Annotated in this window: 210 protein-coding genes, 1 tRNA gene and 5 pseudogenes (2 of these 216 cut by a window edge); 88 read left to right on the plus strand and 128 right to left on the minus strand. The window is 71.5% G+C overall.

Annotated features, from left to right (window positions below):
* From cobA to ACZ418_RS23305, 8 genes and pseudogenes are all read right to left on the minus strand, one after another.
* On the minus strand, positions 1–106 hold the beginning of the coding sequence (cobA, locus tag ACZ418_RS23270; RefSeq protein WP_468365921.1) for a uroporphyrinogen-III C-methyltransferase. The gene continues 1,127 nt to the left of window position 1, outside the view; only the first 106 of its 1,233 coding nucleotides appear in the window; the start codon lies at positions 104–106; its stop codon lies off the left edge, out of view.
* Between the two features lie 178 nt (positions 107–284).
* On the minus strand, positions 285–4,430 hold the full coding sequence (gene cobT, locus ACZ418_RS23275; protein ID WP_468365924.1) for a nicotinate-nucleotide--dimethylbenzimidazole phosphoribosyltransferase: 4,146 nt from the start codon (positions 4,428–4,430) through the stop codon (positions 285–287).
* Between the two features lie 345 nt (positions 4,431–4,775).
* Positions 4,776–6,002: a precorrin-6y C5,15-methyltransferase (decarboxylating) subunit CbiE gene (gene cbiE / locus ACZ418_RS23280; protein ID WP_468365928.1), complete on the minus strand. Its 1,227-nt coding sequence runs from the start codon at positions 6,000–6,002 to the stop codon at positions 4,776–4,778.
* An 87-nt stretch (positions 6,003–6,089) separates the two neighbouring features.
* On the minus strand, positions 6,090–6,728 hold the full coding sequence (locus ACZ418_RS23285) for a GNAT family N-acetyltransferase (protein ID WP_468365930.1): 639 nt from the start codon (positions 6,726–6,728) through the stop codon (positions 6,090–6,092).
* Positions 6,729–6,859: 131 nt separating this feature from the next.
* Positions 6,860–7,690 carry a MetQ/NlpA family ABC transporter substrate-binding protein gene (locus ACZ418_RS23290; protein WP_468365934.1) on the minus strand — a complete coding sequence of 277 codons (831 nt, stop codon included), beginning with the start codon at positions 7,688–7,690 and terminating at the stop codon, positions 6,860–6,862.
* 66 nt (positions 7,691–7,756) lie between these two features.
* Complete coding sequence (locus tag ACZ418_RS23295) at positions 7,757–8,494, minus strand: methionine ABC transporter permease (protein ID WP_468365937.1); 738 nt, start codon at positions 8,492–8,494, stop codon at positions 7,757–7,759.
* Complete coding sequence (locus ACZ418_RS23300) at positions 8,491–9,525, minus strand: methionine ABC transporter ATP-binding protein (RefSeq protein WP_468366546.1); 1,035 nt, start codon at positions 9,523–9,525, stop codon at positions 8,491–8,493. The genes ACZ418_RS23295 and ACZ418_RS23300 overlap by 4 nt, the downstream gene beginning before the upstream one ends.
* A gap of 344 nt (positions 9,526–9,869) precedes the next feature.
* A pseudogene (locus ACZ418_RS23305) lies at positions 9,870–10,070 on the minus strand (HAD family hydrolase); the annotation flags it as partial.
* Between the two features lie 24 nt (positions 10,071–10,094).
* Here ACZ418_RS23305 and ACZ418_RS23310 point away from each other — a divergent pair.
* Both ACZ418_RS23310 and ACZ418_RS23315 read left to right on the plus strand, forming a co-directional pair.
* Positions 10,095–10,454, plus strand: coding sequence for a hypothetical protein (locus tag ACZ418_RS23310; protein WP_468365940.1), 360 nt, complete (start codon positions 10,095–10,097; stop codon positions 10,452–10,454).
* Positions 10,455–10,461: 7 nt separating this feature from the next.
* Positions 10,462–10,881, plus strand: coding sequence for a hypothetical protein (locus tag ACZ418_RS23315; protein WP_468366549.1), 420 nt, complete (start codon positions 10,462–10,464; stop codon positions 10,879–10,881).
* Here ACZ418_RS23315 and ACZ418_RS23320 read toward each other — a convergent pair.
* The 3 genes from ACZ418_RS23320 to ACZ418_RS23330 all read right to left on the minus strand — a co-directional run bounded on the left by ACZ418_RS23320 (position 10,871) and on the right by ACZ418_RS23330 (position 13,188).
* Positions 10,871–11,368, minus strand: coding sequence for a GNAT family N-acetyltransferase (locus ACZ418_RS23320; protein ID WP_468366552.1), 498 nt, complete (start codon positions 11,366–11,368; stop codon positions 10,871–10,873). The two genes, ACZ418_RS23315 and ACZ418_RS23320, sit on opposite strands and share 11 nt — an antisense overlap.
* Positions 11,369–11,413: 45 nt before the next feature.
* Entirely contained in the window at positions 11,414–11,920 is a 507-nt protein-coding gene (locus ACZ418_RS23325) for a sigma-70 family RNA polymerase sigma factor (RefSeq protein WP_468365942.1), read from the minus strand.
* Between the two features lie 92 nt (positions 11,921–12,012).
* Entirely contained in the window at positions 12,013–13,188 is a 1,176-nt protein-coding gene (locus ACZ418_RS23330; RefSeq protein WP_468365945.1) for a glycerophosphodiester phosphodiesterase, read from the minus strand.
* A gap of 363 nt (positions 13,189–13,551) precedes the next feature.
* Between ACZ418_RS23330 and ACZ418_RS23335 the strand changes: the two genes are divergently transcribed.
* Complete coding sequence (locus tag ACZ418_RS23335) at positions 13,552–14,223, plus strand: lysophospholipid acyltransferase family protein (protein WP_468365948.1); 672 nt, start codon at positions 13,552–13,554, stop codon at positions 14,221–14,223.
* Between the two features lie 118 nt (positions 14,224–14,341).
* Here the strand turns inward: ACZ418_RS23335 and ACZ418_RS23340 are convergent, their stop codons facing one another.
* From ACZ418_RS23340 to ACZ418_RS23360, 5 genes are all read right to left on the minus strand, one after another.
* On the minus strand, positions 14,342–15,865 hold the full coding sequence (locus ACZ418_RS23340; protein WP_468365950.1) for an MFS transporter: 1,524 nt from the start codon (positions 15,863–15,865) through the stop codon (positions 14,342–14,344).
* The gene (locus ACZ418_RS23345; RefSeq protein WP_468365952.1) at positions 15,862–16,413 is read right to left on the minus strand and encodes a TetR/AcrR family transcriptional regulator; all 552 of its coding nucleotides are present in this window, start codon (positions 16,411–16,413) and stop codon (positions 15,862–15,864) included. The genes ACZ418_RS23340 and ACZ418_RS23345 overlap by 4 nt, the downstream gene beginning before the upstream one ends.
* An 83-nt stretch (positions 16,414–16,496) precedes the next feature.
* Positions 16,497–17,468 carry an aldo/keto reductase gene (locus ACZ418_RS23350; RefSeq protein ID WP_468365955.1) on the minus strand — a complete coding sequence of 324 codons (972 nt, stop codon included), beginning with the start codon at positions 17,466–17,468 and terminating at the stop codon, positions 16,497–16,499.
* Positions 17,469–17,666: 198 nt separating this feature from the next.
* On the minus strand, positions 17,667–19,100 hold the full coding sequence (gene argH, locus ACZ418_RS23355) for an argininosuccinate lyase (RefSeq protein WP_468365957.1): 1,434 nt from the start codon (positions 19,098–19,100) through the stop codon (positions 17,667–17,669).
* 49 nt (positions 19,101–19,149) lie between these two features.
* On the minus strand, positions 19,150–20,346 hold the full coding sequence (locus tag ACZ418_RS23360) for an argininosuccinate synthase (RefSeq protein ID WP_468365960.1): 1,197 nt from the start codon (positions 20,344–20,346) through the stop codon (positions 19,150–19,152).
* A gap of 170 nt (positions 20,347–20,516) precedes the next feature.
* On the opposite strand from ACZ418_RS23360, the gene ACZ418_RS23365 reads away from it, so the two are divergent.
* The 3 genes from ACZ418_RS23365 to ACZ418_RS23375 all read left to right on the plus strand — a co-directional run bounded on the left by ACZ418_RS23365 (position 20,517) and on the right by ACZ418_RS23375 (position 22,746).
* Complete coding sequence (locus ACZ418_RS23365; protein WP_468365963.1) at positions 20,517–21,353, plus strand: hypothetical protein; 837 nt, start codon at positions 20,517–20,519, stop codon at positions 21,351–21,353.
* A gap of 97 nt (positions 21,354–21,450) precedes the next feature.
* Complete coding sequence (locus tag ACZ418_RS23370) at positions 21,451–22,038, plus strand: pyridoxamine 5'-phosphate oxidase family protein (protein ID WP_468365965.1); 588 nt, start codon at positions 21,451–21,453, stop codon at positions 22,036–22,038.
* A gap of 3 nt (positions 22,039–22,041) precedes the next feature.
* Positions 22,042–22,746: a L,D-transpeptidase family protein gene (locus ACZ418_RS23375; protein ID WP_468365967.1), complete on the plus strand. Its 705-nt coding sequence runs from the start codon at positions 22,042–22,044 to the stop codon at positions 22,744–22,746.
* Between the two features lie 5 nt (positions 22,747–22,751).
* Here ACZ418_RS23375 and ACZ418_RS23380 read toward each other — a convergent pair whose 3' ends face one another.
* Positions 22,752–24,242, minus strand: coding sequence for a sensor histidine kinase (locus tag ACZ418_RS23380; RefSeq protein ID WP_468365970.1), 1,491 nt, complete (start codon positions 24,240–24,242; stop codon positions 22,752–22,754).
* On the minus strand, positions 24,239–24,979 hold the full coding sequence (locus ACZ418_RS23385) for a response regulator transcription factor (RefSeq protein ID WP_468365972.1): 741 nt from the start codon (positions 24,977–24,979) through the stop codon (positions 24,239–24,241). The genes ACZ418_RS23380 and ACZ418_RS23385 overlap by 4 nt, the downstream gene beginning before the upstream one ends.
* A gap of 209 nt (positions 24,980–25,188) precedes the next feature.
* On the opposite strand from ACZ418_RS23385, the gene ACZ418_RS23390 reads away from it, so the two are divergent.
* The 5 genes from ACZ418_RS23390 to ACZ418_RS23410 all read left to right on the plus strand — a co-directional run bounded on the left by ACZ418_RS23390 (position 25,189) and on the right by ACZ418_RS23410 (position 30,106).
* Positions 25,189–26,535 (plus strand): ferredoxin reductase family protein, encoded by a 1,347-nt coding sequence (locus ACZ418_RS23390; RefSeq protein ID WP_468365975.1) that lies wholly within the window; start codon positions 25,189–25,191, stop codon positions 26,533–26,535.
* Between the two features lie 19 nt (positions 26,536–26,554).
* Positions 26,555–27,040 (plus strand): FMN-binding protein, encoded by a 486-nt coding sequence (locus ACZ418_RS23395; protein ID WP_468365978.1) that lies wholly within the window; start codon positions 26,555–26,557, stop codon positions 27,038–27,040.
* A gap of 73 nt (positions 27,041–27,113) precedes the next feature.
* Positions 27,114–28,496 (plus strand): ferredoxin reductase family protein, encoded by a 1,383-nt coding sequence (locus ACZ418_RS23400; protein WP_468365980.1) that lies wholly within the window; start codon positions 27,114–27,116, stop codon positions 28,494–28,496.
* A 16-nt stretch (positions 28,497–28,512) separates the two neighbouring features.
* Entirely contained in the window at positions 28,513–29,310 is a 798-nt protein-coding gene (locus tag ACZ418_RS23405; protein WP_468365982.1) for an FMN-binding protein, read from the plus strand.
* A complete protein-coding gene (locus tag ACZ418_RS23410; RefSeq protein WP_468365985.1) occupies positions 29,303–30,106 on the plus strand; it encodes an FAD:protein FMN transferase in 804 nt (267 codons plus the stop codon). Before ACZ418_RS23405 ends, ACZ418_RS23410 begins: the two co-directional genes overlap by 8 nt.
* Positions 30,107–30,137: 31 nt before the next feature.
* Here the strand turns inward: ACZ418_RS23410 and ACZ418_RS23415 are convergent, their stop codons facing one another.
* From ACZ418_RS23415 to ACZ418_RS23455, 9 genes are all read right to left on the minus strand, one after another.
* Positions 30,138–30,902, minus strand: a complete 765-nt coding sequence (locus ACZ418_RS23415) for a hypothetical protein (RefSeq protein ID WP_468365988.1) — start codon at positions 30,900–30,902, stop codon at positions 30,138–30,140.
* Positions 30,892–31,485, minus strand: a complete 594-nt coding sequence (locus ACZ418_RS23420; RefSeq protein WP_468365990.1) for an RNA polymerase sigma factor — start codon at positions 31,483–31,485, stop codon at positions 30,892–30,894. The genes ACZ418_RS23415 and ACZ418_RS23420 overlap by 11 nt, the downstream gene beginning before the upstream one ends.
* A gap of 104 nt (positions 31,486–31,589) precedes the next feature.
* Complete coding sequence (locus tag ACZ418_RS23425) at positions 31,590–32,135, minus strand: arginine repressor (RefSeq protein WP_055704023.1); 546 nt, start codon at positions 32,133–32,135, stop codon at positions 31,590–31,592.
* A 7-nt stretch (positions 32,136–32,142) separates the two neighbouring features.
* Complete coding sequence (locus ACZ418_RS23430; protein WP_468365993.1) at positions 32,143–33,348, minus strand: acetylornithine transaminase; 1,206 nt, start codon at positions 33,346–33,348, stop codon at positions 32,143–32,145.
* On the minus strand, positions 33,345–34,244 hold the full coding sequence (gene argB, locus ACZ418_RS23435) for an acetylglutamate kinase (protein WP_468365996.1): 900 nt from the start codon (positions 34,242–34,244) through the stop codon (positions 33,345–33,347). Before argB ends, ACZ418_RS23430 begins: the two co-directional genes overlap by 4 nt.
* The gene (argJ, locus tag ACZ418_RS23440) at positions 34,241–35,419 is read right to left on the minus strand and encodes a bifunctional glutamate N-acetyltransferase/amino-acid acetyltransferase ArgJ (protein WP_468365999.1); all 1,179 of its coding nucleotides are present in this window, start codon (positions 35,417–35,419) and stop codon (positions 34,241–34,243) included. Before argJ ends, argB begins: the two co-directional genes overlap by 4 nt.
* Positions 35,416–36,444, minus strand: coding sequence for an N-acetyl-gamma-glutamyl-phosphate reductase (gene argC, locus ACZ418_RS23445; RefSeq protein ID WP_468366001.1), 1,029 nt, complete (start codon positions 36,442–36,444; stop codon positions 35,416–35,418). The genes argJ and argC overlap by 4 nt, the downstream gene beginning before the upstream one ends.
* Before the next feature lie 56 nt (positions 36,445–36,500).
* Entirely contained in the window at positions 36,501–36,920 is a 420-nt protein-coding gene (locus tag ACZ418_RS23450; protein WP_468366003.1) for a GtrA family protein, read from the minus strand.
* Positions 36,921–37,128: 208 nt separating this feature from the next.
* Positions 37,129–37,731, minus strand: a complete 603-nt coding sequence (locus ACZ418_RS23455) for an ABATE domain-containing protein (RefSeq protein WP_468366006.1) — start codon at positions 37,729–37,731, stop codon at positions 37,129–37,131.
* 82 nt (positions 37,732–37,813) lie between these two features.
* On the opposite strand from ACZ418_RS23455, the gene ACZ418_RS23460 reads away from it, so the two are divergent.
* On the plus strand, positions 37,814–39,046 hold the full coding sequence (locus ACZ418_RS23460; protein WP_468366008.1) for a cysteine desulfurase: 1,233 nt from the start codon (positions 37,814–37,816) through the stop codon (positions 39,044–39,046).
* Here the strand turns inward: ACZ418_RS23460 and ACZ418_RS23465 are convergent.
* Positions 39,025–39,234 (minus strand): annotated as a pseudogene (locus ACZ418_RS23465) (hypothetical protein); the annotation flags it as partial. The gene ACZ418_RS23460 and the pseudogene ACZ418_RS23465 overlap by 22 nt on opposite strands.
* Positions 39,235–39,299: 65 nt before the next feature.
* Here ACZ418_RS23465 and ACZ418_RS23470 point away from each other — a divergent pair.
* Positions 39,300–39,752 carry a DUF6314 family protein gene (locus tag ACZ418_RS23470; protein WP_468366010.1) on the plus strand — a complete coding sequence of 151 codons (453 nt, stop codon included), beginning with the start codon at positions 39,300–39,302 and terminating at the stop codon, positions 39,750–39,752.
* On the opposite strand, the gene ACZ418_RS23475 is transcribed toward ACZ418_RS23470, so the two are convergent.
* The 3 genes from ACZ418_RS23475 to ACZ418_RS23485 all read right to left on the minus strand — a co-directional run bounded on the left by ACZ418_RS23475 (position 39,734) and on the right by ACZ418_RS23485 (position 42,575).
* Positions 39,734–40,327, minus strand: a complete 594-nt coding sequence (locus ACZ418_RS23475) for a histidine phosphatase family protein (protein ID WP_468366013.1) — start codon at positions 40,325–40,327, stop codon at positions 39,734–39,736. The genes ACZ418_RS23470 and ACZ418_RS23475 overlap by 19 nt on opposite strands.
* Positions 40,328–40,418: 91 nt before the next feature.
* Entirely contained in the window at positions 40,419–40,862 is a 444-nt protein-coding gene (locus tag ACZ418_RS23480) for a GNAT family N-acetyltransferase (protein ID WP_468366016.1), read from the minus strand.
* Positions 40,863–41,141: 279 nt separating this feature from the next.
* Positions 41,142–42,575, minus strand: a complete 1,434-nt coding sequence (locus ACZ418_RS23485; protein ID WP_468366019.1) for an aminotransferase-like domain-containing protein — start codon at positions 42,573–42,575, stop codon at positions 41,142–41,144.
* Here ACZ418_RS23485 and ACZ418_RS23490 point away from each other — a divergent pair.
* Together ACZ418_RS23490 and ACZ418_RS23495 are read left to right on the plus strand one after the other, a co-directional pair.
* A complete protein-coding gene (locus tag ACZ418_RS23490; RefSeq protein WP_468366022.1) occupies positions 42,574–43,485 on the plus strand; it encodes a DMT family transporter in 912 nt (303 codons plus the stop codon). The genes ACZ418_RS23485 and ACZ418_RS23490 overlap by 2 nt on opposite strands.
* Positions 43,486–43,505: 20 nt before the next feature.
* Complete coding sequence (locus tag ACZ418_RS23495; RefSeq protein ID WP_468366025.1) at positions 43,506–43,727, plus strand: DUF1918 domain-containing protein; 222 nt, start codon at positions 43,506–43,508, stop codon at positions 43,725–43,727.
* Here the strand turns inward: ACZ418_RS23495 and ACZ418_RS23500 are convergent.
* The gene (locus ACZ418_RS23500) at positions 43,697–44,971 is read right to left on the minus strand and encodes a glycoside hydrolase family 10-like protein (RefSeq protein ID WP_468366027.1); all 1,275 of its coding nucleotides are present in this window, start codon (positions 44,969–44,971) and stop codon (positions 43,697–43,699) included. The genes ACZ418_RS23495 and ACZ418_RS23500 overlap by 31 nt on opposite strands.
* Positions 44,972–45,141: 170 nt before the next feature.
* Here ACZ418_RS23500 and ACZ418_RS23505 point away from each other — a divergent pair, with 170 nt between their 5' ends.
* Together ACZ418_RS23505 and ACZ418_RS23510 are read left to right on the plus strand one after the other, a co-directional pair.
* The gene (locus ACZ418_RS23505) at positions 45,142–46,017 is read left to right on the plus strand and encodes a 3-hydroxybutyryl-CoA dehydrogenase (protein WP_468366030.1); all 876 of its coding nucleotides are present in this window, start codon (positions 45,142–45,144) and stop codon (positions 46,015–46,017) included.
* Between the two features lie 148 nt (positions 46,018–46,165).
* On the plus strand, positions 46,166–46,423 hold the full coding sequence (locus ACZ418_RS23510; RefSeq protein ID WP_468366033.1) for a hypothetical protein: 258 nt from the start codon (positions 46,166–46,168) through the stop codon (positions 46,421–46,423).
* A gap of 193 nt (positions 46,424–46,616) precedes the next feature.
* Here the strand turns inward: ACZ418_RS23510 and ACZ418_RS23515 are convergent, their stop codons facing one another.
* From ACZ418_RS23515 to ACZ418_RS23535, 5 genes are all read right to left on the minus strand, one after another.
* Positions 46,617–47,153 (minus strand): NUDIX hydrolase, encoded by a 537-nt coding sequence (locus tag ACZ418_RS23515; protein WP_468366036.1) that lies wholly within the window; start codon positions 47,151–47,153, stop codon positions 46,617–46,619.
* A 65-nt stretch (positions 47,154–47,218) separates the two neighbouring features.
* Positions 47,219–48,559: a transcriptional regulator gene (locus ACZ418_RS23520; RefSeq protein ID WP_468366038.1), complete on the minus strand. Its 1,341-nt coding sequence runs from the start codon at positions 48,557–48,559 to the stop codon at positions 47,219–47,221.
* A 124-nt stretch (positions 48,560–48,683) separates the two neighbouring features.
* The gene (locus tag ACZ418_RS23525) at positions 48,684–49,775 is read right to left on the minus strand and encodes a PP2C family protein-serine/threonine phosphatase (protein WP_468366041.1); all 1,092 of its coding nucleotides are present in this window, start codon (positions 49,773–49,775) and stop codon (positions 48,684–48,686) included.
* Between the two features lie 186 nt (positions 49,776–49,961).
* Positions 49,962–50,357, minus strand: a complete 396-nt coding sequence (locus tag ACZ418_RS23530; RefSeq protein WP_468366554.1) for an iron chaperone — start codon at positions 50,355–50,357, stop codon at positions 49,962–49,964.
* A 135-nt stretch (positions 50,358–50,492) separates the two neighbouring features.
* Positions 50,493–50,948, minus strand: coding sequence for a carboxymuconolactone decarboxylase family protein (locus ACZ418_RS23535; RefSeq protein WP_468366044.1), 456 nt, complete (start codon positions 50,946–50,948; stop codon positions 50,493–50,495).
* Between the two features lie 191 nt (positions 50,949–51,139).
* On the opposite strand from ACZ418_RS23535, the gene ACZ418_RS23540 reads away from it, so the two are divergent.
* On the plus strand, positions 51,140–53,539 hold the full coding sequence (locus ACZ418_RS23540; RefSeq protein WP_468366047.1) for an ATP-binding protein: 2,400 nt from the start codon (positions 51,140–51,142) through the stop codon (positions 53,537–53,539).
* A gap of 84 nt (positions 53,540–53,623) precedes the next feature.
* On the opposite strand, the gene pheT is transcribed toward ACZ418_RS23540, so the two are convergent.
* From pheT to infC, 7 genes are all read right to left on the minus strand, one after another.
* On the minus strand, positions 53,624–56,146 hold the full coding sequence (gene pheT, locus ACZ418_RS23545) for a phenylalanine--tRNA ligase subunit beta (protein ID WP_468366050.1): 2,523 nt from the start codon (positions 56,144–56,146) through the stop codon (positions 53,624–53,626).
* Positions 56,146–57,267, minus strand: a complete 1,122-nt coding sequence (pheS, locus tag ACZ418_RS23550) for a phenylalanine--tRNA ligase subunit alpha (protein WP_468366053.1) — start codon at positions 57,265–57,267, stop codon at positions 56,146–56,148. The genes pheT and pheS overlap by 1 nt, the downstream gene beginning before the upstream one ends.
* Before the next feature lie 169 nt (positions 57,268–57,436).
* Complete coding sequence (locus ACZ418_RS23555) at positions 57,437–58,573, minus strand: sensor histidine kinase (RefSeq protein ID WP_468366056.1); 1,137 nt, start codon at positions 58,571–58,573, stop codon at positions 57,437–57,439.
* A gap of 50 nt (positions 58,574–58,623) precedes the next feature.
* Positions 58,624–59,484, minus strand: coding sequence for a TrmH family RNA methyltransferase (locus tag ACZ418_RS23560; RefSeq protein ID WP_468366059.1), 861 nt, complete (start codon positions 59,482–59,484; stop codon positions 58,624–58,626).
* 201 nt (positions 59,485–59,685) lie between these two features.
* Complete coding sequence (rplT, locus tag ACZ418_RS23565) at positions 59,686–60,069, minus strand: 50S ribosomal protein L20 (RefSeq protein WP_006141703.1); 384 nt, start codon at positions 60,067–60,069, stop codon at positions 59,686–59,688.
* Positions 60,070–60,167: 98 nt separating this feature from the next.
* On the minus strand, positions 60,168–60,362 hold the full coding sequence (gene rpmI / locus ACZ418_RS23570; protein WP_003977225.1) for a 50S ribosomal protein L35: 195 nt from the start codon (positions 60,360–60,362) through the stop codon (positions 60,168–60,170).
* A 115-nt stretch (positions 60,363–60,477) separates the two neighbouring features.
* Positions 60,478–61,140, minus strand: coding sequence for a translation initiation factor IF-3 (gene infC, locus ACZ418_RS23575; protein WP_078630469.1), 663 nt, complete (start codon positions 61,138–61,140; stop codon positions 60,478–60,480).
* A 375-nt stretch (positions 61,141–61,515) separates the two neighbouring features.
* Here infC and ACZ418_RS23580 point away from each other — a divergent pair, with 375 nt between their 5' ends.
* Positions 61,516–61,872, plus strand: coding sequence for a DUF1844 domain-containing protein (locus tag ACZ418_RS23580; protein ID WP_361250467.1), 357 nt, complete (start codon positions 61,516–61,518; stop codon positions 61,870–61,872).
* Positions 61,873–61,890: 18 nt separating this feature from the next.
* Here ACZ418_RS23580 and ACZ418_RS23585 read toward each other — a convergent pair whose 3' ends face one another.
* The gene (locus ACZ418_RS23585) at positions 61,891–62,622 is read right to left on the minus strand and encodes an SseB family protein (RefSeq protein ID WP_468366063.1); all 732 of its coding nucleotides are present in this window, start codon (positions 62,620–62,622) and stop codon (positions 61,891–61,893) included.
* Positions 62,623–62,772: 150 nt separating this feature from the next.
* On the opposite strand from ACZ418_RS23585, the gene ACZ418_RS23590 reads away from it, so the two are divergent.
* On the plus strand, positions 62,773–63,729 hold the full coding sequence (locus ACZ418_RS23590) for a serine hydrolase (RefSeq protein WP_468366066.1): 957 nt from the start codon (positions 62,773–62,775) through the stop codon (positions 63,727–63,729).
* Between the two features lie 35 nt (positions 63,730–63,764).
* Here the strand turns inward: ACZ418_RS23590 and mycP are convergent, their stop codons facing one another.
* Positions 63,765–64,961: a type VII secretion-associated serine protease mycosin gene (gene mycP / locus ACZ418_RS23595; protein WP_468366068.1), complete on the minus strand. Its 1,197-nt coding sequence runs from the start codon at positions 64,959–64,961 to the stop codon at positions 63,765–63,767.
* Positions 64,958–66,094 carry a hypothetical protein gene (locus ACZ418_RS23600; protein WP_468366070.1) on the minus strand — a complete coding sequence of 379 codons (1,137 nt, stop codon included), beginning with the start codon at positions 66,092–66,094 and terminating at the stop codon, positions 64,958–64,960. The genes mycP and ACZ418_RS23600 overlap by 4 nt, the downstream gene beginning before the upstream one ends.
* Positions 66,095–67,421: 1,327 nt before the next feature.
* Between ACZ418_RS23600 and ACZ418_RS23605 the strand changes: the two genes are divergently transcribed.
* Positions 67,422–68,624, plus strand: coding sequence for an amino acid deaminase/aldolase (locus ACZ418_RS23605; RefSeq protein ID WP_468366073.1), 1,203 nt, complete (start codon positions 67,422–67,424; stop codon positions 68,622–68,624).
* 9 nt (positions 68,625–68,633) lie between these two features.
* On the opposite strand, the gene ACZ418_RS23610 is transcribed toward ACZ418_RS23605, so the two are convergent.
* Genes ACZ418_RS23610 through ACZ418_RS23620 form a run of 3 tightly spaced genes read right to left on the minus strand, consistent with a single transcriptional unit; the run spans position 68,634 to position 72,156 of the window.
* Entirely contained in the window at positions 68,634–69,416 is a 783-nt protein-coding gene (locus ACZ418_RS23610; protein ID WP_468366074.1) for a 3-oxoacyl-ACP reductase, read from the minus strand.
* Positions 69,413–70,786, minus strand: coding sequence for an aldehyde dehydrogenase family protein (locus ACZ418_RS23615; protein ID WP_468366077.1), 1,374 nt, complete (start codon positions 70,784–70,786; stop codon positions 69,413–69,415). Before ACZ418_RS23615 ends, ACZ418_RS23610 begins: the two co-directional genes overlap by 4 nt.
* Positions 70,787–70,797: 11 nt before the next feature.
* Entirely contained in the window at positions 70,798–72,156 is a 1,359-nt protein-coding gene (locus ACZ418_RS23620; RefSeq protein WP_468366080.1) for a glutamine synthetase family protein, read from the minus strand.
* A 96-nt stretch (positions 72,157–72,252) separates the two neighbouring features.
* Between ACZ418_RS23620 and ACZ418_RS23625 the strand changes: the two genes are divergently transcribed.
* Complete coding sequence (locus ACZ418_RS23625; RefSeq protein ID WP_468366082.1) at positions 72,253–72,990, plus strand: FadR/GntR family transcriptional regulator; 738 nt, start codon at positions 72,253–72,255, stop codon at positions 72,988–72,990.
* 51 nt (positions 72,991–73,041) lie between these two features.
* Positions 73,042–73,728, plus strand: coding sequence for a gamma-glutamyl-gamma-aminobutyrate hydrolase family protein (locus tag ACZ418_RS23630; RefSeq protein ID WP_468366085.1), 687 nt, complete (start codon positions 73,042–73,044; stop codon positions 73,726–73,728).
* A gap of 66 nt (positions 73,729–73,794) precedes the next feature.
* Here the strand turns inward: ACZ418_RS23630 and ACZ418_RS23635 are convergent, their stop codons facing one another.
* A complete protein-coding gene (locus ACZ418_RS23635; protein ID WP_468366087.1) occupies positions 73,795–74,718 on the minus strand; it encodes a LysR family transcriptional regulator in 924 nt (307 codons plus the stop codon).
* A gap of 70 nt (positions 74,719–74,788) precedes the next feature.
* Here ACZ418_RS23635 and ACZ418_RS23640 point away from each other — a divergent pair, with 70 nt between their 5' ends.
* A complete protein-coding gene (locus tag ACZ418_RS23640) occupies positions 74,789–75,952 on the plus strand; it encodes a TDT family transporter (protein WP_468366090.1) in 1,164 nt (387 codons plus the stop codon).
* On the opposite strand, the gene ACZ418_RS23645 is transcribed toward ACZ418_RS23640, so the two are convergent.
* Positions 75,864–76,583, minus strand: coding sequence for a helical backbone metal receptor (locus ACZ418_RS23645; protein ID WP_468366092.1), 720 nt, complete (start codon positions 76,581–76,583; stop codon positions 75,864–75,866). The genes ACZ418_RS23640 and ACZ418_RS23645 overlap by 89 nt on opposite strands.
* Positions 76,583–77,152 (minus strand): helix-turn-helix domain-containing protein, encoded by a 570-nt coding sequence (locus tag ACZ418_RS23650; protein ID WP_468366094.1) that lies wholly within the window; start codon positions 77,150–77,152, stop codon positions 76,583–76,585. The genes ACZ418_RS23645 and ACZ418_RS23650 overlap by 1 nt, the downstream gene beginning before the upstream one ends.
* A 396-nt stretch (positions 77,153–77,548) precedes the next feature.
* Between ACZ418_RS23650 and ACZ418_RS23655 the strand changes: the two genes are divergently transcribed.
* Positions 77,549–78,478: a 5'-3' exonuclease gene (locus ACZ418_RS23655; protein ID WP_468366096.1), complete on the plus strand. Its 930-nt coding sequence runs from the start codon at positions 77,549–77,551 to the stop codon at positions 78,476–78,478.
* A gap of 110 nt (positions 78,479–78,588) precedes the next feature.
* The gene (locus ACZ418_RS23660) at positions 78,589–79,434 is read left to right on the plus strand and encodes a siderophore-interacting protein (RefSeq protein ID WP_468366099.1); all 846 of its coding nucleotides are present in this window, start codon (positions 78,589–78,591) and stop codon (positions 79,432–79,434) included.
* 13 nt (positions 79,435–79,447) lie between these two features.
* On the opposite strand, the gene ACZ418_RS23665 is transcribed toward ACZ418_RS23660, so the two are convergent.
* Together ACZ418_RS23665 and ACZ418_RS23670 are read right to left on the minus strand one after the other, a co-directional pair.
* A complete protein-coding gene (locus tag ACZ418_RS23665; protein WP_468366556.1) occupies positions 79,448–80,380 on the minus strand; it encodes a 5'-nucleotidase in 933 nt (310 codons plus the stop codon).
* A 168-nt stretch (positions 80,381–80,548) separates the two neighbouring features.
* The gene (locus ACZ418_RS23670) at positions 80,549–81,130 is read right to left on the minus strand and encodes a GNAT family N-acetyltransferase (protein ID WP_468366102.1); all 582 of its coding nucleotides are present in this window, start codon (positions 81,128–81,130) and stop codon (positions 80,549–80,551) included.
* A gap of 64 nt (positions 81,131–81,194) precedes the next feature.
* Between ACZ418_RS23670 and ACZ418_RS23675 the strand changes: the two genes are divergently transcribed.
* Complete coding sequence (locus ACZ418_RS23675; RefSeq protein WP_468366105.1) at positions 81,195–82,130, plus strand: RluA family pseudouridine synthase; 936 nt, start codon at positions 81,195–81,197, stop codon at positions 82,128–82,130.
* A gap of 28 nt (positions 82,131–82,158) precedes the next feature.
* On the opposite strand, the gene ACZ418_RS23680 is transcribed toward ACZ418_RS23675, so the two are convergent.
* The 16 genes and pseudogenes from ACZ418_RS23680 to ACZ418_RS23755 all read right to left on the minus strand — a co-directional run bounded on the left by ACZ418_RS23680 (position 82,159) and on the right by ACZ418_RS23755 (position 98,567).
* A complete protein-coding gene (locus ACZ418_RS23680) occupies positions 82,159–83,652 on the minus strand; it encodes a cytochrome P450 (protein ID WP_468366108.1) in 1,494 nt (497 codons plus the stop codon).
* Positions 83,653–83,701: 49 nt separating this feature from the next.
* Positions 83,702–84,319 (minus strand): annotated as a pseudogene (locus tag ACZ418_RS23685) (GTP-binding protein); the annotation flags it as partial.
* Positions 84,300–84,722 carry a DUF742 domain-containing protein gene (locus ACZ418_RS23690; RefSeq protein ID WP_468366111.1) on the minus strand — a complete coding sequence of 141 codons (423 nt, stop codon included), beginning with the start codon at positions 84,720–84,722 and terminating at the stop codon, positions 84,300–84,302. The pseudogene ACZ418_RS23685 and the gene ACZ418_RS23690, both read right to left, overlap by 20 nt.
* A complete protein-coding gene (locus ACZ418_RS23695; protein ID WP_468366113.1) occupies positions 84,719–85,123 on the minus strand; it encodes a roadblock/LC7 domain-containing protein in 405 nt (134 codons plus the stop codon). Before ACZ418_RS23695 ends, ACZ418_RS23690 begins: the two co-directional genes overlap by 4 nt.
* On the minus strand, positions 85,120–86,787 hold the full coding sequence (locus ACZ418_RS23700) for an ATP-binding protein (protein ID WP_468366116.1): 1,668 nt from the start codon (positions 86,785–86,787) through the stop codon (positions 85,120–85,122). Before ACZ418_RS23700 ends, ACZ418_RS23695 begins: the two co-directional genes overlap by 4 nt.
* A gap of 344 nt (positions 86,788–87,131) precedes the next feature.
* The gene (locus tag ACZ418_RS23705; protein ID WP_468366118.1) at positions 87,132–89,984 is read right to left on the minus strand and encodes a DEAD/DEAH box helicase; all 2,853 of its coding nucleotides are present in this window, start codon (positions 89,982–89,984) and stop codon (positions 87,132–87,134) included.
* An 84-nt stretch (positions 89,985–90,068) separates the two neighbouring features.
* Positions 90,069–91,013, minus strand: coding sequence for a twin-arginine translocase subunit TatC (gene tatC / locus ACZ418_RS23710; protein ID WP_388626362.1), 945 nt, complete (start codon positions 91,011–91,013; stop codon positions 90,069–90,071).
* 47 nt (positions 91,014–91,060) lie between these two features.
* Entirely contained in the window at positions 91,061–91,345 is a 285-nt protein-coding gene (tatA, locus tag ACZ418_RS23715) for a Sec-independent protein translocase subunit TatA (protein WP_468366121.1), read from the minus strand.
* A 239-nt stretch (positions 91,346–91,584) separates the two neighbouring features.
* A complete protein-coding gene (locus tag ACZ418_RS23720; protein ID WP_468366124.1) occupies positions 91,585–91,779 on the minus strand; it encodes a hypothetical protein in 195 nt (64 codons plus the stop codon).
* Positions 91,780–91,789: 10 nt separating this feature from the next.
* A complete protein-coding gene (locus tag ACZ418_RS23725; protein ID WP_468366558.1) occupies positions 91,790–92,050 on the minus strand; it encodes a hypothetical protein in 261 nt (86 codons plus the stop codon).
* A 144-nt stretch (positions 92,051–92,194) separates the two neighbouring features.
* On the minus strand, positions 92,195–93,184 hold the full coding sequence (locus ACZ418_RS23730; protein ID WP_388626368.1) for a helix-turn-helix transcriptional regulator: 990 nt from the start codon (positions 93,182–93,184) through the stop codon (positions 92,195–92,197).
* A 14-nt stretch (positions 93,185–93,198) separates the two neighbouring features.
* Positions 93,199–94,152, minus strand: a complete 954-nt coding sequence (locus ACZ418_RS23735) for a helix-turn-helix transcriptional regulator (RefSeq protein WP_468366127.1) — start codon at positions 94,150–94,152, stop codon at positions 93,199–93,201.
* Positions 94,153–94,332: 180 nt separating this feature from the next.
* Positions 94,333–94,704, minus strand: a complete 372-nt coding sequence (locus ACZ418_RS23740; protein ID WP_468366131.1) for an FKBP-type peptidyl-prolyl cis-trans isomerase — start codon at positions 94,702–94,704, stop codon at positions 94,333–94,335.
* Positions 94,705–94,790: 86 nt separating this feature from the next.
* Entirely contained in the window at positions 94,791–95,792 is a 1,002-nt protein-coding gene (locus ACZ418_RS23745) for an FKBP-type peptidyl-prolyl cis-trans isomerase (protein ID WP_468366134.1), read from the minus strand.
* Between the two features lie 144 nt (positions 95,793–95,936).
* Positions 95,937–97,298, minus strand: a complete 1,362-nt coding sequence (gene pafA / locus ACZ418_RS23750) for a Pup--protein ligase (protein WP_055709514.1) — start codon at positions 97,296–97,298, stop codon at positions 95,937–95,939.
* Between the two features lie 9 nt (positions 97,299–97,307).
* The gene (locus ACZ418_RS23755; RefSeq protein WP_468366138.1) at positions 97,308–98,567 is read right to left on the minus strand and encodes an MFS transporter; all 1,260 of its coding nucleotides are present in this window, start codon (positions 98,565–98,567) and stop codon (positions 97,308–97,310) included.
* 93 nt (positions 98,568–98,660) lie between these two features.
* On the opposite strand from ACZ418_RS23755, the gene ACZ418_RS23760 reads away from it, so the two are divergent.
* Positions 98,661–99,689, plus strand: a complete 1,029-nt coding sequence (locus ACZ418_RS23760) for a LacI family DNA-binding transcriptional regulator (protein ID WP_468366141.1) — start codon at positions 98,661–98,663, stop codon at positions 99,687–99,689.
* A 73-nt stretch (positions 99,690–99,762) separates the two neighbouring features.
* On the opposite strand, the gene prcA is transcribed toward ACZ418_RS23760, so the two are convergent.
* The 6 genes from prcA to arc all read right to left on the minus strand — a co-directional run bounded on the left by prcA (position 99,763) and on the right by arc (position 105,897).
* A complete protein-coding gene (gene prcA, locus ACZ418_RS23765; RefSeq protein WP_468366144.1) occupies positions 99,763–100,518 on the minus strand; it encodes a proteasome subunit alpha in 756 nt (251 codons plus the stop codon).
* Between the two features lie 63 nt (positions 100,519–100,581).
* The gene (prcB, locus tag ACZ418_RS23770; protein ID WP_468366147.1) at positions 100,582–101,427 is read right to left on the minus strand and encodes a proteasome subunit beta; all 846 of its coding nucleotides are present in this window, start codon (positions 101,425–101,427) and stop codon (positions 100,582–100,584) included.
* Positions 101,379–101,804, minus strand: a complete 426-nt coding sequence (locus tag ACZ418_RS23775; RefSeq protein WP_468366560.1) for an endonuclease VII domain-containing protein — start codon at positions 101,802–101,804, stop codon at positions 101,379–101,381. Before ACZ418_RS23775 ends, prcB begins: the two co-directional genes overlap by 49 nt.
* 191 nt (positions 101,805–101,995) lie before the next feature.
* The gene (locus tag ACZ418_RS23780) at positions 101,996–102,214 is read right to left on the minus strand and encodes a ubiquitin-like protein Pup (protein WP_023551933.1); all 219 of its coding nucleotides are present in this window, start codon (positions 102,212–102,214) and stop codon (positions 101,996–101,998) included.
* A gap of 172 nt (positions 102,215–102,386) precedes the next feature.
* The gene (gene dop / locus ACZ418_RS23785) at positions 102,387–103,898 is read right to left on the minus strand and encodes a depupylase/deamidase Dop (protein WP_468366150.1); all 1,512 of its coding nucleotides are present in this window, start codon (positions 103,896–103,898) and stop codon (positions 102,387–102,389) included.
* Between the two features lie 232 nt (positions 103,899–104,130).
* A complete protein-coding gene (arc, locus tag ACZ418_RS23790) occupies positions 104,131–105,897 on the minus strand; it encodes a proteasome ATPase (protein ID WP_388626382.1) in 1,767 nt (588 codons plus the stop codon).
* 520 nt (positions 105,898–106,417) lie between these two features.
* Here arc and ACZ418_RS23795 point away from each other — a divergent pair.
* Positions 106,418–106,720 (plus strand): ferredoxin, encoded by a 303-nt coding sequence (locus ACZ418_RS23795; RefSeq protein ID WP_356311329.1) that lies wholly within the window; start codon positions 106,418–106,420, stop codon positions 106,718–106,720.
* 33 nt (positions 106,721–106,753) lie between these two features.
* Here the strand turns inward: ACZ418_RS23795 and ACZ418_RS23800 are convergent, their stop codons facing one another.
* The 3 genes from ACZ418_RS23800 to ACZ418_RS23810 all read right to left on the minus strand — a co-directional run bounded on the left by ACZ418_RS23800 (position 106,754) and on the right by ACZ418_RS23810 (position 110,384).
* The gene (locus ACZ418_RS23800; RefSeq protein WP_468366154.1) at positions 106,754–107,335 is read right to left on the minus strand and encodes a hypothetical protein; all 582 of its coding nucleotides are present in this window, start codon (positions 107,333–107,335) and stop codon (positions 106,754–106,756) included.
* Between the two features lie 242 nt (positions 107,336–107,577).
* Positions 107,578–108,480 carry a tRNA (adenine-N1)-methyltransferase gene (locus ACZ418_RS23805; RefSeq protein WP_468366157.1) on the minus strand — a complete coding sequence of 301 codons (903 nt, stop codon included), beginning with the start codon at positions 108,478–108,480 and terminating at the stop codon, positions 107,578–107,580.
* Positions 108,481–108,518: 38 nt separating this feature from the next.
* Entirely contained in the window at positions 108,519–110,384 is a 1,866-nt protein-coding gene (locus ACZ418_RS23810; protein ID WP_468366160.1) for a site-2 protease family protein, read from the minus strand.
* 322 nt (positions 110,385–110,706) lie between these two features.
* Between ACZ418_RS23810 and ACZ418_RS23815 the strand changes: the two genes are divergently transcribed.
* The gene (locus ACZ418_RS23815) at positions 110,707–111,594 is read left to right on the plus strand and encodes a RecB family exonuclease (protein ID WP_468366563.1); all 888 of its coding nucleotides are present in this window, start codon (positions 110,707–110,709) and stop codon (positions 111,592–111,594) included.
* A 14-nt stretch (positions 111,595–111,608) separates the two neighbouring features.
* On the plus strand, positions 111,609–112,280 hold the full coding sequence (locus ACZ418_RS23820) for a response regulator (protein ID WP_449202223.1): 672 nt from the start codon (positions 111,609–111,611) through the stop codon (positions 112,278–112,280).
* 76 nt (positions 112,281–112,356) lie between these two features.
* Here the strand turns inward: ACZ418_RS23820 and ACZ418_RS23825 are convergent, their stop codons facing one another.
* The 4 genes from ACZ418_RS23825 to metH form a co-directional block, all read right to left on the minus strand.
* Positions 112,357–113,934: an ABC transporter substrate-binding protein gene (locus tag ACZ418_RS23825; RefSeq protein WP_468366163.1), complete on the minus strand. Its 1,578-nt coding sequence runs from the start codon at positions 113,932–113,934 to the stop codon at positions 112,357–112,359.
* Between the two features lie 98 nt (positions 113,935–114,032).
* Positions 114,033–115,637, minus strand: a complete 1,605-nt coding sequence (locus ACZ418_RS23830; RefSeq protein ID WP_468366165.1) for an ABC transporter substrate-binding protein — start codon at positions 115,635–115,637, stop codon at positions 114,033–114,035.
* 433 nt (positions 115,638–116,070) lie between these two features.
* Positions 116,071–116,772, minus strand: coding sequence for an HAD family hydrolase (locus ACZ418_RS23835; protein ID WP_468366168.1), 702 nt, complete (start codon positions 116,770–116,772; stop codon positions 116,071–116,073).
* A gap of 215 nt (positions 116,773–116,987) precedes the next feature.
* Complete coding sequence (gene metH, locus ACZ418_RS23840; protein ID WP_468366171.1) at positions 116,988–120,500, minus strand: methionine synthase; 3,513 nt, start codon at positions 120,498–120,500, stop codon at positions 116,988–116,990.
* A 275-nt stretch (positions 120,501–120,775) separates the two neighbouring features.
* Here metH and ACZ418_RS23845 point away from each other — a divergent pair, with 275 nt between their 5' ends.
* From ACZ418_RS23845 to ACZ418_RS23875, 7 genes are all read left to right on the plus strand, one after another.
* The gene (locus ACZ418_RS23845; protein ID WP_468366173.1) at positions 120,776–121,540 is read left to right on the plus strand and encodes an IclR family transcriptional regulator; all 765 of its coding nucleotides are present in this window, start codon (positions 120,776–120,778) and stop codon (positions 121,538–121,540) included.
* A gap of 361 nt (positions 121,541–121,901) precedes the next feature.
* Positions 121,902–122,696, plus strand: coding sequence for an MIP/aquaporin family protein (locus ACZ418_RS23850; RefSeq protein ID WP_468366176.1), 795 nt, complete (start codon positions 121,902–121,904; stop codon positions 122,694–122,696).
* A gap of 63 nt (positions 122,697–122,759) precedes the next feature.
* A complete protein-coding gene (gene glpK / locus ACZ418_RS23855; RefSeq protein ID WP_468366179.1) occupies positions 122,760–124,298 on the plus strand; it encodes a glycerol kinase GlpK in 1,539 nt (512 codons plus the stop codon).
* A gap of 48 nt (positions 124,299–124,346) precedes the next feature.
* Positions 124,347–125,963: a glycerol-3-phosphate dehydrogenase/oxidase gene (locus ACZ418_RS23860; protein WP_468366182.1), complete on the plus strand. Its 1,617-nt coding sequence runs from the start codon at positions 124,347–124,349 to the stop codon at positions 125,961–125,963.
* 166 nt (positions 125,964–126,129) lie between these two features.
* A complete protein-coding gene (locus tag ACZ418_RS23865; RefSeq protein ID WP_468366185.1) occupies positions 126,130–126,396 on the plus strand; it encodes a hypothetical protein in 267 nt (88 codons plus the stop codon).
* A gap of 35 nt (positions 126,397–126,431) precedes the next feature.
* Positions 126,432–127,103: a FadR/GntR family transcriptional regulator gene (locus ACZ418_RS23870; protein WP_468366187.1), complete on the plus strand. Its 672-nt coding sequence runs from the start codon at positions 126,432–126,434 to the stop codon at positions 127,101–127,103.
* Between the two features lie 175 nt (positions 127,104–127,278).
* Positions 127,279–128,199: a PAC2 family protein gene (locus ACZ418_RS23875; protein WP_468366190.1), complete on the plus strand. Its 921-nt coding sequence runs from the start codon at positions 127,279–127,281 to the stop codon at positions 128,197–128,199.
* A gap of 159 nt (positions 128,200–128,358) precedes the next feature.
* On the opposite strand, the gene mshC is transcribed toward ACZ418_RS23875, so the two are convergent.
* From mshC to ACZ418_RS23895, 4 genes are all read right to left on the minus strand, one after another.
* A complete protein-coding gene (gene mshC / locus ACZ418_RS23880; RefSeq protein WP_468366193.1) occupies positions 128,359–129,588 on the minus strand; it encodes a cysteine--1-D-myo-inosityl 2-amino-2-deoxy-alpha-D-glucopyranoside ligase in 1,230 nt (409 codons plus the stop codon).
* Between the two features lie 102 nt (positions 129,589–129,690).
* Positions 129,691–130,530 (minus strand): SCO1664 family protein, encoded by an 840-nt coding sequence (locus ACZ418_RS23885; RefSeq protein WP_468366196.1) that lies wholly within the window; start codon positions 130,528–130,530, stop codon positions 129,691–129,693.
* Positions 130,494–131,084 carry a DUF3090 domain-containing protein gene (locus ACZ418_RS23890; RefSeq protein ID WP_388626415.1) on the minus strand — a complete coding sequence of 197 codons (591 nt, stop codon included), beginning with the start codon at positions 131,082–131,084 and terminating at the stop codon, positions 130,494–130,496. The genes ACZ418_RS23885 and ACZ418_RS23890 overlap by 37 nt, the downstream gene beginning before the upstream one ends.
* A 99-nt stretch (positions 131,085–131,183) precedes the next feature.
* Positions 131,184–131,870 (minus strand): histidine phosphatase family protein, encoded by a 687-nt coding sequence (locus ACZ418_RS23895; protein WP_468366198.1) that lies wholly within the window; start codon positions 131,868–131,870, stop codon positions 131,184–131,186.
* Positions 131,871–131,932: 62 nt separating this feature from the next.
* On the opposite strand from ACZ418_RS23895, the gene corA reads away from it, so the two are divergent.
* A complete protein-coding gene (corA, locus tag ACZ418_RS23900; RefSeq protein ID WP_468366201.1) occupies positions 131,933–132,928 on the plus strand; it encodes a magnesium/cobalt transporter CorA in 996 nt (331 codons plus the stop codon).
* A 12-nt stretch (positions 132,929–132,940) separates the two neighbouring features.
* On the opposite strand, the gene ACZ418_RS23905 is transcribed toward corA, so the two are convergent.
* Both ACZ418_RS23905 and ACZ418_RS23910 read right to left on the minus strand, forming a co-directional pair.
* Positions 132,941–133,729 carry a ferritin-like domain-containing protein gene (locus ACZ418_RS23905; protein WP_468366204.1) on the minus strand — a complete coding sequence of 263 codons (789 nt, stop codon included), beginning with the start codon at positions 133,727–133,729 and terminating at the stop codon, positions 132,941–132,943.
* A 226-nt stretch (positions 133,730–133,955) separates the two neighbouring features.
* Complete coding sequence (locus ACZ418_RS23910) at positions 133,956–135,011, minus strand: LLM class F420-dependent oxidoreductase (RefSeq protein WP_468366207.1); 1,056 nt, start codon at positions 135,009–135,011, stop codon at positions 133,956–133,958.
* A 164-nt stretch (positions 135,012–135,175) separates the two neighbouring features.
* On the opposite strand from ACZ418_RS23910, the gene ACZ418_RS23915 reads away from it, so the two are divergent.
* Both ACZ418_RS23915 and ACZ418_RS23920 read left to right on the plus strand, forming a co-directional pair.
* Entirely contained in the window at positions 135,176–136,159 is a 984-nt protein-coding gene (locus ACZ418_RS23915; RefSeq protein ID WP_468366210.1) for an aldo/keto reductase, read from the plus strand.
* Entirely contained in the window at positions 136,156–138,591 is a 2,436-nt protein-coding gene (locus ACZ418_RS23920) for a helix-hairpin-helix domain-containing protein (RefSeq protein WP_468366213.1), read from the plus strand. The genes ACZ418_RS23915 and ACZ418_RS23920 overlap by 4 nt, the downstream gene beginning before the upstream one ends.
* Before the next feature lie 98 nt (positions 138,592–138,689).
* Here the strand turns inward: ACZ418_RS23920 and ACZ418_RS23925 are convergent, their stop codons facing one another.
* Complete coding sequence (locus tag ACZ418_RS23925; RefSeq protein WP_468366216.1) at positions 138,690–139,388, minus strand: hypothetical protein; 699 nt, start codon at positions 139,386–139,388, stop codon at positions 138,690–138,692.
* A 47-nt stretch (positions 139,389–139,435) separates the two neighbouring features.
* Between ACZ418_RS23925 and ACZ418_RS23930 the strand changes: the two genes are divergently transcribed.
* Positions 139,436–139,624 (plus strand): DUF5703 family protein, encoded by a 189-nt coding sequence (locus ACZ418_RS23930; protein WP_014671721.1) that lies wholly within the window; start codon positions 139,436–139,438, stop codon positions 139,622–139,624.
* A 102-nt stretch (positions 139,625–139,726) separates the two neighbouring features.
* On the opposite strand, the gene ACZ418_RS23935 is transcribed toward ACZ418_RS23930, so the two are convergent.
* The 3 genes from ACZ418_RS23935 to ACZ418_RS23945 form a co-directional block, all read right to left on the minus strand.
* Positions 139,727–140,734, minus strand: a complete 1,008-nt coding sequence (locus tag ACZ418_RS23935; protein ID WP_468366219.1) for a chaplin — start codon at positions 140,732–140,734, stop codon at positions 139,727–139,729.
* Positions 140,735–140,898: 164 nt separating this feature from the next.
* The gene (chpH, locus tag ACZ418_RS23940; RefSeq protein WP_388626431.1) at positions 140,899–141,132 is read right to left on the minus strand and encodes a chaplin ChpH; all 234 of its coding nucleotides are present in this window, start codon (positions 141,130–141,132) and stop codon (positions 140,899–140,901) included.
* 174 nt (positions 141,133–141,306) lie between these two features.
* Complete coding sequence (locus ACZ418_RS23945) at positions 141,307–142,632, minus strand: M20/M25/M40 family metallo-hydrolase (protein ID WP_468366222.1); 1,326 nt, start codon at positions 142,630–142,632, stop codon at positions 141,307–141,309.
* Between the two features lie 217 nt (positions 142,633–142,849).
* On the opposite strand from ACZ418_RS23945, the gene ACZ418_RS23950 reads away from it, so the two are divergent.
* The 4 genes from ACZ418_RS23950 to polX all read left to right on the plus strand — a co-directional run bounded on the left by ACZ418_RS23950 (position 142,850) and on the right by polX (position 150,235).
* Positions 142,850–142,937, plus strand: a tRNA-Leu gene (locus tag ACZ418_RS23950).
* 258 nt (positions 142,938–143,195) lie between these two features.
* Entirely contained in the window at positions 143,196–147,101 is a 3,906-nt protein-coding gene (locus ACZ418_RS23955) for a Pls/PosA family non-ribosomal peptide synthetase (RefSeq protein WP_468366224.1), read from the plus strand.
* A 65-nt stretch (positions 147,102–147,166) separates the two neighbouring features.
* Complete coding sequence (locus tag ACZ418_RS23960) at positions 147,167–148,504, plus strand: M1 family metallopeptidase (protein ID WP_468366227.1); 1,338 nt, start codon at positions 147,167–147,169, stop codon at positions 148,502–148,504.
* A 9-nt stretch (positions 148,505–148,513) separates the two neighbouring features.
* Positions 148,514–150,235: a DNA polymerase/3'-5' exonuclease PolX gene (polX, locus tag ACZ418_RS23965; RefSeq protein ID WP_468366230.1), complete on the plus strand. Its 1,722-nt coding sequence runs from the start codon at positions 148,514–148,516 to the stop codon at positions 150,233–150,235.
* A 6-nt stretch (positions 150,236–150,241) separates the two neighbouring features.
* Here polX and ACZ418_RS23970 read toward each other — a convergent pair whose 3' ends face one another.
* Positions 150,242–150,556 carry a dsRBD fold-containing protein gene (locus ACZ418_RS23970; protein ID WP_468366233.1) on the minus strand — a complete coding sequence of 105 codons (315 nt, stop codon included), beginning with the start codon at positions 150,554–150,556 and terminating at the stop codon, positions 150,242–150,244.
* Positions 150,557–150,642: 86 nt separating this feature from the next.
* Between ACZ418_RS23970 and ACZ418_RS23975 the strand changes: the two genes are divergently transcribed.
* Entirely contained in the window at positions 150,643–151,017 is a 375-nt protein-coding gene (locus ACZ418_RS23975; protein ID WP_468366236.1) for a YchJ family protein, read from the plus strand.
* A gap of 6 nt (positions 151,018–151,023) precedes the next feature.
* Here the strand turns inward: ACZ418_RS23975 and ACZ418_RS23980 are convergent, their stop codons facing one another.
* A complete protein-coding gene (locus tag ACZ418_RS23980; RefSeq protein ID WP_468366239.1) occupies positions 151,024–151,725 on the minus strand; it encodes a FadR/GntR family transcriptional regulator in 702 nt (233 codons plus the stop codon).
* Between the two features lie 140 nt (positions 151,726–151,865).
* Here ACZ418_RS23980 and ACZ418_RS23985 point away from each other — a divergent pair, with 140 nt between their 5' ends.
* Genes ACZ418_RS23985 through ACZ418_RS24000 form a run of 4 tightly spaced genes read left to right on the plus strand, consistent with a single transcriptional unit; the run spans position 151,866 to position 155,638 of the window.
* Positions 151,866–152,384, plus strand: coding sequence for a gluconokinase (locus tag ACZ418_RS23985; RefSeq protein WP_468366242.1), 519 nt, complete (start codon positions 151,866–151,868; stop codon positions 152,382–152,384).
* 38 nt (positions 152,385–152,422) lie between these two features.
* A complete protein-coding gene (locus ACZ418_RS23990) occupies positions 152,423–153,820 on the plus strand; it encodes a GntP family permease (RefSeq protein ID WP_468366245.1) in 1,398 nt (465 codons plus the stop codon).
* Positions 153,821–153,833: 13 nt separating this feature from the next.
* Positions 153,834–154,598 (plus strand): SDR family oxidoreductase, encoded by a 765-nt coding sequence (locus ACZ418_RS23995; RefSeq protein WP_468366248.1) that lies wholly within the window; start codon positions 153,834–153,836, stop codon positions 154,596–154,598.
* 14 nt (positions 154,599–154,612) lie between these two features.
* Positions 154,613–155,638 carry an L-idonate 5-dehydrogenase gene (locus ACZ418_RS24000; RefSeq protein WP_468366250.1) on the plus strand — a complete coding sequence of 342 codons (1,026 nt, stop codon included), beginning with the start codon at positions 154,613–154,615 and terminating at the stop codon, positions 155,636–155,638.
* Here the strand turns inward: ACZ418_RS24000 and ACZ418_RS24005 are convergent.
* The 3 genes from ACZ418_RS24005 to ACZ418_RS24015 form a co-directional block, all read right to left on the minus strand.
* Positions 155,635–156,261, minus strand: a complete 627-nt coding sequence (locus ACZ418_RS24005; RefSeq protein ID WP_468366253.1) for a cytochrome b/b6 domain-containing protein — start codon at positions 156,259–156,261, stop codon at positions 155,635–155,637. The genes ACZ418_RS24000 and ACZ418_RS24005 overlap by 4 nt on opposite strands.
* Positions 156,245–156,973, minus strand: coding sequence for a molybdopterin-dependent oxidoreductase (locus ACZ418_RS24010; protein ID WP_468366256.1), 729 nt, complete (start codon positions 156,971–156,973; stop codon positions 156,245–156,247). Before ACZ418_RS24010 ends, ACZ418_RS24005 begins: the two co-directional genes overlap by 17 nt.
* A gap of 121 nt (positions 156,974–157,094) precedes the next feature.
* Positions 157,095–158,084 (minus strand): hypothetical protein, encoded by a 990-nt coding sequence (locus ACZ418_RS24015; protein ID WP_468366259.1) that lies wholly within the window; start codon positions 158,082–158,084, stop codon positions 157,095–157,097.
* Between the two features lie 330 nt (positions 158,085–158,414).
* On the opposite strand from ACZ418_RS24015, the gene ACZ418_RS24020 reads away from it, so the two are divergent.
* From ACZ418_RS24020 to ACZ418_RS24035, 4 genes are read left to right on the plus strand one after another with little or no spacing between them, the layout of a single operon-like run.
* Positions 158,415–159,311: a DMT family transporter gene (locus ACZ418_RS24020; RefSeq protein ID WP_468366262.1), complete on the plus strand. Its 897-nt coding sequence runs from the start codon at positions 158,415–158,417 to the stop codon at positions 159,309–159,311.
* Positions 159,312–159,336: 25 nt separating this feature from the next.
* The gene (locus ACZ418_RS24025; protein ID WP_468366264.1) at positions 159,337–159,852 is read left to right on the plus strand and encodes an NUDIX hydrolase; all 516 of its coding nucleotides are present in this window, start codon (positions 159,337–159,339) and stop codon (positions 159,850–159,852) included.
* 21 nt (positions 159,853–159,873) lie between these two features.
* Positions 159,874–160,266, plus strand: a complete 393-nt coding sequence (locus ACZ418_RS24030) for a YidH family protein (protein WP_468366266.1) — start codon at positions 159,874–159,876, stop codon at positions 160,264–160,266.
* Positions 160,254–160,577: a DUF202 domain-containing protein gene (locus tag ACZ418_RS24035; RefSeq protein WP_468366269.1), complete on the plus strand. Its 324-nt coding sequence runs from the start codon at positions 160,254–160,256 to the stop codon at positions 160,575–160,577. Before ACZ418_RS24030 ends, ACZ418_RS24035 begins: the two co-directional genes overlap by 13 nt.
* Positions 160,578–160,608: 31 nt before the next feature.
* On the opposite strand, the gene ACZ418_RS24040 is transcribed toward ACZ418_RS24035, so the two are convergent.
* Positions 160,609–161,616 (minus strand): NADP-dependent oxidoreductase, encoded by a 1,008-nt coding sequence (locus ACZ418_RS24040; RefSeq protein ID WP_468366272.1) that lies wholly within the window; start codon positions 161,614–161,616, stop codon positions 160,609–160,611.
* A gap of 114 nt (positions 161,617–161,730) precedes the next feature.
* Between ACZ418_RS24040 and ACZ418_RS24045 the strand changes: the two genes are divergently transcribed.
* The 4 genes and pseudogenes from ACZ418_RS24045 to ACZ418_RS24060 all read left to right on the plus strand — a co-directional run.
* On the plus strand, positions 161,731–162,030 hold the full coding sequence (locus ACZ418_RS24045; RefSeq protein WP_468366275.1) for a hypothetical protein: 300 nt from the start codon (positions 161,731–161,733) through the stop codon (positions 162,028–162,030).
* Positions 162,031–162,199: 169 nt separating this feature from the next.
* Positions 162,200–163,222 (plus strand): phosphotransferase family protein, encoded by a 1,023-nt coding sequence (locus ACZ418_RS24050; protein ID WP_468366277.1) that lies wholly within the window; start codon positions 162,200–162,202, stop codon positions 163,220–163,222.
* A gap of 7 nt (positions 163,223–163,229) precedes the next feature.
* A complete protein-coding gene (locus ACZ418_RS24055; protein ID WP_468366279.1) occupies positions 163,230–164,444 on the plus strand; it encodes an acyl-CoA dehydrogenase in 1,215 nt (404 codons plus the stop codon).
* Between the two features lie 37 nt (positions 164,445–164,481).
* Positions 164,482–165,168 (plus strand): annotated as a pseudogene (locus ACZ418_RS24060) (LysR substrate-binding domain-containing protein); the annotation flags it as partial.
* Positions 165,169–165,270: 102 nt separating this feature from the next.
* Here ACZ418_RS24060 and ACZ418_RS24065 read toward each other — a convergent pair.
* Genes ACZ418_RS24065 through ACZ418_RS24075 form a run of 3 tightly spaced genes read right to left on the minus strand, consistent with a single transcriptional unit; the run spans position 165,271 to position 168,340 of the window.
* The gene (locus ACZ418_RS24065; protein ID WP_468366282.1) at positions 165,271–165,864 is read right to left on the minus strand and encodes a TetR/AcrR family transcriptional regulator; all 594 of its coding nucleotides are present in this window, start codon (positions 165,862–165,864) and stop codon (positions 165,271–165,273) included.
* A 26-nt stretch (positions 165,865–165,890) separates the two neighbouring features.
* Positions 165,891–167,570: a class I adenylate-forming enzyme family protein gene (locus ACZ418_RS24070; RefSeq protein ID WP_468366285.1), complete on the minus strand. Its 1,680-nt coding sequence runs from the start codon at positions 167,568–167,570 to the stop codon at positions 165,891–165,893.
* A complete protein-coding gene (locus tag ACZ418_RS24075; RefSeq protein ID WP_468366288.1) occupies positions 167,567–168,340 on the minus strand; it encodes an SDR family oxidoreductase in 774 nt (257 codons plus the stop codon). The genes ACZ418_RS24070 and ACZ418_RS24075 overlap by 4 nt, the downstream gene beginning before the upstream one ends.
* Before the next feature lie 104 nt (positions 168,341–168,444).
* On the opposite strand from ACZ418_RS24075, the gene ACZ418_RS24080 reads away from it, so the two are divergent.
* Complete coding sequence (locus ACZ418_RS24080; protein ID WP_468366291.1) at positions 168,445–169,665, plus strand: exo-beta-N-acetylmuramidase NamZ family protein; 1,221 nt, start codon at positions 168,445–168,447, stop codon at positions 169,663–169,665.
* Between the two features lie 93 nt (positions 169,666–169,758).
* Positions 169,759–171,060: a serine-threonine protein kinase gene (locus ACZ418_RS24085; protein WP_468366294.1), complete on the plus strand. Its 1,302-nt coding sequence runs from the start codon at positions 169,759–169,761 to the stop codon at positions 171,058–171,060.
* A gap of 159 nt (positions 171,061–171,219) precedes the next feature.
* Here the strand turns inward: ACZ418_RS24085 and ACZ418_RS24090 are convergent, their stop codons facing one another.
* The gene (locus ACZ418_RS24090) at positions 171,220–174,006 is read right to left on the minus strand and encodes a penicillin acylase family protein (RefSeq protein ID WP_468366296.1); all 2,787 of its coding nucleotides are present in this window, start codon (positions 174,004–174,006) and stop codon (positions 171,220–171,222) included.
* Between the two features lie 220 nt (positions 174,007–174,226).
* Between ACZ418_RS24090 and ACZ418_RS24095 the strand changes: the two genes are divergently transcribed.
* The 3 genes from ACZ418_RS24095 (at position 174,227) to ACZ418_RS24105 (ending at position 176,872) form a co-directional block, all read left to right on the plus strand.
* The gene (locus ACZ418_RS24095) at positions 174,227–174,829 is read left to right on the plus strand and encodes a hypothetical protein (protein WP_468366298.1); all 603 of its coding nucleotides are present in this window, start codon (positions 174,227–174,229) and stop codon (positions 174,827–174,829) included.
* Positions 174,830–174,942: 113 nt separating this feature from the next.
* Positions 174,943–175,671, plus strand: coding sequence for a 3-keto-5-aminohexanoate cleavage protein (locus tag ACZ418_RS24100; RefSeq protein ID WP_468366301.1), 729 nt, complete (start codon positions 174,943–174,945; stop codon positions 175,669–175,671).
* 133 nt (positions 175,672–175,804) lie between these two features.
* Positions 175,805–176,872, plus strand: a complete 1,068-nt coding sequence (locus ACZ418_RS24105; RefSeq protein WP_468366304.1) for an RNA ligase (ATP) — start codon at positions 175,805–175,807, stop codon at positions 176,870–176,872.
* A gap of 36 nt (positions 176,873–176,908) precedes the next feature.
* Here the strand turns inward: ACZ418_RS24105 and soxR are convergent, their stop codons facing one another.
* Entirely contained in the window at positions 176,909–177,367 is a 459-nt protein-coding gene (gene soxR / locus ACZ418_RS24110) for a redox-sensitive transcriptional activator SoxR (protein ID WP_468366307.1), read from the minus strand.
* A gap of 131 nt (positions 177,368–177,498) precedes the next feature.
* Here soxR and ACZ418_RS24115 point away from each other — a divergent pair, with 131 nt between their 5' ends.
* On the plus strand, positions 177,499–177,960 hold the full coding sequence (locus ACZ418_RS24115) for a MaoC family dehydratase (RefSeq protein ID WP_468366309.1): 462 nt from the start codon (positions 177,499–177,501) through the stop codon (positions 177,958–177,960).
* Between the two features lie 13 nt (positions 177,961–177,973).
* On the opposite strand, the gene ACZ418_RS24120 is transcribed toward ACZ418_RS24115, so the two are convergent.
* From ACZ418_RS24120 to ACZ418_RS24130, 3 genes are all read right to left on the minus strand, one after another.
* Positions 177,974–178,597 carry a TetR/AcrR family transcriptional regulator gene (locus tag ACZ418_RS24120; RefSeq protein ID WP_468366311.1) on the minus strand — a complete coding sequence of 208 codons (624 nt, stop codon included), beginning with the start codon at positions 178,595–178,597 and terminating at the stop codon, positions 177,974–177,976.
* Positions 178,598–178,670: 73 nt separating this feature from the next.
* Positions 178,671–178,958 carry a YiaA/YiaB family inner membrane protein gene (locus tag ACZ418_RS24125; protein WP_388626491.1) on the minus strand — a complete coding sequence of 96 codons (288 nt, stop codon included), beginning with the start codon at positions 178,956–178,958 and terminating at the stop codon, positions 178,671–178,673.
* 83 nt (positions 178,959–179,041) lie between these two features.
* Positions 179,042–180,193 (minus strand): acyl-CoA dehydrogenase family protein, encoded by a 1,152-nt coding sequence (locus tag ACZ418_RS24130; protein ID WP_468366313.1) that lies wholly within the window; start codon positions 180,191–180,193, stop codon positions 179,042–179,044.
* A 102-nt stretch (positions 180,194–180,295) separates the two neighbouring features.
* Here ACZ418_RS24130 and ACZ418_RS24135 point away from each other — a divergent pair, with 102 nt between their 5' ends.
* The 3 genes and pseudogenes from ACZ418_RS24135 to ACZ418_RS24145 all read left to right on the plus strand — a co-directional run bounded on the left by ACZ418_RS24135 (position 180,296) and on the right by ACZ418_RS24145 (position 182,639).
* Positions 180,296–180,955 carry a TetR/AcrR family transcriptional regulator gene (locus ACZ418_RS24135; protein WP_468366316.1) on the plus strand — a complete coding sequence of 220 codons (660 nt, stop codon included), beginning with the start codon at positions 180,296–180,298 and terminating at the stop codon, positions 180,953–180,955.
* Between the two features lie 41 nt (positions 180,956–180,996).
* A complete protein-coding gene (locus ACZ418_RS24140; protein WP_468366318.1) occupies positions 180,997–181,710 on the plus strand; it encodes a winged helix-turn-helix domain-containing protein in 714 nt (237 codons plus the stop codon).
* A gap of 182 nt (positions 181,711–181,892) precedes the next feature.
* Positions 181,893–182,639 (plus strand): annotated as a pseudogene (locus ACZ418_RS24145) (DMT family transporter).
* A gap of 3 nt (positions 182,640–182,642) precedes the next feature.
* Here the strand turns inward: ACZ418_RS24145 and ACZ418_RS24150 are convergent.
* The 11 genes from ACZ418_RS24150 to ACZ418_RS24200 form a co-directional block, all read right to left on the minus strand.
* Positions 182,643–183,725, minus strand: coding sequence for a Zn-dependent alcohol dehydrogenase (locus ACZ418_RS24150; RefSeq protein WP_468366321.1), 1,083 nt, complete (start codon positions 183,723–183,725; stop codon positions 182,643–182,645).
* 15 nt (positions 183,726–183,740) lie between these two features.
* Positions 183,741–185,129, minus strand: a complete 1,389-nt coding sequence (locus ACZ418_RS24155; protein ID WP_468366323.1) for an aldehyde dehydrogenase family protein — start codon at positions 185,127–185,129, stop codon at positions 183,741–183,743.
* A gap of 125 nt (positions 185,130–185,254) precedes the next feature.
* Complete coding sequence (locus ACZ418_RS24160; RefSeq protein WP_468366325.1) at positions 185,255–186,595, minus strand: ABC transporter ATP-binding protein; 1,341 nt, start codon at positions 186,593–186,595, stop codon at positions 185,255–185,257.
* A gap of 138 nt (positions 186,596–186,733) precedes the next feature.
* A complete protein-coding gene (locus ACZ418_RS24165; RefSeq protein WP_468366327.1) occupies positions 186,734–187,405 on the minus strand; it encodes a class F sortase in 672 nt (223 codons plus the stop codon).
* Positions 187,392–188,060, minus strand: coding sequence for a hypothetical protein (locus tag ACZ418_RS24170; RefSeq protein ID WP_468366330.1), 669 nt, complete (start codon positions 188,058–188,060; stop codon positions 187,392–187,394). The genes ACZ418_RS24165 and ACZ418_RS24170 overlap by 14 nt, the downstream gene beginning before the upstream one ends.
* A 101-nt stretch (positions 188,061–188,161) precedes the next feature.
* A complete protein-coding gene (locus ACZ418_RS24175; RefSeq protein ID WP_468366331.1) occupies positions 188,162–189,397 on the minus strand; it encodes an MFS transporter in 1,236 nt (411 codons plus the stop codon).
* Positions 189,398–189,418: 21 nt separating this feature from the next.
* Positions 189,419–190,819: a CitMHS family transporter gene (locus tag ACZ418_RS24180; RefSeq protein ID WP_468366334.1), complete on the minus strand. Its 1,401-nt coding sequence runs from the start codon at positions 190,817–190,819 to the stop codon at positions 189,419–189,421.
* 126 nt (positions 190,820–190,945) lie between these two features.
* The gene (locus tag ACZ418_RS24185; RefSeq protein WP_468366336.1) at positions 190,946–193,177 is read right to left on the minus strand and encodes a molybdopterin oxidoreductase family protein; all 2,232 of its coding nucleotides are present in this window, start codon (positions 193,175–193,177) and stop codon (positions 190,946–190,948) included.
* 116 nt (positions 193,178–193,293) lie between these two features.
* Positions 193,294–193,947, minus strand: a complete 654-nt coding sequence (locus ACZ418_RS24190) for a TetR/AcrR family transcriptional regulator (RefSeq protein WP_468366339.1) — start codon at positions 193,945–193,947, stop codon at positions 193,294–193,296.
* Between the two features lie 64 nt (positions 193,948–194,011).
* Positions 194,012–194,569 (minus strand): hypothetical protein, encoded by a 558-nt coding sequence (locus ACZ418_RS24195; protein WP_468366342.1) that lies wholly within the window; start codon positions 194,567–194,569, stop codon positions 194,012–194,014.
* A 133-nt stretch (positions 194,570–194,702) separates the two neighbouring features.
* Positions 194,703–195,908: a PP2C family protein-serine/threonine phosphatase gene (locus ACZ418_RS24200; RefSeq protein WP_468366344.1), complete on the minus strand. Its 1,206-nt coding sequence runs from the start codon at positions 195,906–195,908 to the stop codon at positions 194,703–194,705.
* A gap of 151 nt (positions 195,909–196,059) precedes the next feature.
* Between ACZ418_RS24200 and hmgA the strand changes: the two genes are divergently transcribed.
* The 4 genes from hmgA (at position 196,060) to ACZ418_RS24220 (ending at position 200,864) form a co-directional block, all read left to right on the plus strand.
* Positions 196,060–197,406: a homogentisate 1,2-dioxygenase gene (gene hmgA / locus ACZ418_RS24205; protein WP_468366346.1), complete on the plus strand. Its 1,347-nt coding sequence runs from the start codon at positions 196,060–196,062 to the stop codon at positions 197,404–197,406.
* A gap of 45 nt (positions 197,407–197,451) precedes the next feature.
* Positions 197,452–198,198, plus strand: a complete 747-nt coding sequence (locus ACZ418_RS24210; protein ID WP_468366348.1) for a GntR family transcriptional regulator — start codon at positions 197,452–197,454, stop codon at positions 198,196–198,198.
* Positions 198,199–198,338: 140 nt separating this feature from the next.
* Positions 198,339–199,493, plus strand: coding sequence for a type ISP restriction/modification enzyme (locus tag ACZ418_RS24215; RefSeq protein WP_468366351.1), 1,155 nt, complete (start codon positions 198,339–198,341; stop codon positions 199,491–199,493).
* A gap of 162 nt (positions 199,494–199,655) precedes the next feature.
* The gene (locus tag ACZ418_RS24220) at positions 199,656–200,864 is read left to right on the plus strand and encodes a CaiB/BaiF CoA transferase family protein (protein ID WP_468366354.1); all 1,209 of its coding nucleotides are present in this window, start codon (positions 199,656–199,658) and stop codon (positions 200,862–200,864) included.
* A gap of 13 nt (positions 200,865–200,877) precedes the next feature.
* Here ACZ418_RS24220 and ACZ418_RS24225 read toward each other — a convergent pair whose 3' ends face one another.
* From ACZ418_RS24225 to ACZ418_RS24235, 3 genes are all read right to left on the minus strand, one after another.
* Positions 200,878–201,153 (minus strand): hypothetical protein, encoded by a 276-nt coding sequence (locus tag ACZ418_RS24225; protein WP_330340950.1) that lies wholly within the window; start codon positions 201,151–201,153, stop codon positions 200,878–200,880.
* A gap of 126 nt (positions 201,154–201,279) precedes the next feature.
* Positions 201,280–202,098, minus strand: a complete 819-nt coding sequence (locus ACZ418_RS24230) for an anti-sigma factor (protein ID WP_468366356.1) — start codon at positions 202,096–202,098, stop codon at positions 201,280–201,282.
* Positions 202,095–202,637, minus strand: coding sequence for a sigma-70 family RNA polymerase sigma factor (locus ACZ418_RS24235; protein WP_228618518.1), 543 nt, complete (start codon positions 202,635–202,637; stop codon positions 202,095–202,097). The genes ACZ418_RS24230 and ACZ418_RS24235 overlap by 4 nt, the downstream gene beginning before the upstream one ends.
* A 221-nt stretch (positions 202,638–202,858) precedes the next feature.
* Between ACZ418_RS24235 and ACZ418_RS24240 the strand changes: the two genes are divergently transcribed.
* The 4 genes from ACZ418_RS24240 to ACZ418_RS24255 all read left to right on the plus strand — a co-directional run bounded on the left by ACZ418_RS24240 (position 202,859) and on the right by ACZ418_RS24255 (position 209,312).
* A complete protein-coding gene (locus tag ACZ418_RS24240; protein ID WP_468366358.1) occupies positions 202,859–204,415 on the plus strand; it encodes a DUF4331 domain-containing protein in 1,557 nt (518 codons plus the stop codon).
* Positions 204,416–204,507: 92 nt separating this feature from the next.
* Positions 204,508–206,103, plus strand: coding sequence for a tetratricopeptide repeat protein (locus tag ACZ418_RS24245; protein WP_468366361.1), 1,596 nt, complete (start codon positions 204,508–204,510; stop codon positions 206,101–206,103).
* Positions 206,100–207,617 carry a nickel transporter gene (locus tag ACZ418_RS24250; RefSeq protein ID WP_468366364.1) on the plus strand — a complete coding sequence of 506 codons (1,518 nt, stop codon included), beginning with the start codon at positions 206,100–206,102 and terminating at the stop codon, positions 207,615–207,617. Before ACZ418_RS24245 ends, ACZ418_RS24250 begins: the two co-directional genes overlap by 4 nt.
* Before the next feature lie 60 nt (positions 207,618–207,677).
* Positions 207,678–209,312 carry a serine/threonine-protein kinase gene (locus tag ACZ418_RS24255; RefSeq protein WP_468366366.1) on the plus strand — a complete coding sequence of 545 codons (1,635 nt, stop codon included), beginning with the start codon at positions 207,678–207,680 and terminating at the stop codon, positions 209,310–209,312.
* 18 nt (positions 209,313–209,330) lie between these two features.
* Here ACZ418_RS24255 and ACZ418_RS24260 read toward each other — a convergent pair whose 3' ends face one another.
* On the minus strand, positions 209,331–210,125 hold the full coding sequence (locus ACZ418_RS24260) for an SGNH/GDSL hydrolase family protein (protein ID WP_468366369.1): 795 nt from the start codon (positions 210,123–210,125) through the stop codon (positions 209,331–209,333).
* Between the two features lie 241 nt (positions 210,126–210,366).
* Between ACZ418_RS24260 and ACZ418_RS24265 the strand changes: the two genes are divergently transcribed.
* From ACZ418_RS24265 to ACZ418_RS24285, 5 genes are all read left to right on the plus strand, one after another.
* Positions 210,367–210,765, plus strand: coding sequence for a hypothetical protein (locus tag ACZ418_RS24265; protein WP_468366372.1), 399 nt, complete (start codon positions 210,367–210,369; stop codon positions 210,763–210,765).
* Positions 210,766–211,134: 369 nt separating this feature from the next.
* Positions 211,135–211,956, plus strand: coding sequence for a glycosyltransferase family 2 protein (locus ACZ418_RS24270; RefSeq protein WP_468366374.1), 822 nt, complete (start codon positions 211,135–211,137; stop codon positions 211,954–211,956).
* A complete protein-coding gene (locus ACZ418_RS24275; protein ID WP_468366377.1) occupies positions 211,953–212,942 on the plus strand; it encodes a glycosyltransferase family 2 protein in 990 nt (329 codons plus the stop codon). The genes ACZ418_RS24270 and ACZ418_RS24275 overlap by 4 nt, the downstream gene beginning before the upstream one ends.
* A 19-nt stretch (positions 212,943–212,961) precedes the next feature.
* On the plus strand, positions 212,962–213,735 hold the full coding sequence (locus ACZ418_RS24280; RefSeq protein WP_468366566.1) for a polysaccharide deacetylase family protein: 774 nt from the start codon (positions 212,962–212,964) through the stop codon (positions 213,733–213,735).
* Positions 213,728–217,546: a lipopolysaccharide biosynthesis protein gene (locus tag ACZ418_RS24285; protein WP_468366380.1), complete on the plus strand. Its 3,819-nt coding sequence runs from the start codon at positions 213,728–213,730 to the stop codon at positions 217,544–217,546. The genes ACZ418_RS24280 and ACZ418_RS24285 overlap by 8 nt, the downstream gene beginning before the upstream one ends.
* Before the next feature lie 15 nt (positions 217,547–217,561).
* On the opposite strand, the gene ACZ418_RS24290 is transcribed toward ACZ418_RS24285, so the two are convergent.
* Entirely contained in the window at positions 217,562–218,980 is a 1,419-nt protein-coding gene (locus ACZ418_RS24290; protein WP_468366383.1) for a GH39 family glycosyl hydrolase, read from the minus strand.
* A 130-nt stretch (positions 218,981–219,110) separates the two neighbouring features.
* Here ACZ418_RS24290 and ACZ418_RS24295 point away from each other — a divergent pair, with 130 nt between their 5' ends.
* Together ACZ418_RS24295 and ACZ418_RS24300 are read left to right on the plus strand one after the other, a co-directional pair.
* The gene (locus ACZ418_RS24295) at positions 219,111–220,220 is read left to right on the plus strand and encodes a DUF5925 domain-containing protein (protein WP_468366386.1); all 1,110 of its coding nucleotides are present in this window, start codon (positions 219,111–219,113) and stop codon (positions 220,218–220,220) included.
* Positions 220,221–220,235: 15 nt separating this feature from the next.
* Positions 220,236–221,018: a DUF72 domain-containing protein gene (locus ACZ418_RS24300; RefSeq protein WP_468366388.1), complete on the plus strand. Its 783-nt coding sequence runs from the start codon at positions 220,236–220,238 to the stop codon at positions 221,016–221,018.
* Here ACZ418_RS24300 and ACZ418_RS24305 read toward each other — a convergent pair.
* Positions 221,015–221,383 carry a GntR family transcriptional regulator gene (locus ACZ418_RS24305; RefSeq protein ID WP_468366390.1) on the minus strand — a complete coding sequence of 123 codons (369 nt, stop codon included), beginning with the start codon at positions 221,381–221,383 and terminating at the stop codon, positions 221,015–221,017. The two genes, ACZ418_RS24300 and ACZ418_RS24305, sit on opposite strands and share 4 nt — an antisense overlap.
* Positions 221,384–221,454: 71 nt before the next feature.
* Between ACZ418_RS24305 and ACZ418_RS24310 the strand changes: the two genes are divergently transcribed.
* Positions 221,455–222,384, plus strand: a complete 930-nt coding sequence (locus ACZ418_RS24310) for a GNAT family N-acetyltransferase (RefSeq protein ID WP_468366393.1) — start codon at positions 221,455–221,457, stop codon at positions 222,382–222,384.
* Complete coding sequence (locus ACZ418_RS24315; protein ID WP_468366395.1) at positions 222,365–222,865, plus strand: ribonuclease FAU-1 family protein; 501 nt, start codon at positions 222,365–222,367, stop codon at positions 222,863–222,865. The genes ACZ418_RS24310 and ACZ418_RS24315 overlap by 20 nt, the downstream gene beginning before the upstream one ends.
* A gap of 26 nt (positions 222,866–222,891) precedes the next feature.
* Here ACZ418_RS24315 and ACZ418_RS24320 read toward each other — a convergent pair whose 3' ends face one another.
* On the minus strand, positions 222,892–223,515 hold the full coding sequence (locus ACZ418_RS24320; RefSeq protein WP_468366398.1) for a class I SAM-dependent methyltransferase: 624 nt from the start codon (positions 223,513–223,515) through the stop codon (positions 222,892–222,894).
* 112 nt (positions 223,516–223,627) lie between these two features.
* Here ACZ418_RS24320 and ACZ418_RS24325 point away from each other — a divergent pair, with 112 nt between their 5' ends.
* Positions 223,628–223,762, plus strand: a complete 135-nt coding sequence (locus tag ACZ418_RS24325) for a hypothetical protein (protein WP_468366400.1) — start codon at positions 223,628–223,630, stop codon at positions 223,760–223,762.
* A gap of 14 nt (positions 223,763–223,776) precedes the next feature.
* Here the strand turns inward: ACZ418_RS24325 and ACZ418_RS24330 are convergent, their stop codons facing one another.
* On the minus strand, positions 223,777–224,235 hold the full coding sequence (locus ACZ418_RS24330; protein ID WP_468366402.1) for a GNAT family N-acetyltransferase: 459 nt from the start codon (positions 224,233–224,235) through the stop codon (positions 223,777–223,779).
* A gap of 86 nt (positions 224,236–224,321) precedes the next feature.
* On the opposite strand from ACZ418_RS24330, the gene ACZ418_RS24335 reads away from it, so the two are divergent.
* Positions 224,322–224,516 carry a hypothetical protein gene (locus ACZ418_RS24335; protein WP_468366405.1) on the plus strand — a complete coding sequence of 65 codons (195 nt, stop codon included), beginning with the start codon at positions 224,322–224,324 and terminating at the stop codon, positions 224,514–224,516.
* A 197-nt stretch (positions 224,517–224,713) separates the two neighbouring features.
* Positions 224,714–225,667 (plus strand): lytic polysaccharide monooxygenase auxiliary activity family 9 protein, encoded by a 954-nt coding sequence (locus ACZ418_RS24340; protein ID WP_468366408.1) that lies wholly within the window; start codon positions 224,714–224,716, stop codon positions 225,665–225,667.
* A 49-nt stretch (positions 225,668–225,716) separates the two neighbouring features.
* Here the strand turns inward: ACZ418_RS24340 and ACZ418_RS24345 are convergent, their stop codons facing one another.
* A protein-coding gene (locus ACZ418_RS24345; RefSeq protein ID WP_468366411.1) for an esterase/lipase family protein crosses the window boundary here: on the minus strand, positions 225,717–225,798 show its final stretch. The gene runs 782 nt beyond the window's last position; only the last 82 of its 864 coding nucleotides appear in the window; its start codon lies off the right edge, out of view; its stop codon occupies positions 225,717–225,719.

Here is a 225,798-nt window from a genome sequence, read left to right on the forward strand (position 1 = left end):
CGATGAGTGCCGGGAGGCGGCGCTGGACCACCGTGCCGCCGCCGAGGACGACCACGCGGCGGCCGGAGAGGCGGAGGCCTACGGGGTAGGCGGGGTGTTCGGCCATGGCGGTGGCTCCTCCGGGGCTGTGCGGTGGCGCTGACGTGCGGATTTTATGTTGGCCGGGCTGAAGACGGCTCAGGTGTCCGGTGGCTGGGCAACGCGGGCGGGTACGGCCGTGGGCACAACCGCGGGACGCTGGTAAGGGGCCCGGCACCGCAGTCCCGGACCCCTTGCACAGGCCGCTACTTCTCGGTGACCCCAGCCGAATCGAACGTGGCCACCTCATGCATCGCCCGTGCCGTGCTCTGCACCAGCGGCAGCGCGAGCAGCGCGCCCGTGCCCTCGCCCAGGCGGAGGTCGAGGTCGACCAGCGGGCGCAGGCCCAGCTTGTTCAACGCCGCCACATGGCCCGGCTCGGCGCTGCGGTGGCCCGCGATGCAGGCCGCGAGGACCTCGGGGGCGATGGCGCGGGCGACGAGGGCCGCGGCGCCGGCGCTGACGCCGTCCAGGATCACCGGCGTACGCAGCGAGGCGCCGCCGAGGAGCAGGCCGACCATGGCCGCGTGCTCGAAGCCGCCGATCGCGGCGAGGACGCCGATCGGATCGGCCGGGTCCGGCTGGTGGAGTTCCAGGGCGCGGCGGACGACCTCGGTCTTACGGGCCAGTGTCTCGTCGTTGATGCCGGTGCCACGGCCGGTGACCTCGGCCGGGTCGGCACCGGTGAAGACGGAGATCAGCGCGGCGGACGCCGTGGTGTTCGCGATGCCCATCTCGCCGGTGAGCAGCGCCTTGTTGCCGGCCGCCACCAGGTCGCGGGCGGTCTCGATGCCGACCTCGATGGCCGCCTTGGCCTCCTCGCGGGTCATCGCGGGGCCGGTGGTCATGTCGGACGTACCACCGCGGATCTTGCGGGGCAGCAGCCCAGGGGTGGCGGGCAGGTCGGCGGCGACACCGACGTCCACGACGCACACCTCGGCGCCCACCTGGTTGGCGAAGGCGTTGCAGACCGCTCCCCCGCCCAGGAAGTTGGCCACCATCTGGGCGGTGACCTCCTGCGGCCAGGGGGTGACGCCCTGGGCGTGCACGCCGTGGTCGCCGGCGAAGATGGCGACGGCGGCGGGCTCCGGGATCGGCGGCGGGCACTGCCGGGACAGCCCGGACAGCTGCGCGGAGATGATCTCCAGCATGCCGAGCGCGCCGGCCGGCTTGGTCATGCGCTTCTGGCGCTCCCAGGCCTCACCGAGGGCCTTGGCGTCGAGCGGGCGGATCTGTGCGACGGTCTCGGCAAGCAGGTCGTGGGGTTCCTCTCCGGGCAGGGCGCGGCGGCCGTACGTCTCCTCGTGCACCACCCAGGACAGGGGGCGTCGCTTGGACCAGCCGGCCTGCATCAGCTCGGGCTCGTCCGGGAACTCGTCGACGTACCCGACACACAGGTAGGCGACGACCTCCAGGTGCTCGGGCAGGCCGAGCGCGCGGACCATCTCCCGCTCGTCGAAGAAGCTGACCCAGCCGACGCCGAGGCCTTCGGCGCGGGCGGCGAGCCAGAGGTTCTCCACCGCGAGCGCCGAGGAGTAGGGCGCCATCTGCGGCTGGGTGTGACGGCCGAGGGTGTGCCGGCCGCCGCGGGTGGGGTCGGCGGTGACGACGATGTTGACCGGGGTGTCGAGGATGGCCTCGATCTTCAGTTCCTTGAACTGCTTGGCCCGGCCCTTCGGCAGCGACTTGGCGTACGCCTCGCGCTGACGCATCGCCAGTTCGTGCATGGTCCGCCGGGTCTCGGCGGAGCGGATGACGACGAAGTCCCAGGGCTGCGAGTGACCCACGGAGGGCGCCGTGTGGGCGGCCTCCAGGACACGCAGCAGCACCTCGTGCGGGATGGGGTCGCTGCGGAAACCGTTGCGGATGTCCCGGCGCTCGCGCATGACCTTCAGGACGGCCTCGCGCTCGGCGTCGGCGTAGCCGGGCGCGGCGGGGCCGGTGGGCTGGGATGCTTCCGCCACGACGGCCGTGCTCTCTTCTTCCTGGTCTTCCTGGTCGGCGGCTCTGGTCCGCAGGTCCTCCGCGTGCTGTACGACATCGGGGGCCGCCGCGGCTGCGGGCTCGGCCTCACGGGGTGCCGGCACCGTGGCCGCGGGCTCCTGCGCGTCCTCCGTGGGGAGGACCAGGGGCTGCGGCGGGGTCGGCGCCAGGTGCGGGGTCGTGGGTACCTGGCCCTCGACCTGCACGAACTGCCCGAGCGGCTGCCCCGGGTGCGCCTCAAGCGGAACGTTGGACGGCAGCGGCCCGGCCTGCTCGGCGCTCTCCGGGTGCGCGGCGGAGCCGTCGGCGGGGTGGCCGGGGGCGACCGGCACGGCGGCGGCCCCGGTGGTGGGCTGCGTCTGCGGGCCTGCGGGCGCGTCCACGCCGTTCGCGGGGGCTGCCCCGTCGACGGCAGCGGCCTGGCCGAGCTGGTGGACCGCGTCCTGGGCGACCGGCTCGGCCTGGGCCTCAACCTGCGGCTGCGGTACGGCGGCGGGCTGCGCCATGCCGGCGACGGCCTCGGCGGTGGCCGCGACGGGTTCGGCCAGCTGGGGGCCCTGCGCCGGGTAGGGGTGCGGCTCCGGCGCGCCGGCACCGTCAGCGGCGGCCGCGGCCGGTGTGGCGTCCTGCGCCGGCTCCGGAGCGTGGGCCGGAGTGCCGGGCTCGGCCACAACCACCGGTTCGGGCGCCGGTACGGCTTCCGCGGCGGGCGCGTCCTGGGCAGCGGAGGGCCGGCCCTCGACCGCGCCGGGGCCCTCCACCATGCCGTGCGCCTCGACCGCGCCGGGCCGGCCATCCACCGTGCCGGGCTCCTCCGTCAGGCCGGGCTGACCCTCCACCACAGCGGGCTGCGGGGGCACCGCGCCCGGCTGTGGCTCCACGGCAACGGGGCTGTTCGGGTCCGGCTGTGCCGGGGCGGCGGCCTCCCCGCCGAACTGGGCCGCGCCCGGGACCTGCTGTGCGGGAACGGGGTCCGCGATCTCGGCGGCGCCCTGCGCGGCGACCGCCTCCGGAGCGGTCGGGGCGCCCTGCCCGGAGTCGGCGACGGGCGCGACCTCGCCCTGCTCGGAGGCCTCGCCGGGCCGAGCGGGGTCCGAGGGCTGAGCCTGCGCGGACGGTTCGGCGCCGGTGGCCGCCGCCCGAGCGTCGTCCGGCACCTGACCGGGCACGGGCTCGCCCGGCACCGTCTGAACCTGGGTCGCATGAGCGTCACCCGGACCGGCGGGGTGCACCGGCGCGGTCTCCGGCGCGAGGCCGGCCGCGGCCGGATCGGCGGCCGCGTCTGCCCCCACGGCGCCGGCCTGCTCGGCCCCGGGCGCCATCCCGGCACCCTCGGCAGTCAGTCCGGCCTGCGCCTCGGCCGCGGGCGCACCGGCGCCGGCGTCGAGGCCACCGTCCACGGCGGCGGTGGAGTCCACCGGCTGCATACCGGTCACGCCCTGACCGGCCTCACCGGAGGGCTGCCGGACTCCCTCGGCGGCCTGGCCGGGGACGGGCGCCTGCACACCCTCGGGGCCTTCGGCCGCGGCGGGGTCGAAAGCGCCGTCGGGCCCGTGCCCGGCGACCAGCGGCTGAACGCCTTCGGGCACCGCGCCCGCAGGGGCCGCGTACACGCCGTCGTGGCCATGCACCGGCTGCATGCCGTCGTGGCCGTGGACCACCTGCGCGGTGCCCGGCGTGGGGGCGGCCGCCTGATTGGTGAGGCGGGCGACGGCGGCCTGGGCGGCGCCGGACGGTTCGGCCGGGGCGGCAGCCGGGTCAACCGTTTCGGCAGCCGGTGTCTGCACACCGACCTGGGCCACCGCGACCGCCTCGGGGACAGCGGGCGCCGCGCCCCAGGGGGCCGCGCTCTGCGGCGCCATGTCGCGCAGCGGCTGGGCGTCGAGGTACTCGGGGCCGGTCGTCGCCGGACCGGGCTGCCGTACCGGCGCTCCGGCCGGGCCGCGGTCGGCGAGGGAGCGGACCGGGCTGGCGGAGACGTCGGGGATCGGCGGGCCGAGGTGCAGCGGACGGCGCGGCGGCTGCGGGGTGGCCGGCTGGTCCTGCGGGGCCGAGAGGATCGGTGACGGCGGCACGGACGCCGGGGCCGGGTTCGGCAGGCGGACGCCGCTGAGGTCGACGGAGCCGCTGTCGCGGCCGGCCGTCTCGTGCGGGCCCGGCTCGTGGACGGCCTCGACGACCGGTTCCGGAGCGGGTGGCGGCACCTCGTTGCCCCACGCGCCCTGGGCGCCCGGCAGCAACAGGTCTTCGTCCTCGGCGGGTGCCTCGGAGAGGTAGGTGTACGCACCGTGCGCGGGGACGCCCGGCTGCTCCACCATGCCTGCGCTCTCCGGCTGCCCCTCGGCCGGGACCTGGCCGGTGTCGGTCATGCGTACCCCTCGCCCATCGGTTTAGTGCTCCTACGACCAGCTCACCCGGAACGGCGCACCGACCGCCCGTAGTGAAGAACGAGCGTCCGTGCCCAGCGGCACGAACGACCCTCCGGAAAAGGCGACAAAGCCATTCAGTGGCATTGTCCCGGCCGTTCCGCCGTCGCGACAGCATGATCCGCGACAGCCCGCTGTGGACTGCGCCACGTTGCGCGTCCTCCGGTTCCGCAGTACCACACCCACCCCAAAACGGGTGTGCTTTCCGGACATTGACGAACGAACTTCCGGTCCGCCGGGTGTGGCACAACGATCGGCCAGCCTACCGCGCGCAGTACGACAACAGGATCACGGGGCGCGATCCGGGAGCATCCCGGTGAGCAGGAATACGACGCTCCGCTCCGTCTCGGTCCAGGCGCGGGTGTCGAGTTCGACCGACTGCAGCAGCGCGCACTCGACGCGGTATCCGTGCTCGGTCAGGTCGCGGCCGACGAGTTCGGCCGCGTCGCGGGTCGCGGCGTGCGTGACGATGCGCTGCGGGCGCCGGTCGGCGACCGCGGAGACCACGGCCGCTCCCCCGCCGCCGACCCGGACGACGTCCGGTTCGGGCAGGTTCTCCAGGACGTGCGGGGCGGTGCCCTGGACCACTTGGAGCTGGACGCCGTACCGGCGCGCGGCCGCCTCGGTCCGGGCGCAGGCCCCCGGGTCCCGGTCGACGGCGATGACGGCGGCTCCGGCGCGCGCGGCCTCGGCGGCGAACGCGCCGGAGCCGCAGCCGATGTCCCAGACCAGGTCGCCGACCCGGGGCCCGAGGCGGGCGAGTTGGGCGGCGCGCAGCAGCTCCGTCTCGCCCTCGCCGAGCCCGCCGCCGGGTCCGTCGTCGCGGTACGAGGCGTCGGGCTGCACCCAGCCGCGCGGGCCGGCGCCCGGATCGCGTCCGGCGATCCAGCCGCCGCTGCCACCGGCCCCCGCGGGTCCGCCGATGACGATGACCACGTTGGGGTCGCGCCAGGTGTGGTCGGCGGCCTTGTCGGAGGTGACGACGGTGACCTGCTCGCGTTCGGTGCCCAGTTCCTCGCAGATGACGAAGGTCCGGTGGACGCCCTCCAGCAGGAGTCCGAGTTCGGCGGGTCCGGCGCCGGGTGCGGTGAGGACGGCGACCTTGGTGTGGGCGCGGCAGACGTTCACGGCCCGGCGCAGGGTGCGCGGGTGGGCGACGACGACCTGGGCGTCGTCCCAGGGCATGCCGGCACGGGCGAAGGCGGCGGCCACGGCGGAGACGGCGGGGACGACCTCGACCTCCAGGCCGAACTCCGGGGCGCGCAGGGTGCGCACGACGCCGAAGAAGCCGGGGTCGCCGTCGGCGAACACGACGGCGGTGCCGCGGTGGGCGGCGATCCGGCGGGCGGCGAGCGCGACGCTGCCCAGGCGGATGCGTTCGGCGGTGGGCGGGACCTCGGGCAGCGCCAGGTGGTGGGCCGCGCCCGCCACGAGCGTGGCGGCGCCGAGGGCGGCACGTGCCGCGTCGGTCAGCGGCGAGCCGTCCCAGCCGATCACCGTGACCCGGTCGGCCATCGTCGTCTCTCTCCAGGTCTTCGCAGATCGTCAGGGGTGCGGGCCCGTATCCGGGCTCCCTGAGCGTACCTGGTGAGGCTCTGAGGCTCAGTTCCAGTCGGAGTACGACGCGAAACCGCCCGTGTCGGCCAGCTGCTCGCCGGCCCCGGCCAGGTCTTCCGGCAGCAGACTCCAGACGATGACGTCGGTGCGGACATCCGTCCAGGTGCCGTCCGCTGTTCTGCTGCGCGCTATCCAGGCGCCCCGCAGCACGCCCTCGCTGATGCAGCCGATCTTCTGGGCGACCTGCTGGGAGGCGGTGTTGTCGGCGGCGGTGCGCAGCTCCAGGCGTTCGAACTTCTGGTCGTGGAACAGCCACTGCGCGGTGGCCAGGGCGGCCTCGGAGGCATAGCCCTCGCCGCGGGCCCAGGGCGCGACGACGTAGGCGATCTCCGCCGAGCGCACCCGCCAGTCGGTGTTGCTCAGATGGACGGTGCCGACCAGACGCTGGGTGAGGAACTCGTCGACGGCGAACACGATGCCGCGGCCGTCGGCGCGTTCGGCGGGAGCCTGTGCGGTGATCCAGTCCCGGGCGTCGGCCTCGGTGTAGGGCTGGGGAACCGAAGTCCAGGTGGTGACCAGTTCGTCGTTCATCATCTCGGCGAAGGCCTCGATGTCCGACTCCTCGAAGGGGCGCAGGACCAACCGCTCCGTGCTGATGGAGATGTTGGGAAAGGTGCCAGTCATGCGCCGCTCCATAACTTCTGAAAAACCTTCAGGGGCTGCTGAACTGCCCAGCATGCAGCATGAAACCACTGAACCGCACGACGGGGTCCACCCCGGGTGAGGGAGTGGACCCCGTAGCTGTGCGAGGCGGCTCAGAAGGACGGGATGACCGAGCCCTGGTACTTGTCCTCGATGAACTTCTTGACCTCGGGCGAGACGAGGAGCTTGGCGAGCTTCTTGACCCGCGGGTCCTTCTCGTTGCCCTTCTTCACGGCGAGGAAGTTGCCGTAGGGGTTGTTCTTCGCGGACTCCAGGACGATGGCGTCCTTTGCGGGCTTCAGACCCGCGGAGATGGCGTAGTTGCCGTTCACCACGGCCGCGTCGACGTCGTCCAGGGAGCGCGGGGTCTGCGCGGCCTCGACCTCCTTGAACTGGAGGTGCTTGGGGTTCTTGGTGATGTCCTGCGGGGTGGCCTCGTTGCCGACGCCGGACTTGAGGGTGATGAGCCCGTTGTCGGCGAGCAGCTTCAGGGCGCGGGCCTCGTTGACGGCGTCGTTCGGGACGGCGATGGTCGCACCGCTCTTCAGGGCGTCGGCCTTCTTGACCTTGTGGGAGTACAGGCCGAGCGGCTCCAGGTGCACCGTGACGACGGGCACGATGTGGGTGCCGCGCTTGCTGTTGAAGTCGTCCAGGTACGGCTGGTTCTGGAAGTAGTTGGCGTCCACCGAGCCGTCCTCGGTCGCCGTGTTCGGCGTGATGTAGTCCGTGAACTCCTTGACCTCCAGGTCGAGGCCCGCCTTCTTCGCCAGGTTCTTCTTGACGAAGTTCAGGATCTCGGCGTGCGGGGTCGGGCTCGCGGCGACGACCAGCGGGCCGCTGTAGTCGGAGGAGGCGGAGTCCTTGCCGGAGCCGCAGGCGGTCAGCCCGAAGGTGAGGGCTCCGGCGGCGAGGACGGCGGTGGTGAGCTTGGCGGTGTTACGCACGAAAAGTGCCTTTCCTTAAGGGTGGTGCGACCCCGTGTATGGGTGTACGGGGAGTCTTTGAGGGCCTCAGGCGGCCTTGCTGACGTCGGCCGCGGCGGGCTCCTCGGCCTTGAGCAGGCGGAGCTTCGGCACCGGGCCGGAGCGGCCGCCGCGGGCGTGCAGGGAGCGGGCCGCGAGGTCGCCGGCGAACTGGATCAGGGAGATCACGACGGCGAGGATGGCGACGGTGATCCACATCAGCTCGGTCTCGAAGCGCTGGTAGCCGTACCGGACGGCGAGGTCGCCGAGGCCGCCGCCGCCGACCGTGCCGGCCATGGCGGAGTAGCCGATGAGCGCGATGACCGTGGTGGTGGTGCTGGCGAGCAGTGAGGGCAGGGCCTCGGGGACGAGGACCTTGCGGACGATGGTCCAGGTGTTGCCGCCCATGGACTGGACGGCCTCGACGAGACCGTTGTCCACTTCGCGGACAGCCGTCTCGACCAGCCGGGCGAAGAACGGGATGCCGCCGATGGCGAGCGGCACGATCGCGGCGGTCGTACCGATGGTCGTCCCGGTGACCCAGCGCGTGAAGCTCATGAGGGCGACCATCAGGATGATGAACGGCATGGACCGGCCGATGTTCACGATCTGGCCGATCACCTTGTTGGCGAGGACGTTCTGCAGCAGGCCGCCCCGGTCCGTGAGGACGAGGAGGATGCCGAGCGGGAGGCCGGCGGCGACGGCGATCAGGGTCGACCAGAGCACCATCTGGAACGTCTCGGTACACGCCTGCGACAGCAGCGGCTGCATCTCGGACCAGGTCACTTGGCACCTTCCTTCACCAGCAGAGCCTCCTGGCCCACGACGTCGATGTGCAGGCCCTGTTCGCGCAGGAACCCGATCGGCACCACGTTGTCCTCGTAGCGGCCGGGCAGTTCGATGCGCATGCGGCCGATCTGCAGGCCGCCGACGGTGTCGATGGCGGCGCCGAGGATCGAGATGTCGATGTTGTAGGTGCGGGAGAGCTGGGAGATGACCGGCTGGGTGGCGGCCTCGCCGTGGAAGGTGACGTCGACGACGGTCCGGTCGGCGCCGGTGCCCTCGCCGCTCACCGGGAACAGCGCGGCGGCCAGCTCGGAGCCGGGGGTGGCCAGCAGCTCGCTGACCGTGCCGGACTCCACGATCCGGCCCTTCTCCATGAGGGCGGCGGAGTCGCAGACCGCCTTCACGACGTCCATCTCGTGGGTGATGAGCAGGACGGTCAGGCCCAGCTGCCGGTTCAGGTCGCGCAGCAGCTGGAGGATGGAGCGGGTGGTCTCGGGGTCGAGGGCGCTGGTGGCCTCGTCGGAGAGCAGCACCTTGGGGTCGCCGGCGAGGGCGCGGGCGATGCCGACGCGCTGCTTCTGGCCGCCGGACAGCTGGGCCGGGTAGGCCCTCGCCTTGTCGGCGAGGCCGACCAGGTCGAGCAGTTCCAGCGCCTTGCGGGACCGTTCCCTGCCGGACGTACCGAGGATCTCCAGCGGCAGCTCGACGTTGTCCTGCACGGTCCGCGAGGAGAGCAGGTTGAAGTGCTGGAAGACCATGCCGATGCGGCTGCGCGCCCGGCGCAGCTCCTTGCCGGCGCGCGGGCCGCGGCCGGCGAGGGCGGTGAGGTCCTGTCCGGCGACGGTCACGGTGCCGGAGGTGGGGCGCTCCAGCAGGTTGACGCAGCGGATGAGGGAGGACTTGCCGGCGCCGGACTGGCCGATGACGCCGTAGACCTCGCCTTCGCGGACGTGGAGATCGACGCCGTCGAGGGCGGTGACCTCACGGCCGCGGGAGCGGTAGACCTTGGTCAGGCCCGAGGTGGTGATCACAGGATTTCCGTCACTGTCGAGTGCGCGGGCGTGGGTGTGCCCGGGCACGGGTGCATGCGGTTCAGGCATGGGAAGTGGAGTTACGTCTCGTGCGGAACGCGGCGCACGGACATGCCACGGCTCTCGCTTCGGGGCGCGAGGCTCAGCTGATGCGGGGGCCCTCTAGCAGGCTCACATTCGACACATCAGGCGACACATACAACGAGCACCGGGCGTCATGGTCGCCTCGGTCGCAAGGGTGCGGCAGCTCGTCGTGGTCATGCGATCAGTAAAGCAGACGTACGGTCCTGACCGGTCGCCGCTGTCCGGATAGTGGACAGCGGCGGACAGCCCATAACGGGCACTCAGTGGCGGACGGAGATCTCCACGCCCCGTTGGTGACCAGTGCTGACAAGGCCGACAGGTCCGTCACCGACCAGATCGGCGTCGAGTTCCTCCGCGCGGTGGGTTGTGGTCAACGCCACGGTGGTCATTCCGGCGGCGCGGCCCGCTTGGAGCCCGGCCGGGTGATCAGCGTCTTGGGCGGGGTCGGCGGCCGGCGCCCGTTTCGGCCGTAATAAGGTCACCGCATGCTCAATGCCCTGACGCTGGTGACCGGGGTCGCCGCGCTGCTGCTCGCCGCCTGGTGCGGCTGGGCCGCCTACCGGGACCAGCCGACCAAGGACTGGCACTTCATCGGCATGGCCGTGGTGTCGCTGCTGGCCGTGGTCCAGCTGGTGGTCGGGATCGTGCAGGTGGCGCGGGGCGAGAAGCCGGCGCAGGGTACGACGATCTTCGTGGCGTATCTGCTGGGCGCGTTCGCGTGTGTTCCGGCGGCGGGGTTCATGTCCCTGGCCGAGCGGACCAAGTGGGGCTCGGTGACGGTGGCCGCGGGCGGTGTGGTGCTGGCTGTGCTGGAGGTGCGGCTCTATGACATCTGGGGAGGCTGAGACCGAGATGACGGCGGTGGAGGAGAAGCCGGCCCGGTTGATCGGTGGGCCGGGCATGCTGCTCGTCTGGTTCTACGGCGTGATGGTGGTCGGGGCGGTGTCGCGTTCCGCGTACCAGATCTCCACGGAGTTCGACCGGGCGCCGCTGGCGTACTCGCTGTCGGCGGTGGCGGGCGTGGTGTACGGGTTCATCACGTACACGCTGATCCGGGGCGGGGAGACCGCTCGGCGGGCGGCATTGGTGTGCTGCGCCGCCGAGCTCGCGGGTGTGCTTCTGGTCGGTACCTGGACCCTGGTCGACCATTCGGCGTTCCCGGACGCGACGGTCTGGTCGTACTACGGGGCGGGGTACATCTTCATTCCGGTGCTGCTGCCGGTTTCCGCGATGTACTGGCTGCGGAAGGCGCGCAACACCGTCAAGCCGTAGCCGCGTACGTCCCCGCCGGCTTCTCCAGAATGATCATCTCCACGCCGTCCGCGCCCTTGGACCGGCCCACCGTCTCGTAGCCGGAGCGGCGGTACAGGCGGAGGTTGCCCTCGCTGCGGTGGCCGGTGAAGAGGCGGAAGCGGGTGGCGCCGCGCTCCGCCACGAGCGCCGCCTCGGCCGCGCGGAGCAGTCGCGCGCCGATGCCGTGGCCCTGCAGGCGGGGGTGGACGCAGAGTTTGCCGATGGCGGCCGCGCCGTCCTCGGCCACCTTGCCGCGGACCGAGCCGACCACCTCCTCGCCGAGCCGGGCGACGAAGACGCAGTCGGAGGCGACCTCCTGGCGGACGGAGTCCAGGGTTTGGACGAGCGGGTCGATGCGGTAGTTGCCGTACAGCGCCGCCTCGCTCTGGAAGCACAGGTACTGGAGCCTGAAGATCTGCTCCGCGTCCTGCTCGGTCGCCACCGAGATGGTCACGCTCATGCCCATGTGCGCACGCCTCCCGCTCACCTGATCACCTGTCGTCCCTCACTCCTATCCCCGCACTTCGCGGGCCGCAACCTCCGGCGTGAGCAATCGACGCAGACATCCAAGACATCTGGAGCGTTCCGGGCCGAGACTGCCCTGTGAGATACCCAACTCCCCCGCGATCTCCCGGTATGTCAGGTCCTTCGGGGACAGCAGGGCCTCGATGAGCCGGGGGCAGCGGCCGGGCAGCCGGCGCACCGCGTCGCGCAGCGCGCGGTACCGGGCGGCCGTGAGGGCGAGTTGCTCGGGATCGGTGCGGGCGTCGTCGGCCGGCTCGGCGCCGTACGGGCGTTCCCGGCGGGTGGTACGGCGGCTGCGACGAGCCTCGGCGCGTACGGCCTTGCGCAGCCAGCCGTGCGGGTCCGGCGGCGGCCCCTCGGTCTCCAGCCGCTCCAGCAGGCGGAGCCAGACGGCCTGTTCCAGGTCGCCCGGCTCGCTCCCGGCGGCATATGCCTCGGCCGAGGCCTCGGCGGTGAGCAGCGGGCCCAGGGCGGCTACCAGGTCGTGGGTCATATGCGGAACGACGCGCCGCCCCGGGAGCCGGTTTCCGGGGCGGCGCACAGTCACCCCGAACGGGGTGACGGCAGGGCAGCGGGTTGACGCGGTCAGCCGGCCAGGAAGTCGGCGCGGGCGAGCACGCCGGTGTCGGCGTTGTCCGTGAAGACGCCGTCGATGCCGGTCGCGAAGTACGTCTTGAAGGCGCCGAAGGGGTCGCCGTAGCCGTCGGCCGCGCTGCCCTTGCGGTACTCGGCCGGGAGGAAGGGGTTCTCGTTGCGCATGGTGTAGGGGTGCAGGACCAGGCCCACCTTGTGCGCGTCGGAGACCAGGGTGGTCGGCTTGGTGAGGTTGCCGTTCGCGTCCTTCGGGATGATCAGGTCCAGGGTCGGGCCGATGCCCTGGGCGTAGCCGGCGATCTCCCTGAGGCCCTTGGGGGTGATCAGGTCGGCGACCGTACGGGGATCGCCCGCCTCGACGAAGTCGTAGGGGCGGCTGTTGGCGGAAGAGAGCAGCACGACGAGCGGGTTGTCGACCAGCTGGTTCAGCTTCTGGATGCTGCTGGGCTCGAAGGACTGCAGGATGACCGGCGAGTTCCGGCCGTCCTTGCCGTACTTGCGCAGCAGCGTCGCGAGCCGCTCCTCAAGGCCCAGGCCGAGCTTGCGGAAGTAGGTGGGGTGCTTGGTCTCGGGGTAGATCCAGACCTGCTTGCCGCGCTTGCGGGTCTGCTCGTCCTGCCACTTCAGGACCTCTTCGAACGTGGGGATCTCCCAGCGCCCGTTGTAGAGGGTGTTGTGCGGCCGGTTGGCCGGTATGCGCTCGACCGCGCGCAGGGTCTTCAGCTCGGCGAGCGTGAAGTCCTCGGTGAACCAGCCGGTGGTGGCGACCCCGTCCAGCATCTTGGTGGTCTTGCGGTCGGCGAACTCCGGGTGCGAGGCGACGTCGGTGGTGCCGCCGATCTCCGGCTCGTGCCGGCAGACCAGATGACCGTCCTTGGTGGGCACCAGGTCACCGGCCTCGACGACGTCGGCGCCCAGGTCCAGGGCCAGGTTGTACGAGCCGAAGGTGTGCTCGGGGCGGTAGCCGCTGGCACCGCGGTGGCCGATGATCGTCGGCACCGGCAGGCTCTTCAGGCCCCGGCCGCCCGGTCCGGCCGGCCGGGTCCCGGCGGCCTCGGCCGCGCCCGGCAGCCCGAGGACCGCCCCGCTCGCGCCGAACACCGCCGCGCCGAGGATCGCCCGCCGCCCGGTGCCCTGAGTCTTCTCGTTCGCCTGGTCGCTGCCCATCAGCGCCCTCCTGCCGTCGGTCGTGAGTGCGGGCCGATCGTAGGGGCGCACACATGACCGCGGGGAGGCCCTCGACGGAACACGCGGGTGACTCCGTATGTCCTGTGGGAGGCGGGTGCTGACGGGCCGTCGCATCGCCGGTCGGAGCCGGGCGGCCGAGTGGGTGACGCTTCGCGCGATCTCCGTCACACCGTGGCAGAGGTGTTACGGCGCGTTCCCGCGGCGTCACCGCAGGTAAACCCACGTCAACACTTCGTAAGACCTCGGTGAACCGGCCGCACCCGATGTGCGCCGGGCCCGGGGCCGCGAGTAATGTCCTCACCTGCACAGACTCATATCGACCTCTCGACATCGGAGGCCCCGTTGTCCCGCTTCGCGCTCATCAAGGCAGTGCTCGGACCGATCATGCGCCTGATGTTCCGCCCACAGGTGGAGGGCGTGGAGCACATCCCCGGCGACGGGCCGGTCATTCTGGCCGGTAATCACCTCACCTTCATCGACTCGATCGTGCTGCCGCTCGTCACCAAGCGGCAGGTGTTCTTCATCGGCAAGGACGAGTACGTCACCGGCAAGGGCGTCAAGGGCCGGCTGATGGCCTGGTTCTTCACCGGCGTCGGCATGATCCCGGTGGACCGGGACGGCGCGAGCGGCGGCGTGGCCGCGCTGATGACCGGACGGCGGATCCTGGAGGAGGGCAAGATCTTCGGGATCTACCCCGAGGGCACGCGGTCGCCCGACGGCCGGCTGTACCGGGGGCGCACCGGTATCGCGCGGCTGACGCTGATGACCTGTGCGCCGGTCGTTCCGTTCGCCATGATCGGCACGGACAAGTTGCAGCCGGGGGGTCGGGGTATTCCGCGGCCCGGCAAGGTGACCGTTCGGTTCGGTGCGGCGATGGAGTTCTCCCGGTACGAGGGGATGGACCGGGACCGGTATGTGCTGCGGGCTGTGACCGACTCCGTGATGGCTGAGGTCATGCGGCTGTCGGGGCAGGAGTACGTGGACATGTACGCGACGAAGGCAAAGGCTGCCTAGCGCCGCTGGCAGTTCGGCCGGTTAAGCCGGTTAATCGGGTGCGGGCGCGTGGGGGCTGGTCGCGCCCACGCGGCGGGGCCGCATAGTGACACAGCCCCGCGCCCCTTGCGTACTCACCTCAACCGGCACTTTCCAGCCGCTGCCCCCTCAGGAGGAACCACGCCGCTGCTGCCGTTCCCAGCAGGACTGCCGCTCCCGCGCCCGACGCCAGGTGCAGGCCGTGGAGGAAGCAGTCCCGGGACGCGTTCAGGAGTGCCTCCGCCGTGTGCGGGGGCATGTGTGTTGCCGCCTGCACTGCCGCGCCCAGTGATTCATGGGCCTGGGCCGGGGTGCCGGCCGGGCCGGTGAAGTCGCGGTAGGCGCCCGTGACGATGGAGCCGAGCAGGGCGATGCCCAGGGCCGCGCCCAGTTCGTACGCCGTCTCGGAGACCGCCGAGGCTGCGCCTGCCTCTTCCCTGGGCACGCTGGAGAGGATCACATCGGCGGTGACGGTGAAGGAGAAGCCCGCGCCGATGCCCACGACCAGGAGTGCGGCGCCGAGGACGGGGTAGCCGGTGGACCGGCCGAGGGCCGTGAGCGCGGCCAGGGTCAGGCCGACCGCCGCGAGGCCGCCCGAGACCACGGCGCGGACCGAGAAGCGGCGCGCCGCGCGGCCTGCGACGAGGCCGGCCGCCACCGCGCCGACGGCGGCGGGCAGTTCGGCCAGGCCCGCCTCGAACGGGCGCCTGCCCTGGACGAGTTGCAGGTACTGGGAGAGGAAGAACACCAGGCCGGACATGCCCAGCACGGTCAGCAGGTCGGCGAGGACCGCCCCGCTGAAGCCACGGCGCCTGAACAGCCGCATGTCCAGCAGCGGGGTCGGCATGGTGAGCTGACGGTGGACGAAGCCGTAGAGGGCCGTCGCGCCGAGCAGTGCCGTGCCGAGCACCGGCCAGGTGAACCCGTGCGTGGCGGCCTCCTTGATCGCGTACACGACGCCGATCATGCCGACCAGCGACAGGGCGACGCTGATCAGGTCCCAGGGACCCGGGTTCGGGTTGCGGGACTCGGGCAGCGTGCGGATGCCGACCAGGACCAGGACCGCCATCACCGGCAGGTTGATCAGGAAGACCGAGCCCCACCAGAAGTGCTCCAGGAGGAAACCGCCGGTGATCGGGCCGACGGCCGTGCCGGCGGAGGCGGTCGCGCCCCAGATGCCCACGGCGAGGCTGCGCTCGCGCGGGTCGTGGAAGAGGTTGCGGATCAGGGCGAGGGTGGCGGGCATCAGGGTCGCGCCCGCGACACCGAGCAGCGCCCGCGCCAGGATCATCAACTCCGGCGTGGAGGCGTAGGCGTTGAGGACCGATATCGCGCCGAACGCCGTGGCGCCGCCGAGCAGGATCCGCTTGCGGCCGATGCGGTCGCCGAGGCTGCCCATGGAGACCAGCAGACCGGCGATGACGAAGGAGTAGACGTCGCCGATCCACAGGAGCTGGGTGCCGGAGGGGCCCAGGTCTTCGCTGATGTAGGGGGTCGCCAGGCCGAGGACGGTGGCGTCGACGGCCACCAGCAGCACGGCCAGGACGAGGACGGAGAGCGCGAGCCAGCGGCCCGGGCGCGTCACCGCCTGCGTCGTCGCGGCCGGCTGCAGGGTGCTGGTCATGATTCCTCTCTTCGTAGAGCGCCGCCGAGCAGCAGCTCGGCGACCATCGTCGGGAAGTCCCTGGCGGCCACCCGGCCGTCCAGGGTGGCCCAGGCGCACGAGGCGATCAGGCCGTACAGCGCTTCGGTGAGCCAGACCGGGGTGAGGTCGATGCGGAACTCGCCCGACTGCTGGCCGCGCTGGAACACGGCGCCGATGCGGGTGTCCAGGCGCAGCCATCCGTCGTTCTGCCGCTCGCCCTCCCACAGCTGGCTCTCGCCGTACAGGAAGGCGAGCAGCCCGGCCGCGGGCTGGATCTCGCGCACAAGCCTGCGTACGGCGTCGCTCGCGGGCCCCTCGTCCAGCCGGGCCCGGTCCACGGCCGCCTCGCACTCCTCGATGCCGAGCGCCTCCAGCGCCCGTACGAGGGCATCGCGGCCGGCGAAGTGGCGGTGCAGTGTGGCCCGGCTGATCCCGGCGGCCTTGGCGACCTCGTCCATGGTCGCGGTGGATTTACGGGTCAGCAGGGCGGCCGCGCTGCGCAGCACCTGGTCACGATCGAGAGCCATGAGACAAGAATAGCCCATGTGAGACATCTTCGTCTCACATCGAGCGTACGTGACTCATGGCCGTCGGTCGGAACAGGTGACGGTCAGTGCCAGGGCAGCTGTCCGCGCCGCTCCCAGTAGGCGCGAGGGTCCTCGGCGAGCGTGGCGAGGCGGGTCATCTGGTCCGCGTCGAGGTCGACGGCGGGAGCGTGCAGGTTGGAGACGAGCTGGGTGACCGTCGCGGCACCGGAGAGCACGACGCCGGCCCAGGACTGGCGCAGGATCCAGGCGAGGGCCACCGCGTCGCAGCCGAGGCCGGTTTCCTCGGCGACGGCCCTGAGCAGCTCCGGGGCGTGCGGTGCGGCCAGCCGGCCGTTGGCCATGCCCTCCTTGACGATCACCGTGAGCCCGGCGTCGTGCGCCTCGGCGAGCGCGGGTGCCGCCGAGGTCTCGAACACGTTGTACGTCGACTGGACGGTACGGAAGAGGGGCTCGCCGTCGGCGGTCACCTGGAGGGCGGCGCGGATCGTGTCCGCCTGGGCGGGGCCGCTGGTGGAGAAGCCGATGGTCAGGCCCTGGGCGGCGGCCTCGGCGAGCCGGGCGTGGAGGTCCTTGTCGGTGAGGGCCGGGCTGTCCGGGGTCACCGAGTGGATCTGGTAGAGGTCGAGCCGGTCGCCGAGCACGGCGTCGGTCTCGGCGCGCTGCCGCTCGTACGCGGCGAGGCTGTGGTCCTTGACCTCGTGCTGTTCGGCGTCGGTGGACCAGCCGGCGGTGTAGGTGTAGCCCCATTTGCTGCCGATGACCACGTCGTCGATGTCGGGGCGGGCGTTCAGCCAGTCCGCGAGGAACTCCTCGGAGCGGCCGTAGGAGCGGGCCACGTCGAAGTAGCGGACGCCTTGGGCATAGGCGGCGTCGAGGAGTTCGTGGGTGCGATTGCGCAGCGCGTCGGCGCTGCGGCTCTCTCCCAGGTCGCGGTCTCGGTCGAGGTTGATGTAGCCGGGGCGGCCGACGGCGGCGAGACCGAGTCCGATGTGGCAGGTGGGGGTGGTGGCGGTGGCGAGGCGGGAGAAGGGCATCGCGGGTTCCGTTCGGTCGGCTCCGGTACGGGTTCCGACCAACGTAACCTGCGATGCCGCTCCGCTTGGGGAGCCGGGGCACCTGAGAGCTCGGGACTTACGGTGCGTCGGCGAGTGCAGGTGCTCTGTGGTTGCTCGCGCCCACGCGGCGGAGCCGCAAATTGACACAGCCCGCGCCCCTTTCAGGGGCGCTGCAGCTCAGCTCTTCTTCTTGGCTTCCGCCCACTCGTGCTGGGCCGCCACGTCCGCCTTCACCTCGGACAGCTGGATCGCGACCGCGCTCGGGGCCGTGCCGCCGCGGCCGTTGCGGGAGGCGAGGGCGCCCGGCACGTTGAGGACCGTACGCACCTGCGGAGTCAGATGCGGGGAGATCTTCGCGAACTGCTCGTCCGTGAGCTCGTCCAGTTCCTTGCCCTCGGCCTCGGCGACCTTGACGCACTCCCCCGCGACCTCGTGGGCCACGCGGAACGGGACGCCCTGCTTGACCAGCCACTCGGCGATGTCGGTGGCGAGCGAGAAACCGGCCGGGGCCAGTTCCTCCATACGCTCGCGGTTGACCGTGAGGGTGGCGATCATCCCGGTGAAGGCGGGGAGCAGGACCTCCAGCTGGTCGCAGGAGTCGAAGACCGGCTCCTTGTCCTCCTGGAGGTCGCGGTTGTAGGCGAGGGGCAGGGCCTTCAACGTCGCCATCAGACCCGTCAGGTTGCCGATCAGGCGGCCGCTCTTGCCGCGCGCCAGCTCCGCGATGTCCGGGTTCTTCTTCTGCGGCATGATCGACGAGCCCGTGGAGAACGCGTCGTGCAGGGTCACGAAGGAGAACTCCTTCGTGTTCCAGATGATGATCTCCTCCGCGATCCGGGAGAGGTTCACGCCGATCATCGCGGTGATGAAGGCGAACTCCGCCACGAAGTCACGGGAGGCCGTGCCGTCGATGGAGTTGCCGACGCTGCCGTGCTCGAAGCCGAGGTCCCGGGCGACCGCCTCGGGGTCCAGGCCGAGGCTGCTGCCCGCGAGGGCGCCTGAGCCGTACGGCGACACCGCCGTGCGCTCGTCCCACTGGCGCAGGCGCTCGGCGTCCCGGGACAGGGACTGGACATGGGCCAGGACGTGGTGGGCGAAGAGCACCGGCTGGGCGTGCTGGAGGTGCGTGCGCCCGGGCATCGCGACGTCCGGGTGAGCCTCGGCGAGGCCGATCAGGGCGTCCTGGAGGTCGGCGATCAGGCCGCCGATGGTGCGGGCGTGGTCGCGCAGGTACATGCGGAAGAGGGTGGCCACCTGGTCGTTCCGGGAGCGGCCCGCGCGCAGCTTGCCGCCCAGGTCCGGGCCGAGGCGCTCCAGCAGGCCGCGCTCCAGGGCAGTGTGCACGTCCTCGTCGGCGATGGTGCCCACGAAGGCGCCGGAGGCCACGTCGGCCTCCAGCTGGTCCAGCCCGGCGATCATGCGCTGCAGCTCGTCCTCGGTGAGGAGGCCGGCCTTGTGCAGCACGCGCGCGTGGGCACGCGAACCGGCGATGTCGTAGGGCGCGAGCCGCCAGTCGAAGTGGACGGACGCGGACAGCTTCGCCAGGGCCTCGGCGGGACCGTCGGCGAAACGGCCGCCCCAGAGCCGTACGTCACCGCTGTTGCTGCTCACTTGCGCTGCTCCTAGGGAAGTGGGTCGGTTACGCGAGGTGTGCGTCAGGCTATGCCTGCAGATCGCGCCGGGCGGCGATCTTCGAGGACAGGCTGTAGATGTCGATGAAGCCCTTGGCCGCGGACTGGTCGAAGGTGTCGCCCGTGTCGTACGTCGCCAGGTTGAAGTCGTACAGGGACTCGGCCGAGCGGCGGCCCGTGACGACCGCGCGGCCGCCGTGCAGGGTCATCCGGATGTCGCCGGTCACATGCTGGTTGGCCTCGTCGATGAAGCCGTCCAGGGCACGCTTGAGCGGGGAGAACCACTGGCCGTCGTAGACGAGTTCGCCCCAGCGCTGCTCGACCTGCCGCTTGTAGCGGGCGAGTTCGCGCTCGACGGTGACGTTCTCCAGCTCCTGGTGGGCGGTGATCAGGGCGATCGCGCCGGGAGCCTCGTACACCTCGCGGGACTTGATGCCGACGAGGCGGTCCTCGACCATGTCGATCCGGCCGATGCCCTGGGCGCCGGCGCGCTCGTTGAGCTGCTGGATGGCCTGGAGGACGGTGACGGGCTTGCCGTCGACGGCGACCGGGACGCCCGCCTCGAAGGTGATGATCACCTCGTCGGCCTCGCGGGGCTGTGCGGGGTCGGCGGTGTACTCGTAGATGTCCTCGATCGGGGAGTTCCAGATGTCCTCCAGGAAGCCCGTCTCGACCGCGCGCCCGAAGACGTTCTGGTCGATGGAGTACGGGGACTTCTTGGTGGTGGCGATCGGGAGCTGCTTGGCCTCGCAGAAGGCGATGGCCTTGTCCCGGGTCATCGCGTAGTCGCGGACCGGGGCGATGCACTTCAGGTCGGGGGCGAGGGCGGCGATGCCGGCCTCGAAGCGGACCTGGTCGTTGCCCTTGCCGGTGCAGCCGTGGGCGACGGTCGTGGCGCCGTGCTTCCTGGCGGCGGCGACCAGGTGCTTGACGATCGTCGGCCGGGAGAGGGCGGAGACCAGCGGGTAGCGGTCCATGTAGAGGGCGTTGGCCTTGATCGCCGGGAGGCAGTAGGCGTCGGCGAACTCGTCCTTGGCGTCGGCCACTTCGGCCTCGACGGCACCGCAGGCGAGGGCGCGCTTGCGGATGACGTCCAGGTCCTCACCGCCCTGGCCGACGTCCACCGCGACGGCGATGACCTCGGCGCCCGTCTCCTCGGCGATCCAGCCGATGGCGACGGAGGTGTCCAGACCGCCCGAATAGGCGAGTACGACGCGCTCGGTCACGGGTTTCTCCTCACACTGCACTTGCTGTCATGCATGAGTATGCAGAGCGATGCATGATTCGTCAATCGCGGGAGGATTTGAACAGGGGAAATCGCTTTCCCGTACTCCTCTGCGAACGCGGGCGCCGCGTTGGTAACTCAGGACACATCCCGACCGAGTGAGGCATTCCTATGTCCAGGGCTCTTCCGAAGTACAACAAGCGACGCGTGGCGCTCATCGGCAGTGCGGCCGCGGTGGTGCTCTCCGGCGCGGTGATCGCCACATCGGCGCTGGCCGGGACGCCGGCGAAGAGCGACAGCGCCGCGAACGCCCGCACCCTCGCGAGCCCCGGCACGATCACCTGCCCCGACGTCGCCTCGAAGTTGCCGGCTGTTCCGGCCTCCGCCAAGGCCGAGGTCGACCGCAACCTGGCCCTGCTCCAGACCCAGATCCAGGAAGCCAACAAGCGTTTGCAAACCACCGTCGGCCAAGGCGGACCCAACTTCGTCAACAACGCCATCCTCGGACCCCTCGAGGACAAGCGCGTCTCCACCATCGACCGCATCGCCATCGCCATCGGCCGCACGTCGGCCAGACCGCAGGGTCTGGACTCGCTGGCCGCCTGCACCCTGAACGCGAGCGGGAGCGCGGCCACCGGTGCCGCCGCGCCGAGCACGGCCGCGACCCGGCAGTCCGGCACCGGTGCGAGTACGGCAGCCGGCGGCAGCACCGCAGCAGGCGCCATCACCTGCCCGGACGTCGCCGCCAAGCTCCCGGCCGTCCCCGCCTCCGCCAAGGCCGAGGTCGACCGCAACCTGGCCCTGCTCCAGACCCAGATCCAGGAAGCCAACAAGCGTTTGCAAACCACCGTCGGCCAAGGCGGACCCAACTTCGTCAACAACGCCATCCTCGGACCCCTCAAGGACAAGCGCGTCTCCACCATCGACCGCATCGCCATCGCCATCGGCCGCACGTCGGCCAGACCGCAGGGTCTGGACTCGCTGGCCGCCTGCACGCTCGTCAAGTGACGTGACAGGCCGCCGTGGCCGGCCCGACGAGCGCCGGCCGGGGCGGCCACGGCAATTCCTTAGACAGCCGAACGAGTTCCGCCGATAATCGCTGGACATGGGAAAGACCTATGAGCGCATCGACGGCAGGCTCCGTACGTTCATCGAGGAGCAACCCCTCTTCTTCACCGCGACCGCCCCGCTGTCCGGCGACGGCACGGTCAACCTCTCCCCCAAGGGCCTCAAGGGCTCCTTCGCCGTGCTCGACGAACTGACCGTGGCCTACCTGGACTTCGCCGGGTCCAACGCCGAGACCATCGCGCACCTCAGGGAGAACGGCCGGATCACCCTGATGTGGTGCGCCTTCCAGGACCCGCCGAACATCGTGCGGGTGCACGGCCGGGGCGAGCCGGTCTTCCGGGACGACCCGCGCTTCAAGGAGCTCCTCACCCACTTCCCCGGCATCGACCCGAACCTGCACGGACTGCGCGCGGTCATCGTCGTACACGCGGAACTGGTCCGGGACTCCTGCGGGTACGCCGTCCCCTACATGGCGTACGAAGACGACCGTGAGCTGCACGGGAAGCGTTTCGCGCGGGAGGACGACGCCTCGCTGAGCGCGTACTTCGAGAAGAAGGAGCACATCGCGACGAGCCTGGACGGACTACCCGGGCTGCCGTTGCCGCTTCCGCCGTCTACCGTCTGAGCCATGCGCCCCGGTGTCGTGCTCGCCCTCGTGTCCGCCTCCTCGCTCGCCCTGCTCGGCCTCACACCGGGTCCCGGATCCGAGCCGTTGCCCGCGCAGCTGGCGGACACCGGCGAAGGCAGCCAGCTGATCATCGCTCGGGCACCGGGCACCGGCTCGACATCGGGGACGCTCACCTGGTGGGACCTGAAGGACGGGCAGTGGGTGCAGGCCGGTTCGGCACCGGCGCGCTTCGGGGCGAACGGGCTGGTGGAGGGGGCCGCGCGGCGGCAGGGCACGAACACGACACCGACCGGCTTGTACGGCCTTCCCTTCGGTTTCGGGATCAAGGCGGCGCCGAGCGGGACGCGTGTCGAGTACCGGGCGGTGAAGGAGAGTTCCTGGTGGTGCCAGGACAACAACTCGGCGGCGTACAACCGTTGGGTGGATCCGTTGCCCGCCGACTGCCGCGGCTCCGAGTCCGAGCACCTCATCGCCTACTCGACCCAGTACGCGTACGGCCTCGTCATCGGGTTCAACTACGACCAGCCCGTACGGGGGCGCGGGGCCGGGATCTTCCTCCATGTGAACGGGCGGGCGGCGACGGCCGGGTGCGTGTCGGTGCCGCAGGACGCGATGCAGCGGATCCTCCAGTGGGCGGAGCCGGAGCAGAAGCCGCACATGGCCATCGGGACGGAGGACGGACCCACTGCCGTCACCCGGTACTGAAGGGCTCAGCTCGCCGGAAGCCGCACCGTGAACGTCGTGGATCCCGGTCTGCTCTCCAGCCCCACACTCCCCCCGTGCGCCTCCACCACCGCCGCCACGATCGACAGGCCGAGGCCCGCCCCGGAGCCGGAGGCGCCGGTGGGGCGGCGGTGTTCGGCTCGGGTGAAGCGTTCGAAGACGCCCGGCTGGACGTCCTCGGGGACGCCGGGGCCGTCGTCGCGGACGGAGAGGGCGGCCGAGCCGGCGTCGGCTTCCAGGGCGACCGTCACCTTCGTGCCAACGGGTGTGTGCAAACGTGCGTTGGCCAACAGGTTGGCCACCACCTGGTGGAGGCGGTGGGCGTCGCCCGGGATCGTCACCGGGTCCTCGGGGAGGTCCAGGGTCCAGCGGTGGCCGGGGCCGGCGGCGCGGGCGTCGGTGACCGCGTCCAGGACCAGGTGGGTCAGGTCCACCGGGCGGCTCTCGAGCGGGCGGCCCGCGTCCAGGCGGGCCAGCAGGAGCAGGTCGTCCACCATCTCGCCCATGCGGGCCGACTCGGCCTTGATGCGCTGCAGGGCACGGGTGACCTCGGGCGGCACCGGGCCCGGGTGGAGGAGGGCCAGTTCGGCGTGGCCGCGGACCGAGGCGACCGGGGTGCGCAGCTCATGGCTGGCGTCGGCGGCGAAGCGGCGCAGCCGCTCCTCGCTGGCGTGCCGTTTGGTCAGGGCGTCCTCGACGTGCCGGAGCATGCGGTTGAACGCGGCTGCCACCCGGCCGACCTCGCTGCGCGGGTCGCTGTCCGGGGCGCGTGGCGGCAGCGCCACCTCACCGCTGGCCAGGGGCAGCTCGCTGACCCGGGTGGCGGTCGCGGCGACCCGGCTCAGCGGGCGCAACGACCAGCGGACCCACAGCGCCCCGGCGACCCCGGCGACGGTCAGGGCCAGGCCGAACACGACCACCGCGACCAGTTCGAGGCGGGTGACCGCGGCCCGTACCGGCTCCGTCGGCAGGCCCGTCACCAGGATGTCGCCGTCCCTGCCCCGCCACGCCATCAGGCGGTAGTCGTGCAGGTGCGACAGGCACACGGTGTGGCCCCGGCCGTCCACCGGCAGCCTGGCCAGGGCCGCGCGGTCCGCGGCGGTCAGGGTGATGTCGGGGTTCTGACGCGCGCTGGCGGGGACCACCGCCGCGTTGGTGACCCGGCCGTTCAGCAGGCGGGCGCCGAACGTCTCGGCGGCCTGGCGGCGGGTGTCGCCGCGCTCGTCGCCGTCGCGGTCCGAGGGCTTCGAGGGCTGGTAGGTGCCGTGCTCCAGGCTCTGTGGGAAGGCCGGTCCGGCCTGCAGGATCTGCTGGTCGAGCCGGCGGGTGAGAAAGCCGTTCAGCTCGACGACGGCGGCCACCCCGACCGCGGCGCAGCTGATCGCGAGCAGCACCACCAGGCCGGCGGTCAGCCGGGCGCGCAGGGTGCGGGGCCGGGGCAGCCGGGCCAGGCCACCGCGCAGGCGGAGGCGGCTCACCTGGCCACCGGTTTCAGGACATAACCCGCCCCGCGCACGGTATGGATCATGGGCTCGCGGCCCGCGTCGACCTTCTTGCGCAGGTAGGAGATGTAGAGCTCCACGACATGGGCGCGGCCGCCGAAGTCGTAGGACCACACCCGGTCGAGGATCTGCGCCTTGCTGAGCACACGGCGCGGGTTGCGCATGAGGAAGCGGAGGAGTTCGAACTCGGTGGGTGAGAGTTCGATCAGTTCGCCGGCCCGGGTGACCTCGCGGGCCTCCTCGTCCATCACCAGGTCGCCGACCGTCAGCCGCGGTCCCTCCTCCTGCTGGCGAGCCATCCCGGCACGGCGCAGCAGGCCGCGCAGCCGGGCCACGACCTCCTCCAGGCTGAAGGGCTTGGTGACATAGTCGTCGCCGCCCGCGGTGATGCCCGCGATCCGGTCCTCGACCGCGTCCCGTGCCGTGAGGAAGAGCACACAGACGTCCGGCTTCACCTCGTGCAGCCGGCGCAGCACCGTGAAGCCGTCGGTGTCCGGGAGCATCACGTCCAGGACGACGGCGTCGGGCAGCAGTTCGCGCGCTCCGGCGACAGCAGCGGCGCCGTCACCGGCCGCGCGCACCTCCCAACCCTCGTAGCGCAGGGCGCCGGTGAGCACCTCCGCGAGGTCGGGGTCGTCGTCGACGACGAGGACGCGCAGCGGGGTGCCGTCGGGTCGGGTGAGGGCCGGGCGGCCGGAACGGGTGGTGTTCATCGCGCTCCCAGCATCACCCCTGTGGCGGTGTGGTCGGTACCGCCTCCCCTCTGAGTTTTCTCTGAGAGCGCCCACCCGTCCGCTGAACGCCGGATGAGAACAGCCTCTGAGTCTGCTCTCAAAAGGCCTGGTCAGGGGCGCGCTGAGAGGTATCTCAGAACTTTCCGCCGCACAGTGGCCCGGTACGACGGACGAAGGGACGGCGACTGATGACCACCGTGGATGTGCGGCGGGCGGCCCCGCCCGCGACCGCACGGCGCTCCCCCGCGGGGCCCGTGCTGGCCGTGCTGTGGGCCGGGGCGGCGGCCGTGGTCGCGCTCTGGTGGGCGGACACCGGGTCCGTGGTCGGTACGGCCGGCTGGCTGACCGGTGCCGGCCGGATCGCCGGGCTGCTGTGCGGGTACGCCTGCGCGGTGCTGGTCGGTCTGATGGCGCGGGTGCCACTGCTGGAGACGCGGATCGGCTCGGACCGGGTGGCGCGCTGGCACGCGATGGCCGGCCGGTACACGGTCTGTCTGCTCGTCGCCCACATCGCGCTGATCCTCACCGGGTACGCCGCCCAGGACCGGGCCCCGCTGTGGCACGAGGCGGTGACCGTCGTCCTGGACTACCCGGACATGCTCAAGGCCACCGCCGGCACGGTGATCCTCTTCGCGGTCGGCATCACCTCGGCCCGGGCGGTGCGCCGCCGCACCAGCCACGAGTTCTGGTACTACGTCCACCTGCTGACGTACGCGGCCGTCTTCCTGGCCTTCTTCCACCAGCTGACGCTGGGGAACGAGTTCAACGGCAAGCCGGTGGCGACCGCCGTCTGGTACGCGCTCTACCTGGGCGTCGCGGCGCTGGTGCTGTGGTTCCGGATCCTCGCCCCGGTCCGCCTCAACCGGCGCCACCAGCTGCGTGTCGACTCGGTCCACCTGGAGGCCCCGGGTGTGTACTCGGTCGTCGTACGCGGTCGCCACCTGGACGAGCTGGGGGCGCGACCGGGGCAGTTCTTCCGCTGGCGGTTCCTCGGCGAGGGCCTGCGCTGGACGTCGACGCCGTACTCCCTGTCGGCGCCGCCGCGCCCGGATCTGCTGCGCATCACCGTCAAGGCGCTCGGTGACCACAGCGCGGCCGTCGCCCTGCTGCGGCCCGGCACCCGGGTGTGGGCGGAGGGCCCGTACGGCTCGCTGACCGCCGACCGGGCCACCAGCCACCACTCCCTGCTGATCGCGGCCGGCGTCGGCGTCACCCCGCTGCGCGCGCTGTTCGAGACGCTGCCCGGTGAGGTCACCCTGCTGTACCGGGCGCGCCGTGCCGAGGACCTGGCGCTCGGCGCTGAGCTGGAGGCGATCGCCCGGTGGCGCGGCGCCCAGGTGCGGTACGCGCTGAACGGTCCCGAGGGCGAGCGCCCGGCCATCACGGCGCAGTCGCTGACCGCGGCCTTCCCGGGCCTCGCCGACCACGACGTCTACATCTGCGGGCCGCACGGCTTCGCGCAGGACGTGTACGAGGCGCTGCGCGCGGCCGGGGTGCCGGACCGCCGTATCCACCACGAGTCCTTCGAGCTGTGAGAGCTGAGAGGCAGATCACGTGCATGCGCTGAAGAAGAACCGCCCGCTCCGCCGGATCGTGCTGGCCAGTGCCGCCACGGTCTCCGGGATGGTGCTGCTGCTGTCGCTGAAGCCGCACGCCAGTCCCGTGCTGGCCACGGCCGGCACCAAGTCGCCCACGGTGTCGAGCAGTTCGGCGCCGTCGAGAGGATCGAGCGGATCGAGCGGCTCCGCCTCGGGTACGAAGGTCGGCAAGACCGTCACCGGGGACACCGTCCAGACCCGCTGGGGTCCGGTCCAGGTGCGGGTGACGATCAAGAGCGGAAAGCTGACGGACGTGACGGCCGTGCAGTACCCGCAGGACAACCCGCGCGACCAGGAGATCAACAGCTACGCCCTGCCCCAGCTGCGGCGGGAGGCGCTGGCCGCGCAGAGCGCGGACATCGACATGGTGTCGGGCGCCACGTACACCAGCACCGGCTACAAGCAGTCCCTGCAGTCCGCGCTGGACTCGGCGGGACTGTGAGGCGGGGCCGCTGAACACCCGGCGCATGCGGCACGTATCTGTGGGCCAAGGGTCAAGTCCCCACGGAGGAACCGTGACCACCACGCTCGCAGGCGGACGTGCCGCCCGCCGCCAGACGATGCGCCGCATCCGCCCGCGCCGCTCCCCGGCCGTACCGCTGCTGCTCGCCGTCTGGGCGGGCGCGGCGGCCGTGCTGTGGCTCTGGTGGCACAACACGCCGTCCATCGCCGACGACAACGGCAAGATCCTCAACGCGGGCCGCATCACGGGCCTGTTGGCCGGCTATCTGATGGCGCTGGTCGTGCTCCAGATGGCGCGCGTGCCGGCGCTGGAGCGGCGGGTCGGCTCGGACCGGGTGGCCCGCTGGCACGCGATGAGCGGCCGCTACACGCTCTGCCTGATCGTGGCGCACGTCTTCCTCACCATGTGGGGGTACGCGCTGCAGGCGGGCAAGTCGCTCGGCGACATCGTCCAGCAGACCATCGACTCCATCAACCAGCTGCCCGACATGGGCAAGGCCGCCATCGGCATGGGCCTGTTCGTGCTCATCGGCCTGACCTCGATCGGCCCGGTCCGCCGCCGGATGCCGTACGACACCTGGTACCACGTGCACCTGATGACGTACGCGGCGGTGTTCCTGACCTTCTGGCACCAGATCACCACCGGCAACGACTTCGCGGTCGAGCCGGCCGCCAAGACCTTCTGGTACGGCCTGTACGGCGCGGTCACCGCGCTCGTGCTCTGGTACCGGATCCTCACCCCGATCCGGCTGAACCTCCGGCACCGGATGCGTGTGGAGGCGGTCATCGAGGAGACCCCGGGCGTCGTGTCGGTGCTGATCGGCGGGCGGAGACTGCACCGGATGGGCGCGGAGGCGGGCCAGTTCTTCCGCTGGCGCTTCCTCGCTCCGGGCATGCGGTTCAGCTCGCATCCGTACTCGCTGTCGGCGGCGCCCCGCCCGGACATGCTGCGGATCACGGTGAAGGCGATCGGCGACCACAGCGCGCGGCTGCGCGAGCTGACGCCCGGCACCCGGGTGTGGGCCGAGGGCCCGTACGGCGCGCTCACCGCGCAGCGCCGCAGCCAGGGCAAGGTACTGCTGGTCGCGGGCGGCGTCGGCATCACCCCGATGCGGGCGCTGTTCGAGACGCTGCCCGGGGCGGCCGGTGACATCACCCTGCTCTACCGGGCCAACAGCACCCAGGACCTGGCGCTTTGGGACGAGCTGGCGAAGATCGCCGACGAGCGGGGCGCACGGCTGATGTACGCGGTGAACAGCCCCGACGGGGAACGTCCGGACATCTCCGCGGAGAACCTCCAGCGGAAGATCCCGGACATCGACCGGCACGACGTGTTCATGTGCGGCCCGGCCGGGTTCGCGCAGTCGGTGTACGAGGCACTGCGCGGCGCGGGGGTCCCCGCCCGCCGCATCCATCACGAGTCCTTCGAGATGTGAGCGGGAGCTACGGACAATGAGGAAGAGCCACCCCATTCGACGGGTCGTGCTGGCCACCGCCGCGACCGTGTCCGGTGTCGTGCTGCTGCTGTCACTGAAGCCGGCGTCCGATCCGGCCGCGGCGTCGGCGGCGGGCGCGGCCCCCCAGCAGACGGCGGCGGGGCAGGCGTCTGTGCAGGGCGGTCAGCAGGGCAGCGCCCAGGCCGGCGCCGGTGCCGGCACGGTGACCGGTGACGCGACGCAGACGCAGTACGGGACCGTGCAGGTACGGCTGACCGTCGCGGGCGGCAAGATCACCAAGGCCGAGGCGGTGCAGGCGCCCAAGGGCGGACTCAGCGACCAGAAGACGGCGCTGGCAGTCCCGAAGCTCAACCAGGAGGCCGTCGCGGCGCAGAGCGCGCAGATCGACGCGGTGTCCGGGGCGACGTACACGAGCAACGGCTACAAGAAGTCGCTGCAGTCGGCGCTGGACAGGATGAAGTCGGCCGCGTCCGCCGGCTCCCAGACCTCCGGCTCCTCCGGCTCCTCCGGTGCGGCGCAGGCCCGCACGGTCACCGGGAAGGTCGCGCAGACGCAGTACGGCCCGGTCCAGGTGCGGATCACGGTCAGCGGCGGCAAGATCACCAAGGCGGAGGCCGTCCAGGCGCCCAAGGGCGGACTCAGCGACCAGAAGACGGCGCTGGCAGTCCCCAGGCTCAACCAGGAGGCCGTCACGGCCGGCAACGCGAACATCGACGCCGTCTCCGGCGCCACTTACACCAGCACCGGCTACAAGCAGTCGCTCCAGTCGGCGCTGGACCAGACCGGTGGCTGACACGGTGACCGAGTCGGCCGATGCTCCCGCCGCGGTGCGTCATGCGGAGGAGGTCATGGGGACCGTCTTCTCCTTCGACGTCCGCGGCGGGGAACCCGGTGCGGTGCGCGAGGCGCTGGCCGAAGCCGTCGCCGGTCTGCACCGGGCGGACGCGGTGTTCAGCACCTACCGCGAGGACAGCGAGGTCTCACGGCTGGCCCGGGGTGAGCTGACCGTGGCGGAGTGCGCGCCGGAGGTGGCCGAGGTGCTGGACCTCGCGGCCGAGGCGGAACGGGTGAGCGAGGGCTGGTTCAGCACGCGCTACCGGGGCCCGCTGGATCCCACCGGCATCGTCAAGGGCTGGGCCGCCGAGCGGGCCGCGCGGCTGCTGGCGGGGGTGGCCGGGGTGCGCGGGGTGAGCGTCAACGGAGGCGGGGACGTCCAGCTCCTCGGCACGCCGGAGCCGCAGCGGCCCTGGCGGGTGGGGGTGGCGGATCCGCTTCGGCCGGGTGGCCTGGCGGCGGTGATCTCGGCGGCGGGCGTGGCCGAACTGTCGGTGGCGACCTCGGGCACCGCCGAGCGGGGCGCGCACATCGTGGATCCGCGCACCGGGAAGTCCGCGGTGTCGGACCTGGTGGCGGTGACCGTGGTCGGTCCCCGTCTGACCTGGGTCGACTGCTGGGCCACGGCGGCCTTCGCGATGGGCTCCCGGGCGGGGCTGGCGTGGCTGGAGTCGCTGCCGGACGTGGAGGGGCTGCTGATCACCGCCGGCGACGAGGTGCGGTGCACCGGGGGGCTGGCGGCGCGACTGGGCTGACCGCCGCCGGGAAACCCCGACGGGCCCCGGTTCACTCCAGCGGTTGCACCACGTGCCCCATCTCCAGGTGGGCCGTGGCGAGGAGGGTGCCGCCGGGGGTCGTCAGCCGGGCACCGGAGAGGGTCGAGAGGTCGCCGGGAGCGGCCACGCCCCACTCGCCGTGTCCGGCGATCAGGGGGAAGTCGCCGACCCGTACGGTCGTGCCGTCGAAGTGCTCCAGGAGACAGGTGACCTTGCCGGTGTACGAGCCGTGGGAGCCGGCGGATTCGACGGACACGAAGATCCAGCCGGGGCTCTCGGGGTGGACGTAGACCTCGCCGACCTTGCCGCCGTTCGTGGCCGAGGTCATGTCGCCGACCAGCATGGGCTCGGACTCGGTGGCGGGCGCGGTGGAGGCGACGACCTCCTCGATGGCGGTGCCGATCCCCCAGCCGGCGAAGCCGACGGCGACGGTGAGCGCGGTGGCGACGGCCGCGAGCCGCAGCCGGGCCCGCCGGGCCCGCCCGCGCAGGTCCCGGGACGCACGGCCGGCGGCGCCCGCGGAAGCCTCGGGCGCCGAAGCCTGCTCGGCCAGCCTGCGTGCCACCCGGGTCTCGAACCCGGCCGGCGGCTCGCTGTCCGGCAGCAGACCGATCAGCCGGTCACCGACCAGGGTGAGCTGCCGGACGTACTCCCGGCAGTCCGCGCACCGGTCCAGATGGGCGACCGCCTCGGCGCGTTCCCGGCCGGGGAGCACGCCCAGCGCCAGCTCGGCGCCGATCTCCCGCAGCTTGTCGCAGTTCGCGTCACTGGGCATGGTCGCCTCGCTTCAAAGGCGCGAGTGTGGCGCGCAGCTTCGCCATGGCGGCTCTGATCCGTGTCTTGGCGGTGCCCAGCGGGATGCGCTCCGCGTCGGCGATCTGCTGGGCCGTCATTCCGTAGATGCCGGCCATCACCAGGGCCCTTGCCTGTTCCCGGGGCAGCCGCCCCACGGCGGCCCGCAGCTGGGAGGAGGCCTCGTCGGCCAGCGCCCACTGCTCGGGGGTCTCGGTGACGACGCCGATGAGGGAGTCGAGGTCCTCGGGCGCCATCGGCTCGGTCCGCCGGGCCCGGACGGCGTCGACGGCGAGGTTGTGCGCGATGGTCGTCAGCCAGGTGGCGACCGAGCCACGGCGCGAGTCGTATATCTGGGCGTGCCGCCATGCGCGCTCGAACGTCAACTGGGCGACGTCCTCGGCGAGTTGCTCATCCCCGGTGACGGCCATGGCGACCCCGAAGACCCGGTGCTGGAATCTCCGTACGAAGATCACGGCGAGTTCCGGATCACCGGTGGCCAGCCCGGCCAGCAGGGCTTCGTCCGGGAGGCGGCCCACGGGGAGCCGGAAACCCGACACACCCATGTATACGGCCGACGGCCGCCAGGGGATTGCCCGCCCACCTGGCCGCCCGCCGCGGAAGATCACACTCTCATTCTCCGCCGACGGGCGGGGCGCCGCATGCGGGCTCAGTGTCCGTTCTGTGCCAGCCGCAGCAGGTGGTCCGCCAGGGCCTGGCCCCCGCTCGGGTCCCGGCTGATCAGCAGCAGCGTGTCGTCACCGGCGATGGTGCCCAGGATGTCGTGCAGCTCCGCCTGGTCGATGGCCGAGGCAAGGAACTGGGCGGCCCCGGGCGGGGTGCGCAGGACGACCAGGTTGGCGGAGGCCTCCGCGGAGATCAGCAGCTCCTGGGAGAGCCGCCGCATCCGCTCCTCCTTGGCCGACTCCCCCAAGGGGGCACGGGGGGTACGGAACCCGCCCTCGCTCGGCACCGCGTAGATCAGCTCGCCGTCGGTGTTGCGGATCTTCACCGCGTTCAGCTCGTCGAGGTCCCGGGAGAGCGTCGCCTGGGTGACGCTCAGCCCGTCGTCGGCGAGCAGCTTCGCCAGCTGGCTCTGCGACCGCACCGGCTGCCGGTTGAGGATGTCCACGATCCGGCGGTGCCGCGCGGTCCGGGTCTGCGGCACGGCCGGTCCGGCACCCGCCGCCTGCTCGTGGTCCTGCGCCTGGCTCATCGTCGTCCTATTCTCCGGATCGTCCGTCCCCATCCACTGGGTTCGCTGCGTCGAGGACACCGGGCAGCGCCTGGAGGAAGGCACCCACCTCGGCGTCCGTGATGTTCAGCGGCGGCATGAGCCGTACGACGTCGGGGGCGGGCGCGTTCACCAGGAACCCGGCCTCCTGGGCCGCCTGCTGCGCCTGTGGCGCGTGCGGCCCGGTGAGCACGATACCCAGGAGCAGGCCGGCACCCCGCACATAATCGATCAACGGGTGGCCGAGACCCTCGATTCCCTCGCGCAGCTTCTCGCTCTGCCGCTTGACGTTCTCCAGCAGCCCCTCGTTGGCGATGGTGTCGAGTACGGCGAGTCCGGCGGCGCAGGCGACCGGGTTGCCGCCGAAGGTCGTACCGTGCTGGCCGGGCAGGAGCAGTTCGGCGGCCCGGCCGAAGGCCACGGTGGCGCCGAGCGGCAGCCCGCCGCCGAGCTGCTTGGCGAGGGTGACGACATCGGGCAGGACGCCCTCGTGGGCCTGGTACTCGAACCAGGTCCCGGTGCGGCCGACGCCGGTCTGCACCTCGTCCAGCACCAGCAGGGCGCCGGTGGCGGCGGTGATCGCCCGGGCGGCCTTCAGATAGCCGGCCGGGGGCACGACGACACCGTTCTCACCCTGGATCGGCTCGATGACGACGAGCGCCGTCTCCTCCGTGACCGCGGCGGCGAGCGCCTGGGCGTCGCCGTAGGGCACATGGGTGACCTCACCGGGCAGCGGCAGGAAGGGGTCCTGCTTGGCGGGCTGGCCGGTGAGCGCGAGGGCGCCCATCGTCCGGCCGTGGAAACCGCCGGTGGTGGCGACCATGTGGGTGCGCCCGGTGAGCCGGCCGATCTTGAAGGCGGCCTCGTTGGCCTCGGCGCCGGAGTTGCAGAAGAAGACCCGGCCCTCCCGGCCGAAGAGCTGGAGCAGCCGTTCGGCGAGGGCGACGGTGGGCTCGGCCAGGAAGAGGTTGGAGATGTGGCCGAGGGAGGCGATCTGCCGGCTGACGGCCTCGACGATCGCCGGGTGGGCGTGGCCCAGGGCGTTGGTGGCGATGCCGCCGACGAAGTCGTGGTACTCCCGGCCCTCGGCGTCCCACACCTTGACGCCCTCACCGCGCACGAGGGGCAGGCGGGGGGTGCCGTAGTTGTTCATGAGCGCGGCCTGCCAGCGCTGGGTCAGCTCCTGGTTGCTCATGACTCCCCCTGTTCGTCGGGCACGACCATCGTGCCGATGCCTTCGTCGGTGAAGATCTCCAGCAGGATCGAGTGCTGGACCCGGCCGTCGATGACGCGGGCGGTGTGCACCCCGTTGCGCACGGCGTGCAGACAGCCCTCCATCTTCGGCACCATGCCGGAGCTCAGCTCCGGCAGCAGCTTCTCCAGTTGGGAAGCGGTGAGGCGGCTGATCACCTCGTCGGAGTGGGGCCAGTCCTCGTAGAGGCCCTCGACGTCGGTGAGGACCATGAGGGTCTCGGCGCCCAGTGCCGCAGCGAGTGCCGCAGCCGCCGTATCAGCATTGACGTTGTAGACATGTCCGTCGTCCTGACTGCGGGCGATGGAGGAGACGACCGGGATACGGCCGTCGGCGAGCAGCGCCTCGATGGCGCCCGTGTCGATCGCGGTGATCTCGCCGACCCGCCCGATGTCGACCAGCTCGCCGTCGATCTCGGGCTGGTGCCTGGTGGCGGTGATGGTGTGCGCGTCCTCGCCGGTCAGGCCGACGGCGAGCGGGCCGTGCTGGTTGAGCAGACCGACCAGCTCCCGCTGCACCTGCCCCGCCAGCACCATCCGTACGACGTCCATGGCGTCCTCGGTGGTGACGCGCAGGCCCGCCTTGAACTCGCTGACGATGCCGTGCCGGTCGAGGGCGGCGCTGATCTGCGGGCCGCCGCCGTGCACGACGACCGGCTTGAGGCCGGCGTGGTGCAGGAACACGACGTCCTGGGCGAAGGCGGCCTTCAGCTCCTCGTCGATCATGGCGTTGCCGCCGAACTTGATGACGACGGTCTTGCCGTTGTGCTTGACCAGCCAGGGCAGCGCCTCGATGAGGATCTGGGCTTTCGGCAGGGCTGTGTGCTTGCGAGTGCTCATGATGAGTAGGCGCTGTTCTCGTGGACGTAGTCGGCGGTGAGATCGTTGGTCCAGATGGTCGCGGTCTCGGCGCCCGCGGCCAGGTCGGCGACGATGTGTACCTCGCGGTAGCGCATGTCGACCAGCTCGCGGTCCTCGCCGACGCTGCCGTTCTTGCACACCCACACGCCGTTGATGGCGACGTTGAGCTGATCCGGCTCGAAGGCGGCCTTCGTGGTGCCGATCGCGGAGAGCACGCGGCCCCAGTTGGGGTCCTCGCCGTGGATCGCGCACTTGAGGAGGTTGTTGCGGGCGATGGAGCGGCCCACCTCCACGGCGTCCGCCTCGCTCGCCGCGTTGATCACCTCGACCTTGATGTCCTTGCTGGCCCCCTCGGCGTCGCCGATCAGCTGCCGGCCCAGGTCGTCGCACACCTGCGTCACGGCCTCGGCGAACTCGGCGTACTCCGGGGTGATGCCGGAGGCGCCGGAGGCGAGCAGCAGCACGGTGTCGTTGGTGGACATGCAGCCGTCGGAGTCGACGCGGTCGAAGGTGACCCTGGTGGCGGCGCGCAGGGCCCGGTCCAGGGTCTCGCTGTCGAGGTCGGCGTCGGTGGTGAGGACGACCAGCATGGTGGCGAGGCCGGGGGCGAGCATGCCGGCGCCCTTGGCCATGCCGCCGACGGTCCAGCCGTCCTTGGTGACCACGGAGGTCTTGTGGACGGTGTCGGTGGTCTTGATGGCGATGGCGGCCTTCTCACCGCCGTGCGGGCTGAGCTGAGCGACCGCCTTGTCCACGCCGGGCAGCAGCTTGTCCATCGGCAGCAGCACGCCGATCAGGCCGGTGGAGCAGACGGCGACCTGGCCCGGGGCGTGGCCGCCGGTCCGGTCGTGGCCGGCGGTGTTGAGCGACTCGGCCACCTTCTCCGCGGTGGCGTGGGTGTCCTGGAAGCCCTTGGGACCCGTACAGGCGTTGGCGCCACCGGAGTTCAGGACGACGGCGGTCAGCTCACCGCCCTTGAGGACCTGCTCGGACCACAGCACCGGCGCGGCCTTCACACGGTTGGAGGTGAAGACGCCCGCGGCGGCACGGCGCGGCCCGTTGTTGACCACGAGGGCCAGGTCGGGGTTGCCGTTCTCCTTGATCCCGGCGGCGACGCCCGCCGCCGTGAATCCCTTGGCTGCCGTGACACTCACGGTGCGACTCCGATCGTGGAAAGACCCGTGGTCTCCGGGAGACCCAGGGCGATGTTCATGCTCTGGACGGCACCGCCCGCGGTGCCCTTGGTCAGGTTGTCGATGGCGCTGATCGCGATGATGCGGCCCACGGACTCGTCGTACGCGACCTGCACCTGAACGGCGTTGGAACCGTGGACGGACGCCGTCGCGGGCCACTGGCCCTCGGGCAGCAGATGGACGAAGGGCTCGTCGGCGTAGGCCTTCTCGTAGGCGGCCCGCACCGACTCGGCGGTGACGCCCGCCTTCGCGGACGCGCTGCACGTGGCGAGGATGCCGCGCGGCATCGGTGCGAGCGTCGGCGTGAAGGAGACCGAGACCCGTTCCCCGGCCGTCCCGCTGAGGTTCTGGATCATCTCGGGGGTGTGCCGGTGGCCGCCGCCGACTCCGTACGGCGACATGGAGCCCATGACCTCGCTGCCGAGCAGATGCGGCTTGGGTGCCTTGCCGGCGCCGGAGGTGCCGGACGCGGCGACGATCACCGCCTCCGGCTCGGCGATCTGGGCGGCGTAGGCCGGGAACAGCGCGAGGGTGACGGCGGTGGGGTAGCAACCGGGCACCGCGATGCGCTTGGACCCCTCCAGCGCGGCGCGGGCGCCCGGAAGTTCGGGGAGGCCGTAGGGCCAGGTGCCGGCGTGCGCGGAGCCGTAGAACTTCTCCCAGTCGGCCGGGTCCTTCAGCCGGAAGTCGGCGCCCATGTCGACCACGAGGGCATCGGGCCCGAGCTGCTCGGCGACGGCTGCGGACTGCCCGTGCGGCAGCGCGAGGAAGACCACGTCGTGCCCGGCGAGCGCCTCGGCCGTGGTCTCGGTGAGCACGCGGTCGGCCAGGGGCAGCAGATGCGGCTGCAGCGCGCCGAGCCGCTGGCCGGCGTTGGAGTTCCCGGTCAGGGCACCGATCTCGACCTCGGGGTGCGCGAGGAGCAGGCGCAGGACCTCACCGCCCGCGTATCCGCTCGCTCCGGCCACCGCCGCACGTACCGCCATGTCCATCCTCCTCGTGATGGCATGACTATACGTTTCGCCGCAGGTTTATGCAACGACTATGCAGGCGGCTGGGCGATCCGCTCGGGCAGCATCACCCAGCGGGACACCACGAAGGTCACCGGGATCGCCGCCGCCGAGGCGAGCAGCGGGGCGAAGTGGCTTCCGGCGTGCAGGACGTCGACGACGACGTAGACACCCAGCGTGGTGACCAGGAAATTGGTGGCATTCGTCAGGGGGAACAACAGGAATTTCCGCCAGGTGGGCCTTGTGCGGTAGGTGAAGCGCGCGTTCAGGAAAAAGGAGCCGACCATACTGATCACGAACGCGAGAACGTGCGCGAAGAGATAGGGCAGCCAGTTCAGGAACAGCAGGTAAAGACAGAAATAGGTGGCGGTATTGAGGACGCCGACCGCAGCGAAGGCGAGGATCGCAGAACGCCGTGCCGGCGACGGCCGCGGCGAGCAGGGCGGCGGCACGCCGCGGAGGGGATATCGGTGTCACACCCTGTTGCATTTTCCGGCGTTCCCCCACAAAGGTGTGCCCGTCCTTTTCGCCGGCTCAGACGGTCGGTGTTTCGGATTGGTTGTGCGCGTACCCAGAAGTGACGCGACATCCTCCGAATACGGGAAACGCCGTGTGAATTTGATGACCGACCGGAAAACCTGTGATTTCCAGTAGGTGTTTTTAAGGTGAACCGGCCTTGCGGGCGGCGTAGGCACGGGCGGCCCGGACCCGGTTGCCGCACTTGGTGGTGCACCAGCGACGGGCGCCGTGCGAGCGCAGGAACCAGCGGGCGCAGCCCTGGGCGGCGCACTCCGTGAGCTGGTCGGCGTCGGCGCCGGTGAGCAGGTCGGTGGCGTCCTCGGCGAGCAGGGAGAGCGCGGCGGCGGCCGGGTTTCCGGTGTCGGGGAGGTCGGCGCGGTGGGGGCCGTCGGCGGTCCAGGCGAGCCGCGGGGTGGCGGGCGCCGCGGCGAGCGCGGTGTTCAGGGTGCCGAGGGCGTCGGCAGGCGGGAGTGCCGCGGAGACGCGGGCCTCGAAGAGGGCGCGCAGCGCCTCGCGCAGGGTGCGCAGCCGGCCGGACTGCCTGCCGTTGATCACCACGCGGTCGGGCAGCAGCTCGTGCCGGACGAGCCAGAGATGTGCCGCCTCCGTGTCGTCGAGCAGGTCCACCTGGCCGTGACTGACGGTGAAGCGTGTGTTGACCAGCGCCAGCGAGACATACCGGTCCTCGCCCGGGACCGGGAGCTGGTGCAGGTAGACGGGGGACTCGTGATCCACGGCTCTCATGGTAATCCTTGCGATTCTGCGTGAGGAGGACTTAGCGTTACTCACGGAGAATCGCAATGAAAACCGTGAGAGGTGAGCCGCCGTGGCCTTCGACGTGGACGTGCTGCGCAAGGACTTCCCGATCCTGCAGCGGACCCTGGACGGCGGCGCCCCGCTCGTCTACCTGGACTCCGGCGCCACCACCCAGAAACCGCTCCAGGTCCTCGACGCCGAGCGGGACTTCTACCTGCACCGCAACGCGGCCGTGCACCGCGGCGCGCACCAGCTGGCGGGCGAGGCGACGGAGGCGTACGAGCAGGCTCGGCAGACCGTGGCCCGGTTCATCGGCGCCGCCACCGACGAGGTGGTCTTCACCCGCAACACCACCGAGGGCATCAACCTCGTCGCCTACGCGCTGGGCAACGCCGGCCGGCTCGGCCCGGGCGACCGGATCGTGGTGACGGAGATGGAGCACCACGCGAACCTGGTCCCCTGGCAGCAGCTCGCCGAGCGGACCGGGGCGAGCCTCGACTGGTTCGGGCTCACCGACGACGGCCGGCTCGATCTGTCCCGGGCCGAGGAGCTGCTGGACGAGCGCACCAATGTGCTCGCCCTCAGCCACCAGTCCAATGTGCTCGGCACGCTCAACCCGGTGCGCGAACTCGCCGACCGCGCCCATGCGTTCGGCACCCTGGTGGTCGTGGACGGCGCCCAGTCCGTGCCGCACCGCCCGGTCGACGTACGGGAACTGGGCGCGGACTTCCTCGCCTTCTCCGGGCACAAGATGCTCGGCCCGAACGGCGTCGGCGTGCTGTGGGGCCGCGCGGACCTGCTCGCCGGACTGCCGCCGTTCCTGACCGGCGGCTCGATGATCGAGATCGTGGAGATGGACCGCACCACCTTCCTGCCGCCGCCGCAGCGCTTCGAGGCGGGCGTGCCGATGACCTCGCAGGCGGTGGGGCTCGCGGCGGCCGTGGAGTATCTGGAGCGGCTCGGCATGGCGGAGGTGGCGGCGTACGAGGACACACTCACCGCCCGCGCCCTGGACCTGCTGACCGAGCTGCCCGGCGTCCGGATCATCGGCCCCACCGAGCTCACCGACCGGGGGTCGGCGGTCTCCTTCACGGTCGACGGCATCCACCCGCACGACGTGGGCCAGGTGCTGGACGAGCGGGGCGTGGCCGTGCGCGTCGGCCATCACTGCGCCCGGCCGATCGTCAAGCGGTACGGCATCCCGGCGACGACCCGGGCGAGCTTCTACGTCTACAACACACCGGCCGAGGTGGACGCGCTGGTGGAGGGCGTGCGGGCGGCTCAGCAGTACTTCGGGGTCTGACCGCGCTCGGCGGCTGCGCGCCCCGGCAAGCTGAACCTACCGGCGACCCCGGTGACGGTGGACGTCTGCGGTGCGACCGCTGTGGACGTCTCGCTGTTCACCGCGTCCGGTGCGGCGGCGAGCATGGTCATCTTCGCCGTGGAGGCGACCCTCGCACCCCCGAGGTCGATGGCCGTACGCGCTGCGGAGACCGGTGAAGAGGAGGGGTGTGAGCACGTCAATGGGCGGGCACGGTCGCCCGTAAGCTCGCCTCATGGATGTGCAGCCCCGGTACTGGCCGGTCCCCGATGTGCTGGCCCATCTGGCCGGCCGCTGGCGAGTCGAGCGCAGTGTGCGAGACCTGGCGAGCGGAGCCGAAGGGCACTTCTCAGGGACGACCGTCTTCACGGCGCTGCAGGCCGGAGGCCTGCTCCACGAGGAGTCCGGCACGTTCACCTGGCAGGGCGTGGCGCGCCCCGCCACCCGCACGCTGCGGTTTCTTCCGGGCCCCACGCCGGGCACGGCGGATGTGCGGTTCGCGGACGGGCGGCCCTTCCACGCGCTGGACCTGACCTCGGGGCGGTACGTCGCCGAGCACCCGTGCGCGGCCGACCTCTACCGGGGCGAGTTCACCGTCCACGATGCCGACCGCTGGCGCTCGGTGTGGCGGGTCGGCGGCCCGGCGAAGGATCTGGTGCTGACCACGGACTATGTGCGCGAGGGCTGAGCCGAGACGGCGTCCAGGCGCAGGTTCCAGCGGCCCGCGCGGCCGGTGACGGTGGACGTGGACAGTGGGCGCACGTCGATGTTCCAGTAACTCGACGGCGGTGCCTTCAGGGCGTAGACCAGGGCGGCGCGGATCACGGCGGGCTCGGCGACGGCGACGATCCGGCCGCCGTCCTCCGCCGGCCGGGTGTCCAGCCAGCCGCCGACCCGGGAGATGAAGCCCAGCAGGGACTCGCCGCCGTGCGGGGTGGCGCGCGGGTCGGCGAGCCAGGCGTCCACGGCGTCCGGCTCACGGGCCATCGCCTCGCCCAGGGTCAGTCCACGCCAGCGGCCCATGTCGCAGTCGCGCAGCGCCAGCTGGGCCAGCGGGGCGTACCCCAGCGCGTCGCCGGTGGCTCGGCTGCGCGGGGTCGGCGAGCAGTACCGCAGCTCGGCGGCCGCCAGCGGCAGCAGGTCCCCGGCGGCGCGCTGCACCTCGTCCCAGCCGGCCAGGTCCAGCGGCCGGTCGTCGTCGAAGCGCTCCGCGAGCAGCGGGGCGCTGCGCGCGGCGGCGACGAACGTCACCCTCAGTGGCATGCGGTGATGGTGATCCGCCGGTGAGTGCAGGTCAAGGGGTGCCGCCTGTGAGCTACGAAGGGTGTGCGGCCGGTCACTCGGACCCGGCCGCTCACCAGGACTCGAAGGGGTGGACCATCCACTGGTCGGGGCGGTCCAGCGAGCGGAAGCCCAGCTTCTCGTACACCCCGTGCGCGTCCTGTGTGGCCAGCAGGATGCGGCGCAGTCCGTACGGCTTCAGGTGGTCGCGGATGCGGCCGACGAAGGCCGTGCCTACGCCCTTGCCGCACACGGAGGGGTCCACGTACACATCGGCGAGCCAGGCGAACAGAGCCTGGTCGGTGACCACGCGGGCGTACGCCACCTGCTCGCCCGAGGCCCGCTCGTACACCCCGAAGTTCAGTGAGCTCGCCATCGCCCGCTCGTGCTTCTCGCGGGGCCGGCCCATCGCCCAGTAGGCGTCGGTCGACAGCCAGCCGTGGACCCGGTCGACATCGACGCGGGCGGGGTCGGCGGAGAACTCGTAGCCGTCGGGGAGCCGGGGCGTATCGCTCATGCCGCGATCATCCCAGAGGTGTCGGCGGCGCCCGGCATGATTTTCCCGCGGAGACGCGGGCGGCCGGCTTCGGCCTGGACGACGAGGACGAGGGCCCGGGTGTCCGCCGCCCCACCGAGGGCCCGGGTGTCCGCCGCCCCACCGAGGGCCGGGTGTCCGCCGGCCCAGCGAGGCCGCCTTCGCGCTCGCCCAGCCGGATCACCGGAAGTCCGGCTCACCCCGGGGCGGTTCGAGTCGCCGGGAGTTCGCCTGCGCGCCGGTGACGCTGACCGAGTACACCTAGAGCACCTCGTCGCAGGCCGTCCGCAGCCGCCGTACCCCCTCCGTGATCTCCCCGGTGCCGGCGACCGCCGCGAAGCTCAGGCGGAGGTGGGCGGCGGGAGGTTCGGCACTGAAGTAGGGGCGGCCGGGGGTGAGGGCGACGCCCGCGCGGAGGCCGGCCGCGGTGAGGGCGGACTCGTCGGTCCGGTCGGGCAGCCGGAGCCAGAGGTGGTAGCCGCCGGAGGGGACGTGCGGCAGGGCGAGTTCGGGCAGGTGCAGGGCGAGCGCGGCCGTCATGGCGTCGCGGCGGGCCTTCAACTCGGCCGACAGCGCCCGCAGATGACGGGGCCAGGCCGGGGAGCCGACCAGTTCCAGAGCGGCCTCCTGCAGCGGCCGGGGGACGAAGAAGCTGTCGACGACCTGGATGGCGCGCAGGCGTTCCAGCACCGGGCCGCGCGCGGCCAGGGCGCTCACCCGGAAGCTGGGCGAGGTCGCCTTGGTCAGCGAGCCGACGTGCACGACCACGCCGTCCGGGTCGGCGGCGGCCAGTGGGCGGGGCAGCGGGCCCGCGTCGGCGTGCACCAGGCGCCGTACGAAGTCGTCCTCCAGGACGAAGGCGCCGGCCTCGCGGGCGATGCGCAGCACCTCGGCGCGCCGATCGGCGGCCAGGACGGCGCCGGTGGGGTTCTGGAACAGGGGCTGGCAGACGAAGACCCGGGCGCCGCTGGCCCGGAAGGCGTCGGCGAGTAGTTCCGGACGCACCCCGTCGGGGTCGACGGGGACCGGGACCGGGCGGAGTCCGGCGGCGCGGGCGAGGGCCAGCATGCCGGGGTAGGTGGGCGACTCGACCAGGACGGGGGCGCCGGGCGGGGCGAGCGCGCGCAGGGCGGTGGCCAGCGCGGACTGGCCACCGGCCGCGATCAGCACCTCGGCCGCGGTGACGCCCCCGCCGATCCCCCGCGCGAACCACTCCCGCAGCTCCGGCAGCCCCTCCAACGGCGGCCTCCCCCAGGCGCCCGGCCGCCGCCCCGCCCGGGCGAGCGCCGCCGCCATGGCCCGCTCGGGCTGGAGGGAGGGATGGAGATAGCCGCCGTTGAACTCCAGCACGCCGGGCGGCGGCGCGGCCAGGGAGACCGTGACCCCGGAGGCGTCCACCGTGCGCGGTACGAGCTCGGCGGCGCCGTCGGCGCTCAGCGCGACCTCCTGCCAGGAGGTGTCCCCGGCCGGGGCCTCGGTCGCGCGCGGCCGGGCCCGGAAGGCGCCCGCCCCTGGCCGGGTGACCACCAGGCCCTCGGCGGCCAGCTGGGCGAGGGCACGCGAGACGGTCACCGGGCTCACGTGGAACCGTTCGACGAGCGCCCGGCTCGACGGGAGCTTTCCACCGGGAGAGTAGCGATCAAGTTCTCGCCTCAGCTGTTCTGCCAGATCGCTGACACTGCTACGCTGATGCATGAGAAACCAGAGTAGCGCTACTGCCGCGAGCCCGATAGCGGTCACCGCTCCCCGCGAGCGCCGCGGCCTCGGCACCGGCCTCGCCGCCCTCGGCGTCGCCTCCTTCTCCCTGACGTTTCCGGCGACCGCATGGGGTCTGCAGGGCTTCGGTCCCTGGTCGCTGGTGGCCGTGCGCAGTGTGCTCGCCGCGCTCGTCGCGGGCGGCTGCCTCCTCGCGCTGCGGGTACCGCTACCGGAGCGCCGGCATCTGCCGGGTCTCGCCGTCGTCGCCGCCGGCGTCGTGGTCGGCTTCCCGATGCTGACGACGCTCGCCCTGCAGACCTCCACCACCGCGCACGCCGCCGTCGTGGTGGGACTGCTGCCGCTGACCACGGCCGTGTTCTCCGCGCTGCGCACCGGCAGCCGCCCCTCGCGCCGGTTCTGGACGGCCGCGCTGGCGGGCGCCGCGGCCGTGGTCGCGTTCACCGTCGGGCAGAGCGGCGGCGCGCTCACGGCCGCCGACGGGTATCTGTTCGCGGCCCTGCTGGTGTGCGCGGCCGGCTACACCGAGGGCGGCCGGCTGGCCCGGATCATGCCGGGCTGGCAGGTGATCGGCTGGGCGCTCGTGCTGTGCCTGCCGCTGAGCGTGCCGGCCGCCGCGGTGGCGCTGACGTACGAGCCCGTCCGGCTCACCGGGCACGGCATCGCCGGCCTGCTGTGGGTGGCGCTGGGCTCGCAGTTCCTCGGTCTGGTCGTCTGGTACCGGGGCATGGCGGCCATCGGCATCCCCAGGGCCAGCCAGTTGCAGTTGGCTCAGCCGCTGCTCACACTGGTGTGGTCGGCGCTGCTGCTCGGCGAGCACTTCACGGCGGCCGCTCCGGTGACCGCCGTCACCGTGCTCGTGTGCATCGCCGTCACCCAGCGGTCGTGATCGTGAGGAGGGCCTGCGATATGCGCGCATCCAAGGGCGACCGGCTTGTCCAGCACGGCAGGGTGGTCGGTCAGCACGACCAGGTCTCGGAAGTCGTCGAAGTGCTGGGACAGGAAGGCAACCCGCCCTACCGCGTCCGGTTCCAGGACGGACACGAGGCCATCATGTCCCCCGGACCCGACTGCCAGGTCAAGCACCGGGACGAGAGGGATCAGCGGGGTGGCTTCGCCGACCGCCCGTAGTGGTCGGTGATCACGCGTGACATCGCCCCGATCGGATCGGCCGCCACGTCCGCGGCGGCGAAGAACACATGCCCGCGCACCTGCGGGTAACCGGCGGCGAGGGTGAGGTGCCGGGACAGCTCGACCGGGTCCTGCCAGGCCGGGGGCTGCCCGGCGGCCCCGGCCCGGTACAGGGCCTCGCCGATGTACAGGTGTGTCTTCGTGCCCCTCGCGACCGCCGCCCACCACTCGACCAGCTTCGCGTAGTCGGCGGCGGCGAAGCCGATGTGCCAGTACAGCTGCGGGACGATGTAGTCGATCCAGTGGCGGCGCACCCAGGTGCGGGTGTCCGCGTACAGGTCGTCGTACGTCTGCACGCCCGCCCGCGTGTCCGAGCCGCGCGGGTCGGTCGAGGCGTTGCGCCACACCCCGAAGGGGCTGATCCCGAACCGGGTGCCGGGCCGGACCCTCCTGATGCCGGCGGCCGTCTCCTTCACCAGCCTGTTGATGTTGTCCCGCCGCCAGGCGGCCCGGCTGGAGAAGTCGCCTCCGTATCGGTCATAGGCGTCATCGTCGTCGAAGGTCTGCCCCGCGACCGGATACGGATAGAAGTAGTCGTCCAAGTGGACGGCGTCGACCGGGTACCTGGCGACCGCGTCGAGCATCGCCCGCTGGACGAAGGCGCGGACCTCGGGCAGGCCGGGGTTGTAGTAGAGCTTCCCGCCGTAGGGCACCGCCCAGTCGGGGTGCCGGCGGGCCGGGTGCGAGGCGGCGAGCCGGCCGGGGTCGGTGTGGTTCGCGATCCGGTACGGGTTGAACCAGGCGTGCAGTTCCAGGCCCCGGGCGTGGGCCTCCCGCACCGCGGTGCCCAGCGGGTCCCAGCCGGGGCTCCGGCCCTGGGTCCCGGTCAGATACTCGGACCAGGGCTCGTACGGTGACGGCCACAGGGCGTCCGCGGTGGGCCGTACCTGGAAGATCACCGTGTTGAGCCGGTCCCGGGCCGCCCTGTCGAGATGGGCGATCAGCTCCCTGCGCTGCGCGTCGGCCGTGAGCCCGGGCCGGGACGGCCAGTCCCGGTTGGACACGGTCGCGAGCCACACGCCCCGCATCTCGGCGGCCGCACGGGGCCGCTGGCCTGCGGCCGCAGCGGCGCCCCGCACGGCGGTGGTCCGAGGCCGGCGATCCGCCGCCAACGCCGCGCCCGGAGCCGTGGCCAGCGTCGACAGCGCCGCCGTGGTGAAGGCCCGCCGAGAGAGCTGCCCCATCCGCACACCCCATACGCTCCGGATCCGCTCGGTCACGGATCGTTCCGCGCCCCAGGATGCCCCCACCCCGCCGATCGATCATCGATACTTGACGGTAACGTGCTCGATCGGAGCAGGCGCCGAAACCCGGATTCCTGCCAGCGAGCCGGAGAACCAGCGAAGGGGACGATGTGACGGGCATCCCAGCGGGAGACATTGCGCGCGTCGGAGTCGTGGGCTGCGGCCAGATGGGCGCCGGCATCGCCGAGGTGTGCGCCCGCGCAGGACTGGACGTGAAGGTCGCCGAGACCACCGGCGAGGCCCTGGAGATCGGCCGTACCCGGCTGTTCAGCTCCCTGGCCAAGGCCGCCGAGCGCGGCAAGATCACCGAGGAGGAGCGGGACGCCACGCAGGCGCGGCTCACCTTCACCACCGACCTCGGCGAGTTCGCGGACCGCGACCTGGTGATCGAGGCCGTCGTGGAGAGCGAGCCGGTGAAGACGGAGATCTTCCAGGTCCTCGACCAGGTGGTGACCCGCCCGGACGCGATCCTCGCCTCCAACACCTCCTCGATCCCGCTGGTGAAGCTGGCGGTGGCCACCTCCCGCCCGGACCACGTGGTCGGCATCCACTTCTTCAACCCGGCGCCGGTGCAGCAGCTGGTCGAGCTGATCCCGGCGCTCACCACCTCCGAGGGCACCCTCAGCCGCGCCCAGGTCTTCGCCGAGAAGGTGCTCGGCAAGCACGCCATTCGCGCCCAGGACCGCTCCGGCTTCGTGGTCAACGCGCTGCTCGTGCCCTATCTGCTCTCCGCGATCCGGATGTTCGAGTCGGGCATCGCGAGCCGCGAGGACATCGACAACGGCATGGAGATGGGCTGCGCCCACCCGATGGGCCCGCTGAAGCTGTCCGACCTGATCGGCCTGGACACCATCGTCTCCATCGCCAACAGCATGTACGCCGAGTACAAGGAGCCGCTGTACGCCGCTCCCCCGCTGCTGCAGCGCATGGTCGAGGCGGGCCGGCTGGGCCGGAAGACCGGGTCGGGCTTCTACACCTACGGCTGATCACGGACAACGGCGCTTCACACTCCGTGTGCGCGACGGGCACGCATATGCCCGTCGCACACGCTCCCCACGTGTCCGCCGGGCGAGTTGACTCCTCATGCCCATGCAAGGGATGCAACAACGTCCGACTACGGAAAGGAGTGGACACGTGACCGCCCATTCGGAGCATCCCGTGGTCCAGGGAGAACTCGCAGAGTTACGGCGCCGCCTCGACGTGGCCTGCGCGCACGTCGAGGGAGGGCTGGCGCTGCTGCGGCACCGGACCGACGAGACCGCCAAGGAACTGGACGAGCTGGACACCCGCCTGAACTCGCTGGAACACGCACGCTGGCCACTGCCCTCGCTCGCCGCGCTCACCTCCCTGGGCGCGCTCCTCGTGACCATCTGGCAGGCGCTGGCCCGCTAGGCCCTGCCGTCGAACTCCTGCCTGCCCCGCGACGCCATGCACGCTCCCCCAAAGGGGGCACCCCACTCGCCGCACCGGGCCCGGGCCCACGTACGTCCAGCACGAGGGCCAGAGCCCGGCACTCCCCCAGAGCACGCACCTGACGCCGCGAGGCCCGCCCTCCGGGCGGACGGCGGGAGTTTGACGACAAGATCTAGCCCTCGGCGAGCCTGAGGTGGTGCAGCAGGAGTAACGCGGCCGCCATGTTGGCGGCCGGGACCTCCCCACGGGCGATCAGGTCGGGGACGAGTTTGAGGGGGAGCCATTCCCGGCGGTCCGACTCGAAGTCGTCCACGGGATGCCCGATGTACTCGCCCCGGTCGGACCAGTAGATGTGGTGCCGGGCGTCGGTGAGGCCGTTGGACGGCTCCACGCTCATGAGGTGGTGCAGGGGCCCCGGCCGCCAGCCGGTCTCCTCCTCCAGTTCTCTGGCGGCTGCGCTCGCTATGTCCTCGCCGTCCTCGACGACGCCCGCGGCCAGTTCCCAGCCCCAGCTGTCGGTGATGAAGCGGTGCCGCCACAGCAGCAACACCTCGTTGGCCTCGTTGACCACGGTGGCCACGGCCACCGGCCGCAGCCGGATCAGGAAGTGGTCCAGGTGCCGGCCGTCCGGCAGCTCGACATCTGCGAGATTGACTCTGAACCAGCGGTTTGCATACACAGTTTGTTCGTTGTGTTTCGTCCACTGCACGGTTCTGCCACCTTCCGCCGAGTAAGTGGCAATATCGCAGCAGGGACTGTGCACCTACAGGGGGCCTACAGCGGTACGCGCAGTGCCCCGTCGATGAGTTCGGCGGCTTCGGCAGTGCCGGCCGAACCGCAGCGCACCAGGTGTTCGCGCACCGCGCGGAGTCTGTCGCGCAGTCGCTGGGACTCCATCCCGCGAGCCTGCTCGGCCATCTGCACAGCGGCGGCCACCGCCTTGTCGGCATTGCCCTGGCGCAGCTCGATGGTGCTGAGCATGGCGAGCCGGTGCACCCGCCCCCGGTCGTGGGCCGGGTTGTCCACGGCCGCCGCCGCGTGCTCCCGCGCGGCGGCCAGCTCGCCGAGGCTCAGCAGCGCCTCGGCCACCTGCACATTGACCAGGCCCGGCTGGACGTATCCGGTCTCGTCGGGCTCGTAGCCGCGCCGGATCCGCTCGGCCGCCGCCTCCGCGCGCCGGATGCAGGACAGGGCCCCCGCGGAGTCGCCGAGGTGGGCGTACGCCTTGGCCTGCATCGCGTACAGGTCGGAGGCGAGCGCCGGGGTGATGTGTTTGCCGGCGGCCCGCAGCGCGGCCTCGGCGAAGGCGACGGCCTGCCGGTGCTCCCGCATGAACAGTGACTGGTTGACCAGCAGAGCTATCACATAGGCGCCAAGTCCTCGGTCGCCGCTGGCCTTTGCCAGCCGCAGCGCCTGGTGGAAGTAGCGCTGGGCGAGACCGTGGGCGTCGGAGTCGTACGCGCAGATGCCCGCGATCGCCACCAGTCCACCGGTGGCGCGGTGCAGTTGGCGTCCGGTGGCGTCGGTGTAGCTGCCGCGCAGCAGCGGCGCCGCCTCGGCGTTGAGGAAGCCGACGATCCTGGTGCGGGTCGCGATGCCGCCGGCCTTGCGGTACATCTGCTCGTAGTGCGTCCGCGCGGCGCGCAGCATCTCGATGTCGGCCGGGGTGACAGGGTGCCGGCCGCCGCGGGAGACGTCGACGTCCTCGGGCGGGTTCTCCCACTCCCACACCGGCATCACGGCCGGGGTCCCGGTGACGGCGGGGGCGCCCAGCACATGCGGCCGCTGCTGTTCGTCGGAACGCCACAGGGCGGTCGCCCGCTCGACGAAGCCGTTCAGCGAGCCGGTGTGCGGGGTGCTGGGCTCGCCGGGCACGCCCAGGCCGATGTCGTCGAGGGTGACGGTACGGCGCAGGCGGGTGGCGAGTACCTCACAGATCAGGTCCGGGACCTGGCCGCGCGGCCGCTGGCCCTTCAACCAGCGTGCCACGGCGGTGTGTTCGTACCGGAGCACGAGGCCCCGTCTCCGGCCCGCCTGGTTGACGTGGGCGGCGAGACCGGCGTGCGAGATCCCCGCCTCGTCCAGGATCGCGTCGAGCAGAGTGTTGGGCTGCATGGGATGCCCCCCAAGTGGCCTGGTGCGGTTCAGCGTAGTGTGCTCGCGTTCACACGGGGTGTGAACGGAACACATGCATCCGTACTGTGCACGCGCTGTCGCTCAGCGTGCTGTCTCGATTGACTTAAGTGCCGGCCAAGCCGCCGGCTCCCCCTCGAAAAGCGGTGGCTTGGCCGGGCCGGCTACTGGAGTGCCGCGCCCCTGGGCAAGAAGGCTCGCCCCGCGTTCGATCGTTTCGTAGGACCAGTAGTGCCATGTCGTCCGTGGGTTTGCCGCTCGTGTGATGCAGGAGCGCCGTGAATACGGTGCGCAGGACCGTCTGGGGAGGGACGGGATGATCCCGTGCGACTTCGCTCAGCGTGCCCGGCAGCGAGAAGAACCGGCCCCGGCTGTCCCTCGCGTCCTCCACCCCGTCCGTGAAGAGAACCAGGGACTCACCTGGAACCAGATGACCGCAGGACTCGGCCTCCAGCTCGGCCGGAAGCGGGAACGGGCCCAGCGGCGGAAGCGGGTCGACGCGCGTCAACGGCTCGACTCTCGTGCCTCTGAGCAGATACGGCCACGGATGGCCGCAGTTGAGGGCGCGCAGCCGGCCGTCGCCGTCGATCTCCAGGAGCAGGACGGTGACGAACTCCTCGGCGACCGGGTGGTCGGGGTCCTGACCACCGTTCGCCGGGTGTTCGGCGCGGGCGCGTTCGCGCAGGTGCCGGGCGAGGGCCCGGTCCAGCCGGCTGAGGACGCCGCGGAGTTCGGGCTCGTCGTGGGCGGCCTCGCGGAAGCTTCCGAGGACGGCGGCGACCGTGCCGAGAGCGGCCAGCCCGTGCCCGCGTACGTCACCCATCACCACCCGCACCCCGTGCTCGGTGGCGACCGCCTCGTACAGGTCGCCACCGACGCTCGCGCCCCGTTCTGCGGACAGCTGGGCGGCGGCGACGTTCAGCCCGTCGAGACGCGGCGGCAGGGGCCGCAGTACGACGCTCTGCGCGGCCCGCGCCACCCGGCGGACCTGCCGCAGCTCCCGCAGCAGCGCGCGCCGGACATGGACGATCAGCCCTGTGCCGACGGCGAAGAAGACGGCGCCGGTGACCATGCGCGCGCCGAGCCCGTTCTGCTGGGCGAGCGGGCAGCCGAACTTGTAGGCGACCGCCACGGCCCCACAGACCGTGGGCAGTACCGCTCCCCGCGCGGTGGGCGCCCGTGCCTTGATGCGCATCATGCCTCTGGTCCCCCATGTGGGCCCTGAAAGAGCAGACGGACCGACCCCGAAAGGCCGGTCCGATTCTGTCGAGGGCATTGCCCGAGAAGGCCGGATCGTCGTCAGTTCCCACCCGAACGAGTGAGCCCGCGTCGGTCAACCCGCATTTATGCAGCTAGCCGAAGGGGTGAACCCCTCTCGCGGCCCTCAGCCGACGGCCTTCCGCACGAGCTCGCCGATCCTCGCCTCGTCGGCGGCGGACAGCTCCTTCAGGGCGTAGGAGGCCGGCCACATGGTGCCCTCGTCGAGGTTCGCCCGGTCGCTGAAGCCGAAGGTGGCATAGCGGGACCTGAACTTCTCGGCGCTCTGGAAGAAGCAGACGACCTTGCCGTCCAGGGCGTACGCGGGCATCCCGTACCAGAGCTTCGGGGCGAGCTCCGGCGCGGCGGCCCGGACGACGGCGTGGAGCCGTTCGGCCATGGCCCGGTCCAGGTCCTGCATCTCCGCGATCTTGGCGAGCACGGCGGCCTCGTCCTGCGCGGCCTTGGCGGCGCGCGATCCGCCGCGCGTGGCCGCCTTGACCTCCTTGGCCCGCTCCTTCATCGCCGCTCGCTCCTCGTCCGTGAATCCCTCGGACGTGGCGGCGGTGCTCCGGGCGGTCTTCTGCGTGGCGTTCACAGCGGGTCTCCTTCGGTGGCGGGGAGGGAGGGGGCGGGACGGTGGGACGGGGACGGGGGGTCAGCCCCACGCGCCGGCGATCTGGCGGGTGGTGGCGTTGAGCCGGTTGAACAGGTTGGTGACACCGATCATCAGGATGACCGCGGCCAGCTGCTTCTCGTCGTAGTAGGTGGCGGCCGTGTCCCAGACGTCGTCGCTCACCGCGTCGGGACGGTCGGCGAGGCGCGTCGCGGCCTCGGCCAGCGCGAGGGCCGCCCGCTCCTCGTCGGTGAAGTACGGGGCCTCCCGCCATGCGGCGACCGTGGCCAGGCGCTCGTCGCTCACTCCGGCCTTGCGGGCCGTCCTGGCGCCGGCGTCGACACAGGCGCTGCACCCGTTGATCTGGCTGACCCGCAGATGCACCAGCTTCAGCGTCTGCGCGTCCACTCCGCCGGAGTGCACGACCTTGAGGAGCTGCTGGACGGGCTGCATCGCGTCGGACAGGACGACGGCGGGGTTCTGCATACGGGACTGCATCTCGGTCCGCTCCTCTACTGGTTCTCTTCTGGTCGGTGCCCCCTGGCGCCGGGGCGTGACACCATCACAGCCGCAGCGGCCTGCCCGGGCCATGGCCATGGGACACCGTGGGACAGCCCAAACAGCCTTGACCTGCGGCGACTTGGCCATGAAGACTTCCGCCGGAACGGGACACGACAGCGGGGGGACCAGTGGACGCGCACGCACGGACGACGCAGACCGGCCCACAGGAGGAGCTGGCGGCCCGGCTGCGCCTGCTCCAGGACCTGTCCGGGCTCGGCGTACGGGCCCTCGCCCGGGACACCGGCCTGAGCTCCTCGTCGCTCTCGCGCTACCTCAACGGGCAGACAGTGCCGCCCTGGCCCGCGGTGGTGGCCCTCTGCCGGCTCGTCAAGCGCGACCCCCGCCCCTTGCGTCCGGTGTGGGAACGGGCCTCGAACCCCTTGCCCGCACCCCCGAAGAGCATCCGCCAGGGCCGCCCGCCGGCCCGCAACGACCTGCCGCGCGACGTGCCCGACTTCACCGGGCGAGAGGAGCAACTCGCCGCCGTGCTGGCCGCCGTCGCGAGCCATCGGGCGGTCTCCGTCGACGGCATGGCGGGCGTCGGCAAGACCTGTCTGGCGGTGCACGCCGCGCACCGGCTCGCCGCCGACTTCCCGGACGCACAGCTCTACGTGGACCTGCACGGGTTCACCGAGGGCCGGCCACCTCTCGACCCCGAGGCCGCGCTGCGGATGCTGCTCGGCGCCCTCGACGTCCCCTCGGAGAAGGTCCCGCAGGAGGGCCTTGAGCAACTGGCCGCCTGCTGGCGGTCGGAACTGGCCGGCCGACGGGTCGTCGTGGTCCTCGACAACGCCGCCGACGCCGAGCAGGTGCGCCCGCTGCTGCCCGGTGCCGGGCCCTCCGTCGCCCTGGTCACGAGCCGCAACCGGCTCCTCGGACTGGACGAGGTGCCCCCGGTCTCGCTCGACGTGCTGAGCCCCGAGGAGAGCGCTCGGCTGCTGGCCCGGGCCAGCGGCGACCCCGCCGGGCCCGACGGCAGACTGGCCCGCGATCCCGGCTCCGCGGCCGAGGTGCTGCGGCTGTGCGGCCATCTGCCGCTGGCGCTGCGCCTGGCCGGGGCGCGGCTGCGGCACCGGCCGGGCTGGACCGTGGGCGTCCTCGCCGAACGGATGGCGCAGGGCGCGGGCGAGTTCGACGCCGCGTTCAGCGCGGCGTTCGCGATGTCGGTACGCCAGCTGAACCGGTCCCAGGCCCGTCTCTTCCGGCTGCTGGGCGTGCTGCCCGGGGAGTCGTTCGACGAGTACGTGGTGGCGGCCCTCGCGGACGTGCCGCTGCACAGCGCCCGGGCGATGCTGGAGGACCTGCTCGACGCGCACCTGGTCCAGCAGCCGACGGTGGGCCGCTACCGGCTGCACGACCTGGTGCACCAGCACGCGCGGCGGGCCGCGGCGGAGCAGGACTCGGCGGCCGACCGGGAGCGGGCCGTGGCCCGGGTGCTGGACTACTACGTGCACGCGGCGGCCGCCGCCGACGCCGCGATGCCGTTCCTGTCACCCGGCCGGGCGCCCTCCGCCGGACACCGCCCGGCCGAGCTGCCGGAGTTCAGGGACAAGAACGCGGCCTTCGTCTGGTACGTCACGGAGTACGCGAACCTGATCGCGGCCTTCGAGACGGCGGCTGCCGTCGGGGCCGATGTGCACGTGTGCGAGCTGCCGCGCTTCCTGCGCGCCTACTTCGCGCGGCGCTGCGGCACGACCCATCTCAACGTTCTCTTCGAGCGGTCGCTGGCCGCCGCCGAGCGCCTCGACGATCCGGTGCAACTGGCCGAGGCACACAGCGATCTGGGCTACGCACGCTACAACGCGGGCCGCATGGCCGAGGCCGCCGCCGCGTACGAGGCGGCCGGACTCCGGCTGTCCCAGTCGGGCGACGCGCGGGCGGAGGCGGAACTGGCCGTCCGCCGCGGCTACTTGAGCTGGGACGCGGGGCGGGTCGAGGAGCCGCTGGAACTCTTCCGGCTGGCGCGGAAGCTGTACGAGCAGGGCGGCTGCCCGGCGGGAGCGGCCCACGCGGCCGCGGCGGAGGCCTGGACGATGCTCCAGCTGGGACATCGTACGGAGGCGGCCCAGCGGGCCCGGGAGCTGCTGAGTCTGCGGCCCACCGACCCCGCATGGCCGCCGGGCCTGACGGCCCGGATCACGCTCGGTCTGGCCATCGCCCAGGAGGACCCGGACGAGGCCGTGGAGCAACTGGGTCGGGCCCTGACACTGGCCCGCGAGGACGGACACCTGAACAACCAGGCATGGTGCCTCAACTGCATGGGCGTGGCGCTACGGCAGACGGGCCGGTACGAGGAGGCACTGGCCAGCCACCGGGAGGCGTTCGCCCTGCTGGACGAGTTGTTCGAGGACCACTGGAAGATCCATTTCCTCGACGGCTATGCCGAGACCTGCCGCCTGGCGGGCCTGCCGGAGGAGGCGCTACGACTGCACCGCGAGGCGCTCGAGCTGGCCCGGAGGCTCGGCAACCAGCACGCGGAGGCGCTGGCGCAGGAGGGCATACGGGCACTCACCACCGGGGCTCGCTGACAGCGCCCCCAAGGGGCGCGGGGAACGGCGCGGCCGGCCACGGAAGACCCGCAGCCGGCCGACAACAGCAATGCTCCCCGGCGACTAGCCCCTGAGGACGGCCCCCGTGCGCTCGCCCGCCAGGGCAACCGCCGCATCCCGAGCCGCCGACGCCTCGTCCACGGTCAGCGTCCGGTCACCGGCCCGGAACCGCAGCGCGTACGCCAGCGACTTCTTGCCCTCGCCCAGCTGCTCGGCGTTCTCGTACACGTCGAACAGCCGGATGGACTCGAGGAGTTCACCCGCACCCTCACGCAGCGCCGTCTCGACCTCCCTTGAGGGGATGGGCTTGTCGACCACGAGGGCGACATCCTGCGTGGCGACCGGGAACGTGGAGATGCTCGGCGCCTGCGGGGCGCCGTCGCCCACCGCCTCCAGGGCGTCCAGGTTCAGCTCCATCGCACAGGTGCGCTCGGGCAGCCCCAGGGCCTTCAGCACGCGCGGGTGCAGCTCGCCCGCGTGGCCGACGACCTGCTCCGCACCGTCGGCGACGACCGCCAGCTCGGCGCAGCGGCCGGGGTGCCAGGGGCCGTACTGGCCCTTGCGGACGATCAGCTCGGCGCCGGCTTCCCGCGCCACGGCGCGTCCGGCCTCCACCGCGTCCGCCCAGTCCGCCGGACGGCCCTTGCCCCACCAGCCGGCCTGCTCGCGGGCACCGCTCATCACCACGGCCACGTGCCGTGGCTGCTCGGGCAGCGCAGCGTTCAGCGCGGCGATCTCCTCGTCGGTGGGACGCCGGTCGACGGGCAGATGCGTGGCGACCCGCTGTTCCTCACGGGGGTGGAAGACCAGCCCGGTCTCGAACAGTGCCAGGTCGTGCGAGCCCCGGCCGTCGTTGCGCCGCAGGGCACCGAGCAGGCCCGGCAGCAGCGTCGTACGCAGCGCGGGCTCCTCGTCGCTGAGCGGGTTGACCAGCTTGACGACACGGCGGGCCGGGTCGTCGGCCGCCAGGCCGAGCTGGTCGAAGACCTGCTCGCCGACGAAGGGGTAGTTCGGCGCCTCGACGTAGCCCGCGCCGGCCAGCGCGCGGCCGACCCGGCGGTGCAGCCGCTGGCGGTGGGTCAGGCCACGGCCGGAGGGGAGCTTGGGCAGCGTGGAGGGCAGGTTCTCGTAGCCCTCCAGGCGGATGACCTCTTCGGCGAGGTCGTTCGGGTCGACCAGGTCGGGCCGCCAGGACGGGACGGTGACGGTCAGCTCGTCCTGCCCGTAGACGTCGCAGCCGACCTGCTGGAGACGGCGGACGACCGTCTCACGGCCGTAGACGACGCCCGCGACCTTGTCCGGGTGGTCGGCCGGGATGGTGATGGTGTGCGGCGCGGAGGGCGCGACGACCTCGGTGACGCCGGCCTCGGCCGTACCGCCCGCGAGCAGCACCAGCAGGTCCACGGTGCGCTGCGCGGCGGCCGCGGCGGCCTGCGGGTCGACCCCGCGCTCGAAGCGGCGGGAGGCCTCGGACAGCAGCTTCTGACGGCGGGACGTCCGGGCGATCGCGACGGCGTCGAAGTGGGCCGCCTCGATGACCACGTCGGTGGTGCCGTTCACCCCGTCTTCGGTGACCTCGTGGTCGGCGATCTCCGTGTTGGCGCCGCCCATGACGCCCGCGAGGCCGATGGGGCCGCGGTCGTCGGTGATGACCAGGTCCTCGGCGTGCAGCTTGCGCTCGACGCCGTCGAGGGTGACGAGCTTCTCGCCCTCCTCGGCGCGGCGCACGCCGATGGTGCCCTGGACCAGCTTGCGGTCGTAGGCGTGCAGCGGCTGGCCCAGTTCCATCATCACGTAGTTCGTGACGTCGACGGCGAGCGAGATCGGGCGCATGCCGACCTTCTGCAGCCGGCGCTGCAGCCAGATCGGGGAGCGGGCCTCGGGGCGCAGGCCGGTGACGGTGCGGGCGGTGAAGCGGTCGCAGCCGAAGGGGTCGGAGATCTGGACCGGGTAGCCGTAGGCGTTCGGGGCCGGTACGTCGATCAGGGCCGGGTCGCGCAGCGGCAGGCCGTAGGCGATGGCGGCCTCGCGGGCGACGCCGCGGATGGACAGGCAGTCGCCGCGGTTGGCGGTGACGGCGATGTCCAGGACCTCGTCGACCAGCTCCAGCAGCTCGACGGCGTCCTTGCCGACCTCGGTCTCCGGCGGCAGCACGATGATGCCGTGGGTGCCGTCGTCGCCCATGTTCAGCTCGTCGCTGGAGCAGATCATGCCGCGGGAGACCCGGCCGTAGGTCTTGCGCTCGGCGATCCGGAAGTCGCCGGGCAGCACGGCGCCGGGCAGGGCCACGACGACCTTGTCGCCGACCGCGAAGTTGCGGGCGCCGCAGATGATCTCCTGCGGTTCGCCGGTGCCGTTGGCCTGGGCGACGTCGACGGTGCAGAAGCGGATCGGCTTCTTGAACTCCGTCAGCTCCTCGATCGTCAGGACCTGGCCGACGACGAGCGGGCCGGTGAGGTCGGCGCCGAGCTGTTCGACGGTCTCGACCTCCAGGCCGGCCGAAATGAGCTTGGCCTGGACGTCACGGCCGGTCTCGGTGGCCGGCAGGTCGACGTACTCCCGCAGCCAAGAAAGCGGGACCCGCATCAGATCTCCATCCCGAACGGCCGGGTGAACCGGATGTCACCCTCGACCATGTCTCGCATGTCTTCGACGTTGTGGCGGAACATCAGCATCCGCTCGATGCCGAACCCGAAGGCGAAGCCGCTGTACTTCTCCGGGTCGACGCCGCAGGCGGTGAGCACCCGCGGGTTGACCATGCCGCAGCCGCCGAGCTCGATCCAGCCCTCGCTGGAGCAGGTGCGGCAGGGCCGGTCGGGGTTGCCGACGGACTCGCCCTTGCAGACGTAGCAGAGCATGTCCATCTCGGCGCTCGGCTCGGTGAAGGGGAAGAAGTTCGGCCGCAGCCGGGTCTTCATGCCCTCGCCGAACAGCGACTGGACCATGTGGTCCAGGGTGCCCTTGAGGTCGGCCATGGTCAGGCCCTCGTCGACGGCGAGCAGCTCGACCTGGCGGAAGACCGGGGTGTGGGTGGCGTCCAGCTCGTCGGTGCGGTAGACCACGCCGGGGCAGATCACGTACACCGGCAGCTCGCGGTCGAGCAGCGAGCGGATCTGCACGGGCGAGGTGTGGGTGCGCAGCACCACACCGGACTCGGTGCCGCCGTCCGGGCCCTGCACGAAGAAGGTGTCGGCCTCGCCGCGGGCCGGGTGGTCCGGGCCGATGTTCAGGGCGTCGAAGTTGAACCACTCCGCCTCGACCTGCGGGCCCTCGGCGACCTCGTAGCCCATGGCCACGAAGATGTCCTCGATGCGCTCGGAGAGCGTGGTGAGCGGGTGGCGGGCGCCGGCCGGGACGCGGTCGTACGGCAGCGTGACGTCGACGTCCTCCTCGACCAGCACGCGGGCGTCCCGCTCGGCCTCCAGCTCGGTCTGGCGGGCGGCGAGGGCCTTGTTCACGGCGCCGCGGGCCATGCCGACGCGCTTGCCGGCCTCGGCCTTGGCGTGCGGGGGCAGGGCGCCGATCTCGCGGTTGGCGAGGGCCAGCGGGGAGGCGGGGCCGGTGTGGGCGACCTTGGCCTCGTGGAGCGCGTCGAGGGAGTCCGCGGCGGCGAAGGCGGCGAGCGCCCCGTCCCGCATGCGCTCGATCTCTTCCGGTTTCAACGCCTCGACCTCTACAGGGTCGTACGACTTATTCGGTGCCGACATCTCTTCCCGTGCTTCCGATTGTCCCCCAGCTGACGCTGGGAGGTGCCCCCAGGCGGATGGTCCCCCGTCACCGACTCGTGAGGGCCGCGTGAAGGACACAAAGGTGCCAAAGGCCGAGTCTAACGGGGTGGAGGTAGGCGAATGCGCCCGCGGGCTGCTCCGGGTCTCGTCAGGCGAGATACGCCGGTGCCCCCACGGGCAACGTAAATCGGAACTCGGCGCCGCCGCCGGGGGCGCGGCCGACCGTGATGGTGCCGCCGTGGGCCTCGACGATGCCCTTGACGATGTACAGCCCGAGCCCGGTGCCGCCGCGCTTGCTGCCCCGCCAGAAGCGGGTGAAGACGCGGTTCATGGACTCCTCCGGGATGCCGGGACCCTCGTCGCTCACCGTGACCGACGTGCCGGTTTCCTCGCCCTCGCGCGGGGATGCGCAGGGCGTCACGTCCATGGTGACGGTTCCCTCGCCGTGTCGCACGGCATTTTCGATGAGGTTGCTGAGCACCTGGTCGATCTTGTCGGGGTCGGCCCACAGACCGGGCAGCGGCTGTTCGATGCGGAGCAGGAAGCGGTCGGCGGGCTGGCCGGCGGCGACGTAGGCCTGGATGTGCCGGGAGACGGCGGCCCCGATGTCGACGGGCTGCCGGCGCACCTCCAGCCGCCCGGAGTCGATCCGGGATATGTCGAGCAGCTCGGCGATGAGCCGGGTGACCCGGTCGGCGTCGGCATCGACGGTCTCCAGCATCAGCCGCTTCTGGTCGTCGGTGAAGCGTTCCCACTTGGCGAGGAGGGTCGCGGTGAAGCCCTTCACGGAGGTGAGGGGCGAGCGCAGTTCATGGGCGACCGTCGCTATCAGCTCGGCGTGGCTGCGCTCGGTACGGCGGCGCGCCTCGGTGTCCCGCAGGGAGACGACGACCCGCTGGACGGGCCCCAGGGGCCGCTCCCGCACATACCGGGCGGAGACCAGCACCTCCCGGCTGCCGGGCAGCAGCAGATTGCGCTCCGGCTGCCGCGCCCGGATCGCGAGCCCTCCGTAGGGATCGGTGAGCTGCCACCAGCGGCGGCCCTCCAGATCCTCAAGCGGCAGCGCCTTCTCCAGCGGCTGGCCGAGGGCCTCGGCGGCGCGTACGGCGGTGATCCGCGCGGCGGCGGCGTTGAAGCAGACGACCCGGCCGTGCTCGTCGGCGACGACGAGGCCGTCGGGCAGCTGGTCGGGGTCCAGGGCGAAGCCGTGGTCACCATGCCGGGGCACGGGTGTACGCCGCGCGTCCCGCCCCTCCGGCGCGGTGCTCGTGCCGGCCACACTCATCCCCGTACCCCACCTCTCAGACGGCGCAGGGCCCCGAGTTGGTCACCCTACTAGCTCTGGGTGACGGAGCGGCACCCTCCGGAGGCGCGCTGTGCACGGGCCGATGCGTAGAGACATACGGCGGCGGCCGTGGCGAGGTTCAGGCTCTCGGCCTTTCCGTGGATCGGCACGCGCACCACGGCGTTCGCGAGCGCGCGGGTCTCCTCCGGCAGCCCCCAGGCCTCGTTGCCGAACACCCAGGCGGTGGGCCCGCCCATGGTCCCCTTGTCCAGCTCCTCGTCGAGGTCACGGTCCCCGGCCCCGTCGGCGGCGAGAATGCGCACCCCGGCGTCCTTCAGCCCCGCGACCGCCCGCTCGACCGGCACCCCGACGGCGACCGGCAGATGGAAGTGCGACCCCACGGAGGCGCGTACGGCCTTGGGGTTGTACAGGTCGACGGAGGCGTCGGTGAGCACCACCGCCTCGGCGCCGGCCGCGTCGGCGCACCGCAGCACGGTCCCGGCGTTCCCGGGGTCCCGCACATGCGCGAGCACGGCGACCAGCTTCGGCCGGGCGGCGAGGATCTCCTCGAACGGCGTGTCCAGGAACCGGCACACGCCGACGAGCCCCTGCGGGGTCACGGTCGTGGAGATGTCGGCGATGACCTCTTCGGAGGCCAGGTGCACCCGGGCACCGACACTGCGTGCGGCCCCGATGATGTCGGCGTACCGCTCCGCGGCCTCGACGGTGGCGAACAGTTCGACGAGCGTGGGCGCACCGCCGACCCGATGCCCAGCCGCCTCCCTGACAGCCTGCGGCCCCTCCGCGAGAAACAGCCGGTCCTTACCCCGAAAGTTCCGCTTGGCCAGCCGCCGGGCAGCGGCGACACGAGCGGAGCGGGGGGAGATCAGCTCGGGGCTGACGGGGGGCATCCTCTTCTTCACCTTCAGGAGATTTCAACGTGCGGCGCTTTTTCAACTGCGGCGTTGCAGCCAACCCAGGGGCGCGGGGAACTGCGCGAGAAAGCCCCACCGGCCCGCAGTCAAAAGACCACCTGGGACCCCAAACAACAGGACCCGCAAGCCATAAAAGCCTGCGGGTCCAGTGAGCGTCGGCTCAAAGCCAGCGCAGCGTCACGCAGCCTTGGGCGCGTTGACGTCCGAAGGCAGCGCCTTCTGCGCGACCTCGACGAGCGCGGCGAACGCGTTCGCGTCGTTGACGGCCAGCTCGGCCAGGATCTTGCGGTCGACCTCGACGTTCGCGGCCTTCAGACCCTGGATGAAGCGGTTGTAGGTGATGCCGTTGGCGCGGGCAGCGGCGTTGATGCGCTGGATCCACAGCTGACGGAAGTCGCCCTTGCGCTTCTTGCGGTCGTTGTAGTTGTAGACCAGCGAGTGGGTGACCTGCTCCTTGGCCTTGCGGTACAGGCGCGAACGCTGACCGCGGTAGCCGGAGGCCTGCTCGAGGATCGCCCGGCGCTTCTTGTGGGCGTTGACTGCCCGCTTGACGCGTGCCACTTGTTAACTCCTTGTAGCGGGGTCGTGGTGGTCCTCACACGACCCGGAAACGATTCGGTCCCGGTCCAGACGCACGGCGCTCGGTCGGCGCCGCCGCGTCACTTGCCGAGAAGCTTCTTGATCTTCGCGGCGTCGCCCGGGGCCATCTCGGCGTTGCCGGTGAGGCGACGCGTGACGCGGGACGACTTGTGCTCGAGCAGGTGGCGCTTGCCGGCGCGCTCGCGGAGCACCTTGCCGGAGCCGGTGATCTTGAAGCGCTTGCTGGCACCGCTGTGCGACTTGTTCTTCGGCATAGCGCCGTTATCTCCTCGTCGGTGGCGCTCCGGTGCCCGGTCGCGAAACCGGGCACGGTGGAGCGTCGCTCTCTTCTGTCGGTTACATCCTCGGGGACCTTGAGTCCCCCGGGGATCACGCCTCGGCGGGCTCCTCGGCGGACGCCTCAGCCTCGGCAGGGTTCTGCGAACGACCGGGGTTGGCCTTCGCCTCCGCCTTGCGGGCTTCCTGCGCCTGTCGGGCCTCGGCCATGGCCTCGGTCTTCTTCTTGTGCGGACCGAGAACCATGATCATGTTTCGGCCGTCCTGCTTCGGGTTCGACTCGACGAAACCGAGGTCCTGGACGTCCTCCGCGAGGCGCTGCAGCAGTCGGTAGCCCAGCTCGGGACGGGACTGCTCGCGACCACGGAACATGATCGTGATCTTGACCTTGTCGCCCTGCTTGAGGAACCGTACGACGTGACCCTTCTTGGTGTCATAGTCGTGCGGGTCGATCTTCGGCCGGAGCTTCATCTCCTTGATGACCGTGTGCGCCTGGTTCTTGCGCGCCTCACGGGCCTTCATGGCCGACTCGTACTTGAACTTCCCGTAGTCCATGAGCTTGCACACGGGCGGACGGGCGTTCGCCGCGACCTCGACCAGGTCCAGGTCGTACTCCTGCGCAAGCTCCAGTGCCTTAGCGAGCGGGACAATGCCCACCTGCTCGCCACTGGGACCGACAAGTCGCACCTCGGGAACGCGAATCCGGTCGTTGATGCGGGGCTCGGCGCTGATGGATCCTCCTCGGTAGCACCACACGGCGGTCTGGCGGACGGCCGCGTATGTCTGTTCGTTAGACCTAACCGCGCCGAAGCACAAAAAATGCCCCGGACGATCACAGGCGGGGCTCCAATGACTACCGGAGCACCGCCGCGGTGACCGCGGGGCGCACTTTCGGGCGACTCCATCGTCCGTACGGAACGATGGTGGCCGCCTGACCGGGTGACCCGCCGTCCCGGGGGACGGTCAGGTGGGAGATCGGAGCCTCCACTTGTGGGCTGGGCATGCAGTGCTGTCCAGCCGGTCGTTACACAAGGTTAGCAGCACCGACGGGGAAGGGCTAATCGAAGCACACCCACGGGCTCTGCCAGGGCTCTCCCAGGGCTCTCCGGCGCACCGCTTATCGTGTGGGGCATGAGTGAGACCCCTCCTGAGAACCCCGACTTCGACGCGATGACCCGCGATATCGCCGAGGTCCCCGCCGTCGAGGTGATCGTGACGGTCGCCGTCAACCTGATGAGCGCCGCCGCCGTGAAGCTCGGGCTGAGCGAGGAGGGCGAGAAGCACAAGGACCTGGACGAGGCCCGCAAGCTGATCACCGCGCTCGCCGGCCTGCTGGACGCGAGCACGACCGAGATCAGCTCCTTCCACGCGGCGCCGCTGCGCGACGGTCTGAAGTCGCTGCAGCTGGCGTTCCGCGAGGCGTCGATCGTCCCGGACGAGCCGGGCCAGGGGCCGGGCGAGAAGTACACCGGCCCGGTCTACGGCTGACCCAGGGCGGTAAATTCCCTACCCGCGTACGTACAGGGGCTCGCCCGGAGGCGTGGTCCCGGCCGGCAGCAGTGCCAGGTCGAGGCCGCGCACCAGGCGGGCCCTCAGTGTTTCGTCGGCGGCGAGCCGCTCGGCGACCGCGCGGGCGGCCTCGGCGGGCTGGACGGCCGGGTCGAGGACCAGGGCGAGGGTGCCGTCGGCCCGTCCGGGCCCGAGGTGGGCGCGCAGCACGGCGGGCTCGGCCGCCACGGCCGTACGGACGGCCTCGACGACGGCCGGGTCGGCGAGCGGGTCGGTGCTGGTGCGGCCCTCGGCGAGGGCGAGCAGCGCCGGGCCGGTCAGCTCGAAGGGCACCGGTCCGGCGAGGTCCAGCACGACCGTGTCGGCCTTCTCGTGGGCGGCGGCCTGCAGCGCCTGGTGCAGGGGTACGGCGACCGGGCGGGCCGCGGGGTCCCAGCGGGCGAGGGAGTCGGTGGAGGTGAAGGCGGGCAGCGCGGTGCGGTCGCCGGCCTTCAGGGTGGGTACGGCCATGTCGCTGGTCTTCTCGCGGCGCAGCCCGTTCTCGTCCTCCTCGACCTCGCCGAGCACGGCGACGACCGGGACCAGCAGGCGGGCGCCCTTGAGCGCCTCCAGGACGGGCCCGAGGGCGCTGCGGTCCTCGGCCCACGCGGCGAGCGCGGCGCTCAGCCGGGGGTCGGCGGAGCCGTCGTCGTCGGAGAAGCCGGGGTCGGGAATGTTCTTGTTCGCCACGGTCACCGACCCTATAGGGGGGAAGCTGCAGCCCTTGTGCGGGGCCGGAAACAGTGCCGTCATCGCTTTCACAGGAATCTCAGCATTCGCTGACCCGGATCTCACATCCGCCTAACGGGGCGCACACTCCACGCCCCGAACATCGCGGCCATGGAGTCCTCCAGAGCCCGCCGTGGCCGTCGTGCGCGCCCGTCCCGGCGCCGTCCGCTGCTTTCCGTCGCGCTGGCCGTGGTCGCCGTGGGCGGCGTCACGGCCGGGGGCACCGTGTATGTGAAGGCGCGGGCGCACCCGGGGACGGCGGCCGTATCGTCGGCGGCGACGCCCTCGGCCTCCTCCTCGGCCGGGGCGGGCGAGGAGGCCTCGGTGGAGCCCGTGACGGAGCCGGCGGTGGACCGGAAAGCGCTGCTGGGCAAGGCGCTGACGGCGGTGAGCGTGCCGTCGGGCGCGCAGGTGTCGGCGGCGGTGCTGGCGGTGGACTCCGGGGAGAGCGCCGCGTACGGCGACGCGGCCTTCGACACGGCGAGCATCGTGAAGGTCGACATCCTGGCCACGCTGCTGCTCCAGGCGCAGGACGCGGGCCGACGGCTGACGGCGACCGAGCAGGCGTACGCCACGAAGATGATCGAGAACAGCGACAACGCCTCCGCCACGGCGCTGTGGCACACGATCGGGCGGGCGGACGGCCTGGACGCGGCGAACAGGCGCTTCGGACTGACCGCGACCTCCGGCGGCGAGGGTGAGCTGTGGGGGCTGACGCAGACCACGACGGCGGATCAACTCGTCCTGCTCCAGCAGGTGTTCGGCGAGGACTCCAGGCTGAGCGCGGCCTCCCGGACCTATCTGCAGGGGCTGATGAAGTCGGTCGAGGCGGACCAGCAGTGGGGGGTGTCGGCCGCCGCGGAGGGCAACTCCTGGGCGCTGAAGAACGGTTGGCTGGCGCGCAGCACGACGGGGCTGTGGGACGTGAACAGCATCGGACGGATCACGGTGGACGGCACCGACTATCTGGTGGCGGTGCTGTCGAAGGGCACGGAGACTCGGGCGAAGGGCATCGCGCTGGTGGAGGCGGCGGCGAAGGCGGCGGTGTCGGCGTTCGCCGGTGAGTGATCCGGCTCCCGGCGCCAGGTGATCCGGGGTGCGCCTCAGACCCGCTGCCTGCGGCCCCGCCACAGCACCACGCCCGACACCAGCAGGACCCCGCCGGTGCCGCCGGCCAGGGGGCCCGCCCAGTCGGCGGTCGAGGACGTGGCCCTGGGGGCGTCCGGGCCGGTGCCGAAGTACTTCTTCCCGTACGACGCCGCGCGCAGGCTCTGCGGCCTGAGCCGCTCGGCCGCCCGCAGTGCCGCCGCCGGGTCGATCATGCCGAAGCCCCGGGAGTCGTCCCGGCCGCCGACCGGCGCGTCCCGGGCGGTGTCCTCCAGGAGCTGCTTGATCTGGGCCGGGGTCAGTTCGGGGTGGGCGGCCTTGACCAGGGCCGCGGCGCCGGAGACGAAGGCGGAGGCGGCCGAGGTGCCCCAGCCCTCGTAGTACTTGTGGTCGGGGTCGGCGATGACCACGTCGACGCCGGGTGCGCTGACCGCCGCGTACCAGCGGCGGGTCGAGAAGGAGGCGCGGGTGCCGTAGCGGTCCACGGCGGTCGCGGCTATGACGCCGGGGTAGGCGGCCGGGTAGGAGACATGGTCGCCCTTGTCCCCGCCGTTGCCCGCGGAGGCGACGACCACCACGCCCTTCTTCAGGGCGTACTGCACGGCCTCGTCCTCGCTGGGCTCGGGGTGCGCGGAGTTCGAGTCGTCGCCGAGGGAGAGGTTGATGACGTCGGCGCCGTGGTCGGCGGCCCAGCGGATGCCGTCGGCGAGGGCGTTGCCGCGGCTGGTACGGGCCTTGGCCCGGGCGGGGTCGCCGTCCTCCAGTATCACCCGCACGGGCAGGATCTTCGCCTCCGGAGCGACGCCCATGACACCCGCGCTGCCGCCCGGGCCGTGGCCGTGCCCGGCGATGATGCCGGCCATGGCGGTGCCGTGCCGGGCCCAGTCGCGGTCGCCCTGCTCGGCGCCGAAGCCGATCATGTCCTTGGCGGGCAGGACGTTGCCGGCGAGGTCGGGGTGGTCGGCCTCGACGCCCGTGTCCAGGACGGCGACGGTGACGCCCCGGCCCTTGGTGGTCCGCCAGGCCTCGTCCAGGTGCAGCGCGGACAGGCCCCACTGCTGGGCGCGGATGCCGTCGGCGTGGGCGGTGGTGGCCGGCGTCAGGACGAGGGCACCGGCGAGCAGCAGGCTCAGCGCCGCGCCGGCGGGTTCCACGCGGTGACGGGCGCGTGCCGATTGCCTCGATCGCCTCATGAAGGTTTCTCCGTGGCCGTGCCGATGCTCTGGCGCAGGCGGCGTTCGATGCGGTCGGCCAGGCCCTGGGCCTCGTTGCCGAGTCCGGCCTGGGCCGGTGCGGTGGCGGCACCGGCGCTGACGGCGTCGGCGGCGGGCTGGGGCACGTCGACGCTGCGGCCGTCGGCCCAGCCGGAGACGGCGTAGGCGACGACGGGGGCGTCGGTGAGCACGGAGATCGTCCAGGAGGCCCGCTGCTTGTCGCCGAAGCCGGCCGCTGCGGTGCCCTTGGCGGCGTACGGCCGGGGCATCAGGTCGGCACGCCGGTCCAGGCGCTCGGCGCGGAACTGGTGGGCCAGCGCGGCCATGGCGGCCGGGTCGGCCTTGGTGAAGAGCAGGCCGACGGTGGTGACGTAGCTCTGGGTGGCGTCGGTGTAGGTGGCGCGCAGCAGCCGCTGGCAGCCGACGGGGGCGAGCACCTTCTGCAGCAGCGGGTCGAAGGCGTGCGCGCAGCCGGTGTCCGGGGCCACGGCGATCCTGGTCCAGGTGCGGTCGGCGCCGCCGGGTCCGGCGCCGGTGCCCTGCAGGGTGGGTGGGAACAGCTGGTCGACGGGCGTGTTGTGCCAGAGCGCCCCGGCGGTGGCGAAGTGGTCGCCGGAGGCGTCGTCCCCGCCGTCGTCGGTGAGCCAACTCCCGGTCACGGCACCGCCGATGAGACCGAGACCGAGCACGAGACAGGCGGCAGCGGCGGCGGTACGGGGGCCGATGCGGTGCCATGTCCGCGCACCGAACGACTCGGTGTCCCCGGCCGCCATGACGGGCCGCGCGGCCGGAGCGCTCCAGGACAGCGCCGGGTCCGGCACGAAGCCGCCCACGGCCGGCGGCGGACCGACGGGATGCGCGGGCGCCATGGGACTCCATGCGCCCGTCTCCGGGTGCCCGGCGGACGCCGAGGAGGCGGACGCGGCGGCGGTACGACGCTCTCCGCCCGACCCGCCGGAGGACCGGCCGGGCGCGGCAGCGGCGCGGGGGGCGTCGGTGACCGGGCGCAGCCGGGCCGTCGTCTCCGACGGGGTGACCGGTCGGGGCGGGGCCGTCGTCCCCGAGACGGTGACCGGGCGGAGCCGGGCCGTCGTCTCCGAGGGGGTCTCCACCGGGGCTCCCGGCCGCCGGGACTCAGGTACGGGGCGGTGCGCATCGCGCCCTGTGCTCGGCGGCGCGTCGGGGAACCGGGCGGAGGCCGGCGGCGGAGGCGGACTCACGGGTGCACCGACCTCGGGCACGACGGGGCGCGCCCCCACGGCCCGACGCCCTTGCCCGGCACGGGGACCAGAGCCCTCGCGGAACGGCCGGCCGTCCGGCGCCGCGACCTCACCGGACGACGAGCCGTCGACGCCGGACCGCGAGTCACTGGCAGCGGCCTGCCCGGCAGGCGCAGCACCGTTGCCCGCGGACGACCCGCCAAAGGAAGAGCCACCGCCGCCGGACCGCCCAACAGAACGCGAGTCACTGACGGCAGGCCCCCCGGCAACCGCAGCACCATTGCCCGCGGACGACCCGCCAAAGGAAAAGCCACCACCGCCGGACCGCCCGACAGAGGACGAACCATTGACACCGGACCGCCCAGCAGAACGCGAGTCACTCGCGGCAGGCCCCCCGGCAACCGCAGCACCATTGCCCGCGGGCGACCCGTCAAAGGAAAAGCCACCGCCGCCGGACCGCCCGGCAGAGGGCGAACCATTGACGCCGGACCGCCCAGCAGAACGCGAGTCACTGACGGCAGGCCCCCCGGCAGGCGCGGCGCCGTTGGCCGCGGACGGCCCGGCGGAGCGGGGGCCGCTCTCCGCAGAGCGCACGGCGGAAGGCGAGCCCTTGCCCGCAGTCCCTCCGGCCGACGCCGAGCCACCCGCGTCGCTGCCCATGAGCCCCGCGGCCGACGCCCGGGCGTCGCCTGCGGCGGGCCCCGCCGAAGACCGGCCATCGCCCATGAAGCCCCTGTCCGGAACCCGGCGTTCGCCTCCGGCTGACCCCACCGAAGACCGGCCCTCGGCCGGGGCGGCCCCCGAAGAGGCGCCCTCCGCGTCTGCCGCGCGCCCGGTGGCCGGGCGAGTGGCTCGCGGGGTGAAGACCGACGGCTCGTCGTCGGGGTCGTCGGGCGGGACCGAGGGGCGCGGCGGGATGGGAGCGTGGCGCGCTTCCGTGCTCATGCACCCCCCGTTTCCTCGTGCCCGGGCCGTCCTCACGTACGCGGGCCGCTGCGCTGCTCGGCCGCGCCCGACGCGGAAGCTCCGTCCCGGGCACGCATACCCGTACGTCCGGACCGGCATCCCGGTTCAGGTGAAGCGGCCGGGCGCGTTCCGCCGTACGTGCGCGTCACTCTACGGGTTGTCCGGGCCGGAATCAGAACCAGTCCGGGGCGCCGGGGCATCTGCCCGGAACGTCCCCCTACCCTGCGGTAATCCTGTCTGGCAGGCTTCCGTCATGACTGCGCGCGCCGCCGACCGGGCCCGTTACGACCGGGCCACCGCCCATCTCGACGCCCCCCTCGCGATCGTGGACCTGGACGCCTTCGACGCCAACGCGGCCGATCTCGTCCGCCGGGCCGCCGGCAAGCCGGTCCGGGTCGCCAGCAAGTCCGTGCGCTGCCGGGCCCTGCTGGAGCGCGTCCTGGCGATGGACGGCTTCCAGGGGATCATGTCGTTCACGCTGGCCGAGTCGCTGTGGCTCGCGCGCTCCGGTTTCGACGACGTGCTGCTGGCCTATCCGTCCGCCGACCGGAGCGGTTTCGCCGAGCTGGCCGCCGATCCCAAGCTCGCCGGCGCGGTCACCGTCATGGTGGACGATCCCGCGCATCTGGACCTCATCGACGCCGCCCGCGACGGCGGTCGCGAAGTGGTGCGTGTCTGCCTGGAGTTGGACACCTCGCTGAAGCTGCTCGGCGGCCGGGTCCGGGTCGGGGCGCGGCGTTCTCCGCTGCACTCCCCCGCCCAACTCGCCGATCTGGCTCGGTCGGTGGCCCGGCGTCCGGGCTTCCGGCTGGTCGGGATCATGGCGTACGAGGGGCACATCGCGGGGGTCGGGGACGCGGTGGCCGGGCGGCCGCTGAGGTCCCGGGCGATCCGGCTGATGCAGGCGGCGGCGCGCCGGGAGCTGGCCGAGCGGCGGGCCGCGGTCGTGCGCGCGGTACGGACCGTCGTGCCGGAGCTGGAGTTCGTCAACGGCGGCGGCACGGGCAGTGTGCAGCACACCGCCGCCGAGGACGCGGTGACCGAGATAGCGGCCGGTTCGGGCCTGTACGTGCCCCGGCTCTTCGACAACTACACGTCGTTCACCGCCCGTCCGGCGGCCCTGTTCGCCCAGCCCGTCGTACGGCGGCCGGGGGTCGGGGTCGTCACCGTGCTCGGCGGCGGCTACCCGGCCTCCGGCGCCGCCGGCCCGGACCGGCTGCCGGTGCCGTACCTGCCCGAGGGACTGAAGTACGACCCCCAGGAAGGCCCCGGCGAGGTGCAGACCCCGCTGCTCGGCTCGCCCGCCGACGATCTGCTCATCGGCGACAAGGTGTGGTTCCGGCACGCCAAGGCGGGCGAGCTGTGCGAGCGGTTCGAGGCGCTGCATCTGATCGAAGGGGACACGGTCTCCGCGACCGTGCCCACCTACCGGGGCGAGGGGCAGACCTTCCTCTGACCGGCCTGCCTACAGGGGCGTGACGTACGCGCCCGCGATTCCGCCGTCCACCAGGAAGTCGGTGGCGTTGACGAAGGAGGAGTCGTCGCTGGCCAGGAAGGCGACGGCGGCGGCGATCTCCTCGGCCTCGGCGAACCGGCCGACGGGGATGTGCACCAGGCGGCGCGCGGCCCGCTCGGGGTCCTTGGCGAACAGCTCCTGCAGGAGCGGGGTGTTGACCGGTCCCGGGCAGAGGGCGTTGACGCGGATGCCCTCCCGGGCGAACTGCACGCCCAGCTCCCGGGACATGGCCAGCACGCCGCCCTTGGAGGCGGTGTACGAGATCTGACTCGTCGCCGCGCCCATCCGCGCCACGAAGGACGCGGTGTTGATGATGGAACCCCTGCCCTGGCGCCGCATGTAGGGGATGGCGGCCTTGCAGCACAGGTACACGGAGGTGAGGTTGACCTCCTGGACGCGCTTCCAGGCCTCCAGGCCGGTCTCCAGGATGGAGTCGTCGTCGGGCGGGGAGATGCCGGCGTTGTTGAAGGCGACGTCGACGCTGCCGTAGGTGTCGTACGCCGTCCTGAACAGCGCCTCGACCTGCTCGGGGTCGGTGACGTCGGTCTTCACGAAGAGCCCGCCGACCTCGTCGGCGACGGCCTTGCCGCGGACCTCGTCCACGTCCGCGCAGACCACGTGGGCGCCCTCGGCGGCGAGCCGGCGGGCGGTGGCGAGGCCGATGCCGCTGCCGGCTCCGGTCACGACGGCGGTACGGCCGACCAGGCGGCGGCAAACACTGTTGTCGGTCACTGTGCGGGGCCCTCCGTGCTGATGAAGACGTTCTTGGTTTCGGTGAAGGCGGTCAGGGCGTCCGGGCCCAGCTCGCGGCCGAGGCCGGACTGCTTGAAGCCGCCGAACGGGGTCCAGTAACGGACGCTGGAGTGGGAGTTGACCGACAGGTTGCCCGCGCGGACGGCCTGGGAGACGCGCAGGGCGCGGCCGAGGTCCCGGGTCCACAGGGAGCCGGAGAGGCCGTAGGGGGTGTCGTTGGCGAGGCGGACGGCGTCCTCCTCGTCGGTGAAGGGGAGGAGGACGGCGACGGGGCCGAAGATCTCCTCGCGGGCCGCCTGGCCGTCCGGCCGCTCCCCCGTCAGGACCGTCGGCGGGAACCAGAAGCCGGGGCCGTCGGGGGCGCTGCCGCGCAGGGCGGGGGCGTCCTCGGGAACGTACGACCGTACGCGGTCGAGTTGCCGGCGGGAGATCAGCGGGCCCATCTGGGTCTTCTCGTCGGCGGGGTCGCCCACGACGACGGAGGCGAGGGCGTCGGCGAGGAACTCCCGGGCCTCGTCGAGGACCGTCTCCTGGACCAGGATGCGGGTGCGGGCGCAGCAGTCCTGGCCGGAGTTGTCCAGGAAGGAGAACGGGTCGAGGGCCGCGGTCAGGTCGGCGTCGGCGAAGACGATGTTGGGGCTCTTGCCGCCGAGTTCGAGGGTGACCGGCTTGACCAGCCTCGCGCAGCGCTCCATGACCTCGCGGCCGGTGCGGGTGGAGCCGGTGAACACGATCTTGGCGACGTCCGGGTGGTCGACCAGGGCGCGTCCGGCGGTGTGGCCGTAACCGGGCAGCACCTGGAACACGTGCTCGGGCAGGCCCGCCTCCAGGGCGAGTTCGGCGAGGCGGAGCGCGGTGAGCGGCGTGGTCTCGGCGGGCTTGAGGACGACGGCGTTGCCGGCCGCGAGCGCCGGGAAGGAGCCCCAGGCGGCGATCGGCATCGGGAAGTTCCAGGGGGCGATCACGCCCACCACACCCAGGGGTTCCTGGAAGGTGACGTTCCAGCCGCCGGGCACCGGGATCTGCTTGCCGAGGAGGCGTTCGGCGCCGCCGGCCGCGTACAGCAGCAGATCGCGGGCGTTGCCGGCCTCCCAGCGGGCGTTGCCGAGGGTGTGGCCGGCCTCGCGGACCTCCAGCCGGGCGAGTTCCTCGGTGTGGGCGTCGACCACGTCCGCGAAACGGCGCAGCAGCCGGGCCCGGTCGGCGGGGGCGAGGGCGGCCCATCCGGTCCGGGCGCGCGCCGCCCGTACGACGGCGGCGTCCACGTCCTCCTCGCTCGCGGCGGGGACGGTGGCGACGACCTCTTCCGTGGCGGGGTTGAGGACGACGAGCTGGTGCGGGTCAGTCACGGGATGACCTTTCACAGGCGTTCGAAGGAGCGGCGCAGCTCCCAGTCGGTGACGGCGGCGTCGAAGGCCTCCAGTTCGACGCGCGCCATGTTGCGGTAGTGCGCCACGACCTCGTCGCCGAAGGCGGCCTTCGCCACGGGGCTGTTCTCCCACAGCTCGGCGGCCTCGCGGAGAGTCGTCGGCACGTGCTCGAAGTCGGCGGTGTAGGCGTTGCCCGGGCACGGCGCGGGCAGTTCCAGCTTCTGCTCGATGCCGTACAGGCCGGCCGCGACGAGACCGGCGACGGCGAGGTACGGGTTCACGTCCCCGCCGGGGAGGCGGTTCTCGAAGCGCAGGGAGCGGCCGTGACCGACCACCCGGAGGGCGCAGGTGCGGTTGTCGTGGCCCCAGGCGACGGCGGTGGGGGCGAAGGAGCCGGGCTGGAACCGCTTGTAGGAGTTGATGTTCGGGGCGTACAGGAGCGAGAAGTCGCGCAGGGCGGCGAGCTGTCCGGCGAGGAAGTGCCGCATGACGTCGGACATTCCGTCGCCGTCGGCCATGGCGTTGGTGCCGTCGGCGTCGGCGAGCGAGAGGTGGATGTGGCAGGAGTTGCCCTCGCGCTCGTTGTACTTGGCCATGAAGGTGATCGAGACGCCCTCCTGGGCGGCGATCTCCTTGGCGCCGGTCTTGTACAGCGCGTGCTGGTCGCAGGTGACGAGGGCCTCGTCGTAGCGGAAGGCGATCTCGTGCTGGCCGGGGTTGCACTCGCCCTTGGCGGACTCGACGGTGAGACCGGCGCCGGCCATGTCGTTGCGCAGCCGGCGCAGCAGGGGCTCGATGCGGCCGGTGCCGAGGATGGAGTAGTCGATGTTGTACTGGTTGGCCGGGGTGAGGCCCCGGTAGCCCGCGTCCCAGGCCTGTTCGTAGGAGTCCTTGAAGACGATGAACTCCAGCTCGGTGCCGACCTGGGCGGTGTAGCCGAGCTCGGCGAGCCGCTCCAGCTGGCGGCGCAGGATCTGGCGGGGCGCGGCGACGACCGGGGAGCCGTCGTTCCAGGCGAGGTCGGCGACGAGCAGGGCGGTGCCGGGGTGCCAGGGGATGCGGCGCAGGGTGGCGAGGTCGGGGTGCATGGCGAAGTCGCCGTAGCCGCGGTCCCAGGAGGACATCGCGTAGCCGTCGACGGTGTTCATCTCGGTGTCGACGGCGAGGAGGTAGTTGCAGCCCTCGGTGCCGTGCCGCAGCACTTCGTCCAGGAAGAAGCGGGCTGCGAACCGCTTGCCCTGCAGCCGCCCTTGCATGTCGGGGAAGGCCAGGACGACAGTGTCGATCTCACCGCTCGCGACGAGGGCGTGCAGTTCCTCGACGCCGAGCGGGGGTGTGCGGTCTGCCATCGGGAGAGCCTCCTTCGGCGCCTTCGCGCTTTTTCGGCCGGGCCGGGAGCCATAAGGTATTGCTCAGAACCATTGCTTGGGAAGGGGGTACGGCGGATGTCGCAGGACATCGGTCCCTACGGGCCGGGTGACCGGCTCGCTCCGGTGCTGCGGCCGGTGCGGGCGGGCAACGGCTTCGAGGAGGCGCTGGAGCAGATCCTCCAGGTCGTGCGGCTCGGCCTGGTGCCGGGCGGGGAACGGCTGCCGGCCGAACGGGAGCTGGCGGAGCGGCTCGGGATCAGCCGGGTGACGCTGCGCGAGGTGCTGAAGGTGCTCCAGGACCAGGGGCTGGTGGAGGCGCGGCGCGGGCGCTATGGCGGAACGTTCGTCCTGCCGCGCACGGACGCCGGCGGTGAGGACGAGCTGCGGCGGCGGATCGCCGAGGTGGACATCGAGGACGTGCTGCGCTTCCGCGAGGTGCTGGAGGTGGGTGCGGCCGGGCTGTGCGCGGCGCACGGCCTGACGGAAGAGCAGGCGGACCGGCTGCGCGAGGCGCTGGCCCGCACGCACGACGCCCCGCTGGCGGACTACCGCCGCCTGGACACCCTGCTCCACCTGACCCTCGCCGAGCTGTGCGGATCCCCCTCCCTGACCGCGCAGTACGCGGCGGTCCGGGCCACGGTGAACGACCTGCTCGACTGCATCCCGCTGCTGGTGCGCAACCTGGAGCACTCGCAGCGCCAGCACACCGCGCTGGTCGAGGCGGTGCTGGACGGGGACGCGGACGGCGCGCGGGAGATGATGCGCGAGCACTGCGCGGGCACGGCGGCGCTGCTGCGGGGCTTCCTGGCCTGAGGCGGTTCTGGAAAGGTATGGATGTATACCTTTGACTTCCGGGAGGGCGGCATGACGGTACGACCGCTGATCGGCATCAGCACCTATCTGGAGTCCGGCGCGCGCTGGGGCGTGTGGGAGCTGGACGCTGCTCTGCTGCCGGCCGGCTATCCACGGCTGGTGCAGCGGGCCGGCGCTCTGGCCGCGATGCTGCCGCCGGACGCACCCGAGCGCGCGACGGAGGCGGTGGCCCGGCTGGACGCCCTGGTGATCGCGGGCGGCCCGGACGTGGACCCGGCCCGGTACGGCGCCGAGCGCGAACCCCGTACCGGCCCCCCCGCCCTGGCCCGCGACGCCTGGGAACTCGCCCTGATCGAGGCCGCGCTGGACGCCGGAAAGCCGGTGCTGGGCATCTGCCGGGGCATGCAGCTGCTGAACGTGGCGCTCGGCGGCACGCTGGTTCAGCATCTCGAGGGGCACGCGGAGGTGGTCGGCGTGTTCGGCGGCCATCCCGTGAAGCCGGTACCCGGGACCCTGTACGCCGGGATCGTGCCCGAGGAGACGATCGTGCCCACCTACCACCACCAGGCCGTGGACCGGCTCGGCGCGGGACTGGTGCCGTCGGCCTACGCCGCGGACGGCACGGTGGAGGCGGTCGAGCTGCCGGCGGACCGGGGCTGGGTCCTGGGCGTGCAGTGGCACCCCGAGATGGGCGAGGACCTGCGGGTGATGTCGGCGCTGGTGGCAGCCGCTTCCTGAGTCACTGTCCGGCGGTGCCGTGGTCGCTCAGGGCGAGCGGCCCCGGCTCCGGCCGAGCCGCGCCCCTCATCCCCGTGTCAGCGACAACAGCTCCCGTGCCGGGCCGGTGGGCCGGTGTCCCGTCGGCCAGACCGCTCGCAGCTCGCGGTGCAGGGACACGCCCTCCACCGGGATGCTGACCAGGCGGCGCATCGCCAGCTCCTCCCCCACGGCCAGCTCGCTGAGGACCGAGGGGCCCGCGCCGCTGACGGCCGATGCCTTGACCGCCGTGGTCGAGGACAGCTCGATCAGCGGGCGGGCGAGGCCGCCGAGCGCCTTGTCCAGGACCTGCCGGGTGCCGGAGCCGCGCTCGCGGAGGATCAGCGGGGTGCCCGCCAGCTCCTCCGCCGTCACCGGGCGCCGGCGGCGGGCCCAGGGATGGCCGGGCGCGGCGACGACGATCAGGCGGTCGCGGGCGATGACGGCGGAGTCCAGACCCGTGGGAACGGACAGGCCCTCCACGAAGCCGAGGTCCGCCTCCCCGGCCAGCAGGAGTTCCGCGACCTTCGCCGAGTTGCCCGCGAGCAGCGACACGGCCGTGTCGGGCCGCTCGGCGTGCAGCGCGAGAAGCCAGCCCGGCAGCAGGTACTCGGCGATGGTCATGCTCGCCGCCACCCTCAGGCGCGAGTCCCGCCGGTCCCGCAGCGCCCGCGCACCCGCGTCGAAGGCCGCCGCCGCCTCCACGACCCGGCGGGCCCAGTCCGTCACCAGGGCGCCCGCGTCCGTGAGCCGGGAGCCGCGGGGCGAACGGTCGACGAGGGCCACGCCCAGTTGCCGTTCCATGGAGCGGATCCGGCTGCTGGCGGCGGGCTGGGTGATGCCGACCTCGCGCGCCGCCGCACCGAGACTGCCCAGCCGCGCCACCGCCAGCAGCAGCTCCAGCGCGGCCAGGTCAGGCACCCGGTGTGCCAGTGATGCCGTGTGCTCCGGCCGCCCCTCCACGTCACTCATAAGACCAGCTTATGCCCTGATAGAGGGGAACTCCCTGGTCAGGCCCCGGCGGCAGCGGCACGGTGAAGCCATGGTCACCGCAGCCCAGCCCTTGTCCACCGCTTCCGTCCCACGCGCCGCCCGAGTCCGGCATCTGGGCCCCAACTGGTACGCCGCCGTCATGGGCACCGCCGTCCTCGGCTCGGCCGGAGTCGCGCTGCCCGCACACGCGGCAGGTCTGCGCGATGTCTTCGCCGGGGCCTGGGCGCTGTCCCTGATCATGCTGGTGGTCCTGCTCGCGGCCCGGGCCGTGCACTGGACCCGCCATCGCGACCAGGCCCGCGCCCATCTCCTGGACCCGGCCATGGCCCCCTTCTACGGCTGTCTGTCGATGGCTTTGCTGGCGGTCGGCGGCGGTGCCGTGACCGCGGGGCAGGAGCTGGTCGGCACCGGCACGGCCGTCGCCCTGGACGCCGTACTGTTCGGCGCGGGTACGGCCGTCGGGCTCGCGGCCGCCGTGGCCGTGCCCTACCTGATGGCCGTACGGCATCGCGTCGAGCCCGCGCAGGCCACCCCTGCCTGGCTGCTGCCGCTGGTCGCCCCCATGGTGTCGGCCGCGCTCGGCCCGCTGCTGGTGCCGCATCTGCCGGCGGGCCAGCCCCGGGAGACCCTGCTGCTGGCCTGCCTCGCCCTGTTCGGGCTGAGCCTGTTCGCGACGCTGCTGATGCTGTCGCTGGTCTTCGCCCGGCTGGTCTCGGGCCCGCTGCCGCTCGCGCTCACCCCGACCCTGTTCCTGGTCCTCGGCCCGCTCGGGCAGTCCACCACCGCGGTCGGCAAGATCGCGGACGCGGCGCCCGGGGTCGTACCGCCCCTGTACGACCGCGGCCTCGCCGTCTTCGCCGTCCTCTACGGGGTGCCGGTCATGGGGTTCGCGCTGCTGTGGCTGACGCTGGCGACCGCTCACGTGGTGCGGGCCCGCCGGCGGGGCATGCGGTTCGCGATGAGCTGGTGGGCGTTCACCTTCCCGGTGGGCACGTGTGTCACCGGTGCGACGGCGCTCGCCCGGCACACCGGTCTGGCGGCCTACGGCGCCCTGGCCGTCGCGCTGTACGCCCTGCTCGCCCTCGCCTGGCTGGCGGCCGCCGCCGGCACCGTACGCGGCCTGCTCAGCGGCGAGCTGCTCGCAGCGCCTCGGACAGCACCCGTGGCGCCTCAGCCAGAGACGGGCCGTACCAGGTCAGGTGCCGCCCGCTGACCAGCGCGCAGGGCAGGCCGGGGAAGGCCTCCGGGCCGTCCTCGGCGGTGAAGCGGTAGGGCTCGTCGGGCAGCACCACCAGCTCCGGGGCCGCAGCCCGCAGCCCGTCCAGTGGGACGCGGGGGTAACGGTCGGGGTGGCCGGCGTGCAGGTGGTCCACACCGAGCCGGGCCAGGACATCGCCGGCGAACGTGTCCCGGCCGAGGACCATCCAGGGCCGGCGCCAGATCGGTACGACGGCGGTCCTGCGCTCGACCGGCTCCGGCAACGCGTCCCAGGCCGCTGCCGCCCGCTCCAGCCAGCAGGGCCGCCCCGGGGCACCGCACGCGGTGAGCACCCGCTCCAGCTCGGCGAAGGCCTGGGGCACCCTCCGCACCTCGGTGACCAGCACGTGCAGCCCTGCGGCGCGCAGCGCGTCGAGGTCCGGGGCGCGGTTCTCCTCCTCGTTGGCGATCACGAGGTCGGGGGCGAGCGCGAGGATGCGGTCGAGCCTGGGGTTCTTGGTCCCGCCGATCCGGGTGACATCCAGGCCGGCCGGGTGGGTGCACCAGTCGGTGGCCCCGACCAGCACCCCGGGCAGCGTCACCGCCACCGCCTCGGTGAGGGACGGCACCAGGGAGACGACCCGCACTACCGGGACCGGTCCTGGACGGCCTCGATGTGCTCGGCGACCGCCACCACGATCACCCGGGTGTCCGGCACCGTCGCCCGCCAGCGATGCCGTACCCCACCGGTCAGATAGAGAGTGTCGCCTCGCCCGAGGCGATACGCGCGCCCCTCGGCCTCTATCTCCACCGCGCCGTCGGCGACGTACATCAGCTCGTCGTTGCGGTGCTGGAACTCGCGGCCGGCGTCGTGGTCGCCGGTGAACTCGGAGGCGTGCAGCTGATGGTGGCCGCGCACCAGGGAGCGGGTCCGGGGCTCGAAGCCGCCCTCGGCGACCGGGTCGGCGCGGACGACGTCCACGCTGGCGGCCGGGTCGGCGGCGGCGAGGAGTTCGACGGCCGTGGTGCGCAGGGCGTCGGCGAGCTTCTCCAGCGAGCTGCGGCTGGGGCGGGCCCGGTCGTTCTCGACCTGGCTGAGGAAGGGCACCGACAGACCGCTGCGCTCGGCCACGACGGCGAGGGTCAGTTCCAGGGCACGGCGGCGCCGCCGCACGGCCGCGCCCACCCGCACGGGCTGTTCTTTGTGGTCGCCCATCGCTCCGGCTCCCTCCCTCGCTCGTCGTGCCGCTGTCCGGGTGCCCGGGTCGGGACACACCTCTTCTGATGACTTCTCTGCACCCTACGCATGTTCGGCAAACCGTTTCACGCGGCTGTCACATACCCGACATGCTGCCAAGCCGCCACCCTCACGGTTCGCGCCAGCGTGACGGGGCCTCGGGCTGGTCCTGGACGGCGTCCGGCGCGGGGGCGAATACGCCCATCAGCAGGGCCGGGGGCCCGCGTCGGGGCCAAAGGTCGTCACGCAACGTGGTTGGCCGGATCCTTGCCGTACCCGGTGCAGCGCGCCTGAAGTACCGAAGATACCGCGAGGGGCCCTTCCGGAGAGTTCGCCGGCCGGGTGACTGTCGGTGCCGTACGGCATGATGCGAGCGTGACCGGACGACTCATGCTGCTCGACACCGCATCGCTTTATTTCCGCGCCTATTTCGGCGTCCCGGACTCCGTGAAGGCGCCGGACGGCACGCCCGTGAACGCCGTGCGCGGACTGCTGGACTTCATCGACCGGCTGGTCAGGGACCACCGGCCGCAGCATCTGGTGGCCTGTATGGACGCCGACTGGCGGCCGCAGTGGCGGGTGGACCTCATCCCCACCTACAAGGCGCACCGGGTCGCCGAGGAGCACGAGGACGCGCCGGACGTGGAGGAGGTGCCGGACACCCTCTCCCCGCAGGTGCCGGTCATCGAGGAGGTGCTGGACGCGCTCGGCATCGCCCGGGTCGGCGTCGCGGGGTACGAGGCGGACGACGTGATCGGCACGTTCACCGCGCATGCCGAGGGCCCGGTGGACATCGTCACCGGCGACCGTGATCTGTACCAGCTGGTGGACGACGCGCGCGGGATCCGGGTGCTGTATCCGCTGAAGGGCGTCGGCACCCTCCAGCTGACCGACGAGGCGGTGCTGCGTGAGAAGTATGGGGTCGACGGGCGCGGGTACGCGGATCTGGCGCTGCTGCGCGGCGACCCGAGCGACGGCCTGCCGGGCGTGGCCGGGATCGGCGAGAAGACGGCCGCCAAGCTGCTCGCCGCGTTCGGCGACCTGGCCGGGATCATGACGGCGGTCGACGACCCCGAGGCCAAGCTCACGCCGTCGCAGCGCAAACGGCTCACCGAGGCCGGCCCGTATCTCGCGGTCGCGCCGAAGGTGGTGCGGGTGGCGGACGACGTACCGCTGCCGGACGTCGACACGGCGCTGCCGCGGGCGCCGCGGGACCCGGCGGCCCTGGAGCAGCTGGCCGAGCGGTGGGGGCTCGGCGGCTCCCTGCAGCGGCTGCTGACCACACTCGCCGTGGGACCCGCGTGAGCGTCCGGAATATTCCGGCAAAGGGATCCCCGCGGGTGTCCGGGAAAGAGGTGTGACCGCAGGGCGAGATGCTAACTTAGGTAAACCTAACCATCTTGCAGGAGGTCTTGATGGCAGAGCGTCCGGCACGAAAGCCGCGCAAGCCCCGCACCGCCCACGTGGTCCGCACCGAGCGGCTGACCCCGCACATGCAGCGTGTGGTGCTCGGCGGCGACGGCCTTGCCGACTTCGAGGCGGACACCTGCACCGACCACTATGTGAAGCTGCTCTTCGGCCCCGAGGGCGTGAGCTACCCGGAACCCTTCGACCTGGAGCGGATCCGCGCGGAGTTCCCGCGGGAGCAGTGGCCGGTGACCCGGACCTACACGGTGCGCGCCTGGAATCCCGAACTCCGCGAGCTGACCCTGGACTTCGTCGTCCATGGCGACGAGGGCCTGGCCGGCCCCTGGGCATGCCGTGTGCGGCCGGGCGAGACCGTGCGCTTCATGGGCCCCGGCGGCGCCTACGCCCCCGACCCCGCGGCCGACTGGCATCTGCTCGCCGGCGATGAGAGCGCGCTGCCCGCGATCGCACGGTCCCTGGAGGCGCTGCCCGCCGACGCCCGCGCCCATGCCTTCGTGGAGGTGTCCGGCCCCGAGGAGGAGCAGAAGATCGACTCCGATGTGGAGGTCGTCTGGCTGCACCGCGGGGACCGGCCGGTCGGCGAGGCGCTGGTGGAGGCCGTACGCGCCCTTGAGTTCCCCGAAGGCCGGGTGCACGCGTTCGTGCACGGCGAGGCGGGCTTCGTGAAGGAGCTGCGCCGGCTGCTGCGGGTCGAGCTGAACATCCCGCGCGAGGACCTGTCGATCTCCGGCTACTGGCGCCTGGGCCACAACGAGGACGGCTGGCAGGCCTCCAAGCGGGAGTGGAACGCCCGTATCGAGGCCGAGCAGGAGAGCGGCGCGGCGGCGGCCTGAGACCGGCCCCCGCTCAGGTCTCGTTGATCCTGCCGAACGGGATGTGCACGCTCGGCGTGGTCCGGGACGTGCTCTCCAGGTGTGTCACCTGGTCGTCGAAGAAGATGTGCGGTCTGAGCACCGTCATGACCGCGCTCTTCTCGATGCCGCCGAGGAAGAAGGCGCCGTTGACCGTCACACCCCACTGCTTCAGGCTCCGCACGGCCCGCTCGTGCGCCGGTGCGGCGCGCGCGGTCACGATGGAGACGTGGACCCGGCTCGGGTAGTCCGGGTCGGCCCTGCGCCGTTCCTCCTCCCGGCGCTGTATCCGGTTCACACCGGCGAGGAAGTCCCGCAGCGGTCCCGGGTCGTGCGGGGTCGCCGCGTTGCGGGTCTCGTGCGCGCGGAACTCCTCCAGACCGCCGGACTGGTACACCTGCTCGGCGGCATCACTGGCGAGCACCCCGTCGAAGTCGAACGCGATCCGCAGTTCCGGGTCGGCCGGGTCGTCCGCGTACGCCGATCCGAGCACATGCCCGGCCGGCAGACCGGCCGCGACCGCCTCGCGTACGTCGTCGCCGTTCGCGGACAGGAACAGGGACATGTTGAGCGCGGTCATGAACGCGTACGGCGACCTCCCCTGCATGAACACGGCCCGGCTGACCGGCAGTTCATGGGCCTCGATCGAGCGCATGACCCTGAGGCCCGTGTCGGGGTCGTTGCGGGAGAGGATGATGACCTCGACGAGCGGGTCTCCCGGCTCGCCGAGGTCGTTCAGCGACAGCAGCCTGCGGATGAACGCGAACGCGACCCCGGGCCGGAGCGTGTTGTCGACGTTCTCCTCCTGGTGGGCCCGGTAGGCCTCCTCACCCTGCTCACGGAAGACGGCGTCCGACTCCCGCAGGTCGAACAGGGCGCTGGAGGCGACACCGACGACGAGCCGGTTCGCGAGGTCGTAGGGCGGCATGTCCTCCATCTTCACACCGAGCACGGCATACGCGTTCACACCGACCGCCGGTACGAGCGGAAGGTGCATCGACAGCCACACCGCCGCGACCGCCGGCGCGAGCAGCGCTCCGCCGCGATGGTCAACGCACATGATGTATCGCGTCTCACCGCTGATCGCGCGCCGGGCTCAGTCGCCCCGTACGCGCGCGTGCAGATGCATGTCGTGCCAGCCATCGGCATGGAGCAGGGCGCTGCGCCTGGTGCCCTCGGCGGCGAAACCGGCCTTCACGGCCACACGGCAGGAGGCCACGTTGGCGGTGGCGTGCGAGAGTTCGAGGCGGTGCAGACCGATCTCCTCGAACGCCCAGCGGGACAGCGTGCGGGTGGACCGGACCGCGACACCCCGGCCACGCGCGCGTGCCACCGTCCAGTACGCGATCTCGGTACAGCCATCGCCGAGCAGGATCTCGCGCAGCGCGACCCGGCCGAGCAGTTCGTCGGTGTCCGCGTCCACGACGGCCCACTGGGCCTGACGCTCGTCCTTCCAGCAGCTCTGCCACTGCGCGATCCAGCCGGCGACCTCCTCCTCGGAGTCGGCGGACCTGATGTGCCACTGGTGCATCAGCGGATCCTGGAAGGCGGCGTACACGGCGGGCGCGTCCTCCGCCCGCCAGGGGCGCAGCAGCAGCCCGTCGCCGCTGGGAAGGCTGGGCTGGGGGACTCGGGCGAGGGTGCCGGCCGGCACGACCGGGGTGTTGAGATACGGCATGATCCACATCCTGCCCCCGTACGGCCGCCGGCCCACCGGTTTCCGCCTCGTACCCTTGACTTCGATGAGACGCCGTACACCACCCCCGCCCGCCCCGCTCCCCCAGCGCGACGGGGTCGACCCCGTGCGGGTCCGGCTGCCGTACGGCGGGACGTGGGCCACCGTGCGGGAGCATCTGGTGGAACGGCTGACGGGGGCCGCGCCCGGGATGATCGAGTCGATGTTCGACTCCGGGCTGATCGTCGGCGCCGACGGGCGCGCGGTTGCGCCGGACGCGCCGTACGAGCCGGGGATGTTCGTGTGGTTCCACCGCGAACTGTCCGCCGAGGTGCCGGTGCCGTTCCCGGTGGAGGTCGTCTACCGCGACGCGCACATCGTCGTCGCCGACAAGCCGCACTTCCTCGCCACGACCCCGCGCGGCAGCCATGTGGCCGAGACCGCGCTGGCCCGGCTGCGGCGCGAGCTGGGCATCCCGACGCTGACCGCCGCGCACCGCCTGGACCGGCTGACGGCGGGGCTCGTGCTGTTCACCGTGCGGCCCGAGGAGCGCGGGGCGTATCAGACGCTGTTCCGGGACCGGCGGGTGCGCAAGGAGTACGAGGCGATCGCGCCGTACGACCCCTCGCTGGCCCTGCCCCGGACCGTGCGCAGCCGGATCGTGAAGGAGCGCGGGGTGCTGGCGGCCCGGGAGGTCGAGGGCGAACCGAACGCCGAGACCTATGTCGAGGCGGTCGGGCACCGCGGCGGGCTGGCCCGGTACCGGCTTGTTCCGGCGACCGGGCAGACCCATCAGCTGCGGGTCCATCTCGACGCGCTCGGTGTGCCCATCCTCGGCGACCCGCTCTATCCGGAAGTGACCGCCCCGGCGCCGGCCGGCGACTTCCGGCGCCCGCTGCAACTGCTCGCACGCAGGCTGGAGTTCACCGATCCGGTCACCGGCGCGGAGCACGCGTTCGTCAGTGGACGCGTGCTCCAGGCCTGGGCGTCGTACGACAGCTGAGCGCTCCGCCGGAAGAGCCGCGGGCGCGTTACTCGCCCCGCCACCAGCTCAGCAGCCGTCGCCACATGCCCCGCCGGCGCGCGACCGGTTCCGCAGCCGGAGCCGTGGGACGGGGCTCGGGCGCCACGGGACGCGGCAGGGCCGCGCGGGGCCCGGCGGCCGCCGGCTGCTCGGAGAGCTGGGTGCCGGATTGCCAGGTGCGCTGCGGCGGCAGGGGCACGGGTCTGGGCAGCGCGTTGACGTCCTGCTGCGGCTTCGGCTCGAAGCGCACGGGCAGGGACACCAGATGCCGCGAGGCGATGGACGAACGCCAGCTCAACTCCTCTTCGGCACAGTCGAGCTGGATGTCGGACAGGCGGATCAGCAGCGCGTCGACGCCGACGTCGGCGATGGCGCGGCCGATGTCCTGGCCGGGGCACTCGTGCGGGCCGCCGCCGAAGGCGAGATGGGAGCGGTTGCCCTGCATGCTCGCGGACAGGTCGGGGCGGATGCGCGGGTCGAGGTTGCCCGGCGCGGGTGCGAAGAGCAGGCCGTCCCCCTTGCGGATGCGCTGCCCGCCCAGCTCGGTGTCCTGCTTGGCGTAGTAGCCGAGGACGGTGCTGAACGGCGGCTCGTCCCACAGGGACTGCTCGATCGCCTCCGGCACGGTCATCTGGCCGCCGCTGAGCTGGGCGCGGAAACCCGGCTCGGTGAGGACCATGCGCAGCGCGTTGGCGAGAAGGTTCGCGGTGGCCTCGTAGGCCGCGAAGAGGACGAGCCGCAGATGTTCACGGACCTCGTCGTCGCTCAGTCCGGCCGGGTGGGTGACGAGGTGACTGGTGAAGTCCTCCTCGGGCCGGGCGCGGCGCCGGGTGGTGAGCCGGCTCAGCGCGTCCATGACGTAGGCATGGCTCTGGATGGCGGTCTCGGTGCCCTTCAGGGCGTCCCGGGCGGCCTGCACCATCCGGTCGTTGTACTCCTCGGGCATGCCGAGGATCTCGCACATCACGGCCATCGGCAGATGCTCGGCGAACTGGGAGACCAGGTCGGCCCGGCCGCGTTCGCAGAAGCTGTTGACCAGGCCCTGGGTGTGGCGGCCGATGTGGCGGCGCAGCGTGCGGTGGTCGATGGTCTCCATGGCCGCGGTGACCGCGGCGCGCAGCCGCTGGTGCTCGTCGCCCTCGGCGTGCGAGCAGATCGGCTGCCAGGCGATGTGCGGCATCAGCGGGTGGTCGGGCTTGACCATGCCCTCCGTCAGCGGGGCCCAGATCCGGCTGTCCCGGGTGTACACGGAGGGGCTGCGCACCAGCTGCTGGTTCTCCGCGTGCCCGAGGACCACCCACATCGGTACGTCGTCGTGCAGCAGCACGGGTGCCACGGGGCCGTGCTGTTCCCGCAGCTGCTCGTAGAGGTCGCCCAGGTCCTCCGCGTCGGGGCCGTAGAGCCGGCGCAGTCCGCCGGGGCCCAGGCCGTGCGCGGGGCAGCCCGGCGGCGGTCCGGGGGTGGGGTCTGTGTCGGTCAGGGACGGGTATTCAGACGTCACGGTGTCGCTCCGGAACGAAAGGGTGCGGGGATCGGTCGGCCGGGGGTCGGGTGAGGGCGCGGGACAGGGCGATCGAGTGCAGGAAGCGCATCAGGGTCATCAGCACGTCCTTGCTGGAGGCCCGCCGGCGTACGTCGCACTCCACGATCGGGATCTCCGGGGTCAGGTCGAGCGCGGTGCGCAGTTCCTCGACGGGGTAACGGGGCGCGTCCGGGAAGGAGTTGACGGCGACGACGAAGGGCACGCCGCACTCCTCCAGCCGGCCCATGACGTCGAAGCTGACCTCGAGACGCCGGGTGTCGACGAGCACGACCGCGCCGAGCGCGCCCTCGAACAGTCCGTTCCACAGGAACCAGAAGCGTTCCTGGCCGGGGGTGCCGAAGAGGTAGAGCACCAGCTTGTCGGTGATGCTGATGCGGCCGAAGTCCATGGCCACGGTGGTGGCCGTCTTGGACTCGGAACCGTAGTTGTCGTCCACGCCGATGCCGGCCTGGGTCATGGTCTCCTCGGTGGTCAGCGGTCTGATGTCGCTGACGGAACCGACCATGGTGGTCTTGCCGACACCGAAGCCGCCCACGATCACGATCTTCACCGCTGTCTCGGCCGTGTGCGGCAGATGGTCCTCGGTGCGTGGGCCGGGGATGGTGTCAGAGCCGTTGAAGTCCATGCATCACCGCTTCGAGGAGTGAACGGTTGGGGAGCGCCTGGCGGACGACAGGGGCGCGCACCTGCACCAGTTCGGCCGTGATCAGCTCGGTGAGCAGGACGGTCATCGCGCTGAACGGCAGATTCAGGTAGGCCGAGAGCTCGGCCACGGACAGGGGGTTGGCACAGAGCCGCAGGACGGCGGCCTGCTCCGGTGAGGCGGCCATGTGCGGCGCGTCACGCGCCACGATCAACGTCACGAGGTCGAGTTCGGCGCGTGCGCCGTCCTCGGATCCGGCGACGGTGTACAGCCGTTCGGGGTTCTTGGGCTCGGCCTCGCCGTCGGCCGGCTGGGGTGCCGGTGGCTGCGGCTGTGGAGGCGGCTGGGGCTTCGGCTCGCGCCGTTTGCGTCGTGGAGGAGTCATACGCTCTGCCCGTTCCGCCGGGGCGGGCTGGTGAGGTGGGCCCCGATCCGGACGACCAGGTCGCGCATCATGCCGCTCATCCGGCCCGGCTCGCAGGTCACGTCGGCGAGTACGGCGAGATAGGCGTTGTCGCCGGCGTTCATGAGGTAGAAGTAGCCGCCTTCGATCTCGAAGACGACGACCTGCATGTCGCCGGCGCCGGGAAGCTCCTTGATGATGGCGCCGGCCAGGCTCTGCACGCCCGCGCAGGCGGCGGCCACCCGGTCGGCGGCGTCGGGGTCACCGCCGTAGCGCGCGATGCGCAGTCCGTCCGCGGAGAGGACCACGATCATCTCGATGCCCGGCACGCCGTCGTTGAGCTGCTTGAGCATCCAGTCGATGTTGCCTCGCTGCTGGATCACTTGAGGTCCCCCTCGTCGTCGGCCTCGGTGGTGCCCTCGACGGGCTCGTCCGCATAGTCGTTGAGCAGGTGCACGTACTTTTCCGGGTGCCTCGTGAAGTCGGTCAGTTCGGGCCCGGTGGCGCCCTCGGGCATGCCCTTGCGCAGGCCGTTCCAGAAGTCCTCGATCCCCTGGCCGAGCGGCCGCTCCATGAGCTTCTTGCGCTCGGGGTCGATCTCGGGCTCCCGTTCGGGCTTGGGCTGCGACCAGATGGTGGGCCTGCCCTCGCGCTCGGCCTGCTCGATCTCGGCCTTCTCGGCGAAGCGCTGGCTGATCGGGGTCTTCATCCGGCTGCGACGCTGCGGCAGGCCGCCCGCCGTCCACTCGGTGACCACCGGGACGTCGTCCTCCATGGAGATCCCGGCCGGGATCTTGGGGCTGGTGGGGCGGCGCCGCTTCGGCGGGCGCTTGGGTCCCTCGACCGCGCCGAGCGCGGGAATGGGCGTACCGGTGGCACCGATGCCGTGGGCGGCACCGACACCCGGTTCGGTGGTGGTCATCACGCGCGGCACGACGAGGATCGCGCGGCAACCGCCGTAGGCGGAGGCCCGCAGCGAGACCTCCATGTCGAACATCTTGCACAGGCGGCCGACGACGGCGAGGCCGAGGCGCGGGTTCTCGCCGAGGTTGTGGGCGTCGTCGAGGTTCTTGGCGTCCTCGATCATCTTCTCGATGCGGGTGCGGGACTCCTCGGTGAGGCTGACCCCGGCGTCCTCGATCTCGATGGCGATGCCGGACTGCACCTCGGTGGCGGTGACGTGCACCTTCGCCGTGGGCGGCGAGTAGCGGGTGGCGTTGTCGAAGAGCTCGGCGGCGGCGTGGATGACCGGCTCGACGGAGGTGCCCTTGATGTTGATGTTGACGATGGAGTTCAGCTGGATGCGGCGGTACTCCAGGATGCGCGACATGGCACCGCGCAGCGTGCTGTAGAGGGAGACCGGCAGCGGCCACTGGCGGCCGGGGCGGCCGCCGCCGAGGACGGAGATGGTGTCGGCGAGCCGGCCGATCAGCGAGGTGCCGTGGTCGATGCGCAGCAGGTCGTCGAAGACCTCAGGGTTGCGGCCGTGGTCCTCCTCCATCTCCCGCAGTTCGTTGGACTGCTGGTGGACGATCGCCTGGACGCGGCGGGCGACGCTCACGAACGACTGCTCGGTGGCGTCGCGCATGATGATCTCGCGCTCGGCTCCGCGCATGGCGGCGCGGAACATCTCCCGGTAGGAGTCGGGCAGGCTGCGCAGTTCGGGGTCGACGTCGTAGCCGTTGACCATCACGTCCCGCAGCGGTTCTCCGGCCCGCAGCCGCAGATGGCCGTGGGGGATGATGTCGCTCGCGAAGCGCCCGATCAGATCGTCGTGGGCGGCGAGCCGGTGCTCCAGATACGCGGTGTGACGGGCGTGCTCGGCCTGTTCCTCGCGGAGCCTGCGGCCGCGGCGGGCGGCCTCCGCGCCGGTGACGAGGATCAGCAGCAGGGCCACGGCCCCGACCACGCCGACGGCGATCCGGGCCGACGCCGGCCCCAGGGCGATGGCCGCACCGGTCGCGGCGGCCATCACTATGGCCGGCGGCAACAGCACGCGAGCGTAAGGCCGTTCACGGCCACCGGGAGGCTTCTGAACACTCACCATGGATGCCTTCTGGGATGAATCGGCTGGGTGTCGGGGGGGCTTTCGTGGGGAAGGTTCATGGAACTGTCGGGATCTATCGCATGATTGGGAACAGGCGCACGAATTCACCTCAACTCGGTGCGCCGCGGGCGAGCTTAGTCCGACCGGATCATCGCCGTGTCATATTCGGCAAGCACCTGAAATCGCCTGTGCGACAGGAGTACGCTCAGCCCATTTACACGCTCGGCGCCTATTCGAACACGTTCGGTCACGGTGTACGGGTGTGCGAAAGTGACTCACCGTGATAGGCGAATGGGGGCCCCGAAGGGCCCCCACCACAGTCATCCGCTCCGGCGAACCGGAGATCACCCGACCGACGAGTAGGCGACAACTCCCCGCAGCAGCTGGTCCACGGCCTTGCGCGCGGCCTTCGCCACGGTCGAGCCCTCGGCGGGCGCCGCCGCGGAGATCTGGCCCAGCACGTCGATGACCTGCTTGCACCACCGCACGAAGTCCCCCGCGGGCATGTCCGCCTCGCGCAGCACCTCGTCGAGCCCCTTGCCCGAGGCCCACATGTACGCCGCCCAGGCGAAGCCGAGGTCCGGCTCACGCTGCCCGACGCCCTCGGTCTGGTTGATCCGGAACTCCTCCTCCAGAGAGTCCAGCCGGCCCCAGATCCGGACCATCTCACCGAGCGCGGCCTTCGCCCCGCCCGAGGGCAGCTTGGGCGCCATCGCGTCGTCGCCGACCCGTGCCTCGTACACCAACGCCGAGACGCAGGCGGCGAGTTCGGCGGGGCTGAGCCCCTCCCAGACCCGCTCGCGCAGGCATTCGCTGGCCAGCAGGTCCAGTTCGCCGTACAGCCGGGCCAGGCGCTTGCCGTGCTCGGTGACCTCGTCGGCGCGCAGATAGTCCAGCTCGGTCAGCAGGGCCACGATCCGGTCGAAGGTCCGCGCGATGGTGTTGGTACGGCCCTCGATGCGGCGCTCCAGCTGCGAGGTGTCGCGCAGCAGCCGGTGGTAGCGCTCGGCCCAACGGGCGTGGTCCTCACGGTCGTTGCAGCCATGGCAGGGATGCGCGCGGATCGCGGTCCGCAGCCGGGCGATCTCTCGGTCGTCGGCGGCCTGGGAGCGCTTCTTGCGGGCCCGCTCCGGCGGGATGTGCCCGGCCTTGGTGCGCAGCGCGGAGGCGAGGTCCCTGCGGGACTGCGGCGAGCGCGGGTTGAAGGACTTCGGGATCCGCATCCGGTCCAGCGGCTCGACCGGGACGGGGAAGTCCATCGACGCCAGCCGCTTGACCTGCCGTTCGGCGGTCAGCACCAGCGGTCGCGGACCGTCGAGGTGGTCGAGGCCGCGATGGCCGTTGGACCGGCCGGCGGGCAGACCGGGGTCCAGCACCAGGGCCAGACCGGCGTACTTGCCCGTGGGTACGTGGATGACGTCGCCCGGCCTGAGCCGCTCCAGGGCGCTGGCGGCCTCGGCGCGCCGCTGGTTGGCGCCCTGCCGGGCCAGCTCGGTCTCCCGGTCCTTCAGCTCGCGGCGCAGGCGCGCGTACTCCTCGAAGTCGCCGAGGTGGCAGGTCATGGAGGCCTTGTAGCCGGCCAGGCCCTCCTCGTTGCGCTGCACCTGGCGGGAGATCCCGACGACCGACTTGTCGGCCTGGAACTGCGCGAAGGAGGTCTCCAGCAGCTCGCGCGAGCGGTGCCGGCCGAACTGCTCGACCAGGTTGACCGCCATGTTGTACGACGGCTTGAAGCTGGAGCGCAGCGGGTACGTGCGCGTGCCCGCGAGACCGGCGAGGTGCTCGGGACTCATGCCGCGCTGCCACAGCACGACCGCGTGACCCTCGATGTCGATGCCACGGCGGCCGGCGCGGCCGGTCAGCTGGGTGTACTCACCCGGTGTGATGTCGGCGTGCTGCTCGCCGTTCCACTTGACGAGCTTCTCCAGCACCACCGAGCGGGCGGGCATGTTGATGCCGAGCGCGAGGGTCTCGGTCGCGAACACCGCCTTGACCAGACCGCGGACGAACAGCTCCTCGACGACCTCCTTGAAGGTCGGCAGCATGCCCGCATGGTGGGCGGCGATACCGCGCTCCAGGCCCTCCAGCCACTCGTAGTACCCGAGGACGTGCAGATCCTCCGGCGCGATGTGGGCGGTGCGCTCCTCGACCAGGGCGCGGACCCGCTCCCGCGCCTCCTCGTCGTTCAGCCTCAGGCCGGCGTACAGGCACTGCTGGACGGCGGCCTCGCAGGCGGCGCGGCTGAAGATGAACGTGATGGCCGGCAGGAGGCCCTCGGAGTCCAGGCGCTCGATGACCTCGGGCCGGCCCGGTGTCCACACCCGCGAGCGCTGTCTGCGCTCCCGCTCCCGGTCGGCCTCGCGCATCGCGCGGCCGCGTCTGCGGTCCTGGTACGACGGCCGGGTCGCCTCCATGCGGGCGAGGCGGACCAGGTCGGGGTTGACGGCCTTCTTGTGGCCCTCGCCCTCCTCGAACAGGTCGTACATCCGCCGCCCGGCGAGGACGTGCTGGAACAGCGGCACGGGCCGGTGCTCGGAGACGATCACCTCGGTGTCGCCACGGACGGTGTCCAGCCAGTCGCCGAACTCCTCGGCGTTGGAGACGGTCGCCGACAGTGACACCAGGGTCACCGACTCGGGCAGGTGGATGATCACCTCTTCCCAGACGGCGCCGCGGAAGCGGTCGGAGAGGTAGTGCACCTCGTCCATGACCACGTAGCCGAGGCCGAGGAGGGTCTGGGAGCCGGCGTAGAGCATGTTGCGCAGGACCTCGGTGGTCATCACGACCACCGGAGCCTCGGAGTTCACGCTGTTGTCGCCGGTGAGCAGGCCGACCTTGCCGGTGCCATAGCGACGGCACAGGTCGGCGTACTTCTGGTTCGACAGTGCCTTGATGGGTGTCGTGTAGAAGCACTTCCTGCCCTGCTGCAGGGCGAGGTGGACGGCGAACTCGCCCACGATCGTCTTGCCCGAGCCGGTGGGGGCGGCCACCAGTACGCCCTTCCCCGCCTCGAGTGCCTGGCAGGCCTCGATCTGGAAGGGGTCGAGGCCGAAGTCGTACATCTCGCGGAAGGTCGCGAGCGCGGTGGCCTGCTCGGCTGCCCGCCTGCGGGCTGCCGCGTACCGCTCGGCCGGAGAGAGGTCCTCTGTCATCGTGCTTTCGAGCGTACCGGGCCCCACTGACAACAGGACGATCATTATCCGGAACGTGGGCTGATCGACAACGCCGGATGCCCCCGACCCTGAGGGCGGGGGCATCCGGCGCGGTTGTGGCGCGGCGGCTCAGGTCACGTCGTCGTAGCCGTTGACCCGGTCCGTGCCCGTCTGCTCGGGCAGCGCCCGGCTGGCCGCCACGGGCTCGATCTCGCCGATGTCCTCGGGAGTGAGGTCCAGCTCGGAGGCCTCGTCGTCGGCGGGGCCCTCCGCCTCGCGTCGGGCCCGGCGGCGGTCGTTGAGCAGCGAGAAGCCCACAGCGATGAAGAACAGTCCCCAGATCGGTGCCGCCAGCGCCAGCATCGTGCCCGGGTCGGGGCTGGGCGTGGCCACGGCCGCGAAGGCGGCGATGCCGACGATCATGCCGCGCCACCAGCCGAGCATCCGCCGGCCGGACAGGATGCCGGTGAGGTTGAGCATCACCAGCAGCAACGGCATCTCGAAGGCGAGGCCGAACACGACCACCATGCGCGTGACCAGGTCGAGGAGCTCGTCCAGCGGGAGCAGGTTCTCCGTACCACTCGGCGTGAGGTCGACCAGGAACTTCGCCGTCACGGGCAGCACGTGGTAGGCGAGGTAGCCGCCGACCAGGAAGAGCGGGAAACCGAGACCGACGAACGCGTAGGCGTACTTCTTCTCGTGCCGGTGCAGGCCCGGCGCGACGAACGCCCACAGCTGGTAGAGCCAGACCGGCGCCGCCAGCACGACGCCGGCCGTCAGCGCGGTCTTCAGGGCCAGAGTGAACGGCCCCAGCAGACCGCTGACCGTGATGTGCGCGCAGTGGGCGTTCTTGGTCTTGACCAGCTGCCCGAAGGTCTGCCCGCAACCGACCGAGTCGAGCACCGGCCGGGTGATGAAGTTGATGATGTCCTTGTAGAAGAAGGCCGAGATCACCGCGACAACGACGATCGCCAGGACGCCCTTCGCGAGCCGGTTGCGCAGCTCACGCAAGTGATCCGCGAGCGGCATCCGCCCCTCGGGATCCTTCTCCTTGTTGCGGGCAGACTTGGGCAACCCACATCCTCATCTCGTGCAGCGGACCGGATGACCCGGTCCTCGCGTCAGCGCTGGGTCGTGTCCGTCGGCTCGTTGACCGGCCGTGAGCTGGTCACGTCGCCGGGTGCCGCCTGGATCGTGCGCTGAGCCGGGTTCTGCTCCTCGGCGGGCTGGGCGGGGGTGGAAGACTGCTTGCCTTCGTCCTTCATCGCCTTGGCCTCGCTCTTGAGGATGCGCGCGGACTTGCCGAGCGAGCGCGCCATGTCCGGAAGCTTCTTGGAGCCGAACACGAGAACGATCACCAGAACCAGGAGCACCAGGTGCCACGGCTCAAGTGCGTTGCGGAACATAGTCTTCACCTTCTCACTGAGGCGGGGCGGCGGGCTGTGTCCGGCCGGTCGGACATGTGTCCGAGCATCGTGCTGGCAGCGATCGTAACGCCCGGGGGTGAACGTAGGACAATCCCCGTGCGTACTACCGCTCCCTTTGCGGACCGCGCCTTGTCATCCGGGCCGCGATCACCAGCGTACCCGGACGGGCCGGTCGGCTGACAGGGCGAAGTGACCCAAAGCGCACGCTCTCAAGGCCATCAGAGCGCATCCACGGCAGAGGCCGCGCTGACCGCAGCCCGCTCCAGATCCTCGGCCGCCCTGTTGATCCGGCGCGCGGAGTCCGCGACCTGCTGCCCGAGACGCCGTGCCTCCAGGAAGACCCGGACAGCGAGCACCCCCAGCACCGCGAGACCCAGAAAACCCAGCGCTACCGTGAACATCGGCCAGAACATGACGTCGAGACTAGACGGTGGTGTGCAGCCGCAGCGTGCGGACCCCGCCACCGGTGAGCAGCTCGACGATGCGCTCCCCGGCGGGCTTGCGGACGACGGCCCCGCAGTCGGGGCAGGTGAACGAGTAGAACGTCGTCCGGCTGGTGGCGCCGATGGCCAGGCGCAGCGCGCTCGCGGCGAGCTCGAAGCGGCCCCGGCAGTCGGGGCAGCCCGCCTTGAACACCACGGGGACGGCTCTCCTCATCCCGGCGAAGGCGGCCGCCACCGTCATCTCACCCGCACGCTCGCTCACAGCCCTCGCTCCTTCTTCTGGTCGTCCAGCGATCGCCGGCCTCGCCCGCGACGCCGTCGTGGCTGCGCCCACGCGGCGGAGCCGCATGTCCGACACAGCTCCGCGCCCCTTCGGGGCGCTGCCTCACTGCGACGCCGTGTCGTACGCCGCCAGTGCCTCCGCCGCCGCTCTGCGGGCGCTGTCGGCCAGCTCCGGTGGGGACACGATCCGGCCGTCGCGGCCGAGGCGCAGTGCCAGGCGGCGCAGGGAGGCCGGATCAGGGGTGCGCAGAGTGATACGCAGCCCGCCGTCGGGAAGCTCATCGGCGCTGTCGTGCGGGTAGTACTCGGCCACCCAGCGGCCGCCCGGGCCGACCTCGACCACGACCTCCGGGTCCTCGGCGGCCGGCTGCACCAGGGCCTCGGAGAGGTCACGCAGCTCCACCTCGGGCGGCGCGGACGGCTCGTCCAGGATCCTGATCTCCGCGACCCGGTCGAGCCGGAAGGTGCGCCGGGCCTCTGAACGGCGACACCAGGCCTCCACATAGGTGTGGCCGACACTGACCAGGCGGATCGGGTCGATCTCGCGCTCGGTGACCTCGTCGCGGGCCGGGGAGTAGTAGCGGATCCACAGCCGGCGGCGCTCGGAGATCGCCCGGTCGACGTCGGCGAAGACCCCGCCCTCGGACTCGAAGGTCACCGACAGCCGGGCGCTGGCGCCGGCCGCCTCACCGGCGGCGGCCTCCACCTTGGCGGTGGCCCGCAGCAGCGCCTGACGGTCGCCCTCACGCAGGCCCGGCAGGGTCGACACCGCGCGGGCGGCCACCAGCAGCGCGGTGGCCTCGTCGGCGGCCAGCCTGAGCGGCTCGGCCGCCTCCTCCCCGAGCGCCGCCGGGTTGTGCCACCAGATGCGCTCGCCGTCGGTGTCGATGTCCAGCAGATCGCCGCCGCGGAAACTGGTGCCGCACATGGGCAGCAGATCGAGGTCGGCGACCAGCTCGTCCTCGGTGATGCCGAAGGCACGCGCGACGTCCGCGATCCGGGCGCCGGGGCGCTCCCGCAGATAGGTCACCAGGGAGAGCATCCGCCGGGTCTGGTCGATGGCGTTCACGGGCCTGACCGGTTTGCCTGCCACAGTCCTGCTCCCCCTCAGCCCTTGGCCACGGCACGCAGCCGGTCCACCACGTCCGCGCGCAGCTCGGCCGGCTCCAGGACCACCACGTCCGGCCCGAACTCCACCAGCCAGGCGTCCAGGCCGTGCCCGTACGGAATCTCCAACTCGTCCCAGCCGTCGCCGAGTTCCCGCACCTTGCCGGCCTTCGCCCGAAGGGGGTAACCGGCCCCGGAACGCAGCCGGATCAGCGCCGTACCGTCGGCGATCTCGCCCGCCCAGCTCGCCACGGTCTCGCGCACGGTGACGACATCGGGCACGGGCGCGGTGAAGCCCGTACCACGCGAGCGGACCCGGCCGGTGATCCGGGAGAGCCGGAAGACGCGCTCCGCACCCCGGTCCCGGTCGAAACCGGCCAGGTACCAGTGCCCGCGCCAGCACTCCAGCGCCCACGGCTCCACATGGCGGGGCTCGGGGCGGGCCGCGGAGGCCTTGCGGTAGTCGAAGACGACCGGGCGGCGGTCCCGGCAGGCCAGCATCAGCGGCTCGAAGGCGGCCTCGTGCACCGGGATGCGCGGCTCCAGGGCGCCGTGCGCCTCGTACGGATCGACGTCCTCGGGCAGCCCCGCGGCGCGCAGCTTCTGCAGGGCACCGCTGGCCGCACCGGCGAGACGGGCCTGCTGCCACACCTTGGCGGCGAGACCGAGCGCCGCGGCCTCCTCCGCGTCCAGGGTGATGGGCGGCAGCCGATTGCTGTCACGGCGGGCGAGATAGCCGACCTCGCCGTCGATGTTCTCCACGGTCGCGATGACCAGGCCCAGCTCGCGCAGATCGTCCTTGTCCCGCTCGAACATCCGGTTGAAGGAGTCGTCGGAGCCCGCCTCCAGGTAGGCCTCGATGGACTCCCGCAGCTCGCGCTTGCTGAGAGGCCGCCGTGTGCCGAGCAGACACAGCGCGAGGTTCATCAGCCGCTCGGCCTTGGCAATGGCCATCGACGCCCTTCGCCTTTCCTATGGTGCTTCCGACCGATGACCGTACCGCTCCCGGGTGCGGTGACAAAAGCCGAGGGCCCATGCCCGAGCAGGCATGGGCCCCAGGTGATCGGAACCGGTCGGATACGGCCGGTCGATCCCATACGGCTCCCGTGCGATCGGAAGGGGATCCCGCGGCGATCAGACGCCCAGCAGGTCCACCACGAAGATCAGCGTCTCGCCCGGCTTGATCGCCGGGGTCGGGCTCTGATTGCCGTAGGCGAGGTGGGCGGGGATGGTCAGCTGGCGACGGCCGCCGACCTTCATGCCCTGCACACCCCGGTCCCAGCCCGCAATGACCCGGCCCGCACCCAGCGGGAAGCGGAACGGAGTGCCGCGGTTCCAGCTGGCGTCGAACTCCTCGCCGGTGCTGAAGGCGACACCCACGTAGTGCACGGTGACGTTCTGGCCCGCCTGCGCGACCGGACCGTCACCCTCCCAGATGTCCTTGATCTCAAGGTCCGCCGGGGGCGCGCCCTCGGGGAAGTCGATCTCGGGCTTGTCGATGTTCACGTCAAAAGCTCCTGCTTGTGTACGACACGAAAACGCGGACAGTCTTTCATCTCCGCAGGCCCGCCGCCCGCCATGGACACCGCCGGCTACATCGCCGCGAGGATGTCCACCGTGTAGACGAGCGTGGAGTCCTTCTTGATGGGTCCGCCGGCCTGGGGGTTGGTGTAGCCCAGTTCCGGCGGTACGACGACCAGCACGCGGCTGCCCACCTTCTTGCCGGTCAGGCCCTGCGCGAGACCCTTGACCACCTGCTGGATCTGCGTCAGCGAGAACTGGCTGAGCCGCCCCGAGCCGTACGTCCGCTGGAAGGTCTTGCCGCTCTCCCAGACCAGACCCTGGAACTGGCACAGGACCGCCTGGTCCGCCTTGAGCTCGGGCCCGTCGCCCTCCAGGACGTACGTCGACACGAGCTTCTTCGGTGGGTCGGTCTTGGGAACAGTGACCTTGGGGACGGTGCCGTCGGTGTTCGTGGCCACCTTCGGCAGCGCCGCGTCGGCCTGCGGGACCGGCTTGCCGTGGGACGAGCTCTTGGAGTCGAAGACGTCGATCAGGTCGATGACGAAGACCATCGTGTCGGTGCCCTTGATACCCGCCTGCGGCTGGCCCGACTTGCCATAGCCCCAGGCGGGCGGCACGGCGATCTCGACACGGCTGCCGGCCCTCTTGCCCGTGAGCCCATACCGCCAGCCGTCGATGATGCTGCCCTGGGCCAACTGCATCACCAGCGGACTCTTGCGGTCGTAGGAGTTGTCGAAGACCTTGCCCGTGTCCCAGATCTGACCCAGGTAGTTCGCCTTGACGAAGTCGTTCTCCGCGACCGTACGACCACTGCCCGCGATCACCGTCTTCACCGCGAGGTTCTTCGACGGCTCACCCGGCCCCTTCGCCACGGTCGGCTTCTCACCGAACTTCGTGCCCGCCGTGATCGCCGGCAACGGCCCCTCCACGATCTTCGGCGGAGGCACCGTGGACACCGACGGCGACGGCGAGACACCGGCCTTGCTGGAGCCGGACTTGCCGCCACCGCATCCGGCGAGCGTGACCAGTCCTGCGGGTACGGCGGCGAGGAGAAGTGAACGTCGGCGCACGGAAGAGCCTCGTAATCGGTCGATCTTGCGGTTGGCGTGCGCGCAACTCTACGGCGTGAGAAGGGCGCCGTACGGGAAACGTACGACGCCCGTGTGGCGTTCCGGCATTTCACGCCCGAAACGCTTGACTCACCCGCTTTTCCGCTACATCCCGGCGATCAGCTTCTCCACCCGGTCGTCCACCGAACGGAACGGGTCCTTGCACAACACCGTGCGCTGCGCCTGGTCGTTGAGCTTCAGGTGCACCCAGTCGACCGTGAAGTCCCTGCGCTGTTCCTGTGCCCGCCTGATGAAGTCACCGCGCAGCCGCGCCCGAGTGGTCTGCGGCGGAACCGACTTGCCCTCGAAGATCTTCAAGTCGTTGCAGACCCGGGCCGCCTGACCCTTCTTCTCCAGCAGGTAGTACAGGCCACGACGACGATGGATGTCGTGGTAGGCGAGGTCTATCTGCGCGACCCGCGGATGCGACATCGTCATGTTGTTCTTGGCCCGGTAGCGCTCGATGAGCTTGTACTTCATCACCCAGTCGATCTCGGTGGCGATCCGGTCGAGTTCCTCGGTCTCGATCGCGTCCAGGGTGCGGCCCCACAGCTCCAGGACCTGCGCGACCGTACCGGTACGGATCCCCCGGCGGTCACAGAAGTCCACGGCCTTGTCGAAGTACTCCCGCTGCACCTCCAACGCGGAGGCCTCCCGACCGCTGGCCAGACGCACCTTGCGCCGGCCCGTGATGTCATGGCTGACCTCACGGATCGCCCGGATCGGGTTCTCCAGCGTGAGGTCGCGCATCACGGTGCCCGCCTCGATCATGCGCAGCACCAGGTCCGTGGCGCCGACCTTCAGCAGCATCGTCGTCTCGGACATGTTCGAGTCACCGACGATGACATGCAGCCGACGGTAACGCTCGGCATCCGCGTGCGGCTCGTCACGGGTGTTGATGATGGGCCTCGAACGGGTCGTCGCCGAGGACACCCCCTCCCAGATGTGCTCCGCGCGCTGACTCACGCAGTACACGGCACCGCGCGGCGTCTGCAGCACCTTGCCCGCACCGCACAGCAGCTGCCGGGTCACCAGGAACGGGATGAGGATGTCCGCGAGCCGCGAGAACTCCCCGTGCCGGGCCACCAGATAGTTCTCGTGGCAGCCGTAGGAGTTGCCCGCCGAGTCGGTGTTGTTCTTGAACAGGTAGACGTCGCCCGCGATTCCCTCCTCGTGCAGGCGTCGTTCCGCGTCCACCAGGAGTCCTTCGAGAATGCGCTCGCCGGCCTTGTCGTGGGTGACCAGTTCGATCACGTTGTCACATTCGGGGGTCGCGTATTCCGGATGTGAGCCCACGTCGAGATAGAGCCGGGCGCCGTTTCGCAGAAAGACATTGCTGCTGCGGCCCCATGACACGACACGGCGGAAGAGGTACCGCGCCACCTCGTCAGGAGACAGGCGCCGCTGTCCCCTGAACGTGCACGTGACGCCGTACTCGTTCTCCAGCCCGAAAATGCGGCGGTCCATGAGTGAACATTACGCCCGATCCCCTGAGCTGAAACGGGGTTCGACAGCACGATTTGGATCATTTTCCGGTGAAGACGCAACGACCCCGCCCCGCGCGGGAGCTGCGAGGACCCGCCCCGTGGCGAGCAACACCAGCAACGACACGGCCCCCGCCGCCCCCGGAACCGCGAACCCCCACACCGTGCCACCGGCCTGGACCACAGGCCCCGCCACGCCCGTGCCCACCGAGGCACCCACGGTGAACGTCGTCACAAGCCAGGAGAACGCCTCGGTGACCGTCCCGCTCGGCGCATGCCGGTCCACGATGACGAACGCACAGGCGATACACGGCGCGAGAAACACCCCCGAGAGCACCGTGAGCAGCACCATCGCCGGCGCACCCGGCGTCAGCATCAAAGGCAGATAACACACCGCCAGAAGTGCCACAAGCACGCTCAGTCGCCGCTCGGGAGAACCGCCCAACCGACGGGCCCCGTACACCGTGCCGCCGGCCAGCGCCCCCAGGCCCAGCCCCGCCATCATCCAGCCGTACACCGCGTCACCGCCATGGCCGTCGGCGTACGACACCGACGCGACCGTGATCGAGCCCAGCGCGATCCCCACGAACAGGAAGGAACCCAGCAGGGCCAGCAGACCCGGCGAACGCAGCGCGCCCAGCCAGTGCGCCTCACGCGGCGCCGACCGCCACGCGCGCGAGGGCGGCGACACGACCACGGAGAGGGCACCCAGCACCCCCAGCAGGTTCAGCACGAGCAGAGCGGCACGCTCGTCCCACAGCGACACGCACAGCGTCACCAGCAGCGGCCCCACCGTGAACATGATCTCCTGCGCGATCGCGTCCATGGCGTACGCCGTGTGCACCTGCTCCTCCCGGCGCAGCACCGACGGCCACAGCGCACGCAGGCCCCCCTCCAGCGGCGGCGTGAACAGACCGGCCGCCGCCACGGCCACATACGCCGGCGGCAGCGGATCCGTGCCGGAGAACGCGAAGACCGCCATGGACAGGGCCGCGAGGACCGCCGCAGGCAGCTGGACCCGCGGCTGGCCGTGCAGATCCACGAGCCGCCCCAGCACCGGCTGGCCCACGGCATTGGCGAGGCCGTAGACGGCGGCGAGGGCACCGGCGAGGCTGTAGGTGCCGCCCTCGGCACGGACGAACAGCACCAGGGCGATCGCGGCGGTCGCGTTGGGCAGCCGGCCCACCAGGGTGCCGGTGAGCAGCCGCAGCGCATGCCGCGCCCGGAGTATCTCCAGATAACCCGCGGCCATCCGCCGCCTCCAGCCTCAAGTTTTACGTATAACGTCCCTCCTCATACGTACCATGTGCGCTGTTCGGACGTCCAGACGAAGGGCAGGCCCACGGTGGCACGCAGCAGCACGCGCCCGACCAGCCGGGACGTCGCCCAGGCAGCCGGAGTCTCCCAGGCCGCCGTCTCCCTCGTACTGGGCGACAAATGGCGCGGCCGAGTCTCCGAAACCACCGCCGAACGCGTCCGCGACGCCGCCCGCGAACTCGGCTACCGCCCCAACCTCGCCGCCCGCAACCTCCGCCTCGGCCACACCCGCACCGTCCTGCTCGTGGTACCGGCCCTCACGACAGAGTTCTTCGCCGGCGTCTACACCGGCGCCGCGCGCGTGGCCGCCGAAAACGGCTTCGGAGTCGTCCTCTACCCCTCCCCCGAAGGAATCGGCCCGGCCCGCGACCCCTTCGCCTCCGCACAAGCCGCCCTCGACGGCGTCATCGCCTCCTCCATGGCCGCCGACGCCCTCACCGCCATCCGCGGAGACCAACTGCCCCTGGTGATGCTCGACAGCGACCCCGAAGGCAGCCTCGGCGCAGCCACCGTCAACCTGGACATCACCGACGGCATCCGCCAGGTCACCGACCACCTGCTCACCCTCGGCCACCGCCGCATCCTCCACCTCGCCGCCGACGTGCCCTCCTGGACCTTCGAAGTACGCGCGCGTGAACTCGCGGCACGCATCGCGGCGGTACCGGGGACGGAAGTACGCACAGCCCGGGCACCCATCTCCATCGAAGGAGCCCTGGCCGCCACCGAGACCGCACTCACCGCACCCGGCCCCCGGCCCACCGCCGTCGTCTGCGACGACGACAAACTCGCCGCCGGCGCCTACAAGGCCCTGCGCCGCCTCGGCCTGCGCATCCCCGACGACGTCTCCGTCACCGGCGTCGACGACCTCGGCCTCGCCACCGCCATCGACCCCGAACTGACCACCGTACGACTCGACGCCGAACTCTTCGGCGAACGCGGCATGCAGGCCCTGCTCGCCGTCCTGGAGGGCCGCCAGCCCGAGAGCGGGGACATCCCGGTCCACCTCGTCGTACGCGGCTCCACGGCCCCGCCACGCGCCGCCCAGGCGCCCCGCTGACGTACCGAAACGCCGTGTGCCCCGGCCAGGACAACGGCCGGGGCACACAGGAGCAGGCAATCAGGGCGGCAGGTCACTCCTCCTCGGAGCCGTCCTCCTCCTCCGAGCTCTCCGCCTCGGTGGCCGCACCGTCCCCCGCCAGCAGACGGGACAGCTGACGGCGGACGATGCGCTTGAACTTGCGCTTCTGCGGACGCGTACGGTCCAGCACCGCCACCTCAAGACGCTCCGCGGGGATCTCCCGCTCGCTGCCATTGGTGTCACGGGACAGCGCCTGCACCGCCAGCTTCAGGGCCTCCGCCAGCGACATGCCGTCACGGTGACGCTGCTCCAGGAAACTGCTGATCTGCTCGGCATTGCCACCCACCGCGACCGAGCCGTGCTCGTCCACGATCGACCCGTCATGCGGCAGCCGATAGATCTGGTCACCCTCCGGGGTCTCCCCCACCTCCGCGACGACCAACTCCACCTCGTAGGGCTTCTCGGCGGCGGAGGAGAAGATCGTGCCGAGGGTCTGGGCGTACACATTGGCGAGACCACGGGCGGTCACGTCATCACGGTCATAGGTGTAACCACGCAGGTCGGCGTAACGGACACCACCGATGCGCAGGTTCTCGTACTCGTTGTACTTACCGGCGGCCGCAAAACCGATCCGGTCATAGATCTCGCTGAACTTGTGCAGCGCACGGGACGGGTTCTCGCCGACGAACACAATGCCGTCGGCATACTGCAGCACGACCAGGCTACGGCCACGGGCGATGCCCTTCCGGGCATACTCCGCCCGGTCGGCCATGGCCTGCTGAGGTGAGACATAGAACGGCGTCGACACCGGTTATCCGTCCCTTTCTGTCATGGTCACTGGATCACCTTGATAAGAAACCGGGGCCCGCACTCAGAGCAGGGCGGCCTTCGGGCCGTCGGGCTCCTCCAGGCGCTTCTGCAGCACCGCACGAGCGATCTCGGAGGCCTCGTCCTCCGTCAGCCGGCGGAAACCGTCCTCGGTGATCACGGTGATGATCGGGTAGATCCGGCGGGCGACATCGGGACCACCGGTCGCCGAGTCGTCGTCAGCCGCGTCATAGAGAGCCTGCACCACCAACGTGGTCGCCTGCTCCTCGGTCAGATCGTCACGGAACAACTTCTTCATCGCACCACGAGCGAAGATCGAGCCGGAACCCGTCGCCGCGAAGTTGTGCTCCTCACTACGACCGCCCGTGACGTCGTAGGAGAAGATCCGCCCCTTCTCCCGGTCCAGGTCATACCCCGCGAACAACGGCACGACCGCCAGACCCTGCATCGCCATGCCCAGGTTCGACCGGATCATCGTCGACAGCCGGTTCGCCTTGCCCTCCAGCGACAGCTGAGCACCCTCGACCTTCTCGAAGTGCTCCAGCTCCAGCTGGAAGAGCTTGACCATCTCCACGGCGAGACCGGCGGTACCGGCGATACCCACCGCCGAGTACTCGTCCGCCGGGAACACCTTCTCGATGTCCCGCTGAGCGATGATGTTGCCCATGGTGGCCCGACGGTCACCGGCCAGCACCACGCCCCCCGGGAACGTCACGGCGACGATGGTGGTGCCGTGGGGCGCCTCGATCACGCCCTGCATGGGCGGCAGCTGCCGGTTGCCGGGCAACAGCTCGGGCTGGTGCTCGGACAAGAAGTCCATGAAGGAGGAGGACCCTGGCGTCAGGAAGGCAGCTGGTAGACGCCCGGTGCCACGAGAGTTGGCTTCCACAAGTTTCCTTCCAGATAGGCGGCGGCTCGGCGTACGACTTCGGGGTCGTCCCTCAACAGGCCGAGACCGGAATTGCAGTTGAAGCACAGTACGCCACGGACCCTACCCGTGTTGTGGCAGTGATCCACATGCACAGCAGGGGCAGCCAGGCATATCGCGCACAGTCCTCGCTGGGAGGCGATCATCGCGTCACGCTCGGCTTCGGTGAGGCTGTACTGGCGTCTCAGGTGTTGCCTGCGGTCGTCAGCGGCACGGCATGCCTTGCACCGCGAGGCTTTCCCCCGATGCCAGGCAGAGCGCGGCCTGACCTCTCCACAGCCCTGACAGTGCTTGTGACCGTCTGGGACAGCTCCGCGCGGTGGAACGGTCCTGCCCATGGCCTGCTGGCGCTTCCGGTCGGCCTCAGCCGCACACTCGCGGCAACGGTGCTGCAAGCCGTCAAGATTGCTTCGCTTGGCCGCGAAGGCTGCGCGCGGCTTGACCTCTCCGCACCGCGCGCAGCGCTTCACTTCCGGCTCCCCCAACACTTCCGATCTCCGTTCGCCTTCGATTCGAAGGGAAAAGGGCCCTACTGCCCACCCTTCTGAACGAAGGAGCGCACGAAGTCCTCGGCATTCTCCTCGAGCACATCATCGATTTCATCGAGGACAGAGTCCACGTCATCGCTCAGCTTCTCGTGCCGCTCCTTGAGGTCCTCCGAGGCCTGCGCGTCCTGCGCCTGCTCCTCGACCTCTTCGGTCGCTCGCGTGGCCTTCTGCTGGCCGCCGCCGGTGTCCTTGGTTGCCATAACCCTCACCCCGCTCAGTTCGCCTGCCGATCGGTGATGATCAGACCCTACAAGCCGGGTCCGACATCGGCCCCGCAGTTTCTCCAACGTACGGGGGCCACCTCGATGATTCCCGGGCGGTCGGGGTTTCCACCCTGCCCGCCCGGGCCGCACCGAGTACCCCCTGGCCCGCTCAGCCGCCTGACAGGACCCTGACCAGGTCTTCTGCGGTGCGGCAGCGGTCCAGCAGTTCCTTGACGTGATTTCGCGTTCCGCGTAGCGGTTCCAGGGTTGGAACGCGCTGGAGGGAGTCGCGGCCGGGGAGGTCGAAGATGACCGAGTCCCAGCTCGCCGCGGCGACGTCGTCGGCGTACTGCTCCAGGCAGCGGCCGCGGAAGTAGGCGCGGGTGTCCTCCGGCGGCTTCCTCATGGCCTGCTCGACGTCCGTCTCGTCCAGGAGGCGCTTGATGCGGCCGCGGGCCACGAGACGGTTGTAGAGGCCTTTCTCGGCGCGTACGTCGGCGTACTGGAGGTCGACGAGGTGGAGGCGTGCGGCGTCCCAGTCGAGGTTGTCGCGGCGGCGGTAGCCTTCCATCAGTTCCCGCTTGGCGACCCAGTCCAGCTCGCCGGCGAGGCTCATCGGGTCGTTCTCGAGCCGGGTGAGGGTGTCCTCCCAGCGGGTGAGGATGTCCTTGGTCTGGTCGTCGGCGTCCGCGCCGTAGCGCTCCTCGACGTACTTGCGTGACAGCTCGTAGTACTCCATCTGGAGCTGGACGGCGGTCAGGGTGCGGCCACTACGCAGTGTGATCAGGCGTTTCAGGGACGGGTCGTGGGAGACCTGGTGCAGGGTTCGTACCGGCTGGTCGACCGCGAGGTCCACCGCGATGAAGCCGTCCTCGATCATGGACAGGACCAGGGAGGTCGTGCCCAGTTTGAGGTAGGTGGAGATCTCGGAGAGGTTGGCGTCGCCGATGATCACGTGGAGGCGGCGGTATTTCTCCGCGTCGGCGTGGGGTTCGTCGCGCGTGTTGATGATGGGCCGCTTCAGGGTGGTCTCCAGGCCGACCTCGACTTCGAAGTAGTCGGCGCGCTGGCTGAGCTGGAAGCCGTGTTCGTGGCCGTCCTGGCCGATGCCGACGCGGCCGGCGCCGGCGAAGACCTGGCGGGAGACGAAGAAGGGGGTCAGGTGGCGCACGATGTCGGAGAAGGGGGTTTCCCGCTTCATCAGGTAGTTCTCGTGCGTGCCGTAGCTGGCGCCCTTGTTGTCGGTGTTGTTCTTGTAGAGGTGGATGGGCTGGGCGCCGGGGAGCTGGGCGGCTCGTTCGGCGGCCTCGGCCATGATGCGTTCGCCGGCCTTGTCCCAGAGGACGGCGTCGCGGGGGTTGGTGACCTCGGGGGCGCTGTATTCGGGGTGGGCGTGGTCGACGTAGAGTCGCGCGCCGTTGGTGAGGATGACGTTGGCGAGGCCGATGTCCTCGTCGGTGAGCTGGCTGGCGTCGGCGGCCTCGCGGGCGAGGTCGAAGCCTCGCGCGTCCCGTAGCGGGTTTTCTTCCTCGAAGTCCCAGCGGGCCCGGCGGGCCCGGTGCATCGCCGCCGCGTAGGCGTTGACGATCTGGGACGAGGTGAGCATGGCATTGGCGTTCGGGTGGCCGGGGACGGAGATTCCGTACTCCGTCTCGATGCCCATTACTCGCCGTACGGTCATGCGGCCCTCCTTGCCCGGCGGCACCCTCGGTCGGGGGCGCCGCTCACGTACCGCTGGAGCTCCGGTGCGTGTGCGGTGCCCGTCCCCGCACTGCGCGACTCGGCGGTAGGAACGAGCCTAGAACGCCTTTGCACTGGTGGGGAGATCATTTGCGTCATTGGCTGCTCCGGTCGTGGCCTGAAAAAGCGAGGGCTGCGGGTACCCGGTGAGGGCACCCGCAGCCGCCCTGCTGTTACAGGTACTGACCGGTGTTCGCCACCGTGTCGATGGAGCGTCCGGTGTCTGCGCCCTGCTTTCCGGTGATGAGGGTACGGATGTAGACGATCCGTTCGCCCTTCTTTCCGGAGATGCGGGCCCAGTCGTCGGGGTTGGTGGTGTTGGGGAGGTCTTCGTTCTCCTTGAACTCGTCCACGCAGGCCTGGAGGAGGTGGGAGACGCGGAGGCCCTTCTGGTTCTTTTCGAGGAAGTCCTTGATCGCCATCTTCTTGGCGCGGCCCACGATGTTTTCGATCATGGCTCCGGAGTTGAAGTCCTTGAAGTAGAGGACTTCCTTGTCGCCGTTGGCGTAGGTGACTTCCAGGAAGCGGTTCTCCTCGGATTCGGCGTACATCTGCTCGACCGCCGTCTGGATCATGCTCTGGACGGTGGTGGCCTTGTCGCCGCCGTGTTCGCCGAGGTCGTCGGCGTGCAGCGGGAGGCGTTCGGTGAGGTACTTGCCGAAGATGTCCTTGGCGGCCTCGGCGTCGGGACGCTCGATCTTGATCTTCACGTCGAGGCGGCCGGGGCGGAGGATGGCGGGGTCGATCATGTCCTCGCGGTTGGAGGCGCCGATGACGACCACGTTCTCCAGGCCTTCCACGCCGTCGATCTCGGCGAGGAGCTGGGGGACGATGGTGTTCTCCACGTCGGAGCTGACGCCGGAGCCTCGGGTACGGAAGAGGGACTCCATCTCGTCGAAGAAGACGATGACGGGGGTGCCCTCGCTGGCCTTCTCCCGGGCGCGCTGGAAGACGAGGCGGATCTGCCGCTCGGTCTCGCCGACGTACTTGTTGAGCAGCTCGGGGCCCTTGATGTTGAGGAAGAAGCTCTTGCCGGCGGCCTGGCCGGTGACCTCGGCGACCTTCTTGGCGAGCGAGTTCGCGACGGCCTTGGCGATGAGTGTCTTGCCGCAGCCGGGGGGGCCGTAGAGCAGGACGCCCTTGGGCGGGCGCAGCTCGTGCTCCTTGAACAGGTCCGGGTAGAGGTACGGCAGCTCGACCGCGTCGCGGATGGCCTCGATCTGGTTGCCGAGTCCGCCGATGGCTTCGTAGCCGATGTCGGGGACCTCTTCGAGGACGAGTTCTTCGACCTCGCTCTTGGGGACGACCTCGTAGACGTAGCCGGAGCGGGGTTCGAGCAGGAGGGCGTCGCCGGCGCGGATGGTGACGTCCAGCAGCGGCTCGGCGAGCCGTACCACCCGTTCCTCGTCGGTGTGCCCCAGCACGAGGGCGCGCTCGCCGTCCTCGAGGATCTCCTTGAGGGTGACGATGTCGCCGACGCGCTCGAACTCCATGGCTTCGACCACGTTGAGCGCTTCGTTGAGCATGACCTCCTGGCCGCGCCGCAGGTCGTCGAGGTCGACGCTTGGGCTGACGTTCACCCGCAGTTTGCGGCCGCCGGTGAAGATGTCGGCGGTGCCGTCCTCGTTGGCCTGCAGGAAGACGCCGAAGCCGGCGGGCGGCTGGGCGAGCCTGTCGACCTCTTCCTTGAGGGCCACGATCTGGTCGCGGGCCTCGCGGAGGGTGTTGGCCAGCCGTTCGTTCTGGGCGGACACGCCGGCCAGGTTGGTCTGCAGCTCGACGATCCGCTCTTCGAGAATCCTCGTGTGTCGCGGAGAGTCGGCGAGCTTGCGTCGCAGGACGGCGATCTCCTGCTCAAGGTAGGCGATCTGCCCGGCCGGGTCGTCGGACCCTCGTCCCGGGCGGATGCCGCGGTTCATGTCGTCGTCGTGGGCTGCCACGGTCCTCACCTCCTCCAAGGGGAGCTGGACGCTTCCAGACCCTACCTGGGTGGGTGTCGATTGAAACCCCTAGATCACAGAGACTGTCAAGGTGTGTCGTCGGTCACCCGTTGCGCTCTCCCTCGCACGGAGGGGATACCCACTCAACGTGATACGGAAGCAGCTTGTTCCAGGCATCGCGTGGTCGAAACCCTTCAGGAGTGGCCGGAGTTGTCCGATCCGGGCGGGTGGGCCCGGAGGTGGGCAGCCGGGAGCGCGCTTGCGTGTTTCATCACGCAGAGCGACGGTTCGGGCGGGGGGTGTCACGGTCGGCCTGGCCTGAAGTGGTGGGTGACGAAGGTGGGGGTGTGCTGTCCTGATCGGGCGCTGGTACCCGAGGGGGCGGGGGTGGAAACCCGGTGCCGGTGGAGCGTGGCCGGATTGCGGGCGGAGGTAGGGTCGGGGTGTTCAACAGCCGCTGGTGCGGACCCGGCTGGCCCTGGAGGTGCCGGTTCCGCCCGGCATACGGACGGCAGGAGAGGTGACCGTGCAGCAGGAGGCCCCGGGCGGGGAGGCGCTGGAGGTCTGGATCGACCAGGATCTGTGTACCGGTGACGGGATCTGCGCCCAGTACGCCCCTGAGGTGTTCGAGCTGGACATCGACGGGCTGGCCTATGTGAAGGGCGCGGACGAGGAGCTGTTGCAGGCGGTGGGTGCGGCGGCGCCGGTGCCGTTGCCGCTGCTGGCGGATGTGGTGGATTCGGCACGGGAGTGTCCCGGCGAGTGCATTCATGTGCGCCGGGTTTCGGACAGGGTCGAGGTGTACGGGCCCGACGCGGAGTGAGTCCGGGCCGGGCCGTGTGTCGGACGACGTGTGTCAGACGCTGTGGGCGTCGGCGGGGGTGGAGCGGATGAACGCGTTGCCGTTCCAGTGCCACTTGGTCGGGGTTTTCAGGTCGGGGCAGCAGTTGGGGACGGCGTCGGAGGAGTAGCCGAGCAGGGTGGCGGCGACGGTGCCCGCGCGTATCGAGAAGTCGGTGACGGTGAGCCGGTTCTTGGGGTCGACGAGGGTGGCGACCACGCGTGGTTGGTCGCTGTCGGTGGAGCGGGTGAGGACGTAGACGCCGTCGGGTGGTGTGCCCATGGCGGAGTCGCAGTGCACTACTGCGACGGTTTCCGGTCTGCCGTCGCCGTCCAGGTCTCCGGTGGCTTTCTTGGCGACCACGGCTTTCACGGGTCCGCACTGCAGGGGGAAGTCCACGCCGGTGGTGCTGGGTGGTGCGAGGGCGGCGGGGGCGGACTTGGTGTGTGTGCCGGTGGCGGACTGGGCGGCCGTGGCCGATCCGGGCTGTACGAACGAGGAGAGGGCCACGACGCCGGCGACGGCCGTGGCGGTGGCGACCCAGTGGATGGGTCGGGTCTGGGTGTGAGCGAGCTCCGGAACGGCGGATTGCTGCACTAGGAGTGTCTCCTGTGAGGGCTGTGCCGGTGGGGGTGGCCAGCATGGTGCCACACGTCACAGTGCGGGGGAACGGCGGGGTCGGGGATTCCCGCGGGGCCCGTGCAAGTGGCGGGCGTACGAGCCGTGGGGGCTCGGGAATCTCCTGGTGCCCTGTCAACGAAGGGGCGCCGTGCCGGAGTTCCCGTCGGTCTGTGGGAACTCCGGCACGGCGCCTTTGGGTTGTGCTGTGTGCGGGTGGGTCAGCGGCCGGCGCCGCCGTCGGGGTTGGGTCCGGCGTAGTCCTCGCCGTATGCGCCCTTGGCGGGGCGGCGGCGGCGCATGGGCGGCTCGACGCCGTCGGCGAGGCGGCGGGCGGTGAGCAGGAAGCCGGTGTGGCCGATCATGCGGTGGTCGGGGCGGACGGCCAGGCCCTCGATGTGCCAGTTGCGGATCATGGTCTCCCAGGCGGTCGGCTCGTTGAAGCAGCCGATCTCCCGGATGGACTCCACGGTCCGGGCGAGCTGGGTGGTGGTGGCCACGTAGCAGCAGAGGATGCCGCCGGGGACGAGTGCCTTGGAGACGGCCTCGAGGCATTCCCAGGGGGCGAGCATGTCGAGGATGACGCGGTCGACGTCGGTGTCGGACAGGTTGTCCTGGAGGTCGCCGACGGTGAGCTGCCAGGCGGGGTGGGGGCCGCCGAAGTAGCGCTCGACGTTCTGCTTGGCGATCTCGGCGAAGTCCTCGCGGCGCTCGTAGGAGTGCAGCATGCCCTGGTCGCCGATGGCGCGCAGCAGGAAGCTGCTGAGCGAGCCGGAGCCGACGCCGGCCTCGACGACGCGTGCGCCGGGGAAGATGTCGGCGAAGGCGAGGATCTGTCCCGCGTCCTTGGGGTAGACGACGGCCGCCCCGCGGGGCATGGACAGGACGTAGTCGGGGAGCAGGGGGCGCAGCGCGAGGTAGGCGACGTTGCCGGTGGTGCGGACAACGCTGCCCTCGGGAGCGCCGATCAGTTCGTCGTGCGGGAAGGAGCCCTTGTGGGTGTGGAAGTTCTTCCCGGCTTCGAGCGTGAACGTGTAGTGGCGGCCCTTGGGGTCGGTCAGCTGTACCTGGTCCCCGACCTTGAAGGGCCCGCGCCTGCGGGCGGCACCGGTCGGTTCGGACATGTGACCAGCGTACCGGCAGCCGAGGGAGCCGCCGACCACTAGGCCGAGGGGCGGGCCATCGCCTTGACGAAGGCCCGCTCCACGTCTGCCGCTGACAGGACGCCGTAGATCTCGCCGGTCTCCTCGACGACGAGGTATTCGGTGGCGGGGGTGGCGCGCAGGACGTCCAGGAGTTCTTCTCCGGCGAGCTCGGCGGAGACGCGCATGCCGTCGGTGAGGTCCTGGGCGAGGCCGCTGACGGCGACCCAGGGGCGGCGGTGTTCGGGTACGCCGACGATGGCGGACTCGCGGACCAGGGAAAGGGGGTTGCCGTGGGCGTCGACGACGACCAGGGCGCGGGCGCCGGCGGCGTTGGCGCGGCGCAGGGCCTCCGAGAGGGGGGTGTCGGTCTCGACGGGCACGGCCCGCCGGGTGAGGGTGCGGGCGCGCAGTTCGGGGAGGTGTTCGCGCAGGCGGGCCATGCGCAGGCTGTTGCCGGCGCCGGTCCAGATGATCGCGGCGAGGATGGCGGCGAGCAGGGCGTCGGTGACGGTGTCCATGCCGCCCGTGTTCTCGCTGTTGCCGCCGAGGGCGCCGGACTGGTTGAGCAGCGGCAGGCCGATCAGGACGGCGACGGCGAGGGCGCGGCCGACCCAGGCGGCGGCGACGGTGCCGCTCATGGGTTTGCCGGTGATGGCCCAGACGACGGCGCGGAGCATGCGGCCGCCGTCGAGGGGCAGGCCGGGGAGGAGGTTGAAGATCGCCACGATGAGGTTGGAGATCATCAGGCCGGCCAGCAGGACGCCGGGTACGGTGCCGGGCTGGACGGGTTTCATGGCGAGGTAGAACAGTGCGGCGAGGACGAGGGAGAGCAGCGGGCCGACGAAGGCCAGGATGAATTCCCGGCCCGGGGTCTCGGCCTCCTTCTCGATCTCGGAGACGCCGCCGAAGAACTGCAGCTGGATGCGGCGGACCGGGAGCTTGAAGCGGATCGCGGCGACCGTGTGGGCCAGCTCGTGGACCAGCACGGAGGCGTAGAAGGCGACGGCGAAGAACAGGGAGACCAGGTAGCGCAGGGCGCCCAGCTCGGGCAGCACGCGGTCGAGCTGGCCGCCGAAGACCCAGGTGATGAGCGCGGCGACGAGGAACCAGCTCGGCGCGACGTACACCGGTACGCCGAAGGGGCGGCCCATGAGGATGCCGCCACCGGGCTCTTTGGGCCGTGGCTGGGGCGGTTCGCCCTTGGCGATTCCGGATTGAGCGAGGGTGCGGTGCTGCTCGGGGCTCGTCTCGCGCCGGGTGCCGGTGCCGGGGGCGTTTTCGGGTCCGGCGGAGCTGTCGGGGCTGTGGGGCGGGAGGGTCGTTTCGCGGGACGGGGTCTGCGCGCCGCCGGTGTCGCCGGTCGTGGCGCCGGCGCCGGTGCCGCCGGTGTGCCGCTCGTCGCCCATATCACTGGCGGCGGTGGCATCGCGGCGGCCCTCTGCGCCGGTCGCGTCCGAACCGCTGGCGTCGCTCCCGCCGGTGTCGGCCGAGCCGCCGGAGGCCCCTTCGGCGTCCCGGTCGTCGCCGGCACCGGCTGTATCCCCCGAAAGCACAGTGGCCCCCGAGCCGGCACCCCTGCTGTCCGTGCCCTCCGCAGGAACCGCGGCGTGCGAGCCACCGGCGGCGCCGCTGTTGTCCGTGCCCTCCGGGTTCGCGGTGGTGGCCGCGTCGGGCTGGGCGGGGCGTGGGGCGGCCGGGTGGTCGGGCGCGTCCCCCTTGTTGTCGGCTTCGGCCCGGCGGTGGTCCGCGGTGGGCGTCGCGGGCTGAGGCTCGGGGCCCGCATGGTCGGTGCGGTCGGTCGTCGGGGCCGTTGGACCTGCGGGGTGCTCGGCCGGCTTGTCGTTGCCGGACCGCGGCTGCCCGCTCCCGCCGCTCACGTCCACGGTGTCCCCTCGTTCGAAGCGTCTCCCGTACCTGCCGGACGGAAGGGTCTCTGGTCGATGGTATGCGGCCTTGGTGACGCGTTTCGCCCCGGCACCCCTTGTGTTTGCCCCGCGGACGCGGGCCGGACTCGGGCGGCGGCTGGGTCACTGTCAGTGGTGGGCCGTAAGGTCTGTGGACATGGACAGCAGCATCGAGGACGCGGGAGCCCTGTCGGGCAGCGCCGAGCAGACGGATCCGGCCGAGGCGCCGCAACCGACGCCTGTGGCGGCTTCGGTGCCGGGGCCCTCGGCAGCTGCGGAGGCCTCCGAGCCGGACCCGGTCATGCCGGCTCCGCCGGAGGCCGGTGCCGAGCGCGTCGCCATTGCGCCCACCTCCCTGTCCCCGTCCCGGGCCAGTGATTTCATGCAGTGCCCGTTGCTGTACCGGTTCCGGGTGATCGACCGGCTGCCGGAGAAGCCGAGCGCGGCGGCGACCCGGGGCACGCTGGTGCACGCGGTGCTGGAGCGGCTGTTCGACGCGCCGGCGGCGGAGCGGACCGCGCCGCGGGCGAAGTCGCTGATCCCGGGGCAGTGGGACCGGCTGCGGGAGAACAGGCCGGAGCTCATGGAGCTGTTCGCGGACGATCCGGACGGGGAGCGGCTGGGGGGCTGGCTCACCGAGGCCGAGCGGCTGGTCGAGCGCTGGTTCACGCTGGAGGATCCGACGCGGTTGGAGCCGGCCGAGCGGGAGCTGTTCGTGGAGGCCGAGCTGGAGTCGGGGCTGCGGCTGCGCGGGATCATCGACCGGGTGGATGTGGCGCCGACCGGTGAGGTGCGGATCGTCGACTACAAGACGGGGAAGGCGCCGCGGCCGGAGTACTCCGAGGGCGCGTTGTTCCAGATGAAGTTCTACGCCCTGGTGGTGTGGCGGTTGAAGGGGGTCGTGCCGCGGCGGCTCCAGCTGGTCTATCTCGGCAGCGGGGATGTGCTGACGTACGACCCGGTCCTCGCCGATCTGGAGCGGGTGGAGCGCAAGCTGCACGCGCTGTGGGAGGCCATCAGTCAGGCCACGGAGACCGGGGAGTGGCGGCCGCGGCCGACGAAGCTGTGCGGTTGGTGCGACCACCAGGCGCACTGCCCGGAGTTCGGCGGCACTCCCCCGCCGTATCCGTTGCCGGTGAGGGCGCGCGAGTCCGGGGGCGTGTCGCAGGGCAGAATGGGCCCGGACTAGCGAAGGAGTGTCAGGTGGCCATCCGTGTCCTACTGGTCGACGACCAGCCCCTGCTGCGTACGGGTTTCCGGATGATCCTGGAGGCCGAGCAGGACATCGCGGTCGTGGGCGAGGCCGGTGACGGCCTGCAGGCCCTCGATCAGGTGCGTGCCCTGCAGCCGGATGTGGTCCTGATGGACATCCGTATGCCGCGGATGGACGGGGTGGAGGCGACCCGGCAGATCACCGGTCCGGGGCGGGACGGTCCGGCGAAGGTGCTCGTGCTGACCACTTTCGACTTGGACGAGTATGTCGTCGAGGCGCTGCGCGCCGGGGCGAGCGGCTTTCTGCTGAAGGACGCGCCGGCCAATGAACTGGTGCAGGCGATCCGGGTGGTGGCGGCGGGTGAGGCGATGCTGGCGCCGAGCATCACGCGTCGGCTGCTGGACAAGTACGCCACGCATCTGCCGTCCGGCGAGGAGCCGGTGCCGGACACGCTGAACACCCTCACCGACCGTGAGGTGGAGGTGCTGAAGCTGGTGGCGCGGGGTCTGTCCAATGCGGAGATCGCCGCTGACCTGTTCGTCAGTGAGACCACGGTGAAGACGCACGTGGGGCATGTGCTGACCAAGCTGGGGCTCAGGGACCGGGTGCAGGCGGCGGTGTACGCGTACGAGAGCGGTCTGGTGCGTCCCGGCGCGCAGTGAGGCGCGGACGCGTTCGGTACGACGGCGAAGGGCGCCCCTCCCGCGCGGAGACGGGCGCCCTCGGTGTCAACGGGCGTCAGCTCTTGCTGAGTTCCCAGAACCGGAACACCGTGGAGGCGTCCAGGCAGTACTCCAGGCCGTAGACGCCGTCGCGGACGACCGCGTACTGCTTGGCCTGCCAGACGGGCAGGACGGGCAGTTCGGTGGCGACGATGTTCTGCAGCTGTCCGAAGTCCTTGTCGGTGGCTGCCCGGTCGCTCTGTGCGGCGGTGTCGGGGATGAGGGTGCCGGTGATGGTGCGGTTGCTGTAGTTGTTGTCCAACACGTTGCCCTTGCCGAAGAAGGGTGCGGTGAAGTTGTCGGCGTCCGGGTAGTCCGGCACCCAGCCCTTGACGTACACGCCGTACTTGCCGGCCGCGATGTCCTTCTCGTACTGGCCGAAGGCGACGGACTTGACGTCGGCGTCGAACAGGCCGCTGGCGTTGAGCTGTCCGGCGATGGCCTTGAGCTCCTCGTCGGTGGCGGGGCCGTAGCGCGACGGCGTGGACCAGAGGGTGAGCCTGACCTTGCCGGTGATGCCGGCGGCGCGCAGTGCGGCGGCGGCCTTGGCCTGGGAGGGGCGGGCGCCGTAGGTGTCGAAGAAGGCCGTGTTGTGGCCGACGATGCCCGCCGGGATGATCGAGTACAGCGGGGTGGCGGTGCCCTGGTAGACGTTCTTGATCAGGGCGTCGCGGTCGATGAGGTAGGCCATGGCCTTGCGGACGCCGAGTTTTCCGGCGACCGGGTCGTTCATGTTGAAGACCAGGTGCTGGACTTCGGCGCTGCTGCCCTCGATGACGTCGACGCCCTTGCCTTGCTGCTGGTCGAGGCCGGCGACGTCGGAGGCGGACAGGCCTCGGTAGGCGATGTCGACCTTGCCGTCCAGGAGGGCCTTCTTCAGGGCGGCGCGGTCGCCGTGGAAGAACTTCAGGGTGACGCCGGAGTTCTTGATCTCGGCGGTGCCCTTGTAGTTGCCGTTGACGGAGAAGACGGCCTGGTCCTTGTCGAAGGAGTCCAGCTTGTAGGGGCCGGAGCCGATGGCCTTGTTGTCGGCGCGCAGGTGGCCGGCGTCGTACTGGCGGTGGTCGACGATGGAGCCGGCGCCGGAGGCGAGCTTGCTGGGGAAGGTGGCGTCGGAGGACTTCAGGTGGAAGACGACCGTCTTCGTGTCCGGGGTGTCGACGCTGCCCAGCATCGGGAACATGATCGCGGGCCCCGCGGGGTCGTTGATCTTCAGCATGCGGTCGAAGGAGAACTTCACGTCCTTCGAGGTGAGCGGGTCACCGTTGCTGAACTTCAGGCCGTCCTTGAGCGTGCACTGGTAGACGGTGGCCCGGGAGTCGGTGAAGGTGCATTCCTTGGCCAGTTCCGGCTGGGGTTCGGTCCCGCCCTTGGGGAAGCTGAGCAGCGACTGGAAGACGTTGTCGAACAACAGCCAGGAGCCGGGATCGTAGCCGGAGGCCGGGTCCGTGGCGAGGACGTCGTCGGACATCCCCATCACCACGGCGGAGCCGGTACCCCCGGAGTCACCGGATCCCGAGCCGCAGCCGGTCAACAGGCCGGAGGCCAGCCCCGCCACGATGGGCAGGACTGGCCACTGGTTGCGCATGTTCACTTGAAATGTGCCTTGTCGTCGGTTCGTCACCCCGGGGCCGCGGTCCTGGCCCCGGGCAGTCCGGGGCAGCCGTCCCTGGCCCCCGGACGAGAGAGCCGTCAGCCGCTCACACCGCGGCCGAGCTCCCACAGCTGAAGCGTCGAGGAGGAGTTGAGGGCGTAGGCGACGCCCGTGATGTCGTCCCGTGCGGCGACGTACTGCTTGCCCTGCCACAGCGGCAGGACCGGGACGTCCTCGGCGACGATGTCCTGGATCTCCGTCAGGCTCTTGGCGGCGTTGAGCCGGTCGGCCTCGCGGCGGGACTCCGGGATCAGGGTGCGCTGGATGGTGCTGTTGGAGTACGGCGATCCGAGGAAGTTGTCCTTGTCGAGGAAGGGCGCGAGGAAGTTGTCGGCGTCCGGGAAGTCGGGGAACCAGCCCATGCCGTAGACGTCGTACTGGCCCTTCTGCTCGGAGGGGCGGAAGGTCTCCCAGGGGTGGCCCTGGATGGACGCGTCGAACAGGCCGCTGTCGTTGAGCTGCTTCTGCAGGACCTCGAACTCCTTCTTCGTGGCGGAGCCGTAGTGGTCGGTGGTGTAGTGCAGGGTCAGCTTGACCGGCGTGGTGATGCCGGCCCTGGCCAGCAGGGCCTTGGCCTTGGCGAGGCTGGGGTTGCCGTACTTGTTGAAGAACGAGTTGGAGTGGCCGGTGACGGTGGCCGGGACGAGAGAGTACAGCGGCTCGGCCTGGGTGCCGTAGACCTTGGAGAGGATTTCCGCGCGGTCGATGAGCTGGGCCATCGCCTGGCGTACGGCCTTGGACTTCACGCTGGGGGCGTTCGTGTTGAAGGCGAGGTAGCGGATTTCCAGGCCCGGCATGTCGACGAGGTCGACCTTGTCGTCGCTGCCGGCGTCCAGCTTCTGGATCTGGGCGGGCGACATGGTGCGGGTCATGACGTCGATGTCACCCTTGTCGATGGCGGCGCCCATGGCGTCGGCGTCGGTGAAGGAGCGCAGTTCGACCTTGTCGTTGTTCACCTTCACGGCCCCCTTGTAGTTGGGGTTCTTGGTGAAGGTCATGGCGGTCATCGCGTTGCCGCTGACGTCGCCCTGGAAGGTGTAGGGGCCCGACCCGTCGACCTCGAAGCCGTCGCGCAGCTTGTCCTTCTGGTAGTCCTTCGGGTTGATGATGCCCGCGACCGGGGTGGACAGCTTGTACGGGAAGGTGGCGTCGGCGGTCTTGAGGTGGAAGATGACCTCGCGGTCGCCCTGCGTCTCGATGGTGTCGATGGTGTTCAGCAGGGAGGACACGCCGCTGCTGGACTTGATGCGCAGGGCGCGCTCGATGGAGTACTTGACGTCCTGGGCGGTCACCGGGTCACCGCTCGAGAACTTCAGGCCGTCGCGGAGCTTGCACGCGTAGCGCTCGCTGCCGCTGTCGGTGAAGGAGCAGTTCTCGGCGGCGTCCGGGATGGGGTCACCCTCGCCCTTGGGCTGGGCCATCAGGGTCTGCACGGTCTGGCGCAGGATGTTCCAGGTGCCGACGTCGTAGGCGTAGGCGGGGTCGAGGGGCGCCGGGGCGTCGCTGGTGGTCGTGAACCGGTCCGTGGTACCGACGACGATGGCGTCACCGCTCTTGCTCCCGCTGCCGGATCCGCCACATGCGGCGAGAACCGGGGTGAGCAGGCCGGCCACCGCCGGCAGCACCAAAGTCTTGCGGTTCATGCGGGAGTTTCTCCAGAGCTGTTCGGGTCCGTGTATCCGGCATGCATGGGTGGTGCGGCGGATCACGGGGGGTTGCGGCGATGTTCTCGCGATGAGATTAGTCCGCGCCCGCAGGAGGGTTCACGGCCCCGTGAGTTGACCCCCCATCACGCAGTGGAACCGGGTGCGGACACACCGAAAACCCGACAGCGGCAGGATTAGTGCAGCATCCCATCAATCGGGACACAAAGACCCGTCGTTCCGGGCCGAACAGGGCCGTTCAGCACACTTGACCCGGGTTGTCGAGGGCCGCCGGGGTGGGGAACGTCACACTTCCAACTGTGCCGCGAGTCAGTGGAATTCGGCCGGGCGACCGGCCGTGAATTCCACTCGGGTGTACTTCCCCGGAAATTTGTCCAACCGGGCCAATGGACTTTTCACGCTGGGTGAACGGCTAGGGCATTTCCGTCATCAGGCCGCGCAGAAATGCCAGGTCGACCTCTTCCAGGGAGGTCACCACGGTGCGTCCGGCGGCCGGGCTGATGGGGGCGATGGAGGGTACGGCGACGACGCGGCAGCCCGCTGCCTCGGCGGCGGCGACACCGGTGGCGGTGTCCTCGACCACCGCGCATCTGTCCGGCCGGGCGTCCAGCCCCGCTGCGGCGAGCAGGTAGGGGTCGGGGAAGGGCTTGGTGCGCGAGACCTCGTCGCCGGCGATGGACAGGGCGAAGTGGTGGGCGCCGAGGACGCTCAGCACGCGGTCGATGATGCGCCGGTGGGACGCGGAGACCAGGGCGGTGGGGATGCCGTGCTCGTGGAGTTCGGTGAGCAGGCGGGCGGCGCCCGGCATCAGCGGCAGAGTCCGGTCGATGCGGTCCTCGAAGCCCTCGTTGAGCAGCACGGTGAGTTCGGCGAGGGTGATGTCGGCGCCGGTGGCCTCGATGAGGAAGCCGGCGCTGCGGGTCATGGGTCCGCCGACCACGACGTGGCGCCAGGACTGGTCCAGGGTGTGGCCGAGGGCGGCGAAGACCTCGACCTCGACGTCCCACCAGAAACCCTCGGTGTCCACCAGGGTGCCATCCATGTCGAGGAGCACCGCCTGCAGGGCGGAGCCTTCGGCCGTGACGGTTCCGAGCGCGGGGACCGTGCTGGTCATCCGGGCGCACCTCCTTGAGGGACGATCAGGCCGGTTCCCGGACAGGGAACCGGCCTGGTGGACCGACCAGTGTACGTCTCCGATGCGCAAAACGCCTCGTTTATCACTCGCGCCGGGGGTATGCCGAAAATCACCCTCGCCGCAGGCCAGAGGGCCATTGGTGTGTGTGCCATGAAGCCGACGGCAGTGCGGCTTCGGCCGAACCCCCGGAGGGCTCACCGGGCGTTGAAGTACTTCGCCTCCGGATGATGGATCACGATGGCGTCCGTGGACTGCTCGGGGTGCAGCTGGAACTCCTCGGACAGGTGGACGCCGATCCGCTCCGGCCGGAGCAGGTCCGCGATCTTGGCGCGGTCCTCCAGGTCGGGACAGGCGCCGTAGCCGAGGGAGAAGCGGGCGCCCCGGTACTTGAGGGCGAACATGTCCTCCATGTCGGCCGGATCCTCGCCGCCGAAGCCGAGTTCGGCGCGGACGCGTGCGTGCCAGTACTCGGCGAGCGCCTCCGCCAACTGGACGGACAGGCCGTGCAGTTCGAGGTAGTCGCGGTAGGAGTTGGCCGCGAAGAGCTTCGCGGTCTCCTCGCCGATGCGCGAGCCGACGGTGACGACCTGGAGGCCGACGACGTCGGTCTCGCCGGACTCCTCCGGGCGGAAGAAGTCGGCGAGGCACAGGCGGCGGCCGCGGCGCTGGCGCGGGAAGGTGAACCGGGTGCGTTCGTTGCCCTGCTCGTCCAGGATGATCAGGTCGTCGTCCTTGGACACGCAGGGGAAGTAGCCGTAGACGACGGCCGCTTCCAGCAGGTTCTCCGTCTGGAGCCGGTCCAGCAGGCCGCGCAGCCGGGGGCGGCCCTCGCTCTCGACCAGTTCCTCGTACGACGGTCCCTCGCCGGTGCGGGCCTGCTTCAGGCCCCACTGGCCCTTGAACAGGGCGCCCTCGTCGAGCCAGCTCGCGTACTCCTTGAGCTGGATGCCCTTGACGATGCGGGTGTCCCAGAACGGCGGGGTCGGCACGGGGTTGTCGGTGGCGACGTCGGAGCGGACGTGCCCCTCCTCGGGGTGTTCCTCGACCTCGACGGCGGTGGCCCGGACCCGGCGCTGGCGCAGCTCGGGCAGCTTGGCGCCCGGCACGCCGCGCTTGACGCCGATGAGGGCGTCCATCAGGCGCAGGCCCTCGAAGGCGTCGCGGGCGTAGCGGACCTCGCCCTCGTAGATCTCGTGCAGGTCCTGTTCGACATAGGCGCGGGTGAGGGCGGCACCGCCGAGGATGACCGGGAACCGGGCGGCCAGGCCGCGCTGGTTGAGCTCCTCCAGGTTCTCCTTCATGATCACCGTGGACTTCACCAGCAGCCCGGACATGCCGATGACGTCGGCCCGGTGCTCCTCGGCGGCCTCCAGGATCGCGGAGACCGGCTGCTTGATGCCGAGGTTGACGACGTTGTAGCCGTTGTTGGACAGGATGATGTCGACCAGGTTCTTGCCGATGTCGTGGACGTCGCCGCGCACGGTGGCCAGCACGATGGTGCCCTTGCCCTCGGCGTCGGACTTCTCCATGTGCGGTTCGAGGTAGGCGACGGCGGCCTTCATGACCTCGGCGGACTGCAGGACGAACGGCAGCTGCATCTGGCCGGAGCCGAACAGGTCGCCGACGACCTTCATGCCGTCCAGCAGGGTCTCGTTGACGATGTCGAGCGCCGGGCGGTCCTGCAGGGCCTCGTCCAGGTCGGCTTCCAGGCCGTTGCGCTCGCCGTCGATGATGCGCCGCTTGAGGCGCTCCTCCAGCGGCAGCGCGGCCAGTTCCTCGGCCTTGCCCGCCTTCAGGGACTTGGCGGTGGCGCCCTCGAAGAGCTGCATGAGCTTCTGCAGGGGGTCGTAGCCCTCGCTGCGGCGGTCGTAGATCAGGTCCAGGGCCGTGGTGACCTGTTCCTCGTCGAAGCGGGCGATCGGCAGGATCTTGGACGCGTGCACGATCGCCGAGTCCAGGCCCGCCTTCACGCACTCGTCCAGGAAGACGGAGTTCAGCAGGATGCGGGCGGCCGGGTTCAGGCCGAAGGAGATGTTCGACAGGCCGAGCGTGGTCTGGACGGCCGGGTGGCGCTTCTTCAGCTCGCGGATCGCCTCGATGGTGGCGAGGCCGTCCTTGCGGGACTCCTCCTGACCGGTGCAGATGGTGAAGGTCAGGGTGTCGATGAGGATGTCCTCCTCACGGATGCCCCAGTTCCCGGTCAGGTCGTCGATGAGCCGTTCGGCGATCTCGACCTTCTTCTCGGGGGTGCGGGCCTGGCCCTCCTCGTCGATGGTGAGCGCGATCAGCGCGGCGCCGTGCTCCTGGGCGAGCTGGGTGACCTTGGCGAAGCGGGAGTCGGGGCCGTCGCCGTCCTCGTAGTTCACGGAGTTGATCACGGCGCGGCCGCCGAGCTTCTCCAGGCCCGCCCGGATGACGTCGACCTCGGTGGAGTCCAGCACGATCGGCAGGGTGGAGGCGGTGGCGAAGCGACCGGCGAGTTCCTCCATGTCGGCGACGCCGTCGCGGCCGACGTAGTCCACGCACAGGTCGAGCAGGTGCGCGCCCTCGCGGATCTGCTCCCGGGCCATCTCGACGCAGTCGTCCCAGCGGCCCTGGAGCATGGCCTCGCGGAACTTCTTGGAGCCGTTGGCGTTGGTGCGCTCGCCGATGGCCAGGTAGGAGGTGTCCTGGCGGAAGGGGACCGTCTGGTAGAGGGAGGCGGCGCCGGGCTCGGGGCGCGGGTCGCGGGCGGGCGGGGTGAGGCCCTGGACGCGTTCGACGACCTGGCGCAGGTGCTCGGGGGTCGTACCGCAGCAGCCGCCGACGAGGGAGAGGCCGTACTCGCGGACGAAGGTCTCCTGGGCGTCGGCCAGCTCGGGCGCGGTCAGCGGGTAGTGGGCGCCGTCCTTGCCGAGGACGGGCAGGCCCGCGTTGGGCATGCAGGACAGCGGGATGCGGGCGTTGCGGGCGAGGTAGCGCAGGTGCTCGCTCATCTCGGCCGGGCCGGTGGCGCAGTTCAGGCCGATCATGTCGATGCCGAGCGGCTCCAGCGCGGTGAGCGCGGCGCCGATCTCGGAGCCGAGGAGCATGGTGCCGGTGGTCTCGACGGTCACGGAGACGATCACCGGCAGGTCCAGGCCGAGGGCTTCCAGGCCGCGCCGGGCGCCCAGGACGGCGGCCTTGGTCTGCAGCAGGTCCTGGGTGGTCTCCACGAGCAGCGCGTCGGCGCCGCCGGTGACCAGGCCCTCGGCGTTGCGCTGGTAGGCGTCGCGCAGGGTGGTGTACGGGGCGTGGCCGAGGGTGGGCAGCTTGGTGCCGGGGCCCATGGACCCGAGGACCCAGCGGGGACGGCCGTCCTTGGCGGTGAACTCGTCGGCGACCTCGCGGGCCACGCGGGCGCCGGCCTCGGACAGCTCGTGGACGCGCTCGGAGATGTCGTACTCGCCGAGGGCGGAGTGGTTGGCCCCGAAGGTGTTGGTCTCGACGCAGTCGACGCCCACGGCGAAGTACGCCTCGTGGACGGAGCGGACGATGTCGGGGCGGGTGAGGTTGAGGATCTCGTTGCAGCCCTCGAGCTGCTGGAAGTCGTCGAGCGTGGGGTCCTGGGCCTGGAGCATGGTGCCCATGGCTCCGTCGGCGACCACCACACGGGTGGCGAGCGCTTCTCGGAGCGCGGACGCACGGGTCCGGCTGTCGGCGGAAGGGGACGGTGGCAACGAGGCCATGAAGGGGCTCCCTAGGTGCGACGGCTGTCGGCTTTGCGGTGTCCCGGACGGGCGGGGAGGCCGCACGGCGCCAGAGTAACCGGGAGTCGGCTTGGATGGGCACCGGCGTCCACGAGGCGGACGCCGGTGGCGGGTGCGCCACACCCAGGTCACGTGTGATGTAACAAGTGCCGACCGACCGTTAGCGGGAGGTCGGCATGGACCGGTAGTGTTCGACATTGCCGAACGGTGTTGAATACCGTTCGGCAGTCGAAGGAGACGGAGGCAGGACGGCGATGGCACGGAACATCCAGTCGCTCGAACGGGCGGCCGCGATGCTGCGCTTGCTCGCGGGCGGCGAGCGGCGGCTCGGTCTGTCGGACATCGCCTCGTCACTGGGCCTCGCCAAGGGCACCGCCCACGGCATTCTGCGCACCCTCCAGCAGGAGGGCTTCGTGGAGCAGGACGACGCCTCCGGGCGCTACCAGCTGGGCGCGGAGCTGCTGCGCCTGGGCACGACCTATCTGGATGTGCACGAGCTGCGGGCCAGGGCCCTGGTGTGGACCGACGACCTGGCCCGTTCCAGCGGGGAGAGCGTGTATCTGGGCGTGCTGCACCAGCAGGGCGTGCTGATCGTGCACCACGTGTTCCGGCCGGACGACAGCCGGCAGGTGCTGGAGATCGGCGCCATGCAGCCGCTGCACTCCACCGCGCTGGGCAAGGTGCTGTCGGCCTACGACCCGGTGGCGCACAGCGAGGCGCTGGAGGCCGACCGCAAGCCGTTCACGGACCGCACGGTGTACGAGGCCGACGACTTCGAGAACCTTCTCGACGTCACGCGCGCGCGTGGCTACGCGGCCGACGTCGAGGAGACCTGGGAGGGCGTGGCGTCGATCGCCGCGCCCATCCACGACCGGCGCCGTATGCCCGTGGGCGCGGTCGGCATCACCGGGGCCGTGGAACGGCTGCGCCGGGACGGGGAGCTGCGTCCCGAGCTGATCGCGGCGGTGCGCGACTGCGCCCGCGCGGTGTCGAGGGACCTGGGCGCGGGACGGTTCTGACCGCTCGACGCCCCCCGAGGGCATGCCTGGGGTCTCCCAGGGAGGACCGGAACGCCGGGCGGCGTTCCGGTCCTCGCCATACCCTGAAACCGGCATATCAGGCTAATGCCCACGTCAGCGAGCGAAGAGTGATATCCCGCAGCGATCAATAACGATCCTGTTTTCGATAACAGAACCCTTGACGCATGCGTAACGCCGAAGCAAGACTCCCGTCCATCGGTCGGCATTGTCGAACACCTACCGGCAATACGCGCTAGAGTGTGACAACGCCAAGGGCCGACATCGCTCTCACCCCCGAGGGCGCTCGAACCCCGGCGGGACCCGGGGTTCGGCCCCTGGACGAAGGACAAAGGAGTCGCGGGTGTCCAGCTCCGACATCTTCATCGGCGAGACCATCGGTACCGCCATACTCATCCTGCTCGGCGGCGGCGTCTGCGCGGCCGTCACGCTGAAGGCCTCCAAGGCCCGTAACGCCGGTTGGCTCGCCATCACCTTCGGGTGGGGCTTCGCCGTCCTTACGGCTGTGTACATCTCCGGACCGCTCTCCGGTGCCCACCTCAACCCGGCCGTCACCGTCGCCCTTGCCATCAAGAACAGCGACTGGAGCAACGTTCCGGTCTACTTCGCCGGCCAGCTCCTCGGCGCGATGATCGGCGCGACCCTGGTGTGGATCGCCTACTACGGCCAGTTCCACGCCCACCTGACCGACAAGGAGATCGTCGGCGGTCCGGGCGCGCAGGCCACCGCGGCCAAGGCGGTCGAGGCCCAGGAGAAGGGCGCCGGCCCGGTCCTCGGCATCTTCTCCACCGGACCCGAGATCCGGAACGCGGCGCAGAACCTCGCCACGGAGATCATCGGCACGGTCGTGCTGATCCTCGCGGTCCTCACCCAGGGCCTGAACGACAAGGGCAACGGCCTCGGCGTCCTCGGCGGTCTGATCACCGCGTTCGTGGTGGTGTCGATCGGTCTCTCGCTCGGCGGGCCGACGGGCTACGCGATCAACCCGGCCCGTGACCTGGGTCCGCGCATCGTGCACGCCCTGCTGCCGCTGCCCAACAAGGGCGGTTCCGACTGGGCGTACGCCTGGATCCCCGTGGTCGGTCCGCTGATCGGCGGCGCGATCGCCGCAGGCATATACAACGTCGCCTTCGCCTAGAAATCACTTCGAAGCACGCGCCGTACGCACCGCCCTATCACCACGGATCTTTTGGAGCACACAGTGACCGACGCCCACACCGCAGGCCCGTTCATCGCCGCGATCGACCAGGGCACCACCTCCAGCCGCTGCATCGTCTTCGACCGGGACGGCCGGATCGTCTCCGTCGACCAGAAGGAGCACGAGCAGATCTTCCCCAAGCCGGGCTGGGTCGAGCACAACGCCAACGAGATCTGGACCAACGTCCAGGAAGTCGTCGCCGGGGCCATCGCCAAGGCGGGCATCACCCGTGACGACATCAAGGCCATCGGCATCACCAACCAGCGCGAGACCACCGTGCTGTGGGACAAGAACACCGGTGAGCCCGTCCACAACGCCCTCGTCTGGCAGGACACCCGCACCGACGCCCTGTGCAAGGAGCTGGGCCGCAACGTCGGCCAGGACCGTTTCCGCCGCGAGACCGGCCTGCCGCTGGCCTCGTACTTCTCCGGGCCCAAGGCCCGCTGGCTGCTCGACAACGTCGACGGTCTGAAGGAGCGCGCCGAGGCGGGCGACATCCTCTTCGGCACCATGGACACCTGGGTCATCTGGAACCTGACCGGTGGTGTCAACGGCGGCAAGCACGTCACCGACGTCACCAACGCCTCCCGCACCATGCTGATGAACCTGCACACCATGCAGTGGGACGAGAAGATCGCCGAGTCCATCGGCGTGCCGCTGCAGATCCTGCCGGAGATCCGCTCCTCCGCCGAGGTCTACGGCGAGGTCACCGGCGGCAAGCTGGGCGAGCTGCTCGGCGGCATCCCGGTGGCCTCCGCGCTCGGCGACCAGCAGGCGGCCCTGTTCGGCCAGACCTGCTTCTCCGAGGGCGAGACCAAGTCGACCTACGGCACCGGCACCTTCATGGTGATGAACACCGGTGACAAGATCATCAACTCCTACGCCGGTCTGCTGACCACGGTCGGTTACAAGATCGGCGACCAGCCGACGGTCTACGCCCTCGAGGGCTCCATCGCTGTCACCGGCTCGCTGGTGCAGTGGATGCGCGACCAGATGGGCCTGATCTCCACCGCCGCCGAGATCGAGACGCTCGCGCTCTCGGTCGAGGACAACGGCGGCGCCTACTTCGTGCCGGCCTTCTCCGGTCTGTTCGCCCCGCACTGGCGCTCCGACGCCCGCGGTGTGATCGCCGGCCTGACCCGGTACGTCACCAAGGCGCACCTCGCGCGCGCCGTCCTGGAGGCCACCGCCTGGCAGACCCGGGAGATCGCCGACGCCATGGTCAAGGACTCCGGCGACGAGCTGGTGGCCCTGAAGGTCGATGGCGGCATGACCTCCAACAACCTGCTGATGCAGACCCTCGCCGACGTTCTGGACGCACCGGTGGTGCGCCCGATGGTCGCCGAGACCACCTGCCTCGGCGCCGCCTACGCCGCCGGCCTGGCCGTCGGCTTCTGGTCCAGCACGGACGAACTGCGCGCCAACTGGCGCCGGGCCGCCGAGTGGACCCCCCAGATGGACGCGGAGACCCGCGACCGTGAGTACAAGAACTGGCTCAAGGCCGTCGACCGGACCATGGGCTGGATCGAGGACGAGAACTGAGCGGCCCGACACAGCTCAGACATCTCTGACGAGGAGTAAGTACCCGACATGACCAGTCAGTCCACCCTGAGTTCCGTGCCTGCCCTGGGGACGCACCCGGCCTCCGGCTCCAACCCGAGCCGGGCCGAGACCAGGGAGCAGCTCTCCAAGGCGTCGTACGACCTTCTGGTGATCGGCGGCGGCATCCTGGGCATCTCCACCGCCTGGCACGCCGCGCAGTCCGGCCTGAGGGTGGCTCTGGTCGACGCCGGCGACTTCGCCGGTGCCACCTCCTCCGCCTCCTCCAAGCTGCTCCACGGCGGTCTGCGCTACCTGCAGACCGGCGCGGTGAAGCTGGTGGCGGAGAACCACTTCGAGCGCCGTGCGGTCTCCCGCCAGGTGGCCCCCCACCTGGCGAACCCGCTCACCTTCTACCTCCCCGTGTACAAGGGCGGGCCGCACGGCGCGGCGAAGCTCGGCGCGGGCGTCTTCGCCTACTCCGCGCTCTCCGCGTTCGGTGACGGCGTGGGCCATCTGCTCTCCCCCGCCAAGGCGGCGCAGGACGTGCCCGAGCTGCGCACCGAGAACCTCAAGGCCGTGGCCGTGTACGGCGACGACCAGATGAACGACGCGCGCATGGCGCTGATGACGGTCCGCGCGGCCGTCGAGTCGGGCGCCGTCGTCCTCAACCACGCCGAGGTCGCCGGCCTGCGCTTCACCAACGGCCGGGTCACCGGCGCGGACCTCAAGGACCGCCTGTCCGGCGAGGAGTTCGGCGTCAACGCCCGCCTGGTGCTGAACGCGACCGGCCCCTGGGTCGACCACCTGCGCCGGATGGAGGACCCCAACGCGGCGCCGTCCATCCGCCTGTCCAAGGGCGCGCACCTGGTCCTCAAGCGCACCTCCCCCTGGAAGGCCGCGCTGGCGACCCCCATCGACAAGTACCGCATCACCTTCGCCCTCCCCTGGGAGGACATGCTGCTGCTCGGCACCACCGACGAGGAGTACGAGGGCGACCCGGCGGACGTGTCCGTCAACGACAAGGACATAGCCCAGATCCTGGACGAGGCCGCGTTCTCCGTGCGCGACCAGCAGTTGCAGCGCGACCTGATCACCTACGCCTTCGCCGGTCTGCGGGTGCTGCCGGGCGGCCCCGGCGACACCGCCAAGGCCAAGCGCGAGACCGTGGTGACCGAGGGCAAGGGCGGCATGCTGTCCGTCGCGGGCGGCAAGTGGACCACCTTCCGGCACATCGGCCGTACGGTCATGCAGAAGCTGGAGGCGCTGCCGGGCCACCCGCTCGGCGACGACTTCGAGCCCGTCTCCTCGCTGCCGAAGAAGCTGCCGTTGCCCGGTGTCGCCAACCCGCGCGCCGTCGCCCACCGGCTGCTGGTGGACCGCCCGGCTCCGGGTCCGCGGATGGCCGCCGACACCGCCAGGCACCTGGCCACCCACTACGGCTCGCTGGCCTTCGACATCGCCCGGCTGGCGAACGAGAGCCCGGAGCTGGCCGAGCGGGTCCACCCCGACGCGCCGGAGATCTGGGCGCAGGTCGTCTGGGCCCGTGACCACGAGTGGGCCGAGACGCCGGACGACGTGCTGCGCCGCCGCACCACGCTGACCATCCGGGGCCTGGCCACGGACGAGGTCCGCGCGAAGGTGCAGGACCTGCTCGACAAGAAGTAGGCCTCGGTGGCGGCCGGTCCGTTTCCCTGACCGGGACCGGCCGCCACCGCAGCGCCGGACCGCCGCACCGGGTCCGGACGACCGAGAGGGGCGACCCCACGCCGATGGGGCCGCCCCTTTCGCCTGCCCGGGGCCGTTGTCAGTGCCGGCTGGTATCTCTGGGGACATGAACAACGATCTTGCAGAGCCGGGGGGCGCCGCCCTGCGGGGGGCCTTCGGCGTCGACGACGGCGGCGAGTCGGCGCCGGTCTGGGAGGCGGTTGCCGCCTTCGAGGCGGAGCCGCCGGACTTCGGGATGACCGGGCTGCGCGGGGGCGCCGAGAACCGGCGGCTCGCCTGCGGCACGGACTGGCACCTGATCGTCACCGGCCCGCAGCGGGGTGGGCGGACGGCAGGGGGTGGTTCGACGCCCCGCCCGCATAATGGCCGCTGAGACATCCGATGTCTGGGCGACCAGGGAGGCCGGTCATGGCAGTCACCGATGAGGCGATCGAGAAGATCAAGGGCATGATCGTCTCCGGTGCGCTGCGGCCCGGGGACCGGTTGCCCAAGGAGAGCGAGCTGGCCGCCGAGTTGGGGCTGTCGCGGAACTCGCTGCGGGAGGCCGTACGGGCGCTGTCGCTGATCCGGATCCTGGATGTGCGCCAGGGCGACGGCACGTACGTCACCAGCCTCGATCCGCAACTGCTGCTGGAGGCACTGAGCTTCGTCGTGGACTTCCACCGCGACGACACCGTCCTGGAGTTCCTCGCGGTGCGCCGGATCCTGGAGCCGGCCGCGACCGCGATGGCGGCCTTCCGGATCGGCGAGCAGCAACTGGACGCGCTGTCCACCCAGTTGGACGCCCTGGGTGACGAACCCTCGGTGGAGGAGCTGGTGGCCGCCGACCTGGAGTTCCATCGCGGCATCGTGCGCGGCGCCGGCAACTCGGTGCTGTGCTCACTGCTGGACGGCCTGTCGGGGCCGACCACACGGGCCCGGATCTGGCGGGGCCTCACCCAGGAGGACGCGGTCGGCCGCACTCTGCGCGAGCACCGGGCGATCCTGGCCGCGCTGCGCGACCGGGACGCGGAGGCGGCCCGCTCCTGGGCGACCGTGCACATCGCGAGCGTGGAGCAGTGGCTGCGCAGCACCCTGTGAGAGGGGGCAAACGCCTGTGCGGGTCCGTCCGCGCTCCTGGTTGACGCGGGGTGTTCGACGGTGGCGAACGGGGCAGTGATCCGGTCACTGGCCCACGCAAGGGGGCTGCGGGCGCCCCCGCCGGACGCCGTAAGGTTGGTGAGTCAAGCGAGGGCACGTCGGAAGGAGGCACTGGGTGATCGAGCTGGAGGGGGTTCCCGAGCTGATCGACCCAGTCATGGTGGCCGCGTTCGAGGGCTGGAACGATGCCGGCGACGCCGCCTCCACGGCGGTCGCGCATCTGGAACGCGAGTGGAAGGGCGAGGTGTTCGCGGCGCTGGACGCCGAGGACTACTACGACTTCCAGGTGAACCGGCCCACGGTGTTCATGGACGCCGGTGTGCGCAAGATCACCTGGCCGACGACACGGTTGTCGGTGGTGCGGGTCGGCGGCGAGAAGCCGCGCGACCTGGTGCTGGTCCGCGGCATCGAACCGTCCATGCGCTGGCGCTCGTTCTGCAACGAGCTGCTCGGCTTCGCGCACGAGCTGGGCGTGGAGCTGGTGGTCATCCTGGGCGCCCTGCTCGGTGACACCCCGCACACGCGTCCCGTGCCGGTCAGCGGGGTGACGTCCGACCCGGACCTGGCCCAGCGGATGGACCTGGAGGAGACCAAGTACGAGGGCCCGACGGGCATCGTCGGCGTCCTGCAGGAGGCCTGCGCACACGCCGGTGTTCCGGCCGTGTCGCTGTGGGCGGCCGTACCGCACTACGTCTCCCAGCCACCCAACCCGAAGGCCACGCTGGCGCTGCTCAACCGGCTGGAGGACCTGCTGGACCTGCGCATCCCGCAGGGCGAACTGCCGGAGGACGCGCGTGCCTGGCAGGTCGGCGTGGACCAGCTGGCCGCCGAGGACAGCGAGGTCGCCGAGTACGTCCAGACGCTGGAGGAGGCCCGGGACACCGCGGAGCTGCCGGAGGCCTCGGGTGAGGCGATCGCCCGCGAGTTCGAGCGGTATCTGCGGCGCCGGGACGTGGGCCCTCCGGGCGGAAAGCAGAGGCCTCCGGCGGCCGGCGGCGGGGGCAAGGAAGACGACGAGGACGGCTCGGACGACTGAGGTACGGCGAAGGGGCGGTTCCCGTGATGGGAAGCGCCCCTTCTTTTTGCTGCCGACGCGCTATGGGGTGCCACTACAGGCTGTCGGGCGTCTGACAGTCCGCAGTGGCTTGTCGCGCAGTTCCCCGCGCCCCTTACGGGGCGCTCCCGCTCGCGGTGCTCAGAGAGCCACCCCCAGCAGCGCGTCCACCGCGCGCGTGACGACGCCCGGGGCGCCCGTGTCCGTGCCGCCCTGCTCCTGCTGCTGAGCCGCCCAGCGGTCCACCGCCGCCAGGGCGGCGGGGGCGTCGAGGTCGTTGGACAGGGCCTCGCGGATCTCCTCGACCAGGGTGTCGGCGGGCGGGCCGTCGGGGCGGGAGACGGCCGCGCGCCAACGGGCGAGGCGAGCGACGGCGTCCTGGAGGACCTGGTCGGTCCACTCCCAGTCGGCGCGGTAGTGGTGGGAGAGGAGGGCCAGGCGGATGGCGGCGGGGTCGACGCCGTCCCGGCGGAGCTGGGAGACGAAGACGAGGTTGCCCTTGGACTTGGACATCTTCTCGCCGTGCAGGGCGACCATGCCGGCGTGGACGTAGGCCTTGGCCATGGGGAACTCGCCGGTGAGCACCTGGGCGTGCGAGGCGCCCATCTCGTGGTGCGGGAAGGCGAGGTCGGAGCCGCCGCCCTGGACGTCGAAGCCCATACCGAGGTGGTCGAGGGCGATCGCGACGCACTCGATGTGCCAGCCGGGCCGGCCCCGGCCGAGGGAGCGGCCGTCCCAGCTGGGCTCGCCCTCCCGGGCCGCCATCCACAGCATCGGGTCCAGCGGGTTCTTCTTGCCCGGGCGGTCCGGGTCGCCGCCGCGCTCGGCGGACAGCAGCCGCATGGCGGCCGCGTCGAGGTTCGAGACCTTGCCGAAGTCCGGGTCGGACTCGACGGAGAAGTAGATGTCGCCCTCCAGCTCGTAGGCCGCGCCGAGTTCACGCAGCCGCTCCACGAGCGGGACGATGCCGGGTATCGCCTCCACGGCACCTATGTAGTGCTGGGGCGGGAGCATCCGCAGGGCGGTCATGTCCTCGCGGAAGAGGGCGGTCTCCTTCTCGGCGAGGGCGACCCAGTCGACGCCGTCCCGCTCCGCGCGCTCCAGCAGCGGATCGTCGACGTCGGTGACGTTCTGGACGTAGTGGACCTGCCGCTTGGTGTCGAGCCACACGCGCTGCACGAGGTCGAACGCGTTGTAGGTCGCCGCGTGACCCAGGTGGGTCGCGTCGTACGGAGTGATGCCGCAGACGTAGATACGGGCGACGGGACCGGGGACGAGGGTGACGAGGCCGCCGGTCGCGGTGTCGTGGATCCTCAGGTCGCGGCCCTGACCAGGCAGGGCGGGGACCTCGGAAGCGGGCCAGGCATGCATGTACATGAGCCTAACCGGCTGCCCGCCGCGTATACGAACGGGATCGCGCTCGATGGCCGGATACGCGGTCTTGTACATCGGCGCCCGATGTGCTGATCGTGCTCACACCGGCGGCCAGGGGATGGCGGGCCAGTCCCCGTTCGGCTCCGGGTGCACTCCCGTGGTGAGCAGCGCCTCGACACGCGCGCGCGTGGCGTCGATCTCGGCCGGGGTGATCAGTGCGGTCAGCCGGTCGCCGAGCGGCCCGTCCAGATCCCCTCGCAGTCCCTGGAGTGCCTCGAGGGCCTCGGCGGTCAGCGGCTCCCCGGCCCAGCCCCACAGCAGCGTGCGCAGCTTGTTCGCGACGTTGAAGGTGACGCCGTGGTCGATGCCGTAGAGCCGGCCGTCGGTGGTGGGCAGCAGATGGCCGCCCTTGCGGTCGGCGTTGTTGATCACCGCGTCGAGGACGGCGAGCCGGCGCAGCCGCTCGTCGTCGGCGTGCACGAGGAGCGCGGTGCGGCCCTCGCCGACCTCGGCCAGGCCGATCGCCTTCCAGCCCGGCTCCGGTTCCTCGGCGTCGACCAGGGCGAGCAGCTCCGCCTCGGCCTGGACGTCGATCCACAGCTGGCACATGCCCTCGCCGTACGGCCCGTCGCGCAGCACGGTCGGCGGGACGAGCCCCCAGCCGGTGGCCTCGGAGACCTCGTAGGCGGCCACCTCGCGGCCGGCCAGGGTGCCGTCGGGGAAGTCCCACAGCGGGCGCTCCCCGGCCACCGGCTTGTAGATGCAGGAGGCTTCCCGGCCGTCCAGGGCGATGGTGCAGAACAGTGCGGCGTTGGACGCCTCGCGGATCCGGCCGCGGACGGTCAGCTCACCCCGCGCGAGCAGCTCGGCGGCGGCCGAGTCGGCTGCGGCGTCGACGGGCGTCACGCTCCGCGGCGGTATCCGTTCTGGCGCGGACATACGTGTCCTTCCGGATCGAGCGGGAGGCTGCACAGCGGACACGGCGGCCGCCCGGCGTTGACGACGTCGAGGGCGCGCTTGGCGAAGGCCCGGGCCTGCGCGCCGGTCAGCCGGACCCGCAGCATCGGGGGCCCGTTCTCCTCGTCCTGGAGCAGCCGCTCCTCGGCCTCGGCGAGGTCCTCCTCGGTGTCGGCCTCGAGCTCCACCAGGGCCTGCGCCTCGACGATCATGCGCTGTTCCTCGCCGTCCCAGGCCAGTGCCATGGTGCCGACGCGGAACTCCTCCTCGATGGGGGTCTCCAGCGGGGCGGTGTCGGCGATCTCGGTGGGCGCCATGGCGGGGACGGCGGCGCTGCCGCCACTGCGCCGTACGACCTCGTCGAGCAGTTCGTCCATGCGCTCGGCGAGGGCGGCCACCTGGGTCTTCTCCAGAGCCACGCTGGTCACCCGGGAGCCTGCGGTGGCCTGGAGGAAGAACGTACGGCGTCCGGGCAGTCCGACCGTGCCGGCCACGAAGCGGTCCGGCGGGTCGTAGAGGAACACCTGACGGGACACGTCCTGTCTCCATTGAGAGTGAGTTCGAGAGTTTCAGCGGTGCGGGCCGCCCACGGATACGCGACTGTGTGGATCGCTTCACCCTACTGCGGCCGACGATCACGGTGCGCCCGCACCACCTCCGACCGGTGCGTCGCCCTCACCAGGTTCCTCTCGCGGGACGAGCGAAGCGAAATCCCCGGTGTCGCCGAGGCGAACGAGAAACGGCCGCAGCCGGGTGTAGCGGATCGCGGTGACGGAACACGGTTCCACGGAGATCCGCTGGAACAGGTCGAGGTGGAGTCCGAGGGCGTCGGCGACCAGGGATTTGATGATGTCACCGTGGGAGCACATGAGGTAGACGGCGTCGGCGCCGTGCTCGCGCTCCACGCGCGCGTTCCACTCGCGCACGGCCTCGGCGGCGCGGGTCTGCATGGCGCGCATGGACTCGCCGCCGGGGAAGGCGGCGGCCGACGGGTGGGCCTGGACGACCTCCATCAGCGGCTCGTCCTTGAGCTCGGCGAGCTTGCGGCCGGACCAGTCGCCGTAGTCGCACTCCCCGATCCGCTCGTCGGTGTGGGCGCGCAGGCCGGGGCGGGCCTGCAGCAGCGGCCGTACGGTCTCCCGGCAGCGCTGCAGGGGGCTGGTGACGACCTCGGAGATCGGCAGTGCTGCGAGCCTTCCGGGCAGCGCGGCGGCCTGGGCGGCGCCGCGCTCGTCCAGGGCGACGCCCGGCGTCCACCCGGCGAGCACACCGGAGGTGTTGGCGGTGGAGCGTCCGTGCCTGACGAGGATCAGCGTGGGCATGCGGCCCAGGGTAGGCGTATCAGCACATGCACCGGTGACCGGACGAAGGGAGAATGCGCTCCGTGATCGTCGACTGCGCCATCTACCGGCACGGGCACCGCACGGAGGGCCCGGAGGACCTGTCCGACGCGCTCTCCGAGGCGCGGGCCGAGGGCGGGTTCGTGTGGATCGGCCTGTACGAGCCGTCCGAGCGGGAGTTCGACCTGGTCACCCAGGAGTTCGGGCTGCATCCGCTGGCGGTGGAGGACGCGCTCAACGCGCATCAGCGGCCCAAGCTGGAGGTGTACGACGACTCGCTGTTCATGGTGCTGAAACCGGTCGTGTACGAGACGGAGAGCGACACCGTCTCGGCGGGCGAGATCATGGTCTTCGTCGGCGACTGTTTCGTGGTCACCGTCCGTCATGGCGAGGGCTCGCCGCTGGGCGCCGTACGGCGCCGGCTGGAGGAGGAGCCGGAGATGCTCGACAAGGGCCCGACCGCCGTGCTGTACGCGATCTCCGACGCCGTCGTCGACCACTATCTGGAGGTGGCGACGGAGCTGGGGACCGATCTGGAGGAGCTGGAGGCGGAGGTGTTCCTGCCGGGGGGCGGCGGCTCGCGGGGCACCGCGTCCCGGATCTACGGCTTCAAACGGCAGATCCTGGAGTTCCGCCGGGCCACCGGCCCGCTGGCGCTCCCGCTGACCCGGCTGGCCGGCACCGGCCCGATGGGCGCCTCGGTGCCGTTCGTGCACGACAAGGCGCGCCCGTTCTTCCGGGACGTGGGCGACCACCTGACGCGCGTGAACGAGTCCGTGGAGGCCCTGGACCGGCTGGTGTCGGACGTCCTGTCGGCGCATCTGGCGCAGATGAGCGTGCGGCAGAACGACGACATGCGGAAGATCTCCGCGTGGGCGGCGATGGCCGCGGTCCCCACGATGATCGCGGGGATCTACGGCATGAACTTCGACCACATGCCGGAGCTGCACTGGTTGTGGTCGTATCCGGCGGTGATCCTGGTGATGGCGGCTCTGGAGGTGCTGCTGTACCGCTTGTTCAAGCATCGCGGCTGGCTGTAGGGCCGGTGCGGCTCAGGCGAACTCGGGGGCGGGGGTGGCGGGGTCGCCGAGGGGGTCGCGGCGCTCGGGCATGCGGAGGGTGACCATGCGGTGCCAGCCGGCGAGGCGCTCGTAGGCGTACACCGCGTGGATGCCGGCCGCGAGGAGGGCGTGCCTGGCCCTGGACCAGCCCAGGATGCGGCCCATGCGGGCCATCACGGCGAGGCTGACGTCCCGGTGGACGCGGATCTCGGCGAGGGCGCACTCGCGCAGGGTGCGCTGGATCAGTCGGCCGTGCCCGGCGGCGGCGAGCCGCAGCAGTTCCGCATGGGTGTAGGCGAGGTGGTTGTCCTCGTCGTCGGAGATCATGCGGACGGCCCTGCCGATCTCGGGATGGTCGGCGAAGTGTCCGAGCAGCAGCGCCATCTGCTCGGCGGCGCGCTGTTCGGTGACGCGGCTGTGGGAGAGGTAGACGACGATGTCCCGCTCGGTGAGCGGCTCGTCCCGCCTGAGTCTGTCGTGGGCGAGGCCGATGCCGCGCCGCTCCAGCAGCATCGTGTAGTCGGTCTCGGGCGGTACGGCGACGGGGGTGAGGCCGCGCTTCTTCATCAGGGCGGTGAAGATGCGTCCGTGCTTGTCCTCGTCGGCGCCGTGCCGGGCGATCTTCGGGGCGAGGGCGCGTTCGCTGTGCGGCACCAGCGCGGCGATGCGCCGGTTCTCCCAGCCGCCCTGGGACTCTCCGCCGGCGGCGATGGAGCAGAAGAGCCGGAACGACTCGTCGTTGTCGAGGATCTCCTGGAACAGACTCCTGGCCGACAGCATGGGCGCCACCTCTCCGCAAGATTCCGCGGCACTTCACGGGCAATTCCGCAGGTTTCCGCAAAGAACGAGTCAAATGCGGGCAGAGGGGAGTCGCAACACGGGTGTTCGGTGACTGCGCCAAAAGAAGTAACGCCGGGGTCGTAACCGCGCGGCGCCTGGCGCGTTGTTCCCGGTGACGGCCGTGGCGGGGAAGACCCCCGAGCCCCCACCACGGCCGCTGAAGCTTCTAGGCCAGCCCGGCGCGCTCCAGGGCCTCACTGCCGGCCCGCAGGGAGGCGAGCCGCTCCTCCAGGGTGAATCCGGCCGGCGACAGGCTGAGCGTGGTGACGCCGGCGGCGGCGTAGGCCTTCATCCGGTCGGCGATGCGGTCGACGGAACCCAGCAGAGTCGTCTTGTCGATGAGGTCCTGCGGGACGGCGGCGGCGGCCCCCTGCTTGTCCCCCGCCAGGTACTTCTGCTGGATCTCGGCGGCTTCCTTGGCGTATCCCATGCGCTGGGCGAGCTGGTTGTAGAAGTTCTGCTTGGCGCTGCCCATGCCACCGACGTACAGCGCGGTGTACGGCCGGAAGGTGTCGGCGAGCCGGGCCACGTCCTTGTCGTCGCCGACGGCGATCGGCAGGGTCGGGCAGACGTCGAACCCGTCGAGGGTCCGGCCGGCCTTCGCACGCCCCGCGCGCAGGTACTTCAGGGTGGTGTCCTCCAGGTGTTCGGCGGCGGGGAAGATCAGCAGCGCGCCGTCGGCGATCTCGCCGGTCTGCTCCAGGTTCTTCGGGCCGATCGCGGCGATGTACAGCGGGATGTGCTCGCGCTGCGGGTGCACGGTCAGCTTGATCGGCTTGCCCGGGCCGCCGGGCAGCGGCAGCGTCCAGTGCTCGCCCTCGTACGTCAGCCGCTCCCGGGTCATGGCCTTGCGCACGATCTCCACGTACTCGCGGGTGCGGGCGAGCGGCTTGTCGAACTTGACGCCGTACCAGCCCTCGGAGACCTGCGGGCCGGACACGCCGAGGCCGAGCCGGAAGCGGCCGCCGGACAGCGAGTCGAGCGTCGCGGCCGTCATCGCGGTCATCGCGGGCTGGCGGGCCGGGATCTGGAAGATGGCCGAGCCGACGTCGATGCGCTCGGTCTGCGCCGCGACCCAGCTGAGCACCGTGGCCGCGTCGGAGCCGTAGGCCTCGGCGGCCCAGCACACGGAGAAGCCCAGCCGGTCGGCCTCCTGGGCCACGGCCAGATTGTCCCCGTCCATTCCGGCACCCCAGTAGCCGAGGTTGATCCCGAGCTGCATGGCCGATTCCCCTTACCCATGAGTAACGTCCTTGTTGAGGCGACCCTAGCGCGGGGACGGACGCCGGGGGCAGGCGCAGGGCACCTGAAAACCCCATACCGCGGCCCGACCCGGTTATCCACAGGCAACCCACCGCACCGGTTCTGGCCAGTAATCTCGCCCGCATGGAGCAGAGGCATCTCGGCCGTACCGGCCTGCGCGTGTCCCGGATCGGGCTCGGCACCCTCACCTGGGGCCGGGACACGGACGAGCACGACTCCGCGGACATGCTGAAGGCGTTCTGGGAGGCCGGCGGAACCCTCGTCGACACCGCGGACGTGTACGGCAACGGCGAGGCGGAGTATCTGCTCGGGCGGCTGATGGACGGCCTGGTGCCGCGCCGCGACCTGGTGATCTCCACCAAGGCGGGCAGCGTCCCCGACCCCGACCGCCGCTTCGACGGCTCCCGCGGCCATCTGCTCGCCGCCCTCGACGCCTCCCTGGCCCGCCTGGGCACGGACTACGTCGACGTGTGGCACATCCACGCCTTCGACCCCGGGACCCCTTTGGAGGAGACCCTCCAGGCCCTGGACATGGCAGTGAGCAGCGGCCGCGCCCGGTATGCGGGCGTCTCCAACTTCTCGGGCTGGCAGCTCGCCAAGGCCGCCACCTGGCAGCTCGCGGCGCCGGGCATCCGCACGCGACTGGCCAGCACGCAGATGGAGTACTCGCTGCTGCAGCGGGGCGTGGAGCGGGAAGTGCTGCCCGCCGCGCTGGACCTCGGCGTCGGCCTGCTGCCCTCCTCCCCGCTCGGCCGGGGCGTGCTGACCGGCAAGTACCGGCACACCACCCCGCCGGACTCGCGCGGCGCCTCCGAGCATCTGGCGCCGTTCGTCGAGCCGTACCTGGACGACACGGCGACCCGCATCGTGGACGCGGTGACGACGGCCGCCGACGGGCTCGCCGTCACCCCGCTCCAGGTGGCCCTCGCCTGGGTCAGGGACCGGCCCGGCGTGGCCGCGCCGATCGTCGGTGCGCGCAACGCGCAGCAGCTCACGGCGGCATTGTCAGTGGAGGCCCTTAGTCTTCCTGACGAGATCTGCCGGGCGCTGGACGATGTGTCGGCGCCCGTGCACCGCTATCCCGATCACGACTGGAGCACGCTGTGAGCACGGAGCCGGAGACCACGGAGGAAGCCGGGCCGGGGACGCCGGACACGCCCGAGGACCCGGGCAGCCAGACCGCGCCCGGGCAGAGCAGCGCGGGGGCGAGCGCGGGCGAGGCGGGGAGCAGCGCGGGCGCGAGCGGCGCCGAGGGCGACGGCGCGGGCGGTGACACGGGAGCCGAAGGGGCCGACACCGACCGGGCCGACGGTGATGACGGCGCGAGCCGACCGACCGGTGCCGGGGGCGACGGCGCCGAAGCAGCGGCGGGCTTGGGCGGCACCGAGGGCGAAGGCGCCGCCTCCCCCCAGCCGACCGGGCCCGGAAGTGAAGGTGCCGACTCCTCCCAGCCGTCCGGGCCCGGAGGTGAAGGTGCCGACTCCTCCCAGCCGTCCGAGGCCGAGGGCGAAGGCACAGGTTCCGCTCAGTTGTCCGAGGCCGAGGCCGAGTTGGCTGCGCAGCGGATCGAGCGGGAGCGGATCGAGCGGCGCAAGGCCGAGAGGAAGGGCCCGATCGAGAGCGGCACCAAGCTCAGCGGCAAGGCGGCCGACCTGCTCGCGGCGGTGCGGGCGGTGGAGAGCGGCGAGAAGCCGGTGGACACGGTGTTCGCCGAGCCCGCGCCGGCGCCGCGCCGCCCGGCCCCGGAGCCCGTACGCCGGCCGCAGCCCGCACCCGCACCGGCCGCCGTCACGCCCGGTGCCCCGGCGCCGGAGACGGTGGAGGGCGCGCGCCGGGTGCTGGCCGAGGGCGGCGCGCCCGAGGCCCTGGCTCCCCAGGTGGCCGCGGCACTCGGCGAGGGCGCCGACGCGGCGCTGCGCGAGGACCCCTGGCGGCTGCTGCGGATCAGCGGCGTGCGGCCCGACCAGGCCGACGGCTTCGCGCGGGCCCTGCTCGGCGCCGCCTGCGGCCCGGGCGACGAGCGGCGGGCTCGCGCGATCACCGTCTGGCTGCTGGAGCAGGCGGCCCTGGCCGGGCACACCGCGCTGGAACTGCCCACGCTCACCGCGGCGCTGGGCAAGCAGGGCGTCCCGGACCCGGACGCGGCGGTGCAGAGCACGCTCGCGGAGGGCGAGGCGCTGGCGTTCCAGGACGCCCTGGAGGAACCGGGAGCCGTCACGCCTCAGGCGCCGGAGGAGGGCGAGGACGAGGAGGAGCGGCCGGTCCGAGTCCTCGTCGGCCTGGAGCGGTACGCACTGGCCGAGGAGAGCCTCGCCGACGGCCTGGCCCGGCTGGTCAACTCGCTGTCCAAGGAGACCGAAGAGGCCTGGCAGGCGGCGGTCGGCGCCGTCTCCGGCGGTGCGGCCGAGCTGGTCCGCGCGGTCGCCGGGCACGGCCTGGTGCTGCACACCGGTGGGGAGGCGGCCCGGGCCGAACCGGCCGCGCTGCTCGGTGCCGCCCGGACCGCGGGTCTGCGGGCCTTCGCCGTCTGCCACACGCCCGACGGACGCCATCGCCTCGCCGCCCTGCTGGGTGCGGACCCGGCGGAGCACGGCGTGGGCACGGTCGCCGGTCTGCTGTCCGGCGCCGAGGGACCGGGCCGGGACGCGGACGGCGCGCTGGAACTCGATCTGCTGATCGTGCTGGACGCGCCGCAGCTCGACGTGGAGAGCGCCGCGATGCTGGTGGAGTCGCTGCCCGACGGGGCCCGGCTGGTACTCAGCGGCGACCCGGCGGTGCTGTGGTCGGCCGGACCGGGGCGGGTCTTCGCCGACCTGCTCGCCGCCCGCGTCTGCCCGCAGCTCGCCTCCCGCATCCCCGACCAGGGCCCGATCGGCGAGCTGGTCTCCGGCATCGGCATCGGCGAGCTGAACCAGGTCGCCGCTCCGGGCAAGGAGATCGTCATCGTCCCGGTGCGGGACGCGGGCGAGGCCGTGCACCGGACCGTCCAGCTGGTCGCCGACTCGGTGCCGCGGGCGATCGGTGTCCCGGCCGACCAGACCGTGGTGATCACCCCCGGGCACGGCGGGGCCGCGGGCACCCGCGCCCTCAACTCGGCGCTGAAGGAGCGCCTCAATCCCGGCCCGGGCCGCTTCGGCGGCTTCGACCCCGGCGACCGGATCGCCTACTCCCCCGCCCCGGGCCGTACGGTGCCGGGCGTGGTGGTGAAGGCCGATGCGGACGGGCTGCACCTGTCGTGCGCGGGCGCCCCGGTGGTCGTACCGCGCGAGCGGGTGGAGGGCGCCCTACGGCACGGCTGGGCGCTGACCGCGCACCAGGCGGCGGGCGCACGCTGGCCGGCGGCGGTCGTCGTGCTGCCCGGCGACGCCGCGCAGGCGCTCAGCAGACCCTGGGTGTACACGGCCTTCGGCCGGGCCGAGCGGCATCTGTCCGTGGTCCACGGCGTGGAACAGGCCCTGCCGAAGGCGGTGGCGGAGACACCGGCCAAGCCCCGCACGACCCGCTTGCAGTCGCTGCTGCGCACCCAGGTACCCGCATAGATCTTCTGGATCTGTTTCCGCCCTGACGGCGCTCGGCCACAGCGGCGGAATCCGGCGGTGCCGTACCGGCCTCAGGCCCACGGCACCGCCGGCCACCCTCATCTCTCGGCGCCCTGGACCTGGACCTCGTCCCCGTCCTCTTCCTCGACGAATTCGAGATCTTCGTCCTCGTCCGCTTCCTCGTCGTCCTCGTCGTCGAACACCGCGCTCACATCGAACCGGCACACCACCCCCTGCGGATCGACGTGCTCGAACGGCGCCTCCAGCCACTCCCCCGCCTCGGGGGCCTCGTCCGCCGCGGTGACCCAGAGCGTGGAGTCGCCCTCCTCAAGGCCGAACTCCTTGTGCCGGGAGGCGATCTCGTCCGGTTCGAACTCGCCGAAGAGGATGCCCAGCGCGCCCGGAACCGTACCGGCGGCGTCCTCGGCCAGGCCGCCCGCGGCCTCGTACTCCGCCGCCTCGACCCGCTGGGCCTGCGCCAGCAGCCGCTGGGGTTCCGCCACGGCGTAGTCGCGGCGGATCAGCACGCTGATCGCGTTCGGTTCCTCGGGGCCCGCGTACGGCGGCAGCTCCTCCGCACCGGGGATCTCGAAGGGCGTGACCTCGTCGTAGCGGTCGTAGAGCAGCTCGTCGTACGCCTCGGCGGCCGCGGCCAGCTGGTTGAACGCCTCCAGGACGGCCGGGTCGTCCTCACCCGACCTGCGTTCGACCGCGGCCAGGTGACGGTCGAGCGCGGTCTTGATCGCCTCGGCGGCGGCGCGTACGTCGGCAGCGGTGGGCTGCGCAGCATCAGACATAGTGCAGACGCTATCCGTACCGGGCCCCAGCCCGCACAATAGATGCGATGCCGGAATACGAATTTGTCGACGTGTACGTGCCTCGCGGGGTGTCCCGCAAGGAGGCCACTCGTCTGCTGACGGACCATGCCGAGTACGGACACTGGGAGTTGGACCGACTGAGCCTGCTGCGCGACGGCAGCCGCAGGGTGCGGTTGCGCCGGCGGATCATCCGCCAGGTGCGTGCCACGTGGTGAGACCGGTCACCTGACGGAGCGGGCCCCGCCGGTATGGCAGGGCCCGCTCGGTTGCCGACGCCGCACGGTCGCCTCCGTGCCCGGCGTACTCGGTGCTGCCTGCTACACGCCGGCCCGCGCCTTGCGGTAGAGCACCGCGCCGGCCAGCAGCGCGCCCGCGCCGACCGGCAGCGCGAGGCCCAGCGGCAGATCGCTGCCCGTGTGCGCGAGCTGGGCGTTGCTCAGGGGCTGGGACGAGCGGCCGCCCGTCTGCTTGACCTGGCTTGACCCGTGGGGCCCCTGGGGCGTGTGACCGCCCTGGCCGGGCGGGGTCGTCGGATTCCCCGGGTGGCTCGGCTTACCGGGATGACCTGGGTGGCCAGGGTGTCCTGGGTGACCAGGGTGTCCCGGGTGACCAGGGTGTCCCGGCTGACCAGGGTGTCCCGGCTGACCTGGCTGCCCCGGCTGACCCGGCGGGTTGCCGTGGCCGCCCCGCGGCGGCTGGCCGTGGTGATCACCGCCTCCGTTGGCGCAGTCGTTGCCCGTGGTGGCGTTGCCGGCCCCGATGACGTTCACGCTGTTGCCGCAGACGTTCACCGGGGCGTCGATCGGCGCCTGCACCGTGTTGCCGGAGCCGACGCCGGGCGAGCCGCCGGTGTGGCCGCCCGCGTGCGAGCCGCCGGAGCCGCCGTTGCCCGCCGACGTGCCACCGTGGTTGGCGCATGAATTGCCCACGGACGGGTTGAGCAGCCCGACGACGTTCACGCTGTTGCCGCAGACGTTCACCGGGGCGTCGATCGGCGCCTGCACCGTGTTGCCGGAGCCGACGCCGGGCGAGCCGTCGGTGCGGCCGCCCGCGTGCGAGCCGCCGTTGCCCGCCGACGTGCCGCCGTGGTTGGCGCATGAATTGCCCGCGGACGGGTTGAGCAGCCCGACGACGTTCACGGTGTTGCCGCACACGTTCACGGGCGCGTGCACCGGTGCCTGCACGGTGTTGCCGGACAGTACGCCGGGTGAGCCGCTGGCGACGCCGGACGCGCCCGCGTCGGCGTGGGCGTAGCCGCTCGCGGCGGCGATCACACCGGTCGCGGCGGCCATGGTCATCAGGCCCTTGCGGGTGCTCTGTCGCATGGTGGGTTCCCCCCTGCCTTCGTTTCGGTTCTTCGAATCCCCGAGACCGGGTCCGAATGCGTGTGAAAAGACCGGTCGGCCTCGGAGCGCATGGCGCGCGCTCCGAGGCCGACGGCTCGTAGAAGACGCCCCCTCGGGACCGACGCCCCCTCAGGGAGCCGACGTCAGTGGTTGACGCAGGTGTTGCCGAAGGCGGGGTTCAGGAGCCCGATCACGTTGACCGTGTTGCCGCAGACGTTCACCGGCACGTGCACGGGCACCTGGATGACGTTGCCGGAGACGACACCCGGGGACTGCACGGCGGCACCCTGGGCACCCGAGTCGGCGACGGCGAGGCCCGCACCCGCGAGAACCAGCCCACCGGTGGCAGCCGCAGCAGCGACGACCTTCTTGATCATTCTTCCTCCTTGTTGGCAATGCGACCCCAAGGTGCGGGATCGCATCACCTGTAACGAGGAGGGAGTAATGGAGCTACGAGCTTATGGTCGCATTCACCCTTCTCAGTCGATTTCGTACGGCTGCCCGAATACCCGGGGCCACGGCCTCACCACGCCCTGCCTTGGCCCAGGGACTCACGACCCGTCGATGAACCGGTCGAGCACCCGCACGCCGAACTGCAGCCCGTCCACCGGCACCCGCTCGTCCACGCCGTGGAACATGCCGGCGAAGTCCAGCTCCGGCGGCAGCTTCAGCGGGGCGAAGCCGAAGCCGCGGATGCCGAGGTCGTCGAAGGACTTGGCGTCGGTGCCGCCGGAGAGCATGTAGGGGATCGCCTTGGCGGTGGGGTCCTCGGCGACGAGTGCGGACTGCATGGCCTCCACCAGCGCCCCGTCGAAGCCGGTCTCGACCGCCTTGTCGGTGTGCACGTCCTCGCGCCGGACGTGCGGCCCGAGCAGCCGGTCGAGGTCGCTGAGGAACTCGTCCTCGTAGCCCGGCAGGAAGCGCCCGTCGATGTGCGCGGTGGCCTCGCCCGGGATGACGTTGACCTTGTAGCCGGCGTCGAGCTGAGTGGGGTTGGCGGTGTTGCTGAGGGTCGCCCCGATGAACTTGGCGATGCCGCCGAGCCGGAGGAGGGTGGACTCCATGTCATCGGGGTCCAGCTCGGTGCCGAGCGCGTCGCCGAGTTCGTCGAGGAACGCCCGGGTGGTCTTGGTGACCCGCACCGGGAACTTGTGCCGGCCGACCCGGGCCACGGCCTCGGACAGCTCGGTGATGGCGTTGTCGCGGTGGATCATCGAGCCGTGTCCGGCGGTGCCGGCCACGGTCAGCTTCATCCAGTGCATGCCCTTCTCGGCCGTCTGGATCAGGTAGAGCCGGCGCTGCTCGTTCACGGTGAACGAGAAGCCGCCGACCTCGCTGATCGCCTCGGTGACGCCCTCGAACAGCTCGGGGTGGTGGTCGACGAGGTAGCGGGCGCCGTACTTGCCGCCCGCCTCCTCGTCGGCGAGGAAGGCGAGCACGATGTCCCGCGGGGGCCGCCGCCCGCTGCGGAGCCGGTCGCGCACGACCGCGAGGGTCATGGCGTCCATGTCCTTCATGTCGACGGCCCCGCGCCCCCACACGCACCCGTCGGCGACCTCGCCGGAGAAGGGGTGGTGGGTCCAGTCGGTGGCGTTGGCCGGTACGACGTCCAGGTGGCCGTGGATCAGCAGCGCGGGCCGGGACGGGTCCTCCCCCTCGATGCGGGCCACCGTCGAGGCGCGGCCCGGGTGCGACTCGAAGATCTTCGGTTCGAGACCCACCTCGGCGAGCTTCTCGGCGACCCACTCGGCGGCCTGCCGCTCGCCAGGGCCGGAGTGGTCGCCGTAGTTGCTGGTGTCGAATCGGATCAGCTCGCGGCAGAGGTCCACGACCTCGTCCTCGCCGGTGACGCTCCTGGCCGTGTCCGTCTCGCTCACGTGCTTCCTCCCGCGCTGTCGCTGCTGGTGGTCCTCCTCATCCTCCCTCTCCCCCGCCCGCGGCCCAAGACCGGTCCCGGCCCGTCACACACCGTTCACGGGCGACCGGCGCTGCAGTCGGGGGGTGATCAGCCACCCCCGAAAGCCTGGTAATGTTTCCTTCGTCGCCGCGAGGGAAACCCCGCCGAAAGGGTTCCCCGAGCACGACAGACACCTTGTCCGGGTGGCGGAATGGCAGACGCGCTAGCTTGAGGTGCTAGTGCCCTTTATCGGGCGTGGGGGTTCAAGTCCCCCCTCGGACACCAGTGAGGGCCCCTGCTCAGCAGGGGCCCTTCGCTTTGCCCGTGAACCAACGGAAACCCCAACCGCCCCGGAACATCCCCTCCTTGACGGTGTGTGAGGCATGTCTCGTCCGGTGTGGAGGTCGGCAGGTCAGGACCCCGAAGCCGCGGTACGGCAGTCACCCGAACGGCCCTGTCGGGCGGCCGGACGAAGGGGATGGACCCTAACGTCGTACTAATATTTCCGGCTTGTCACTCAGCCGGACCCGACGTGAGGACCCGATGGCAGCCATAGACGAGAGCAGCGCTCTCGGCGTGCTCGACGAAGAGATCCGCACGCAGTTCGGCGACCGGGCGCGCTTCTCCGCCGGGCCCGCCGCCTCGCCGCGCACGCTGGTCGACGTCTTCGACGCGACCGTGCGGTCCCGTCCGGACGAGCCGGCGCTGGACGACGGTACGACGTGCCTCACCTACCGTGCGCTGGCCGGCGAGGTGGAGCGGCTGCGGCGGCGGCTCGCCGGTGCGGGGATCGGGCTCGGGGACCGGGTCGGGGTGCGGGTGCCCTCGGGGACCAACGAGCTGTACGTCGCCATCCTCGCCGTACTCGCCGTCGGTGCCGCCTATGTCCCCGTCGACGCCGAGGACCCGGACGAGCGGGCCGAGTTGGTGTTCGGGGAGGCGGAGGTGCGGGCCGTCATCGGGGCCGGGCACACCATCACCGTCCAGGGCACCTCCGGCACCGTCCAGGGCACCTCCGGCATCGTCCAGGGCACCTCCGGCTCCCCCGCCGCGCGGCCCGGCATCGAGCACGACGCCTGGATCATCTTCACCTCGGGGTCCACCGGGAAGCCCAAGGGCGTCGCCGTCACGCATCGCAGCGCCGCCGCGTTCGTGGACGCCGAGGCGGCCCTGTTCCTCACGGAGGAGCCGATCGGGCCCGGCGACCGGGTCATGGCCGGACTCTCCGTCGCCTTCGACGCCTCCTGCGAGGAGATGTGGCTGGCCTGGCGGTACGGCGCCTGTCTGGTGCCCGTGCCCCGGTCGCAGGTCAGGAGCGGTGCCGATCTCGGGCCCTGGCTGGTCGAGCAGGAGATCACCGTCGTCTCGACCGTGCCCACGCTGGCCGCGCTGTGGGAGCCGGAGACCCTCAACGACGTACGGCTGCTGATCTTCGGCGGCGAGGCCTGCCCGCCCGAGCTGGCGCAGCGCCTGGCCATCGAGGGGCGCGAGGTGTGGAACACCTACGGGCCGACCGAGGCGACCGTCGTGGCCTGTGCGGCACTCCTCACGGGTGAGGAGCCGGTGCGGATCGGGCTGCCGCTCGACGGCTGGGAGCTGGCCGTCGTCGACGAGGCCGGTGAGCCCGTGCCCATGGGCGGCAGCGGGCAGCTCGTGATCGGCGGGGTCGGACTGGCGCGGTATCTCGATCCCGAGAAGGACGCCGAGAAGTACGCGCCGCTGCACTCGCTGGGCTGGGAGCGGGCCTATCGCAGTGGTGACCTGGTCAGGGCGGAGCCCGAGGGGCTGCTCTTCCTGGGCCGGGCCGACGAGCAGATCAAGCTGGGCGGACGGCGGATCGAGCTCGGTGAGGTGGATGCCGCGCTGCAGGCCCTGCCCGGGGTCGCCGGAGCCGCGGCCGCCGTGCGCACCGCCCGCGGCGGCAATCAGCTTCTGGTCGGTTACGTGGTCACCCAGGACGGCTGGGACCATGCGGCCGCCGTGGAGAAGCTGCGCGCCGAGCTGCCCGCCGCGCTGGTGCCGTTGCTCGCGCCCGTCGCCGAGCTGCCGACCCGGACGTCCGGGAAGGTGGACCGAAGCGCCCTGCCGTGGCCCCTGGAGGGCCTCCAGGCACCGGCGAAGGAGCAGCTCTACGGCACCGAGGCCTGGCTCGCCGAGCAGTGGGCGGAGGTGCTGGGCATCCCGGTGACCAGCGCGTCCGACGACTTCTTCGCGATCGGCGGCGGCTCGCTGGCCGCCGCCCGGCTCACCACCCGGCTGCGCACCCGCTACCCGGGCGCCGCCGTCCTCGACATCTACCAGCAGCCGACCCTGCGCAAGCTGGCCCGGCGGCTGGAGGCCTCGGCGCAGGACGACGGCGGGGCCCGCACGATCGCGCCGGTTCCGGTCCGCGCCCAGGCCGTCCAGCTTCTGCTGCTGCTTCCGCTGGTCACCCTGCTCGGGCTGCGCTGGACGGCGGTCCTGGCCGCCGTCGGGAACCTGCTGCCCGGCTACTCCTGGCTGCCGACCGCCCCTTGGTGGCTGCTCGCGGCCGCCGCGCTGCTGTTCTTCACCCCGCCCGGCCGGATCGCGCTCGCGGCGGGCGGGGCGCGGCTGCTGCTGCGGGGGGTGGAGCCCGGCCGGTATCCGCGCGGCGGCGGCGTGCATCTGCGGCTGTGGACGGCCGAGCGGCTGGCCGAGTTCAGCGGAGCCACCTCACTGACCGGATCCTGGCTGGAGCGGTACGCCCGCGCGCTGGGCGCGAAGGTCGGGCCCGAGGTGGACCTGCACTCGCTGCCGCCGGTCACCGGCATGCTCAAGCTGGGCCGGGGCGCGGCCGTCGAGTCCGAGGTCGATCTGTCCGGGCACTGGCTGGACGGCGACCGGCTGGAGATCGGCCCGGTCAAGGTCGGCGCCCACGCCACCGTCGGCACCCGCAGCATGCTCTTCCCGGGCGCCCGCGTCGGCAAGCGGGCCGAGGTGGCTCCCGGCTCGGCGGTCGGCGGGCAGGTCCCGACCGGCCAGCGCTGGGCGGGCGCGCCCGCGGTCAAGCTCGGCAAGGCCAAGCGCAACTGGCCCAGGGAGCGGCCGCAGCGGGGCACGTACTGGCGGGTGATGTACGGCATCACCGGACTCGCGCTGAGCGCCCTGCCGCTGCTCGCGGGTGTGGTCGCGCTGCTGGTCGCCCGGGTCTTCGTGGCGCCCGGAGGCTCGCTCGCCCGGGCGCTGCGCGGGGCCGCGCTCGGGCTGGTGCCGGCCACGCTGGCCTACGGGCTGGCGTACGCGCTGCTGATCCTGGTCGCCGTACGGCTGCTCGGGCTGGGGCTGCGCGAGGGCACGTATCCGACACACAGCCGGGTCGGCTGGCAGGCGTGGACCGTGACGCAGCTGATGGACCGGTCCCGCGAGACGCTGTTCCCGCTGTACGCGGGGCTGGTCACGCCGGTGTGGCTGCGGCTGCTGGGGATGCGGATCGGGCGCCGCGCCGAGGTGTCGACGGTGCTCGCGCTGCCGGGCCTGACCACGGTCGGCGACGGGGCGTTCCTCGCGGACGACACGCTGACGGCGCCGTACGAGCTGGGCGGCGGCTGGGTGCGGATCGGGCGTGCGGAGATCGGGCGGCGGGCCTTCCTCGGGAACTCCGGGATGACCGGGCCGGGCCGGAGCGTGCCGGACGGCGGTCTGGTCGGCGTGCTGTCGGCGACGCCGAAGAAGGCGAAGAAGGGCACCTCGTATCTGGGGCTGCCGCCGGTGAAGCTGCCGCGCAGTGCGGCCGGCGGGGATCAGAGCCGTACCTTCGAGCCGCCGGCCCGGCTGCTGTGGGCGCGCGGTCTGGTGGAGCTGTGCCGGATCGTGCCGGTGCTGTGTTCGGCGGCGCTGGCCGCGGCGACGGTGGCGGCGCTGTGTGCGCTGGGGCGGTGGGCCTGGGCCCTGTCGGGTGCGGTGCTGCTGGGGGCGGGTGTGGTCGCGGCGGTCGTCTCGGTCCTGGCGAAGTGGCTGCTCGTGGGGCGGCACCGGGCCGGGGAGCATCCGCTGTGGAGTTCCTTCGTGTGGCGCAATGAGCTGGCGGACACGTTCGTCGAGGTGCTGGCGGTGCCGTGGCTGGCCGGGGCCGTGCCGGGGACGCCGGTGCTGACGGTGTGGCTGCGCGGGCTGGGCGCGCGCATCGGCAGGGGCGTGTGGGTGGAGAGCTACTGGCTGCCGGAGACGGACCTGGTGACCCTGGAGGACGCGGCGACCGTCAATCGTGGCTGTGTGCTGCAGACACACCTCTTCCACGACCGGATCTTGCGGACGGATACTGTGGTCCTCCGTGAGGGCGCCACGCTGGGCCCTGGCGGGATCGTGCTGCCCGGCAGCACGGTCGGGGCCCGTACGACCCTGGGGCCCGCGTCGCTCGTCATGGCCGCGGAGTCCGTCCCGGACGACACCCGCTGGCTCGGCAACCCGATCGAGGCATGGCGTCCCTGAGCGCGGGCCATCCGGATCCGGCCCCGGCACCCAGTGGTGGCACAGCGCAGGGAGCGGACACAGCAGTGGCAGTTCAGCAGTCGGTCGGCCGGGACCCGTACTTCCCGGACAACGGTGACTCCCGGTACCGGGTGCACCGCTACGAACTCGCGCTGGACTACCGCCCCGGCCCGAACCGGCTGTCCGGCACCGCCCGGATCAACGCCATAGCCGGACCGGCGCCGCTCACGGAATTCCAGCTCAACCTGGCCGGCTTCAGGATCGGCCGGGTCCGGGTGGACGGCCGGCAGCCGCACTTCACGCACCGCGGCGGACGGCTGCGGATCCGCCTGGCCAAGCCCGTCCGGGCCGGTGCCGCGTTCACGGTGGAGGTCCACTGGTCCGGGAACCCCAAGCCGGTGGCCAGCCCGTGGGGCGGGCTCGGCTGGGAGGAGCTGGCCGACGGTGCGCTCGTGGCGAGCCAGCCGGTCGGGGCGCCGTCCTGGTACCCGTGCAACGACCGGCCCGCCGACAAGGCGTCCTATCTGATCTCGGTCACCGTCCCGTCCGCGTACGCGGTGGTCACGGGCGGGCGCCTGCTGACCCGTACGACGAAGGCCTCCACGACGACCTGGGTCTACGAGCAGTCCGCGCCGACGTCCAGCTATCTCGTCGGCCTGGCGATCGGCAGGTTCCAGACGGTGCTGCTGGGCGACCCGGGTCCGGGGGGCGTGCCGCAGCACGGGCACATCCCGGCGCGGCTGCTGCCGGAGTTCTCCCGGGACTTCGCGCGGCAGCCGGCGATGATGGAGCTGTTCCAGGAGTTGTTCGGGCCGTACCCGTTCGACGGTTACGCGGTCGCGGTGACCGAGGAGGAGCTCGATGTGCCGGTCGAGGCACAGGGGTTGTCGCTGTTCGGCGCCAACCATGTGGACGGCGCCCGGGGTTCGGAGCGGCTGGTGGCGCACGAGCTGGCGCACCAGTGGTTCGGCAACTGTGTGACCATCGCCGACTGGCGGCACATCTGGCTGAACGAGGGCTTCGCCAAGTACGCGGAATGGCTGTGGTCCGAGCGCTCGGGCGGCCGCGGCGCCCAGCAACTGGCCGCGGCGGCACACCGGTTGCTGGCCACGCTGCCGCAGGACCTCAGGCTGGCCGATCCGGGCCGCAAGGCGATGTTCGACGACCGGCTCTACGAGCGGGGCGGCCTGGCCCTGCACGCGGTGCGCTGCGCGCTGGGCGACGACGCGTTCTTCCGTATGCTGCGCGGCTGGGTGCGGCTGCACCGGAACGGGTCGGTGACGACGGAGGCGTTCACCGGGCACGTGGCCCGGTTCGCTCAGGAGCCGCTCGACGGACTGTTCCAGGAGTGGGTGTACGGGGCGAAGCTGCCGCCGCTGCCGGTGCTCGGGGGAGTTTCCTAGACTTGAAGGGTGGCCCGGCCCAATGACGAGGTCGAGGCGCTCCTGCGGGAGTACGCGGACCTCATCGCGATCACGGGAGGCGACGCCTTCAAGGCGCGCGCCTACGAGAAGGCGGCGCGTGCCATCGGCGGGTATCCGGCCGACATCTCCAAGCTGGACGAGGGCGGTCTGAAGGAGATCCCGAACGTGGGGAAGTCGATCGCCGACAAGGTGGTCGAGTACCTGCGCACCGGGAAGATGGCGGTCGTCGAGGAGCGCCGGGCGAAGATCCCGGCCGGGGTCCGGGAGCTGATCACGATCCCCACGCTGGGCCCGAAGAAGGCGCTGCGGCTGTACGAGGACCTGCACATCTCGTCGGTGAACGAGCTGGCCGCGGCGATCGAGGCGGACGCGCTGGCCGATCTGAAGGGCTTCGGCGAGAAGACCCAGGAGAACATCCGGCACGGCATCGAGCTGCTCCAGCGGGCGGGCGCCCGGGTGCCGCTGTCGCTGGCCCTGGACACCGCCGAGGAGATCGTCGCGGAGCTGTCCGCGGTGACCGGGTGCAAGCGCTGCGCGTACGCCGGGTCGCTGCGCCGGATGCGGGAGACCGTCGGGGATCTGGACCTGCTGGTCGCGGCGAGGAAGTCGGAGCCGTTCATGGCGGCGCTGTGCGAGCTGCCGGCCACCGCGGAGGTCATCGCCCGGGGCTCGAAGAAGACGTCGATCCGCACGGGCAAGGGGCTCCAGGTGGATCTGCGGGTGGTGCCGCCGGAGTCGTGGGGTGCCGCGATGCAGTACTTCACCGGCTCGAAGGCGCACAACATCCGCACCCGCACCATCGCCGTGCACCAGGGGCTGAAGCTGTCCGAGTACGGCCTGTTCGACGCCGAGAGCGGGGACTCGCTGGCCTCCCGCACCGAGGAGGAGGTGTACGCGCGGCTCGGGCTGCCGTGGATAGAGCCGACGCTGCGGGAGGACCGCGGGGAGATCGAGGCGGCCCTGCACGGCGAGCTGCCCGAGGTGGTGACCGAGCAGGACATCCGTGGTGACCTGCACACCCACACCGACCTCACCGACGGTCTTGCCCCGCTGGAGGAGATGGTGGCGGCGGCCGCCGAGCGCGGTCACAAGTACTACGCGGTCACCGACCACGCGCCCAACCTGTACATGCAGCGCATGACCGACGAGAAGATCCTCGCCCAGCGGGAGAGGGTGCGGGAGCTGGACGGCACCCGTCACAGGATGCGGCTGCTGCACGGCACGGAGCTCAACATCGGCCCGGACGGCTCGGTGGACTGGCCCGAGGAGTTCCTGGCCGGCTTCGACCTGTGCGTGGCCTCGCTGCACTCGCACTTCGACCTGGACCGGAAGGCCATGACCCGGCGGCTGGTGCGGGCCTGCGAGAACCCGTACGTCAACATCATCGGGCATCCGACGACCCGGCTGATCGGCAAGCGGCCGGGTGTCGACGCCGACTGGGACGAGGTGTTCGCCGCATGCGCGCGCACCGGCACCGCGCTGGAGGTCAACGCCCAGCCGGACCGTCTCGACCTGTGCGACGAGGACATCCTGCGCGCCAGGGAGCAGGGCGTGAAGTTCGCCGTGAACACCGACGCGCACTCCGTCCCGCACCTCGCGCAGCTGCGCTACGGCGTCGGCACCGCGCAGCGCGGCTGGCTCACCGGTGAGGACGTGATCAACACCTGGTCGCTGACCCGGCTGCGCCGCTTCCTGCGGAAGGGGAGGTGAGGGGCGTCATTCCCGGTCGAGCCAGAGGGGTGACATGTCCTCCTCCGTGTCGGCCGCTCCCACCGCCTTGATGTCCCCGTCCGCGGCGCGCAGCAGCCTGCGGCCCATGGCGATCAGGGCCCGTCCGGCGGCGAGTTCGTCGCCTATCTCCGGTACATCGGGGTCGTACGGGTTGCGGCGGGCCTCCGCGTGGCTCTCCAGGACGTTGTCGCCGGTGTCCAGGACGATCCGGGCGGTGGTGTCCGGGTCGTGCTCGGAGAGGTACAGGTTCAGTCGCCACTCCTTGACGGCCGGAGGACGGCTGGTCACGGGTCGGGTCATGGTCCGCCTCCCTGGGCTGCACTGCCCTTCCACTGTGCACCCCGCCCGAGACGAACGCCTCCCCTGGCCCGGGCACAATGTGGGGCATGACCTCGCGCACCTGCCCCTGCGGACTCTCCCAGCCCTACGACGCCTGCTGTGGCCGTTTCCACGCGGGGGCCGCGAGCGCGCCGACCGCTGAACTGCTCATGCGCTCGCGGTACAGCGCGTTCGTGAAGGGGGACGCGGGGTATCTACTGCGCACCTGGCATCCGCGGACCCGGCCCGAGCGGCTGGACCTCGACCCGGGGATGAAGTGGACGGGGCTGGAGGTCCTCGGCACCGCCGACGGGTCCGCCTTCCACAGCACGGGCACGGTGACCTTCCGCGCCTCCTACCGGGGAGGCTCGCTGCACGAGCGGAGCCGGTTCGAGCGGGTCGACGGGGCGTGGGTGTACGTGGACGGGGACTTCCTGGAATAGCGCCGGCTAGGGCGCCAGGATGTCCAGTTCCTGCAGGGCGCCCACGGTGATCTCCCTGGTCAGCTGTTCGGCGCGGGTCGCGTCGCCCGCGCGGACCGCCTCCGCGACCTGCACGTGCAGGGTGACCGCCGCCGGGTCGGGGTCCTCGAACATGACCTCGTGATGGGTGCGGCCGGCCAGTACCTCCGCGACGACGTCGCCGAGCCGGGCGAACATCTCGTTGCCCGAGGCGTTCAGGATGACCCGGTGGAAGGCGATGTCGTGGACCAGGTACTCCTCCAGCTTGTGGCCGCGTGAGTTGGCCACCATGCCGAGCGCGCACTCGGTGAGTGCGGCGCACTGCTCCGCCGTGGCGTGCTTGGCGGCGAGGCCGGCCGCGACCGGTTCGATCGCGGAGCGCAGCACGGTCAGCGAGCGCAGCTGGTGCGGTCGGTCGGCGCCGGCCAGGCGCCAGCGGATGACCTGCGGGTCGTAGACGTTCCACTCGGACTTGGGGCGGACCGTCACGCCCACTCTGCGGCGGGACTCGACCAGGTGCATGGATTCGAGCACCCGGACCGCTTCCCGCATCACGGAGCGTGACACCTCGAAGTGCTGTGCCAGCTCGTCGGTGCGCAGCACGCTGCCCGGCGGGTACTCGCCCGCGGTGATCGCGGGGCCGAGGGTGTCAAGTACATGGCCGTGCAGCCCCCGGCCCGGTGTGGTCATGCACTCAGCGTACGGCGTGGATCACCGACGGAAAAAGTCAGACTTATATGTCACAGACTCTTGAATTCGTCGTACCTAATGGGTTTCAGTGTGGCGACGCCGCTGCGGCGTCGGATGTCGAGGAAGACAGCGAGGCAGTAATGCGAACCCCCCAGGTCGTCGTCGTGATGGGCGTCGCGGGGACGGGCAAGACCACGATCGGTCCCTTGCTCGCCGCGCGACTGGGCGTCCCGTACGCCGAGGGCGACGACTTCCACCCGCAGGCCAACATCGACAAGATGTCGGCCGGCATCCCGCTCGACGACACCGACCGGTGGCCCTGGCTGGACGCCATCGGTCACTGGGCGCACGGGCGGGCCGGACTGGGCGGGGTGGTCAGCAGCTCGGCGCTGAAGCGGGCGTACCGCGACCGGCTTCGGGCCGTCGCTCCCGGTGTGGTGTTCGTGCACCTCACCGGCGACCGGAAGCTGATCGAGGAGCGGATGACGCAGCGGCAGGGGCACTTCATGCCGACCGCGCTGCTGGACTCCCAGTTCGCCACGCTGCAGCCCCTGGAGCCGGACGAGGCGGGAGTCGCCGTGGACGTCAGCGGCAGCCCCCAGGAGATCACCGAGCGTGCCGTGAAGGCACTCGAAGCGCTTCCCGACACCACCGCGTAGCACTCACCCCCGTCCCCCCGTAACGCAAGGGAACCCCCGTGACCAGACTCAGCGTCGAGATGCTGGCAGCGGACACACCTCCGCCGATCACCTCCGCCGGACACGCCCAGCTGGGCATCGCGGTGCTGGTGGGCATCGCCGTGATCGTCCTGCTCATCACCAAGTTCAAGCTCCATGCCTTCCTGGCGCTGACCATCGGGTCACTGGCGCTCGGGGCGGTCGCCGGAGCGCCGCTCGACAAGGCCATCACCAGCTTCACCACCGGGCTCGGCACCACCGTGGCCGGCGTGGGCGTCCTGATCGCGCTCGGGGCGATCCTGGGCAAGCTCCTCGCCGACTCAGGTGGCGCCGACCAGATCGTCGACACGATCCTCGCCAAGGCCGGTGGGCGCGCCATGCCCTGGGCGATGGTGCTCATCGCCTCCGTGATCGGCCTGCCGCTGTTCTTCGAGGTCGGCATCGTGCTGCTGATCCCGGTCGTGCTCATGGTCGCCAAGCGCGGCAACTACTCCCTGATGCGCATCGGCATCCCGGCGCTCGCCGGTCTGTCCGTGATGCACGGCCTGATCCCGCCGCACCCCGGCCCGCTGGTCGCGATCGACGCGGTCAAGGCCAACCTGGGCGTGACCCTGGCGCTGGGCATCCTGGTCGCCGTCCCGACGGTGATCATCGCCGGTCCGCTGTTCTCCAAGGTCGCCGCCCGCTGGGTGGACGTCCAGGCACCCGACCGGATGCTGCCGCAGCGCGCCTCCGACGAGCTGGAGCGCCGTCCCGGCTTCGGCGCGACGCTCGCCACCGTGCTGCTGCCGGTGGTGCTGATGCTGGCCAAGGCGCTGGTGGACATCGTCGTCGACGACCCCACGAACATGAACCAGCGGGTCTTCGACATCATCGGCTCCCCGCTGATCGCGCTGCTCGCCGCCGTGATCGTCGGCTTCTTCACGCTGGGCCGGCCCGCCGGGTTCAGCAAGGAGCGGCTGCAGCAGACCGTCGACAAGGGCCTGATGCCCATCGCCGGCATCCTGCTGATCGTGGGCGCGGGCGGCGGCTTCAAGCAGACGCTGATCGACTCCGGTGTGGGCCAGATGATCCTGGACATATCCAAGAGCTGGTCGATCCCGGCACTGCTGCTGGCCTGGCTGATCGCGGTCGCGATCCGGCTGGCCACGGGTTCGGCGACGGTGGCGACGGTCTCGGCGGCGGGCCTGGTGGCTCCCCTCGCGGCCGGCATGTCGACCACCCACACCGCCCTCCTGGTCCTCGCCATCGGCGCCGGCTCGCTCTTCTTCAGCCATGTCAACGACGCCGGCTTCTGGCTGGTGAAGGAGTACTTCGGGCTGAGCGTCGGGCAGACCGTCAAGACCTGGTCGGTGATGGAGACGATCATCTCGGTGGTCGCCGGCGGGCTGGTCCTGCTGCTGTCGCTGGTCATATAGGAGCGGTACGACGATGACGGCTCACCCTCTCTTCGACATCAGCGGCCGCACCGCCCTGGTCACGGGCTCCAGCCGGGGCATAGGCCTCGCGCTGGCCCGGGGCCTGGCCGAGGCCGGCTGCACGGTGGTCCTCAACGGGCGCGATCCGGACCGGCTGGCAAAGGCCGCGTCCGAACTGCCCGGCGACCGGGTCCGCACGGCGGTGTTCGACGTGACCGACGGTCCGGCCGTGGCCGCCGGCATCGCGGAGGTCGAGGAGCGGGTGGGCCCGCTCGACATCCTCGTCAACAACGCGGGCATGCAACTGCGTGCCCCGCTGCTGGAGTTCACCGACGCCGACTGGCACCGGATCCTGGACACCAACCTCACCAGCGCGTTCCTCGTCGGCCGCGAGGCCGCCCGGCGGATGACGGAGCGCGGCCACGGCAAGATCGTCAACATCTGCTCGCTGCAGAGCGAGGTGGTCCGGCCCGGCATCGCGCCGTACGCCGCCACCAAGGGCGCGCTGAAGATGCTCACCAAGGGCATGTGCGCGGACTGGGGGCCGTACGGCGTCCAGGTCAACGGCCTCGGCCCCGGCTACATCGAGACCGAGCTGACCCGGCCGCTGGTGGCGGACGAGGAGTTCAGCGCCTGGGTCCGCCGACGCACCCCGGCGGGCCGCTGGGGCCGTACCGAGGACCTGGTGGGCGCCCTGCTCTTCCTCGCCTCACCGGCCTCCGACTTCATGGGCGGCCAGATCCTGTACGTCGACGGCGGCATGACGAGCGTCCTCTGAAAGGGGCTGCGGCGATGCTGGGTTGTGTGATCCACGGCGCGGGCGAGCTGCGGGTGGAGGAACTGCCGGTGCCCGAACCGGGACCCGGCGAGGCCCTGGTGGCCGTCCGCTACGGCGGGGTGTGCGGCTCCGATCTGCACTACTGGCGGCACGGCGGGGTCGGGGACTTCCGGCTCCGGGAGCCGATGGTGCTCGGGCACGAGGTGGTGGGCACGGTGATGTCCTACGGCGCCGGGGCCGGCGGTCCTGAGCCGGGTACGGCCGTCGCCGTGCACCCCGCCACCCCGTGCGGGCGCTGCCCGGAGTGCGCCGACGGGCGGGCGAACGTGTGCCGGGACACCCGGTATCTGGGCAGCGCGGCCCGCTTTCCGCATGTCCAGGGCGGCTTCGCCGAGCGGATCGCCGTACCGGCCGGTCGGCTGCGGGCGCTGCCGGACGGGCTCGGGCTGCGGCGGGCCGCGCTCACCGAGCCGCTGTCGGTGGCGCTGCACGCGGTACGGCGGGCCGGGGACCTGTCCGGTCGGCAGGTACTGGTGACCGGGGCGGGGCCGATCGGGTGCCTGGTGGTCGCGGCCGCGAAGGCGGCGGGCGCGGCACGGGTGACCGTGACGGATCTGGTGCCGGAGGCGCTGGGTTACGCCGCCGTGGCCGGCGCCGGCACGCTCGTACGGGCCGACGATCCGGATGACGCCGGATGGCCGGACGAGGTGGACGTGGCCGTCGAGGCGTCGGGGGTCGCGGCCGGGCTCGACACCTGCCTGCGGCGCGTACGGCGCGGTGGTGTGGTCGTACAGCTCGGGATGCTGCCGCCGGGACAATCGCCGTTCGCCGGAAACCTGCTGGTGAGCCGGGAGATCGAGCTGCGGGGGGCGTTCCGTTTCGACGCCGAGTTCGATGACGCGCTGGAACTGCTGGCCACGCGAAGCGAGTTGGACGGACTGGTCAGCGCGGTGGTTCCGGCGCGGGACGCCGCCGCCGGGTTTGAGCTGGCTGCTGACAGGAGCCGGTCTTGCAAGGTGCTGCTGGAGTTCGGGAACTAGGGTCGCCACAACGGGTGTTCCCGCTTCGCCCACTCCCTGCTCACCGTCCCCGTGCGCAGGCCCCGTCTCGCCTCCGGGTCGCCCAGGGCCATGCCGATGTGGCCGGCCAGGACCACGCCGATGGTCAGGGCGAGCCAGTCGTGGACGAAGGTCGCCGAGGTGCGCCACACCAGCGGGGCGAGGTGGGTGAACCACATCAGCAGGCCCGTGCCGAGCATGACCAGGGTGGCGCCGGCGATCCAGGCGGCGTAGACCTTCTGGCCGGCGTTGAACTTGCCCGCCGGGCGGGAGGAGCGGCGTTTGTCGCGGACCAGCGCAGCGCGCAGCCAGACCTTGTCGTGCGGGCCGAAGCGGTTGAGGAAGCGCAGGTCGGTGCGGAAGGCGCGGGAGGCGAGGCCCAGCAGGACCGGGACGGGGAGGACGAGCCCGGCGCACTCGTGGACGCGGACGACCAGTTCCCGGCGGCCGACCAGCACCGCCAGCTGGGGGATGTAGAGCACGGCCGCCGTGACCACGCAGATCCCCATCAGCGCGGCCGTCGTGCGGTGCACCCAGCGTTGGACCGGGCCGAAGCGGCGGACACGGGAACTCGGCGGGGCCGGGGTGTCAGCTCGTAGGCTCATCGGTCCGTCCGTTCGACCGGCCGACCCAGGCGTCGACGTCGTAGCCGAGGCGCTCCCAGTAGCCGGGCTCGACGCTGTCGGTGACCGTGATGCCGGAGAGCCATTTGGCCGACTTGTAGAAGTACATGGGGGCGACATAGAGGCGGACCGGGCCGCCGTGGTCGTGGGAGATGTCCTTGTCCTGCATGCGCAGGGCCACCAGGACGTCCGGGCGGCGGGCCTGGTCGAGGGTGAGGCTCTCGGTGTAGGTGCCGTCGAAGCAGGTGAAGTGGATCGCCTTCGCACCCGCACGGACCCCGGCCGCGTCCAGCAGGTCGGAGAGGCGCACGCCCTCGAAGGGGGTGCCGGGGACCCGCCAGCCGGTCACGCACTGGACGTCCTTGACCAGCCGGGTCTGCGGCAGGGCGCGCAGATCGGCCAGGGTGTAGGTGTGCGGGCGGTCGACCAGTCCGCCGATCTTCAGGTGGTAGTCGGTGGCGTTCAGATGCGGCACCGACGCGGCGACGGAGTAGTAACGGAATCCGCCGCCGTTGGGGAGCAGGCCGGTCAGGCCCGTGGGGTCCTTGCCGGCCACCGAGCCGAGGAAGCCCTCCAGGCCGCGTTGCAGCGTGGGCGCGGCGACCACGCCGAGCGCGCCCAGGCCGAGGGTGCCGAGGAAGACCCGACGGCCGATGGGCGTGCCGTCCCGCTCCTCGGATTGTTCAGAGTTCACGCATTCATTCGAGCACTCGGGGCCCGAGGGGGCCAGGGGATCCGGTCAGTGGTCAGGGTTCTGTAATCACTTCTTACGTACGTCTCGCGGAGGCGTGCCGTTCAGTGCCTGAGTGCGCGGGTCAGTGCCCGAGTGCGCGGGCGCGGGCCGTCCGGAAGGCTGTGCGGGGGTCGCGGCGGGCGTAGGACCAGGGTGCCGGTGTGGCGTGCCGGCCGATACGCCGGAACAGGGCCGCCGCCTCGGCCGGGCGGCCGGCGCAGGACAGGGCGAAGGCGAGGTGGTTGAGGTCGATGTGGCGCCGGGGGTGTTCGTCGTGCTCCCACTCCAGCCACCAGTCGAAGCAGGCGCGCAGGATGCGGCGGGCCCGGGGGCCGGACCAGTGCCCGGAGGCGGCTGGGTCGGCCGGGGCGAGACCGGTGGCGGCCAGGACCCGGTAGCGCTCGGCGTAGGCGACGACCGGCAGGACGGCGAGCGGGGAGTCGGCGGGCGCCTCGGCGGCGGCCAGCTCGGCGAGGTCGTACACCTCGTGGTCCTCGGCGGCGCGGCCACCGGAGGGCCGTTCGGCGAGGCGGGCGAGGAGCAGGTGGTGGGCGTGGTGGTGCTCGGGGTGGCGGCGGCGCAGCTCGGCGAAGGTGCCGAGCACCTCGCGCTCCGGGCCGAGGGTGCGGGCCAGCAGGAGTGAGCCGAGCCAGGGGGTGGGGTCGTCGGGGGCGTGCGCGGCGGCGGTGGCGCAAGCCTCGCGGGCCCGGTCGGGGTCCGCCTTGCCGCGCAGGGCGCGCTGGACCAGTGCGAGGGCGTACAGTGCGGCGGCGTCGGCGGAGCCGGGTTCGGCGTGCAGCCAGTCGCGGGCCCAGGCCACGGCGTACGGCTCCCGGGCGAGCACGGTGAGGCGGTGGCCGCGGCGGTCCCAGTCGTCGCCGGTGTGCCGGAGCAGGGATCGGGCGGCCTGCCGCCGGCCCTGGGTGAACGCGGCGCGGGCGGTTTGCAGTTCGGCATCGTCGAAGGTGTCGTCGAAGCCGCCGTCGAAGGCGCCGGAGTCGTCCGGGGCGGTGTCGCCGGACTGGTCCGTGGGGGCCCGGCGGGCGCCGAGCAGGGGTGGGAGAGGGGGCACCGCGGGACTTCCTGTTTCTCGGGCTGCCATCGGCCGATCACTCACAGCAAACCCTCAGCCAAGGATTGCGTCAAGCGGAACGAGGCTGTTACTGGGTTCAACTACGATGACTCACAGGGAAGTTGAGGAAGTCCGCACAGGTGGGCCGGGGCCCGGGCGGGGGTACCCGACGGCCCGCTGTGGCGTACGCCATGGCGCGGGGCCGGCCGACCCCGGAACATGGCGAGCCAACTGCCCTGTTCCGCGCACTTACGGGTCAATGCCGTCCCGGGGGCGCTACAGTCGGCCACTACGCACCCGTGGTCCGGCCGGATGATCGAGGTACGCAGCGTGTCCGTTCTGGTTCTCCTGCTCGCCGTGAGTGCTGCCTGCTGCCTGGGCTTCGGGTTCGTGCTCCAGCAGAACGCGGCGCAGAAGGCACCACTGAGCGACTTCCTGTCCTTCCGGCTGCTGCTCGACCTGATGCGGGTGCCGCGCTGGCTGGGCGGCCTGGGGCTGATGGTGGCCGGCATGGTGCTCGGCGCGATCGCCCTCGGCAGGGGCGAGATCTCCCTGGTCGAGCCGCTGCTCGCGACCAATCTGCTGTTCGCGCTCGCCCTCTCCCGGCACCAGACCAAGCAGCCCCTGGGCCGCCAGGGCTGGGCGGGACTGCTGCTGCTCGCGGGCGGGGTGAGCGCGTTCATCCTGGCGGGCGAGCCGCGGGCCGGCAGCGCCATCTCCGATCCGCTGCGGCACTGGCTGATCATCGGCGCGATGGTCGGCGCGGCCCTGGTGCTCACGACGTACGGCAAGCGCTCCCGGCTGAGCTGGGGCCCGGTGCTGCTGGCCACCGCCGCCGGGCTGCTGTACGGCGTGCAGGACGCGCTGACCCGGGTGAGCGGCACCCGCTTCTCCGAGGGCGGCTTCACCGAGCTGTTCACCGGCTGGCAGCCGTACGGAGTGCTGGTGTGCGGCGTCACCGGTCTGGTCCTGGTGCAGAGCGCCTTCGAGACGGCCCCGCTGCGCATGTCGCTGCCGGCGCTCACCGCGGCCGAGCCGCTCGCCGGGATCCTGTGCGGCGTCGGCTTCCTCGGTGACCGGCTGCGCACCGACACCGGGGCGCTGGCCTGGGAGGCGGCCGGGCTCGCGGCGGTGGTCACGGGCATCGTGCTGCTCGGGCTGCACCCGGCGATGCCGTGCGGTGCGGCGGAGACGGAACCGTCGGCCCGGGACCTCCAGCGGCGCTGAGCGGGCGCCTGCTTGGATGAGGGGCATGAACCCTGCTGACGAGATCCTCGACATCGTCGACGAGAACGACCAGGTGATCGGCCAGTCCCCGCGCGGCGAGGCGTACGCCCGCGGACTGCGCCACCGGTGCGTGTTCATCCAGGCCCGGGACGCGGCCGGCCGGCTCTTCGTGCACCGGCGCACGGCCACCAAGCTGGTCTTCCCGGCGCTGTACGACATGTTCGTCGGCGGCGTCGTCGGAGCGGGCGAGTCCTACGACGAGGCCGCGCTGCGGGAGGCCGAGGAGGAGCTGGGAGTGACGGGCCTGCCCCGGCCGACGTATCTCTTCAAGTTCCTGTACGACGACGGGGCGGGGAACAGCTGGTGGTCGGCGGTGTACGAGGTGCGCTGCGAACTGCCCGTGCGGCCGCAGGCGGAGGAGGTCCAGTGGCACGACTTCCTGCCCGAGGAGGAGGTCGGTCGGCGGCTCGCCGAGTGGGAGTGGGTGCCGGACGGGCTGGCGGCGTACGAGAGGCTGAGGGCGTTCCGGGCGGGCCGATGACCGCCGGGTAGGGTCGGCCGCGTGAGCGAATTCGTACGGAACATCCGGCTGTGGTTCGCGCCGGAGCAGGTGCGGGACGAAGGCGGCACGCCCGACTACCGGTTCTCGCTGGCCAACGAGCGCACCTTTCTCGCCTGGCTGCGCACGGCGCTCGCACTGATCGGCGGCGGATTCGCGGTGGACCAGTTCCTGCCGGACCTGCGCTGGGCCTGGCGGGTCGGGCTGGCGCTCGCCCTGCTCGGCGCCGGGGTGCTGTGCTCCCTGCGCGCGGTGAACCACTGGGTGCGCTGTGAGCGGGCGATCCGGCGCGGTGAGGACCTGCCCGCGTCCCGGTTCCCGGCGCTGCTGAGCCTGGTCGTCGCGGTGGTGGCCGTGGCGATGGTCATCGTGGTGCTGGCCGGATGGGCGGGGTGAGCGCGGCCGGGCGGGACCCCGGGCTGCAACCGGAGCGCACCCGGCTGGCCTGGCGTCGTACGACCCTCTCGGCCGCCGTGGCCGCCGTACTCGCCGTCAAGACCGCCCTGCACGGGGGCGCCTCGGTCACCGGAGTGACCGTGTGCGCGCTGTGCTGCGTGCTCTTCCTGGGCTTTCTGGCGGTGGCCCATCGCCGGATCCGGGCCCTTGCGACCGGTCCCCGCCCACGGGCGCTCGCTCCCCGGCACGCGACGACGGCGGCGCTGTGCGCGGTGGCACTGGCCTTGTGCGCGGCGGTGCTCGTGGTCTAGAGGGTGCTGTGGTCCAGAAAGTGCTCGTGGTCTAGAAGGTGCCCTCCTGACTCCCGCTGTAGAGGGTGCTCTCCTCTCCCCTGGCCCAGACGGCGCCGCCCTCCTCTTCCTCCCGGTTCATCGTGACCACGATCTTGCCGCGGGTGCGGCCCGCCTGGTTCATCCGGTGCGCGTCCGCCGTCCGCTCCAGTGGGAAGGTCTCCTGGACGTGCACCGAGATCACGCCCCGCTCGGCCAGGTCGGAGAGCCTGCCCAGGTCCTGGGCGTCCGGGCGGACGAACCAGTAGCGGCCGCCGAGGCTCACCACCTCCGGGTCGGCGATCGACGCCAGCCGGCCCTCCGGGGTGAGCAGGTTGGCCGAGGTCCTCAGGGTGTCCCCGCCGACGGTGTCGAAGACCGCCTCCACGCCGTGCGGGGCGAGCGCGCGCACCCGTTCAGCCAGGCCCTCGCCGTAGGTCACCGGCTCGCCGCCGAGGCCCCGCACAAAGTCGTGGTTGCGCTCGCTCGCCGTACCGATGACCCGGGCGCCGAGGTGGGCGGCGATCTGGACGGCGAGGGAGCCGACCCCGCCGGCCGCCGCGTGCACCAGCACGGTCTCGCCGCGCGCCACCTCCAGCGACCTCACGAGCACCTGATGGGCGGTGAGCCCGGCGAGCGGAAGGCCGGCGGCCTCCTCGAAGGACAGGTTGCGCGGCTTGCGGGCCAGGGTGCGCACGGGCGCGGCGACGTACTCGGCGAAGGTGCCGCGGCAGAGGAAGTCCTCGCGGCAGTAGCCGATGACCTCGTCGCCGACGGCGAACTCCGTGACCGCGGCGCCGGGCTGGACGACCACACCGCTCACGTCCCAGCCGGGGATCACCGGGAAGACGGCGTCGAGGACCGCGTCGAGATAGCCCTCGCGGCACTTCCAGTCGACCGGATTGACGGCCGCGGCACGGACCTTGACGAGCACCTGGTCGGGGCCGACCTTCGGGTCGCGCACCTCGCCGTACTCCAGCACCTCGGGTCCGCCGTAGTGGCGGTAGCTGATGGCCTTCATGCCCTCGACCCTCCGGGGTACTCGGACGCCACGCAAGCCGTATGCACCGATATACAGCGCTTCGCCCCATAGCCTGTCCGTCGCCGACACCCCGTACCTCCGAAGGTGAGCACCATGACCACCCTTCACCAGGAACACACCGAACACGGCACGCACTGCCACGGTCCGGACTGCGGGCACAACGCCGTGCCGCACGGCGACCACCTGGACTACGTGCACGACGGGCATCTGCACCGCGAGCACGAGGGTCACTGGGACGAGTGCGAGCCGGCCGGGCACACCGTTCACGAGGGCCATGAGCACGTGCACTACGACGAGTGCGGGCACGCCCAGGTGCCGCACGGCGATCACATCGACTATCTGCACGGCGGCCACCGGCACGCCGAGCACGACGGACACTGGGACGACCACTGAACGCGGACCGCGACAGGGCCGACGGCTCCCCGGGCAGCGCGCCGGGGGGCCGTCGGCCTATCGTGGCTCCGGTCACGTTTGGCCGCGTGATCGCTCCGCGCACTGGACTACATACCGACCGGTCGGCATCATGAGTCGGGTCCCGTTCACCCGTTCATAGGAGTGATGTATGAGCGCCGACCACCCGCCCGGACTCGACCTGGACCGGCTGCGCGCCCACCTCGACCGCGAGCGCCCCGGACTGGTGACCGGCCCCCTCACCGGCCGGCTGATCGAAGGCGGACGGTCGAACCTCACCTACACGCTCTCCGACGGCACCGCCAAGTGGGTGGTACGCCGGCCCCCGCTCGGTCATGTCCTGGCCACCGCGCACGACATGAAGCGTGAGCACCGCGTGATCAGCGCCCTGCACCCGACGAAGGTTCCGGTCCCGCGCCCGGTGCTGCTGTGCGAGGACGAGGAGGTGCTCGGGGCGCCCTTCTACGTCATGGAGTTCGTCGAGGGCACCCCTTACCGCACGGCCCAGCAGCTGGCCCCACTGGGCCCCGAGCGCACCCGGAACGCGGTGCTGTCCCTGGTGGACACGCTCGTCGAACTGCACGCGGTCGACCCCGCCGAGGTGGGCCTTCAGGACTTCGGCCGCCCCGAGGGCTTCCTGGACCGGCAGCTGCGCCGCTGGGGCAAGCAGCTGGACGCCTCCCGCAACCGCGAACTGGCCGGCATCGACGAACTGCACGCCGCCCTCGGCCGCTCCCTGCCCGCCTCCCCCGCCCCGGCCGTCGTCCACGGTGACTACCGGCTGGACAACGTCCTGATCGGCGGCGACGACAGGATCAAGGCGATCCTCGACTGGGAGATGTCGACCCTCGGCGACCCGCTCACCGACCTGGGCCTGCTGGTGATGTACAGCCAGCCGCTGGGCATGGCGGAGTCCCCGGTCTCCACCACCGCCGAGGCCCCGGGGCACCCGTCCCCGGGAGAGCTGATCGAGCGGTACGCCGAGCGCTCGGGACGCGACGTCTCCGGTGTCTCCTGGTACACGGCGTTCGCCTGGTTCAAGCTCGCCGTGATCCTGGAGGGCATCCACTACCGGTACACGCTGGGCCAGACGGTCGGGCGCGGCTTCGACCGGATCGGCGACCTCGTGCCCGTCTTCATCGACCACGGACTGACCGTTCTTCAGGAAGGCTGATCCAGAAATGGACTTCGCGTTCGACGCACGCACCGAGGAGCTGCGCGCCAAGCTGCTCGCCTTCATGGACGAGTACGTCTACCCGGCCGAGGCGGTCGCCGAGGAGCAGCGGGCCGCGCTCGCCTCCCCGTGGGACACCCCGGCCGTGGTCGAGGAGCTGAAGGCCGAGGCCCGCAGGCAGGGCCTGTGGAACCTCTTCCTGCCCGACGCCGAGTACGGCGCCGGACTCACCAACCTCCAGTACGCTCCGCTCGCCGAGATCACCGGCCGCTCCCCGCATCTGGCGCCCACGGCGACCAACTGCGCCGCGCCCGACACCGGGAACATGGAGGTGCTGGCGCAGTTCGGCAACGAGCAGCAGAAGAAGCAGTGGCTGGAGCCGCTGCTGGCCGGTGAGATCCGCTCGGCGTTCGCGATGACCGAGCCGGAGGTGGCCTCCTCGGACGCCACCAACATCACCACGCACATCGAGCGGGACGGCGACGAGTACGTCATCACCGGCCGCAAGTGGTACATCTCCGGCGCGATGAATCCGGACTGCAAGATCTTCATCGTGATGGGCAAGACGGACCCGGACGGCGCCGACATCCGCCGCCAGCAGTCGATGGTCCTGGTCCCGCGCGACACCCCGGGCGTGACCGTCAAGCGCGCCATGCAGGTCTTCGGCTACGAGGACCACTCGCACGGCGGCCACGCCGAGGTGGTCTTCGACCACGCGCGCGTGCCGGTCACCAACCTCATCGGCGAGGAGGGCGGCGGCTTCGCCATCGCCCAGGCCCGGCTCGGCCCCGGCCGGATCCACCACTGCATGCGGCTGATCGGCATGGCCGAGCGGGCCATCGAGCTGATGTGCCGGCGGGCCGTGTCCCGTACGGCGTTCGGCAAGGCGCTGGCCCAGCAGGGAGTGGTCCAGAACTGGATCGCCGACGCCCGGGTCACCGTCGAGCAGCTGCGGCTGCTGGTACTGAAGACGGCCTGGCTGATGGACACCGTCGGCAACAGGGGCGCCCACACCGAGATCCAGGCCATCAAGATCGCCACTCCGCGCGCGGTGGTCGGCATCCTGGACCGCGCGATCCAGCTGCACGGCGCGGGCGGGGTGAGCCAGGACTTCCCGCTGGCCGAGCTGTACGCGAGCGCCCGCACCCTGATGCTGGCCGACGGCCCGGACGAGGTGCACCAGCGGTCGCTGGCGCGGCGGGAGTTGAAGAAGTACGTCTGAGCTGCGCTGCTCGACAAGGGGCCAGGACAACCTGTGGATGTGGAGCGTGCCGATTGCGGCGCGCTCCACGTCCGCAAGGCCCTCCGTGGGGTACCCGCCGGGGGCGGGAGTCGTCCCCCGGGCAGACACAGCCGGCCGGGCCCTGGTCCCCCAGGCGCGTGCGCTGCTCGCCGGCGCCGAGGCGGCCCGGGAGGCGGTCGCGGCCGTGGCGGGTCTGGCCGCAGGCCGGGTGTCCGTGGGCACGATCCAGACGCTGACCTGCGTCGACCTGCCCGCCGAACTGGCCGCCTTCCACCGGGAGTTTCCCGGCTTCCAGGTCTCCGTGCGGGACGCGACCGTCGCCGAGCTGACCGAGGCACTGCGAGCCGGCGAGCTGGACCTGGCGTTCGTCGCCCCGGAGACGCGGGACCTGCCCGAGGGCCTGTACGCGTACGCCCGCTGGCACGAGGAACTGGTGCTGATCACCGCGCCGGGGCATCCGCTGGCCGAGGCGGGCCGCACGCTCATCAAGGACCTCGCCGAGGAGCCCTTCGTCGACTTCCGCGCGGGCACCGGACTGGAGACGGCCGTACGGCGGCTGGCCGCACACTGCGGCCTCGACCGCCGTATCACCTGTGACGTCACGCAGATCGGGCTGCTGGTGGACCTCGTCCGGGCCGGGATCGGGGTGGCGTTCGTGCCCCGGGCCATCGGCGAGCGGGCCGGCCTGCCGTGCGTGCGGATACGGCAGCCGGAGCCCGGCCGTACGGTCGTCCTGGCCGGACGCGGCGAGCGGCCCCGGAACCGGCGGCCGCCGCCCTCGTCCGTCACCTCACGGACGGTCGCCTCACGGACGCAGCGCCCGCAGCAGCAGGTCGGCGAGGTGGTCGGCGACCTGCTGCGGGGTGAGGGGGCCGTCCGGGCGGTACCAGGTGGACAGGTGGTGGACGGAGCCGAAGTGGTAGTCCACGACCAGGTCGGCCGGGGTCGCCGTGGAGAAGACGCCCGCCTTCTGGCCCTCCTCGATCAGCGCGCGGAACCGTTCGTGGTAGAGCCTGCGCTCGGCGCGCACCTGCTTGTTCTTCTCCGGGCTCAGGTGGTGCATGGACCGGAAGAAGATCATCGCGTCGTCGAGGTTGTCGATCGTGGTGACGACCACATCCGCCGCCGCGGCTCTGAGCCGCTCCTCCACCGGCGCGTCCATGCCGGCGAAGTGGTCGAGCCGCTCCTGCTGGATGCGCAGCACGCGCGCGTACACCTCGTGCAGGAGGTCGTCCTTGGAACCGAAGTAGTGGTACAACGCTCCCTTGGTGACGCCGGCCGCCTCCACGATCTCCTGCACGGAGGTGCGGTCGTAACCCTGCTCCGCGAAGAGCCGGGTGGCGGCGGCCAGCAGCCGCTGCGGAACGGGCGTCCCGTCTCCGTCCGTCGTCCTGGGCACTGCCGCCACCTGCCTTTCCTCGTCGCCTACTGACCGGCGTTGCTGTTGTCGTGCGCGCGGGAACGCAGTTCCCGACGGAGGATCTTCCCACTCGCCGTCTTGGGCAGGTCGGGCAGGATCTCCACCCGACGCGGGTATTTGTAGGCGGCCAGTCTCTCCTTGCAGTACACCGCGAGTTCATCCGGGTCCGCCTCCGCACCGGGACGCAGGCTGATGTACGCCTTCACGGTCTCGCCACGGTAGCCGTCGGGGACGCCGACGACGGCCGCCTCGCGCACCGCCGGGTGGGTGTACAGCACGTCCTCGACCTCACGGGGCCACACCTTGAAGCCGGACGCGTTGATCATGTCCTTCTTGCGGTCGACGACGTAGAGCCAGCCCTGGGCGTCCATGAAGCCGATGTCGCCGGTGCGCAGCTCGCCGTCCGGGAAGGACTCGGCGGTGGCGTCGGGGCGCCGCCAGTAGCCGGGGACCACCTGGGGCCCTCGTACGACGATCTCGCCCTGCTCCCCGAAGGGCACCTCCTCGCCCTGCTCGTCCACGATCCTGACGACCGTGTCGGCGCCGGGCAGGCCCACCGACAGCGTCCCGGAGACGGGGTCCACGGGTGCCTCCAGGCCGGGCGGGACCGAGGCGCAGGGGGCGGTGCACTCGGTGAGTCCGTAGCCGACGCGTATGTACGGCCCGAAGCGCTCGCGGAACTTCTCCACCAGGGCCGGGGGCACGGGCGCACCGCCGGAGGACATGTTCACGAAGGAGGCGAAGTGCTCGCGGGTGACGTCCGGGTGGGCGGCAAGGGCCATGTAGGCGGTGGACGGGCCGACCGTGTAGTGCGGGTGGTGCTCGGCGAAGGCCTCCAGGACGAGTCCGGGCTCGAAGCGGTAGGTGAGCACCAGGGTGCCGGCGCTGTTCAGGCAGGCGCCGAACTGGCAGACCATGCCGGTGATGTGGAACAGCGGCGCGAGCGCGTAGTAGACGGGCGCCTCGGGCAGCGCGAGCCCGGTCCGCTGCCGCTCGGCGTTGTGCATGATGTTGCCGTGCGTGTTGGTGGCGCCCTTGGGGGTGCCGCTGGTGCCGGAGGTGTAGCTGATCAGCGCGATGTCGTCCGGGCCCGGCTCGCGGCCCTCGGGTGCCTTGCCGCCCTGCCGGGCGACGGCCACGAGGTCGTCGGCGTCCGGTGCCTGGGGCAGCCGCTCGAAGCCGAGCACGCGCGCGTCGTTGCGGGTTTGGAAGTCCAACTCGCTTGCGGTGAGCACGACCCGCACCGGCGACCCGGCCGCCGTCTCCCTGAGGTACGACTCCCAGGCCCGGTCGGAGCAGATCAGCGCGGCAACGTCTCCGTCCCGCAGGATGTGCCCCATTTCGGCCGACTTGTACATCGGGTTGACCGGGACGACGGTCGCGCCGGCCTTCCAGGCACCGAGGACGGCGAGCACGAAGTGCGGGGAGTTCTGCAGCAGCACCGCCACCCGGTCACCGCGCTCCAGCCCCTGCGCGGCGAGGTGGGCGGCGACGGAGTCGCTCAGCTCGTCCACCTCGCGGTAGCTCAGCCGGGCGTCGAAGTAGGCGAGGAAGGTGCGCTCGGGCGCCTCGGCCACGGCCGGCCGCAGGGCGTGCACCAGCGAGTCGGCGGGGTCGATCGGAGCGCGCTGGGCTTCGTCGAGCAGGTCCAGCCAGGGCCGTGCGGCGTACGGGGAGGTGCTCACCGTGCCTCCTCCCACTTGCGCTGGATGTGGTTCATGCCACTCAGCCAGCGGTCCGGATCGGCGGCTCGCGCCTGGTAGTACTCGGCCACCTCGGGGTGCGGCAGGATCAGGAAGCGGTCCTCGGCGATGCCCCGGAACAGGGCATCGGCGACGGCCTCCGGTTCGATGGCGGTCGGCTGCAGCACCAGGTCCCCGGCGCTGCCGGTGCCGGCCAGCATGTCCGTGCGTACGCCCTGGGGACAGATCGCGTGCACCTTCAGGCCCCGGTGGCGGTACGTCAGGGACAGCCACTCGGCGAAGGCGTAGGCACCGTGCTTGGTGACGCTGTAGGAGGGCGCGCCGATCATGGTGAGCAGCCCGGCGGCCGACACGGTGGACACGAACCGCCCGGCGCCCCGCTCCAGCCAGGACGGCAGCAGCTCGTGGGCGGCGCGGACGTGCGCCATCACGTTGACGTCCCAGGCGACCGCCCAGGACCGTTCGTCGAGCGGCCCGCCCGCGTCGCCGTCCTCGAAGGCGACACCGGCGTTCGCGCAGTAGACGTCGATGGTGCCGCCCAGCGCGTCACGGGCGTCGCCGACGATCGCGGAGGCGTCGCCCGGCACGGCGATCCCGCCGATCTCCCCGGCCACCGCCTTGGCCTTCTCGCCGTCCAGGTCGTTCACCACGACCCGGGCCCCCTCTGCGGCGAACCGCCGGGCCAACGCGGCCCCGATCCCCCCGCCGGCCCCGGTGACGACCACTCCCGCATCCTGCACGACTTCCACCATCGGTCTCCTTCGACGCGACTCAGCGCGGCGCGCATCGGCTCTGGCCGGGCCAGACTAACCGGTCGGTATGTGTGAAGGAAGGGCCACCGCACCAACCTCTAGCCATGCATCTGTCTCGACGGAACTTGCTCGCATCGGCCTCGTTGGCGGCCCTGCCGGCCGTCCCCGAACACCGCGAAGAACTGCGCACCGGCTTCGAGAGACTCGTAGCCGACGGCTACTCCCTGCTGAAGGGCCGGCGCGTCGGCGTCGTCACCAACCCCACCGGCGTCACCCGTGACGTCCGGCACATCGTCGACGTCATGCACGCCGACCCCCGGGTGAACCTGACGGCCGTCTTCGGCCCGGAGCACGGCTTCCGGGGCACCGCACAGGCCGGCGGCTCCGAGGGCCGCTACGACGACCCGGCGACCGGACTGCCCGTCTACGACACGTACCTGAAGAGCGGACAGCAGCTCGCCGACATCTTCACCGCCTCCGGCGTCGACACGGTCGTCTTCGACATCCAGGACGTCGGCGCGCGTTTCTACACGTACATCTGGACGCTCTACGACTGCATGGAGGCCGCGCAGCTCGCCGGCAAGCGGTTCGTCGTCCTTGACCGGCCCAATCCGGTGACCGGCCGTGAGGCCCAAGGCCCGGTCCTGCACAAGGAGTTCGCCACCTTCATCGGTCGGCAGCCGATCGCGCAGGCCCACGGGATGACCGTCGCGGAGCTGGCGCGGCTGTTCAACGGGGAGTTCCTGAGCAAGCCCGTACCGCTGGACACCGTGCTGATGACGGGCTGGAAGCGCACGCGGTTCTACGACGTCTCGGGGCTGCCGTGGGTACCGCCGAGCCCCAACATGCCGACCCCGGACACCGCTCTCGTCTACTCCGGCACCTGCATGTTCGAGGGCACCAACGTCTCGGAGGGCCGCGGCACGACCAGGCCGTTCGAGCTGCTCGGCGCCGAGGGGATCGACGGCCGCTGGGCCGCCGCCGCGAACGAACTGGCGCTGCCCGGTGTCCGGTTCAGGGAGGCGTACTTCACGCCCACCTTCTCCAAGTTCCAGGGCAGGACGGTCGGCGGGGTGCAGATCCATGTGTACGACCGGGCCGCCTACGACCCGGTCCGCACCGGGATCGCGCTGCTGGTGACCGTCCGGAAGGTCTGGGACGGCTTCGCGTGGCGGTCGGACAACTGGATCGACAAGCTCACCGGCTCGGCCCGGGTGCGCACGATGATCGACGCGGGGGCGAGCACCGACGAGGTGACCGGCGCCTGGCAGGAGGAGCTGGCCGCGTTCCGGCGGGTTCGAAAGGAATATCTCCTCTACGGGTGAGGCGCGGTGTATGGCCAACCTTGCCCCGGAGCAGGACGATGCGTCCGCAGCACAGCGTTACGCATCGTTTCCGGCGGGACGAGGGAGCCTGGCATGGCGGATCCCGGGATGAGCGTGACTCCCTACTGGGAGCTGACCTTCGACGCGGACGGGGACGTGGACGGTCCCGAACGCGACCATCTGATGGCGCAGGTCACGGAGCACGGCGTCCGTGACCTGCTCGTCTTCGCGCACGGCTGGAACAACGACCGCTCGGGCGCGACCGCCCTGTACCGGAGCTTCTACGCACCGGTCCCGGCGCTCGCGCCACGGGCCCGGCTCGGGTACGTCGGCGTCATCTGGCCGTCGATGCGGTTCAGCGACGAACCGATCCCGGACTTCCCGAAGCCGGTGGCGGCCGTGGCGGCGGAACCGGCACCGGGTCCGGCGCTCGACAAGGGCACCCGGCGCGCCCTGCTGGAGACCTTCCCGGGGCGAGCCCCGGTGATCGACCAGCTGGCCCGGATGCTGGACGAACGGCCGGGCGGCGCCGGTCATCTGGCCGAGTTCGGGCGGCTGGTGCGGCTGCTGGTGGACGACGGGCGGCGGCTGGGCGTGGCCGACACCGACGAGGAGGGCGAGCCGACGGTGTTCACCGAGGACCCGGCGACCGCGTGCGACGAGTTCGCCGAGGCACTGACCGCCGTCCGGTCGGCCGGCGCACCGGCCGGGTTCAGCATCCCGAACCCCTGGGAGGGCGCCAAGGAGCTGCTGCGGCAGGCGACGTACTACACGATGAAGCGGCGGGCCGGGACGGTCGGCGAGCACGGGCTCGGGCCGGTGATCGGGCAGTTGGCGCGGGCGGCGACCGGGGTGCGGGTGCATCTGGTCGGGCACAGCTTCGGCGGGCGGCTGGTGTCGTTCGCGCTGCGCGGGCTGCCGGACGGGGTGGGCACGGTGAAGTCCGTGACCCTCCTCCAGGGGGCCTTCTCGCACTATGCGTTCGCGGACCGGCTGCCGCAGGACCCGGCCAAGGCGGGGGCGCTCAAGGACCGGCAGCGGCGGATCGACGGCCCGCTGGTGTGCTGCTACTCGCACTTCGACTCGGCGCTCGGCACGTTCTATCCGCTGGCCTCCCGGCTGTCCGGGGACGACCGCTCGTGTGCGGGCAGCGAGATCGCGGCCGTGCTGGGGCCGGAGTGGGGCGCCATGGGGCACGACGGGGTGCAGGCGGTGCCGGGCACCGCCCGGCTGGACCTCGCGACGGCCCTCGCCGGACCGCTGCCCGCGTCGGGGTGCGTGAACGTGGACGCGGCCGCGGTCGTCTGCCACGGCGGCCCGCCGTCCGGGGCGCACAGCGACATCGTGCATCCGGAACTGGCCCGGCTGGTGCTGGCGGCGGGCCGCATCACGTGACCTGCCGCCAACGGCCGTTGGCCCGCTGATGTCGGCCAACGGCCGTTGGCCGACGAACGTTGACCTGATGGGTGGCGGCCCACCGGCGTTGACCAACAGCCGTTTGCCAACGGCCGTGTGCCAACAGCCGTTCGCCAACGCCGGTTTGCCGCCACTTGGTCACCGGTGCGACGTGTACTCCACCACCTGCTGGAACGTCGGCCGGTTCTGCCAGCTGATCTTGCCGTGTTTGATGCCGCCCAGGGTGCGCTGGACGATCGAGTCGGCGCACCACTGGTCGCCGGCCGAGCACTGGTCGTCGCCCGGGTAGACCTGGGCGGCGGTCTTCCCGGCCGCCTGGTCGAGGGTGCTGATCAGGGCGTCCCGGCAGGCGCTGAGGCTGCCACCGCCGCAGTACTTCTCGGCGAGCCCGCCCTGCACGTTCTCCCCCAGCACCGCCCGGATGTCCTTGTCGACATAGCTCCACCAGCCGTACTGGAAGGAGCTTCCGGCGTGCGAACCGGTCGGGCCGTGGCCGGCGGACGGGACCTCGTCGATCGGCAGGTCGTTGCTGAAGGCCGTGTACAGGTCACTGCCGAGGCCCGGTTCGAACTCCGCCTTCACCAGCAGCGGCCACCAGGCGTCCAGGATGCGGATCGCGTCGGCGTCGGCGTAGGCCTTCGAACCGGCGGACGTCTCCGTGCGCCTGGCACCCGCGTCCACCCATGCCTGCAGCTTGCTCACCGCCGCGGCGGCCGTGGAGTCGGTCACCGTCGAGGAGTTGATCACCTTGAGCAGCTTCGGCAGCACGTCCTCGGCCCGCAGGTCGGCGAGGGCCGCGTCCGCCATGGCCTGCACCAGCTTGGTACGGGTCACCCCGCCGGCCGCGACCAGCTTCTTCACCCGGTCCTGGAGCAGGTTGCCGCGGTGCACGGAGCCGTCACCCCAGGACGCGGTCGTGTAGTCCTTGGCCTGCTTGTTGTTCCAGGAGATGTAGTAGTCCTGGTCGATGGAGTTGGGGTGGGCGGAGGCCGGGGTGTAGTCGGCGGTGTTGGTGGCCGGGTCCCACTTCTGCCACTCGTACGCCGGCTGCGCCCAGACCGGGAACTCGGCGTCGACGCCGGCCGCCCGGACCGGGTTGTCGCCGCTGTTGTAGTACGCGGTGTGCCGGGAGTCGGCGTAGAACCAGTTGAAGGTGTAGTTGATGTGCTGGGCCGCGCTCTGGAAGTCCTGCGGGCTCTTGACGTAATCGGGGTCGTTCAGCATCTGGAAGCCGATGATCGAGTCGGCCTCGTGCAGATACGAGGAGCGCAGCGTGGTGTAGGCGACCTTCTTGCCGCCGACCGTCGCGCGGTACTCCACCGGGCCGTACTTCGTCCGCCACACCCGCATGGTGTACGACCCCGCCGGCGTGCTGTCGGCCATGGTCGGCGACCAGGAGTTCTTCTGCTCGACCTCGTCCATGGCCGTACAGGTGCCGTGGTACAGGTAGTGGTAGTCGTCCTGGCACAGTTCGACGGCGTAGGTGTCGATGATGTCCTGGCCGGAGGTGGTCGCGCTCCAGGAGTAGTCCTGGCCGCGGCCGAGTTCGACGTACATGCTCAGGCCCGCGAAGGAGGCGCCGCGGGCGCTGATGCCCGGGCCCTGGATCTCCTGGAGCATGAGCAGCTGCGGGGCGAAGTAGCCGGTCTGCGGTCCGAAGACGGCGATCGGATGGCCACTGGCGGTGTACTTGCCGCTGACCACGAGCGCGTTGGACATCCCGCGCCTGGCGGAACCGAGCGTGGTCCTGGCGGCGGTGGCCGAGGTGCTCTTGGCGGCCGAGGTGGCCGCGCTGCCCGTACGGTCGTAGACCAGCGGTTCCTGGGTGACCGAGCCGGCCTCGGGGAGGGCCTCGCCCTTGGCGTCGGCGGGCTTGCCGCCGTACGGGAAGCTCGTGCCGTCATGAACGGTCAGGGCGGCTTCGGGGTCGTTGCGCTCGCGGAAGGACTCCCAGACCTTGGTGCCCTCCTCCACGCCGTACTTCTGCTGGGCGGCGAGCAGCGAGAGGGCGTTGTCGACCTCGCCACCGCCACCGGCGCCGAACAGCGAGCCGATCACGGAGGCCAGTGCCACGAGGTCGGTGACCTTGAAGTGCTCGATGGTGCCGGCGTTGGTGATCGGGTCCTTGTGGCCGGTCAGGTCGTACTCACCGGGGAAGTAGCGCCCGCTGTCGGAGGCGTCGATGTAGGCGTTGACGCCGTCGAGATAGGCCTTGACGTCGGCGAGGGCCTGCTGACCACGGGCGCCGTTCTTCGCGACGGCGTTGTCGATCTGCGCCTGGAGATCGGCCTCGGTGTAGGGCGCGTTGCGGTAGAACTCCTGCTCCAGACCCTGGTTGGCGGCCGCCCCGCCGGCGAAGGAGGTCAGCCGGCCGCGGCCGACGTGCCGGAAGACGTCCATCAGCCACAGCCGGTCCTCGGCCGCCGCATAGCCGGCGCCGTACTCGGTGCCGTACCGGGTGGTGCCGGTGATGTGGGGCACACCGGTCTTCTTGTCCCGGACGATCGTCACGTCGCCGCGTCCGCTCGGCTTCTCGGTGGAGGCGACCTGGTCGGACGGGACGCCGAAGGAGGCGTCGTTGAAGAAGTTGTTGATCGTGGTGTCGGTCAGTCCCGAGTGGCCGGTCGCCAGGTTCGCGTACGGGCCGAGCTGGTCCTCGGCGTGCGAGGGCTGGGTGCCGAAGGCCTGGTTGAGCAGGATCTGGGCGAGCGTGGCGTTGCCGTTCTCGCCGGGCGGCAGGATGTCCGAGCACTGGCCGCCGCAGTAGTCGTTCGAGGCGGTGGCGGTCGCGGCGGCCGCGCTCTGGGTGAGGGGGGAGAGAAGTCCGGCGACGAGAACGCATATCGACGCCGTCTTCAGGAACCCGGAGAAGCGGCGGGACGTTCTCAGTCTGTCAAGGGTGGTACGTGGGGTTCGCCGTGGCATGGCAGCTCCTAGCGACAGGGGTGGCCGAAGGTTACCGCCGGTATCCCCAGCTTTAAAGATGAACATGCGTCAGTTTCCGGAGTACGCAAGCAGAACGCATGAGAAGACCACGAGAAGAGATGGAGCCGAATCGCCTGTCGATACGTCTATTCGGCGACGTCCGTGCGACGACGCCGAAGTGACCGAAGTACAGGTGCAGGTGTGACGGAGGTGCAGGGCGATGGCCGGTTTCCGGAGTCTGGCGAGACAGGTACGCGATCCGGGCTGCGATCTGGCACTGCGGCGCTACTCACTGCGCAAGTGCCTTGAGAAATTCGCCCCTTACGGGCATCGGGCGACCTGGGACCATCTGTGTTCCCGGGCGGGCTTCGGCCCCGAGGACCGCTCCCCCGACCCGGCGCGGCTCGTGGCCGCACTGGAGGAGCTGGAGGAGGCGCGGTCCGTCTGGCTCGCCTATGAGACCGACTTCACCGAGCGGCGCAGGAAGGAGAAGCACGACGGGCTGCGCCGGCCGGGCAGCGTGGACGACTGGCACCGGCTGACCTGGGGAGGGTTCGGGGTCGCCTGGTGCGACGACCCGCGGATCCACCCCGACGAGCCGCTGGCCGAGGTGCTGCGCCGGCTGATCGCCGCCCTGGAGCGGGAACCGGGCTCGGGGTGCCCGGTGTGCGGCGGGCACCGCCTGGTCTGGCGCTACGGCCTGGACCACGAGCCGTCGTCCGGCCCGGTCTGCACGGACTGCGGCATCCTGGTGCCGCGTCCGGTACTGACGCCGCAGGCGCTGGAGTTCGCGAGGCGGGGACACCTGCTGATGTCGGCCTGAGCAGTGCTGTACCAACGGGGGGCATGTCCGGGGGGTGCGTTGGGGGATGCCGCGCCCCCTGCTGTGCGGTGACCGGGGGGGCGTTGTCGGTGGTGACTGGCACCATCAACAGCATGGTGCAGGTGTGTCTCAATGGCAGCCGTTCGGCCGCCGACGGCGCGGGATTGCCGATGTCGCCCGAGGACATGGCCCGTTCCGCGGCACAGGCCGTGGCGGTCGGGGCCACCTCGGTCCATGTTCACCCGAAGACGCCGTGCGGACACGACAGCCTCTCGCCGCGCGTCATCGCTCCGGCCCTGGAGGCGATACGGGCGCGGGTGTCGGTGCCGGTCGGGGTGACGACCGGTGCCTGGGCCGAGCCCGACCCGGCAGCGAGGCTCGCCCGGGTGCGCAGCTGGTCGGTGCTGCCCGACTTCGCCTCGGTCAACTGGCATGAGCCGGGCGCCGAAGCGGTCGCCGAAGAGCTGCTGGCCATGGGTGTGGGCGTAGAGGCGGGCATCTGGTCCGGCACCGACGGCGCGGCCCGGTTCGCGGCCTCGCCCCTCGGCCCCCGGGTGCTGCGCGTGCTCGCGGAGGTGACCGATCCGGACCCCGCGACCGCGGAGGCCTCGGCGCGGGCCCTGCTGACCGAGCTGGGCATCGCCCACGACCGGCCGGTGCTTCTGCACGGCGAGGAGGGCGGCACCTGGCCGGTGCTGCGGCTGGCCGGACGCCTGGGCCTGGCCACCCGGATCGGTCTTGAGGACACGCTGTTCCTGCCGGACGGCGTACGGGCGACAGGGAACGCTCAACTGGTCGCGGAGGGACTGGTCCAGTACGGATCGTTCCAGCGCTCGTCGTAGGGCAGGCCGACGAGCGCGGCGGCGAGGCCGGCCGAAGGGGCCGACGCTATCAGCCGTAAATCGGCTCGCTCCACCCGATTCCCGTCCGGACAGTGGAGCCGATGAAACCGAACCGATGAACACGGGGAGTCCCATGTCCACGCTGCGGGTCACCGCCGAAGTGCTGACCGTCCACGAGCATCCGAACGCCGACGCGCTGGAGCTGGCCCAGGTGGGTCTGTACCGGGCCGTCGTCGCCAAGGGCGCGTACCGCACCGGTGAGGCCGCCGTCTACATTCCCGAGCAGTCCGTGCTCCCGCCCGGGCTGATCGAGGAGCTGGGGCTGACCGGACGGCTGGCGGGCGGCGAGGCCAACCGGGTCAAGGCTGTGCGGCTGCGCGGCGAGCTGTCGCAGGGCATCGTGTGCCGGCCCAAGGCGCTGGGGGACGTCGACCTGGCGCGGGCGGCGGCCGAGGGCACGGACTTCGCGGAGCGGCTGGGCATCACCAAGTGGGTGCCGGCGATCCCGCCGACCATGAGCGGCGAGGTGGAGTCCGCTCCCGACCTGCTGCCGTGGGTCGACATCGAGAACATCCAGCGTTACCCGGACATCTTCCCCCCGGGCGAGCCGGTCGTCCTGACGGAGAAGCTGCACGGCTCGGCCTGTCTGCTGACGTACGTCGCCGACGAGGGCCGGGTGTTCGTGTCCTCCAAGGGCTTCGGCGCCAAGTCGCTGGCCCTCAAGGAGGATCCGCGGAACCTGTACTGGCGGGCGATCCGGGGTCACGGCGTCGCCGAGGCGGCGGCCCGGCTGGCCGAGCGGCTCGGGGCGCGCCGGGTCGGCATCTTCGGGGAGGTGTACGGCGCGGGGGTGCAGGACCTGTCGTACGGCGCGGACGGACGCCGGGACACGCTGGGGTACGCGGCGTTCGACGTCTCGGCGGACGTGGACGGCACCGTGCGCTGGCTGGACGCGGCGGAGTCGCTGGAGGGGGAACTGCCGGTGGTGCCCCGGCTGTACGCGGGGCCGTACGACATCGAGCGGGTGCTGGAGTTCGCGAGCGGACGGGAGACGGTGTCCGGGCGGGGGCTGCATCTGCGGGAGGGCGTGGTGATACGGCCCGCCGTGGAGCGGTACAGCGCGGTGACCGGGGGTCGGGCGATCGCGAAGGCGGTGAGCCCGGCGTATCTGACGCGTAAGGGCGGCACCGAGTACGAGTGAGGTGACGGCGCTGCAGTTCCCCGGCAGCCGGGGCGCTCAGCGCCCCTCCGCCAACAGCCGCGACCCCGTCAGCCGCTCGCCGAACACGTCGTCCGGGTTGGACAGGACGCAGTTCTCCAGGGACAGGCAACCGCAGCCGATGCAGTCCGTCAGGTGATCGCGCAAACGGTTCAGCTGCTTGATGCGTTCGTCGAGCTCCGACCGCCACTTCTCCGACAGCCGCGCCCAGTCCTCCCGGGTCGGGGTCCGCTCCTCGGGGAGCTCGGCCAGGGCGTCCCGGATCGTGGACAGCGGGATGCCGACCCGCTGCGCGGCCCGTACGAAGGCGACCCGGCGCAGGGTGTCGCGGCTGTACCGGCGCTGGTTGCCGGGCGTGCGGCGGCTGCTGATCAGGCCCTTGGACTCGTAGAAGTGCAGCGCGGAGACGGCGGCGCCGCTGCGCGCGGACAACTGGCCGACGGTCAGCTCGTGGATCTTCTCGGGGATCTGGGGCACCCCTCAGAGCCTAGTCGCCCGACGCCGGTCGCGATCCGTTGACAGGCGCCCCTCACCCGACCAAACTAAGCAGTTGCTTAGAGGCGAGCGCGAGACAGACGCGATCGAGACGCGAGCGAGAGGCCGGGAACATGGCAGAACCGAGGACCTTCACCTCCCCCGACGAGCTGAAGGCGGCCGTGGGCGAGCAGCTGGGGTACACCGACTGGCTGGAGGTCGACCAGAAGCGCATCGACCTGTTCGCCGAGGCCACCGGCGACCACCAGTGGATCCATGTGGACCCGGAGAAGGCCGCCGCGGGCCCCTTCGGGACGACCATCGCCCACGGCTATCTCACGCTCTCCCTGCTCCCCCTCTTCGGCCCGCAGCTGATCCGGGTCGAGGGCGTGAAGATGGGCGTGAACTACGGCACGAACAAGGTCCGCTTCCCCTCCCCCGTCCCCGTCGGCTCCCGGCTGCGCGCCACCGCGACGATCACCGGCGTCGAGGACGTCACCGGCGGCGTCCAGGTGACGGTCGCCTTCACCGTGGAGCGCGAGGGCGGCGACAAGCCGGTGTGCGTCGCGGAGTCGGTGTCCCGGTACTACCTGTGACCCGGCGGGCGCCCTACTTGGCGCCCACCATCCGGAGCACGAGGTCGGCGTAGAGCGCGCCGACCTCGTCGGGGGTGAACGGGCCGTCCACGTTGAACCAGCGGGCCACGTCGATGCACAGCGACAGCACGGCGAGCGTGGTCCCCTTGACGTCGAGCACGTCGAACTCGCCCGAGGTCACGCCGTCCTCGATGATCCCGCGCACCTCGGCGTCGACCTGGTGGCGCAGCGCGACGATCTCGGCGCGGGCCTCGGGGCCCAGGGCATCGAGTTCGTACTGCACGACCCGGGCGGTGGTGCGCCGCCCCGCGTGCCAGCGGACGAAGGAGCCGACCGCGTCGGCCAGCCGCTCGGTCGCGGTGCCCTCCCGCCGCGCGGCCGTGCGCAGGATGTCGAGGGCCTTGTCGTGACCGATGCGGCTGATCCGGTGGAGCAGCTCTTCCTTGGTCTTGTAGTGGATGTAGAGCGCGGCCGGGCTCATGCCGGCGCGACCCGCGATGTCCCGGGTGGTCGTCGCGTGGTACCCGCGCTCCGCGAAGGCCTCCACGGCAGCGACGAGCAGCCGTCGGGCCGCGTCCGGGGTGACCTCTTCCCACGGCTCCACTTCGCCGCCGGTCGTCTCCTCCGCCGTACTCATCGCTCGCTCGCCCCTCTCGGTGACAGGAGCACCACCATACCGCCGACGGTGAGCGAGCGCTTAGCGCGCCTGCTCAGATCTTCTCGAAGGGGTCGTGCTCGGCGAGGAGTTTCTCCAGGCGCGCCTGGTCGACCCGGCTGACGATCTGCCCGGCCTCCTGGCGGTCCCGGATCACCTTGGCGAGGGTGAAGGCGGAGGTGACGAGGTAGAGGACAGCGATGGCGAGGAAGGCCCGGACCCAGGCGCTGGTGTCCAGCTGGTAGATGCCGACGGCCGTGGCCGCCATGGCGATGGAGAAGGAGGCGACGGCCTGACCGTAGAAGGCGGCCGTGCTCTGCTGCTTGACCGGTGTGTCACTCATGGGAGAAGCATCGGCGGACGTGGCCCGCGCCACATCCGCAGAAGTACTCAGACGCGTACTCAGAGCGCGCATCCTGGACGTGCTCAGAACGCCGAAACCCCCGTCACGGAACGGCCGATGAGCAGCTTCTGGATCTGGCTGGTGCCCTCGTAGAGGGTCATCACGCGGGCGTCGCGCAGGAGTTTGCCGGCCGGGTACTCGTCGATGTAGCCGTAACCGCCGAAGACCTGCAGGGCGTTGTTGGCGGCGCGGACGGCGGCCTCGGAGGCGAACAGCTTGGCCTTGGAGGACTCGACGGCGAACGGCTGCCCGCGGTCGATCAGATCGGCGACCCGCCAGGTGAGCAGCCGGGCGGCGTCCACGTCGACGGCGATGTCGCTGATCAGTTCCTGCACCAGCTGGTGGTGGGCGATCGGCCTGCCGAACTGCTCGCGCTCACCGGCGTACCGCACGGCCGCGTCCAGTGCGGCCTGGGCGATGCCGACGCAGCCCGCGGCGACCGACATCCGCCCCTTGGCGAGCGCCGACATGGCGACGGAGAAGCCCTTGCCCTCCTCCCCGAGCATCGCCGACGCGGGCACCCGCACATCCTGAAGGACCAGCTCGGCGGTGGCCTGCCCGCGCAGGCCGAGCTTGCCGTGGATGGTGCGACGGGTGAGGCCCGGGGTGTCGGTGGGCACCAGGAAGGCGGAGACGCCCTTGTGGCCGGGGGCGTCGGTGGAGCGGGCGAAGAGCAGGACCACATCGGCCCAGGTGCCGTTGGTGATGAACATCTTCGTGCCGTTGATGACGTAGTCGTCGCCGTCGCGTACGGCGCGGGTGGTGAGGTTGCCCGCGTCGGAGCCGGTGCCGGGCTCGGTGAGGCCGAAGCAGGCGACGTACTCGCCCGCGGTCAGCCCCGGCAGCCAGCGCCGCTTCTGCTCCTCGTCGCCCCAGGCGGCGATCGTCTTGGCGACGAGCCCGAGGGACACGGACACGATCCCGCGCACGGAGGAGTCGCCGCGCCCCAGCTCCTCCGTGACCAGGCAGTATGCGAGGTGGTCGCCGCCGGAGCCACCGTACTGCTCGTCGATGGTCAGCCCCAGGAAGCCGACCTCGCCGAGCTTCTTCACCATCCCCCGGTCGACCTCCTCGGCCCGGTCCCAGGCGACGACGTGCGGGGCGATCTCGCGCTCCACGAAGTCCCGGGCGAGCTGCCGTACGGCGGCCTGCTCCTCGCTCAACTCCAGGTTCACCACGTGATCACCCCAGACAGAAAGGATCCATCGACGGATCTTGAAAGCCGTACATTTAAATTAGCACTGCTAGTTTCCGGTCGCAGCCCTACTATGTGCGCCATGGCCCGACCGCGCAAGCCCCTCCTCAGCACCGACCGGATCGTCGAGACGGCCCGGGAACTCGTGGACCGGGAGGGCCTGGCGGCCGTCTCCACCCGCCGGCTCGCCGCTGAGCTGGGGGTGAGCGGGCCCTCGCTCTACAACCACTTCCGCACCAAGGACGAGATCCTGGAGGCGGTCGCCGACTCGGTGAGCGGTCTGGTGGACCTGTCGATGTTCGAGGGCGGCCGGGACTGGCGCACCGCGCTGCACGACTGGGCCGTCTCCTACCGGGCCGCCCTGCGCGAGCACCCGAACATCGTCCCGGTGCTGGCCAGGGGTCCGGGGCGCCGTCCGGCCGCACTGCGACTGGCCGACGCCGTGTACGGCGCCATGGTCGACGCGGGCTGGCCGCCGGCCCAGGCGACCTCCATCGGCGCGCTGATGCGGTACTTCATCATGGGCTCCGCGCTCGGTTCGTTCGCCGGGGGCTTCGTGGACGACGCGAGCGCGTACGACCCCGCCGACTATCCCCACCTCGGCCAGGCCCATCTGCTCGCCGAGCAGCAGGAGAAGATCGACGAGCGGGCCTTCGAGACCGGCCTGACGGCACTGCTGGACGGGCTGGCGCAGCAGTACGAGCAGGTACGGCAGGGGGCGCAGCAGGGGGTGCAGCGATAATTCGGTGAGCGCCGAAGTGTCCGTGCCCCATGCTGGGCGGTATGACCGCCAAGGATCCGCAGGCCGCCGGCCTGGCCGCGCTCGCCTCTCTGATCGCCGACGAGACCCGGGCCGCATGTCTGCTGGCGCTGCTCGACGGGCGGGCCTGGACGGCCGGTGAGCTGGCCCGGCGCGCGGGGGTCGCCGCGTCGACGCTCAGCGAGCACCTGGGCAAGCTCGTGGCCGGGGGCCTGCTCGCGGAGGAACGGCAGGGGCGCCACCGGTATGTGCGACTGGCCGACGCGCGGGCGGCGGCGCTCGTCGAGGATCTCGCCGCGCACGTGCCTCCGGCGGCTGTACGACGGTCTCCGCGCACCCTGCGCGAGTCCAGTGCCGGTTCGGCCATGGCCCGGGGGCGTACCTGTTACGACCATCTCGCGGGGCGGCTCGGGATCGCGGTCACGGATGCGCTGACCCTACGGGGGTTGCTGCGGCAGGACACCGGGTTCGCGCTCACGGACGCGGGCGTGGAGTGGTTCCGTGCGGCGGGGATCACTCTGGAGGTCTCGGGTCGGCGTCCGCTGGCCCGTGCGTGCCTGGACTGGACCGAGCGGCGGCCTCATCTCGCGGGGGCGGCGGGGGCCGCGCTGTGCCGGCATGCGCTGGATGCGGGGTGGTGTGTGCGGATCGGGTCGGAGCGGGCGGTGAAGGTGACTCCGTCGGGGGAGCGGGAGTTGGCGTCCTTGCTGGGTATCTCACGGGAAGAGCTGTGCTGAGTGCGGCTACCGGGGTGGGGAGTTCGGTCATCTGCCGGGTGCGGGTCTGTAGTGGTTGCTCGCGCCCACGCGGCGGTAGCCGCCTATCACATACAGCCTCGCGCCCCTTACGGGGCACCGCGGGCGCCCTGTCCGATATCCGCCAGCCACGACACAGTCGCCCACCTGACCTCGGGAGCATGATGAACGCCGTCCCACGCCACCGCCTGCTGCCCGCCGGCGCAGCCGTCGTCACCGTCGTGCTCTGGACGTCGGCCTTCGTGGCGATCCGGAGTGCGGGGCAGGAGTACTCCCCCGGCGCGCTGGCCCTGGGGCGGCTGGCGTCGGGGGCCGTGGCTCGGGGAAGGCGACATCGCGGACTCCCCCAAGGGTGTCATCGGAAGGCGCATTGAGCGGGTCTCGGACCCGCTTCGTCCACATGGTCGTCCTGAACTGGCGAGGTCCGCGTGGCCCGGTCCCGAGCACATCTCGGGACCGCCGCCGTGGCGTACGCCTCCGGTGTCGTCGCGCAGAAGCCGGCCCTGGGGCACGCGAGCGCCCTGCAGGTTACGACGTTCGGGTGTCTGGTCGGGGCGGTGGCGTGTCTGCCGTTCGCCGGGCAGTTGGTGCACGAGGTGGCCCACGCGCCCGCGTCGGCGACCCTGAACATGGTCTACCTGGGCGTCTTCCCGACCGCCCTCGCCTTCACCACCTGGGCCTACGCCCTGGCCCGCACGACCGCCAGCCGGATGGGCGTGACGACGTACGCCGTGCCCGCGCTGGTGGTGCTGATGTCGTGGCTGGTGCTCGGCGAGGTCCCGGGCCTGCTCACGCTGGGCGGCGGTGTGCTGTGTCTCGCGGGCGTGGCGGTGTCGCGGTCCCGGGCCCGTGGTGGCCGGACCGTCCGGGTCGCGGCCGGTGAGGAGCCGCGACCCGAGAAGGTCACCTGACCCTCAGAACACGACCAGCGCGCGGCCGCCCTTGCCCGCGAGCATGTTCTCGAAGGCGGCCGGGATGCCTTCGAGGGCGATCCGTTCCGTGACGAGTGCGGAGAGGTCCAGGCGGCCTTCCCGTACGTGCTCGGCGAGCACCGGCACATCGCGGGCGGGGTCGGTGTTGCCGTAGACGCAGCCGGACAGGGTGCGGCCCCAGTGGAAGAGCTCCAGGGCGTTGAAGGTGACCTCCTGGTCCTTGCCGCCGATGCCGACGACCGTCGTACGGCCGCCCCGGCGGGTGGAGTCCCAGGCAGCGCGGATCGACACCGCGCGGCCCACGCACTCCACCGAGACGTCCACGCCCTGTTTGCCGGTGAGGGCGCGGATCTCCCGGGGAGTGTTCTCGGAGGCGAGGACGTAGTCGGTGGCACCGGCCGCGCGGGCCAGTTCCTCCTTCTGCGGGGAGACGTCGACGGCGATGATCCGGGACGCGCCCGCGATGCGGGCCGACTGGAGGGTGGCGAGGCCGACTCCGCCCGCGCCGAACACGGCGACCGTCTCGCCCGGCCGGACCTTCGCCGAGTGGTGGACGGCGCCGTAGCCGGTGAGGACGGCGCAGCCGAGGAGGGCGGCGTCCACCAGCGGCACGCCCGCCGGGAGGGGCAGTACGCAGGACGCGGAGACGACGGTCTCCTCGGCGAACGCGGCCACGTTGAGGCCGGGGTGGAGGTCGGTGCCGTCGGTGGTGCGGGCGTAGACGTCGGCGGCGCCGTTCAGGGCGTTGGCGCACAGCCAGACCTCGCCGAGCGTGCAGGCGTGGCAACTTCCGCAGGCCGGCGCCCAGTTGAGGACGACGGGGTCGCCCGCGGCGACATGGGTGACACCCTCACCCACGGCCACGACCGTGCCCGCGCCCTCGTGGCCGAGGACGGCCGGGACCGGGACGCGCATGGTGCCGTTGGACAGGGACAGGTCGGAGTGGCAGACGCCGGCGGCGGCGAGGCGGACCCTGACCTGTCCGGGGCCCGGGTCGGGCAGGTCGATGCCGGTGATCTCCAGGGGTGCGCCGACAGCGGGCAGGACGGCGGCTCGTACGGCCATGGCTCGCGTACTTCCTTAGAACTGGAGGGACTTGGTCTGGAGGTACTCGGTGAGTCCGTGCGCGCCGAGTTCGCGGCCGACTCCGGACTGCTTGTAGCCGCCGAACGGGGCCAGGGGGTTGAACCGGCCGCCGTTGATGTCCACCTGGCCGGTGTCCATGCGCCGGGCGAAGGCCACCGCCTCGGCCTCGTCGCCGGCCCAGACAGCGCCGGCGAGGCCGTAGACCGTGCCGTTGGCGATGCGCAGGGCGTCCTCCTCGTCGTCGTACTTCAGAATCGACAGGACCGGGCCGAAGATCTCCTCCTGGGCGATGGTCATCTCCGGGGTCACGTCCGCGAAGACCGTGGGGCTGATGAAGTAGCCCTTCTCCTGCGGGGATTCGGGGCCGCCCGCGACCAGGCGGGCGCCCTCGGCGATGCCCTTCTCGATGTAGCCGCGCACCCTCGCCTGCTGCTTGGCGTTGACGACCGGGCCGATGCGCTCGCCGTACTTGGCGGCGGCCGCGGCGGCCAGCCCGACCGCCTCCTCGTACCGGTCGCGGTGGACCAGCATGCGAGTCCAGGCACTGCACGTCTGGCCGGAGTTGGACATCACGTTGGCGACGCCGACGTTCACCGCCTTGGCGAGGTCGGCGCTCGGCAGGATGACGTTGGCGGACTTGCCGCCGAGTTCCAGGGCCACCTTCTTGACGGCCGCGCCCGCCACCGCGCCGATCCGCCTGCCGACCGCCGTGGAGCCCGTGAAGGAGACGAGGTCCACGTCCGGGTGCTCGGCCAGGGCCTGCCCGGCGACCGGGCCCAGGCCGGTGACCAGGTTGAACACACCGGCCGGCACGCCCGCCTCGTGGACGGCCTCGGCGAACAGCTGGGCGGTGAGCGGGGAATCCTCGGCGGGCTTGAGAACCACCGTGCAGCCCGCGGCGAGCGCCGGGGCGACCTTGGCGACGATCTGGTGCAGGGGGTAGTTCCAGGGGGTGATCGCGGCGACCACGCCGATCGGCTCGTGCAGGACCGTGGAGTTGCCGACCTTCTCCTCGAAGGGGTGGGTGGCGGCCAGCTCGGCGTAGGAGCCGGCGACCGCGATCGGCACGGCCGCGTGCACGGCCTGGGAGAACTGCAGCGGGGCGCCCAGTTCGGCGGTGACCGTCTCGGCGATCTCGTCCTTCCGGGCCACGAGGACGTCACGGAGGGCGGTGAGGCGCGCGGCGCGCTCGGCCGGGGGCGTGGCGGCCCAGGCGGGCAGGGCGGCGCGGGCCGCGCGTACGGCGGTGTCGACGTCCAGGGCGCCGCCCGCCGGGACCCTGGCGATGACCTCCTCGTCGGCCGGGTTCACGACCTCGATGACATCCGTGCTCTCGGCGGGGCGCCAGGCGCCGTCGATGTACAGGCCGTCGTGTGCCTTCATGCTGCTTCCTCCCGGCGGGTCTGCGTCGTCCGGCACACAAACTAGCGACGTTAGTTTTTTGGCGCCAGCCGTACCCGGACATCATCGCCGGGCCGGGCGGTACGCACTCGTCCGGGTGCCGGTGCTCACTCGTCCAGGTCGGGCAGCCGGTCGGGGGACGGGCAGATGCGGTCGCCCTGCTGGTCGAAGACGAAGAGATGGGCGAGGTCGACGAGGAGCGGGACCTGCATGCCGTGCTGCAGCCGGAGGTCCGGGGTGGTGCGCACCACCAGGTCGCCGGGGAGCCGGCCCTCCGGGGGCGCGGGCTCGGGCCCGCCCTCTCCCCCGTGTTCGAGCACGACCACCGGCCCGGCGCGCCGCGCACCGGCCCGTTCCCGCAGCCGGTCCAGCGCGGAGGGGCCTTCCCTGCGCCGCCGTCGCGTCGGCCGGGCGGCGGGGCGGGGGGCCTCCAGTTCGGGTACGACGGCCGGCCGGGAGCCGGTGTCGAAGTGGACGAGGATCTCGTGCCCCTGGAACTCCACGTGCTCCACCAGCCCGGTGATCGCCACCTCCCCCGGCCGGGCGGAACTGTGCTTGGCGATGCGCACCGCCTCCGACCGCAGTCCCACGATCACCTCCCGGCCCTGCTGCACGCGCAGCAACTGGTGGTCCAGGGAGAGCGGTTCGGGCAGCCGCAGGGCCTGCTTGCCCAGGCTGATGGTCATGGCGCCGTCCAGCGGGGCGCGGACCAGGCCGCGCAGCAGGTTGATGCGCGGGGTGCCGATGAAGGCGGCGGTGAAGACGTTGCGGGGCAGGGCGTAGACCTGGCGCGGGGTGCCGACCTGCTGCAGCACGCCTCCGCGCAGCACGGCGACCCGGTCGCCGAGGGACATCGCCTCGGCCTGGTCATGGGTGACGTACACCGTGGTGACGCCCAACTCGCGGGTGAGCTGGGATATCTCGGCGCGCAGATGGTTGCGCAGCTTGGCGTCGAGGTTGGACAGCGGCTCGTCCATCAGGAAGGCGGAGGGGTGGCGGGCGATCGCCCGGCCCATGGCCACGCGCTGCCGTTCCCCGCCGGAGAGCTGGCTCGGGAAGCGGTCGAGCAGGTCGTCGATGCCCAGCATGCGGGCGGTCGCGGAGACGCGCGGGGTCGGGTCGGCGCCGGGGTCCTCGATGCGCAGCGGGAAGCCGATGTTGTCGCGGCTGGTCATGTTCGGGTAGAGGGCGAAGTTCTGGAAGACCATGGCCATGCCCCGCTCGGAGGGCTGCCACTGGTTGGCGTACTCCCCGTCGAGGAGCAGCTCGCCCTCGTCGATGTCCTCCAGTCCGGCGATCATCCGCAGCACGGTGGACTTGCCGCAGCCGGACGGGCCGAGCAGGACCAGGAACTCGCCGGGCGCGATGTCCAGCGAGAGCCCGTCGACCACGCGCGGGCCGCGTGTGTAGGACTTGCTCACGTCGTGCAGTTCGATGGCGCGTGTCATGCCTGCCGCCCCCGGGAGCTGTCCGGAGCGCCGCTGCTCCGTGGTCCGAAGACCCCGCGCGGGTCGAACGGGGCCTGTGGGTCACGGAAGTTAACGGAATGTGCCCGGCCGGGGGAAGACATCGGGCGGCCCGGCGCGTCACTTGGTCGCGGTCAGGTGGGCGAACACCACCACGTTGCTGGTGTAGCCCGTCCGCCGGGTGTAGAAGCCGCCGCAGGTGAGCACGCGGAGTTCGGGGCGCCGGGTCCGGCCGTAGACCTCCTGGTCCGGAAACCCCGACTTGTCGAAGACCTTCACCCGGTCCACGCTGTAGACGGCGGTACGGCCGTCGGCGCGCCTGACCTCGATGGGTTTGCCGGGTTTGACAAGGGCGAGCGCGGCGAAGACCGCGGGGCCGGTCCTGGTGTCGCGGTGGCCGACGGCGATCGCGGTGCCGGACTCGCCCGGTGTGGGGCCGCCCTCGTACCATCCGACCAGCTTGGGCTTGTCGAGCGGCGGCGTCTCCAACTGCCGTTTCCCGTTCAGCCGGACGGCCGCGACCGGGGCGTCGATGCCCAGCGAGGTGATGCGGAAGGACGTCGGCCGGGACCGGGGCAGCGGACGGGGCGGGGGCGTGGGGCGCCCGTCGGCGCTGGAGGAGCCCGGTCCGGCGGCCGCCACCCCGTCCGGGCCGCCGGCCTGGTCGGCCCCGCCGTGTCCCCCGCACCGGCTCCCGGCCGTCACCAGGACGGTCACCAGCAGGGCCGTCCTGGTGAGGCGGTAGGCGCGGGTCCGGTACCAGGGCCTGCGTCTGCGCCTACGCGGCGCCATGGGGCCGCCGGCGGTTCCGCCGGAAGTACACGGCGCCACCGACCGCGGTCAGGCCCACGACGCCCGCGGCGGCCACCGGTGAGTACGCCGCGGCCGTGTCGATCAGGCCGCCGCCGCCCGCGTGCACGCCGCCCCTCGGGTCGTCGTGGTCGCCGCCCCGGCCCCATGCGCCGTCGTCCCGGTGGTCGTCCGAGATCTGACCACCTGGTTCGTGTCTCTCCTCGTGTCTCCTGCCGCGGCAGTTGACGCGGAAGATCTTCTCCTTGGTGGCGCCGGACACGATCCAGGTGAGCGTGTACTGCCCGTCGGCCAGCCCGATCGTCTCCGTGTGACCGGCTCCCCCGCCGAGTTGGATGGTGCCGGTGGTCGTGGCCGCGGTGGGCAACGGGGGCTTCGGCGTGATGGTGTAGGCGATGGTGGGCAGAGCGTCGAAGTTGATGGCGTCCAGATAGAACTTGCACACCACCGGGGCGTCCGTCGCGCTGTCGGCGTTCGTCGGGCCCGCGGGATGGATCCTGATGTCGCCGTTCTCGCCGCCCTGGGCCGCCGCAGTCGGTGCCGCCACCCACGACACAACCGCCGCGGCGAGGGCGGTGAGGACAACAGTGGCGCCCGCACGGGAGCCGAAGGCACGTGGTGAGGTCAGGGTGGGCATGCACATTCCTCCACTGTCAGACGATTTTCATACAAATCGATCTTTCGTCTGGACTGTGCTTGATGTGCAGCGAGTCTGACGAACCGACACCCGGCGCGTCGTCAGAGATCGCTCGTGCGGCGCAATGTCGAGCGCGAAGGCCCCTGACGCGCGGTCCGGCCCAGGCCCTCCGGCTTCTCCGGTGACCGCAACGCCACCCCGGAGGACAGCAACAGCAACGCCCCCAGCATGACGAACGGCGCCGCGACCCCCGCCAGGCCCGCGACCAGGCCCGCTGCGGCCGGCGCGGCCACCTGGCCGAGCCGGTTGCCGGTCAGGCGCAGCGCCAGCGCCGTGGAGCGGGCCTCCCCCGGGGCCGCCTGCACCACCGTCGTCATCGACAGCGGCTGGCCCACTCCCAGGCAGAAGCCCAGGAGCGTGAGCATCAGCCCGAGCACCCACACCGGCACCGGCACCGCGACTCCCGCGCAGAGCACCGCCGCCAGGAAGCAGGTCAGTGTGAGCAGCGCGGGGCGGCCGAGCAGCCGGAGCAGCGGGGTGAGGGCCAGGCGGCAGGCGATCGTGGCGCCCGCGCGCAGGCTGAGCAGGACGCCGATCACCGAGGGGGCGATGGCCCGGTGTTCGCCGACCACCGGGAGATACGCGGTGAGGATGTCCGTCGCGGACAGGACGGAGAGGCTGATCAGCATGCCCGCGGGCACACCCCGGGCGCGCAGGATGCGGCCCACCGGTACGCGGTCGCCTTGCCGCGCACCGGACTTGGCGGCCGTACGGTCCTCGATGCGCCACAGCGAGGTGAAGGCGACCGCCGCGCCCGCGCCCGCCACGACCAGGGCGAGCGCGCTGCTGTGCGCCATGTCGGGGCCGCCGATCAGGGCGCCTGCGGCGATGGGGCCGATGAGCTGGCCGAGGGAGGCGCCGATGGTGAAGTGCCCGAAGTTGCGGTCCTGTTCGTGCGGCGCGGACTGGCGGGCGACGAGCGACTGGGCGCCGATGACGAAGCAGAGGTGGCCGAGGCCCATCACCCCGCTCCACAGGGCCATCGCCCAGAGGTACCCGGCCAGTCCGCTCAGCACGCAGCCGCCCGAGATCAGGACCACGCCCACCGGCAGCAGAGGTGCGCAGCGGCCGTGGTCGGTGCGCCGGCCGAGCGGTACGGCGGCGAAGAGCGGCAACAGGGCGTAGACGCCCGCGATGACACCGACCGCCCGCTCGTCGGCGCCGAGCGCGAGAGCCCGGTAGGAGACGGCGGGCCGGGCCATCGACACCGCCCCCTGCGCGAAGCCGAAGGCGAGGACGAGGCGGAGCAGCCAGCCGCGGCTCCCACCGGGCGCCATGGAAAGTCCCTCCCTGGAGAGTCAGATGATGCCGAAGAGGATTCCTGCCCCGAGCACCACCAGGGATGTCAGGGCGGCCCACTTGACCACGAACCGGGTGTGGTCGCCGAACTCCACCTTGGCCATGCCGACCAGGACGTAGACGGCGGGGACGAGCGGACTGGACATGTGCAGGGGCTGGCCGATGATCGAGGCACGGGCGATCTCCAGGGAGGAGACGCCGTGCGCGTGGCCCGCCTCGGCGAGCACCGGCAGGATGCCGAAGTAGAAGCCGTCGTTGGACATGAAGTACGTCAGCGGGATGCTCAGCACACCGGTGACGAGGGCCATGTGCGGGCCCATGCCGGCGGGGATGTTGCCGACCAGCCACTTGGCCATGTGGTCGACCATGCCGGTGCCCTGGAGGACGCCGGTGAAGACGGCGGCGGCGAAGACCATGCCGGAGACGTTCAGGACGTTCTCGGCGTGGGCGGCGATCCGGGCCTTCTGTTCGGGCATGTGCGGGAAGTTGACGGTCAGGGCGAGCGCCGCGCCGAGCAGGAACAGCACCGGGATCGGCAGCCACTCCATGATCACGGCGGTGAGCAGGGCGACCGTGAGCAGCGCGTTGAACCAGTACAGCTTGGGACGCAGGGTGGGACGGTGCGGGTCGAGGCCCTGGAAGCCCTCGTCGCCGTCCGGCCCCTCGGGGAGACCGCGGCCCGGACCGCCTGTGCCCGTTGTGGACCGGCCGACGGATCCGGCGCCCACGAGCACGGTCTCCTTCGCCGTGGCGGGCTCCTCCACCAGCACCTCGTCCAGCGTGAGCACGCCGAGCCGCCTGCGCTCGCGGCGGCCGAGGACGTAGGCGAGGGAGAACACGAACAGCAGGCCGACGCCCAGCGCCGGGATCATCGGCACGAAGATGTCGCTCGCGTCGACCTTCAGCGCGGTCGCGGCACGGGCGGTCGGGCCGCCCCACGGCAGCGTGTTCATCACGCCGTTGGCCATGGCGGCCACGCCGGTCATCACGACCAGGGACATCTTCAGGCGCTTGTACAGCGGGTACATCGCCGAGACGGTGATCATGAAGGTGGTGGAGCCGTCGCCGTCCAGGGAGACGATCGCGGCGAGGACGGCCGTACCGACGACGATGCGCAGCGGGTCGGCCCTGCAGAACCTGAGGATGCCCCGCACGACCGGGTCGAAGAGGCCGACGTCGATCATCACACCGAAGTAGACGATCGCGAACATGAGCATCGCCGCGGTGGGGGCGAGGCCGGTGACGCCGTCGATGACGTAGTCGCCGAGCTCGGCGCCCTTGCCGACGGCCACACAGAAGAGCGCGGGAATCAGCACGAGCGCCGCGATCGGCGACATCTTCTTCAGCATGATCAGGACCAGGAAGGTCGCGATCATGGCGAAGCCGAGAATGGTCAGCATATGAGTGGATACCTAACGTTCGCCCTTGAACATCCCACCTGGGGGTCGGCGGTGCGATGACGTCAGGTCCCGTCGGCTGCCGTCAACAAGATGTCGACGTGTGAGCAATAAGCGCGAAAGTCCAGGTCACAGGCTTGCGGCGAGCTGGACGGGGACGCCGTTGAGGACCGCGTTGCCGGAGAGCGGGTCGAGCAGGCTGCCGTCGAGGAGCTGGTTGACGTTGACTCCGGGCGCGGTGGCGGCGTGGCCGAGGCGGGTGCCGGGGCGGTTGTGGCCCCAGCCGTGCGGCAGGCTCACCACCCCGGGCCGTACCGCGTCGGTGACCTCGGCCGGGGCCACCACCTCTCCCCCGGCGCCCTTCACGCGTACGTCCGCCCCGTCCCGGACGCCGAGGCGGGCCGCGTCCTCGGGGTGGATGTGCAGGGTGCAGCGGTTGGAGCCGCCGGTGAGGGCGGGCACGTTGTGCATCCAGCTGTTGTTGGAGCGGAGGTGGCGGCGGCCGACGAGCACGAGGCCTTCGGGGCGCTCGCGCAGGGCCTGGTGAAGCCGCGGCAGGTCGGCGGCGATCGGCTCGGGCAGCAGCTCCACCTTGCCGCTGCGGGTCTTCAGCGGCTGCGGCAGGCGCGGGCGCAGCGGGCCGAGGTCGATGCCGTGCGGGTGGGCGAGCAGCCTGTCCAGGGTCAGCCCGTCGGGCCGTGCGCCGAAGCCGTCGCCGTACGGGCCGAGGCGCAGCATCAGGTCGAGCCGCCGCTCGGGGCCGGTCTCGCCGGTGAGTTCGGCGGCGAGTTCCTCGGGGTCGCGGCCGTACACCGGCGAGTGCTTCTCCTGTACGGCCTTGCCGAGGGTCTGGTCGATGACCAGGGCGTCGACGGCGGCCGGGTCGGCGCCGTGCATGCCGGTGGCCGCGAGGATCAGCCGGGCGAGGATCTCGCTCTCGGCCATGCGGCCGGGCTCCAGCGGGACGGCCGGGCGGGAGTAGCGGACCTGGTTGCGCACGGCGAGGGTGTTGAAGGCGAAGTCGTGGTGCGGGCTCTGCGAGGGCGGCGGCGGGGGCAGCACGACGTCGGCGTGACGCGAGGTCTCGTTCAGGTACGGGTCGACGCTGACCATGAAGTCCAGCGAGTCCAGGGCCTTGTCGAGGCGGTCGCCGTCGGGCGCGGACAGCACCGGGTTGGCGGCCACGACGATCAGGGCTCGGATCGGTTCGCCTTGGTCGGTGGCGGTGTCGATCTCCTCGGCGAGCGCGGACAGCGGCAACTCGCCCTTGGCCTCGGGGAGTTGCCGTACCCGGGAGTGCCAGCGGCCGAGCGTGAAGCCGCGGCCCGGGCCGGCCGGGCGGGGCGTCCGGTCCGTGGCGGCCTGCGGGAAGAGGGCGCCGCCGGGCCGGTCCAGGTTGCCGGTGAGGATGTTGAGGACGTCCACCAGCCAGCTGGCCAGGGTGCCGTGCGGGACGGTGCAGCTGCCGATGCGGGCGTAGACGGCGGCGGTGGGGGCGGCGGCGAGTTCGCGGGCGAGGGTGCGGATGGTCGGGGCGTCGATGTCACAGGCCTCGGCCACGGCTTCCGGGGTGAAGTCGCCCACGGCTTCCCGGAGTTCGTCGAAACCCTGGACGTGCGGGGCGAGGTGGGCGAGGTCGGCCAGGTCCTCCGCGAAGAGGGTGTACGCCATCGCCGCGAGCAGCAGGGCGTCGGTGCCGGGGCGGATCGCCAGGTGCCGGTCGGCGAGCTTCGCGGTGCGGGTGCGGCGCGGGTCCACCACGGTGAGGTGTCCGCCGCGGGCCTTGAGCGCCTTGAGCTTGCCGGGGAAGTCGGGGGCGGTGCACAGACTGCCGTTGGACTCCAGCGGGTTGGCGCCGATGAGCAGCAGATGGTCGGTGCGGTCAAGATCCGGGACGGGGATGGCGTTCGCGTCGCCGAAGAGCAGCCCGCTGGAGACGTGCTTGGGCATCTGGTCGACCGTGGAGGCGGTGAACAGGCTGCGGGTGCGCAGGCCGGCGAGGAGGACCTGCGGGTACAGGGCGCCGGCCACGGTGTGCACGTTGGGGTTGCCGAGGACCACGCCGACGGAGTCCGGGCCGTGACCCTCCACGACGGGGCGGAGCCCTGCGGCGACCGCGTCGAAGGCCTCCTCCCAGGTGGCCTCGCGCAGTTCGCCGTCCCTGCGGACCAGCGGGGTGCGCAGCCGGTCGGGGTCGGAGTCGACGGCCCCGAAGGAGGCGCCCTTGGGGCAGATGAACCCCTTGCTGAAGACGTCCTCGCGGTCACCGCGGGCGCTGGTGACACGGGTGCCCTCGATGGTGAGGGTCAGCCCGCAGGTGGCCTCGCACAGGGGGCATATTCGCAGGGCGGTGCGGGGCACGGGTCCTCCCGGGGGTCGGCGGCGGTGCCGGGTGAGCGCGGCACGACTCGGGGCGAGCATACCGACCGGTATGCACGTTGGGGAGGTCTCTTCACGTGAACGATGGCCGGGGAATGTCAGTCGAGCACACGCGCCAGATAGGCCCGCAGCAGCTCCCGGGTCTCGTTGATGATGGCCTCGTCGCCGTCCGGGTCGGTCCGGAAGGCCAGCTGGACGAGGGTGTCCGCGCTCTCCACGGCGACCAGGAAGACCCGGCGCAGGTCGTCGTCGGGGGTGCGGCCGAGGTAGCCGGAGAGCAGGTCGGTGAGGCGGTCGGCGACGCGGGTGTTGGGCCCGGCGTGGCGGGCGCCGACCGGTATCTGGTTGCCGAAGTCGACCAGGGAGAAGCCGGGCGCGGTGCGCTTCATGGTCAGGTACTCGTCCAGGACCGCGTCCATCGCGGCCCGCCAGTCTCCCCGACGCTCGGCTGCGCTCGCGCGGGAGGCACCCCCGCCGCCCGCCTCCCTCAGCCGCTCGGTGACCCGCTCGGTGTACCGCTCCAGGTTGCGCTGGGCGAGGGCGTCGGCCATCTGCCGCTTGTTGCCGAAGAAGCGGTAGACGGAGCCGATGGGCACACCGGCGCGCAGGGCGACCGCGCGGGTGCTCAGGGCGTCGTAGCCGACCTCGTCGAGGAGTTCGGCGCAGGCGTCGAGGATCCTGGTCAGCCGTTCGGCACTGCGCCGCTGGACGGGCGCGCGGCGGAGCGTTGTCGCGTGGGGCACGGACTTCATGATGCCTCTCCGCCGGGGCCGGGTGAACCTCGCCTTCCAGTACGGAGAAGAGTGGCCGGTGCACTCATTGCCCGGCGACCGGGGTCGCCGTGCCGGTCGAGGGCCGGGCCGGCGCCGTCTCCGCGTCCGACACCGTTATGTCGGCGGTGCTCTGCACCGGCTTGCCGTGCACGGCCCACACGGTGCCGTCGTCGGCGTACAGGCGGGCGGTGACGTGGTGCGTGCCGTGCGGGACGAGACCGTCGGGCAGGTGGTACGCGCGGGAGCGCAGCCGGGCGATCCGGTGGCTGTCCACGAAGAGGTACACGAGCCCGCGCCCGGGAACCGCCCTGGACCCGGCGCCGGGTGCGGAACAGCGGAAGTGGTGGAACGTCAGCCCGACGTCCCAGCCCCCGCCGGAGTCCGGGGTCACCTCGACACCGACCTCCGGCGCGTTCTTCTTGTCGACCTCGCGCAGATGCCGGCCGGTCTCGTCGGTGTCGTCCAGGACCTTGCCGACCGGCGAGGTCGAGACCGTGCCGCCGTGGGTGTGCCCGGTCGTGCAGGCCGCCGTGCCGAGCGGCAGCAGGACGGCCGCCGCGAGCGCGGCGAGCGTCCTGCGGGTCCACGACGTCCTCGGCATGCCCCGGAGAGTAGAACAACCCTCCGGTCCCCCGAATCCGCCTCAAGTCTGGTTCTGTCCGCTCCGCGAGGTCCCCCTGAGGGAGTACACGCGGCCGGGTCCGAACGCACTCACGACCAGCGTCGAGGCGGAGTCACTGCGGGTGCCATGCGAAGAGCAGGATGCTCGCGTCGTCCCGCAGTTGGTTGCGCTGGTGGTCGAGGAGGGCGTGGATGAGCAACCGCAGCACCTCCGCCGGGCGTTGCCCGGCGGCGGAGGAGCGGATGATGAAGTCGGTGAACCGGTCGAGGCCGAACTCCACCCCGTTCGCGTCGCGTGCCTCCACGACCCCGTCGGTGTAGAGCAGGACGTGGTCGCCCGGTTCCAGTGTCGTCTCGTGGACCTTCCGGGCTGCCGGAGCGAGTTCGCCGGCCAGGCCGAGCGGGGGCTGCGGGGGGCTGTCCAGCGCGCCGTGGACCACCCGCTCGGAACGGATCAGCAGTGGCGGAGGGTGACCGCAGTTGACCCAGCGCAGCACCCCGGTGACGGCATCGAGCCGGCACAGCACCCCGGTGCAGAAGTGGTCGGGCAGCCACCGGGCGAGCGCCTGGTCGACGGAACCGACGACGTCGGACAGGTCGCCACCACCACGGCGGGTGTTCCGCGCCGCCGCCATGGCGACCGACGTGGTCAGGCCGGAGGCCAGATCGTGGCCCATCGAATCGAGGATCATGGTGTGCAGCACGTTCTTGACCACCGAGTGGTCGAAGGCGTCGCCGGCGATGTCGTAGGCCGGTTCCAGGACCGCCGTCGAGACACACCTCCTGCTGCCGATGGTGCGGGGTGGCAGGAAAGCCCGCACCATCTCGGCGGGCAATCCCATGGTCGCGGTGCGGATGCGGGCGGCGAGCCAGTCGCTGTAGGCACGCTTGGAGGTGACCAGCATGGCGAACAGATGGGCGAGCATCCTGCCGCGGCGCATGGGCACCTCGTCGGGCGAGGCGGTCCGCACCGCCAGCACGCCCAGCCGCTCCGCGCCGTCGACCAGGGGAATCCAGATGATCACGCCGTCGTCGGTGTCGGCCACCCGCGGGGAGATGGTGCGGTACGCCCAGCCGGCCGACGAGTCGGCCACCGACAATGGCTCCAGGGCCTCGTCCAGCGGGATGAGCAGCCGTTGTTGCAGGTCGACGAGGTAGATCAGCGCGCTGTCCAGGCCGAGAGCCGAAGCACACCGGTGCGCCAGGGCGGTCAGTTCGACCGGCAGGGACGTCTGCGCCTCGACGATCAGCTCTTCCAGCCGGCCCTCGTCGACGGCGGCGGCGTCGGAGCCGGCGGACGCGTGCGGTGGGTCCGACACGGAATCACCCCTTCCGCGCCCAGTCTCACACCGATCCCGACCCCTCTCACGTCCGGCGGAGTTACGGCGTCCCTCTTGCGGCCACCCCCCACCTATTCCTACGGTGATACATAGGAATAAGAAGTGCGATCAGGAGCGCAAGGGAGCGATCATGAGCGATGGGGGTACCTCCCGCGCGAGCGTGTTCGAGCGTGGGGGAGCACGGAAGGCCGCCGCGGAACTGTCGTATCTGACCGGATTCGGCAACGAACACGCCTCGGAGGCCGTACCGGGCGCACTGCCCGAGGGCCGGAACTCACCGCAGCGGGCCCCGCTCGGGTTGTACGCGGAGCAGCTGAGCGGCACGGCGTTCACCGAGCCGCGGGCGCACAACCGCCGCTCCTGGCTCTACCGCATCCGCCCCTCGGCCGCGCACCCGGCGTTCACCCGCACCGACAACGGCGCGATCCGCACGGCCCCCTTCACCGAGACCGTGCCCGACCCCAACCGGCTGCGCTGGAACCCGCTGCCCGAGCCGCCGGTCGGCACCGACTTCCTCGCCGGCCTGTGGACGCTCGGCGGCAACGGCGACGCCACCCAGCGCACCGGCATGGCCGTGCACCTGTACCACGCCAACACCTCGATGGAGCGCGTCTTCTCCGACGCCGACGGCGAGCTGCTGATCGTGCCGGAGCACGGCGGACTGCTCCTGCACACCGAGTTCGGCCGGCTCGCTGTGGAACCGGCACATGTGGCGCTGATTCCCCGTGGGGTGCGCTTCCGTGTGGAGCTGATGGACGAGTCGGCCCGCGGTTATGTGTGCGAGAACTACGGCGCGCCGTTCCAGCTGCCCGACCTCGGCCCGATCGGCGCCAACGGCCTCGCCCACGCCCGGGACTTCCGGGCACCGGTGGCGGCGTACGAGGACGTGGCCGGCCCGGTGGAGGTGGTGAACAAGTTCTGCGGCAACCTGTGGACGGCCACCTACGACCACTCCCCGCTCGATGTGGTCGCCTGGCACGGCAACCATGTGCCGTACGTCTATGACCTGCGCCGTTTCAATGTGATCGGTACCATCTCCTACGACCACCCGGACCCTTCCATCTTCACGGTCCTGACGTCCCCGTCGGACACCCCGGGCCTGGCTGGCGTCGACTTCGTGGTGTTCGCCCCGCGCTGGCTGGTGGGCGAGGACACCTTCCGGCCGCCGTATTTCCACCGGAACGTGATGAGCGAGTACATGGGCCTGATCGAGGGCGCCTACGACGCCAAGGCGGAGGGCTTCGTGCCCGGCGGCGGCTCGCTGCACAACATGATGTCGGCGCACGGTCCGGACCGGGAGACCTTCGACAAGGCCAGCGCCGCCGAGCTGAAGCCGCAGAAGATCGACGACGGACTGGCGTTCATGTTCGAGACGCGCTGGCCGGTGACCCTCACCCCGCACGCGGCCGGCGCGGACCACCTCCAGCAGCGCTACGACGACGTGTGGCAGGGGCTCCAGCGCCATTTCCGCGCATGACGCCTCTGTTGCGCCTGACGTTCACCGACAGGTACGGATAGCCGCGTGACCTCCTTCGCCCCGGATTCGATCGTCCTGAACCGCAAGCTGCCGCTGTGGTACCAGGTGTCGCAGTCGCTGCGCGCCTCGATACTCGGCCGCTCCCCCGAGGACCCGCTGCGGCTGCCCACGGAGGAGCAGCTGGCGGAGCACTACGGCGTGAGCGTGCTGACCATGCGGCAGGCGCTGAAGGAACTGGAGGACGAGGGGCTGATCAGCCGCCATCGGCGGCGCGGCACGTTCATCGAGCCCGACGTCCGGCGGGGCGCGCCCGTCCGGCTGCTGGGCTCGGTGGACGCGATCGTGGCCCAGCAGTCCGGGATGACGACGGAACTGCTGGACCACGGCATGACACCCGTGCCGGCCGGTGTCACCGAGTACTTCCCGGGCCTCGCGGAGGTGATGACGTACCACCGCCTGCGCAGCGACGAGAAGACCGGCGAGCCCACCAACCACGCCGTCAACCACGTCCGCCCCGAACTCGCCGCGCGCATCGACCTGGAGGACCTGGTCCGCTGGCCGATGACGAAGGTGCTGCGGGACGTGGTCGGGGCGGACATCAGCCGCATCACGGACACCGTCGAGGCACGGCTCGCGGACCCGGAGACGGCGCGGTTGCTGCAGGTGCCGCTGCTCAGTCCGATCCTGCACTACACGGGGGTGACGTATGACAGCGGTGGGCGGGTGCTGGATGTGGCGGTGATTCAGTATCGGGGGGACCGGTTCTCGTTCACGGTCACCTTGGATGCGTAGACGCTCCGCTGGGCTTGGCCGCGAGAGGGGTGCCGCTCTGTGTCGTCGGGCGTCCACCGGTTCATCGTGGCTGGTCGCGCCCACGCGGCGGAGCTGCATGTCAAACACAGTCCCGCGCCCCTTCGGGGCCCTGTCGTACCATGCCGTGCGTGACGTTCGACGACGCTCCGCTGCTGGCGGACCTCATGCCGTGGTCCGTCGCACCGCTGCGGCAAGGCCGCGGCTGGCCGGCGGCGCCCGATCCCGGCTCCCTGAGGGCCCGCTGGGAGGCCCTGCTGAAGGCCGAGGGACCGGACCGTGAGGCCCTCTTCGAGCCGACCCGGGTCCGGACGCCGAACTCCGCGGTGGGCCAACTCCCCGGCCAGTCCACCGGTACCGAGCGGCTGGCCCGTGCCGAGGGGCCCTGCGCCGAGCCGGTCCGCGTCCTGGCGGCGCCCTTCGACGAGCAGTGGCTGATCCCGGACCACCGGCTGATCGACGCCGCGCGCCCGGAGTTGTGGCGGGTGGCGGACGCGCACCAGGTCTTCACGGTGGAGACCGGAGACGAGGACGACCCGCTCCTGGTGACCTCCCTGCTGCCGACCCTCCGCACGGGCCGCGTCCGCCCGCTGTACCGCCGCCCCGGCGGCACGGAGCCGAACCTCGCGTCAGGGCTCACGGCCCACCTCGCCGACCGTCTGGGCGAGGTCCCCACCCCGGTCGATGTCCTCTCCTGGATCCTGGCGGCCACCACGTCCGACCTGACCGTCCCGCTCACGGAAGACCCGGACCTCTGGTCGGCCGGCGTCGAACTGGGCCGTCGCATGCTGTGGCTGATGCGCCGCGACGGCGAACGCCCCAAACTGCCGGGCGGCCGCCGCCCCTATGTCCGCGCGCCCCTGCCGGCCCGGCCCCTCACCCTGCACTACGACCGGGACGAGGAGACCCTCCACGTCGACGAGGGCCGCATCTCCCCCGTTCCACCGGAGGCCTGGGACTACGAGGTGGCCGGGGCCCGGGTCCTGGAGTCCTGGTTCACCACCCGCACGACACCGGCCGAACCCGGCACCCTGGCCGCGATCCGCCCGGCCGGCTGGCCGCAGACCTGGACGTCGGAACTGCTGGAACTGATCACGGTCCTGGCCCTGCTGGCGGAACTGCGGCCGCAACGGGCCGAGTTGAAGGTGACGAGCTCGATCACGTCGACCGACCTCCGGGCCGCCGGGGTCCTTCCGGTACCGGAGGCATCCCGTCGGCCCGCCTCGGTCCTGGACCATCACGAGGAGGGCCCGGAGGGCCAGTTCGCCCTGATCTAGCGGCGCTTCGGGGCGGCTTCCAGACGGGCATCATGCGCCTGGTCTCGATCTGGGCGAGAGACTGACGATCGGCGCCTCGACGGCACCAGGGTGACGGACCAGGCGAACCGGTCGAGTGCGGGGCTACTGACAAACCCGCCGGTCACGGGCCATGATCCGGTCATGGAACAGCCCACGGATCAGCAGCCCCTGCCCCTGGCGGGCATCACCGTCGTCGCCGTCGAACAAGCCGTGTCCGCGCCCTTCGCGACCCGGCAGCTCGCCGACCTGGGGGCCCGGGTCATCAAGGTGGAGCGGGTCGACGGCGGCGACTTCGCGCGCGGGTACGACACCGCGGCACGTGGTCTCGCCTCGCACTTCGTGTGGTGCAACCGCGGCAAGGAGTCCCTCGCGCTGGACCTGAAGGACCCGCGCGGCCTGGAGGCCGTACGGCGGCTGATCGCGGACGCGGACGTGTTCGTGCAGAACCTCGCCCACGGGGCGGCGGCCCGGCTCGGCCTCGACGCGGCCACCCTGTGTGCGGCGCATCCGCGGCTGATCGCCGTGGACATCTCCGGGTACGGCTCCTTCGGCCCGTACGCGGACAAGCGGGCGTACGACATGCTCGTGCAGTGCGAGGCGGGGCTCGTGTCGGTGACCGGGACGCCGGAGCAGCCGGTGAAGGCGGGCGTCCCGGCGGCGGACATCGCGGCGGCGATGTACGCGTTCTCCGGCGTCCTGGCGGCTCTCGTCCGGCGCGGGACGACCGGGCGGGGCGGGCCGGTGGAGGTGTCGATGCTGGAGGCGCTCGCCGAGTGGCTGGGGCATCCGCTGCACCATGCGATGCACGGGGGTGAGCCCCCGGCGCGCACCGGCCTGGCGCACGCCGTCATCGCGCCGTACGACGCCTATTCGACGGCGGACGGCCGGCGCGTGCTGTTGTCGGTGCAGAACGACCGGGAGTGGCGGCGACTGGCCGAACGGGTCATAGGGCGCCCGGAATTGGGGACGGATCCGGCATACGCGACGAACGCATCACGGGTCGCGAACCGTGAGAAGACGGACGAGCTGGTGGCGCGGGCCCTCGGCGTGCTGGACGCCGAGGAGGCGCTGGCCCGGCTGGAGAAGGCCGGCATCGCCTGTGCCCGGCTGCGTGATCTGCACGAACTGGCCGCGCATCCGCAACTGGCGGCCCGGGAGCGGTGGCGTGAGGTGGGGTCGCCGGTCGGGCCGCTGAAGGCGCTGTTGCCTCCCATCACACTGCCGGGCGGGGACGAGGCGCGGATGGGTGATGTGCCCGCGCTGGGTCAGCACACCGGGGCGCTGCTGCGTGCCGTGGGGATGACGGACGACGAGATCGCAGCGATGCGCCGGGACGGTGTGGCGGCCTGAGCGCGCGGCGCGCTCAGTGCCGGTGGCCGCCGAACAGCGAACGGCGCAGTCGACGCAGCGGGGCGAAGAGCGAGACCCGGCTCACCCGGGCACCCCGGCCCGTACGCTCGTGCGTGGTGTCACGCGCCGTCAGCTCACGCATCAGCGAGGTCGCCTCGACCGTCTCCCGCTGCGGTATGGCGGGACCCGCCAGCACCGACAGATGGCGGTCGAGGCGCGAACTGGTCGCGCTACTGCCGCAGGTGATCGCAGGGACCCTGGCCCTGCTGCGCACTGTTATCTGCTCCATGTCACTCCCCACCCGTACGAGTCCACCCGGCCCGGGCAGAGTAACCCTATCGCCCCAGGGGGGCACGCGTGTATCGCGTCCCCAGGATTCACCTTCCCTGCAAGGGTGTTGACCATGCTTCTTTGACTACTCTCCGAATCCGACCGGTTTCAGGGTGAGTTGGACAATGGGCTGGCCAGTCGGCTGCGCGGAGCCGCCATCGGGCTCGACGGTCACGGCGAGTGACGTCGAGGAGGTGTCGAGACCTTTCGCGACCAAGGGCGTGTCGCCCGCGAAGAGCCCGAGGGAGCGCGGTTGCACGCGGGGGCGCATGAGCCAGAGCTGACGGACGCGGCCGGCGGGCGGGCTGCCGTATCCGCTGAGGGTGACGACGGCTTCCCCCTCCGAGGCGGAAGCGATCACTCCGAGCGCCCGGCCCTGTGCGTCCTTGCTGGTGCTGGCGCGGGCGTCGGGCGCGGCCAGAACGTGGGCGATCTCACGTCCCCGGGCCCGCTCCGCGTCCAGCCGGTCCTGGGTGTGCCGGGCCTGCACGGCGAAGAGCGAGGCGACGACGAGGGCCGCCGCCGCGGTGGCCGTGGCGAACGGCACGAACAGGGGGCGCGTGCGGGGCGTACGGGTGCGTCGCGGCGGAGGCTGGGTGCCCCAGACGTGCGGCGGCAACTGGGGCGTGCGCTCCCGGGCCGGCTCCTTGGCCGGCTCCTGCGGGATCGTCTGTACGGCGGCCAGCACCCGCTCGCGCAGGGCGGGGGGCGCTTGGGCGGCCGCGGACCAGGCGAGGCGCACCGCGTCCTCGGCCAGCTCCCGCACCTCTGCGGCACAGCGGTCGCAGCCTTGCAGGTGTTTCTCGAACCGGCGCCGCTCGGCCGGTTCGAGGGCGTCGAGGGCGTAGGGCGCGGCGAGGGAGTGCAGGTCCTCGCGGCGCAGCAGCCTGCCGAGGAAGCTCATGCGGCGCCTCCCAGGCACTCGCGGAGCCGGGTGAGCCCGTCGCGCATCCGCGTCTTGACCGTGCCGAGCGGCAGCGAGAGCCGCTCGGCCACCTCACGGTAGGTGTAGCCGTCGTAGTAGGCGAGGGTCACGGACTGGCGTTGCAGGTCCGTGAGCCGCCGCAGACAGCGGCGCACCCACTCGCGTTCCATGCCGGCCTCGACCTCCTCGGCGACCTGGTCGAAGGCGGGCTCCCCGGCCCGTACGGCCTCCCGCTGCTCGCGTTCGCCGGCCGCGCGGGCGCTGCGCACCCGGTCGACGGCACGGCGGTGGGCGAGGGTGAGGATCCAGGACAGCGCGCTGCCCCGGCCCGGGTCGTAGCGGGCGGCCGAGCGCCATGTCTCCAACAGCACCTCCTGGGCGACCTCCTCGGACTGGGCGGGGTCGCGCACCACCCGTCGTACGAGTCCGTACACCGGCCCGGACACCAGTGCGTACAGATCCTCGAACGCCCGCTGGTCGCCGCCCGCGACGAGCACCAGCAGCTCGTCCGCCCGCATGCGGGCCCCCTCTCGATGGCCACAGCCGGCCCTACCGCGCACTCCACGCATCCGCACGACCGCACACCTCCCGCGGGAGATACGGATCGGCGGGCCGAAAACGCGGGTCGGAGCGTGCCCAAAGTTTTTTCCGCGGATTTTCTCCGTCCGACCAATCCGATCCGCGGGCCCGCTCCGAAGACCCGTCCGTCAAAGGCAAGTCGGCACTGAGGACGGACGGCATGACACCTCTCTTCTCCAGGGGGCCCTTCGCACGGAGCGGCACGGGACGCACGGGCCTGGCCGCGCTCCTTTGCGGCGCGCTGGCGGCCGGCGGGCTCGCGGCCGCCGGCGCCGCCGCGCTGGAACCCGGGGCGGCCTCCGCCTCCTCCCACCGCGAGGCCCCGCTGATCTCGGGGACCCCGCAGTACGACAACACCGACCTGTACGCGTTCGTCAGCCCGGACAAGCCCGACACGACGACGATCGTGGCGAACTGGATCCCGTTCGAGGAGCCGGCGGGCGGACCGAACTTCTACACGTTCGCCGACGACGCCCAGTACGACATCCACATCGACAACAACGGCGACGCCCAGGGCGAGTTGGTGTTCCGCTACACCTTCAGGACCCATACGAAGAACGGCAACACGTTCCTGTACAACACGGGCCCGGTCACCAGCCTGGCCGACCCGGACCTCAACATCACACAGACCTACGACATCGATCTGGTCCGGCTGAAGAACCAGCACGTGATGTCGGACACCAAGCTCGCCGACGACGTGCCGGTGGCGCCGTCGGACGTCGGCAAGGCGTCCATGCCGGACTACGGCAAGCTGCGTGCGCAGGCCGTGTACAAGACGGCGGGCGGCGCCACGACCTTCGCCGGGCAGGCGGACGACCCGTTCTTCGCGGACCTGCGCGTGTTCGACCTGCTGTACGGCGGCAACCTCAGCGAGGTCGGCCGGGACACCCTGAAGGGCTACAACGTCAACACCATCGCCCTGCAGGTGCCGAACGACCTGATCCGCGAGTCGGCCGGGCAGCCGATCGTCGGCATCTGGTCCACCACCCAGCGCCGCAACGCGCAGGGCTACTGGACGCAGGTCTCGCGCCTGGGCAACCCGCTGGTCAACGAGGTGGTGAACCCGCAGAAGGACAAGGACAGGTTCAACGCCTCCCAGCCCTGGTACGACGCCCAGTTCCTGAAGAACGTCACCAACCCCGAACTGCCCAAGCTCATCGAGTCGATCTACAAGATCAAGGCGCCCAGCGAGCCGCGCAACGACCTGGTCGACGTCTTCCTGAAGGGCGTGAAGGGCCTCAACCAGCCGCCGAACGTGCGCCCCGCGGAGGAACTGCGCCTGAACACCTCCATCAAGCCGGCCATGCATCCCAAGCGGCTCGGCGTGCTCGACGGCGACAACGCGGGCTTCCCGAACGGGCGCCGGCTCACCGACGACGTGATCGACGAGGCGTTGCAGGTCGTCGAGGGTGAACTCGTCGGCTCGAAGAACGACTTGGGCGACGCGGTGGACAAGAACGACAAGGGCTTCGAGAAGTACTTCCCGTACGTCGCCGAGCCCACCTCGGGTTCGCGCGGCCCGCTCGCCAAGGGCACGACGGCGGGCACGGACGTCCGAAGCCAGCTGGGCGACGCCCTGCAACCGGCCGGGTCCGGCGGCTCCGGTTCCGGCAACACGGTGCTGATCGCCGCGTCGGCGGCCTCGGGCGCGGCCGGAATCCTGCTCCTCGGCACGGCCGTCGGCTGGTGGCGCCGACGCATACGCCGCCCGTACTGACCCCCCCCCACCCCAGACCGGCGCGGCCCGTATCTTCCCCTCCCCCACGACGGGCCGCGCCTTCCACACGACCGACGCACGCAGGAGACGGCATGGGCCCGCGCAGACAGGACGACGACATGGACGGGCGGAAGGGCGGCACCGGGCAGAACGGTGGCGCCGGGCGGAAGGGCAACGCCGGGCAGGAGGCGAGCAGCGGGCGCCAGGGCAACGCCGGGCGTGTGGTGAGCGCCGCCGACGACGATGCACCGGACGCTGCCGACCCGGACCGGTCCGATGCCGAAGGTGCGGAGGCCGGCTCCGGAACCGTCCCGGCCCCCGGGGCCGATCAGCGTGTGGCCGCCGTTCGGCGGTTCGCCGCTGCCGGGCGGCGTTGGCGGGCCGCTCAGCTCATCGGGTGTGCGGCGCTGTTGGCCGTGGCGGTGACGGGTGCGGCCGTCGCGCTCGGGGCCGGTCGGGCGCCCGTCACCGTGCCGGTCGCCTCGTCCGCCGTGGACCCCGGTGTGCTCGGCGGCGGTGACCTGGACGCGAGCATCGCGGCGCTTCAGGCGCATCTGCGGACCCAGCCCAAGGACTCCGGCGGCTGGGCCACGCTGGGTCTGGCGTATGTCGAGCAGGCGCGGACCAAGGGGGACCCCTCGCGCTATCCGCAGGCGGACAGGGCGCTGGGGCGGTCCCTCGCGCTGGTGCCGGACAACGACCAGGCGCTGGCCGGCCGCGCCGCCCTCGCCGCCGCCCGGCACGACTTCAAGGACGCCCTGACCTACGCGGACCAGGCACTGCGGCAGAATCCGTACAGCGAGCGCGCGCTGTCCTCCCGTATCGACGCCCTGGTCGAACTCGGCCGGTACGCCGAGGCCTCGAAGGCCGCCGAGACCGCCGACGCCCGCAAGCCGGGGGTGCCGGTCTTCACCCGGTACGCGTATGTGCATGAGCTGCAGGGTGACGTGGTGACCGCACGCCGGGTCCTCAAGCAGGCGCTGGCGGGCGCCACCTCCCCGGGCGACATCGCGTACGTGTCCGCCCAGCTCGGCCAACTCGCCTGGAACCAGGGGGACTACAGGACGGCGCTCACCTGCTACGCCCGTGCCCTCGCCGCCGACGACACCTACCTGCCGGCGCTGGAGGGCCGGGCGCGGGCGCAGGCGGCGAGCGGGGACCGCACGGCGGCGATCAAGGGGATGGAGACCGTGGTGTCCCGGTATCCGTTGCCCGGTCCGCTCGTCGAACTGGGCGAGCTGTACGAGGCGCGCGGCGCGGCCGGCGACCGGGCCAGGGCAAGGCAGCAGTACGCGCTCGTGGACGCCTGGATCGCGCTGGCCCGGGCCAACGGCGTCAACGCCGACCTCGACACCGCGCTGGCCGCCGCCGACCACGGCGACAAGGCGGCCGCCCTGCGCGCGGCCCGCGCCGAATGGGCCCGCCGGCACACCGTGCACACCGCGGACGCACTGGCCTGGGCGCTGCATGTGAACGGCCGGGACGCAGAGGCGCTGCCGTACGCGCACCGGGCCACCGCCACCGGTTACCGCAACGCCGCCTTCCTGTACCACCGCGGCGTGATCGAGCTGGCCACGGGCCACCGCACGGCCGGCCGCGCCTCCCTCACCGCGGCCCTGCGCCTGAACCCCGGCTTCTCCCCGCTCGGCGCGACCGAGGCCCGCAAAGCCCTGGAGGCCACGCAGTGAAGCTCCGCCTGCCCTTCCTCCTCCTCGCCGGGTGCGCGCTCACGCTGCTGCCGGCCGGCCCGGCGAGCGCGCATCCGCTCGGGAACTTCACCGTCAACCGCTACGACGGCCTGGTCGCCGCCCCCGGACAGCTGCGCGTGGACCACGTCGAGGACCTCGCCGAGATCCCGGCGACCCAGGCCGGGCCCGACCTCAAGCGGTTGGGCACGGCCGAGTGGGCTCGGCAGCGGTGCGCGCGGGCCGCCGAGGGCAGCAGGCTCACGGTCGACGGCCGTACGGCCACGCTGACCGCCGTCGGCGCCACGGCGCGGCTGCGTCCCGGCCAGGCCGGGCTGCACACCCTGCGCGTGGAGTGCCGGCTGACCGCCCCGCTCCCCCGCGCCGCCACCGTGACCCTCGGCTTCCACAGCGCGGGCGGCACCGGCGGACCCGGCTGGCGGGAGATCACCGCGCGCGGCGACCGCATGACACTCACCGCGGCCGATGTGCCGAAGACGTCGGTCTCGCACGAACTGACCACGTATCCGAAGGACTTGCTGTCCTCACCGGCCGACACCACCGCCGCCTCCGTGCGCCTGCGCCCCGGCGGCCCGGCCCTCGCCGAGGAGCGGCAGGCGGCACCGGGTGCCGCGATCCTGCCGCGGGGCGCCGACCGCTGGACCCGCGCGCTGGACGACCTCGTGGCCCGCCACGACCTCACCGTCGGCTTCGCCGCGCTCGCGCTGCTCGTCGCGATCGTCCTCGGCGCGATGCACGCGCTCGCGCCGGGCCACGGCAAGACCCTGATGGCCGCGGCCGCGGCGGCCCGTGGGGGCCGGGCGAGGCTGCGGGACGTGCTGCCGCTGGCCGCCTCGGTCACCGTGACCCACACCCTCGGCGTGGTCGCCCTGGGCCTGCTCGTCACGGCCGGTTCCGCCGCCACGCCGTCGGTGATCGCCTGGCTGGGCATCGCGGGAGGGGTGCTGGTCCTGGCGGCGGGTGCGGGCCTCGTACGGAGGGTGTGGTCCGCCCGCCACCATCACCCCGCGCACCCTGGGGAGCACACCCATGGGGAGCACACCCATGGAGGACACGCCCACGTGCACAGCCACTCCAGTCACCCCCACACCCACCCCCATGAAGGGCACGCCCACACCCACGGCGGCCACACCCACACCCACCCCACCGCCCCCACCCTCCGCGGCACCATCCTGCTCGGTTTCGCCGGTGGGCTGGTGCCCAGCCCCTCCGCCGTGGTGGTCCTCGTCGGTGCCGCCGCGCTCGGGAAGGCCTGGTTCGGGCTGCTCCTCGTCGTGGCCTACGGCGCCGGGCTCGCGCTGACGCTCACGGCGGCCGGGTTCGCCGTGGTGCGGCTGGGTTCGGGGATGAGCCGGGTGCTGGAGCGGCGTCCGCGCTGGACCGCCCACCCGGTGGCCGCGCTGGTGCGCCGCTCGGTACCGCTCGCGTCGGCGCTGGCCGTCATGGCTCTGGGCGCCGGATTGGTGCTCAAGGGGGCCGCATCCGCGCTCGGCTGAGCTAACTTGGGGTGAAATCACGCGACGGGGAGAAATCACGCGACTTGCCTTGGGGGCGCCGTGTCCGAAGAGCCGGGCCGCGAACGTGTGATCGCGGGCCGCTACCGACTGCTGTCTGCGCTGGGCGAGGGCGGCATGGGCACCGTGTGGCGCGCCCGGGACGAGGTGCTGCACCGCGAGGTCGCCGTCAAGGAGGTGCGGGCCCCGGCCGGGCTGCCGGCCTCCGACGTGGAGCGGATGTACGCACGCCTGGAACGGGAGGCGTGGGCGGCGGCTCGGGTCGCCAACCGCAATGTCGTCACGGTGTACGACGTGGCCATGGAGGGCGGCCGGCCGTGGATCGTGATGGAGCTGGTGCGCGGGCTGTCGCTCGCCGACCAGCTGGAGGCGGAGGGTCCGCTGTCGCCGCAGCGGGCGGCGCACATCGGTGCCGAGGTACTGACCGCGCTGCGCGCCGCGCACGCCGCAGGCGTGCTGCACCGGGACGTGAAGCCGGCCAATGTGCTGCTCGCCAACGACGGCCGGGTGGTGCTGACCGACTTCGGGATCGCCTCGGTCGAGGGCAGCTCCGCGCTGACCATGACCGGCGAGGTGATCGGCTCGCCCGAATTCCTCGCCCCGGAGCGGGCGTTGGGGCGGACACCGGGGCCGGAGTCGGATCTGTGGTCGCTGGGGGTGCTGCTGTACGCGGCGGTGGAGGGCGTCTCGCCGTTCCGGTACGACACCCCGATCAGCACCCTGCGTGCCGTGGTGGACGAGGAGTTGCCGCCGCCGCACCGGGCCGGTCCGCTCACCCAGGTCATCGAGGGGCTGCTGCGCAAGGACCCCGCCGAGCGGCTGGACGCCGGGCGGGCCGAACACGAGCTGCGGATCGTCGCGGCCGGGGGTGCCCCCTCCGGGGGAGGTACGCCCACGGCGGCCACGACGCCGGTGCCGCCGTACGCCACCCCGACGGTCGCGGCCCCGCACCGACAGCCCACCCCCACCCCGCCGCTGCCCCCGCCCGGCACCACGGCACCCACGACGTCCACGACGTCCGACGAGCCGCAGCGCAACCGGCGGGCGGGCGCGGTGCTGGTGGCGGGCCTGCTCCTGGTCGCGCTCGCGCTGGCGGGGCTGACGTACGCGCTGCTCAACCGTGACAACGGCGGCGCTCAGGGGAACGCGGGTGACGGCACCCGGGCGAGCGGTGGCGCGCGGACGCCGACCGCGCACGGCAGCACGGACTCGGGCACGACAGCGCCGCCATCGGCGCGCGACAGCACGTCGGCGAGCACCCGGCCGGCGCAGTCCGTGCAGGTCACCGCGGCCGGTGCGAACACGACGTACTCCGGGAGCTGTCCGCCGCCGGACGCGCAGACGCCCACCTTCACGGCGACGTTCACGGTGGGGCGGCTGCCCGCGCAGGTGGAGTACCGGTGGGTGACGACACGCGGATCGGTGTCCGACCCCGGTTGGCACACGCTGGCGTTCCCGGACGGCGGCGGGAAGAGCCGGCAGGTGCGGGTGACGCTGACGGTGTACCGCGGCAGCGGGACGACCGAGGACCGGATCAGCGTGAAGGTGCGCGCTCCCGTGGAGACCACGTCGAACGCGGTCCCGTTCTCGGTGAGCTGTACGACGGCCACGGCGACGGAGACCCCGTCGGGCGGGGCCTCCGCTTCGGCGTCGGGCTCACCGGAGAGTTCACCCTGAGGGGCGAGCCCGTTCGGGTCACGCGTTGTTGGAGAACACCGGGAGATAGCCGCCGGAGTGACCGGCCGCGGTGGGGTGGTACGACTCGCTGATGTCGAGCCAGTTGACGCTGTGCAGCCACGAGTCGCCGGAGCAGATCTCGTGGGTGGAGAACGCGGTGCGGACGTCGCCGAAGACGAAGCCGTGGGCCTGGGCGCGCTTCTGGATGGCGGCGTCGATGTAGTCGGCCGCGCCGTTGATCGCGGACCGCTTGGTGTCGGAGAGTCCGAGGCAGGTCTGGCCCAGCAGGTAGAAGCGGGGGTAGCTGAGCACGACCACCCGGGCGCCCGGCGCCTTGGTGCTGATCGCGTTGTAGACGGTGTCCAGCTTGCCGGGGAGCGTGGAGTCGACGTACGCCTCGGCGGTGGCGATCCTGGACAGGCAGGCGCTGTCGGACTGGATCACACAGGTCGTCATGACGTCGGAGAATCCGGCGTCGTTGCCGCCGATGGTGATGGACACCAGTGAGGTGGCGGAGTTCAGGGAGCCGAGCTGGCCCGCCATCACGTCGTCCGTCGTGGCGCCCGAGCAGGCGTTGAAGGCGAACGAGGACGGGCTGTGGGCGGCGTTCCACAGGTACGGGTACGCCTTGGTGCTGCGGTCGCAGGAGCCACTGGAGCTGATGTAGCTGCCCGCGCCGACTCCGGAGGAGTAGGAGTCGCCGAGTGCCACATAGCCACCGGTCGCGGCGGTCGCATGGCCGGCTCCCGTGAGACCGAGGCCGGCGGCGAGGAGGAGCGAGGTAACGAATCCGGTAAGTCGGGAACGTCTCATGGAACCTCCCTTTAGCAGGATCTCTGCCTCAACCGTCGTAGCAACTACGCGTGTTGACGGGAAGTGTCCATGCCAAGACTTTTGCGGTCTCAACAGGATCAACGCGAAACGTTCACTGCTCATCTATTGCATGGACATGGCAGGCTCTGTTGACGGTTCGACAACCGCCGTCTTGACGACCCCACATGAACTGCGCCACATTGAAGCCCGGCATCCGGCGCGTCGGGGGGCAAAGTCGCCAATGCAGACCATACGCAACAAGACATCTCCATTGCCGCTGTTCGCGGGGGCCGCGACCGCCGTGGCACTGACCGGTGCGCTGCTCGCTCTCACCGATGCGGCCTCTCCACTGCGCGGCCCGTGCACCCTGCTCTTCCTGCTCGCGGCGCCGGCGGTGGCACTCGCCGCGGCTCTGCGCGGGCTGGATCCCTTCGGCCGAGCGCTCTGCGCACTTGCCGGCTCGGTCGTCGTCAACATGCTGGTTGCCCAAGGCATGCTCGCGGTCCACCGCTGGTCGGTGCGCGGCGGGGTGGTCGCGATGACCGTGCTGAGCCTGCTGCTTCTGCTTCTGACCCCGCTCCGGGAACGAATTTCCGGAAAACGCACACAAGACCGACCAACTCCGGCCAAAGTTGTGTAACGACCAAACCAACAAAACCGTGAGGCAGCCACCCAGGGGTTGCCTTTAGGGTTCAATCGTCAATACCGTCGTACATCTCACCCGCACCGGCACGTCGGCACTCGGCACCAGGGGAGGGCTCAGGGGCCGCGGCGTCCACCGGCGCGGGGCGCGGTAGGGGGGTGCCGTGCTCGGTGACCGCAACTGTGACCGAGTCGTGCCGCGCGACCGGCTGCCGTCTTTCTGTGGCGGACCGGCCAGCTTTGCCAGCTCATCGGCGTGCACGGAGATCAGTTCACCGCGCCGAAGATGAGAACCCCCCTTTCGAACCGGACACAGAGCCGGGCCGCCCGGGGGTGGGCGGTCCACCGGACGAGAGGGAAAAGACTCATGAGTTCCGTCCTGCGCCCGCCGAGTTCGGGGCAAGATCCTTTAATCGCCGCGCACTACCGGCCGATCTCCTCTCACCTCGCGATCACTCCGCCGGTGAGCGTGGTGATTCCCGCCATGAATGAGGCGGAGAATCTGCCCTACGTCTTCAAGACCCTTCCGGACTGGATTCACGAAGTCGTCCTGGTGGACGGCAATTCCACGGACGACACCGTCGAAGTGGCCCGGTCCCTGTGGCCGGACGTCAAGGTCGTCGAACAGCGGGGCAAGGGCAAGGGGGATGCCCTGATCACCGGGTTCGAGGCCTGCAGCGGCGACATCATCGTGATGGTGGACGCGGACGGCTCCGCCGACGGCAACGAGATCGTGTCGTACGTCTCCGCCCTGGTCTCCGGCGCCGACTTCGCCAAGGGCTCGCGCTTCGCCAACGGCGGCGGCACCGACGACATGACCTTCATCCGCAAGCTCGGCAACTGGGCGCTGTGCACGGTCGTCAACCGCAAGTTCGGCGCCCGCTACACCGACCTGTGCTACGGCTACAACGCGTTCTGGCGGCACTGCCTCGACAAGATCGACCTCGACTGCACCGGCTTCGAGGTCGAGACGCTGATGAACATCAGAGTGGTCAAGGCCGGCCTGAAGGTGCAGGAGATCCCGAGCCACGAGTACCTCCGTATCCACGGCACCAGCAATCTGCGGGCCGTGCGCGACGGGTTCCGGGTGCTCAAGGTCATCCTCAAGGAACGCTCCAACCGGCGCGAACTGCGCCGCCAGGAACACCACTCGCCGATGCTCGACGCGGTCCGGGGAGAGGTGTCTTGAGGGATCCCGGCATCTCCGTCGTGATCTGCGTGTACACCGAGGACCGCTGGGAGGACATCCTCGCGGCGGTCTCCTCGGTGCGGGCGCAGTCGTACCCGGCGCTGGAGACGCTCCTGGTCGTGGACCACAACCCGGCCCTGAAGGACCGGCTGGAGCGCGAGTACAAGGAGACCGGCGGCGTCCGGGTACTGGCCAACGCGGGCCCGCGCGGCCTGTCCGCCGGCCGCAACACCGGCATCGCCGCCTCCCACGGCGAGGTCATCGCCTTCCTGGACGACGACGCCGTGGCCGAACGGGACTGGCTGCGCCGCTTCGCCGAGGGCTACGCCGACCCGCGCGTCATGGCGGTCGGCGGCCGCACGGTGCCCGTCTGGGCCTCGGGCCGACGGCCGGCCTGGTTCCCGGAGGAGTTCGACTGGGTGGTGGGCTGCACCTACAAGGGGCTGCCACCGGGCCGGGTCCGGGTGCGCAACGTGCTCGGCGGAAACGCTTCCTTCCGGCGTACGGCGTTCGAGGCCGCGGGCGGCTTCGCCACCGGCATCGGACGCGACGGCGACCGCCGCCCCCTGGGCGGCGAGGAGACGGAACTGTGCATCCGCCTCACCCGGGCCCGCCCCGACGCCGTCCTGCTCATCGACGACCGCGCGGTGATCCACCACCGGGTGCCCGCACCCCGCGAGCACTTCGCCTACTTCCGCACCCGCACCTACGCCGAGGGCCTGTCCAAGGCACTGGTCGCGAAGAGCGTCGGCGCGGACAAGGGCCTTGAGTCCGAACGCCGGTACACCACCAGGGTGCTGCCCGCGGGGGTCGCTCGTGGCCTGCGGGACGCCCTGCTGGCCCGGCCGGGCGGCGCGGGACGCGCGGGCGCGATCGTCGCCGGGGTGCTGAGCGCCGCCGGCGGCTATGCGCTGGGCAGCCTGCGGGCGCGGCGGGGCGGTACGACGTTCTCCGTGGTTCCGATCGAAGGGGGCACCGGTGAGTGACACCGCCGTACCGATCCTCATGTACCACTCCGTCGCCACCGCGCCCAACGACGCCACCCGTGCCCTGTCGGTCGCGCCGGAGGCGTTCGCGGAGCAGATGGCGCTCATCGGCGACCTGGGCCTGACCCCGGTCACCACCGCCGACCTCGCGGCCCGCTGGCGCTCCGGCCGCCCGCTGCCCGCCCGGCCGGTGCTGATCACCTTCGACGACGGCTACGAGGGCGTGCACCGGCATGCGCTGCCCGTCCTCGCCAAGCACGGCTTCCCGGCCACCCTGTTCGTCTCCACCGGCTGGATCAGGGGCGCCTACGACACCGGGGGCGGCCTGGACGCCATGCTCGACTGGCCGCAGGTGCGCGAACTGGCCGCAGCCGGCGTCGAGATCGGCGGGCACAGCCACACCCATCCGCAGCTCGACCAGCTCGACGACGCCGCGCTGCGCACGGAGCTGACCCGCTGCACGGAGATCGTCCGGGACGAACTCGGCGCCCGGCCGGTGTCGTTCGCCTACCCCTACGGCTACTCCGACCGCAGGGTCCGCCGGGCCGTGCGCGAGGACGGGTACGGCCAGGCCCTCGCCGTCGGCAACGGCCTCGCCCGCCGCCCCCAGGGGCCGTACGCCCTCCAGCGGGTCACGGTCCGGCGCGCCACCGGTGTGGAGGAGTTCGAGCGGCTGCTCCACGGCCGAGCCGTCGCCCGCACCTTCGCCAGGGACCGCGCCCTCACCAAGGGCTACGCCCTGGTCCGCAGAGCCCGTCAGGTCCGCCGGAAGGCCATCCGTTCCCGTGTCTGACACGACCACCACGACCGAGTCCTCGACGACCGGCGCCGAGACGTCCCAGAAGTCCGGGCGCCGCCTTCGGCTGCCCGGAACCGGCCGGTCCGCCGGCAGCAGCCCGCTGTTCCGCAACGCCTATGCGCTGATGCTCAACACCGGCATCTCCGCCGTCCTCGGACTCGGCTTCTGGCTGGCCGCGGCACGCTACTACTCCGAGTCGGCGGTCGGGCAGGGCTCGGCCGCCATCGCCGCGATGAAGTTCCTCGCCGGCCTGACCGCGGTGACCCTGACCGGGGCCCTGGCCCGGTTCATCCCGGTGGCCGGCAAACGCACCGGTCGGCTGATCTTCGGTACGTACGCGGGCAGTTCCCTGCTGGTGGCGCTCGCGGCGGGCGTCTTCCTGCTGACCCTGGACACCTGGGGGCCGTCGTACCGCTTCCTGCACGGGACGGTCAACGGGCTCGGCTTCATCGTGGCCGTCATCGCCTGGAACGTGCTCACCCTGCAGGACGGTGTGCTGACCGGGCTGCGCAGCGCGACCTGGGTACCGGTGGGCAACACCGTGTTCTCGGCCGTGAAGCTGGCCCTGCTCGTCGCGTTCGCCGCCGCCATCCCGACCACCGGTGTCTTCGTCTCCTGGGTGGCCGCGATCGCCACCTCGGTGGTGCCGCTGGGCTGGCTGGTGTTGCGCCGGCTGGCGCCCCGGCACGTCAAGGCGACCGAGGGACGCGCCGAGCCGCCGACGCTGAAGCAGGTCGGCCGGTTCCTGGCCGGGGACTACACCGGCTCGCTGTTCTCCCTCGCGGTGATCTACCTGGTACCGGTGCTCGTCGCCTCGCAGGTCAGCTCCGCGGAGAACGCGTACTTCTACATCGCCACCACCATCGGCGGCACGACCGACCTGCTCGCCATCAACATGGGCGCGTCCCTCACGGTCGAGGGCTCGCACGACCCGGCACGGCTGGCCGCCTACACCCGCGCCGCGCTGCAGCGGATGGCCCGGATCATGCTGCCCATCGCGGCCCTGTGGATCATCGGCGCGCCCTGGATCCTCGGCGTGTTCGGCGCGGGGTACGCGCACGCGGCGACTCCGCTGCTGCGCTGGCTCGCGATCGGCTCGGTGCTGCGGGTCGTGATCGAGACCTACTTCGCGGTGCTGCGCGCCCGCAGCCGCACCGCCGGACTCGCCTGGCTGCAGGGCCTGTTGTGCGTGCTGGTGCTGGGTCTGACCCTGCTGCTCCTGCCCCGGATGGGGCTGACCGGCGCGGGCCTCGCCGAGGCCGCCAGCCTCGCGGTGATCGCCGCGATCGCCGCGCCGAGGCTCTGGCGGACGATCCGTACCGCGGCCGACGCCGTGCCCGACACCGCGGCACCCGACGGGGACCTCGCCGACCTGGGGTCCCGTGAGATCCCGCCCTCCTCCCCGGCGCGCCGGCACAGCCCGGCCTGGGCGCTGGACTCCGACACCCTCGCCCTCGGCATCCACGTCGACTTCGACCACGTGGAACGCCGTCCGGACGTCCGCCCGGGCCCCGGCACCCCGCCCGCCGGTACGCCGGTGCCCGTACTGGGCCTACCGGTGGAGGAGAGGGAGCCCGGCAGTGAGGCCTCGCTGGGCCCGGCCGAGGCGGAACTGCTGCGGGAGGCGGAGGCGGCGGAGGTCGACGCGCCGTTCACGGAGGAGGAACTGGAGGCGTCCGTCGGGAGAATCGACTCCGTGGTGGAGATCGACGCGTCCCTCGCGCAGGAGCCCGTACCGGACGAACCCGTGCCCGGCGAACCGCCGGCCCCCGTGCCGCTCCGGCAGCGGCTGCTGCCCACCCGCACCGGTGTCGTCCTCGGCTGTCTGCTGATCGCCGCGCTGCTGCTGTACTGGGTGCCCGCGCTCCGGCTCGGCGAGGCCGACCTCGACCGGATGGGCGGGCTCGGGCTGATCTCGGTGCTGCCGCTGCCGACGCTGGTCGGAGCGGCCCTGCTGGTCATCGTCTTCGCCGCGCTGCTCTGGCTGCGCCGCGAGCACCGGGCGCTGCTGCTGCTCACCCTGCTCGCGACGGTCGTCTCGCTGCACGCGCTGCCCGCGGTGATCGAGACCGAGCCACGGTTCCCGACGGCCTGGCAGCACCTGGGCTTCATCGACTACATCGACCGCACCGGGTCCGCCGTACCGGACCTGGACGCCCGCTGGAGCTGGCCGGGCTTCTTCGCGGTGGCCGCGTTCGTCGGCCGGGCCTGCGGGGTCAGCGACTTCACCGAGGTCATCCGCTGGTGGCCGACCGCCATCCAACTCGCCTATCTCGCCCCGATGTTCCTGCTCACCCGGTCCCTGCGGGCGAGCTGGCGGGCGAAGTGGACCGGCGTCTGGCTGTTCGTGCTGTGCGGCTGGGTCGGCCAGGACTACTTCTCGCCCCAGGGCTTCACCTATCTGCTGTACCTGATGTTCGTGGCGATCCTGCTGGTCTGGTTCCGCCCGCCGCGGGTGATCTGGACGAAGTTCCGTCCGGGCGAGGCCGAGGTGGAGCCGACGGACCGCCGCCAGCGGGCGGTGCTGCTCCTGGTGCTGATCGGCCTGTACGCGGCGAGCGTGCCCGCGCACCAGCTCACCCCGTTCGTCATGCTCGGCGTGCTCGCCGCCCTCGTCCTGCTCGGCCGGTCCGAACTGCGCGGGCTGCCGCTGCTGTTCGCGGTGCTCGTCGCGGTCTGGGTGGGCTTCATGGCCGAGCCGTACTGGTCCGGGCACTTCAACGACCTGTTCGGCGGGGTCGGCGGCGTCGGCAGCAATGTCTCCACGTCCGTCTCCGGCCGGATCCAGGGCGGCAGTTCGACCCACAAGCTGGTGCTGTACACCCGCGTGCTGCTGGCCGGCTCCGTGCTGGCCCTCGCCTGCTGGGGCTGGTGGCGCCGCCGCTTCCACCGGTACCGGGAGCGGACCCTGCTGGTGCTGACCTTCGTGCCGTTCCTGGGTTTCGGCATGCAGTCGTACGGCGGTGAGATGGCGCTGCGCGTCTTCATGTTCGCGGTGCCCGGCGCGGCCCTGCTCGGCGCCCTCGCCCTCTTCCCGCGGACCGGTGTCACCGCGAAGGAACGCGAGAAGGACCGGGTGAGCCTCGCCCCGCTGGCCGCGCTGCTGGCCGGGCTGCTGCTGATGGGCGGCTTCCTGGTGGCGCGCTGGGGCAACGAGCCGTTCGAGCGCACCCGGCCCGGCGAGGTCGCGGCCATGAACTGGGTGTACGCCCACGACAAGCCGACACTGCGGCTGCTGTGGCTGACCCAGGACACGGTCAACGACGTGACCCCGGCGATGCCGTGGGGGTCCAAGGACATGGAGCGGGTGAACTATGTGCCGACGCTCGCGCCGACCGACCCGGTGCTGGTGTCGGGCCTGGTCAAGGCACTCAAGGACGCCGGTCCGAACTCGTATCTGATGATCAACAAGAGTCAGGTGACCTATCTGCAGCTGGACGCGGGCTACTCCGCGACCTGGGAGCCCCGGCTGATCGAGAACCTGGACAACCGGCAGGAGCTGACGAAGGTCCTGGTCAACGACGACGTCACCGTGTTCGCGCTGCGCAAGCAGCCGGCCGGCCCGGTGCCGAAACCGCACCCGGGGCCGATCGGGCCACAGGTGACCTGGACCCCGTGGTCGGTGGTCGGCGCGCTGGCCGCCGTCATCCTGATCCTGCTGCTGGCCGCCCGGGAGGTCGTACGGGTCGCGGCGCGGCCGGGCGTGCGCCAGCTGCGGCTGCTCCAGGGCACGTTCTGGTTCGCGCTGCCCCTGCTGGCGGTGGTGCTGGCCTCGCTGGTGCAGCGGTTCCTGACCATGAAGTGAGGGTGGCTCGGCCGATCAGCGGTCGAGCCACTTCACCTCGTACGGCCGCATGTCGAACCGCTTGCCGTCGACCTGGGCGCTGATCGTCCGGTTCTGCGTGTTGACGACGAGCACGGTTCTGTCGCCGGCCAGGACGCGGACATTGGGCACGTCGTCGGCCGCCACGGACACGTTCTCGTACCGCGTCCCCGGCGGGAACGCCTTGGCGAACCGGGACACCAGGTCGTACATGGGGAGTGCCTGTCCCCCGCCGCTGCTGTCGGTGGGCGTCCACAGACAGCCGGCGCAGTCGGTGCCCGTCCTCTCCTCCGGGTTCCAGTAGAAGCCGGACTCCGCGCCGCCCTTGACCATGGCGATCATCCCGGTGGCCTGCACGGCGACGCGGTGCGGCTCGGTCCAGCCCCTGCGGTCGTCGTTGCCGTCGCCGGGCTCCACGTAGTACTCCGCCCACCACAGCGGCAGGCCGCGGGTCTGCCGCCGCACCCATGCGCTGACCGCCGTCAGCTTGTCGGTGGCCGCGAACTCGTTCGGCAGCATGTCGTCGTCGCGGGTGTAGCTGGAGCCGTCGACCACGGTGAAGTCGGCGCCTGCCTTGTGCGCGTTCCAGTAGGAGAAGGCGTCGAGCACCCGCTGGTCCATGGCACCCCAGGGCCCCTTCAGCGCGGTGGCGGCGTCCTGGTCACGCGGGTCGACGCTGTCCATCACCAGGTAGGGCCCGCCGACCATGATGTCCTTGTCGACCTTCTTCAGCGCCTGGTACACGAGGTTGTACATCCTCGTGTAGCCCTCGTAGTCCCAGCGGGACTCGGCGTCGCTCCAGAAGCCCTTGAACTCGTTCCAGACGATGAAGTGCTTCACGTCCGGGTAGCGCCGGGCCACGGTGGCGGCGAGGTCGGCGAAGTCCTGGTAGTGGTCGGGGGTGGGTGCCGTCTCCAGGGCGGCCTGGCTCCAGTTCGTGTTGCCGACGCCGGCCTTGCCGCCCTTCATCCAGTCCGGGGAGCAGCACAGCGTGATCACCGGGGTGCCGCCGGAGGCGCGCACGAAGTCGACCCGGCGGTCGAGGGCGCCGAAGTCGTAGTGCCCCTCGACCGGTTCGGGATTGTCGGCGCCCCAGCCCATGATGTGCTGGTTCTGCGCCAGCCCCGCGTTCTGCCTGAGCAGTCGCCGCACGCGCGCGGTCGCCGCCCCGGCGCCCTCGTCGGCGCTGTACTGGGTGTGGGTGAAGCCCCAGCCGACGTACGGCTCCGGTTTCGCGCCGGGACTGACGGGGGTGCCGTGCACCTTGTCGCCGTCACGTATGGTGCCGGCCGTACTGGGCCCGCCGGACAGCGTGCTGAACAGGGTCACCGCCAGGGCCAGCACGGCCGCGCCCACTCCGAGCAGGGCGGTGAGCCGCCACCGCCGAGTATCCGAATCCCACCCATGACGTCCCATCAAGGACAACAGTAACGGCGGAACCGATGGCTCCGGCAGGACTTGGGGACACCCGGAACGGTCTTGGAGCACCCGGAACAAGGGGAGGAAATGCCGTGCGCGGAGCGCACCGGTGGCGGATCATGGCCGCATGTCTGCGAACCCACACGACGCTCTGCCGATCCGGCTCCACGTCGACGACTCCGACTCGCCGTCCGACGTCGTCGACGCGCTGTTCCTCGGCCGCTTCGCGACGGGCGAGCAGCCGTACTCGCACGCGGCGAACATCGACCGCGTCCGCTCCGGCGCGACCCTGCTGCCCGACGGCGCCCGCGTCCTCAGGGTCGCCCGCGACGACGACCGCAGCGCCACCCTCGCCGAGGGCGACGGCTGGACCCTGCTGGTCTCCCGCTGGAACCGCGGCGCGGACGTCACGGTGACCGCGACCAGCGCCGAACTGGCCAAGAACGTCCTCGACCTGGCCACCGACGGCGCCGCCGACGAGCCCGAACCACAGCCCGAGAACGTGACGATGGGCTTCTGGTACGTCTCCCCCAGGCGCGGCCCGTACCGCACGACCCGGCAGATCTCCGCGGGCACCTGGGACGAGGTCCGGGCCAACTACACGGCACCGGTGGCCGAGGCCATGGACCGCCTGATGAAGACGACCCCGGAGGACATCGCGGGCCGGCTGCTCCTCCTGCACGGCCCTCCGGGCACCGGCAAGACCTCCGCCCTGCGCACACTGGCCCGCTCCTGGCGCGACTGGTGCCAGGTGGACTGCGTCCTGGACCCCGAACGCCTCTTCTCCGACGTCGGGTATCTGATGGACATCGCGATCGGCGAGGAGGACGCCGCCGGCAAGGGCCGTTGGCGGCTCCTGCTGCTGGAGGACTGCGACGAACTGATCCGCGGCGAGGCCAAGCACACCGCGGGTCAGGCCCTGTCCCGGCTGCTGAACCTCACCGACGGCCTGCTCGGCCAGGGCCGCAACGTGCTGGTCGGCGTCACCACCAACGAGGACCTGGAGCGCCTGCACCCGGCCGTGGTCCGCCCGGGCCGCTGCCTGGCCCGGATCGAGGTCGGCAAGCTCACCCACCGGGAGGCGGTGAACTGGCTCGGCAGCGAGGTCCAGGGCCGGGAGGACGCCATCGGCCGGGACGGGGCGACACTGGCCGAGCTGTTCGCACTGCGCCGGGGCACGGCACCGACCTCGGTGCCGGGGGCGCGGGACGGCGCGGACGCGGGACTGTACCTGTAGTGCTTTGATGGTGCTGTGACCTTGTTCGTCGGCACCTCCGGGTGGCAGTACAAGGACTGGCGGGACCTCGTCTATCCGGCCGGGGTCCCGGCGCGGCTGTGGCTGGAGGAGTACACGCGCCTGTTCGCGACGGTGGAGATCAACAACGCGTTCTACCGACTCCCCTCACGCGAGAACTTCGAGGCGTGGCGGGACCGGGTCCCGGAGGACTTCACCGTCGCGGTCAAGGCCAGCCGCTATCTGACCCACATCAAGCGCCTCAAAGACCCCGAGGAACCGGTCCACCGCCTGATGAGCCACGCGGCGGGCCTCGGCGACCGCCTGGGCCCGGTCCTCCTCCAGCTCCCCCCGACCCTGCGCGCCGACCCCGCGCTCCTGGACGCCTGCCTGGCCTGCTTCCCCTCCGGTACGCGGGTCGCGGTCGAGCCACGTCACGACTCCTGGTGGACACGGGAGGTGCGGGACGTCCTGTCGGCCCGGGGCGCGGCCCTGTGCTGGGCGGACGTCCTGGCCCGCCCGGTCACCCCGCTGTGGCGCACCACCGACTGGGGCTACGTCCGCTTCCACCAGGGCCGCGCCCAGCCCTGGCCCCGCTACGGCAAGCGGTCCCTGGAGACGTGGGTCGACCGCATCGCGACGACGTGGCGGAAAGGAGATGACGTGTACGCGTACTTCAACAACGATCCGGGCGGTGCGGCGGTGCAGGACGCGGTGACGTTCGGGAGAACGGCGGGACGGGCGGGGTTGACGGTGACCCGGATCCCGGAGCTCACCAACCTCCGTGGACAGAACGCCTAGCCCCCATAAGCGGCCCGCAGGGCATCCCGCACGGCGGCCAACGCCTCCGCCTCCCCCAGCCCCAGCCGCCGCACCCGCTCCGCGTACGCCTGAGCGGCAAAGGAAGCCTCACGTTCCGCGGCCGAGCCGGCGGCAGCCACGAACGTTCCGTTGCGCCCCCGCGTCTCGATCACCCCGTCGCTCTCCAGCGCCCGGTACGCCTTGGCCACCGTGTTCACCGCGAGGCCCAGGGACTCGGCCAGCCCCCGCACGGTCGGCAGCCGGTATCCCACCGGCAGTGCCCCGGACCGCGCCTGCTCGGAAATCTGCGCCCGTACCTGCTCGTACGGAGGCGCGCTGTCATCGATGCGGATCTTCAGGCTCACGGGCCGATTGTCCCGTACCCGGCGGAAAATGAGAGGCAACCCCGGCACGCCTGCGCCTACCGTGCCTGCCCATGACAGTGATCGTGCGCGACCTGCGCCCCGACGACCGATCCGATGTCGAGGCCTTCGCCCGGGTACGCCGGCTCGCTCTGCCCTACATCCTGTGGAGCCCGGACGCCATCCTCCACCACCTCACCCGCACCCCGCCCGAGGCCCGGTTCAGATCCCTGGTCGCAGAGGAGGACGGCGAGGTGATCGGCACTGCTCAGGTGGCCCTCGCGCATGACAGCCCGGAGCCGGGTCAGGGACTGCTCAACATCTATGTGCACCCGGACCGGACGCGGCGCGGCGCGGGCGGGCTGCTGGTCCGTACGGCCGAGGAGCACCTGGCCGCGCACGGGGCGACGAAGCTGTTCGCCTGGCTCCTGGACGAGCCGGCCAACCGGGCCTTCGCCGAACGGCGCGGCTACGGGCCCGGGCGGTCCGCCCATTTCCTGCGCCTGGATCTGGCCCAGGCGGCGCTGACGCCGCTGCCCGCTCCCCCGCCCGGCATCGAACTGCGCACGGCCGCCGACTTCACGGCCGACCCGCGCCCGTTGTTCGAGCTGGACGCGGAGACGACGGCGGACGAACCGAGCGATGTGGACGCCCAGTTCACCGACTACCAGGCCTGGATCGAGGGAACCTGGGAGCACCCGCTGCTCAACCGTGAGCTGACCACTGTTGTGCTGGCCGACGGCCGTCCCGTCGCCTTCAGCGTGGCCTACACGGACGGCGGCTCCCGGTACGGCACGGCCATGACCGGTACCGCGCGGGCGTACCGCGGGCGGGGCCTGGCCAAGCTCGCCAAGGTCTGCGCACTGCACCGCGCCCGAGCCGCCGGCTGCACGGAGGCGCTCACGGGCAACGACACCGGCAACGGTCCGATGCTGGCGATCAACAAGTGGCTCGGATACGAGATCTGTGCAACGGAGGTGCGCTATGTCCGCGAACTCGGCTGAACCGACCGCCCGGCTGGACGTCGTCCTGGTCAAGGCGGGCCGGACGAAGATCCGATACCCGGCCGAGCTGCTCGGCGACGACGGCACCCGCATCGCCGTACGCGCGCCCTGGGCGGGCGCCGGCGTCCGCGACTTCGGTTTCGTGCGCTTCGAGCCGGGCGACGTCTTCACCGAGTACTACTGGCGGAACCGCTGGTACTCGGTGAAGGAGGTGCGCGCCGCCGACGGCACCGTGAAGGGCTGGTACTGCGACATCACCCGGCCGGCGGTCCGCACCGACGGTGAACTGGTCGTGGAGGACCTCGACCTGGACCTGTGGCGCTCCGCCGACGGCAGGGACGTACGGCGTCTGGACGAGGACGAGTTCGCGGAGAGCGGCCTGACGGAGACGGATCCCGAGGCCGCGTCCGCCGCCGTGGCGGCACTCACCGAACTGGAGACGCTGGCCCGCACCGGCGGCTTCGAGAAGCTGCTGACATGACAGCCTCGGTCAGGGAGGCACCCTCCTCAGACCACCGCCACCACCGCGTACCGCTCGTCCTGCACCCTCCTCCCCCACAACAGCCTGTCGTCGGACAGTCGCTCCACGCGTATCTCCGGGGCCAGCGGTGCCAGAAGAGCGGTGAGGCGGGCGGCGGGGACGCCCACGGGGTGCAGGGTGCCCCAGACGCCCTCGACCAGGACGAAGCGGCCACCTGGGCGCAGGAGGTCGCGCCAGTGCCGTAGCACCCGGGCGGGCTCCGGGAGAGCCCACAGGACATGCCGTACGAGAACGGCGTCGAAGCGCTGCTCCCCGACCGGCGGCGCCGCGGCCTCTCCGCGCAGGATCACGGTGTCGCGCCCGGCGAGCTTGGCGCGGGCCCGCTCGACCATGGCAGGGGACGAGTCGACGCCCGTGACCCGGTGTCCCTGTTCGGCCGCGAGGAGCGACAGGCTGCCGGTGCCGCAGCCGAGATCGAGGACGTCGGCGGGGCGCTCGGGCAGCCAGGAGCGCAGTCGGTCCGCCCAGGCCGCGCGGATCTCGGGGTCGCGCAGGCCGTGGTCCGGCTCGTCGTCGAAGGCGCCGGCCTCGGTATCCCAGTCCACTTCCGGGGTATATGCCGCAACCGTGTCGTCATTCACGTTCGTCATGCCCCAAGAGTGACAGCCGCCACTGACAGCCAGGCTCCGATGAGGAACTCTCGCCAAAAGCGTCTACCTCCGTGACAACACGGAAACTCGGTAGGCACTCAAGGAGGCAGCCATGCGCCGTGTAACCGTGCAGAAGCCCCTGAAGAAGACGGACAGCCGCCGGATCTGCGAAGAGGCGGAGGAACACCCCCCGAAACGCCCCGAGGTGCGCAAGGACATCGCACGCACCTGGTGGCCCGACGATTGACCCCGGCGGGGCCGTCAGCCCAGTCGCTTGCGGTAGTGGATGCGGTCGTAGGGCCCGTCGACACGGCGTTCCACTACCTCGTATCCGTACTTCGGATAGATCTTCCGATTTTCCCACATCAATGCGTTCGTATAAAGCCTGATCTCGCCGAGGCCCAGCTCACGCGCGCGTGTCTCGACGAAGTGCAGCAACCGCCGTCCGACGCCCGTGCCGTGGGCGTCGGGGTGGACGGCGACGCTGTCCAGGAAGAGATGGTCGGCGAACGCCTCGATCACGACCAGCCCGTCGACGGGCGTTCCGGTGACGAACACCTTGCCGGCGGCCACGTTCGCGGCGTGATCCGCCTCCATGGGCTGCGGCACCACTCCGATGCGCTCGATGTAGTGGTGGTAGGCCGCGTCCGTCACGGCCTCGACGGCCGGCACGTCCTCGGCGACGGCCGGCCGCACACGCTCGGGGTCCTGTTCGATCATGGACGCACGCTATCCGCCTGAGCGCGCTCCGAGCAGCCCCTGACGCAACGGGGCGAACCGCGCCGTCAGGAGCCGGCGGCGGACACGTGGTGGGCCAACTCGAGATCTGCGGGCACGCGCTGCGAGGCCGCCCCTCGGACACCGCAACGACCCAAGACCACGCCAAGCTGGGCCTGGCCACCGTCCGCGGCCTGCTGCTCGACCTGCTCGTCACCGGTGACCGCGCCGACGTCGACGTGGCGATGGAGGAGTTCCCGCGGCTGTACTACGGCCCGGACTGACGAGGTCACCGCGAGCAGGCAGCCTGAGCCCTCGGTTAGTCCCGCCTTAACGCCACCATAAGGATCTCCTCCATCCGCCGCCGGCAGGCGATTTCGCGGTTTCTCGGGGCTAGTTTCGGATCACCCCCACGGGTTTGCCACGGGTCCCCCTCCGGGTTCCGGCCCCCACCGAAGAACCGTCCTCCGAGGAGTTCCGCATGCCCGCTCGTGCCCGTCGCACGGCCGCCGTCGTCGCCGTGCTCGGTCTGCCGCCCCTCGCCCTGACCGTGCTCGCCGCCGCTCCGGCGTCCGCGCACGGTTCGATGGGCGATCCGGTCAGCCGTGTCTCGCAGTGCTACGCGGAGGGCCCGGAGAGCCCGAAGTCGGCCGCGTGCAAGGCGGCCGTGGCGGCGGGCGGCGCGCAGGCGCTGTACGACTGGAACGGCATCCGGATCGGCGACGCCGCCGGGCAGCACCAGCGGCTGATCCCGGACGGCAGGCTGTGCAGCGCGGACAACGAGGAGTTCAAGGGGCTGGACCTGGCCCGCGCCGACTGGCCGGCGACGAGCGTGCACAGCGGGTCGTATACCTTCAAGTACCGGGTGACGGCGCCGCACAGGGGGACCTTCAAGGTCTATCTCACCAGGCCCGGTTACGACCCCACCAAGCCGCTGGCCTGGTCCGGGCTCGATCTGGAGCACCCGGTGGCGACGGTCACCGACCCGGTCGCCTCAGGCGGCTTCTACACGTTCTCCGGCACGCTTCCCGAGCGGTCCGGCCGGCAGCTGCTGTACGCGGTCTGGCAGCGCTCGGACAGCCCGGAGGCGTTCTACTCCTGCTCGGACGTGGACTTCGGTGGCGCCGGTGCGGGGAGCACGGGTACCGGCCCCGCCCCGACGGCCTCCGCGCCGTCCGACCGGCAGATCGCGGCCGGTGCCGACAAGTCGACGATGCGGCAGCACGGTCACGGCGGTGAAGAGACGACCGCCCGCGCGCAGCAGGCCTCCAACGCGCCCAAGGCTGCCGGTACTTCGCGCAACCTCGCGGAGACCGGCACCTCCTCCGGCACCGCCTACGCCGCGATCGGCGGCGCGGCGGCGCTGGCGCTCGGGTCGGCGGCGCTGTTCCTGTCGGTGCGGCGGCGCGCGGCGGGTGGCGCCCACCGCCGGTGAGTTCCGGGGCCTGTCCGGCGGCTCAGGCCGGACAGGCCCCGGCGGCGCGTCAGCTGAAGACCGACGCGCAGGTGGTGGCGGTGGCGTGGGCCGGGTCGAGCGCGTTGGTCACCTCGTGGAAGGCGATGCGG

The organism is Streptomyces sp. NPDC030820 (assembly GCF_055572075.1).

Bases quoted from the DNA above. Each gene is read 5' to 3' on its own strand.
- cobT (WP_468365924.1), bottom strand. From the start codon at position 4,430: ATGACCGACACCGGCCAGGTCCCGGCCGAGGGGCAGCCGGAGAGCGCA.
- cbiE (WP_468365928.1), bottom strand. From the start codon at position 6,002: ATGGCCGACCGGGTCACGGTGATCGGCTGGGACGGCTCGCCGCTGACC.
- ACZ418_RS23285 (WP_468365930.1), bottom strand. From the start codon at position 6,728: ATGACTGGCACCTTTCCCAACATCTCCATCAGCACGGAGCGGTTGGTC.
- ACZ418_RS23310 (WP_468365940.1), top strand. From the start codon at position 10,095: ATGCTCAATGCCCTGACGCTGGTGACCGGGGTCGCCGCGCTGCTGCTC.
- ACZ418_RS23315 (WP_468366549.1), top strand. From the start codon at position 10,462: ATGACGGCGGTGGAGGAGAAGCCGGCCCGGTTGATCGGTGGGCCGGGC.
- ACZ418_RS23320 (WP_468366552.1), bottom strand. From the start codon at position 11,368: ATGGGCATGAGCGTGACCATCTCGGTGGCGACCGAGCAGGACGCGGAG.
- ACZ418_RS23325 (WP_468365942.1), bottom strand. From the start codon at position 11,920: ATGACCCACGACCTGGTAGCCGCCCTGGGCCCGCTGCTCACCGCCGAG.
- ACZ418_RS23330 (WP_468365945.1), bottom strand. From the start codon at position 13,188: ATGGGCAGCGACCAGGCGAACGAGAAGACTCAGGGCACCGGGCGGCGG.
- ACZ418_RS23340 (WP_468365950.1), bottom strand. From the start codon at position 15,865: ATGACCAGCACCCTGCAGCCGGCCGCGACGACGCAGGCGGTGACGCGC.
- ACZ418_RS23345 (WP_468365952.1), bottom strand. From the start codon at position 16,413: ATGGCTCTCGATCGTGACCAGGTGCTGCGCAGCGCGGCCGCCCTGCTG.
- ACZ418_RS23350 (WP_468365955.1), bottom strand. From the start codon at position 17,468: ATGCCCTTCTCCCGCCTCGCCACCGCCACCACCCCCACCTGCCACATC.
- ACZ418_RS23365 (WP_468365963.1), top strand. From the start codon at position 20,517: ATGTCCAGGGCTCTTCCGAAGTACAACAAGCGACGCGTGGCGCTCATC.
- ACZ418_RS23370 (WP_468365965.1), top strand. From the start codon at position 21,451: ATGGGAAAGACCTATGAGCGCATCGACGGCAGGCTCCGTACGTTCATC.
- ACZ418_RS23375 (WP_468365967.1), top strand. From the start codon at position 22,042: ATGCGCCCCGGTGTCGTGCTCGCCCTCGTGTCCGCCTCCTCGCTCGCC.
- ACZ418_RS23385 (WP_468365972.1), bottom strand. From the start codon at position 24,979: ATGAACACCACCCGTTCCGGCCGCCCGGCCCTCACCCGACCCGACGGC.
- ACZ418_RS23390 (WP_468365975.1), top strand. From the start codon at position 25,189: ATGACCACCGTGGATGTGCGGCGGGCGGCCCCGCCCGCGACCGCACGG.
- ACZ418_RS23405 (WP_468365982.1), top strand. From the start codon at position 28,513: ATGAGGAAGAGCCACCCCATTCGACGGGTCGTGCTGGCCACCGCCGCG.
- ACZ418_RS23415 (WP_468365988.1), bottom strand. From the start codon at position 30,902: ATGCCCAGTGACGCGAACTGCGACAAGCTGCGGGAGATCGGCGCCGAG.
- ACZ418_RS23420 (WP_468365990.1), bottom strand. From the start codon at position 31,485: ATGGGTGTGTCGGGTTTCCGGCTCCCCGTGGGCCGCCTCCCGGACGAA.
- ACZ418_RS23425 (WP_055704023.1), bottom strand. From the start codon at position 32,135: ATGAGCCAGGCGCAGGACCACGAGCAGGCGGCGGGTGCCGGACCGGCC.
- ACZ418_RS23430 (WP_468365993.1), bottom strand. From the start codon at position 33,348: ATGAGCAACCAGGAGCTGACCCAGCGCTGGCAGGCCGCGCTCATGAAC.
- argB (WP_468365996.1), bottom strand. From the start codon at position 34,244: ATGAGCACTCGCAAGCACACAGCCCTGCCGAAAGCCCAGATCCTCATC.
- argC (WP_468366001.1), bottom strand. From the start codon at position 36,444: ATGGCGGTACGTGCGGCGGTGGCCGGAGCGAGCGGATACGCGGGCGGT.
- ACZ418_RS23455 (WP_468366006.1), bottom strand. From the start codon at position 37,731: ATGAGAGCCGTGGATCACGAGTCCCCCGTCTACCTGCACCAGCTCCCG.
- ACZ418_RS23470 (WP_468366010.1), top strand. From the start codon at position 39,300: ATGGATGTGCAGCCCCGGTACTGGCCGGTCCCCGATGTGCTGGCCCAT.
- ACZ418_RS23475 (WP_468366013.1), bottom strand. From the start codon at position 40,327: ATGCCACTGAGGGTGACGTTCGTCGCCGCCGCGCGCAGCGCCCCGCTG.
- ACZ418_RS23480 (WP_468366016.1), bottom strand. From the start codon at position 40,862: ATGAGCGATACGCCCCGGCTCCCCGACGGCTACGAGTTCTCCGCCGAC.
- ACZ418_RS23490 (WP_468366022.1), top strand. From the start codon at position 42,574: ATGAGAAACCAGAGTAGCGCTACTGCCGCGAGCCCGATAGCGGTCACC.
- ACZ418_RS23485 (WP_468366019.1), bottom strand. From the start codon at position 42,575: ATGCATCAGCGTAGCAGTGTCAGCGATCTGGCAGAACAGCTGAGGCGA.
- ACZ418_RS23495 (WP_468366025.1), top strand. From the start codon at position 43,506: ATGCGCGCATCCAAGGGCGACCGGCTTGTCCAGCACGGCAGGGTGGTC.
- ACZ418_RS23500 (WP_468366027.1), bottom strand. From the start codon at position 44,971: ATGGGGCAGCTCTCTCGGCGGGCCTTCACCACGGCGGCGCTGTCGACG.
- ACZ418_RS23520 (WP_468366038.1), bottom strand. From the start codon at position 48,559: ATGCAGCCCAACACTCTGCTCGACGCGATCCTGGACGAGGCGGGGATC.
- ACZ418_RS23525 (WP_468366041.1), bottom strand. From the start codon at position 49,775: ATGATGCGCATCAAGGCACGGGCGCCCACCGCGCGGGGAGCGGTACTG.
- ACZ418_RS23530 (WP_468366554.1), bottom strand. From the start codon at position 50,357: ATGAAGGAGCGGGCCAAGGAGGTCAAGGCGGCCACGCGCGGCGGATCG.
- ACZ418_RS23535 (WP_468366044.1), bottom strand. From the start codon at position 50,948: ATGCAGTCCCGTATGCAGAACCCCGCCGTCGTCCTGTCCGACGCGATG.
- pheT (WP_468366050.1), bottom strand. From the start codon at position 56,146: ATGCGGGTCCCGCTTTCTTGGCTGCGGGAGTACGTCGACCTGCCGGCC.
- pheS (WP_468366053.1), bottom strand. From the start codon at position 57,267: ATGTCGGCACCGAATAAGTCGTACGACCCTGTAGAGGTCGAGGCGTTG.
- ACZ418_RS23555 (WP_468366056.1), bottom strand. From the start codon at position 58,573: ATGAGTGTGGCCGGCACGAGCACCGCGCCGGAGGGGCGGGACGCGCGG.
- ACZ418_RS23560 (WP_468366059.1), bottom strand. From the start codon at position 59,484: ATGCCCCCCGTCAGCCCCGAGCTGATCTCCCCCCGCTCCGCTCGTGTC.
- rpmI (WP_003977225.1), bottom strand. From the start codon at position 60,362: ATGCCGAAGAACAAGTCGCACAGCGGTGCCAGCAAGCGCTTCAAGATC.
- ACZ418_RS23580 (WP_361250467.1), top strand. From the start codon at position 61,516: ATGAGTGAGACCCCTCCTGAGAACCCCGACTTCGACGCGATGACCCGC.
- ACZ418_RS23590 (WP_468366066.1), top strand. From the start codon at position 62,773: ATGGAGTCCTCCAGAGCCCGCCGTGGCCGTCGTGCGCGCCCGTCCCGG.
- mycP (WP_468366068.1), bottom strand. From the start codon at position 64,961: ATGAGGCGATCGAGGCAATCGGCACGCGCCCGTCACCGCGTGGAACCC.
- ACZ418_RS23605 (WP_468366073.1), top strand. From the start codon at position 67,422: ATGACTGCGCGCGCCGCCGACCGGGCCCGTTACGACCGGGCCACCGCC.
- ACZ418_RS23620 (WP_468366080.1), bottom strand. From the start codon at position 72,156: ATGGCAGACCGCACACCCCCGCTCGGCGTCGAGGAACTGCACGCCCTC.
- ACZ418_RS23625 (WP_468366082.1), top strand. From the start codon at position 72,253: ATGTCGCAGGACATCGGTCCCTACGGGCCGGGTGACCGGCTCGCTCCG.
- ACZ418_RS23630 (WP_468366085.1), top strand. From the start codon at position 73,042: ATGACGGTACGACCGCTGATCGGCATCAGCACCTATCTGGAGTCCGGC.
- ACZ418_RS23635 (WP_468366087.1), bottom strand. From the start codon at position 74,718: ATGAGTGACGTGGAGGGGCGGCCGGAGCACACGGCATCACTGGCACAC.
- ACZ418_RS23640 (WP_468366090.1), top strand. From the start codon at position 74,789: ATGGTCACCGCAGCCCAGCCCTTGTCCACCGCTTCCGTCCCACGCGCC.
- ACZ418_RS23650 (WP_468366094.1), bottom strand. From the start codon at position 77,152: ATGGGCGACCACAAAGAACAGCCCGTGCGGGTGGGCGCGGCCGTGCGG.
- ACZ418_RS23660 (WP_468366099.1), top strand. From the start codon at position 78,589: ATGGCAGAGCGTCCGGCACGAAAGCCGCGCAAGCCCCGCACCGCCCAC.
- ACZ418_RS23665 (WP_468366556.1), bottom strand. From the start codon at position 80,380: ATGCCGCCCTACGACCTCGCGAACCGGCTCGTCGTCGGTGTCGCCTCC.
- ACZ418_RS23670 (WP_468366102.1), bottom strand. From the start codon at position 81,130: ATGCCGTATCTCAACACCCCGGTCGTGCCGGCCGGCACCCTCGCCCGA.
- ACZ418_RS23675 (WP_468366105.1), top strand. From the start codon at position 81,195: ATGAGACGCCGTACACCACCCCCGCCCGCCCCGCTCCCCCAGCGCGAC.
- ACZ418_RS23690 (WP_468366111.1), bottom strand. From the start codon at position 84,722: ATGACTCCTCCACGACGCAAACGGCGCGAGCCGAAGCCCCAGCCGCCT.
- ACZ418_RS23700 (WP_468366116.1), bottom strand. From the start codon at position 86,787: ATGGTGAGTGTTCAGAAGCCTCCCGGTGGCCGTGAACGGCCTTACGCT.
- ACZ418_RS23705 (WP_468366118.1), bottom strand. From the start codon at position 89,984: ATGATCGTCCTGTTGTCAGTGGGGCCCGGTACGCTCGAAAGCACGATG.
- tatA (WP_468366121.1), bottom strand. From the start codon at position 91,345: ATGTTCCGCAACGCACTTGAGCCGTGGCACCTGGTGCTCCTGGTTCTG.
- ACZ418_RS23720 (WP_468366124.1), bottom strand. From the start codon at position 91,779: ATGTTCTGGCCGATGTTCACGGTAGCGCTGGGTTTTCTGGGTCTCGCG.
- ACZ418_RS23725 (WP_468366558.1), bottom strand. From the start codon at position 92,050: ATGACGGTGGCGGCCGCCTTCGCCGGGATGAGGAGAGCCGTCCCCGTG.
- ACZ418_RS23735 (WP_468366127.1), bottom strand. From the start codon at position 94,152: ATGGCCATTGCCAAGGCCGAGCGGCTGATGAACCTCGCGCTGTGTCTG.
- pafA (WP_055709514.1), bottom strand. From the start codon at position 97,298: ATGGACCGCCGCATTTTCGGGCTGGAGAACGAGTACGGCGTCACGTGC.
- ACZ418_RS23755 (WP_468366138.1), bottom strand. From the start codon at position 98,567: ATGGCCGCGGGTTATCTGGAGATACTCCGGGCGCGGCATGCGCTGCGG.
- ACZ418_RS23775 (WP_468366560.1), bottom strand. From the start codon at position 101,804: ATGGGCAGGACCGTTCCACCGCGCGGAGCTGTCCCAGACGGTCACAAG.
- ACZ418_RS23780 (WP_023551933.1), bottom strand. From the start codon at position 102,214: ATGGCAACCAAGGACACCGGCGGCGGCCAGCAGAAGGCCACGCGAGCG.
- dop (WP_468366150.1), bottom strand. From the start codon at position 103,898: ATGACCGTACGGCGAGTAATGGGCATCGAGACGGAGTACGGAATCTCC.
- ACZ418_RS23805 (WP_468366157.1), bottom strand. From the start codon at position 108,480: ATGTCCGAACCGACCGGTGCCGCCCGCAGGCGCGGGCCCTTCAAGGTC.
- ACZ418_RS23815 (WP_468366563.1), top strand. From the start codon at position 110,707: ATGCCGGCTCCGCCGGAGGCCGGTGCCGAGCGCGTCGCCATTGCGCCC.
- ACZ418_RS23830 (WP_468366165.1), bottom strand. From the start codon at position 115,637: ATGAACCGCAAGACTTTGGTGCTGCCGGCGGTGGCCGGCCTGCTCACC.
- ACZ418_RS23835 (WP_468366168.1), bottom strand. From the start codon at position 116,772: ATGACCAGCACGGTCCCCGCGCTCGGAACCGTCACGGCCGAAGGCTCC.
- metH (WP_468366171.1), bottom strand. From the start codon at position 120,500: ATGGCCTCGTTGCCACCGTCCCCTTCCGCCGACAGCCGGACCCGTGCG.
- ACZ418_RS23845 (WP_468366173.1), top strand. From the start codon at position 120,776: ATGGCACGGAACATCCAGTCGCTCGAACGGGCGGCCGCGATGCTGCGC.
- ACZ418_RS23860 (WP_468366182.1), top strand. From the start codon at position 124,347: ATGACCAGTCAGTCCACCCTGAGTTCCGTGCCTGCCCTGGGGACGCAC.
- ACZ418_RS23865 (WP_468366185.1), top strand. From the start codon at position 126,130: ATGAACAACGATCTTGCAGAGCCGGGGGGCGCCGCCCTGCGGGGGGCC.
- ACZ418_RS23870 (WP_468366187.1), top strand. From the start codon at position 126,432: ATGGCAGTCACCGATGAGGCGATCGAGAAGATCAAGGGCATGATCGTC.
- mshC (WP_468366193.1), bottom strand. From the start codon at position 129,588: ATGCATGCCTGGCCCGCTTCCGAGGTCCCCGCCCTGCCTGGTCAGGGC.
- ACZ418_RS23885 (WP_468366196.1), bottom strand. From the start codon at position 130,530: ATGTCCGCGCCAGAACGGATACCGCCGCGGAGCGTGACGCCCGTCGAC.
- ACZ418_RS23895 (WP_468366198.1), bottom strand. From the start codon at position 131,870: ATGCCCACGCTGATCCTCGTCAGGCACGGACGCTCCACCGCCAACACC.
- ACZ418_RS23905 (WP_468366204.1), bottom strand. From the start codon at position 133,729: ATGCTGTCGGCCAGGAGTCTGTTCCAGGAGATCCTCGACAACGACGAG.
- ACZ418_RS23910 (WP_468366207.1), bottom strand. From the start codon at position 135,011: ATGCAGCTCGGGATCAACCTCGGCTACTGGGGTGCCGGAATGGACGGG.
- ACZ418_RS23915 (WP_468366210.1), top strand. From the start codon at position 135,176: ATGGAGCAGAGGCATCTCGGCCGTACCGGCCTGCGCGTGTCCCGGATC.
- ACZ418_RS23925 (WP_468366216.1), bottom strand. From the start codon at position 139,388: ATGTCTGATGCTGCGCAGCCCACCGCTGCCGACGTACGCGCCGCCGCC.
- ACZ418_RS23930 (WP_014671721.1), top strand. From the start codon at position 139,436: ATGCCGGAATACGAATTTGTCGACGTGTACGTGCCTCGCGGGGTGTCC.
- ACZ418_RS23935 (WP_468366219.1), bottom strand. From the start codon at position 140,734: ATGCGACAGAGCACCCGCAAGGGCCTGATGACCATGGCCGCCGCGACC.
- chpH (WP_388626431.1), bottom strand. From the start codon at position 141,132: ATGATCAAGAAGGTCGTCGCTGCTGCGGCTGCCACCGGTGGGCTGGTT.
- ACZ418_RS23955 (WP_468366224.1), top strand. From the start codon at position 143,196: ATGGCAGCCATAGACGAGAGCAGCGCTCTCGGCGTGCTCGACGAAGAG.
- ACZ418_RS23970 (WP_468366233.1), bottom strand. From the start codon at position 150,556: ATGACCCGACCCGTGACCAGCCGTCCTCCGGCCGTCAAGGAGTGGCGA.
- ACZ418_RS23975 (WP_468366236.1), top strand. From the start codon at position 150,643: ATGACCTCGCGCACCTGCCCCTGCGGACTCTCCCAGCCCTACGACGCC.
- ACZ418_RS23980 (WP_468366239.1), bottom strand. From the start codon at position 151,725: ATGACCACACCGGGCCGGGGGCTGCACGGCCATGTACTTGACACCCTC.
- ACZ418_RS23985 (WP_468366242.1), top strand. From the start codon at position 151,866: ATGCGAACCCCCCAGGTCGTCGTCGTGATGGGCGTCGCGGGGACGGGC.
- ACZ418_RS23995 (WP_468366248.1), top strand. From the start codon at position 153,834: ATGACGGCTCACCCTCTCTTCGACATCAGCGGCCGCACCGCCCTGGTC.
- ACZ418_RS24000 (WP_468366250.1), top strand. From the start codon at position 154,613: ATGCTGGGTTGTGTGATCCACGGCGCGGGCGAGCTGCGGGTGGAGGAA.
- ACZ418_RS24005 (WP_468366253.1), bottom strand. From the start codon at position 156,261: ATGAGCCTACGAGCTGACACCCCGGCCCCGCCGAGTTCCCGTGTCCGC.
- ACZ418_RS24025 (WP_468366264.1), top strand. From the start codon at position 159,337: ATGAACCCTGCTGACGAGATCCTCGACATCGTCGACGAGAACGACCAG.
- ACZ418_RS24035 (WP_468366269.1), top strand. From the start codon at position 160,254: ATGGGCGGGGTGAGCGCGGCCGGGCGGGACCCCGGGCTGCAACCGGAG.
- ACZ418_RS24040 (WP_468366272.1), bottom strand. From the start codon at position 161,616: ATGAAGGCCATCAGCTACCGCCACTACGGCGGACCCGAGGTGCTGGAG.
- ACZ418_RS24045 (WP_468366275.1), top strand. From the start codon at position 161,731: ATGACCACCCTTCACCAGGAACACACCGAACACGGCACGCACTGCCAC.
- ACZ418_RS24050 (WP_468366277.1), top strand. From the start codon at position 162,200: ATGAGCGCCGACCACCCGCCCGGACTCGACCTGGACCGGCTGCGCGCC.
- ACZ418_RS24055 (WP_468366279.1), top strand. From the start codon at position 163,230: ATGGACTTCGCGTTCGACGCACGCACCGAGGAGCTGCGCGCCAAGCTG.
- ACZ418_RS24075 (WP_468366288.1), bottom strand. From the start codon at position 168,340: ATGGTGGAAGTCGTGCAGGATGCGGGAGTGGTCGTCACCGGGGCCGGC.
- ACZ418_RS24080 (WP_468366291.1), top strand. From the start codon at position 168,445: ATGCATCTGTCTCGACGGAACTTGCTCGCATCGGCCTCGTTGGCGGCC.
- ACZ418_RS24085 (WP_468366294.1), top strand. From the start codon at position 169,759: ATGGCGGATCCCGGGATGAGCGTGACTCCCTACTGGGAGCTGACCTTC.
- ACZ418_RS24090 (WP_468366296.1), bottom strand. From the start codon at position 174,006: ATGCCACGGCGAACCCCACGTACCACCCTTGACAGACTGAGAACGTCC.
- ACZ418_RS24095 (WP_468366298.1), top strand. From the start codon at position 174,227: ATGGCCGGTTTCCGGAGTCTGGCGAGACAGGTACGCGATCCGGGCTGC.
- ACZ418_RS24100 (WP_468366301.1), top strand. From the start codon at position 174,943: ATGGTGCAGGTGTGTCTCAATGGCAGCCGTTCGGCCGCCGACGGCGCG.
- ACZ418_RS24105 (WP_468366304.1), top strand. From the start codon at position 175,805: ATGTCCACGCTGCGGGTCACCGCCGAAGTGCTGACCGTCCACGAGCAT.
- ACZ418_RS24115 (WP_468366309.1), top strand. From the start codon at position 177,499: ATGGCAGAACCGAGGACCTTCACCTCCCCCGACGAGCTGAAGGCGGCC.
- ACZ418_RS24120 (WP_468366311.1), bottom strand. From the start codon at position 178,597: ATGAGTACGGCGGAGGAGACGACCGGCGGCGAAGTGGAGCCGTGGGAA.
- ACZ418_RS24125 (WP_388626491.1), bottom strand. From the start codon at position 178,958: ATGAGTGACACACCGGTCAAGCAGCAGAGCACGGCCGCCTTCTACGGT.
- ACZ418_RS24135 (WP_468366316.1), top strand. From the start codon at position 180,296: ATGGCCCGACCGCGCAAGCCCCTCCTCAGCACCGACCGGATCGTCGAG.
- ACZ418_RS24140 (WP_468366318.1), top strand. From the start codon at position 180,997: ATGACCGCCAAGGATCCGCAGGCCGCCGGCCTGGCCGCGCTCGCCTCT.
- ACZ418_RS24150 (WP_468366321.1), bottom strand. From the start codon at position 183,725: ATGGCCGTACGAGCCGCCGTCCTGCCCGCTGTCGGCGCACCCCTGGAG.
- ACZ418_RS24155 (WP_468366323.1), bottom strand. From the start codon at position 185,129: ATGAAGGCACACGACGGCCTGTACATCGACGGCGCCTGGCGCCCCGCC.
- ACZ418_RS24160 (WP_468366325.1), bottom strand. From the start codon at position 186,595: ATGACACGCGCCATCGAACTGCACGACGTGAGCAAGTCCTACACACGC.
- ACZ418_RS24165 (WP_468366327.1), bottom strand. From the start codon at position 187,405: ATGGCGCCGCGTAGGCGCAGACGCAGGCCCTGGTACCGGACCCGCGCC.
- ACZ418_RS24170 (WP_468366330.1), bottom strand. From the start codon at position 188,060: ATGCCCACCCTGACCTCACCACGTGCCTTCGGCTCCCGTGCGGGCGCC.
- ACZ418_RS24175 (WP_468366331.1), bottom strand. From the start codon at position 189,397: ATGGCGCCCGGTGGGAGCCGCGGCTGGCTGCTCCGCCTCGTCCTCGCC.
- ACZ418_RS24180 (WP_468366334.1), bottom strand. From the start codon at position 190,819: ATGCTGACCATTCTCGGCTTCGCCATGATCGCGACCTTCCTGGTCCTG.
- ACZ418_RS24190 (WP_468366339.1), bottom strand. From the start codon at position 193,947: ATGAAGTCCGTGCCCCACGCGACAACGCTCCGCCGCGCGCCCGTCCAG.
- ACZ418_RS24195 (WP_468366342.1), bottom strand. From the start codon at position 194,569: ATGCCGAGGACGTCGTGGACCCGCAGGACGCTCGCCGCGCTCGCGGCG.
- hmgA (WP_468366346.1), top strand. From the start codon at position 196,060: ATGAGCGATGGGGGTACCTCCCGCGCGAGCGTGTTCGAGCGTGGGGGA.
- ACZ418_RS24215 (WP_468366351.1), top strand. From the start codon at position 198,339: ATGCCGTGCGTGACGTTCGACGACGCTCCGCTGCTGGCGGACCTCATG.
- ACZ418_RS24220 (WP_468366354.1), top strand. From the start codon at position 199,656: ATGGAACAGCCCACGGATCAGCAGCCCCTGCCCCTGGCGGGCATCACC.
- ACZ418_RS24225 (WP_330340950.1), bottom strand. From the start codon at position 201,153: ATGGAGCAGATAACAGTGCGCAGCAGGGCCAGGGTCCCTGCGATCACC.
- ACZ418_RS24230 (WP_468366356.1), bottom strand. From the start codon at position 202,098: ATGAGCTTCCTCGGCAGGCTGCTGCGCCGCGAGGACCTGCACTCCCTC.
- ACZ418_RS24235 (WP_228618518.1), bottom strand. From the start codon at position 202,637: ATGCGGGCGGACGAGCTGCTGGTGCTCGTCGCGGGCGGCGACCAGCGG.
- ACZ418_RS24240 (WP_468366358.1), top strand. From the start codon at position 202,859: ATGACACCTCTCTTCTCCAGGGGGCCCTTCGCACGGAGCGGCACGGGA.
- ACZ418_RS24245 (WP_468366361.1), top strand. From the start codon at position 204,508: ATGGGCCCGCGCAGACAGGACGACGACATGGACGGGCGGAAGGGCGGC.
- ACZ418_RS24260 (WP_468366369.1), bottom strand. From the start codon at position 210,125: ATGAGACGTTCCCGACTTACCGGATTCGTTACCTCGCTCCTCCTCGCC.
- ACZ418_RS24265 (WP_468366372.1), top strand. From the start codon at position 210,367: ATGCAGACCATACGCAACAAGACATCTCCATTGCCGCTGTTCGCGGGG.
- ACZ418_RS24270 (WP_468366374.1), top strand. From the start codon at position 211,135: ATGAGTTCCGTCCTGCGCCCGCCGAGTTCGGGGCAAGATCCTTTAATC.
- ACZ418_RS24280 (WP_468366566.1), top strand. From the start codon at position 212,962: ATGTACCACTCCGTCGCCACCGCGCCCAACGACGCCACCCGTGCCCTG.
- ACZ418_RS24290 (WP_468366383.1), bottom strand. From the start codon at position 218,980: ATGGGACGTCATGGGTGGGATTCGGATACTCGGCGGTGGCGGCTCACC.
- ACZ418_RS24295 (WP_468366386.1), top strand. From the start codon at position 219,111: ATGTCTGCGAACCCACACGACGCTCTGCCGATCCGGCTCCACGTCGAC.
- ACZ418_RS24310 (WP_468366393.1), top strand. From the start codon at position 221,455: ATGACAGTGATCGTGCGCGACCTGCGCCCCGACGACCGATCCGATGTC.
- ACZ418_RS24315 (WP_468366395.1), top strand. From the start codon at position 222,365: ATGTCCGCGAACTCGGCTGAACCGACCGCCCGGCTGGACGTCGTCCTG.
- ACZ418_RS24320 (WP_468366398.1), bottom strand. From the start codon at position 223,515: ATGACGAACGTGAATGACGACACGGTTGCGGCATATACCCCGGAAGTG.
- ACZ418_RS24325 (WP_468366400.1), top strand. From the start codon at position 223,628: ATGCGCCGTGTAACCGTGCAGAAGCCCCTGAAGAAGACGGACAGCCGC.
- ACZ418_RS24330 (WP_468366402.1), bottom strand. From the start codon at position 224,235: ATGATCGAACAGGACCCCGAGCGTGTGCGGCCGGCCGTCGCCGAGGAC.
- ACZ418_RS24340 (WP_468366408.1), top strand. From the start codon at position 224,714: ATGCCCGCTCGTGCCCGTCGCACGGCCGCCGTCGTCGCCGTGCTCGGT.